This is a genomic window from Phreatobacter sp. GW821-FHT04C01 (assembly GCF_059420385.1).
In genome coordinates this window covers 169,712-394,558 of record NZ_JBWKTP010000006.1, presented here as the reverse complement: position 1 = coordinate 394,558, position 224,847 = coordinate 169,712, and the positions used below count along the sequence as shown (strand labels likewise).

Here is a 224,847-nt window from a genome sequence, read left to right as displayed (position 1 = left end):
TGTCGACGGCACCGCGCGGCCACAGATCATCCATCGCGAGCAGAACCCGGTCTATTACGACGTGCTGCACGCCTATGAGCGCAAGACCGGCATCCCGGCTTTGATCAACACCTCGTTCAACGTCCATGAGGAGCCGATCATCAACCGGCCCGAAGAGGCACTGCGGGCCTTGAAGGAGGGGCGTGTCGACCACCTCCTGTCGACCAACGGAATCTGGTCTCCCGCCTGAAATATTCGGCGCGCGGGCACCATTTCCGCGCCGTCATCCAGACACATTGGCCATGCGAAATAAGGTGGTTGCCTCGCTGGGGAGCGTTCATGCGCCGCCTTGTCCGCCCGTTCATCGTCATTGCCGCGATCATCATCCTGGTCGAAACCTGGCTGTGGGAACGCATCGGCCCGCAGATCCGGCGGGTCATCGACGCCCTGCCTTTCGCCAGGCTGAAACAGGCGATCCATGACGGGCTCGAGCGGCTGCCGCCCTATGTCACGCTCGGCGTCTTCATCATTCCGGTGCTGCTGCTGATCCCGTTCAAGCTCGCCGGCCTGTCGCTGATCGGCCATGGCCACGTCATTCTCGGCTGCGGCGTGTTCCTGCTCGCCAAGGTGGTCGGGGTCGGCCTCGAGGCCTTCCTGTTCGAGGCGTGCAAGCCGAAGCTCCTGCAGATCGGCTGGTTCGTGCGCGTCTACGACACCTGGAACCGCTGGGTCGTCTGGGCGCATGGCTATATCGACCCGGTGAAGAAGCGGCTGCAGGCCTATACCCGCCTGGTCCGCGGCGGCCGGTCGGGCCGCGCCTTCAAGCTGCTGATGCGGTTCCGCCGCATCCAGCGCGAGCGGGCCGCCGAAATGGCGGGGGCCGCCGGCGCCTGAGTTCGACCCTCCCGTCAGACCGGGCGTTCGCAAACATCTCGGAAGTCCGCGGTTTTTCAGTGTGTTGTGCGACGGCTTGCCAGCCCGCGATGCTCGCGCCGGAACCACCATCCTCACCTCTCCCCAGCGGGGAGAGGTCGGCCGAAGGCCGGGAGAGGGGGAGAGGCGCTCAACGAAAATGCACCATGCGAAACGCTTAAAGCCTTGTTCTGAAGCCTTAAATCCCCCTCTCCCGGCGCCATAGCATCGAGCGAAGGCGAGATGCGTTCGCACTCGCTATTCGCGCCGACCTCTCCCCGCCGGGGAGAGGTGAGAATGGTGGTTCCTGCGCGAGATCTCGAAGGGCGATGCGAACGCGAACCGGTCACGCCGAAACGCGGGATTGGCTGGCGGTGGCCGGCAGTGGCCCATCATCCTGCGCCTTGAGGCGCGAGTCGGAAAGCTCGCCGGCCGCTTCGAGAATGGGATAGGCGGTCGAGGCCAGGTGCCCGTGGATGCGCTTCAGGTCGCGCACGACATCGAGATGGATCGTGCTGGTTTCGATCGATTCGGGCCGTCCGGCCCGCAGCCTGGCATAGTGGTTCTCGGTTGCATTGCGCTCGGCGATGCGAATGGCCGATTTCTCGGCGACCAGGCGGCGCGCCATGTCGACGTCGCGGGTCGCGAACACGTTCAGCGCCAGCGCCATATTGGTCATGACGAGGGCATGGAAGGCCAGGAGCTCCTCGCGCCCTTCATCCGAGAAGACCAGGCCCTTGCGGGCACGCTTGGCGGCGAGCTCCATCAGGTTCTTGTCGATGATGTCGCCGATATGCTCGAGATGGGTGGCGAAGCTGACGATCTCCATCGCGCGCCGGCTTTCCTCCTCGGTCATCTCGGCCTGCGAAACCTTGACCAGATAGAGCTTCAGGCTCTCGAACAGCCGGTCGGCGACGTCGTCGAGCTTTTCGATCTCGCGCACCACCCTGATGTCGCTGGCGGTCATCGCCTCCGGAATGCGGCGGACCATGGCGCTGACGTGATGGCCGAGCTCCAGCGCTTCGCGCATGGCGCAGGCGAGCGCTTCCGGCGGCGACGTGACGAGGTTCGGATCGAGATGCCGCGCGACGCCCGGGTCGGCGGCAGCCGGAGGCTCGGGCAGGAGGCGCTCCACGAGACCGGCGACCGGCCCGCAGAGCGGCAGGAAGATCGCGGCGAGCGCGACGTTGAACAGGGTATGGACATGGGCCACCAGCCGCGCCGGATCGGCGCCGCCGAGCCACTCGGCCAGGCCCGAGGCGGCGCCGAGCCAGGGCAGCACCGCCGCCACCGCGATGGCGCGCATGAGAAGATTGCCGAGCGGCACCCGCCGCGCCGCGGCCGGCGAACCGGACAAGGCGAGGAAGGGGGCCGCCGCGCCGCCGAGATTGGCGCCGAGCACCAAGGCAAGCGCGAGCACGGGCGGCACCGCGCCCGAATGCGCAAGTGACATCGTGAACAGGATCATCGCCAGGCTGGAATGCACGGCCCAGGTGGCGAGCGCCATCACGGCGACCGCCAGCGCCGGCGCGCCGGCAAGCGCCCCGAGCACGCCGCGGAACAGCTCCGAATGCTGCAGGACGGCGGCGGCGCCCCCAATCTCGCGCAGTGACAGCAACATCACGCCGATCCCGAACGAGATCCGCGCCAGCCCGCGCGTCCGGCCCGTGTCGGTCGCCATGGCAAGGCCGACGCCGGTGGCGACCAGAACCGCCCAGAGCGCCTTGACGTCGAAGGCGAGAAGCTGCGCGGCGAGCGTCGAACCGACGTCGGCGCCGAGCATCATGGTCAGGGCGAGCGGCAGGGCGACCAGCTTCTGGCCGGCAAAGGCGCCGACGAGCAGCGCGGTCGCGGTTGCCGATTGCAGCAGCCCGCTGACGAGGCCGCCCATCAGGAACGCGCGCCAGCGGCGGCTCGCGGCCGCGGCGAGCAGCCGGCGCAGTTCGCTGCCGAAGGCGCCGGTGACGCCGACACGCACCTGCCGGACGCCCCAGAGCAGCAGCGCGACGCTGCCCACCAGCGCCATCACCAGCTCCGTCGGGCCTGACGCCATGAGACCGCCTCCTGCAACCGGACGCGCTGCGGACACGTCGCATGCGGAGGCTAGGGTCGGCGTTTCATAGGGACAAGCTGCGGTCCGCTATGGAACCTATCGAGATCATCTATGGTTCGCGGCCGGCCCGTGGCGGCGGCGCCGGCTCGTCCAGCCAATTGTTGTCGCTGGCGAGCTTGGCGGCCGTGTCGAAGAACAGGGCGACGAGCGACAGCGGCCGCCGCTCGACCAGGGTGACCGCATATTCCGCGACGCCAAGTCCCGGCCCCTCGACGAACAGTGCGCGAAACCGCGGGTCGACGCCGAATTCGCTCAGGAAAACGACGCCGATGCCGAAATTCGACGCGACCGCCTCGCGCACGGCTTCGCGGGTCTGCACCTCGAACAGCGCCCGTGGCCGGACGCCGGCTTGCGCGAGCCGCGCCTCGAACACCTCGCGGGTGATCGATCCGCGCTCGCGGACGACGAGGTCGCAGCCGGCGAGATCCTCGATCTCCAGCGCGCCACGATCCGCCCAGGCATGGTCCTTGGGTACGAAGACGACCAGCCGGTCGCGGCGCAAGGGGCTCGCCGCAAGCCGCGGGTCGGAGACCGGATGGGCGGTAACCGCGACGTCGACCTCGAAGCCGAGCAGCAGGTTCAGGACATCCGCGGAGTTGCCGATGCGAAGCTGAAAGCTCAGGCCGCGATGCCGGTCGCGCATGGCGGCCAGCACCGGCATGACGTGATAGGCACTGTCCGCCGCCACACGCAAATGGCCGCGCACCGCCCATTTGGTGCCGGCGAGCAGGATGCGGGCCTCTTCTTCCAGCCCGAAGAGCTGCGCGGTGATGCGGTGGAGGGACTGGCCGACCGGGGTCAGGCGCGCGCCGCGCCCCTTCCGGTCGAACAGGTTGACGCCATAGGCCTGTTCCAGCCCGCGCACCTGGCTCGACAGGGTCGGCTGGGAAACGCCGGCCGTGCGCGCGGCCAGCGTGAAGCTGCCGGCGGCGGCGACCAGGTGAAAGGCACGAAGCTGTGTCAGGTTCATTGCGCTCTCATAGAGAGGATCAATAGTCGCCATTCAAACGATAGACTAGCTAATCTGGCCGCCGCGTCATTACCGTTCTTCGACATCGATGCGAAGCGCGGGAGGATGGAAATGCCGGACGAGATGACGGTGGCCAGATCCGAGACGGGCGACCCGCTGCTGCTGACCCCGGGGCCGCTCACGACGTCGAAAAGCGTCAAGGCCGCCATGGTCCATGACTGGGGTTCGCGCGATGCGACATTCGTGCGGATCAACCGTGAAGTGCTCGAACGGCTGCCGACCATCGTCAATGGCGGCGCGGATTACGTCACGGTGCCGGTGCAGGGCTCGGGCACCTTTGCGGTCGAGGCCATGCTGACGACATTCGTACCCGCCGGCGGCTGCTGCCTGCTCGTCGTCAACGGTGCCTACGGCCAGCGCGCCAGGCGCATCCTGGAGATCGCCAGACGGCGCACGGTCGTCTGCGAGACGGCGGAGGACACGCCGCCGGATCTCGACCGGATCGAGCAGGTGCTGAAGGCCGATCCCGGCATCAGCCACATCTTCGTGGTTCACTGCGAGACCACCTCGGGCATTCTCAACCCGGTCCACGAGATCGGCGCGCTCGCGGCGAAATATTCAAAGGGGTACCTCGTCGACTCCATGTCGGCCTTCGGCGCCCTGCCGCTCGACGCGCCGGCCGCCCATGCCGATGCCGTGGCGGCCTCCTCCAACAAATGTATCGAGGGCGTGCCGGGCCTGGGTTTCGTGATCTGCCGCCGGGCGGCGCTGGCGGCGACCGAAGGCAATGCCACCACCTTGACGCTCGATCTGCTCGACCAGTCGCGCGTGCTCGAGAAGACCGGACAATACCGTTTCACGCCGCCGATCCACGTCATCGTCGCCTTCCACCAGGCGCTGACCGAGTTCTTCGCCGAAGGTGGGCAGCCGGGCCGTGGCGGCCGCTACGCGGCGAACTGCCGGGAACTGATCGACGGCATGCGCGCCATGGGCTTCGAGACCTTGCTGCCCGACACGCTGCAGGCGCCGATCATCGTCACTTTCCGGATGCCCGCCGATCGCCGCTTCGTCTTCCAGACTTTCTACGACAAGCTGAAGGACCGTGGCTTCGTGATCTATCCGGGCAAGCTGACGGTGGCCGATTCCTTCCGCATCGGCTGCATCGGGCGGCTCGACCGAAGCCATATGCGGCTGGCCTTGGACGCCATTCGCGAGGTCCTGCATGAACTCGGCGTCGCATCGGTTGCCGCCCACAAGGCCGCGTGAGGAGCCCGTCATGAACATGCAAACACCGGTGACCGTCGACTGCAACGGCCGCACCTACCGGTTTCCGCCGACGCCGACGGTGGTCGTCTGCATCGACGGATCCGAGCCCGGTTATATCGAGGCGGCGATCGCCGCGGGCCTCGCGCCGAATTTCGACCGGCTCATGCGCAGCGGCGCCCACCTGACCGCGAAATCGGTGATCCCGAGCTTCACCAATCCGAACAACATGTCGATCATCACCGGCCGGCCGCCGGCGGTGCACGGCATCGCCGGCAATTATTTCTACGACCGCGACGCGGGCGTCGAGGTAATGATGAACGAGGCGCGTTTCCTGCGCGCGCCGACCATCATGAAGGCCTTTCATGATGCCGGCGCCAAGGTCGCGGTGGTCACCGCCAAGGACAAGCTGCGCGCTCTGCTCGCCAAGGACCTCGACATGGCGAGCGGCCGGGCCATCGGCTTCTCCTCCGAAAAGGCCGACAAGGCGGCGCTGGCCGAGAACGGCATCACCGATGTGCTCGGGCTGGTCGGCATGCCGCTGCCGGATGTCTATTCGTCCGACCTGTCCGAATTCGTCATGGCCGCCGGCGTCAAGCTGATGGAAAGCTTCCGGCCCGACGTGATGTATCTGTCGACCACCGACTATGTGCAGCACAAGGCGGCTCCCGGCTCGGCCTTCGCCAATGGCTTCTATGCCATGATGGACCGCTATGTCGGCGCCCTCGATGCCGCCGGCGCGGTCGTGGTGCTGACCGCCGATCACGGCATGAACGACAAGCACCGTGCCGGCGGCGAGCCCGACGTCGTCTACCTGCAGGAGCACCTGGACGTTTGGCTCGGTGCCGGTGCCGCCCGGGTCATCCTGCCGATCACCGATCCCTATGTCGTGCACCATGGCGCGCTCGGCTCGTTTGCCACCGTCTATATCCATGGCGATGTCGACGTGCCGGACCTGATCGGCCGCATTGCCGGGCTCGAAGGCGTCGACCTCGTGATGGCCGCCGACGAGGCCTGCCGGACCTTCGAACTGCCGGCCGACCGGATCGGCGACCTCGTGGTGATTTCCGGGCGGCACAAGGTGATCGGCACGTCGCGCGAGCGCCACGACCTGTCGGGGCTGACCGAACCGCTGCGCTCCCATGGCGGCATCACCGAGCAGACGGTTCCGATGATCGCCAACCGCAAGGTCGAACTGCCGGCCGGCCACGCATTGCGCAATTTCGACGTGTTCGACGTCGCGCTCAACCGCGTCACCCCCTGAGAGGCCGTCATGGACGCTTCCGTCAAACCGTCACCGCGCCAAGATCTGCCGTGCCAGGATGCGCCGCGTCGCGAGACGATGCGCATCGCCGGCCGTCTTGCCGAAACCGGCGAGACCATCGAGGTGCGCAATCCCTATACCGGCGGGCTCGTCGGCACGGTGCCGGCGGCCCGGCCTGAACACGTGCGCGAAGCCTTCGTCAAGGCGAAGGCGTTCCGATCCACGCTCTCGCGTTTCGAGCGTCAGCGCATCCTGCAGCGCACCGCCGAATTGTTGCGCGACCGTAAGCAGGACTTCGCCCGGCTGATCAGCGCGGAAACCGGCCTGTGCTGGAAGGACGCGCTCTACGAGGCGAGCCGCGCCTATGACGTCTGGTCGTTTGCCGGCCAGCTCACCATCAAGGACGATGGCGAGGCCTTTGCCTGCGACATCAGCCCGAACGGCAAGGCGCGGCGCATCTTCACCATGCGCACGCCGCTCATCGGGGTGATCTCGGCGATCACGCCGTTCAACCACCCGCTCAACATGGTCAGCCACAAGCTCGCGCCGGCGATCGCCACCAATAACCGCGTGGTGCTGAAGCCGACCGAGCTGACCCCGCTGACCGCGCTGGCGCTGGCCGATGTGCTCTACGAGGCCGGCCTGCCGCCGGAGATGCTGTCGGTCGTGACCGGCAATCCGTCGACCATGGGCGATGCGATGATCACCGATCCGGATGCCGACCTGGTGACGTTTACCGGCTCGGTGCGGGTCGGCAAGCACATCGCGGCGACCGCCGGCTACAAGCGCATCGTGCTCGAACTCGGCGGCAACGATCCCCTGATCGTCATGGAGGATGCCGATCTCGACAAGGCGGCCGAGCTCGCCGTCCAGGGCGCGACCAAGAATTCCGGCCAGCGCTGCACCGCGGTGAAGCGCATCCTGGTGGTCGACAGCGTCGCCGACGCCTTCTCCGAGCGGGTGCTCGCCAAGGCCCGCAAGCTGAAATGCGGCGATCCGGCCGACCCGGATGTCGATGTCGGCACGGTGATCAACGAGCGCTCGGCCAAGCTGTTCGAGGCGCGCGTGACCGACGCGGTGGCGAAGGGCGCCAGGCTCCTGCACGGCAATGACCGCCAGGGCGCCCTCTATCCGCCGACCGTGGTCGACCATGTCCCCTATGACTGCGAACTCGTCCGCGAGGAAACCTTCGGTCCGGTGATCCCGATGATCCGCTGCCCCGACGATATCGGCGCGGTGATCAGGATTTCCAATTCGACCGCCTACGGGCTGTCCTCGGGCGTCTGCACCAACCGGCTCGACTATGTCACACGCTTCGTGACCGAGCTGGAGGTTGGCACGGTTAATGTATGGGAAGTGCCGGGCTACCGGACCGAAATGTCGCCTTTCGGCGGCATCAAGGATTCCGGGCTCGGTGACAAGGAAGGCGTCGTCGAGGCCATGAAAGGCTTCACCAACGTCCGGACTTATTCACTGCCCTGGCCAGTCTGACAGCCTGTCCGTTTCACCCCGCCCGGATCTCAAGAGAGGTGGGGGGCCAGAGGGGACGTGCATGAGCGGCAAGTCGTCGATATCGGGAGGGGAACGGTCATGAGAGTTCTGTTGGCTGCGGGCCTCGCGCTCGCCATGGTGTTTGGGGCCGCTGCGCCGGCAGTGGCCCAGAAGACGCGGGTCACCATCTATACCGCACTGGAAAATGAACAGCTCGCGCCGTTCAAGCAGGCGATCGAAGCGGCCGTACCCGGCGTCGACGTCGCCTGGCTGCGCGACTCGACCGGCGTCATCACCGCGCGTTTTCTCGCCGAGCGCGACCGGCCCCAGGCCGACATGGTCATTGGTCTCGCCGCCTCCAGCTTGCTGATGTTCGAGCAGGCCAACCTGCTTGAAACCTATGCGCCGCGCGGCGCCGAGGCCCTGAAGCCGGTGTTCCGCGACCAGGCCGCGCCGGTCACCTGGACCGGCATGGACGCCTTTCTCGGCGTCATCTGCTTCAACACCGTCGAGGCCGGCAAAGCCAATGTGCCGGTGCCGGCGACCTGGCGCGACCTGACCGTGCCAGCCTTGCGCGGCCAGATCGTCATGCCGCATCCGGCTTCGTCCGGCACCGGCTATCTGATGGTCGCCATGTGGTTGCAATTGATGGGCGAAGAGGCCGGCTGGCGCTTCATGGACCAGCTGCATGAGAATGTCGCGACCTATACCCATTCCGGCTCGGCGCCCTGCGTCCAGGCGGCGCGCGGCGAACGCATCGCCGGCATCTCGCTCGACATGCGGGGCGCCAGGGAGCGCACCCAGGGCGCGCCGATCGAGGTCGTGGTTCCCGCCGAGGGCACCGGCTGGGACATGGAGGCGGCGGCGATCGTGCGCGGCCGGCCCCAGGCGCAGACGGACGCCGCGCGCCGCATCATGGATTGGGTCGCGACCAAGAGCGCCAGCGAACTCTATTCGCGGTTCTATGCGGTCGTCGCCTATCCCGGCGTGACCAGCGCGCCACCGAACTATCCGGCCAATGCGGAAGCCCGCATGTTCGCCAATGATTTCGGCTGGATGGCTTCGAACCGTGCGCGCATCCTCACCGAGTGGGCGCGCCGCTACGAGGCTAAGGCGGCGCCGCGCAACTGAGCAAAGCCCGGTTCGGCGGGCCGCGGCTTGCGGCACGCCGAACCGCTCCGTGACACGCCGAGCGTGAGGTGCGCCGATGCTTCGTGATGATCCCTCGCCGATGTCGGCCGCGCCGGAGCCGGCCGGGGCCGCGCCCTTCCTCGCCATCCGCGGGCTGGTCAAGCGTTTCGGCGCCTTCACCGCGCTCGACACCGTCGACCTCGACGTCGCGCGTGGCGAGTTCGTCTGCTTTCTCGGGCCCTCCGGTTGCGGCAAGACCACCTTGCTGCGGGCCATTGCCGGGCTCGAACGGCAGAATGCCGGTTCGATCACCCTGGCCGGCAGGGACGTGTCGCAGGCGCCGCCGTCTGAGCGCGACTTCGGCATCGTCTTCCAGTCCTACGCTCTGTTTCCCAACCTGACCATTGCCGACAATATCGGCTACGGGCTGGTCAACCGGCGGCAGGCGAAAGCCCAGATCGCGGCACGGGTCGCCGAACTCCTGGCGCTTGTCGGCCTGCCCGACCAGGGGCTCAAATATCCGGTGCAGCTCTCCGGCGGCCAGCAGCAGCGCGTCGCGCTCGCCCGCGCGCTCGCCACCGTGCCGAGCCTGCTGCTGCTCGACGAGCCGCTCTCCGCGCTCGACGCCAGGGTGCGGATGCGCCTGCGCGACGAGATCCGCGGCATCCAGCGCCAGCTCGGCGTCACCACCATCATGGTGACCCACGATCAGGAAGAGGCGCTCACCATGGCCGATCGCATCGTGGTGATGAACCAGGGGGTCATCGAGCAGATCGGCACGCCCTTCGAGATCTATTGCCGGCCGGCCACCGCCTTCGTCGCCGATTTCGTCGGCCACATGACCTTCCTCGAGGCCACTGTCACCGGGCCCGGCAAGGTGACGGTCGGCGCGCTCGAACTCGACGTGGCGGATTGCCGGGATTATCGCCCGGGCACGGCCGTGCGCCTGGCGATGCGTCCCGAGGATGTGCGCACCCGCAGCATCGATGCCGGCACGCCGAACCGGTTCGAGGCGAGGATCGAGCAGCTCGCCTTCCTGGGTGCGTTTTGCCGCGCCGAACTGGCGCCGCTGGTTTCGCCCGACATCCCGATCTCGGCCGATTTCTCCACCAACGCCATGCGCGATCTCGGCATCGCCGCCGGCCAGACCCGCTACGTCGCTTTTCCGCCCGAGACGTTGCGGGTGTTTCCGCGCGAGGATGCGGGAGGCCGGGCATGAACGCCGTCGCCGCGATACGACGCGCCGTTGCGCCGGCCCGGCCAAGGACCGTGCCGGTGCGCGAGGGTCTGGTCGCGGCCGTGCTGGTCTGGGGCCTTTGCGCGATCCTTGCCGTCATCATCGCGCTGCCTTTATGGGCGCTATTGTCCAAGAGCTTCCAGAACGCCGATGGCGGCTTTGTCGGCTTGGCGAATTACCTGCGCTATGTCTCGACGCCGACGCTGTTCGTCTCGCTGCTGAACAGCGTCATGATCGCGGCGTTGACGACCGTCATCGTGGTGCCGCTGGGCTTTGTCTATGCCTATGCACTGACCCGCAGCTGCATGCGGCTGAAGCCGCTGTTCTATGCGCTCGCGCTCTTGCCGATCTTCGCGCCGTCGCTGCTCTCGGCCCTGGCGCTGGTCTATGTGTTCGGCAATCAGGGCCTGCTGAAGGGCTGGCTGCTCGGCGGCTCGATCTACGGGCCGATCGGCATCGTCGCCGGCCAGGTCTTCTACTGCCTGCCTTATTCCGTTCTGATCATGGTGACGGCCCTGTCGATCGCCGACGGGCGGCTCTATGAAGCCGCCGAGGCGCTGGGCACCTCGCGCGCCAGGGTGTTTCGCACGGTGACCTTGCCCGGCGCGCGCTACGGACTGATCTCGGCGCTGTTCGTGGTGTTCACCCTCTCGGTCACCGATTTCGGCATCGCCAAGGTGATCGGCGGCAATTTCGCCGTGCTCGCCACCGATGCCTACAAGCAGGTCGTCGGCCAGCAGGACTTCGAGATGGGCGCCGTCGTCGGCATGATCCTGCTGATCCCGGCGGTGATCGCCTTCCTGGTCGAGCGGGCGGCGCAGAAGCGGCAGGTGGCGCTCCTGTCGGCGCGCGCCGTCCCCTACGAACCGCGCAGCCGCTTCGGCCGCGATACCCTGCTCACGCTCTATTGCCTCGTCGTCGGCGGGCTCGTGCTGGCGCTCTACGGTGTCGCGGTCTGGGCGTCGTTCATCCGCTACTGGCCCTACAACCTGTCGCTCACCACGGCCAATTACGATTTCGCCAATTTCGAACCGACCGGCTGGCAGCCTTATTTCAACTCGCTCCTGATGGCGGCCGCTGTGGCGGTGATCGGCACCATTCTCGTCTTCACCGGCGCCTATGTCATCGAGAAGCTGAAGGTCGCGCCGGTCGGCCGCCAGATCGCCAGCTTCCTGGCGCTGCTGCCCATGGCGGTTCCCGGCCTGGTCCTGGGCCTGGGTTATGTCTTCTTCTTCAACGCCACCTGGAACCCGCTCAACATTCTCTATGGAACGCTGACCATCCTGGTGATCAACTGCGTCGCGCATTTCTATACGACCGGCCATATCACCGCGACCACGGCGCTGAAGCAGATCGATCCGGAATTCGAGGCGGTCTCGGCGGCGCTGAAAGTGCCGTTCTGGGTGACCTTCCGGCGGGTGATGGTGCCGATTTCCATGCCGGCCATTCTCGACATCGCGGTGTTCATGTTCGTCAACGCGCTGACCACGGTCTCGGCGGTCATCTTTCTGTATGGCGGCGACAGCAAGCTCGCTTCGGTCGCGATCGTGCACATGGACGAGGCCGGCGCCATCGCCGCCGCCGCGGCCATGGCGACCTGCATTCTGTTCACGGCCATTCTCGTGCGTGGGCTGCACATTCTGGTCGAAAGGACGCTGCTCGCGCGCCTTCAGATCTGGAGGCGACGCTGATGGTCCCCCATCATGGTTTCGGCGCGGCCTCGGTCGCCCAATCGGAAAGTGACACCAATCTCACCGACCGGCGCCTCGCCTGGCAGAGCCGGTCGCTCGATGCCCCGACGCGGCGGATCCTCGCCGACGATGCCCGCCATTTCCTGCACCAATCGGTGTCGACGCCCTGCCTGAATGCCATTGCCAAGGCGGAGGGGCTGTACATCCAGGACGTCGCCGGGCGGCGCTACATGGATTTCCACGGCAACAACGTCCACCACATCGGCTACGGCCATCCGCGCCTGAAGGCGGCCATCGCGAAACAGATGGACGAACTGCCCTTCGCGCCGCGGCGCTATGCCTGCGAGCCGGCCGTGCTGCTGGCGGAAAAGCTCGCCGCCGTCGCACCTGGCGGCCTGTCCAAGGTGCTGTTCACCACCGGCGGGTCGGATGCCGTCGAGGTCGCCGTCAAGGTTGCCCGTGCCGCGACCGGACGGTTCAAGACCCTGTCGTTCTGGGATGCCTTTCATGGCGCCGGCTTCGGCGCCGCCAGCCTGTCGGGCGAGGCGCTGTTCCGCTCCGGCCCGGCCGCGCCGCTGCTCGCCGGCGCGCAGCATGTGGCGCCGTTTGGCTGCTATCGCTGCCCTTACGGTCATCCCGTCGACGGCGATGGTCAGCCCGATCTCGATCGGTGCCGCATGGCCTGCGCGGCGATGGTCGACTATGTGCTGTCGCGCGAGGGCGACGTCGCGGCCGTCATCGCCGAGCCGGCGCGCGCGGTGCCTTATTTGCCGCCACCGGGTTATTGGCGGGCCGTGCGCGAGGCCTGTGACCGGCACGGCGTGCTGCTCATCTTCGACGAGATCCCGACCGGCCTCGGCAAGACCGGCCGCATGTTCGCCTGCGAGCATGACGATGTCGTCCCCGACATTCTGGTGCTCGGCAAGGGCCTGGGCGGTGGCATTCTGCCGATCGCCGCGGTCGTCACCCGGTCCGAGCTCGATGTCGGCGGCGCCTATGCCTTCGGCCACTATACCCACGAGAAGAACCCGGTCACGGCCCGCGCGGCGCTCACCACGATCGAGATCATCGAAGAGGAAGGGCTGGTGGATAACGCGGCGCGTGTCGGCGCGCTGGCGCTCGCGCGCCTGCACGACATGAAGCGGCGCCTGCCCGCCATTGGCGACGTGCGCGGCCGCGGCCTGCTGCTCGGCATCGAATTGGTCAAGAGCCGGGCGGGCAAGGAGCCGGATTTCGATCTCGCGGAAGCCGTGATGTATCGCGCGCTCGATCGCGGCCTGTCGTTCAAGACGACCATGGGCAATGTGCTGACGCTGACGCCGCCGCTGATCGTCACCGAGACCGAGATGCATCGCGCCCTCGATATCCTGGAGGAAGCAATCGCGGGGTAGGGGTGGATGGGCTTGGGTTGAATCGAAACTCCTCGCGCTTCGATTCAGCACGAGGCGATCACGTATTGGCCTGGGCGAATCCGACCATGGTCGCGAAAGGGCGGTGCCGTTTCCGGGCCCTCACGCCCGCGGATGCGCGCTCTCATAAACCCTGAGCAGCGCCGCGGTATCGACCTCGGTATAGATCTGGGTCGTCGACAGCGAGGCATGGCCCAGCAGTTCCTGGATCGAGCGCAGGTCGCCGCCGCGGCCGAGCAGGTGGGTGGCGAAGGAATGGCGCAGGGCGTGCGGCGTCGCGCTGTCGGGCAGGCCGAGCGCACCGCGCAGCCGCTCCATGGTCAGCTGGATGATGCGCGGCGACAGGGGGCCGCCTTTGACCCCGACGAACAGCGGATCGCTCGCGCCGAGGCTCCAGGGGCAGATCTTGCGATAATCCGCGATGGCATCGGCGACCTTGGCGATAACGGGCACCTGGCGCACCTTCTCGCCCTTGCCGGTCACCGTGACCTGGCCGTTGGCGCCCGGCGGCGGCGCGTCGGCCTGCTTCAGCCCGAGTGCCTCCGAGATGCGCAGGCCCGAGCCGTAGAGCAGGCCGAGCACGGCGGCATCGCGCGCGATCACCCAGGGCGCGGCATCGTCATGCTCGCGGGCGGCGGGCGAGGCGACATGGCGCGCCGCGCCGATCGCCAGCGGCCGTGGCAGCCGGCGCCCGACCTTGGGCGAACGGATCGCCGCGAAGGCCGCCATGCGGCCCTGGCCGTCACGTTCGAGAAAGCGGGTGAAGGAGCGGATCGCCGCGAGCGCCCGGCCGATCGAGCTCGGATCGAGCTTGTCGGCGCGCCGCCGCGCCATGAAGGCGCGCACGTCGCGCGGCGCGATCGCGCCGAGCGCGGTCAGCGAGACGGCTTCGCCGAGATGGCCCGAAAGGAAGCCAAGGAACACCCTGAGGTCGCGGCCATAAGCCTCCAGAGTCTTCGGCGACAGGCGCTTCTCGGTGCCGAGATAGCGGAGCCAGCGCCCGACCGCCGCGACCGTATCGGCCGCGGCGCCGGGCATCAGCAGGTCAACGGGCGCATCGAAGTCGGACATGGGCCGACCATGCCATGGACCGGTTCATGCGCGGTGAACGCCGCCGGGCGCTCAGTGGTCGAGTTCGCCAATATGCTTCTGGGCGTAGAGCTGGATGCCGACGGTCTTGATCACGTCGAGCTGGGTCTCCAGGAAATCGATATGGCCTTCCTCATCGGTCATCAGCTGGATGAACAGGTCGCGCGAGGGATAATCCTTCACCGTCTCGCAATAGGCGGCGGCTTCCTGATAGAGCTTGCGGGCGCCGATTTCGGCCTTGAGGTCGCAGGAAATGACCTCTTTGATGTCCTGGCCGATTTCCAGGGGGTCGAGCACCTGCAGGTTCGGATGGCCTTCCAGGAACAGGATCCGGTCGATGAACTTGTCGGCGTGAACCATCTCCTCGATGGATTCCTTACGCCAGGTCTTGGCCAGCTCCTTGAAGCCCCAATTGTCGAGCATGCGATAGTGCAGCCAGTACTGGCTGACGGCGGTCAGCTCGCTGCGCAGGCCCTTGTTGAGATATTCGATGACCTTCTTGTCGCCCTTCATGAGCCTCGTCCTTTTGCTGATTGCGCCAGCCATGCTTGATTGCCGCGCTAGTTTATAATCATTCCAGACAAGAGCGCAAGGCGGCAACCGACCGCAGGCGGCGCGGATTGGCGTCGCCGTCGCGCGGGCATGAGGCATCGCCCGAATCGATCGGGTGAACGCACGTGGTCGGGCGGCAGGGGAAAGGAGGAAGGGCCTATTCGGCGGCGAGGAGCTGCGGGGCCTCGTGGTGGGCGCATTGACCGATGGGGCAGGTGGAGCAGCCCTGCTCGGCGCCGGCCTCACGCATGATCGCCAGGATGGTGCGCGCGCAGCGCCCGCAATTCGGGCTGCAGCCGAGGCAGGTATAGACCTCGCCGACCGCGCGCGGGCATTCCGGGCCATCGCCGAGACACGCTCTCACGTCGTGGTCGCTGAACACATTGCAATGGCAAACGATCACTGCGTGTCTCCGCCCCATCCGCGAAAAAAGCCGCAAGACTGCCGGGGCGCTCGATTCCTAGCGCGAAAAGCTCATGATTTCAATGACTTGATATGAATTTAGAGTCGTTCGAAAGAATCCTGCAAGTGGCAGAAGTGCTGACGTTTTTCGACAAGTCCCGAATCATTCCAAACTGAAGACACGCACTTGTGGGCCTCGTCCGCGGCCACAATGTGCCTGTCGCGATCAGGTCCTTCGCGCGCCGCAGCACTGCAGGCCATAGCCCCTGCACGAAATCCGGGCTAGGCCTTTGCGATGTCCGCGCCGCGCTATGCCGATGTCCTGATTCCTGTCGCCGTCGACCGTCCCTACAGCTACCGCATCCCCGCGGACCTTGCCGTCGGGCCGGGCGACCTCGTCGCCGTGCCGCTCGGCAATCGCACGGCGGTCGGCGCCATCTGGCGCCTGCGCGACGAACCGGGCGGGGTTTCGCATAACCGCCTGAAGGATATCGCGGAGCGCCACGACGTGGCGCCCGTGCCGCATGAAATCCGCCGCCTGGTCGACTGGATCGCCGATTATACGCTGGCGCCGCGCGGCATGGTGCTGCGCATGGCGATGCGCGATCCCGAGGCTCTCGCGCCGCCGCGGCCGCGCATCGGCGTGCGTGCGACCGGCGCCGCGCCGAGCCGCCCGACGCCGTCGCGCGCCAAGGCCATGGCGCTGATGGCCGATGGCCTGGCGCGCGGCAAGAGCGAGGCGGCGCGCGAGGCCGGCGTCTCGGTCGGCGTCATTGACGGCTTGGTCGACGACGGCGCCCTGGAAGCCATCACGCTGCCGCCCGAGGCGGTCGCCCTGCCGCTCGATCCGGCTTATGCGACACCGAGCCTCAATGTCGCTCAGAAGGACGCCGCGCTCGCCATCGAGGATGCGGTAGCGGCCGGCGGCTTCCAGGTCTTCCTGCTGGATGGCGTCACCGGCTCGGGCAAGACCGAGGTCTATTTCGAGGCGGTCGCCGAGGCGCTCCGGCAGGACAAACAGACGCTGATCCTGGTGCCCGAAATCGCTCTGACGACGCAGTTCCTCGACCGTTTCGCCCAGCGTTTCGGCCATCGTCCGGCGGCCTGGCATTCCGGCGTCGGCGCGACGAGGCGGGCCCGGGTCTGGACCGGCGTGGCGAGCGGCGAGGTCAAGGTCGTCATTGGCGCGCGCTCGGCGCTGTTCCTGCCGTTCCAGGCGCTCGGCCTGGTCATCGTCGACGAGGAACACGAGCAGGCCTACAAGCAGGATGACGGCGTTCACTACCATGCCCGCGACATGGCGGTGGTGCGCGCCCGCCTGCATGACGCGCCGGTGGTGCTCGCTTCCGCCACCCCTTCCGTCGAATCCAGAGTCAATGCCGACAAGGGGCGTTACCGGCGGCTGATCCTGCCCGAGCGGTTCGGTGGCCGGGAAATGCCGAAGATCGCCACTGTCGACCTGAAGACGAGGGGCGCGCCGCACGGCCGCTGGATCTCGCCGGCGCTGGAACTGGCCATTCGCGACACCTTTGCCGCCAAGGAGCAGTCGCTCTTGTTCCTCAACCGGCGCGGCTATGCGCCGTTGACGCTCTGCCGGACCTGCGGCGAACGGGTGCAATGCCCGAACTGCACAGCCTGGCTGGTCGATCATAGGTTCCGCAGGCGGCTCGTCTGCCACCATTGCGGTTTCTCCATGCCGCCCTTGCAGCATTGCCCCAAATGCGAGGCGGTCGACAGCTTCGTCGCCTGCGGTCCGGGCGTCGAGCGGTTGGCCGAGGAATGCGCCACCTTGTTCCCGGAGGCCCGCCTCCTGGTGCTCTCCTCCGACATGGCCGGCGGCATCGAGCGGATCCGCCAGGAAATCGAGGCGGTGGCCAAGGGTGAAGCCGACATCGTCATCGGCACCCAGCTGGTCGCCAAGGGCCATAACTTTCCGCACCTCGCTCTGGTCGGGGTGATCGACGCCGATCTCGGCCTGTCCAATGGCGATCCGCGGGCCGGCGAGCGGACCTTCCAGTTGCTGCAGCAGGTGGTCGGCCGCGCCGGCCGCGCCAAGGACGGTTCACGCGCGCTGATCCAGACCCACCAGCCGGCGCATCCGATCATCGACGCCATCGTCAAGGGCGACCGCGAGGCCTTCTACGCGGCCGAGATCGCCATGCGCGAGGAGGCGCAGTTGCCGCCTTATGGGCGCCTGGCGGCGCTGGTCATTTCGGCCGAGGCCCAGGCCGACGCTTTCGCTTATGCCCGCGCCATCATGCGGGGTGCGCCCGCGGGCCCGGATGTGCGGCTGCTCGGCCCGGCCGAAGCGCCGCTCGCCTTGGTGCGCGGCCGCCACCGGGTGCGCCTGCTGGCGCGTTCGGCGCGCGCCTTCGACCTCTCGGGCTGGCTGCGCGCCTGGCTCTCTTCGGTGGAAGCGCCACGCGGCAATGTCCGGCTCGAGATCGACGTCGATCCGCAGAGCTTCTTGTGAGCTTCAGGCCGGCGCCGTCTCGCCCGGCCAGGCGAAGCGCGCCCAGTCCGGCTTGACCGGGGTCAGTGTTGTGCCGCCGGCGGTGATGGCCTGGCCGGCGGCCAGCGCATCCTCGATCCGGTCGAGCCGGAGCTTGGCGAGACCATGGCCATCGGCCGCCGAACCCATCTGGCCGACCAGCTTGTCGCCGGCGGTGACCTCGAGGCCGACCTCCGGCGCCGGGCCGTCGAAGCGGACCGGCACGACACGGGTGCGCGCCGTGCCGCGATGCTGCATCCGGCTCACCACCTCCTGGCCGATGAAGCAGCCCTTGTCGAAGGCCACGCCTGCGAGCTGATCCATGTCGACCTCGTGGGGGAAGGCATCGCCATAGGCGAAATCCCTGCCGCCCTCGGGAATGCCGAGGCCGATGCGATGGGTCTCATAGGCCGCCGCGCTGGCCTCGTCGGCGCCGCCGGCCGGCAACGGGCCGATGATCCGCCAGCCGAGTGCCGGATGGCGCGGGTCACGTGCGACGAGCTCGCCTTCCGGCGTCGTGTCGGCAGTCCACGCCGCGGTGACGCCGAGGCCCACCGAGAGGTCTTCGATCGCCACCTTGGCGCGCAGCTTGTAGAAGCCGAGCTTCTTGACCAGATCGGCCGTCAGCGTCTTGGGCACATCGAGGAACAGCCCGCCGCCTTTGCTTACCGGCGCCTTGATGATCAGGAAGTCGGCGATGATCTTGCCTTGCGGGGTCAGCAGGGCGCCGAAACCGGCCGTCTCGGGTCCAATGGTCTCGACATCGCAGGTCACCAGCCCCTGCAGGAACTTGGCCGCATCCTCGCCGGTCAGCTTCACCACGCCCCGCCCGGGCAAAAAGGCCGATTGCATTCGCGTCGCTCCTTGCGGCCAATGCCAAGCCAAGTTTTCGCGCGATGTTTTCGCCTGACTTGGCACCTTGTCCGATCTCCGACATAAGCGTGTCGGCACACCGCTCCAAGGGTGCCGTCGTCACGATGCCGGAGATAGCAGCCATGTCCCAGACCTTCGACGTGATCTACCGCAACGGCACGGTGGTCAATCAGGACGGCCGCGGCCAGCGCGATATCGGCGTCACCGGCGGCCGGATCGCCGCGATCGGCGACCTCTCTCGCGCCTCCGCCGGCGAGGTGGTCGACTGCACCGGCCTGCACATCCTGCCCGGCGTCATCGACAGCCAGGTGCATTTCCGCGAGCCGGGGCCGAGCCACAAGGAAGACCTGGAGACCGGCTCGCGCGCCGCCGTCATGGGCGGGGTCACGACCGTGTTCGAAATGCCCAATACCGATCCGCAGACCACCACCGAGGCGGCGCTGGCCGACAAGGTGGCGCGCGGCACGGCGCGCATGCATTGCGACTTCGCCTTCTGGGTCGGCGCCACCCATGGCAATGCCGGCGAGGTCGCCGAGTTGGAGCGCCTGCCGGGGGCTGCCGGCATCAAGGTGTTCATGGGCTCCTCCACCGGCTCGCTGCTGGTCGAGGACGACGAGGGCGTCGCCTCGATCCTCAAGCACACGCGCCGCCGGGCCGCCTTCCACTCCGAGGACGAATACCGCCTGCGCGAGCGCAAGGACCTGCGCATCGAGGGCGACGCCCGGTCCCATCCGGTCTGGCGCGACGAGATCGCCGCGCTCACCTGCACCGAGCGTCTCGTTGGCATCGCCAGGCGCTTCAACGCCAAGATCCATGTGCTGCATATCTCGACGGCGGAGGAGATCGACTATCTCCAGGGCCACAAGGATGTCGCGACCTGCGAGGCGACGCCGCATCACCTCACCCTGGTCGCGCCCGACTGCTACGAGCGGCTCGGCACGCTCGCCCAGATGAACCCGCCGGTGCGCGAGGCGCGCCACCGCGACGGCATCTGGCACGGCATCGGCCAGGGCATCATCGACGTGCTCGGCTCCGACCATGCGCCGCACACGCTGGAAGAGAAGGCCAAGACCTATCCGAACTCGCCCTCCGGCATGACCGGCGTGCAGACGCTGGTGCCGATCATGCTCGACCATGTGAATGCCGGGCGGCTGACGCTGGAGCGCTTCGTCGACCTGTCGAGCCACGGACCGGCGCGCATTTTCGCGATCGCCGGCAAGGGCCGGATCGCCGCCGGCTACGATGCCGACCTGACCATTGTCGATCTGAAGCGCAAGGCCACCATCACCAATTCCTGGATCGCCTCGAAGAGCCAGTGGACGCCCTATGACGGTCTCGAAGTGACCGGCTGGCCGGTCGGTACCGTCATTCGCGGCCGCCGCGTGATGTGGGAAGGCCAACTGGTGACGCCGTCGGGCGGCGAGGCGGTCCGGTTCCAGGATGCCGGCGGGCCGACGCGTTGAGCGAGGGCAGGCGCTCGACCGATGGTTACGCCGAGAATGCCGCGGCGCTGACCGTCCAGTATGAGAGCATCACCTTCGACGACGTGCACCGCGACATCCTGCATCTCGTCCCGGCAGCGCCGCTTCGCGCCATCGATATCGGCGCCGGCACCGGCCGCGACGCGGCGGCGCTCGCCGCCCGCGGCCACCAGGTGCTGGCGGTGGAACCCACCGCCGAACTGCTGGCCGAAGCCCGGCGCCTGCATGCGAGCCCTCTGATCGAATGGCTGGATGACGGCCTGCCGGAACTGGCGCGCGTCCGGGCGCGCGGCGAGCGTTACGACCTCGCCTTCTTGACCGCTGTGTGGATGCATCTCGACGCCGCCGAGCGCGGGGCCGCGATGGCGGCGCTCGCGGGTCTGGTGGCGCCGGGCGGCCTGGTCTTCATGACGCTGCGCCACGGGCCGGTGCCGCCGGGCCGTCGCATGTTCGACGTTTCGGCCGATGAGACCGCGGCACTCGCCGGTGCCAATGGCCTGGCCGAGATCCATAGGGGCTCACGCGAAGACATGCTCAGCCGTGGCGCCGTCACCTGGAGCGTTCTGGCGTTGCGGCGGGGCGGGGTCTAGGGCTGCTGCCCGGTGCTTTGATTTCGATGCGGACAAGTCGTGCAAGGCCGGACGAGAGGATGCGTCGGGCTCACGCCATCCTTTGCCAGGACACGCCTCGTGCGAGGATCGATTGCGCAGCCGTCGCCCCAAGGTCGTTCTCGTCTTGCCCGGGCTTGTCCCGGGCATCCACGAATTGATGATCGCGACCGGATGAATGCGTGGATGCCCGGGACAAGCCCGGGCAAGACGACGCGGTGCGAATACGGGGAAGTGGTGCCTGGCCGCCGGATGCTCGTCACCGAAACAAGCATGCGGAGAGCTTCACCGGAGCTATCCCGTCAAAGGACCGCGATCACCGAGCGGCGGTCCTGATTCCACTCACTCGCCCGCGAGAAAATAGTGCAGCGTGCCGTCCGGCCCGATGCCCAGCCGCCAGAACACCCAGGCGTTCAGCACCCGCATGTCGCGCACGTCCTGGGCGGTCATCAGCCGGTAGAGATCGACTGATTGCTGAGCGGTCAGCCGGTCGAGCGGCACGTGGGCGAGATAGGGCCAGACCGTCATCTCCTGCGGCGTGCCCTTGTTGATGACAGCGGCGGGCAGGTCGAGGATGTTCAGGAGGATGCCCAGGATCTCATAACCCTGGCCGTCGCCCGAGGCCTGTTTCCAGAACGCCACCGGGTCGCGCTCTGGCCCACGGCTGAACACGGGCATGGTTTCGTTCATCTGAAACACCACGGCCAGGCGCTCGATATTGCCGGAGCGGGCGGCGAGAATCAGCTTCTCGCGGGTATGGCCGACGCGCTCGCGCAGGTCCTCGTTGTCGGGCAGTAATTCGATCGACACGGGCTGCGCGGTCCGGCGGGGCGTGGGTGCGACGGGCGCCGGTGTCGCGGCCGCTGGCGGAGCTGCGGGAGCAGCCGGCGCTGCCGGAGCAGGTGCCGGGGATTGGGGATCACCGGCACGTGGCGTTACGTCGCGAATCGTCGGGCGAAGCGCAGGCGCGGTACCGGTCGGGTTTGGTGGTTGCACTGCAGCCGGCAGCCGCGCCCGGTCGGTCGGCATGACCTGGGCGACCGCGACGCCGAGCGCCGTGACCGAAACGACCGTCCCGAGGATCGCAATGGTCCGTGGGTTCAACAGAGAAGCCCTCGCAGCCGTTTGACCGGTCAGTGCGCCGAGCGGTCCACGGTGAATTCGCCGCCGCGCACCCGTTCGGCCAATCGTTCGGCGAAGACGGCCGCGGCTTCCTCGCCATAGGTCGCGACCATCTCGACGAAAGACGCGAACACCGCGGCCTGGGCGATGCAATCGACATCGAGGCCGTCGAGGCGTGCCTCGGCGAAGGCCTCCGACACATAGCCCATGGCCGCCTGACGCTGGTCTTCGGCCTCGGCTGCACGTGCGGATATCGCGGGAGCAAACTGCATCTTCATGTCCTGAAGGGGGATCAGCGAACCTGATTTGCCCCATGACGAGACACTAGCATGGGCTTCTCCCGAGGGCAGCCAATTCTCACCGGAAGGTTAACATCGGTGAATAAATCCAAGCTGATCCCAAAATGACACGCCCGAGCCCCTATTTTTCGCGCCCGCGCATCGCTTTTTGGCCCAGGCGCAGCGGGAAACGCTCTAATTCACGAACCTGCTGGTGATATCGGCGACGATGCGCTGCCCCTCGTCGAGATAGCGCCGCGTGGCGACCTGGGCGGCCGGCGTGCAACTGCGGTGGGTCTGTTCGAAACCGGCATAACCGCGGTTGAACCGGAGTGTCAGCCGCTCGCGCCGCTCGGCGCTGCCGGCTTCGGCGTCGAGCAGGGCCTGCATCTCGCGCCGCCAGGCGCCGGTTTCCGGACCGGTGCACAGCATGCGCAAATAGTGCAGCGCCCCCATGATCTCGGCCAGCCGCAGCAATTGCGGCTCATAGGGCGCCTGCAGCAGCGCTTCCGGCACAGCTGGTTGGGGCGGCGGCGGCGCGGCCGCGCGCTGCGGCCATGCCGCCGACGGCAATGCGAGACCCAGCATCAGGGCGAGAGCGGCGCGGCGGACCATGGCGAAGATATGCGCCAGCCCGCCGGTCTCCGCAATATCGGGCGCGAATCAGGGTTGATGACGGCCGGCAACGAGGGCGAAAGCGGCACGCGCCACCTCGCCGAGCCCCTCGGTGGTGGCCAGGTGATCGAGCGCATCGAGGCCGATCCAGCTGACATCGCTGGCTTCCGGCGAGCGCTCGCCTTCGCCCGATACCCACAGCGCGGCGTAGCTGACGACGACGAAATGCCGCTCCACTTGGCCGGCGACGTCGCGCATGATGATGTCGCGGGCGCCGCACAGGCCGATCGGCTCGGCCACCACCGCGACCTCCTCCATCAATTCGCGGGCGGCTGCTTCGGCCAGCGTCTCGCCGATTTCGACCAGTCCGCCCGGCAGGCTGTAGAGGCCGCGCCCCGGCGGGTTGGCACGCTGGGCGAGCAGGATCCGGTCGCCGCGAATCACCGCGGTCGAGACGGCCAGGATCGGGCGGGGCGGATAGGAGCGGTCGGTCATGGTCTGGGGTCCGGACCGCCTGAAGGGCGGCGGCGCGGGACGCTATCAGCGTGTCATCAGGGCGTCGATGGCATCCTGGGCCGAGGCCGGCGCCGTCAGATCCTCGTCCTCGTCGATCACCGCGTTCATCACGCCGACGGCGCGCGCGGCGAGCGGCTTCAGGATGAAGCCGGCTTCCTCGGCGATGATTGCCGCCTCGGGGCCGGGGCCGACCGTCTTCAGGCCCTCGATCGCCGTGGTCATGAGCTGCTCCATCTGGTCGATGACCGCATGAAAGCGGCGCAGCACGCCGGCGGGGGCGTGCTGGTAGGCGCTCAGCACCAGTTCCTTGTCGCGATAGCTCGACCGAAGGAAATGTTCTTCATAGGTCAACGGCGTCCAGCCGATCACGTCGTCGATGCAGTCGGGCATGGACGGGACCAGTTCGAGCAGCATGATCACTTCGTTGAAGTGGTTCAGGTAGTCGGTTGCCAGCCGGGTCTCGGGATGGATATTGGCCGCGCGCAGGCGCTCGGGCGTCAACAAGATGTGCGCGTCCTGGAGATCGTCTGCGATCATCGGCTAATGTGTGTCCTTCTGGGCCCCCCTATCAGCCATGGCCATGGTGAAAGAAGGCTTAAGCAGATGCCTGGCGCGCGCTTCCACAACGCCATGATCTCCCGAATGTCACACAAGGCCGGCCGAGGCCGGGCGCCGTCGCTCGATCCGGCGCGGGATTAGAGACATGTGCGGACGTTTCGCCATCGCCACCATGCCGGAGCTGCTCCGGGAACAGTTCGGTTATGTCGACCAGCCGAACTTCCCGCCGCGCTACAATATCGCGCCGACCCAGCCAGTGCCCGTGGTCACCATCATCGAGGGGCGGCGGCGCTTCGTGCTGATGCGCTGGGGCTTCCTGCCGGGCTGGGTGAAGGATCCCAACGAATTTCCGCTGGTCATCAACATCCGCGCCGAGACGGCCCGCGAGAAGCCGTCCTTTCGCGCCGCCTTTCAGCGCCGGCGCGGGCTGATGCCGGTCGACGGCTTCTACGAATGGCGGCGCGACGGCCGTGCCTCCACGCCGTTTCTGATCCGCCGGCGGGACGGCGGGCCCTTCGCCTTTCCGGCGCTGTGGGAAACCTGGGCCTCGCCCGACGGGTCGGAGATCGATACGGCGGCGCTGATGACCACCGAGGCGACCGGGGCCCTGCAGACGATCCACCCGCGCGCGCCGATCATCCTCGATCCGAAGTCCTGGGAGGAGTGGCTGGATCCGGCGACCACCCCCGACCGGGCCGAGGCGCTGCTTGAGGCGCCGCTGCAAGGCGAACTGGAACTGCGCCGCATCGGCTTGGGCGTCAACAAGGTGAGCAATGACGGGCCGGAAATCCAGGCCGAGGCGGGCGAGGAGGACCTTGCTCCGCCGCCCAAGGCGCCGAGGCCGCCGAAACCCGCCGCCAAGCCGCCGAGGACGGGTGGCGGGGGCGAGCAGGGCAGCCTGTTCTAGCCGGCGGCGCAGGCCGGCGCTCATGGAGTGCCGCCTTCCTCCGCGGGCAGGCGAGATCGCGACCGCCAATTTGTGCCGGTGAAGACGGGCATTTCTCGTAAGGCCGTCGCTCGTCGCTCGTCGCTTGTCGCTCGTCGCTCGTCGCTCGTCGGCGCGGGCGAAGGGCGCGATCGTTCCGATGGGACCAGGCGAAGCGCGCAGGCGGGCAATCGCGGCCTCGACCGCTCCGTTGGGGATGCCCTGCGAAAAACCTCAATCGGCGACGGCGAGGGGTTCCGGGATCGCGGCGGTCGCACTCGGCGTTGATTTATTGATATATCGTATCGTATTTCAATACGAAAATAAGCTCATTATATCAATGGCCTGTGATGCCTCGCCCAAAGCGTCGGGGTCACCGTGTCGTATTCACATCACGGTATCGAAAAAAATGACCTTGCGTATCGATATGGAGGTCGCATAGTCTTTTCATGAACCGAGGGGGAGTGGCCGGGATGAAGCATGCGAACAAGATAGCCATCGTGACCGGCGCGGCGCAGGGCATTGGCCTGGCCTGCGCGCAGCGGCTGCATGAGGAGGGGGCCGTCGTCTGGCTGTCGGATCAGAATGCCGAGAAGGTGAGCGCGGCGGCCGCCACGCTCGACCCCAGCGGCACCACGGCTTTCGCCTTCACCTGCGACGTCTCCAAGCGCGCCGACGTCGCGGCTCTGGTGGCCAAGGTCGTCGAGCAGTGCGGCCGGCTCGACATCATGGTCAACAATGCCGGGATCACGGTCTCGAAATCGGTGCTGGAGCTCACCGACGAGGACTATTCCCGCGTCATCGGCGTCAACCTCAACGGGACCTTTTACGGCACCCAGGAAGCCGCGCGGGTCATGGTCAAGCAGGGTGGCGGCGCCATCGTCAACATGTCCTCGATGCAGGCTATCCTGACGATTCCCACCAATGTCCCCTATGGCATCTCCAAGGCCGGCATCAATCAGATGAGCCGCATCTTCGCCGTCGCGCTGGCCAAGGAGAATGTTCGGGTCAACGCCGTCGGCCCCGGCACCATTCTCACCGACCTGACGCGCAATGGCGTTCTGTCGAACGAGGAATCCTATCGCCGCATTCTCTCCCGCACGCCCATGGGGCGTTGCGGCGAGCCCGAGGAGGTGGCCAGCGTGGTGTCGTTCCTGGCCAGCGATGACGCGTCCTATGTCACCGGCCAGGTGCTTTACATCGACGGCGGGCGGATGCCGCTGAACTACACCGTTCCCGTGGATGCGCTGCCCGCGCCGAAATCCTGAGCCGAGGGGAAATTCATGCAGATCGAACGTATCGGCGTCGGCCCGCGGATGAGCAAAGCCGTCTGCACCGACGCTATGGTCTTCACCTGCGGTGAAGTCGCGACCGACAAGACCAAGGATGCATTTGGCCAGACCCAGGAGATCCTGGACGCCCTGGACGCGAGCCTCCGTCAGGCCGGGACGCACAAGGAGCGAATTCTCAGCGCCACCGTATGGCTCGCCGACATCAAGGATTTCGCCGAGATGAACCGGGCCTGGGACGCCTGGGTGCCCCAGGGCCACACCCCCGCGCGGGCGACCGTCGAGGCGAGGCTCGTTTCCGCGACCGCCAAGGTGGAAATCGCGATCATCGCCCTGCGCTGAAGCGCCGGGCGCTCGCTTGATGCACGGCCCGGCCAATCCTCCCCCTACGCGTGGGCCGAAACGCCTCGCGTCGTCGGCGCCGGGCGAAGGATGGGGCCGGCCGGTCGCCTGAAGCGGCGCTCGGGAGCCGCCGCGCCGTCCGGCTCAGGCAAGTGGCCTGCGCCTGCGATGCGGCAGGCCCGAGGCTGCGAACGGCCACCTGTCCGGGCCGCGCGCAGCCGAGGCCTTCAATGGCCGAATGATCACGCGGTGTCGCGCAGTGATGCCGGACGTCCTCGAGGAACCATGACATGGCAATCCAATCCGATATCGCGCAGCCGCGGACGATGACCACGGCGGAGGCCGTCGTCGATCAACTCGCGCGCAACCAGGTGTCCACGGTGTTCGCTCTTCCAGGGGTGCAGAACGACCACCTGTTCGATGCCTTTGCCGGGGCCGCGGACCGGATCAAGTTGATCCATACGCGTCACGAACAGGGCGCCGCCTATATGGCGCTCGGCGCGGCGCTCGCGACCGGCAAGCCTTCGGTCTTCACCGTCGTGCCCGGCCCGGGCATCCTCAATGCCTCCGGAGCGCTCTGCACCGCCTATGCCTTGAACGCTCCGGTGCTGGCCTTGACCGGGCAGATCGCCAATGCGGCCATTGGCAGGGGTCTTGGCCTTCTGCACGAGATTCCGGATCAGCTCGGGATCCTGCGCTCGCTGACCAAATGGGCCGACAGGATCCATGCGCCGCACGAGGCGCCGCTGAAGGTCAACGAGGCTTTCGCCCAGATGCGCAGCGATCGGCCGCGCCCGGCGGCGCTCGAATGTGCCATCGACGTCTGGCCCCGGCGCGCGCCGGTCGCTTCCCTCGATGGCGCGGCGCCGCGCGCCATTCCGGTCGACGACGACGCGGTAAAGGCCGCGGCCCGGCTTCTGAGCGCGGCGGCCAGGCCGCTGATCATCGTCGGCGGTGGCGCGCTCGACGCCGGCGAGGCGGTGAGGGAGGTGGCCGAAATCCTGCAGGCGCCGGTCTCCAGCCACCGCACCGGCCGGGGTGTCCTGGACAGCCGCCATCCCCTGAGCGTCAACAGCGCCGTCGGCCACAGGCTGTGGCGCGATGCCGATGTGGTGCTGGCTGTCGGCACGCGATTGCAGCTGCAGCAGCTGCAATGGGGGCTCGACGACAAGATCAAGATCGTGCGCATCGACGCGGATGCCGACGAGCTGGATCGGGTTCGGCCGGCCAGTATCGGCATTGTCGGCGATGCCGGTCCGGTCATGGCCGCCCTGGCGCGCGAACTGGCGCGCCAGGCCGGTTCGCGGCCCTCCAGGACCGATGAATTGCAGCAGCTCAGGGCGCTGTCCGATGCCGACTGGGCGCAATGCCGGCCGCAGATCGATTTCCTGGAGGCGATCCGATCGGAGCTGCCCGAGGACGGCATCTTCGTCGACGAACTGACCCAGCTCGGTTACGTCAGCAGGCTGTCATTTCCGATCTACAAGCCGCGGACCTTCATCACGCCCGGCTATCAGGGAACGCTGGGCTGGGGGCTGGCCACCGCGCTCGGCGTCAAGGCGGCCATGCCGGACAAGGCCGTCGTGGCGGTCAGTGGCGACGGCGGCTTCATGTTCAATGTCCAGGAGCTCGCGACAGCCGTGCAGCACCGCATTCCCATTGTCGTCGTGCTGATGAACGATGGCGCATTCGGCAATGTGATGCGGACGCAGACCGAGGATTTCGGCAATCGCCGGATCGCCAGCAATCTGACCAATCCCGACTTCGTGAAGCTGGCGGAAAGCTTCGGTGCCCTCGGGCTGCGGGCGAAAACGCCGGCGGAGCTGAAGCAGGCGCTGCGGCAGGCCTTTCAGTCCGGTTTGCCCGCCGTCATCGATGTTCCCGTCGGGCCGATGCCGAGCCCGTGGAACGTGCTGCGTTTCGCCCGCTCGCGCCCGTGACAGCGGGCGCCGCGCGACCCGAGGCGCGGCCGCGGCGGTGAGTGCGACAATCTGCTCCAGCCCGTAGTCCTGACGCGCCTTGCTGGTCCGCCGGGGCGTTTGCCGCTCCGAGGCGGCTTGCACTTCGCTTGAAACGGCCTTGGGGGCGGCACTTCGCCGCTTCCACGCTCTGTCGCGTTTGTTTTGCGTTTCGTATCGTATATTGATACAGAATATTTCATATAGACCTGCTATATTTATTGTGTATCGTTCCCTCTGGGTGACCTGAACGTATTCAAAGACAATGAGAGGGGCGTCGGGCATGAAACTCAATATCGCTTTGATCTGCGGCTTGTTATTCGCAAGTTCTATTCAGGAAGCGTCGGCGCAGGGCCCGACGCTCGACGCCATCAAGCAGCGCGGCAGCCTGCAGTGCAGCACCATCGCCGGCGGCTCGCCCGGCTTTTTCGAGCTCGACGACAAGGGCCGCTGGAACGGCTTCGACTCGGAAATTTGCCGCGCGGTGGCGACGGCGATCCTGGGCGCGCCGGACAAGGCGGTCTTCGTGCCGCTGAGCTGGCCCCAGCGTTTCCCGGCGCTCCAGTCCGGCAGCGTCGACATCGTCGTCAACCACACGAGCTGGACCCTTCAGCGCAACTCCGTGCTCGGCTTTCAGTTCACGCTGCCCTATTTCTTCGGCGGCACCCAGTTCATGATCAAGAAGCGGGCCGGCGTCACCAGCGCGGCGCAGCTCGACGGCGTCACCGTCTGCGTGCCCGCGGGCACGACGACGGAGCGGCTCGCGGCGGATTATCTCGCGTCGAAGAAGCTCAATTTCAGGATGCTTCCCTTCGAGAAGACAGAGGATGCGCGCGCCGCCTATCTGGCCGATCGCTGCGATACCATTGCCGGCTGGGGGCCGACGCTGGCGGTCTTCGGGGTCCGCCGCTCGCGCGACGCCGCGGAAAACATCGTGCTGCCGGAGGTGCTGACCAACGAACCGGTCTCGGCGGTTGTTCGCCAGGGCGACGAGAAGTTCCTCATCCTGGTCAACTGGGTGATCGCCGCGCTCATCGAGGCCGAAGAACTCGGCATCACCAGCGCCAATGTCGATGCCATGAAGAGCCACTCCGATCCTAGGGTCGCGCGGCTCCTGGGCTCCCAGCCCGGGCTGGGCAAGGGGCTGGGCCTGCGCGACAGCTGGGCCTATGACGTGATCAAGCAGATCGGCAATTACAGCGAGATCTTCGGACGCAATCTCGGCGCCGGATCGGCATATAACCTGCCGCGTGGGCTGACCCGGCTCTGGCGTGATGGCGGCGTGCTCTACGCGCCGGTCTTCGACTGAGGCCCGGTCATGCGCGCTATCGGCTCGGAGCGCTCTCCCTGGCTTGTGGTACGCGGGCTCTGGTTTCACCGGCAACTGCGCAGATATGTGGTCCAGGGCCTGTTTCTCGGCGCGGTCGTGCTGGCCCTGGCGACCACCGTCAGCAATGTGCACGCCAACCTGGTTCGCCAGGGCATGGCTTATGGCTGGGACTTTCTCTGGCGGAACACAGGGTGGAGGTTGTCCACCTCCATCCTGAGCCAGGACCTGGGTGACCCCTACTGGTGGACGATATCCATGGGCGTGCTCAACACGCTCGTTCTCGGCCTGCTCTGCATCGTCTTCGCGACCATCGTCGGCTGCTGCATCGGGCTTTTCCGCCTGTCGTCCAACGCGGCGCTGCGGGCCTTTAGCACCGTCTATGTCGACCTGCTGCGAAACGTGCCCGTGATCATGCAGATCTATTTCTGGTACGAGGTCTTCAAGCACGCTCCGACCGAGCGCCAGGCGCTGGCTTTTGGCGGCGGGTTTTTCCTGAGCAGCCGGGGCTTCTACTTTCCAGCCGTGTGGGTCGAGCCCGGCGCGGGCCTGCTGCTGTTCGGCCTGATGGTGCTGGTTGGCGCCACCGCCTACATGGCGATGAAGGGCCGATCCTTCTATCCCTTGCTGGCGACCCTTGCGGCGAGCGCGCTTGTCCTGGGATGGCCCGGGGGAGCACTCCAGGTGCAGCTGCCGGTCCTGCAGGGCTTCAGCTTCCGGGGCGGCAACCGGATGCCGGTCGAATTCGTGGTCCTGCTCGTGGCGATCACGCTCTATTCGGCCAGCTATATCGCCGAGATCGTGCGCGGCGGCCTGCTCGCGGTCGACAACGGCCAGATCGAAGCGGGACGCGCGCTCGGCCTGAAGGAGCGGAACATCAACTGGCTCATTCGCTTTCCGCTGGCGATGCGAAGCGCCCTGCCGCCGTTGAGCAACCAGTATCTCATCACGATGAAGGTCACGTCACTCGGCGCGGCCATCGGCTTCGCGGATCTGTTTTCCGTGACATCCAGCAGCATCAACCACGCCGGCCAGACGATCGAGATGCTGATCGTCATGATGGGCTCCTACCTGCTGATCAACTATGTCCTGGCGAGCGTCATGCAGCGGGTGAACCAGCGCATCGCCTTGAAGCGCCACGATACGTCGACGCTCCAGTCGCCGATCCGCGCGCGGAGGTCATGGTTCAAGGGCCGCGCCGCCAGGCCGGAGCCCGTCAGCCCATGAGGTCCCCGGTCACCCTGCGCGCACAGCTGTTCGGCACCAAGGCCAATATGCTGCTCACCCTGGCGCTGGCGGCCGTCGGGTTGTTCATCCTGGGCTCGGTCATTCGCTGGGCCTTCATCGACAGCCTCTGGAAGGAAACCTACGAGGGGCAATGCGCCACCGTGCCGGGGGCGTGCTGGGCGGTCATCCATGCGCGCTACCGGCTCATTCTCTTCGGGCTTTATCCCTATGAGGAACACTGGCGTTCCGCCCTGGCTTGCGTCGTGGCCCTGTCGATCGTGGTGCTGAGCTGCATGCCGCGGTTCTGGAGCCTCCGCCGCCTGGTCGCGATCTGGCTGTGCGGGGCCGGCATCTTCGTGCTGCTGATGCGCGGCGGCATCCCGGGCCTGCCCCTGGTGACCACCGACAAGTGGGGCGGTCTGGCGCTGACCCTCTACGTCTATCTCTCCACCATCATCATCGGCGTTCCCCTGGGCATCATTCTCGCCCTGGGTCGTCAGTCGGACCTCCCGGCGATCCGCATCGTCGTCACCATGGTGGTCGATTTCGTCCGATCGATCCCGATCCTGGCGGTGGTGTTCTGCGCGGCCCTGTTCGCGCCCTTCATCCTGCCGGGCTGGCTCAATCCCGATACGCTCTATCGCGTCATCGCCGCCTTCGCCTTCTTCTTCTCCTGCTACTACGCGATGATCGTGACGGGCGGCATTCAGGCGGTGGCGCCGGGGCAGTATGACGCCGCCGCCGCTCTCGGGCTGGGATATTGGCGCTGTCGCCTGCTGATCGTCATGCCGCAGGCGCTGCGCACGGCGCTGCCGGCAACGGTCAATCACATGGTGATCACGCTCAAGGAAACCTCCGTGCTGATCATCATCGGCATGTTCGAGCTGACGGCTTCCGGCAACGCGGCGCTGCAGAGCGGCGCATGGCAGCAGTATTACGTTGAAGTCTACATCTTCGTTTCGCTGATCTACTTCACGCTCTCGTTCTCCTTGTCGCGCTACGGCGCGTATCTGGAGCGGAAGATGCGGGTCGGCTCCATCACCCGGTGACGTTCCGGCTCCAGCCTCGAGAGGTTTCCATGTCCGACCAGAAGACCGTCATCGTCACCGCCGCCAGCCGCGGCATCGGGGCCGCGTGCGCGCGCACACTTGCCGCCAAGGGGTGGCGCGTGGTGCTCATGTCCACCTCCGAAGGCTGCGAAACCCTGGCCGCGGAACTCGGCGGCTACGCCCTGCGCGGTTCGGTCACCGAACCGGCCGATCTGGCGGCGCTGGTGGCGCTGGCCATGGAGAAGACCGGCCGCATCGACGCTCTCGTCGCCAATACCGGGCATGGCCCGGGGCTTTCCGAGGTAAAGGCCGGGCCGGCCTATGGTCCCGATTCCGCCGGCCATCTTCTGGATATCGACGATGCCGACTGGCATGCCGCGCTCGACATGTACGTGATGAATGTCATCCGGCTGGCGCGGCTGATCACGCCGATCATGATGCGGCAGGGGAGCGGCGCGATCGTCGCCATCTCGTCGAAGATCGCGGTGGAGCCGAAGCCGACCTATCCGACCAGCGCCTTGCGGCTGGCGCTGCATGCCTTCGCCAAACTCTATGCCGATCGCTACGGCCGCGCCGGCATCCGCTTCAATTGCGTGCTGCCCGGCCTGATCGAAAACTGGCCGGTGCCGGAACAGTCCTTGCAGCAGCTGCCGCTTGGCCGTGCCGTGAAGCTGGACGAGCTCGCCGAAACCGTCGCCTTCCTGGTTTCGGAGGCGGCCGGCGGCGTCACCGGCCAGAGCATCCTGGTCGACGGCGGTTCCGCGCGCGGCGTGCGCTAGGGCAGGGCGCTACGGGGCGTCGCCCGCCGTGACGGGATAGCTTCCGCCGAGGACGCGCGTCGCCTGTTCGGCGACCGAAATGGCCAGAGCTCCGACACGGTCGAAGTCGGAATGGGGCAAAGTGACGGAATCGCTGGTCAGCACGACCGAGCCGACCGGCGTCGGTCCGCTGCCCCAGACCGGGGCGGCGACGCTGCTGATGCGCGCCGTGGAGCCTCGCTCCGAACAGGCATAGAGACGCTGGCGGATGAGCTTGATCTCCTTGCGCAGGTCAGCCGCCGCGTCACCGGTCGCCGCGGCGTCCTTGGCCAGCTTCCCGGCGATCTCTTCGATCGAGGCTTCGTCGAGAAACGCAAGGATGGCGCGTCCGGAGGCGGCGACATGCATGGGAATGCGCTGTCCGGGATCGGAGGAATTGGCCCGTCCCTTCTCGCCATCGATCTTGTCGAGATAGATGATGTCGGGAAAATCCGCCCAGGCGAAATAGGTGGTCAGTTCGGAGTTCTTGGCGGCATAGCGCAGGATCGGATGGACCAGGCGCCGAGCCTCGTTCTGGGCGATGACGCGCGATCCCAGCTCCCATATTCGAAGCGTCGGCCGGTAGCGGCTCGAATCGGCGGTCTTCTCGATATAGCCCTCTTCCAGCAGGGTCTGGAAAATGCGCTGGACCGCGCTCTTGTTGAGCTTGATCGCGCGCGCCAGCTCCGAAATGCCGCGGGGCGTGTCGGAGAGCGCGAGGGATTCCAGGATCCGGAGGCTCTTGCGAAGGGTCGTGCTCATTGTTCGTCGATCGTCTCGGTCCGAAGGCGGCGGCTGGGAAGGCCACGGAAACCAGTTGAGCGGTAGGTGAGAACATCGTTGCCGTCAATTGACGCATTGCATCGCAATACGACACGGGTGCTCGATGTCGGGGTGGCATGATCCACGATTGCGTGACCGCTCCTGCCAATAGTCGCAATCCGGGCCGGATGTCCAAGCCGGCCCGACGCCCGCCTCATGCATGGTCTCCCGTCGGTTGATGCCATCTGAGCGGCGGCGATGGTTGTAATATTTCGTATCAAAATACGATACATTCAACCCGCGCTGGCCGCAAGTCAGAATAATTCGCCAATTTTGGGCTATTAAGCGCGAAATATTGCCGTACTGGATGAATTTGAAGCCGTCGCCCCGTTGGTGATCGCTGCCGGTTTGGCGCTTGACAACCCGGCTTTGACACATTCAAGTACGTCGTATTGTATTTTGATCCGAAGTACCGAAAAATGCTGATGCGCCCCGCAGAGGACATGCATCACGCCGACGGGGGACCCGCATGACGTCCGATACGTTTTCGCTGCCCTCCGGAGCCTGGGAGCTGCCCGACGAACTTGCGTTGCTGCGGGACACGGTGGCCCAGTTCATGCGCAACGAGGTGCGGCCGGCCGAGGATCGCCAGCCTCATGACTGCTACGAATTGCCGGAGGCCGACCTCGCCAGCCTGCAGGCCAAGGCCCGGGCGCTCGGACTGTGGTGCCTGGCGTCGCCGCATCAGCATGGCGGCGGTGGCATCGGGCTCCTGGCCCAGGTCCTGGTCGCGGAGGAAGCCGCCAAGTGCAAGATGGGCGCCTATGTCCCCGCTTGCGGCGCTTTCGGCATCGATCCGCCGAGCGTCATCTGGCTCGGCAATGACGATCAGGTCAAACGCTACGGCGTGGCCGGCATTCAGAACGGCAAGAAGAGCTTTGTCGCCATCTCCGAGGCGGATGGCGGCGCCGATCCGGCGCGTTCGATCAAGACGCGCGCCGAGCGGGTCGGTGACCACTATGTCATCAACGGCACGAAGATGTGGATCACGGCCGCGGGCAAGGCGGACTGGGGGCTGGTCTTCGCGCGCACCGGCGAGGCCGGCGACCGCGGCGGCATCAGTTGCTTCATCGTCGATCGCGACATGCCCGGCATCAGTGTCCGCGAGATCCCGGTGATCCGCTCCTACGCGCCCTTCGAGGTGCATTTCGAGAATGTCAAAGTCCCCGTCGAAAATCGTCTCGGCGCGGAAGGCGAGGGTTTCGCGGTCTGTCAGAAATGGCTGGTGCACGCCCGCGTTCCCTACGCCGCCGGGGTCATCGGCATCGCGCAGGAAGCCCTCGGCATGGCGACCGCCTGGGTCCGGCAGCGCAAGGCCTTCAAGTCCGCGCTGGCGGACAAGCAGGCGATCCAGTGGATGATCGCCGATTCGGAAATGGAGCTGCGCGCGGCGCGGCTGCTGACCTATCAGGCGGCATGGCGGGCGGACCTCGGGCACGACATCAAGATCGATGCCTCGATCGCCAAGGTGACGGCCACCGAGACGGCGGGGCGCGTGATCGACCGCTGCGTCCAGATGTTCGGCGCGCTCGGCGTCGCCAAGGAATTGCCGATCGAGCGCTGGTACCGCGAATTGCGCATCAAGCGCATCGGCGAGGGCCCGTCCGAGGTCCAGCGCATGGTGGTGGCGCGCCACCTCATCAACGGCGGCAGGTGAGGCGGCGATGGCTATCGACTTCTCGACCGAAGACGGCGTCGCCGTCATCACCATCAACCGCCCCGAACGGCGCAACGCCCTCGACGCCGAGCACTACGACGCCCTGTCCAAGGCCTGGCAGCGCGTGCGCGACGACGACGCCATCCGCGTCGCGGTGATCACCGGAGCCGGCGACAAGTCGTTCTGCGCCGGGGCCGACATCAAATCCTTCGTCGGGCGCGATGTCGAACTGTCCGAACTCTGGCTGACCCAGAAAGGCCAGTTGCTGAACCGGGGGCTCGAGATCTGGAAGCCGGTCATCGCCGCGGTGAACGGCGCCTGTGTCGGCGGCGGCATGACCTTGCTCCTGGCGACCGACATCCGCGTCGCGGTGGCGGGGGCCGTCTTCAGCGTCTCCGAGGTCAAGCGCGGGATCATCGCCGCCAATGGCGGGACGCAGCGGATCATGCAGCAACTTCCCTATGCCGTGGCGATGGAGATGCTTCTGACCGGGGAAGCCATCGACGCCGAGACGGCCCTGCGCTGGGGCCTGATCAACAAGGTGGTCGAGCCGGCGGACCTGCTCGACGCAGCCCTCGATTACGCGCGGCGGATCGCCGCCAACGCGCCGCTGGCATTGCAGGCGGCGAAGGAACTGGCGGTCCGATCCCGCGACATGGACCTGGCGACTGGCCTGCGCATGGAGCAGCTGGTCAACCGCATCCTGCACCATTCCGAAGACACCAAGGCGGCCAAGGCGGCCTTCGCCGAGAAACGCCAGCCCGAATTCAAGGGACGGTGACGGCCATGGCGAACGCAGCCTCCGGGACGACCGACCAGGCCCTGCCGCTCGCGGGCCTGCGCGTTCTCGATCTCACGCAGATCTATAACGGCCCCTATGCGACCTTCCTGATGGCCATGGCGGGCGCCGAGGTCATCAAGGTCGAGCCCCCGGGCGGTGAATTCCTGCGCAGGCGCGACGCCCGCAGCGGGGCCGGCGTGCCCTTCGCGATGCTGAACGCCAACAAGCGTTCCGTCTCGCTCAATCTGAAATCGCCGCGCGGCCGCGACATGCTGCTCGACCTGGTTCGCCAGGCGGATGTCCTGGCGGAGAATTTCGCCCCTGGCGTGATGGACCGTCTCGGCCTCGGCTATGACGCGCTCCGGGCCGTCAATCCGCGCATCATCTACGCCGCCAGCAGCGGCTATGGTGGTGCCGGCCCCTATCGCGACTATCCGGCCATGGACCTCACCGTGCAGGCCATGTCGGGGGTCATGAGCATTACCGGCTTCTCCCACAACGCTCCGGTCAAGTCCGGCGCCGCCTTGTGCGACTTCTTCGGCGGCGTCCATCTCTATGGTGCGATCACGACGGCGCTCTTTGGTCGCGAGCGCAGCGGCAAGGGGTGCCGGATCGAGGTCGCCATGCTCGAGGCGGTCTATCCCTCGCTCGCCTCGAGCATCGGCATGACCTATGGCGAGCGCGGCGACATTCCGCTGCGCACGGGCAACCGGCACGGCGGCCTGTCGCTCTGTCCCTACAATGTCTATCCGGCAAGCGACGGCTTCGTCGCCATCATCTGCAACAACGACAAGCACTGGCTCTGCCTGGTCGATGCGATGGAGCGGCCCGACCTGAAGGCCGATCCGCGGATGGCGACGATGCGCGACCGCGTCGCCCATATGGACCTGATCGACGGCATCATCTCGCAATGGACCTCGCCGCAGTCGCGCGACGACCTGTTCGGCAGGCTCGCCGCCTTTCGCGTGCCGTCGGCGCCGGTGCGCGACCTTCCTGAAGTCATCGCCGATCCGCACATGCATGAGCGCGGCATGCTGCTGGAGGTCGACCATCCGCAATATGGCCCGATCACCGTCTGCCGCAGCCCGATCAACTATTCCGGCGTGGCGCAGCCGGACTATCGGGTCAGCCCGGCCTATGCGGCCGACAACGAGGCGGTCTACGGGGGCATGCTCGGCATCGCCGCCGCCGATCTCGCGGCCCTGCGCGCCGAGGGAGTGGTCTGATGCGCGGGCGCGCCGTCATCGCCGGCATCGGCCATACCGCTTATGGCAAGCATCCCGGCCGGGATCGGGTTTCGCTCATCGTCGAAGCGAGCCGCAAGGCACTGGCCGATGCCGGCATCGCCAAGGACATGGTCGATGGCGTGCTGGTCAAGATGGCCAATGCCGAGCCCTCGATCCTCTATGGGCAGAAGGTCGCCGAGGCCCTGGGCATGCGGCCGAAAATCGGCTGCGCCCTGGATCAGGGCGGAGCCGCCAACATCGCGCTGATCAGCTACGCGGCGATGGCGATCGAGGCGGGCCTGATGGACATCGCCATCATCTGCTACGGCGATACGCCGCGCACCGGCAGCCGCAAGGTCTATGGCCGGCCGCGCGGCGACGACGCCGTCTATGGCTGGTATTCGACCGCCGCCGGATACGCCCTTCTGCACCAGCGCTACAGGCAGCAATACGCCATTCCCGACGCGCATTTCGGCGCCGTCGCCGTCACCTGCCGGGATCATGGCGCCCGCAATCCCAACGCCCACCTCCAGAAGGCGATAACCCTCGACGAATACATGGCGTCGCCCTTCGTGGTCGAGCCGCTGCGGCGGGACGATTGCTGTTTGCTGTCCGATGGCGCGGCGGCGGTCATCGTGATGTCGGCCAGGCGCGCGGCCGAGCTTCAGATCGCCAAGGCCGTCCCGATCCTGGGGTTCGGCCAGGCGCAGGAATCCTGGGATGTGCATCTTCGTCCGGATCTGACCCGAACGATATCGGGCGTGGCCGGCGAGACCGCGCTCAAAATGGCCGGCCTCGACCGGCGCGATATCGCGGTGGCCCAGCTCTACGACTGCTTCACCGTGACGCCGCTGATCACGCTCGAGGACTACGGCTTCTGCAAGCCGGGCCAGGCGGCGCGTTTCGCCGCGGAAGGCGGCATCGCGCTCGACGGCCGGTTGCCGCTGAACACCAGCGGCGGCCTGCTGTCGGAAAGCGGTACGCCCGGACTTCAACTGGTGATCGAGGGCGTCCGCCAGATGCGCGGCGACGCCAACCTTCAGGTTCGGGGCGATGGCGCCTGCATCGTCAGCAATCAGGGCGGCACCATGCACACACATGCGACCTTGGTCCTGGGGAGAGCGGCATGAGCTTTCCCCAGCCCGACGTGACGCCCCTGAACAAGCCGCATTGGGACGGCCTGAAGCAGGGCCGGCTGATGTTCCAGCAGTGCCGCAGGTGCGGACACGCATGGCTGCCGGCGCGCGAGGCCTGTCCGGAATGCCTCGCGCCGGAGCCGGAATGGCGAGAGGCCGCGGGCGAGGGCACGGTGGTGAGCTGGGTCGTCTACCACGTCGCCTATGACGAGGCATTCAGCGGCCGCCTGCCCTACGACGTCACCTGCGTCGAACTCGACGAGGGCCCGCGCCTCCTCACCAATATCGTCGACAGCGACGCGGGCGCGCGGCTTCGCATCGGCCTCCGCGTCAGCCTCTGCATCGAACATGAAGGCGACCTGGCACTCGCGCGCTTCAAGCTGGCCGAGCCCGGTTGACCCCAAATCCACGACATCGCTCCAGGAGCATCGAAACACCGTGTCCAAGTCCGCGCCTCAGTTCATCGTCCTGAACGGCAACCTGATCCCCTATGAGGAGGCGACGGTCCATGTGATGTCGCCCGCGCTCAAATATGGCCTGTCGGTGTTCGAGGGCTTGCGGGCCTATTGGAGCGACGCGCACCAGGATCTCTACGTCTTCCGCCTCCAGGACCATACGGACCGGCTGCTGCAGTCGATGAAGCTCCTGCGATTCAGGCACGATTTCGACGGTGCCGAGATCAACAGGATGACGATCGATCTCCTGCGCCGGAACAATGTCAGGGCGGCAGCCCATATCCGCACGACCGCCTATCTCGATGGCCAGGGCGAGCAGCAGGTCAAGGGGCCGGTGAGCTACGCGATCTCGGCGCTCGAAAAGCCGCGCACGGCCAAGATCGACGCCGGCATTCGCTGCCAGGTCAGTTCCTGGATGCGCATGGCGGACAATGTCATGCCGCCGCGCATCAAATGCGGCGGCAATTATGTCAACGGACGCCTTGCGCGCTATCAGGCGATCCAGGACGGCTATGACGAGGCCATTCTGCTCAATACGCTCGGCAAGGTCGCCGAGGGACCGGGAACCTGCATCTTCTTCGTCCGCAAGGGCGAGCTCGTCACACCGGACATGGCCAGCGGCATCCTGGAAAGCCTGACGCGCGATACGGTGCTGACGCTTGCGCGCGAGCGTGGAATTGCCGTTTCGGAACGCACCGTCGACCGTACCGAGCTCTATGCCGCCGACGAGGTGTTCATGGTGGGCTCGGCGGCCGAGCTGGTTCCCGTCGTCGATATCGATGGCATCGCCATCGGATCCGGCCTGCGCGGGCCGCTGACGACCCAATTGCAGCAGGCCTATTTCGAAACGGTCACCGGCGCGATAAAGGCCCCCGCGGGCTGGCTTACCTCCGTCCACAAGAGCTGACGATGCAAAGCCTGCCCGATTGGGTCGAGATGCTGGAGGAGGGCGGCCGCATCGGCCGCTCCGAACTCGTCGATCGAAGCGCCGATATCCTCGCCGCGGCGGGCGTCCCCGTTTTGGCCGCCGCCCGCGCGTCCGAATTGCTGGTGGAGTGCCAGGTCCGGGGCATCGACAGCCACGGCCTCGCGCATCTGCCGGCCTATCTCCAGAGGATCCGGATCGGCGCGATCGATCCGAAGGCGGTCCCCGCCATTGTCGACACCGGCGCGGCCACCGCTGTCGTCGACGGTCGCAATGGACTGGGCGTGCTGGTCGGGCTGGCGGCCATGGACGAAGCGTGCCGCAGGGCGAAAGCCGCCGGCATGGGGGCTTGTGCCGTGCGCGACAGCAATCACTTCGGCGCCGCCGCACCCCTAGTGGACCGTGCCGCGCGCCAAGGGCTGATCGCGCTGGCGCTCTCCAATGCGGGACCGACCATGGCCCCGACCGGTGGACGCGAGGCGATCCTGGGCACCAACCCGCTCGCCGCCGGCTTTCCGCGCGCGGGGCGGCCTCCTCTCGTCATCGACATGGCGACGAGCGCGGTGGCACGTGGCCGCCTGCGGCAGGCCGCGCTCAAGAAACAGGTCATTCCCGCCGCATGGGCACTCGATGCCGACGGCCAGCCGACCACCGATGCCGAGGCGGCGCTCGCCGGAACCGTCCAGCCCCTGGGCGGCGCGAAGGGCTACGCGCTGACCTTGATGGTCGAGCTGCTCTGCACCACGCTGTCAGGCGGACGGCCCGGCTACGAGGTGCTCACGCCGCATGATCCGGCCGCGGCCGGGGCGGGGGTCAGCCATCTCTTCATCGCCTTCGATCCCCAGCGGTTCGCGGGGCTGGACGAGGCCCGCTCCGCGGTCGCGCGGCTTGGCGCCCGCATCGAGGCGAGCCCGCCGGGTGCGGCGGGCGAAGCCCCGCGCCTGCCGGGCGCGCGGGCCGAGACCACGGCCGCCGCGCGCGAGCGCGATGGCATTCCCCTGACGGCCGATCTTGTGGCTCATCTGCGCAAGGCGGTTCGGCTCGTCGCCGAGATGCCGGCGCACCCTTAAGTTTCAGGAGCGATCCTTGGCCTACCAGATTGCAGTCGATGTCGGCGGAACGTTCACGGACGGGGTCCTTCTGGATGAGGCGGCCAATACGATCTGGGTGGCGAAGTCGCTGACCACGCCCACGGATCCCGGAGAGGGCATTGCGCGGGTCGTCGAAATGCTGCTGGCCAAGAAGCCGGAAGCGGCGGGCCGTGGCGCCGGCGACATCGAGCGCGTGGTGCATGGCACCACGCTGATCACCAACACGCTGCTGGAACGCAAGGGTGTCAGGACCGCTCTGGTGGTGACCCGTGGGGTCGAGGATACCTTGGATATCCGCCGCGAGATGCGGTACGACACCTACGATCTCGCCGCGACCTTCCCCGAGCCGCTGGTGCCACCGGCCTCGCGATTCCCTGTTGGCGAAAGGATCGGCCCCGCCGGCGACATTTGGCGGCCCCTCGACCCGAAGGAAGTGGAAGCGCTCGGCGAGCGCCTCGCGAGGGAAGATTTTTCCGCGGTCGCGATCTGCTTTCTGCATGCCTGCGTGAACGGCGCACATGAGCGCCAGGCCGCCGACATCCTACGCCTGAAATCACCGGAGCGCAGCTATTCCCTGTCGTCGGAAGTCGCCAGCGAGGTCGGCGAATACGAGCGCATGTCGACCGTCGTCGCCAACGCCTATGTCCAGCCGATCGTCGACCACTACATGGGCGTGCTGGGCAAGCGACTGACCGGGCTCGGCATCACCGGCCGGCTGGATATCATGGTTTCGCATGGCGGTTTCACGGAAGCCGAGGTCGCGGCGCGGTTTCCGATCCGCCTGCTCGAATCCGGTCCGGCGGGCGGCGTCCTCAGCGCCATCAATTGCGGCAGCGCGGAAGGCATGGATCGCATCCTCGCCTTTGACATGGGCGGCACGACCGCCAAATCCTGCGTGTCGATCGGTGGCGTCCCGGCGATCACCAACGTCTTCGAATTCGCGCGCGTCCGGCGTTTCAAGCGCGGCAGCGGCCTGCCGGCGGTATCGCCCAGCATCGACCTGATCGAGATCGGTGCGGGCGGCGGCAGCATCGCGCGGCTGAGCGCCCTCGGCCTCCTGCAGGTCGGCCCGGACAGCGCGGGCTCCGAGCCTGGTCCCGCCTGCTACGCGCTCGGCGGAATCCAGCCGACGGTCACCGACGCGGATCTCGTCCTTGGTTATCTCGACGCCGACGACTTCCTGGGCGGGGCCATGAAGCTCGACGTTGCGAAAGCCACGGAAGCCCTCGGCGCGCTCGGGGCACAGCTCGGGCTTTCGGCCGAGGAGACCGCCTGGGGCATTCACGACATCGTCAACGAGAACATGGCGGCCGCGGCCCGCACCCATATCGCCGAACATGGCCATGACGCCCGAAGCTTTACCTTCGTCTCCACCGGCGGGGCGGGGCCGGTTCACGCGATCGATGTGGCGCGCAGGCTGCGTATCCCCCGGGTTCTCTGTCCGATCGCCTCCGGTGTCGGGTCATGCCTGGGTTTCCTCGCCGCGCCGGCGCGCGCCGACCGCTCCTGGTCGCGGCTCGAGCCGGTCGGCGATGTCGATCGCGCTGGCCTGGCCCGCCGGATCGAGGCGGCGCGCGCCGAGATCGCCGGCGAGCTCGCCAAGGCGCATGTGGCGCGGGCCGACATCGTCTGGCGAACCGCCGCCGAAATTCGCTATCGCGGCCAGGGTGCCAGCATTGAAATCGACTTCGGCGCGGCCGCGATCGCCGATCTCGAGGCGGAGCGGCTGCTCACCGGCTTCGAGGCGGAATACAAGCGGCTCTACACGCGCATCGTGCCCGACGGCGTTCCGGAGATCGTCACGTGGCGGATTTCCGGCCAGTCGCCGCGGGCCCAGCGGCGCTACGCCTTTCCGGCATCGGACGAGGCGCGTTTCTCCACCGCGCCCAAGGGCCGCCGACATATCTATCTGCCCGGCGAAAAGCGCTACGCGACCGTGCCGGTCTATGACCGCTACCGGTTGCCGGCAGGCGCGGTGATCGCCGCGCCGGCTATCATCGTCGAGCCGGAATCGACGCTGGTGATTGGCCATTCGGCCAGCATCCGCGTGCTTCCGACCGGCACGATCCAAGTCGATCTGGAGTATGCACGATGAGCGGGACCAGGCAGGCGATCGATCCGATCACCCTGGAGATTCTCTGGACGCGGCTGGTCAGTGCCGTGGACGAGGCGGCCGCGACTTTCGTGCGCACGTCCTTTTCGACCCTGGTCCGTGAGGCGAACGACTATGCGGTGGTGCTGACCGACCGGAAGGGGCGCAACATCGCGCAATCCTCGCAGAGCATTCCCTCCTTCATCTCGACCATGCCGGTGACGATCCGGCATTTCATCGAGACGTTCGGCATCGAGAGCATGCGTGAAGGCGACGCCTTCATCACCAATGATCCCTGGATCGGCACCGGCCATCTCAACGATGCCAGTCTCGCCGCTCCGATCTTCCGGAACGGCGAGGTCATCGGTTTCGCCGGCGTCGTCAGCCATTTGCCCGATATCGGCGGACGGCTGCGCAACGCCGCCAATCGGGAGCTGTTCGAAGAGGGATTGCAGATCCCGCCGATGCGCATCCTCACCGCGGGAAAGCCCGAAGCGCTGCTGATCCAGATGATCCGCGCGAACGTGCGGGTGCCGGACGAGACGATGGGCGACATCTGGGCGCAGATTTCCTGCTGCGGCACGCTGGCCGAGCGGATCAATATGCTGATCGAGGAAACCTCCATCGATTTCGACGCATTCTCGGACGAGATCATCCAGCGCACCGGCAAGGCCATGCGCGATGCCATCACCGCGGTCCCCGACGGCACCTATCACTATGTCGTCGAGAACGACGGACCTGCCGAGATGCCCGGCGGGGTCATCCGCATCGCCTGCGCGGTGACCGTGGCGGGCGACCGGATCGCCGTCGACTATAGCGGGTCGAGCCCCCAGGTCAGCCTGGCGATCAACACGGTCGCGAACTACACCTTCGCCTACAGTGCCTATGCGCTGAAAGCGCTGCTGGCGCCCTGGATCCCCAACAACGAAGGCAGTTTCCAGGCGATCTCGGTCTCCGCGCCGGAAGGCTCGATCCTCAATCCGACCAAGCCGGCTCCCTGCGGCGCGCGCGGAATGATCGGCCATCTCCTGCCGCCGGCGATCTTCGGGGCCCTCGCCGAAGCCTTGCCGGAGCGGATACAGGCATCGCCGGGCTCGCCTTCCAACAATGTCCAATTGGCCAGCCTGAGCGGCAAGGTGCGTTATGCGGTGAACGCCTTCATCGGCGCCGGCCAGGGCGCGGCGCGGGATCAGGATGGCATTTCGGCGATCAGCTTTCCGAGCAACCTGTCGAATACGCCCATCGAAGTCCTCGAATCCCAGGCGCCGATCGAGGTCAGGAGCCGGGCCATCCGCCGAGGCTCGGGCGGGCGCGGCCATCGCAGCGGCGGCGACGGCATCCGCTTTGAATTCGAGATGCTCGGCGACAGCCCGGCCATCGCGTCGTTCATGGTCAACCGGGTGCGGCGGCCGGCGGCCGGCCTCGCCGGGGGCGAACCTGGCGCGCCCGCCCGTTTCGAATTGAACGGAACCACGACCGAGCCATCGGGCCAGCATGTTCTGCGCAAAGGCGATGTCGTGCTGATCGAGACCGGCGGCGGCGGCGGCTTCGGCAAGCCTAGGGATTGAAGGCCCGTTCGTCGAAGCGGCTTCTGGGAGGAAAGAACAACCATGTCAGCTTGCATCATCACCATCGCGATGACCGGCTCCGTGCCGAGAAAGAAGGACACGCCGGCGGTTCCCGTCACGGTCGCCGAACAGATCGAATCGACCCACGAGGCCTTCGAGGCCGGGGCCTCGCTCGCGCATATCCATGTCCGGGACGACCAGGAGAATTCATCGTCCGATCCCGAACGTTTCGCCGCCGTCCAGGACGGCATCCGAAAGCACTGCCCCGGCATGATCATCCAGTTTTCCACCGGCGCGCGCGGGCGACAGCTCAGCGAGCGCGGCGGGATGCTCCATCTGCGCCCCGACATGGCGTCGCTGGCGACCGGCTCGGTCAATTTCCCGACCTTCGTCAACGAGAATCCGCCCGATTTCATCAGGGGTCTCGCCCAGACCATGCTCGACCACGACGTCAAGCCTGAATGCGAGATCTTCGATCTGGCCATGCTCTACAATGCCGCGGATCTCGTCCGGGAAGGCTTGCTGAAATCACCGCCGCACGTGCAATTCGTGCTCGGCGTCAAGAACGCGCTTCCCGCCCGCCGCGCCATACTCGAATTCGAAGTGGCCCAGTTGAAGTCGATCCTTCCGGATGCGACCTGGACGGCGGCGGGGCTTGGCCGTCATCAGTTCGAGGTCAACCACTGGGCGCTTGAAATGGGCGGCCATTGCCGGACCGGCCTCGAGGACAACATTCGCTTCGATCAGTCCCGGCTGGCCAAAAGCAACGCTGAGCTGGTCAGGCGGCTGGCCGAGCTCTGCGGCGAATACGGGCGCCGCCCCGCGACCGCCAGCGAAGCCCGGTCCATCCTGGGCCTGCGCGACGCCTGACGATTTTTCGATCGAGGCCCGAGGGCCGCTGGACGGCGCTTGCCCGGCTCGGTCCACGGGAGCGGGCCGGGCGTCGTCCGTTCGGCGTTGAGGGTTCGCGCGAGAAAGGCGGTATTGCGTACCCGCCTCTCGCGGATGCGCGGTCGGGATGACCCGAGATCAGGCCGAGGAGAGGGGCGCGCGGAGTGGTCGGGGGCCCTTGCGGCGGCAGGGCGCGCCGAAGCGGCCACAGGGCCTCGGGCCAGAGCTAGAGCACCTTGCCGGGGTTGAGGATGCCGTTCGGATCCAAAAGCGCCTTCAGGCTGCGCATCAGCTCCAGCTCCACCGGATCCTTCACGCCGGGCAGCAGGTAGCGCTTCATCCGGCCGATGCCGTGTTCGGCCGAGATCGAGCCGCCGAACTGGGCGACGATGCCGTGGACGACCTTGTTCACCGCCTGCCACTGGTCGAGGAAGGCCGCCTTGTCGGCGCCGATGGGCTGGCTGATGTTGAAATGGATATTGCCGTCGCCGAGATGGCCGAACGGCACAACGCGGCAGCCCGGGATCAGTTTTTCGCAGGCCGCCGTCGCTTCGGCGATGAAGGCGGGCACGGAGGCGACGGGCACCGAGACATCGTGTTTGATCGAACCGCCTTCGGGCTTCTGCATTTCGCTCATGCCCTCGCGGGCACGCCAGAACGCGTTGCGCTGGTCGACGCTTTCGGCGATCGCGGCGTCCTGCACGATGCCGTCTTCGTAGCCGGCGGCCAGCACATCCTCCAGCGTGTCGCGCAGGCCAGCGGCGGCGGCCGAGGACAATTCGACCAGGCAATACCAGGGGGCCGGCTCGGCCAGCGGATCGCGGGCGCCGGGCATGTGCCTCAGCACGAATTGGAACAGGTTGCGCGGCATCAGCTCGAAGCCGCTGACCGCCGGGCCGGCGCGCTCCTGTGCCCGCGCCAGCAGTTCGAGGGCGGCGGCGGGCGAGGCGACACCGACCCAGGCCGCCTCGATCGAGCGCGGCGCGGCGACGAGCTTCAGCACCGCCGCCGTGATGATGCCGAGCGTGCCCTCCGCGCCGACGAACAGATGCTTCAGGTCGTAGCCGGTATTGTCCTTCTTCAGGGTGCGCAGGCCGTGCCAGATCCGGCCGTCGGCGAGCACGACTTCGAGGCCCAGCACCAGGTCGCGTGCCAGGCCATAGGCGACCGCCTGGGTGCCGCCGGCATTGGTCGCCAGGTTGCCGCCGATGGTGCACGAGCCTTTCGAGCCGATATTGAGCGGGAACAGGCGGTTCACGGCCGATGCCGCGTCCTGCGCCTCCTGCAGCGTCACGCCGGCCTCGACGATCAGCGTATTGCCGGCCGGGTCGACCGCCCGGATCGCCTTCATGCGGTTGAGCGAGACGATGATCTCGGCGCCGTCCTCGTGCGGCAGGTGGCCGCCGACAAGCCCGGTGCCGCCGCCCTGCGGCACGACCTTGGTGCCGGTCTCATTGGCGAGCTTCAGGATCGCCGCGACCTCGTCGGTCGAGCCGGGCCGGAGCACCAGCGGCGTGCGCGCCACGTAGAGTTCACGCCAATCCTTGAGATAGGGCACCTGGTCGTCCGCCGCGGTGATCGCATAGCGCGGTCCGACGATCGCGGCGAAGCGCTCGATCAGTCCGGACGCGAGCGGCGGGGCGGGGGCGGCGGCAGGCTCGGGAAGCGGCATGGCGGGTTCGATCTGGCTGCGGGTCAATGACAGGTTTTCCACTAGGGCCGGGCTTTGCCGCGCGGTCAACCGATGGTGCGGGATAGCAGCAGCGAATGGTCGACAAGGCCCTTCCGCTTAGGCGCGCGAGAGCCTATCTTCGTGACAGAGCTGCGACGCCCGTCAGGACCACAATTCCCCGGGGCCTTATCGATCTCAACGGGAGCTGTCCCTGACCCGGTCCCTGGACTGGGATATATGGCGCCCACCTACTTAGGTAGGTTCCCGGGATCGAGCGTCCAACGACGAAGCGGCTCTACCTGTTTTCTCTCTCCTCGCGTCGCGGGACGATGCCGCATTTGTCCAAATCCGCCTTGCGCGAGGTGGCGCTCGGCCGCCGCGATGCACTCGGGCCCGAGGCCCGCATCGAGGCGGCGCTGGCGATCGCCGAACTGTTTCCGTTCGACCGCATCGCCGTTGCCGGCAAAACGGTTTCAGGCTTCCTGCCGATCCAGTCGGAAATCGACGTCAGGCCGCTGATGGACCGGCTGCGCGTGGCCGGTGCGCGCCTGGCGCTGCCGGCTTTCGACACGCGCACCACGCCGATGACCTTCCGGCTCCTGGAGCGCGGCGCGCCGCTGGTGCCGATGGGTTTCGGCACCTATGGCCCCGGCCTCGACGCGCCGGAGGTCGAGCCGGACATCCTGCTCACCCCGCTTTCGGCCTTCGACCGGAGCTTTCACCGCATCGGTTATGGCAAGGGGCACTATGACAAGGCGCTCGCGCGGCTGGATAAGACCGGCAGCCGATTGGCGATCGGGGTTGCATTTTCCACCCAGGAAGTCGAAGTGGTGCCTGCCGAGCCGCATGACCGCAGGCTCGACGCCATTTTGACCGAGACCGGATTCAGGGCCCCGTGATGCGCCTTCTGTTCCTCGGCGACGTTGTCGGCAAGTCCGGCCGGGTCGCCGTCACCGAAAAACTGCCGGGCCTCGTCGCCGACCTGAAGGTCGACTGCGTCGTCATCAATGGCGAGAACGCCGCCCACGGCTTCGGCATTACCGAGGCGATCTACCAGGAACTGCTGGATGCCGGCGCCGACTGCGTGACGCTCGGCAACCATTCCTGGGACCAGCGCGAGGCGCTGGTCTTCATCGACCGGGCACCGCGGCTGGTGCGGCCGGTCAATTATCCCGCAGGCACGCCCGGGCGCGGCGCGGCGCTGGTCGAAACCCGCAAGGGCGCGCAGGTGCTGGTGGTCAATGCCATGGGCCGGGTGTTCATGGACGCCATGGACGACCCCTTCGCGGCGGTCGAGCGCGAGATCGAGGCAGCCCCTCTCGGTCGCGTCGCCGATGCCGTGGTCATCGACATCCATGCCGAGGCGACCAGCGAGAAACAGGCCTTCGGCCATATTTTCGATGGCCGGGCTTCGCTGGTCGTCGGCACCCACACCCATGTGCCCACCGCCGATCACCGCATCCTGCCCGGCGGTACCGCCTTCATGACCGATGTCGGCATGTGCGGCGACTATGATTCGGTCATCGGCATGGACAAGGCCGAGCCGTTGCGCCGCATGCGCGAGAAGACCCCCGGCGGCAAGTTCGAGCCGGCGAGCGGCCCCGCCACCCTGTCCGGCATCCTGGTCGATCTCGGCGCCAACGGCCTGGCGACCAAGGTCGCGCCGCTGCGCATCGGCGGCCGGCTGGAAACCAGCATTCCCACCTGATCGCCGATCGGCAATGGCGGCCCCATCACGCATTGGTGTTGGGCCGCCCGGGATATCTCGGCTTCGGCGCGCGTCCAATCGGTTCCGCGCCGGTTTCTCCACAGGTCCAGGCACTCGACTTGGTCGGCCGGCCCGCCAGGCGCGGGACCTTGATCCGTGGAGATTATCATGAAGACGTTCGAACGCCGTGAGGTGACGACCCTTCTTGCCGCCGCCGCCCTGGGCCTTCTTGCCGGCGGGCTGCCCGCTGCCGCCCAGATGTCGCAGATGAGCCCCATGGGCCAGCGCCAGCGCGTGCCGATGGTCGGCGGCGCGCCGATGTATCCGACCAAGACCATCGTCGAGAATGCCGTCAACTCGCGCGATCATACGACCCTGGTCGCCGCGGTGAAGGCCGCCGGCCTCGTCGATACGCTCTCCGGTCCCGGACCCTTCACGGTGTTCGCGCCGACCAATTCGGCCTTCGCCAAGCTGCCGCGCGGCACGGTCCAGACGCTGGTGCGTCCGGAGAACAAGCAGACCCTGACCTCCATCCTGACCTACCATGTCGTCGCGGGCCGGTTCTCGGCGAACGACCTGATGGCCCAGGCCATGGCCAATGGCGGGCGCACGACATTGCGCACGGTCAATGGCGGAACCCTGACCGTCCGCACGCGGCGCAATGGCCGCGGGCTGGATGTCGTCGATGCCAAGGGCAATGTCTCCCGCATCACGATCGCCGATGTCGGCCAGTCCAATGGCGTCATCCATGTCGTCAACACGGTGCTGATGCCCTGATGCGGCAGGCTCGATCGCGGCCGCCCGGGGTGATCGAGGCCGGGCCCGTCGACGTCATGTCGCCGGGCCCGGTCGCCGCGGCACGGGCTTCCGGCCGCGACGCGGCTTGACCCTTCGCGACATCGCGCCTAACCAACCGCCATGTCGCACAACACCTTTGGCCACCTGTTCCGCGTCACCACCTTCGGCGAGAGCCACGGGGTGGCGCTCGGCTGCGTCGTCGACGGCTGCCCGCCGCGCATCCCGATCACCGCGGAGGAGATCCAGGCCGATCTCGACCGGCGCCGTCCGGGCCAGTCGCGCTTCACCACGCAGCGCCGCGAGCCGGACGAGGTGAAGATCCTGTCCGGCGTGATGGTCGATGACGATGGCGTCCAGGTGACCACGGGCACGCCGATCGCGTTGCTGATCGAGAACACCGACCAGCGCTCGAAGGATTATTCCGAGATCAAGGACAAGTTCCGTCCGGGTCATGCCGATTTCAGCTACGAGATGAAATACGGCATCCGCGACTATCGCGGCGGCGGCCGGTCCTCGGCGCGCGAGACGGCGGCGCGGGTCGCCGCCGGCGCCATCGCCCGCAAGATCGTGCCCGGCCTCGATGTCCGCGGCGCCCTGGTCCAGATGGGGCCGCATGCCATCGACCGCGACAAGTGGGACTGGGACGAGATCGGCAACAACCCGTTCTTCTGCCCGGACAAGGACAAGGCGGCTTTCTACGAGAGCTATCTCGACGGCATCCGCAAATCCGGCTCGTCGATCGGCGCCGTGCTGGAGATCGTCGCCGAGGGCGTGCCGGCGGGCCTCGGCGCGCCGATCTACGCCAAGCTCGACGCCGAGATCGCGGCCGCCCTGATGGGCATCAATGCGGTGAAGGGCGTCGAGATCGGCGCGGGTTTCGGTGCGGCCTCCCTTTCGGGCGAAGAGAATGCCGACGAGATGCGCATGGGCAATGACGGCAAGCCCCTGTTCCTCGCCAACAATGCCGGCGGCATCCTGGGCGGCATTTCCACGGGCCAGCCGATCGTCGCCCGTTTCGCGGTCAAGCCGACCTCGTCGATCCTGACCCCCAGGCTGACCATCGACAAGCAGGGCGCCGAGGCCGACATCCTGACCAAGGGCCGCCACGACCCCTGCGTCGGCATTCGTGCCGTGCCGGTGGGCGAGGCCATGGTCGCCTGCGTCATCGCCGACCACTATTTGCGCCATCGCGGTCAGAACGGCTGACATTCAGCTCTGTCGAATTGCAGGGCTGATATCTGGGATTTTCAGTTTGACTGAAAGTCCCGCCGCGCCCATCTTCCTGTCATGAAGCTCGACATCTGGCTCACCCGTGCCGGCATCACCCGGCTTGCCTTCGCGAAACGGCTCGGCGTCTCGCCGGGCACGATCACCGCGCTGTGCAACGGCGAGGCGCCCTGGATGTCGCGCGACACGGCCGAGCGCATTGCCGAACTGACCGGCGGCGCCGTGACCCCCAATGATTTCATCGGCCTGAAAGGGCCGCGCGATGAGGAGAGAGCCATGCTGGAAGCCACCGAGCGGGTCAAGGCGGCCCTCGATGCCTTCGCCAAGGGCCAGATCGTGGTGGTCACCGACGACGACGACCGCGAGAACGAAGGCGACCTGATCGTCGCGGCCTCGCTCTGCACGCCCGAGCAGATGGCCTTCATCGTCCGCCACACCTCCGGCATCGTCTGCACGCCCTTGTCGGTCGAGGAGGCGCGCCGCCTCCGGCTCGATCCCATGGTGTCGTCGAACGACAGTCCGCACGGCACCGCCTTCACCGTGTCGGTCGACTATCGCCACGGCACGACCACCGGCATTTCCGCCGATGACCGCACGGCGACCGTGCGCGGCCTCGCCAATCCCAATGCCGGCGCCGTCGATTTCGTCCGTCCCGGCCATATCTTCCCGCTGATCGCAAAGGATGGCGGCGTGCTCATGCGCTCCGGCCATACCGAGGCCGCGGTCGATCTCTGCAAGCTCGCCGGCCTGCCGCCGGTCGGCGTCATCTGCGAACTGGTCAATGACGACGGCACGGTCACGCGCGGCCCGCAGGTGGCGGCCTTCGCCGAGAAGCACGGCCTCGTCACCGTCTCGGTGGCCGACCTCATCAAATACCGCCAGGCGCGCGACCGGCTGGTCGAGCGGGCCGGCGAGTTCCCGGTCGAGACGCCTTATGGGCCGGCGCGTGGCATTGCCTATCGCACGCCCTATGACAAGGTCGAGCATCTCGCCATCGTGTTCGGCGAGGTCGAGGACAATGGCCCGACGCTGGTCCGCCTGCATCGCGAGACCGTGCTGCGCGACGTCTTCGGCAAGAACCCGGTGATCGACTGCGCGGTGAAGCGGCTCGCTGAAAAGGGCGGCGTGCTGATCTATCTGCGCGACGGCACGGCCGGCGTGCCGAGCCAGTCGCTGGCCGCGTCCGCGCCGCAGCCCGACGTCCATGAAAGCCACGGCTCGGCCAAGATGCGTGACGAGCAATGGCGCGAGATCGGCCTCGGTGCGCAGATCCTGCGCGACCTCGGCGTCCACACGATTTCGCTGCTGGCCTTCCGCAACCGCCACTATGTCGGCCTCGGCGGCTTCGGCATCGAGATCAAGTCGACCGAGATGCTCGACGCCTGAGGACGGCGCGGGCGGCGTCCGCCGCCCGCGACAGTCCGCCGGAGACTGCGCGGATCAGCGTTTCAGCGGACCGTAGCTCGCGCTCTCGGGCGGCTTGATCGCCTCGGGGACGAAGAAGTCGGGCGCCAGGGCCTGGCTCGGGTCGACCCGGTAGTGATCGAAATCGGTCACTCCCTCGCCGGCGAGGAAGGTGTCGTCGATCAGGAAGTGGCCGGAGAAATTGGCCGGCTTGTTGAAGATGAGATAGGCCGCGTCGGCCAGGATCTCGGGCGAGCGGCTCATGCTCATCAGGTTGTCGCCGCCGAGCAGGTTCTTGACCGCCGAGGTGGCGATCGTCGTGCGCGGCCACAACGCGTTGACGCCGACCTGGCCTTTCAGTTCGCCCGACAGGCCGAGCATCACCAGGCTCATGCCGAACTTGGCCATGGAATAGCCGGTCGATCCGGCAAACCATTTGACGTTCATGTCGAGCGGCGGCGACAGCGCCAGGATATGCGGGTTGCGACCGGCTTCCGCGCTCTTCTTCAGGTGCGGAATGGCATATTTCGACACGAGATAGGTGCCGCGGGCATTGACCTGGTGCATCAGGTCGAAACGCTTCATGTCGAGCTTCTCGACCGGCGCGAGATTGATTGCCGAGGCATTGTTGACGACGATGTCGAGGCCGCCGAAATGTTCGACGGTCTTGGCCATGGCGCCCGCCACGCTCTCCTCGTCGCGGACGTCGACCACCAGCGGCAAGGCGTCGCCGCCGGCGGCCTTCAGTTCTTCGGCCGCCGAATAGATCGTGCCGGGCAGTTTCGGGTGTGCCGTCTCGGTCTTGGCGGCAACCACGATATTGGCGCCGTCGCGTGCCGCGCGTAGCGCGATGGCGAGGCCGATGCCGCGCGATGCGCCGGTGATGAAAAGCGTCTTGCCCTTGAGGGTCATGGTGTCCTCCCGTTGCGTTGATGCCGGTTACGGCCGGTTGGCTGGTCTCCGCCGCCCGTCTGGCTTCTCCGACGTCATCCCCGGCCGCGCCCAAGCAGAAGCCCTTGCTTCTGCGGAGGCGAGGGGAAGGGGATCCAGGGGTTGCAGGGCGCATCCCTCAACGCGGAAAAATCCTCGACCAGTATGCACTGAGAGCGCGGATGAAGCGGCTCCTGGACCCCCTTCCCCTCCTTCGCTTTGCTCAGTCGGCCGGGGGTGACGTCAGAGCGATCGAAGTGCGCATGTCGAAACCTCCCAGGTAACGCAGCCCCCGGTCTTGCGCTGAGTGGCTCACTTGCGTGTCATGAACGCCATGAATGCCTGCTTGGCCTCGTCCGACATCAGTTGCTGGCCGAACAGCCGGCCTTCCTCATCCATGCGTTCGCGCAGCGCCGCCGCGCCACCGCGCAGCAGGCGGCGCGTATGGGCCAGGGCCTGGGGCGGCTTGGAGGCGAGTCTGGCGGCGGCCTCCAGCGCCTTCGTCTCAACTTCGGCCTCGGGCAGTTCGGCATTGATCATGCCCATGCGCACGGCTTCCGCGGCGCCGAAACCTTCGGCCAGCATCAGGTATTCGGTCGCCTTCTTCAGGCCGGCGAGCTGCGGCAGCAGCAGCGACGAGGCCGCTTCCGGCACCAGGCCGAGATCGACGAAGGGCATGCGGAACAGGGCGCGCGGGCTCGCATAGGCAAGGTCCATATGCAGCACCATGGTGGTGCCGACGCCGATGGCGAGGCCGTCGATCGCGGCGATCATCGGCACTTCGACAGTGGCCAGCGCCTTGATGAACTGGAAGGCCGGCGACGCGCCGCCGCCTGAGCGGGCGATGAAATCGCCGATGTCATTGCCCGAGGTGAACACGCCGGGGCCGCCGGCAAACACCACCGCGCGGGTGCCTTGTGCTCCGGCATTCTCGATCACGCCGCGCATGGCGTCATACATGTCGCCGGTCAGCGCGTTCTTCTTGTCGAGCCGGTTCATGCGAACCAGCACGACACCCTTGTCATGCCTGGTGATGCTGATGTGGTCGGTCATTTCAAGGGTCCTTGGGCGATCCTCGGGGCGTTGTTCTTGGTTTGCGGCGAGCCTTGGTTCCCGCCGGTCCGGTCAACCGGCGAGCTGCAGCGCGATGTCGTTGATGCTGTCGGCGCCGGAGGTCACGCTGAGCTCCAGGCCGGGGGCGGCGGTGGCGAGGTTCTCGGCAAAGAAGCGGGCGGTGCCGGTTGCTTCCGCGCGCAATGTCTCCGCCGTGCCATTGTCACGCTGGGCCAGCGCCTTTTCGGCGAGCGCGGTGCCGCCGAGAGCCAGGCCAAACAGCCGCGCATAGGGCGTGGCGCCGGCCAGCGCATCGGCCGGATTGGATTTCAGCGCCGCCAGCAGATGGCCGGTCGCCCGCTCCAGGCTGTCGATCGCGTCCGTCAGCCGCGCCGCCGTGCGGCCGAAATCGGCGGCATTGGTGCCGGCCACCTTGGCCGCCACGGCGCGCATCCGGCTGATCTCGCCGGCGACCAGGGCGCCGCCTTCGAGCGGGATCTTGCGGGTGACGAGATCGATCGCCTGAATGCCGTTGGTGCCCTCGTAGATCGCGAAAATGCGCGCGTCACGCATATGCTGGGCGGCTCCCGTCTCCTCGACGAAACCCATGCCGCCATGGACCTGGACGCCGAGGGAGGCCACCTCGTTGCCGATATCGGTCGAGAAAGCCTTGGCGATCGGGGTCAGCAACGAGGCGCGCGCCTGTCCGGCCTGGCGCTCGGCCTCGGTCTTGCCGAGATGGGCGCGGTCGATCTCGGCCGCCAGCATGTAGCAAATGGCGCGGGCGCCTTGGGTATAGCCGCGCATGGTGAGCAGCATGCGCCTGACATCCGGGTGCAGGATGATCGGGCTCATGCCTTCGCCGGCATAACCGGGCGCGCGGCCCTGGCGCCGCTCGGCGGCATAAGCGATCGCCTGCTGGGTCGCCCGCTCGGCGATGGCCACGCCCTGCAGCGCCACGGCGAGGCGGGCGTTGTTCATCATGGTGAACATGGCGGCGAGGCCACGGTTCTCCTCGCCGACGAGGTAACCGACGGCGCCGCCGTCGTCGCCATAGACCATGGTGCAGGTCGGCGAGCCGTGGACGCCGAGCTTGTGCTCGATCGAATGGCAGCGCACGTCGTTGCGGGCGCCGATCGAGCCATCGGCATTGACCAGGAATTTCGGCACGATGAACAGCGAGATGCCCTTCGTCCCGGCAGGCGCATCGGGCAGCCGCGCCAGCACGAGATGCACGATGTTCTCGGTCAGGTCGTGCTCGCCATAGGTGATGAAGATCTTGTTGCCGGTGATCCGGTAGGTGCCGTCGCCGGCACGCTCGGCCTTGCTGCGCAGCGCCGCGAGATCGGAACCCGCCGAAGGCTCGGTCAGGTTCATCGTGCCGGTCCATTCGCCCGAGATCATCTTCGGCAAATAGATGGCCTTGAGCTGATCGGAAGCATGGGCGGCGATCGCTTCGATCGCGCCTTGGGTCAGAAGCGGGCCGAGCCCGAAGGAGCTGCAGGCGGCGTTCCACATTTCGAGGCAGGCGGCGTTGATCACGCAGGGCAGGGCCTGGCCGCCGAATTCGGCATCGGCCATCAGGCCGTTCCAGCCGGCCGCCGCCCAGTCGGAATAGGTGTCCTTCCAGCCCGGCGGCATGGTCACGCGGCCGTCCTTGAACGGCGTGCCGAGCTTGTCGCCGACCGTGTTGAGCGGCGCGATCCGTTCGGCGGCGAACTTGCCGGCCTCCTCCAGCACCGCGTCGACCAGATCGGCGGTCAGGTCGCCATAAAGGCCGTCGGCCAGAGCCCGATCCAGGCCGGCGACGTGTTTCAGGGTGTTGGCGATGTCGGTGACGGGCGCGCGATAGCTCATGATCTTCCTCCGCACGGCCGATCCAAGGTCCAGACGCCTCCGGCCGAGAGAATGCCCGCACCATGGCGGAGCACCCACGGTCGTGCAACGGCACGATGGCGAGGCTGGCCGAACGAGGGATAGGAGTGTTTGACGTTTACGTCAACGGAATGGGTGCGTTCGCCGAATGAGCTGGGCTGCGTCGTTTTGGCGCCGGGCCGTGGCTGTGCTAAGCGCCGCGCCATGATCCATCGCCCGACCCGCCGCCTGTCCGCAGATGCCGCCGGCCTTGCCGAAGCGGGGGCCATTCTGCGCGCTGGCGGCCTCGTCGCCTTCCCGACCGAGACGGTCTATGGCCTCGGTGCCGATGCGACCGACGGCCGCGCGGTGGCCGGCATCTATGAGGCCAAGGGTCGGCCGAGCTTCAATCCGCTGATCGCCCACGTCGCGGAGACGGCCGACGCGCTGGCGCTCGGCCGCTTCGATGCCCATGCCGAAAGACTCGCCCGGGCCTTCTGGCCGGGGCCGCTGACTTTGGTGGTGCCGGTTGCCGCCGGTTGCCCGGTGTCCGATCTCGCCCGCGCGGGCCTCGATACGGTCGGCCTGCGGGTGCCCGATCACCCGGCGGCCCACGCCTTGCTGCGGGTGGCCGGCCGGCCGGTCGCCGGTCCCTCGGCCAACCGGTCCGGCCATGTCAGCCCGACCGATGCCGATCACGTGCTCGCCGATCTCGACGGCCGGATCGACGCGGTGGTCGATGCCGGGCCGACCGCGGTGGGCGTGGAATCGACCATTGTCGCCTGCCTCGATGGCGGCCCGGCTCTGCTTCGTCCGGGCGGCGTGTCGCGTGCCGCGATCGAGGCGGCGATAGGACGGCGGCTCACCGTCCGCGCCCAGGACAAGACCATCGCGCCGGGCATGCTCGCCTCCCATTATGCACCCAGGGCCGGCGTCCGGCTCGACGCCACGCGCCTGGAGGCCGGCGAGGCACTGCTTGCCTTCGGTCCGGAGGTCCTCGAGGGCGCGGCCGTCATGCTGAACCTGTCGGCGTCAGGCGATCTCGCCGAGGCCGCCAGCAATCTTTTCGGTCATTTGCGTGCGCTGGATGGCGCCGGCGCCGGTCGTATCGCGGTCATGCCGATCCCCCATGACGGCCTGGGCGAAGCCATCCGCGACCGGCTGGTGCGTGCCGCGGCACCGCGCGGCTGAGCAGGCGTTCTCAGGTGCCCCCCGAGGCCTCCGGTGGATGTTGCGCCTCGCGCAGGAGCCAGGCGCTGAAGGCCGCGACGACCGGCCGGTCGGCAACCTCTGGCAAGCTCACGATGTAATAGGCGAATTGGGCCGGCCATGACCGGTCGAGCACCAGCGCCAGGCGGCCGGCGGCGATTTCCTCATAGGCATAGATGTCGCGGACCAGCGCCAGGCCCTGGCCGGCCTCGGCGGCGCGAACGAGCAGGAACCCGTCGTCGAAACTCGGTCCCCGCTCGGCGCGCGGGTCGCCCTCGACACCGAGCGCCTTCAGCCAGAGTGGCCAGTCGGCGCGATCATGATCCTGCAGCAGCGGATAGGCGAGGCAATCCACCGGCTCGCGGATGGGCGGGCCGGCGGCCAGCAGCCGCGGACTGCCGACCGGGATCAGCACGGGCGCCATCAGCGGCGTCGTCCTGAGGCCGGGATAATTGCCGAGCCCGTGCCGGATCGCCACGTCGACCCGGCCGTCGCGCAGGTCGACCACGCGGTTCGTCGCCTCGACGCGGACTTCGAATTCCGGGTGTTCATCGCTGAAGCGGCCGAGCCGCGGCACCAGCCACGATGCGGCGAAGGACGGGGCCGTGGTGACGGTGAGCGTCTGGCGGGTCTTGCTGGTCTCAAGCGACCCCAATGTCAGGGCAATCTGGTCAAACGCCATGAGCAGCTGCGGATGGACCTTGGCTCCTGCCTCGGTGAGCCGCATGCCGTAGCGGGTCCGGTTGAACAGCGAGACGCCAATGCGTTCTTCGAGCTGTCTGATCTGCTGGCTCACCGCGCCCGAGGTGACCCCCATCGCGTCGGCGGCGAGCTTGATGCTGCCGTGCCTGCCGGCTTCGGCGAAGGCGCGCAGCGCCAGCAATGGCAGAACCGATCCCATAAGAGTTTAGCCTGTCTATAGTTTGAAAGCAGAATGGATCGCTTCTATCGCGCGACCACAAGCGATATTCATGCGTGAGACAGAGTTTAGCATTTCTCCTGCCTGATAGCGAGACGAACCGATGCACTCTAACCTTCGCCCAAATCCTTCCGCCGAAATCCCCGTCGCTGGCCCCTGGCTTCTGGTCCTGGTCGGATTCGCGGCGCTGGCCGTGTCGTTTTCGGTGCGCGCGGTGCTCGGGCTGGCCATGCCGGTGATCGAAGCCGAGCTCGGCTGGTCGCGTTCGGTGCTGTCGGGCGTCGGCGCGTTGGCCTTGCTGATCATGGCCTGCGCAGCCCCCTTTGCCGGCAGGATCATCGACGACAGCGGGCCGCGCATGCTCCTGGCGGGCGGCCTCGTCGCCATCGCCCTTGGCGCCGGCCTGGTGTCGCTGGCGTCTTCGCTGGTGGTGTTCGCCCTTGGTTTCGGCCTGTTCGCGGCCGTCGGCTTTACCGCGGTCGGCACCAATATCGTCGCGGCCGCCATTGCCAAGAGCTTCGAGGCGGGTCGAGGTCTCGCGACCGGTATCGGCACGTCGGGCGCAACCGCCGGCCAGCTTCTGGTCGTGCCGGCCGTCGCCATCCTCATGCAGACGGCGAGCTGGCGTTACGGTTTCGCGGCACTTGCCATCCTCGCGCTTATCCTGGCCGCCTGCGCCTTCGTCCTGCTGCCCGGGCAGCGGCCGGTATCCGATGCGGGGCCACTGGCGCCGCGGCGCGGATCCTTGCTCGCCGAAATGGGCGCGCTCGCGCGCTTGCCGGCCTTCCATGTCCTGTTCTGGAGCTTCCTGATCTGCGGCTTCACCACCACTGGCGTGATCGAGACCCATCTCCTGCCCTATGCCGCGTTCTGCGGATTTCCGCCCCTGCCGAGCGCCACCGCCTATGGGGTTCTGTCGGCGGTCAACCTGGGCGGCATGGTACTGGCCGGCTTCCTGACCGACCGCCTGCACCGGCCGACGCTGCTCGGCGCGATCTATCTGATCCGCGCGCTCAGTTTCATCCTTCTCGCCTTTATCGGCCCGGATATCCGGCTGCTCTATGTCTTTGCGGTGCTGTTCGGCCTGGTCGACTATTCGACCATACCGGTGACGGTCGGGCTGGCGGCGAGCCATTTCGGCGTCAAGCGGCTCGGCCTCGCCATGGGCCTCATTTCCAGCGGCCACGCGCTCGGCGGCGCGCTCGGTGCGCTCGCCGGCGGATTGCTGTTCGATGCCGGCGGCTCCTATGGCCTGCTCTGGTTCGGTGCCTTCGGCCTGTCGACGCTCGCCGGCCTCGTCGTCTTCCTGCTGCGCGACCAGCCGTCGGAACCGGCCGGCACCGGCGAACCCACGCTCACCGCCCGAACCAGCGAGGCCATGTCATGATCGGGCTCTACACCGACTCCTCCCCGAACGGCTTCAAGGCGACCATCGCGCTGGAGGAACTGGGCCTGCCCTACACGCTCCACCACGTCCGGATTGAGGCCGGCGAACATCGCCATCCGGCCTTTCTGGCGCTCAATCCGCACGGCCGCATCCCGGTCATCACGGATGCGGAGACCGGCATCACCCTGTTCGAATCCGCGGCGATCCTGCTCTACCTCGCCGAGAAAGCCGGCCGTCTACTGCCAGGGGAGCCGAAGGCCCGCTGGGAAGCGATCCAGTGGCTGCAGTTCCATGCCGCCAGCGTCGGGCCGATCCTGGGCCAGCGGGTCCATTTCGAGCTGTTCGCCAAGACCGCCATGCCGCCGGCGATCGAGCGTTATCAACGGCTCACCGACGAAGCTTTCGCGACGCTCGACGGGCGGCTGTCGGACCGGCCCTATCTCGCCGGAAGCGATTATTCGATCGCCGACATCGCGACGTTCGGCTGGACCCATATCGCCGACATCTGCGGCTTCAGCTTCGGCCGGCACGCCAACCTGAGCCGATGGCACGAGCGCGTTGCCGCGCGCCCGGCCGTGCAACGCGGCATCGCACTGCCGGCGCCGGCAACCGGGCCTTAACGCGAAAAGGTCGCCACCAGCTCGATATGGGCCGACCAGCGGAACTGGTCGACCGGCGTCACGGTCCGCAGTGTCCAGCCGCCCGCGATCAAGGTCGCCGCGTCGCGTGCGAAGGTGCCGGGATTGCAGGAGACCGCGACGATGCGGCCGATATCGGCCTTAGCCAGGATCTTGGCCTGGGTCTCGGCGCCGGCGCGCGGCGGATCGAACACCACGGCGTCCAGGCCCTTCAGGTCGGCCGCCATCATCGGCCGGCGAAACAGGTCGCGCGTCTCGGCGGTGATCGGTTTCAGGCCGGAGGCGCCGCGCACGGCGGAAGCAAGCGCCGCGACCGCCAGGGCGTCGGCGTCGACGGCGTGAACGCGGGTCTGCGCCGCGAGCCTCAGCGCGAAGGGGCCGACGCCGCAGAACAGGTCGGCGGCCTTCTTGGCCTTGCCGACGCCGTCGAGCACCAGGCGCGACAGGATTTCTTCGCCCGCGGTCGTCGCCTGCAGGAAGGCGCCGGGCGGCAATTGCACGCGGATGGCGCCGACATGGATCGACGGCGGCTCGCGCTGCATGACCAGGTCGCCGTGATTGGTCAGGCGCGCCAGGCCCTGGGCGTTGCCGGCCGCCAGCAGATCGAGGCGCTGGCGCTCGCTCAGCTTGCCGGCGCCGCGCAATTCGACGTCGAGCCCGCTGTCGGTGGCGGTCACCTGGATGTCGAGCGGCTTGGCCGCGCCGTCCAGCACCCGGGCGATGGCGCGCGCGGCGGCGAGCGCCCGGTCGAGCTTCGGGTCGAGGATCGGGCAGGCGTCGATCGCCACGATGGCATGGCTGCGCGCCGCGGCGAAGCCGACGACGAGATCGCGGCCCTGGCCGCGCCGGGCATGGAAGGTCACGCGCCGGCGGCCGGCGCCATGGGCGTCGATGGTGTCGGCAATGTCGGCCTGCAGCCCGTGCTGGCGCAGCGCGACGGCCACCAGATCGCGTTTCCAGGCGAGATAGGACGGCGGCGCCCAGTGTTGCAGGGCGCAACCGCCGCACGAGCCGAAATAGCGGCATTCCGGCTGGATCCGCTCCGGGCTCGGCACCAGGATCGCCGAAGGCGCGGCGCGTTCGTCGCGGCCTTCAACCTCCACCACCTCGCCAGCCAGCGTGAACGGCACGAAGCGGCCGCCGGCGATGCCGTCGCCGCGATGGCCGACATGGGAAATGGTCAGGCGCTCGGTGGTCATTATGGGGCTCTGCGCCGTGCGAACATGAGGAATTCCCGGTTGCCCTCGCCACCGGCGATCGGGCTGTCGACGACGTCGACGACCATCCAGCCGAGCGCGCTGGTCGCGGCCCTGACCTTCTCGACGGCGCTGTCGCGCGCGGCGGCATCGCGCACGAGGCCGTTCTTGCCGATCAGGGCACGGCCGACCTCGAATTGCGGCTTGATCAGCGCGACGAGGTCCGCCGAGGGCGCCAGCGCGGCGGTGACGGCAGGCAGGACCAGGGTGAGCGAGATGAAGCTGACATCGATGACGCCGAAATCCGGAACCGGATCGAGCCGCGCCAGATTGCGGATATCGGTCGCTTCCAGCACCGTCACGTCCGGCCGGCCGCGCAGGCTCCTGTGCAACTGGTCGCGGCCGGTATCGACCGCGGTGACGTGGCGCGCGCCGCGATCCAGCAGCACTTCTGTGAAGCCGCCGGTCGAAGCACCGACATCCAGGCACATGCGTCCCTCGGGGCTCAGCTCAAACCGGTCGAGCGCATGGGCGAGCTTGACGCCGCCGCGCGACACCCAGGGATGCTCGGCGCTCGCTGAAATTTCGGCGTCGACCCCGATCTCGTCGGAGGCCTTCTTCACCGGTCGGCCGGCGGCGCTGACCAGGCCGGCGGCGATGGCCGCTTGCGCCTTGGCACGGCTTTCGAACAACCCGCGTTCGACCAGCAGGACGTCGGCGCGGCGTTTGGCGTCCTGGCGCGGGCGCGTCGATGGTGAAGCGTTTGTCGCTTCGCCGGATGTGGCTTTGCCGGCCGCGTTCACGCGCTGAGCGCGCCCGGCGCCGCCTGGAGATCCAGCGCGTCGCGGCCGAGCGCCTCGAACACCTTGGTCACGATGCCCTTGGCGTCGAGCCCGGCACGGGCATACATGGCCTCCGGCTTGTCATGGTCGAGATAGACGTCCGGCAGCACCATGGGGCGGACTTTGCAGCCGCCGTCGAGCAGCCCGGCATCGGCCAGCGCGTGCAGCACATAGGAGCCGAAACCGCCGACCGAGCCCTCCTCGACGGTGATCAGCACCTCGTGATTGCGGGCAAGCCGGGTCACCAGGTCGATGTCGAGCGGCTTGGCGAAACGGGCATCGGCCACCGTCGTCGACAGGCCGAGCGCGCCGAGCTCCTCGGCCGCCTTCAGGCATTCGCCGAGCCGCGTGCCGAAGGACAGCAGCGCCACGCGCGTGCCCTCCTTGACGATCCGGCCCTTGCCGATGTCGAGCGGCACGCCCTCGCTCGGCATGTCGACGCCCATGCCCTCGCCACGCGGATAACGGAAGGCGATCGGGCCTTCGTCGTAAGCCGCGGCGGTGGCCACCATATGCACCAGTTCGGCCTCGTCGCCGGCCGCCATCACCACCATGCCCGGCAGGCAGCCGAGATAGGCGACGTCGAAGGCGCCCGCATGGGTCGCGCCGTCGGCACCGACCAGGCCGGCCCGATCGATCGGGAAGCGCACCGGCAGGCCCTGGATCGCAACGTCATGGACGACCTGGTCATAGGCGCGCTGCAGGAAGGTCGAATAGATCGCGCAGAACGGCTTGAAGCCTTCCGTCGCAAGGCCCGCGGCGAAGGTCACCGCATGCTGTTCGGCGATGCCGACGTCGAAGGTCCGGGTGGGGAAGGCCTTCTCGAACAGGTCGACGCCGGTGCCTGACGGCATGGCGGCGGTGATCGCGACGATCTTGTCGTCCTTGGCGGCTTCCTTGATCAGGCTTTCGCCGAACACCTTCGTATAGGACGGGGCATTGGCCTTGGCCTTCACCTGCGCGCCGGTGATCACGTCGAACTTGGCGACCGCGTGCAGCTTGTCGGCGGTGGCTTCCGCCGGGGCGTAGCCCTTGCCCTTCTGGGTGACGACATGGACCAGGATCGGGCCGAAATCGGCGTCGCGGACATTCTTCAGCACGGGCAGCAGGTGATCGAGATTATGCCCGTCGATCGGCCCGACATAGTAGAAGCCGAGTTCCTCGAACAAGGTGCCGCCGGTGACGAAGCCGCGGGCGTGTTCGACGGCGCGGGTGACCGTGCGGTCGATCGTGGCGCCGAGCCGCTTCGACAGCTGCTTGCCGATATCGCGCAGCTTCAGATAGGTCTTGCCGGAGCCGAGCCGCGCCAGATAGGCCGACATGGCGCCGACCGGCGGCGCGATCGACATGTCGTTGTCGTTCAGGATGACGATCAGCCGCTCGCCGCGCGCGCCGGCATTGTTCATGGCCTCATAGGCCATGCCGGCCGACATGGCGCCGTCGCCGATGACCGCGATGACGTGGTTCTTGTCGCCCTTCAGGTCGCGCGCCACCGCCATGCCGAGGCCGGCCGAGATCGAGGTCGACGAATGCGCCGCGCCGAACGGGTCATATTCGCTTTCCGTCCGCTTGGTGAAGCCCGACAGCCCATTGGCCTGGCGCAGCGTGCGGATCCGATCGCGCCGGCCGGTCAGGATCTTGTGCGGATAGGCCTGGTGGCCGACGTCCCAGATCAGCCGGTCGCGCGGCGTGTCGAACACATAGTGCAGCGCGGCGGTCAGCTCGACCACGCCGAGGCCGGCGCCGAGATGGCCGCCGGTGACCGAAACCGCCGCGATCGTCTCCGCTCGCAACTCATCGGCGACCTGCCTGACCTGATGCTCGGGAATCTTGCGCAGATCTGCGGGGATCCGGATGGTGTCGAGGAGAGGCGTTGCGGGGCGATCTGTCACGATTTCACCGGCTGGCGCATGGTCCGGAAAGGTCGGAAGCAGTTTTCCGAGGCGACCATGCGAGGACGAGGATGATCCAACACAGCGCGGACTATAGCCCACGCCAAGGGTCGAGGGTTACACCACCGACCTAAGGCGTGCAATGCAGTCGGGCCAGGGCGACCGATTGGCGCAGGCGTGGCCAAATCGTGGGAGAGGCCCGTTCGGGCGCCTCGCGCAGCCGCCGGCACTCCTTCCGCGCCGCTTCAGCCCTTACTCCGGCAGGGGAATGTAATCCTGTTCGTCACCGGGCACGATATCGAAGCGGCGCTGGCGCCAGTTGTCCTTGGCCTGCTCGATGCGCTCCTTCGACGAGGACACGAAATTCCACCAGATGAAGCGCGGGCCGTCCATCGTCGCGCCGCCGCACAGAATCAGCCGCGCGGCCGAAACCGCGGTCAGGGTGATGCGGTCGGCCGGCCGCAGCACCAGCATCTTGCCTTCGCCGAAAATGTCGCCCTGCACGTCGATCTCGCCGGAGACCACATAGATCGCCCGTTCCTCGGCCTCCGGATCGACCGGTAGCCGGGCGCCCGGTTCCAGCACGATATCGGCATAAACCGTATCCCAGGCGGTCCGCACCGGCGCGGTCTTGCCGTAGAGCGAGCCGAGCACGACGCGGATGGACTTGCCTTCGGCCTCGATCACCGGTAGCGCCGCGCGATCGACATGGTCGAAGCCGGGCGTGCCTTCTTCCTGGTCCTTGGGCAAGGCGAGCCAGCTCTGGATGCCGTGCAGGTCGTGGCCCTTGGCCTTCAGGGCCGGATCGGTGCGTTCGGAATGAACGATGCCGCGTCCGGCGGTCATCAGGTTCACCTCGCCCGGATTGATCGGCACATAGGTGCCGAGGCTGTCGCGATGCTGGATCTGGCCGGCGAACAGATAGGTGACGGTGGCAAGCCCGATATGCGGGTGCGGCCTGACGTCGATGCCGCCGCCGTCGCGGAACACCGCCGGCCCCATATGGTCGAAGAAGATGAACGGGCCCACCATGCGGCGCTTGGCGAAGGGCAGCGCGCGCCGCACGGTGAAGCCGCCGAGGTCGTGGGTGCGCGGCACGATCACCATTTCGATGGCGTCGCAGGCGAGCTTGTCGCCGAGCTCCGGGTCGGGCGTGGGGGAAAACGACATGGCGAGGCCTCCTCTTGATCGTCGGTGACAACGATGCCGAGCCGGCCTCGCTGCCGTCGTCCCACGCGCCGGTCTCCGCCCGCGCGGTTCCCTGGGGGTCAGACGTTGCGGGTGGCGCCGCCGTCGACGCGGATCTTCGATCCGGTAATATAGCTTGCCTGTTCGGAGCAGAGGAAAGCGGCGGTGGCGCCGAACTCTTCCGCCGAGCCCAGCCGGCCAGCCGGAATGGTGGCGATCGAGGCCGCCTCGATATCGGCCAGCGACTTGCCCGAACGCTGCGAATTGGCCGCGTCGAGTTCCTTGATCCGGTCGGTGGCGATGCGGCCGGGCAGGATCATGTTGACCGTCACGCCGTCCTTGGCGACCTCGCTCGACAGGGTCTTCGACCAGCCGACGATCGACGCGCGCAGCGCGTTCGACAGGGCGAGGTTGGGAATCGGCTGCTCGACGCCCGAGGAGGCGACGGTCAGGACCCGGCCCCATTTGCGCTGGCGCATGCCGGGCAAGAGCTTGGCGGTGATGGCGAAGACCGGCTCGACCATGGTCTTGAAATATTTGACCCACTCGTCATCAGCCACTTCGGTGGCGGGCTTGGCCGGCGGCCCGCCGGTATTGTTGACGAGAATGTCGATCTGGCCGAGCGTCTTTTCGGCGATCGCCACGATTTCCTCGACGGCGCCGGGGGTGCCGAGATCGGCGGCGATGCCATAGGCCTTGCCCTTGCCGCGCGCCGTGATCTGTTCGGCATTGGCCTTGATGCGCTCGGCGGTACGGCCGACCAGCATGACGGTCACGCCTTCGGCGGCGAGCGCCTCGGCAATGCCGAGGCCGAGGCCCCGGCTCGACGCCAGCACCAGGGCTTTCTTGTTCGAAAGGCCGAAATCCATTCTGTCCTCCTCAATTCGGGGGCGAACACAAGCCCGAAGCCGCAGCCGGCGCAAGAGGACGGCATGCGGGACAGCCCAGCAAATTCCCTCAGCGCGCCCGCGACACCGCGAGCCAGACACCGCCGCCGATCAGGACGCCGCCGCTGACCCGCGACATCAACCGGATGCGGGCCTGCGTCAGGCTACGGCTGGTTCGCCCGCAGAAAATCGCATAGGCGCTGTCGGTCACCGCGGCGCAGGCCATGGCGGTGAGGCCCATGACCGCGATCTGCAGGCCGTGCGGGCGCGCCGGATCGATGAATTGCGGAAAGAAGGCGCCGAAAAAAACCAGCGTCTTCGGATTGGACAAGGCGACCAGCAGGCCCTGCAGGAAGAAGCCGCCGCGTGGCGCCACCGGCACGGCTCCCGCCGCGCTCTCGGCATTTGCCGAGCGGATCATCTTCCAGCCGAGCCAGATCAGATAGGCGGCGCCGACCAGCCTGACCCATTCGAACCAGTGGCCCATGGCGGCGATGACCGAATTCAGCCCGATGCCGACCACCGCGATCATGATGGCGAGACCGAGCTGCGTGCCGGCGACATTGGCGAGCCCGGCGCGGGTGCCGTGTTTCAGGCCATTGGCGATGATCAGCGTGACGGTCGGGCCCGGCACCAGGACGATGACGAGACAGGCGACAAGATAGGCCGAGTAGAGTTCGAGCGACATGCGTATCCGTCTCCGGTCCGTGCTGCGCGGCCTTGGCCGCAGGCTATCCTAGTTGCGATCCCATCGTTCGCGCCACATGCGTTCGCCGATCAGGCAATCGACCCGCTCGCTCTGCGCCGGCGCGATCGCCGCCTCGCCTGGCGCGATCCATGACGGCGGCAGGCCGGCGACTTCCAGGATCAGCTTGCGCCGGGTGGCGGGCACGAATTCCTCGGGGCTCTTGATCGGGATGACGAAGGCGCCGGGACCGCCGACCACGCAATCCTGGTAATAGGCATCGAGATTGTCGATATCCATGGTGCGGGCGTCCGGCCGCTTCAGCATGATCGGCAGACCGTTGATGGTGATGCCGCGGGCAAGCGCGGCGTCGCGGGCCGGTTCGACCTGCGGACCGTTATTGTTGGCGCCGTCGCCGGAGACGTCGATGACCCGGCGCTGCGAACGCAGGCCCGAGGTTTCGAACAGCGCCGCGCCGGCACCGAGCGCCCCGGAAATGGACGTGCGGAAGGCGCGCCGGATCGGCTTGGACTGCAGTTCGGCCGCGAAGGCCTCGGCGCTCGCGGGGCTGTCGATGATGCGCCAGCCGACCACGACCTGCTGGTCGAAGGCGCCGGCCCATTCGAGATAGGTGACCGCGATCTTGCCGACCAGGCCGCGCTTGATCGCGTCCATCACCTCGGGTGCGACGATCGCCTGGATATAGCCGTCGCGTTGCAGGCGCTGTTCTTCCGGGTCCATGGAATAGGAGATGTCGACGGCGAGCACGAGCTGCAGGTCGACTTCTTCGGCCGTGGACCGCGCCTGCGGGTTGGCCGCGGCCGTCATGGCCAAGGTGACAGCGGCAGCGAAGATCAGGGCGCGGATCATGACAATCCCCTGGGACGGCGGTCCGGACGATCCGAAACCTGACATAGCGCCGGGCCTCGCGAAATAGCCATTTCCCCCGCGGTCCAGAATAATGACCGGCTTTGTGATCACGGTCGTGGCATTGGGGTGCCAAGAGCGAAACCTTGCGATATTCATGGTTGGCAAGGATCGCCCGTTGGAGCCACCCGCGGTGCCGGTCGAGGCAGGGAAGGAACAGCTTCAATTGACCACGCTCGTCCTATCGCATCCCAAATGCCTCGATCACCTGACCCCCTATGGCCATCCCGAGCGCCCGGACCGGCTGCGCATGGTCACGCACGTTCTCGAGCATGAGCGTTTCGCCGATCTCGCGCGGGATGAAGCGCCGCTGGCGAGCATCGAGGCGCTGGCCCGGGTCCATCCTCATGAATTCATCGAGCGGATCGAAAATGCCACGCCGCTGGTCGATTTCGTTCATATCGACGGCGACACGACCTTGTCGCCAGGCTCCTACGAGGCGGCGCTGCGGGCTGCCGGCGGCGGCGTCTTCGCCGTCGACGAGGTGATGGCCGGCAAGGCGTCGAACGCCTTCGTCGCGACGCGCCCGCCCGGCCATCATGCCGAGACGGCGACCGCGATGGGCTTCTGCCTGTTCAACAATGTCGCGGTCGCTGCCCGTCACGCCCGCGCGGTCCATGGCGTCGAGCGCGTCGCGATCGTCGATTTCGACGTCCATCACGGCAATGGCACGCAGGACATCTTCTGGTCCGACCCGAGCGTGATGTATCTGTCGACCCACGAAATGCCGCTTTATCCCGGCACCGGCGCCGCCCGCGAAACCGGCGCCTATGACCAGGTCGTCAATGCGCCGCTCTCGGCGGGCGACGGCAGCCACGAATTCCGCGAGGCTTTCGAGCATGCGATCCTGCCGCGCATGCGCATTTTCAGCCCTGATCTGGTGATCATTTCCGCCGGCTTCGACGCCCATCAGCGTGACCCCCTGGCCAATCTCAACCTGACCGAGGTCGATTTCGGCTGGGCGACCAAGGAGATCATGGCGGTGGCCGACAAGAGCGCGGGTGGCCGCGTGGTCTCCATGCTCGAGGGGGGCTACGATCTCGAGGGGCTCGGCCGGTCGGTCGCGGCCCATGTCATGGCGCTGATGCGCGGCTGACCGGCCGGCGCGCCGATCGCGCCTGTGCACCGCGCTTGCGGATGCCGGGCATTCGGGCGGCGAATGCGCTAAGAGGGGCTTGGCGCCGATTCCCTGGAAGGCGGCGCAGCCTGTGCATCGCGACCCGTGGCCGGAGGGCATTCCATGGCTGAGAAACATGCCGACGTGGCGGCTCTCCCGTTCGAGAAGGCGCTGGCGGAGCTGGAATCGATCGTCCAGAAGCTCGAAGGCGGCAATGTGCCGCTCGAGGATTCGATTGCCATCTACGAGCGCGGCGAGGCCCTGAAGAAGCGCTGCGAGATGCTGCTGCGTGATGCCGAGGCGCGGGTGCAGAAGATCACGCTGGCGGCCGACGGCACGCCCTCGGGCACGACGCCGCTCGATCCGCAATAGCGCGGGCCCGGCCGGCGGCTTCAGGCCGGAAACCGTCGGGCGAAGGGCTCGGGCGCGAGGCGGAGCGCATTGGTGAGATAGCTCACCATCCGGTAGAAGCCGGCGAGCATCAGGATTTCCAGGATCGCCTCGTCCGAAAAGCCTGCGGCGAGCCGCTGCCAGGTGACGTCGTCGATGTCGCAACCCTGATGCAACTGGTCGGCGACGCCGATCAGCAGCCGGTCGTCCTCGGCCCAGACCGGATCGTCGGGGCCTGACCTGGCCAGCGCATCGATCTCCGCCTCCGACAGCCCCGCGCGGGCCGCGAACAGCGCCACATGCACGCCCCACTCATATTCCGAGCCGCAGAGCGCGGTGACCCGGTCGATGACGATCTCGCGCTGGCGCAGGCTCAGATGGCCACGGTCGAGCAGGCTCGCGCCCATGAACCGGTCGAACAGCCGCGGGTCGCGGGCCAGCGTGGTGAACAGGGCAAGCGGCGGCATGCCTTCGGGCATGATCCTGGTGAGCCGGGCCTGGATATCCGCGGGGTAGGGTGGGCGGGCCGGTGACATGCGCGACATCATGGTGCTCTCCGTGCTATGGATTAAATAGCACTAGCGCATCTCTGCTGCTATGGAAAGTATAGCATGATGAGTCCTGTCCCCGGTCGACCCGTGCGCGGTTCGCGTTCCGGCCGCCCGATCATGGTGTTGCTCGACCTCCTGGGCCGGCGCATGGCGCTCAGGGTCCTGTGGGAGCTGTCGCTGGCCGGCGATCCGCTGACGTTTCGCGCACTGCAGGCGGCCGCCGAGACCAATCCGAACGTGCTGAACGCGCGCCTGAAGGAGCTGCGCGCCGCCGGCATCGTCGACCATGGCGCCGACGGCTATCGGCTCAGTGTCGAAGGCACGGCGCTGCTGGCGGTGGTGCTGCCGCTGCACCAGTGGGCCGACGGCTGGGCGGCGGCGAGAGAATTTTCAGCGGCCTTGCCCGAGGGCGGCTGACCGCGCGGCAAACGATTGCCTGGAATCGGCGGGATACAATCGTTTCAGGATGGCTTTCTGGCCGGTTTTTCCCGATCTTGCCTGACGCCTGGGCAAGCTCAGGCTTTGATCACAAGGCCTCTTCCCCGAGCGGTGATGTCCTGTCTAAGGTAGCGCCCGGCCGGCCAGGGAAATCCTTCAAGTCAACAAACCTGGCCGTGGGATACCTCGACAGAGGGGAGACATGATGAAACTGAAGCTTGCGCTTTTCGCCGGCGCATTGGCCTTGGCTTTGGGGGCCGCCAGTGCGAGTGCCCAGACGCTGCGCTATGCGTTCCAGGGCAACCTGAACACGCTCGACCCTTACGGCATCAACGAAACCACGACACTTGCCCTGCAGGGCAATGTCTATGAAGGCCTGACCAAGCGCGATCGCGACCTGAAGATCATTCCCGGGCTCGCCGAGCGCTGGGAGACCCTCGACAACGGCCTGACCTGGCGTTTCCATTTGCGTCGCGGCGTGAAATTCCACAACGGCGAGGATTTCACCGCCGACGACGTGGTGTTCTCCGCCAATCGCGTTCGCGCCGAGACCTCGGATCTGCGCTCGCGCATCGATGCCGGCGTCCAGGTGGTCGCGGTCGACCCCTACACCGTCGATTTCAAGCTGAAGTCGCCGAACCCGATCCTGCATTATGAGTGGGATACCTGGTACATCATGTCGAAGAAGTGGGCCGAGGCGAACAACGCCGTGGCTCCCAGCGCGCCGGCCGCGACCACGCCGGGCTACGCCGTGCTCAACGCCAATGGCACCGGTCCGTTCCGGATCACCCAGCACCAGATCGGCGTCCGCACGCTGTTCGTGAAAAACCCGGCCTGGTGGGGCAAGGTCGAGCATAACCTCCAGGAGGTCGTGTTCACGCCGATCACCTCGGCGCCGACCCGCGTCGCGGCGCTCCTCTCCGGCGAGGTCGACGTCATCGACCCGGTACCGCTGCAGGATATTCCGCGCATCAATGCAAGCCCCAACGCGCGCGTCATGGAAGGTCCGGAACTGCGGACGATCTTCATGCAGCTGGACCAGCGGCGCGACGAACTGCTCGAATCCTCGGTCAAGGGCAAGAACCCGTTCAAGGACGTCCGGGTGCGCAAGGCCTTCTACCAGGCGATCGATATCGAGGCGATCCGCCGCCAGGTGATGCGCGGCGCGGCGGCACCGACGCCGCTCCTGATCTCGCCGCTGCTGTTCGAACGTGCCGGCGAGTTCCAGCGCCACCCGTTCGATCTGGCCGCCGCCAACCGGCTGCTGGACGAAGCCGGCTATCCGCGCGGTGCCGACAATACCCGCTTCGAAGTGACCCTCGATTGCCCGAACGACCGCTACGTCAATGACGGCGCGATCTGCCAGGCGGTGGTTGCCATGCTCGCCCGCGTCGGCGTGAAGATCAACCTGCAGGCCGTGCCGCGCGCCCAGTTCTTCGCCAAGGTCCTGGCCTCGGGCGGGTACCGGACCTCGTTCTACCTGCTCGGCTGGACACCGGGTTCGTTCGACTCGTGGAACGTGCTGCAGAACCTGGTGCGCTGTCGTGACGACGCCGGTTCGGGTGGTGCGGGCGCCACCAATCTCGGCGGCTACTGCAACCCGCGCGTCGATGCCCTGACCGACCAGATCCTGGTCGAGACGGATATCGCCAAGCGCACCGCGATGATCGCCGAGGCCTATCGGATCATCACCGATGAGGTCAGCCATATTCCGCTGCATCAGCAGACGCTGGCCTGGGGTGTCGCCAAGAATGTCGAACTCGTGCAGCGCGCCGACAACCAGTTTCTGTTTCACTGGGTGACCAAGCGCTGATCCCGTCCGGCCGGACGTTCCCTCGCCCGGCCAGCCTGGACCTTCAGGGGAGCGGCATCAGCCGCTCCCCATGACTCTCGAGGGACATTATGCTCGCCTTCATCCTGCGCCGGCTCGCCCAGGCCGTCGTCGTCCTGCTCACCGTTGCGTTGATCGCCTTTTCGCTGTTCCGCTTCGTCGGCGATCCGGTGAACCAGATGGTCGGCCAGGACACGACCATCGAGCAGCGCGCCGAGATCCGCCGCCAGCTCGGTCTCGACGATCCCGTGCCCGTGCAATTCATCCGCTTCGTCTGGAATGCCGCGAAGTTCGATTTCGGCACCAGCTACCAGAACAAGCAGAAGGTCTCCAAGCTGATCGGCGAGCGGTTTCCCGCGACCATGGAACTGGCGCTGGTCTCGGCCTTGTTCGCCCTGTTCGCCGGCATTCCCATGGGGGTCTATTCCGGCCTGAGGCCGCATTCCTGGCTGTCGAAGCTGTTCCAGACGGTGTCGCTGATCGGCATTTCCTTGCCGACCTTTCTGATCGGCATCCTGCTCATCTTCATTTTCCCGGTGACCCTCGGCGTGCTGAAATCCTTCGGCCGGCAAGGCGTGGTCGATCTCGGCTGGTGGACCACCGGCTTCCTCACCGTCCAGGGCTGGAGCTCGCTGGTGCTGCCGGCGATCACGCTCGGCTTGTTCCAGATGACGCTGATCATGCGCCTGGTCCGCTCGGAAATGATGGAAGTGCTGCGCACCGACTACATCAAATTCGCCCGCGCCCGCGGCCTGACCAACCGGGCCGTCAATTTCGGCCACGCGCTGAAGAACACGCTGATCCCGGTCATCACCATCACCGGCCTGCAGATCGGTTCGATCATCGCCTTCGCCATCATCACCGAGACGGTGTTCCAATGGCCGGGCATGGGACTGATGTTCCTGCAGGCCGTGCAGAACGTCGATATCCCCATCATGTCGGCCTATCTCCTGCTGGTCGCCACCTTGTTCGTCATGATCAACCTGATCGTCGATCTCCTTTATGTCGCCGTCGATCCGCGTATCCGGATCGCCGGGCGGGCGTCGTGAGGCTGGGCCATGTCCGTCATTCCTGAAGACGCCAAATCAGCCAGCGGCCTGCCTCGCGCCGCGGCAAGGCGCTCGCTCATCGCGCGCTTCGTCGATTCCGACATCTTTTTTTCCTTCACCCGCTCCTGGGTGACCATGCTCGCCGCGGTTATCGCTCTGCTGCTGATCGTCACCGCGCTGCTCGCGCCCTGGATCGCGCCGAACGACCCGTTCAATCCCGAGACGCTCAGCCTGCTCGATGGCTCCAAGCCGCCGGTCTGGGCCGCCGACGGCGAATGGCGTTTCCCGCTCGGTACCGATCAGCAGGGCCGCTGCGTGTTCTCGTCCGTGCTGTTCGGCATGCGCGTGTCGATCATCATCGGCTTCCTCGGGGTGCTGCTGGCGGCCACCATCGGCATCGTGCTGGGGCTGATCGCCGGTTATTTCGGCGGCACCGCCGACAGTATCATCATGCGCATCGCCGATGTGCAGCTGACCTTTCCGGCGATCCTCACCGCGCTTTTGATCGACGGCACCATGCATGCCCTTGTCGGCGGCCGGCGCTCCGACGTGCTGATCTTCTGGGTGCTCGTTATTTCCATCGGCCTGTCGTTCTGGGTCCAATATGCCCGCACCGTGCGCGGTTCGACCCTGGTCGAGCGCAACAAGGAATATGTCCAGGCCGCGCGCCTGATCGGCCTGTCCAAGCCGACCATCCTGTTCCGCCACGTCTTGCCCAATGTCACCGGCCCGGTCCTGGTCATCGCCACCATCAATCTGGCGCTCGCCGTCATCACCGAGGCGACGCTGTCCTTCCTCGGCGTGGGCCTGCCGCCGACCACACCCTCGCTCGGCACGCTGATCCAGATCGGCAACGAGTTCCTGTTCTCGGGCGAATGGTGGGTGGTGATCTTCCCGGGCATCGCGCTTGCCGCCCTGGTGCTGTCGGTCAATCTGCTCGGCGACTGGCTCAGGGACGCGCTGAATCCGCGACTGAGGTGAGAGTGCGTTGCCCGGTGCCGGCAATCGGGTCGCGACGGGCGATATGTTGTGCGGCGATCGTCGTGTTGCTGGCGCTTCCGCTGGCGGGCATCGCACGGGCTTCAGGCGCTTGCGATGTTCGGCTCGAACGCGGATCCGGACCACTGATCATTGCTGTCGATCGAAATGGCGCGCGCGAAACAAGGCGCCTCGTTGTTCGGGATCTTCAATGTCAGGTCGGAACCGATGGGCACCACTTGGACAGGGTTTTTGTATGCTCGATCGAACATTCTGAAGGTTTTTTGTCGGGAGCCTGGTATCTGCCCTCCCTTTTGGCGGGGGAGCCCTTCTTAGGAGAAGTGAGGGCGATCGAGGCAAGATCGCGAGTACCGTTGCCGCGGCATGGGTTCCTTGCCCGGCAATGGCTGCCCCGGGTGCTCGCCGGAGCGCTGGAAACGAGGGAAGGGGGCACGGAAGCGGCCTATCTTGCTGACTATCCCAAACGTTTCGTGCGAATTGGCCCGAGAACGACGCTGTCAAATTCGGCCGTTCCCGCGTCCGTTCAGACGCTGAGCTATGTGACAATGGCCGGCCGCAGCAATGTTGCGGTGGTTGGTGAAGTGGCCCTGGATTGCTTGAAGGTAGCGTTCGTGGCGCGGCCCAGCCCCGCCTCGGTGGCCCAAATGGAAGGCATGATGCGAAGCTTCCTCCGGGCCCTTAGACTGGAGCCCGGACAGGCTCGATAATGGCGGAATATCCACTGCGTCGTTCGCGGGCGGTTGTTCTCGTGCATCGACGATCCGGGCGCCGCCGATTTTCCGCCCATGCGCGCGCCGATCGGGTCTGCAGGAGTCACACGATCCGTGTGATGAAATCGATGAAGGCGCGCAGCTTGGCCGTGGGCAGGCCTTGGGCGCGATGGAAAAAATAGGCCGGAAAGGTCTCGTCGGCCCAGTCGGGCATGAGTTGCACCAGCCGGCCGTCGGCCAGCTTGTCCCGCACCATGAAGTCGAGCGGCTGAGCGATGCCCTGGCCGCCGAGGCAGGAGGCGATCAGGCTCTCGCTGTCATTGACCATCAGGCGTCCTCGCACGGCGACCGGAACGGTGGCCTTGCCCCGGTGCAATTCCCAGGCGAAGGGGCGGCCGGTGGCCGGGTCGCGGATCAGCAGGCATTCATGGTCGAGGAGTTCGAGCGGATGGTCGGGCGCACCGTTGCGGGCGATGTAGCCCGGCGCGGCGCAGGTCAGCACTTTCGCGCGCATCAGCAGCCGGCAGGTCAGGCCTGACGGCTCCGGCTCGCCGAAACGGACCGCGATGTCGAAACCCTCGCCGATGAAATCGCCGAGATGATCGCGCACGAACAGGTCGACCGACAGCTCGGGATAGCGCGCGAGAAATTCCGGCAGCCTCGGGGTCAGCAGGTAATGGCCGAAGGGCGGGTCGACATTGACGCGCAGCCGCCCGCGCACCTCGGCGCCGGCGCCCGCCGCGGTCGTCGCCGCGCTCTCGATGCCCTGCAGGAGTGGCGCGACCTCCTCATGGAAGCGGCGGCCTTCGTCGGTAAGTGAAACGGCGCGGGCCGTGCGGTGGAGCAGGCGGACGCCGATCCGTTGCTCAAGCCGGGCGATCGCCCGGCTGACGCCCGACTGCGTCAGGCCCAGCGTCTCGGCAGCACGCACGAAGCTGCCGGCCTCGACCACGGCGGCGAGGACCCCAATGCCGCTGAGCAGTCGCCCGTCGAAACTCATCAATGATCTCATGTCATTCTTTATGTGACATCTATGCGTTCGTGTCCTTCTCGGTCAAGGCCTAGGGTCCGCGGCGTCGGCGAGGCCGCTCGCCGCGACAATCCCGGGCAGGCCGCCGGTTCGGCCCCGCCGCAAACGCCATCGAACGAGGTTCCGATGACCCGCACAACCCAACGCTTCAACACCCTGGTCGCGGCGAGCGTCGCGAGCCTGATGACCGCCGGTCCCGAACCGGCATTCGCCCAGAACGAGCCGGCCGCGCGCAGCAACACGACCGCGGCGCAGCCCGTGGTCGGCCTGTGGGTGACCGCCAACGGCTTCATCCGGCTCGAGCTTCTGCCCGACGGGCGTTATGACGAGGCGCGCGGCGCGCGCCGCAGCGCCTATCGCGGCCGCTACGAGGTGCGCGGGCCGCAACTGCATTTCATCGATGATTCCGGCTTCACCGCCACGGGTGTCATCACCGGCGGCGTGCTCAGCGTCGGCGGCGACGATTTCCGCCGCGAGTGAGGCGCGCCACCGCGCGGACGCCGACAAACCTCAGTCGTCCCCAAGCCTCAGTTTTGTCCAAGAGAACGGATCTTCGTCATGCAGGACATGAACGGAAAAGTCGTGGCCGTGACCGGCGCCTCCAGCGGCATCGGCGAGGCCATTGCCCGGCGGCTCGCCGCCCAGGGTGCCCGCGTGGTGCTCGGCGCCCGCCGCACCGATCGGCTGGAAAAGCTGGCCGCCGAGATTGCCGCCGCCGGCGGCAGCGCGGCATTCACTTCCCTCGACGTGACCTCGCGCGAGGCGATGCGAGCCTTTGTCGATTTTGCCGGCGAGCGCTTCGGGCGGCTCGATGTGCTGGTCAACAATGCCGGCCTGATGCCGCTGTCGCTGATCAGCGATCTCAAGGTCGCGGAATGGGACCGGATGATCGACGTCAACCTGAAGGGTGTGCTCTACGGGATCGCGGCGGCCCTGCCGGTGTTCTCGGCGCAGGGATGCGGCCATTTCGTCAATATCACTTCGGTGGCCGATCGCCGCATCGTCTCGACCGCCGCGGTCTATTCCGGCACCAAATATGCGGTCAGGGCGATCTCCGACGGGTTGCGCCAGGAGATCGGCCCGGCGATCCGCGTCACCCTGGTGGCGCCGGGCGCAACCGAATCCGAACTCGCCCACACGATCTCCGATCCCGAACTCCGGCGCGCGGCGATCGAGGATTATCGCCGGGATCTGCTGCCGGCCGATGCCATCGCGCGCGCGGTCGCCTATGCCATTGCCGAGCCCGGCGACGTTGATGTCAACGAAATCGTGATCCGGCCGACCGCTCAGGTCTATTGAGGCCAGGGTCGAAATTGCGCGCCGCCCGGGGCCCCTTCCCGGGCGGCGGCGCGAGGAGTGCCAAGGAGGCACTCCCGGTCGGCCCGGAAATCCGCTATATCGCGCCTCTTAATCGCAAGAGCATGTGATGAGCGAGACGACGCCGAACCCAGTTGACGAGATGACCGAAGCCGCCGTCCGGCCCACCGGCCAGAAGGCGGTTTTCGTCAAATCCTATGGCTGTCAGATGAATGTCTATGACAGCCAGCGCATGGCCGACGTCATGGGCGCGGAGGGTTATCGCGAGGTGGCGACGCCCGAGGCCGCCGACCTCATCCTGCTCAACACCTGCCACATCCGCGAGAAGGCGGCCGAAAAGGTCTATTCCGAGCTCGGCCGCATGCGCGCCCTGAAGGAAGAGGCCAAGGCCCAGGGCCGGCAGGTGCTGATCGGGGTTGCCGGCTGTGTCGCCCAGGCCGAGGGTGAGGAAATCGTCCGGCGAGCCCGCACCGTCGACCTGGTGGTCGGTCCGCAGAGCTATCACCGGCTGGCCGATCTCGTCGCGCGTGCCGGTGTCACGCCGGGCGTGGTCGACACCGAATTTCCGGTCGAGGACAAGTTCCGCCACTTGCCCGATGCGGCCAAGGCCAGGACGCGAGCCCGCGGCATCTCGGCCTTCGTCACCGTGCAGGAGGGCTGCGACAAGTTCTGCACCTTCTGCGTGGTGCCCTATACGCGCGGCGCCGAGGTGTCGCGGCCGGTCGCCCAGGTGATCGCCGAGGTCGAGAAGCTGGCGCTCGCCGGCGTGCGCGAGGTCTCGCTGCTCGGGCAGAACGTCAATGCCTATCACGGCGAGGGTCCCGAGGGTTCGGAGTGGAGCCTGCCGCGGCTGCTGCGCCGCCTGGCCGAAGTGCCGGGGATCGCGCGGCTGCGCTACACCACCAGCCACCCGCGCGAAATGACCGAGGAACTGATCGCGGCCCATCGCGATTTGCCGGAACTGATGCCCTATTTGCACCTGCCGGTGCAGTCCGGCTCGGATCGCGTGCTGGCCGCGATGAACCGCAAGCATACCCGTGACGACTATTTCCGCATTGTCGACAAGGTGCGTGCCGCTCGTTCCGATGTCGTGCTCTCGTCCGATTTCATCGTCGGTTTCCCCGGCGAGACCGATGCCGATTTCGCCGACACCATGGACCTGATCCGGCAGGTCGGCTTCGCCGCGGCCTATTCGTTCAAATATTCGCCGAGGCCCGGCACGCCGGCCGCCGGTATCGACGGCCATCTCCCCGACGCGGTGATGACCGAACGGCTGCACGCCCTGCAGGCGCTGGTCACGGCGCAGCAGCGGGCCTTCCAGGACAGCCTCGTCGGGCAGGTCGTCGATGTTCTTCTCGAGAAGCCGGGGCGCAATCCCGGCCAGATGGTCGGGCGCTCGCCTTATCTGTCGCCGGTGCAGGTCATCGCACCGTCGTCTCTTGCCGGGACAATCGCAGCTGTCCGAATCATCGGCACCCAGACAAACTCTCTCAATGGCGTTCTCGAACACGCTCTCCATATGAATGCAGTGCAGGCGGCGGAGTGAACCTTTCAAAGGAAGGATCGACGGTTTGAAAAATCCTGGTGCGGGTGGCTTCGGGCCGGACAGCGGCCAAAATATTCCCTGGCTCTCGACACATGATTCCCGAGACGAAGCTGAACTCACGCTCGCCTTCGACGACAACCGCCTCGCGAGCCGCCTGTTCGGCCAATATGACCAGAACCTCGCCTTCATCGAGAAGCGCCTGAGGATCCAGGCCACCGCGCGCGGCAATCACGTCACCCTGGCCGGCCCGCCCGAACTGTGCGAGCAGGCCAAAAGCGTGCTCGAGAGCCTCTATGGCCGGCTCAAGACCGGTCATGACGTCACCCTCGGCGATGTCGACGGCGCCATTCGCATGACCACCTCGCAGGGCTCGCTGTTCGAGGCCGATGGCGAACCGAGGGTCGGGCATGAGGAAATCGTCACGCGCAAGCGCACGGTGAGGGCGCGCACGCCGGCACAGGACGCCTATATCCGCGCTTTGAAGCGCAACGAGCTGGTTTTCGGCATCGGTCCGGCCGGCACCGGCAAGACCTGGCTGGCGGTCGCCCAGGCGGTCGCCCTTCTCGACAAGGGGCTGGTCGACCGGCTGATCCTGACCCGGCCGGCGGTCGAGGCGGGCGAACGGCTCGGCTTTCTGCCCGGCGACATGAAGGAGAAGGTCGATCCCTATCTGAGGCCGATCTACGACGCGCTCTACGACCTGATGGACGCGCCCAGGGTCGAGCGCGGCATCCAGTCGACCATGATCGAGATCGCGCCGCTGGCCTTCATGCGCGGCCGCACCCTGACCAATGCGGTGGTGATCCTGGACGAGGCCCAGAACACCACGTCCATGCAGATGAAGATGTTCCTGACCCGGCTCGGCGAGAATTCGCGTATGATCATCACCGGCGATCCGACCCAGGTCGATCTGCCGCCGGGCATGAAGTCCGGCCTGACCGAGGCGCTCGACCTGCTCGATGGCGTCCCGGGCATCGCCCAGGCCTATTTCTCGGAGGATGACGTGGTGCGCCACGAACTGGTCGGCCGGATCGTCAAGGCCTATGAGGCGGCGACCCGCGCCGGCGACCACAAGGCGCCGCATACGCCCAGGCGAATGCGCCAGGAATGAGCTACGATCCGCTCCAGGAGGTGCCGGTCCAGACCGACATCGCCATGCTCTCCGACCTGTGGGACGGCCTGCCCGACGCCGAAGAGATCGTGCGCCGGGCGGTCGCGGCCGCCGCCGCCCATCCCGAGGTCAAGCCGCCCGCGGACGCGGAACTGTCGGTGGCGCTCGCCGATGACGCCGAAGTGCAGAAGCTCAACCGGGACTATCGCGGCAAGGACAAGCCGACCAATGTGCTGTCCTTCCCGGCGACCCACGGACCGATGCTCGGCGACGTGATCATCGCCTATGAGACGCTGGTCAAGGAAGCCGCCGAGGAAGGGATTGCGGTTGCCGATCACCTGACCCACTTGACGGTCCATGGGCTGTTGCATCTTCTTGGCCATGATCACGAGACCGAAGCCGAAGCCGTGACGATGGAACGCCTCGAGACCGAAGTCCTTGCCAGCCTCGGCGTCAAGGACCCCCACGCGACCGGGCGCACCATGCCCGATGGACCCCATGCCTGACCCCAGCGACAGTCGATACCGAACCACCGCGGCGGAAGCCGCAAGCCCGCCCCTGCCGACCGCCGCCGAGACCGAAAGGTCGGCCGAGCGTCATGAACGCTGGATCGACCGGCTGCGCCACCGGCTCGGGCTCAAGCAGAACACCTCGATACGGCAGAACCTCGAGGAAGTGCTCGAGGAGAACGCCCCTGCCTCGGCCGGCTTCACGCCGGAAGAGCGCTCGATGCTCAAGAACATCCTGGAGCTGCGCGAGAGCGGCGTCGGCGACCTGGCGCAGCCGCGGGCCGACATCATCGCGGTCCAGAAGGATATTTCGCTCGGCAGCCTGATGCAGGCCTTCGAGGATGCCGGTCATACCAGGCTGGTGGTGTTCGACGACACGCTCGACGATCCCGTCGGCATGGTCCACATCAAGGATCTGGTGACCCATCTGTTCAACGAGGCCAAGAAAGCCTCGCGCAAGCGCAGGTCCGGCACCAGGGGCCAGGCCAAGGCCGAGACCAAGTCGGAAGCCAAATCCGAAACCAGATCGGACCAGAAGCCGGACGCCAAGAACGGTGTCCTCGACCTCGGCGCGGTCGATCTCGCGGCGGCGCTGTCGTCGAGCCGGCTGATCCGGCCGATCCTGTTCGTGCCGCCGTCCATGCCGGCCATCGACCTGCTCGCGCGCATGCAGGCGACCCGCATCCAGCTGGCGCTGGTGGTCGACGAATATGGCGGCACCGACGGGCTGATCGCCATGGAGGATATCGTCGAGAGCATTGTCGGCGATATCGAGGACGAACACGACGTCGACGACGGCAAGACCATCGCCGTCATCGCCGACGGCAGCTATATCGCCGACGCGCGGGCGACGCTCGAAGAGGTGCGCGACAGCCTCGGTCCGGATTTCGATCCGGGCGAGGAGGTCAGTGACGAGGTCGATACGCTGGGCGGCTATCTCACCGTGCTGGCCGGCCATGTGCCGGTGCGCGGCGAAGTGGTCGCCGGGCGCGGCGACTTCGAGTTCGAGGTGGTCGATGCCGATCCCCGCCGGGTCAAACGCGTCAAGATCACCCGGGGCAGGGGCCTGATCGCCAAGCCGGCCCGCGCCAGCAGGCGCAAGGACGAAGAGGAAGAGGTGGCGCCGCTGGTCGAGGGACCGGCGCCGAAACAGGCCGACGAGATGCTGCCGGCGCAGGCGACACAGCCGGCGGCCCCCCCGCCGCCGGCCGGCGAACCGCCGCCCGCCGGCGCCGAGAAGGCATCCTGACCGGAGGTGTCCGGATAAGCGCGGTGCTTGACCGCCGCGCCCGGCTGGCCGACACGGGTGACATGCTCTCGCGTCCTGCCGAATCGTCCCCGTCATCGCCCGGCAGCTCGCCCGGATGATTCCACGCGTCGCTCGCTCGATCATCCTGGCCTGGGGCTGGCGGCGCGCGGCGCTCGCCTTCGGTGCCGGCGCGCTCGGCGCGCTGGCCATGCCGCCCTTCGGGATTTTCCCGGTCCTGGCGATCAGCTTTCCGGTGCTCGTCTGGCTGCTCGACGGCGCCTCCGCGGCCGGTGGCCGCTGGCGCACGCTGCTTGCCGCCGCCCGCACCGGCTGGTGGTTCGGTTTTGGTTACCATCTCGCCGGTTTGTGGTGGATCGGCTCGGCCTTTCTGGTCGAGGCCGATCGCTTCGCCTGGCTCATGCCGGCGGCTGTCATGGCGCTGCCTGCCGGGCTCGCGCTGTTCACGGCGCTGGGCGCGGCTTTTGCGCGCCTGGTCTGGCGGCCGGGGGCCGGGCGCATCCTGGCGCTGGCGCTCGGTCTGTCGACCGCCGAATATCTGCGCGGCACGGTGCTGACGGGTTTTCCCTGGAACCCCTATGGCTCGGCGCTGACCCAATATCTCTGGCTCGCCCAGGCGGCAGCCCTTGTCGGGGTCCACGGCCTGACCCTGGTCGCCGTCCTGGTCTTTTCGAGCTTCTGCGTGCTGGGCGACGACCCGCGGGCAGGCTCGCGGCGTGTCGCGGTGCCTGCCGGCGCCGTGCTGGCGCTGATGTGCATGGCGCTCTATGGCGGCTGGCGGATCTCGACGACGCCGGTCGGCATCGTCGAAGGGGTCAGGCTGCGCATCGTCCAGCCCGACATTCCGCAGGACGACCGCTTCCGCGCCGAGTCGCGTGACTGGATCCTGGCCCGTTATGCCGAACTTTCGGACAAGGCCTCCTCGCCCGAACGCATGGGGATCAAGGATGTCACCCATCTGATCTGGCCGGAATCGGCCTTTCCGTTCTTCCTGATGTACGATCGCGAGGCGCTGACCCGCATCGCCAATCTGATCCCCGAGGGCACGACCCTGATCACCGGCGCCGCGCGGGCCGATACGCCGTTGCCCGGCCGGCGCCTGCCGCGCGTGTTCAACTCGGCTTATGTCATCGACCATCAAGGTGCGATCACCAATACCTATGACAAGGTCCACCTGGTCCCGTTCGGCGAATATCTGCCGTTTCATGACCGGCTGGAGGCCATGGGGCTGGAGGCGATCACGCGCGTGCAGGGAGGGTTCTCATCCGGCGATCGTCGCCACACGATCGACCTGCCCGGCGCGCCGCCGGTCGGTATCCTCATTTGCTACGAGATCATCTTCCCCGGCGAGGTGACGGCGCCCGATCGGCGCCCCGGCTGGCTGCTCAATATCACCAATGACGCATGGTTCGGCTTCACGCCGGGTCCCTATCAGCACATGCACCAGACCGTGGTTCGCGCCATCGAGGAGGGGCTGCCGGTGGTGCGTGCGGCCAATAACGGCATATCGGCCGTCATCGACCCGCTCGGCCGGGTGGTCCGGTCGCTGCCGCTCGGCGCGCGCGACGCGCTGGACGCGGAATTGCCCGCCGCCTTGCCGCAAACCGTGTTCGCGCGGGCGGGTCACGTGCCGCTGGGTGTCGCCTGGGTCGGGTTGTTGCTGGTTGTACTACGTCGACGGGGAAAAAATCGGCAAATTTGATCGTTTACTACCTCTGAAGAATGTTTTGAGTGCCTTGTACGGTGATGCATTATTGGCCATAACGCGATTGTGGATAGCGGAGGTTGTGATTGGTCACTACCGGGGCAGGTGGTACCATCATCCCTCTCGCGTCTAATCCGCGCGCATGCAATCCACGCCGGGGATCGGCGGCGTGTCCAGCAGTGGGTGGTGGGGGTACGGAGTAAATCGTATGATCAAAAAGGCACCGAACCCGATCGACAAACATGTCGGCAGCCGTGTTCGCATGCGTCGCATGATGCTGGGGATGAGTCAGGAAAAGCTCGGTGAGCGTCTCAGTCTGACATTTCAGCAAGTTCAGAAATACGAGAAGGGGACCAATCGCATCGGCGCGAGCCGGCTGCAGCAGATCTCGGCGATTCTGTCGGTCCCGGTGTCGTTCTTCTTCGAGGGAGCACCGTCCGGTGAGCCCGGTCCCGACGGCGGCTTCCAGGAGACCACCGGCGGCGCGTCCTATGTCGCCGATTTCCTGTCGACCAGCGAAGGCCTGGCGCTCAACCGCGCCTTCATCCGGATCAAGGATGCCAAGGTTCGCCGCAAGGTCGTCGATCTCGTCAATGCCATTGCAGGCGAGGACCCCGTCACGCCCTGACGCTGGGAACGCCTTCCCGATTCGTAAGGCCGCATGGTTCGCTGAAGGTCGCGCTCGCGCGCCTTCCGTTCTTTTTTGCGAACGAATCGGCCTTTTTGACGTTTTCGGGCTTGACCGTCGGACAACCTATTGCCAGAACCTCGCCCGCTCGGGATTTGTTGCCATGTGCATCATCCTGGGCGGCGGCGCCTCGCTGAGGGTGCGGTCAAGGATCCCGGTTCACGGCGCCACCGACGCGACGGCGCCTCGTTTCGCTTAAACCGCGAGACATTGCCTCTGGAGGACGTTTCGTGTCCCGCAGTTCCTATCTCTTCACGTCGGAGTCCGTGTCCGAAGGTCATCCGGACAAGGTTTGCGACCGCATCTCCGACGAGATCGTCGATCTGTTCTTCAAGGAGGCCGCCAAGGCCGGCCTGCCGGCGTCCCAGGTCCGTGTCGCGGCGGAAACGCTGGCCACCACCAATCGCGTCGTCATCGCCGGCGAGGTGCGCACCAACCTGACCGAGAAGCAGATCAAGTCGAAGGTCAAATCGGCGGCCCGCAAGGCGATCAAGAACATCGGCTACGAGCAGGACGGCTTCCACTGGAAGAAGGCCAAGATTGACGTTCTCCTGCATCCGCAGTCGGCCGATATCGCCCAGGGCGTCGATGAGACTGGCAACAAGGATGTCGGCGCCGGCGACCAGGGCATCATGTTCGGCTATGCCAGCCGCGAGACCCCGGAACTGCTGCCCGCCCCGATCTATTACGCCCACAAGATTCTCGAAGACCTGACGATCGCCCGCAAGAAGGGCGAAGGCCCGGCCGCCAAGCTCGGCCCGGACGCCAAGAGCCAGGTCACCATTCAGTATGAGGACGGCAAGCCGGTCGGCGTCACCCAGATCGTGCTGTCGACTCAGCATCTCGACGAGACGCTGACCTCGGCCGACGTGCGCAAGATCGTCGAGCCCTATATCCGCGCGACCCTGCCGGAAGGCTGGATCTCCAAGGACACCGTCTGGCACGTCAACCCGACCGGCAAGTTCGTCATCGGCGGCCCGGACGGCGACGCCGGCCTCACCGGCCGCAAGATCATCGTCGACACCTATGGCGGCGCGGCCCCCCATGGCGGCGGTGCCTTCTCCGGCAAGGATCCGACCAAGGTCGACCGCTCGGCCGCCTATGCCGCGCGCTACCTCGCCAAGAACGTCGTCGCGGCGAAGATCGCCGACCGCTGCACGATCCAGCTGTCCTATGCCATCGGCGTCGCCAAGCCGCTGTCGATCTATGTCGACCTGCACGGCACCGGCCGCAACGGCGTCGACGAAGCCAGGCTCGAGAAGGTGCTCGGCGAGGTTCTCGACCTGTCGCCGCGCGGCATCCGCGAGCATCTCGGCCTCAACAAGCCGATCTATGCCAAGACCTCGGCCTATGGCCATTTCGGCCGCAAGCCCGGCCGCGACGGTTCCTTCTCCTGGGAGAAGACCGATCTCGTCGCCAAGCTGAAGGAAGCGCTGGCCTGATCGGGCCGCACCTCCGCGTTCTCTGCGAAGGGGGCCCTCGGCCCCCTTCGTCATATCCAGGGTCCGGATCGTCGGACCGCCCGGACCACCGATGATGAGCGACGAGATAAGACTGGCGGGGCAGGGCTCGTTCTTCGGACGGCGCAAGGGCAAGGGCCTGCGCGCGCATCAGACCGACCTGATCGAGACGCTGCTGCCGCGCCTGGTTGTCGACCTCTCCGCGCCGTCCAGGCCCGAGACCCTGTTTGCCGGGGCCATCGACGGCGTCGTGCTGGAGATCGGCTTCGGCGGCGGCGAGCACCTGGTGCGGGAGGCGCTGGCTTTTCCGCGGCTCGGCTTCATCGGCGTCGAGCCCTTCGTCAACGGCATGGCCAAGATGCTCGCCGAGATCGAGCGCAAGGCGATCGGCAACGTCCGCCTCCATACCGGCGACGGTGCCGATGTCCTGGCCTGGCTGCCGGAGGCGAGCCTCGATCTGGTCTACCTGCTCTATCCCGATCCCTGGCCGAAGACCCGTCATCACAAGCGCCGCTTCGTCTCCGACAAGACGGTCGCCGCGATCGCGCGGCTGCTGAAGCCCGGCGGCGAATTCCGCTTCGCCACCGATATCGACCACTATGCCGCGTGGACGCTGGAGCGCCTGATGCGTTCGCCATCCTTCGTCTTCGCCGCCGAAAGGGCCAGCGACTGGACGACGCCCTGGGTCGGCTGGGAATCGACCCGCTACGAGGCCAAGGCGCTGCGCGAGGGCCGGAAGCCGTGCTATCTGACGTTCCGGCGCGTGTGAGCCGCCGCCGGAATCGCGCGTGACATCCATCCTCGTCCTGGTCTGCTTCGTCCTCGCCGGCCTGTCGCTCCTGGCGGGGCCGGTGGCGCTGTCGCCGCTCGACGTGGTCTCCGGCCTGTTCGGCGGCGACACGACCGCCGCCATCATCGTCACCGAGATCCGCCTGCCGCGCACCTTGCTGGCCCTGATGATCGGCGCGACCCTGGGCCTGGCCGGGGCGGCGTTGCAGGGCCTGGTGCGCAACCCGCTGGCCGAGCCGACCTTGTTCGGTGCGCCGTCGGCTGCGGCCTTCGCGTCGGCGGCCATGCTCGGCCTCGGCGGCGCGTCGGTCTTGTCCTATTGGCTGCCGGTCGCCGGCATGACCGGCGCCTTTGTTTCGGTGGCCGCCCTGCTGCTGGTCGCGGGCCCCCATGCCAGCCTCACCATCCTGCTGTTGGCCGGCATCGCGCTTGCCAGCCTGTTCGGCGCCGGCACCGCGCTCGTCCTCAACCTCGCGCCCAATCCCTTCGCGGCGCTGGAGATCGCCTTCTGGCTGCTGGGTTCGCTCGAAGACCGCTCCTTCGTCCATATCGCCCTGGCCGGTCCCTTCCTGGCGGCCGGCGCCGTGCTGCTGATCTCCCAGGCCAAGGCCTATCGGGCGCTGACGCTCGGCGAGGAGGTGGCGGCGAGCCTCGGCATCCATCTCGGGCGCGCCCGCATCGTGGTCGCTCTCGGCCTGGCCTTGGGGGTCGGCGCGGCGGTGTCGGTGACCGGTGCCATCGGCTTCGTCGGGCTGGTTGCACCCCATCTGGTCCGGCGCGCGGTCCATGCCGATCCGGCGCGCATCCTGCTGCCGGCGGCGCTTGCCGGCGCGGCGCTGCTGACCGCCGCCGATATTCTGGCACGGCTCATTCCGGCGACCACCGAGATCAAGACCGGCGTGATCACGGCGCTGATCGGCGTCCCCTTCCTGCTCTGGCGCATCTTCGGCGAGCGGCGGCTGGAGGCGGGGGCATGAAGGGACTGGCCTTGGACGGGGTCGGCGTCAGGCTCGGCCGCAAGTCGGTCGTCGAGGCGCTATCGCTCGACGTTGCCCCGGGGACCTTCCTGGCCATTATCGGCCCGAACGGGGTCGGCAAGACCAGCCTCGTCAGGGCGGTCGCCGGCCTCCTGCGCGCCGAGGGCACGATCAGGCTCGACGGCGTCGACCTGGCGCGTCTGCCGGCACCGGCGCGGGCGCGCCGCCTCGCCTACCTGCCGCAGCGCGCCGACGTCGCCTGGGCCCTGCCGGTGCGCGATGCCGTGGCGCTCGGCCGGCTGCCGCATGGCGACCCGTTCGGCCGGCCGAGCCTGGCCGACGGCGAGGCGGTGGCGCGTGCGCTCGACCGGCTCGATCTCGCCGGTTTCGCCGACCGGCCGGTCACCGAGCTCTCCGGCGGCGAAAGGGCGCGGGTCATGCTGGCCCGCGTTCTGGCGACCGAAGCCCAGGTCATCCTGGCCGACGAACCGACGGCGGCGCTCGATCCGGCGCAGCAGCTCGGCGTTCTCGCGCTGCTGCGCGAGCTCGCCGGGGCCGGCGGCATCGTCGTGGCGGTGCTGCACGACCTGGCGCTGGCGGCGCGATTCGCCGACCGCATCGCCGTGATGGATGCCGGCCGGCTGGTCGCCGAGGGGCCACCCGCCGCGGTGCTGACCGAGCGGCTGCTGGCCGACGTGTTCCGGCTCGACTGCACCTTCGTCGAGATCGACGGGCGTCGAGTGCCGGTGCCGACGGGCCGCACCTGACGCTGGTCACGCCGCCGCGCGCAGGTGGCATTCGCCGCGCGGGGATTGGCATTCGCCGGCCGGCGGACCAGACTTCGGCCGACATTTGCCGGAGCTGTCTCATGCCGAGCCTTGATGCCCTTGCCGCGCTGACACCTGAGATGACCGAGTGGCGCCGCGATTTCCATGCCCATCCCGAGATCGGCTTCCAGGAGGTGCGCACCAGCGGCATCGTCGCGGAGAAGCTCGAGGCCTGGGGCCTGGAGGTGCATCGCGGCATCGGCCGGACCGGGGTGGTCGGCGTGCTGCGCGGCCGGCCCGGCAATCGCAGCCTCGGCCTGCGCGCCGACATGGACGCCCTGCCGATGCCGGAGCTGAACGACTTCGCGCATCGCAGCACCCATGACGGCGTCATGCACGCCTGCGGCCATGACGGCCACACCACCATGCTGTTGGGGGCGGCCAAATATCTCGCCGAAACCCGCAATTTTTCCGGCACGGTCAATTTCATCTTCCAGCCCGCCGAGGAAGGGCTGACCGGCGCGGCCGAGATGGTCAAGGACGGCCTGTTCCGGCGCTTTCCATGCGATGCCGTCTACGGCATCCACAACCTGCCCGATCTGCCGCTCGGCACGGTGGCGGTGCGCGAAGGCACGGTGCTGGCGGCGGTCGACTATTTCAGCATCATCCTGCGCGGCAAAAGCAGCCATGGCGCGCAGCCCCATGCCGGCCTCGATCCGCTGCCCGGCGCCATGCAGCTCTACGGCGCCTTGCAGTCCTTGATCAGCCGGCGGGTCGACCCGCATGACACGGCGGTGCTCAGCGTGGCGCAGATTCATGCCGGCACGTCCGACATCGTCATCCCCGAGACCGTCGAGCTGCGCGGCACCATCCGCACGCTCAAGCCGGCGACGCGCAAACGCATGGACGAGCTGTTCCACCAGGTGGTGGAGGGCACCGCCGCCGCCCATGGTCTCGGCGTGACGCTCGACTACAAGCGTTCCTATCCGCCCACCATCAACACGTCGGAGGAGGCGGCGGCCGCGGCCGCGGCGGCCGTGGATGTCGTCGGGCCCGAGCTGATCCGGGGCGATTTCCCCTCGCTCACCGCCGGCGAGGACTTTTCCTACATGCTGCAGGAGGCGCCCGGCGCTTTCCTGCTGTTCGGCCAGGCCGATGGTGAGCGCGGCCGGGTGCCGGTGCACAATGGCCGCTACGACTTCAACGACGACCTGCTGCCGATCGGCGCGAGCTTCTTCGCGCGCCTGGTCGAGCGCGAACTGGCCGGCGCCTGACCGACCACGGCGGGCCCGACGACGGGTCGGGCCCGGCCGCGGCCGGCCGGTTTCAGGCCAGCATGTCGCGCACCAGCGGCATCACTTTGCTGCCGTAGAGCTCGACACTGCGCATGAGCTTTTCATGCGGCAGCGGACCGGCGCTGTATTTGAGGCTGAAGCGCTGGATGCCGAGCGCCTTGGCGGTCGCGGCGATCTTGGCGGCCACGGTCTCCGGCGAGCCGACATAAAGCGAGCCCTGGCTGGCCTCCTGCTCGAACTCGGCCCGTCCCATTGGCGGCCAGCCGCGCTCGGCGCCAATGCGGTCGCGCATGCGCTTGTAGTCGGGCCAGAGCTCCTCGCGCGCCTGCTCGTCGCTGTCGGCGATATAGCCGGGCGAGTGGACACCGACGGGCAGCACGGGCTTTTCGAGCTGGCCGAGCGCGCGATGGTAGAGCTCGACATAGGGTTTGAAGCGCTTGGGATCGCCGCCGATGATGGCGAGCATCAGCGGCATGCCGTAATGCGCCGCCCGGATCACCGATTCCGGACTGCCGCCGACACCAATCCACGTCTTGAGTGGTCCGGCTTCCACCGGGGGGAAGACGCTCTGGTTGGTCAGCGGCGGCCGGATCGTGCCGCTCCAGGTGACCGGCTCCTGCGCGATCAGGGCCGCGAAGAGGTCCAGCTTTTCCTCGAACAGCGTCTCGTATTGGTCGAGCTGGTAGCCGAACAAGGGGAAGGACTCGGTAAACGAGCCGCGCCCGAGAATGACCTCGGCGCGCCCGTTCGCCGCGGCGTCAAGGGTCGCGAAGCGCTGGAACACCCGGATCGGATCATCCGAGCTCAGCACCGTGACCGCCGAGCCGAGCCGGATCCGGCTGGTGCGGCCGGCGATCGCCGCCAGCACGACTTCGGGCGCCGATACCGCGAAATCGGCGCGGTGGTGCTCGCCGACGCCGAAAAAGTCGACGCCCAGCTGATCGGCGAGGACGGCCTCGTCGATGACGTTGCGGATGACCTGGGCATGCGGCAGCAGGGCGCCGTCGGCCCCTGTGGTGACGTCGCCGAACGTGTCCAGCCCGAATTCGAGATGCTGTGCCATGCGGCTCCCTGTTTTTGTTGATCGCTGCCGCCGGTCCTGGCGAGGCAGGTTCGCCCGCGGCGTCCGCCGCAAATCCGCGACGCCGGGACTATCGGCATCGCTGGCGCAATATTGGGGGGCGCATGTCCTGGCGGAAGGGTGGGGCGCCGACGTCAACGGTGCCCCGCGTCCGGCGTTGCCGAGGCTGGCAAAGCGCCGAACGGATCGCCATATCGCCCGCCCGGCCGATATGGCGGTCGCGATCGGTGCGGACGGCGTGTGCCGCGGTCTTAGCGGAAGTGCTTGGACAGCTTCAGGCCCTGTGCCTGGTAGTTCGACCCCTGCTCGCCATAGAGGCTGCGCGGCGTCGCGGTCATCCGCTCATAGACCAGGCGCGCGACGATCTGGCCATGTTCCAGGATGAACGGCACTTCGCGCGAACGCACCTCGAGCACGGCGCGCGCGCCGCGTCCGCCGGCCGCGGCGTGGCCGAATCCGGGATCGAAGAAGCCTGCGTAATGGGCGCGGAATTCGCCGACCAGGGGATCGAACGGCACCATTTCGGCGGCATAGGCCGGTGGCACCACCACCGCCTCCTTGGAGGCGAGGATATAGAACTCGTCCGGGTCGAGGATCATCTCGCCCTTGCCGCGCGCCTGGATCGGCTCCCAGAAGTCGAGCACGTCGGCCGCCGCCTTCTTGTCGACGTCGATGACGCTGGAATGGCGCTTGGCGCGATAGCCGAGCAGGCCGCCCCAGGCTTCCCCCATCAGGTCGATCGACACCGCGATGCCGCCCGGTCCGACGACGGCCGCCTCCGTGTCGACCAGGCGCTCGGTTGCCTGCAGGGCATGGATCTCGTCGATCGAGAGCTCGGCCCGGCCGCGCCGGAAGCGGATCTGCGACAGCCGCGATCCCGTGCGCACCAGCACCGAAAAGGTCTGCGGCGACACCTCCAGATAGAGCGGGCCCTCATAGTCGGCGGGGATGGTGTCGAAGGCCTGTGCCCGGTCGAGGATGACGCGGGTGAACACGTCGAGCCGGCCGGTCGAGCTCTTCGGATTGGCGGTGGCCGAGATGCCGTTCTTGAGCGCGACCGCTTCCAGGAGTTCGACCAGGTAGACGCAGCCGGTCTCGAGCACGGCACCGCGGGTCAGGTCGATCTCGTGCAGGGCCAGCGATTGCAGGCGGTCGACCACCGTGGTGTTGGGGCCGGGCAGGAAGCTCGCGCGAATGCGATAGGCGCGCGTGCCGAGCCGAAGGTCGAGGGAGGCCGGCTGAACCTGATCGGCATCGAGCGGCCGGGCGATCCGGATCGCGCCGGATGCCACCAGGGCTTCGATGGTCTGGGCCGGCAGGATGCCCGCCGTCATGTCCTGATCCATGCATCAATCCCCGACGAACGAATCGTTCGTCAAAACGAACAAAATACTTGACGCGTTCACCCGCCCTGCTTACCACGCTTAGCACCGTGGAGATTTGGCCGGTCGGCTTGCGGACCACGTTAAACACTTCGCTAAAAGGCCGGGCGCGCGGGATCAACCCGGCCCTGGCTTTTGCTGGGCCGGGTTTTGTTTTTTAAGGGGACAAGTCCCCTTGGGGGCTCTCTCCCGGAGCCCCGGAGAAGGCGCCGAAGGAAGCCGTGATGAAAAAGCCGTTCGATCCCGCATCCGCCCGTCCCGCCACCCGCCTCGTCCACGGCGGCACGCTGCGCTCCGAATTCGGCGAGACGTCGGAAGCCCTGTTCCTGACCCAGGGCCACGTCTATGCCACCGCCGAGGAGGCCGAGGCCCGCTTCAAGGGCACCGAGCCCGGCTTCATCTATGCGCGCTTCTCCAATCCGACCGTCGGCATGTTCGAAGACCGCATGGCGCTGCTGGAAGGCGCGGAAGCCGCCAAGGCGACCGCCACCGGCATGGCGGCGGTCAATGCGGTGCTGTTCGGCCAGCTCTCAGCGGGCGACCACATGGTCGCGGCGAAGGCGCTGTTCGGCTCCAACCGCTTCATCATCGAGACCTTGCTGCCACGCTTCGGCGTCACCTCGACGCTGGTCGACGGTGCCGACCTCGCCCAGTGGCAGGCCGCGGTGAAGCCGAACACCAAGGTGTTCTTCCTGGAAAGCCCGACCAATCCGACGCTCGAGGTCTATGACATCGCCGCGATCTGCGCGATCGGCAAGAAGACCGGCATTCGCACGGTGGTCGACAATGTCTTCGCAACCCCGCTGCTGCAGAGCCCGCTCAAGCTCGGCGCCGACTGCGTGATCTATTCCACCACCAAACATGTCGACGGCCAGGGCCGCTGCATGGGCGGCGTCATCCTCGCCTCCAAGCAGTTCATCGCCGACCATGTCTACCAGTACCTGCGCCAGACCGGCCCGGCGATGAGCCCGTTCAACGCCTGGGTCATGCTGAAGGGCCTGGAAACGCTGCATGTGCGGGTCGAGCGCCAGACGCAGAACGCGGCCAAGGTCGCCGACGCCCTGGCCGAGCTGCCGGGCGTTTCCCGCGTGATCTATCCCGGCCGGCCCGACCACCCGCAATACGAGCTCGCCAAGCGCCAGATGCGCGGCGGTTCGACGCTCGTCGCCTTCGAGGTCGAGGGCGGCAAGCAGGGCGCCTTCCGGGTCGCCAATGCGCTGCAGATCATCCGCATCTCCAACAATCTCGGCGATGCCAAGAGCCTGATCACCCATCCGCCGACCACCACGCACGACCGGTTCACCCCGGCCGAGCGTGCCGAAATGGGCATTTCCGACGGCCTGCTGCGCCTGTCGGTCGGGCTCGAGGATCCCGACGATCTGATCGAGGATCTGACCCAGGCGGTGCATTCGCTGGTCTGGCCGAAAGAGGCCAAGCTCGTCCGGCTGTGAGATATTGACCGCTGGGGGCGCGCTGCGCATGCGCGCCCCTTGCGATCCGCCGGGCGGCAATGTCAAAGGAAGCGCATGACGCTGCTCTCCTTCGCCTCCCGCCTTGCCCAGCCGCTGCTGCTCGCGACCGATCCCGAAACCGGCCACCAATTGGCGGTGACGGCACTGAAGACCTTGCCGGTGCCGCGTTGCGGCGCCGATGACCGGCGGTTGGCGGTTTCCGCCTTCGGCTTCGATTTCCCCAACCCGGTCGGGCTCGCGGCAGGCTTCGACAAACATGCCGAAGTGCCCGATGCTTGCTTGCGGCTCGGCTTCGGTTTCGTCGAGGTCGGCGGCGTCACGCCGCTGCCGCAGGTGGGTAATCCCAAGCCGCGGCTGTTCCGCCTGGTGCCGGATCAGGCCGTGATCAACCGTTACGGACTGAACTCGGACGGTGTCGATGCGGTGGCCGCAAGGCTCAGGCGTCGCCAGGGTCGGCCCGGCATCGTCGGCGTCAATATCGGCCCGAACAAGGAAACGACCGACCGGATCGCCGATTACGGCCTGCTGGTGGAAAAGCTGGCGCCCCACGTCTCCTATCTCTCGGTCAACGTCTCCTCGCCCAATACGCCGGGCTTGCGCGACCTGCAGCAGGCCTCCTTCCTGGACGAGGTCCTGGCCCGTTCGATCGAAGCCCGCGACAAGGTCGCGCCGGGCCGGCCGGTGCTGGTCAAGATCGCGCCGGACCTGTCGCTTGCCGGTCTCGACGACATGGTCGCGGTTTGCCGCAAGCGCCGGGTCGACGGCATGATCGTGTCCAATACGACGATCGAGCGCGCGGCGAGCTTGCGCGACCAGGCGACGGCCAAGGAGGCCGGAGGCCTTTCGGGGGCGCCGCTGTTCGATCGCTCGACCCGCATGCTGGCCGAGACCTATCGCCGGGTCGAGGGCCAGTTCCCATTGGTCGGCGTCGGCGGCATCGCCTCGGCCGACGACGCCTTCGCCAAGATCGCCGCGGGCGCCACCGTCGTTCAGCTCTATTCGGCCATGGTGTTCAAAGGGCTGAGCCTGGTCGCGGATATCAAGGCCGGCCTGGTTCACCGGCTGAAACGCGAGGGCCTTGATTCCATCGCCGCGGCTGTCGGCACCAAGGCCGGCGAGTGGCAGCTTAGCTAGTATCGTTGCACTGTGATTTTGACCGGTTGATTCTGGTGCAATAATGCGTGGATATCAGGGACGAGCCCGGGCAAGACGATGTGTTGACCTCGCTGTGTGCAGGGCCACGGCGCCGCTTCTGCTCTCGGCCGATCCAGCTCCTGTCGCGCCAAGGACAATTCTCGTCTTGCTCGGGCATGTCCCTGATATCCACGAATTGTCGGCACCGAAATCAGCCCTGTCGCAGTGGTCCTAGCCGGGTGGCGCGCCGAAGGTCCGGCGCACCATGCCGGGATAGGCGAGCCACTGGTAGAGGCCACGGCAGGCCTGGAAGACCAGGAAGGCGATCCACAGGCCGCTATTGCCGTAACCGGACAGAAGCCACCAGGCGGCGATGAAGGTGGCGAAGGCCGCCACCATGCAATTGCGCATGGCGGTGGTCCAGGTCGCGCCGATGAACACGCCGTCGAACAGAAAGGCGATGACCCCGGTGAACGGCGTCAGCGCCGCGAAGATCAGGTAGTTCCGCGCTTCGGCGCGCACCGCCTCGGCGCTGGTGATGACGTCGATGGCCCAGGGGCCGCCGGTATAGAACAGCAGCGAGGCGCCGGTGCCGAAAGTGACGGCCCAGATCGCCGAGAGCGCGACGGCACGCCGGAACGCCGTCTCGTCCCTGGCACCGACCGCCTGGCCGCCGAGCTGTTCGGCGGCGGTGGCGAAACCGTCGAGGAAAAAGGCGACGACGCCGACCAGGTTCATCAGGATGGCATTGGCGGCCAGCACCGTGTCGCCGCCGACCGCGCCCTGGCGGGTGAAGAAGGCAAAGCCGGTGACCAGCGCCGCGGTGCGGATCATGATGTCGCGGTTGATCGCGATGGTGCGGATCAGCTTGGGCCTGTCGAACACGACGGCACGCGCCACGCCGAAACGGCCGCCGAGCAGTTTCAGCACCACGGCGAGCCCGACCAGGGCGCCCGAGGTCTCGGCCAGCGCATTGGCGGTCGCGGCACCGGTGACGCCGAACCCGAGCACGGTGACGAACAGCACGGTCAGCGCCATGTTGACCAGATTGATGGCGACCTGCAGCATCAGGCCGGTGACCGTGCGCGCCTGGCCGATCAGCCAGCCGAGCACCGCGTAATTGATGAAGACGGCGGGCGCCGACCAGATCCGCACCGAGAAATAGAGGTCGGCCGCCTCGTTGACGGCCGCCGAGGCACCCATCAGCCTGAATGCGGCGAACGAGATCGGCCGCTGCAGCAGGACCAGCGCGCCGCCGCAGACCAGCGCCATCACCAGGGCGCGGGCGATGACCGCGCGCCGCTCGGTATCGTCATGGGCGCCGAGCGCCTGGGCGGTCAGCCCGATCGTGCTCATGCGCAGGAAGACGAAGGCCCAGAACAGGAAGTCGAACACCACCGCGCCCAGCGCCACGGCGGCCAGCAGGCGGGTCTCGCCGAGCTGACCGATGGCGGTTGCGCTGACGATGCCGAGCAGCGGCGTCGTCACATGGGCGAAGATCATCGGCACCGCGATGGCGAGCACGCGCCGATGGGTGACGGTGGGGGCCGGCAGGGCCGGAGATGAGGAGGCGTCCATGCGCCCCTTCTAGATCAAGTTCACCGGCGCTGGATACCGGGCCGGGTGAAGATAATCCTATATAACAACAGGATAGCGTTATTCCGCGGGCACGCGATCAGCCGAAGCGGCCCTGCGTCAGCCCATCTTGCCGGCCTCCCAGCCGAGCATGGCCTGCTTGCGTGTCAGTCCCCAGTGATAGCCGGTCAGCGCACCCGAGCGGCCGAGCACCCGATGGCAGGGCACGACGAAGGAGATCGGGTTCTTGCCGACGGCGGCGCCGACGGCACGCGCCGCGCTCGGCTTGCCGATATGGCTGGCGATGGTCGAATAGGTGGTCGCCTTGCCCATAGGGATGCGCAGCAGCGTCTCCCAGACGCGCACCTCGAAATCGGTGCCGATCAAGACCACCCGCAGCGGCTGGTCGCCGGCCCAGGCGGCGGGATCGAAGATGCGCTCGGCGAAGGGCTCGGTGACGGCCGGGTCCTGGCGAAAGGTGGCGCGCGGCCAGCGGCTCGTCATGTCGGCGAGCGCCGAGGGCTCGCCGCCGGCGTCGCAGAAGCCGAGGCCGGCCAGGCCCCGGTCGGTGGCGAGGACGACGGCCCTCCCGAAGGGCGAGGGGTGGAAGCCATAGGCCATGGCGATGCCGGCGCCGCCGGACTTGTAGTCGCCCGGCGTCATCGCCTCGTGGGTGACGAACAGGTCGTGCAGCCGGCCCGGGCCGGAATAGCCGACCTCATAGGCGGCATCGAGCACGGTCGCCTCGTCGCGCAGCAGGGCGCGGGCGGCATCCAGCGTAATCGCCTGCAGGAAGTCCTTCGGCGTCAGGCCGGCCCAGCGCCGGAACAGGTGGTGCAGATGGCCGGCCGACAGGCCGACATGCTCGGCCATTTCCTCGACGCTCGGCTGGCGCCGCCAGTGATCGGTGATGAAGGCGAGCGTCCGGCGCACGATTTCATAGTCGTCGGCCGCCTCGGTGAGGCGAATCGGAATGCCGTGTTTTTCCAGTTGAACGACGTTGAGCATGATCGACTCCGCAATGTCTCGGGATCGCTATCCGTTTGGGACTCAATGTGGGGCCTGGCGCGCGATCAAACCACCCGTTTCCTCTTGTCGCTCCGATTTCGCCCGAGGCGTCCTGGGTCGTTTCGACCGGCCTCAGGCGTTCGGTGGAAAGGTCACGGCTTCGATCTTGTTGCGATCGAGATCCAGGATGAAGGCGCCGAAATAGCTGGTCATGGTGGCTTGTCTGGGACCCGGCAGGCCGGAATCGCTGCCGCCGAGGCTGGTCGCCGCGGCGTGGAAGGCGTGTACCGCCGCTTCGTCCGGCGCGCGCAGGCAGACATGAGCGCCAGGGTCGCCTTCCGCGGCCGCATGACCTTCGCGCAGGTTCAGCCACAGTTCCGGATAGCGCTTGCCGAAGCCGACCGATCGCTCGCGCGTCACCAGGCGGGTCAGCCCGAGCGGCGCCAGCACCCGATCGTAAAAGGCGGCCGCGCGGGCGAGATCATGCACGGCGATCGAGACGTGATCGATCATGGCGGGAATCTCCTTCGTCGCAACCCAAGGCGTAAGCCTGATGATGCCGATCGACCGGCACGCGGTGCAATCCGTCAGGCGGAGGACGTCTGGTTCCGCCATCCAGGCGGCGCAGCGATGAGCAAACATGGCTGGGCGGCGCCCGCGGAATGGGCGAGAATGGCGCTACAGGAGATCCGACATGACCAGCAAACTCGCTTTTCAACATGAAGCCGCCTATGTCGACGGCCGGTGGATCGGCGCCGACGACGCCAAGACCTTCGATGTGCGCGACCCCGCCACCGGCGAGAGGCTCGGCACGGTGCCGGCCTGCGGCAAGGCGGAGACCGCGCGCGCCATCGCGGCGGCCGAGGCGGCGCTGCCGGCCTGGCGTGCCAAGACCGCCAAGGAACGTGGCCAGATCCTGCACCGGCTCGCCAATATCATCGAGCAGAATGCCGAGGCGCTCGGCACGCTCCTGACCCGCGAGCAGGGCAAGTCGCTGGCGGAAGCCAAGGGCGAGGTCAATTTCTCCGCCGCCTATGTCCGCTGGTTCGCCGAGGAAGCCCAGCGTGTCTATGGCGACGTCATTCCCTCGCCCTGGCCCGGCCGTCGCATCCTGGTCACCAAGGAGCCGGTCGGCGTCGTCGGTGCGATCACGCCGTGGAATTTTCCGTCCTCGATGATCGCCCGCAAGCTCGGCCCGGCGCTTGCCGCCGGCTGTACCATCGTCATCAAGCCGGCCTCGCAGACGCCTTATTCGGGGCTTGCCTGGGGCGAGCTGTGCGAACAGGCCGGCATTCCCGCCGGTGTCGTCAACGTGCTGACCGGCTCGGCGAGCGCCATCGGCGGTGAATTGATGGACAATCCGCTGGTGCGCAAGATCACCTTCACCGGCTCGACGCCGATCGGCAAGAAACTGGTCGAGCAATCGGCCAAGACGCTGAAGAAGGTGTCGATGGAGCTCGGCGGCAATGCGCCCTTCATCGTCTTCGACGACGCCGATGTCGACCGCGCCGTCGAGGGTGCGATGATCGCCAAATACCGCAATTCCGGCCAGACCTGCGTTTGCACCAATCGCTTCCTGGTCCAGGCCGGCATCCATGACAGCTTCGTCGCCAAGCTCGCCGCCGCCTCCGAGGCGCTCAAGATCGGTAACGGCCTGGAGCCGGGCGTGCAGCAGGGGCCGCTGATCGACGAGAAGGCGGTCGAGAAGGTCGAGGAGCACATCAAGGACGCGCTCGGCAAAGGCGCGAAGGTCGTGACCGGCGGCCATCGTCACCGGCTCGGCGGATCGTTCTTCGAGCCGACCGTGCTCACCGGCGTGACGCCCGACATGGTGGTCGCCCGGGACGAGACCTTCGGTCCGCTGGCCCCGGTGTTCAAGTTCGACACCGAGGATCAGGCGGTCCGCATGGCCAATGACACCGAGTTCGGCCTTGCCTCCTATTTCTACACCCGCGACCTCGCCCGGGCCTTCCGGGTCGCCGAAAATCTCAAATACGGCATGGTTGGCATCAATGAAGGCCTGATCACCACCGAGGTGGCGCCCTTCGGCGGCGTCAAGGAATCCGGAATGGGCAAGGAAGGCTCGAAATACGGCATCGAAGACTATCTCGACGTCAAATATCTCTGCGTCGGCGGCCTCGGCTGAGCCAGGCTTCGGGATGAGGTCCGGGGGCGTCGTCATCGCCTCCGGACGATTTGCTCAAGCGGAAGGGAGGGGCCGCCGCAATGATGACGGGCGGAGCGGCTCCGGCTCACGCTCTACGTCATCCCCGGCGAGCCCGAAGGGCGAGGGAAGGGGATCCAGGGGCGGCTCGGACGTACGATGGCGCTGCAATATTCCCGGTCCAAACGAAGCTGAGAGCGCAGGTGCCGCTGCCCCTGGACCCCCTTGCCCTCGCTTCGCTCGGCCCCGGCAAAGCAATTGCTTTGCCTGGGGGTGACGTAGGCGATTCACTGGCAGGCGTTCTGCCGCCTGTGGCTGCCCGACCGCACCAGACCCGACCGCTCAGCTCATTCCTTGACGTCCTCGATCCGGCCCTTGCTGACCCGGACGAGGTCGGTGAAGCTCGTCCGGAACACCTCGTTGGGCGATCCGGCCGCCGCCCAGATCGGGTCGAGGGCCGCGAGATCCCGGTCGATCAGCACCAGGGGTTCGGTCAGGTGGCCGAGCGGCGCGACGCCGCCAATGGCAAAACCCGTCACCATGCGCACCCAGTCGGCGTCGGCCCGTTTGATCGGGCCGCCGACAAGGGTTGCGACCTTCGCCTGATCCACCCGGTTGACGCCCGAGGCGACCACCAGCACCGGCTGCTCTCCGGTCCTGAGCACGATCGACTTGGCGATCTGGGCCACCGTGCAGCCGATCGCGGCCGCGGCTTCCGCCGCGGTGCGCGTGCTTTCCGGGAAGCGGAGCAGGTCGCCGTCATGACCATGGCTCGCCAGGGCGGCCTTCACCCGTTCAACCGAACTCGACATGCTGGGGATCCTTCATGAGATCAGGGCCACGCGTTCTAGGCGAAGGTGGTGCGTGTCGGGCCGCGCTTGGCCTCGGCCAGCGCTATCCGCAGCGCCTTGCCGAAACCCTCGCGCTCGACCGGCGGCAGGAAGGTGGCGATGTCGAGCTTGTGCCGGCCGGAATCGAGCGTCAGGCTCATCACCTGGCCATCGTCCTCGTCGACGACCTGGGTCAGCCGGGTCCAGGCCGTGTTGAAGCGCCATTCACGTGCGCGGCCGTGATAGCTCACCTTGCGCACGCGGATCTCGACCGGTGTCACGATCACCTCCTCGAAGGCGCGCGCCTGGCGGAAATTGGTCCGGAAGGCGACATAGACCAGCGCCACGTCGATGCCGAGGAAGGGCAGGACCGGCCAGGCGCCGACCAGCGAAAACACCAGGGCGGCGGCCAGATTGAGGCCGGTCACGGCCGCCATCACGGCCATGAAGCCGCCCTGGCCGAGCGAGCGGTGCGGCGTCAGGATCGCGGCGAACAGCGGCGGCTCGTCGTCCGCCGGCCTGTAACCGATCGAATTGCCGGATGTCGGGTTGCCGGTTGTCATGAGGCCGCATTATAGGACGGCCATGGCCAAGCGTTCCACTCACAGTTCCGAACCGGCTGGATTGCCCGCGGCGCGCAAGCGTCCGGCCAAGGCCATCGCCAACATGGCCGCCGCCAAGGCCGCCGCCAAGCGTCGCAAGCGCGACGGCCTGACGCCGGCGGAGATCCAGGCGATCTTCTTCCGCTTCCATGCCATCGATCCGGAGCCGAAGGGCGAGCTCGAAAGCGTCAATGCCTATACGCTGCTGGTGGCCGTGGCGCTGTCGGCGCAGGCGACCGACGTCGGCGTCAACAAGGCGACGCGCGCGCTGTTCCAGATCGCCGATACGCCGGAAAAGATGGTGGCGCTCGGCGAAGAGAAGCTGATCTCGCACATCAAGACGATCGGCCTCTATCGCAACAAGGCGAAGAACGTCATCGCGCTGTCGGAGAAACTGATCGCCGAGCATGGTGGCGAAGTGCCGGCCGACCGGGACGCCCTCGAGACGCTGCCCGGTGTCGGGCGCAAGACCGCCAATGTCGTGCTCAACATGGCTTTCGGCATTCCCACCATTGCCGTCGACACCCATCTGTTCCGGGTCGCCAACCGCACCGGGCTCGCCCCCGGCAAGACGCCGCTCGCCGTCGAGCTCGGTCTCGAAAAGGTGGTGCCCGACGCCTATCGGCTGCATGCCCATCACTGGCTGATCCTGCATGGCCGCTACGTCTGCAAGGCGGCCAGGCCGCTCTGTCCGAAATGCGTCATCAAGGACATTTGCCGTTTCGAGCAGAAGACGGCCTGATTTGCGCCGCCGCCTCGCGGCCGGGCGCCGGTCTCCTGCGCCGAAACCGCTCTTGCTCGTTCGTCGCGGCTCTGCTGAGACTTGGCCGCAAGACAAAGAACAGTTTCGAGGAAGTCTGGGGATCATGACGGCAGTTTCAACGCTCAAAGCGGCGCGTGTCGATCAGGTCGGCTCGTTCTTGCGGCCGGAGGACCTGAAGGCGGCCTTCCTGCGCCATGCGCGCGGCCAGCTTTCGAAGGAACAGCTCGTCGCGGCCCAGGACGCGGCGGTCGCCGAGGTTCTGGCGCGGCAGCAGGCCCATGGCCTGCCTTTCGTCAGCGACGGCGAGTTTCGCCGGCTCAACTGGCAGGTGAGTTTCTCCGATGTTTCGGGCTGGGACCTCTGGTCCGGTTCCTGGGCCCAGTTCCTCAAAAGTCCCGACAATCTCGGCCAGGGCGAGCATCACAACGAGAAGGGTGCGGACGCGGTGCTGTCGTTCCGCACGCCGGCGACCTCGAAGCTGAAGCTGGAACGGAGCTTTCCGCGGAGCGAGCTCGACTTCATCCGGAGCGCGACCGAGACCCCGGCCAAGATCACCCTGATGGGACCGGACCGGGTCTGCCAGATGTGCGACATCGAGGGCTCGAAGCCGCATTACGCCGACGCCGACGCCTTCCTCGCCGATGTCGTGGCGATCCAGAAGGCCATGGTGGCCGACCTGGTCGAGGCAGGCGCCGCCTATGTCCAGATCGACGAGCCGAGTTTCACCGGCTATGTCGACCCGGCGACGCTCGAGCGCATGGCGGCGCGCGGCGAGGACCCCTTGAAGAACCTGCGCCGGGCGATCGAGGCCGACAACCAGGTCATTGCCGGCCTTGCCGGCCGGGCCGTGTTCGGCCTGCATATCTGCCGTGGCAACCGCGCCAGCATGTGGCACCGCGAGGGCAAATATGACGGCATCGCCGAGATGGTGTTCGGCGGCCTGAACTATGATCGGCTGCTGCTCGAATATGACAGCGAGCGGGCAGGCGGCTTCGAGCCGCTGCGCTTCGTCGCAAAGGGCACGGTGGCCGTGCTCGGCCTGATCACCACCAAGACCGGCAAGATCGAGACGGTGGATGAACTTCGCCGTCGACTCGACGAGGCCGCGCGCTATATCGATCTGGATCAGGTGGCGCTGTCGCCGCAATGCGGCTTCGCCTCGGGCATTGGCGGCAATGCGCTGTCCGAGACGGAGCAGTGGCGTAAGATCGACGTGATGATGGAAACGGCACGCCGGGTTTGGGGCTGATCAGGGCTGCGGCAAGTCGGTCCTGCAGCGACTATTGGGAGGATAGGGCCTATGAGTTCGAAGACGACTTTCACCCGCCGCACGGTTCTGGCCGGCGCCGGCGCGGTTCTGGCGGCGCCTGCGGTGGTCAAGGCGCAGGCGCAGACCCTCAAGATCGGCGTGCTGCTGCCGCGTTCGGGCTTTTTCGCCCAGGCCGGCCAGAGCATGCATCGCGGTGCGCTCGCCGCCCCGGCCGTGCTGGCCGAGCTCGGCTACAAGGTCGAGCTCGTCCATATCGACACCGAGTCGAATGCCGACGTCGCCCGCACCCAGGCCGAGCGCGCCATCAATGACGGCTGCCATGTGCTGACCGGTGCTTTCGATTCCGGCCACACCCTGGCGATCGCCCAGGTCACCGAGCAGCGCCAGGTGCCCTTCGTCATCAATATCGCGGCCGCTCCGCAGATCACCGAGCAGGGCTACAAATATCTGGTCCGCAACTTCCAGACCGGCGGCCAACTGGTCACCAACGGCCTGCGTCTGATCAAGGACGTGATGGACGCGAAGAACGTCAAGCTGGAGACCGCGGTCTTCCTGCACGCCAACGACACCTTCGGCACCGCCCAGCGCGGCGCCATGGACGCGATCTATCCGCGCGTCAATCTGCCGATCAAGCTGGTCGAATCCATCGCCTATGATCCGCGGGCCCAGGACCTGGCGGTCGAGGTCACCCGCATCCGCGCGCTCAACCCCGACCTGATCATGTGCGTCACCCGCGCCTCCGACGCGATCAAGCTGGTGCGCGACATGGTGCGCCAGCGCTTCGAGCCGAAGGCGATCATCTCGCCCGGCTCGCCCGGCTTCTACGACGAGGAGTTCTACCAGGCGCTGGGGCCGCTGTCCGACTTTGTCATGTTCGGCCTGCCCTGGGTCAATCCGAAGGCGGCGATGTCGCAGGCCTTCGAGAAGTCCTTCGCCAAGGCCAATCCGAACAATCGCTTCGCGGTCGACAGCTTCAATGCCGGTTTCACCTTCGAGGCCCTGCTGGTCGCCGCCGACGCCTTCAAGCGCGCCGGCACCACCGAGGGTGCCAAGCTGATGGAAGCGGTGCGTGCGACCAATATCGCCGAGCACGTGATGATCGGCGGCCCGATCCAGTTCGACGCCAAGGGCCAGAACCCGAATATCGGCTCGGCCCTGGTGCAGAACCAGAAGCGCGTGCCGACCGTGGTGCTGCCGAAGGACGTGGCGCTGGCCGAGCCGGTGCTGCCGATGCCCGGCTGGCAGGGCCGCAGCTGATCCGGACGGGGCGGGCCCATCGGGCCTGCCCCGGCCGCATTCCGGTGTCGCCGGCAGGCGCGTGAGCGCGGCAGGCCGCCGTGCCGCGCTTGTCCTTTCGTCGCACTGCCGTCCCGCGGGTTGCCGAAGCCGGCCGGGCGCGCTAGTTCCCTCGGCATCATCGGCCTTTCCGCCTCTTTCCCGCGTCCTCACCCCCGAACCCCAGCCCATGCTCTGGTCGCTTTATGGAAACGTGCTCGTCCAGGGCATCCTCACCGGCCTCGTCTATGGCCTGATGGCGCTTGGGCTGTCGGTCATCTTCGGTGTGGTGCGGGTGGTCAATTTCGCCCATGGCGAATTCGCCGTCGTCGCGATGTATGCGGCCTTCGTGCTGTTCCAGCGGTTCGGCCTCGACCCGTTCCTCAGCATGTTCCTGATCGCCGGGGGCTTCTTCGCGCTCGGCTATGGCCTGCAGCGCACCTTGATCAATCCCTTTGTCGGCCGCCCAGACCATGAGCAGTTCATCCTGCTGGTCGGTCTCGCCATCATCCTGGTCAATGGCCTCCTGATGATTTTCGGGCCGGACGCGCGCAACGCCAACCTGCCTTATTCCTTCGACAGCTGGCTGATCGGCCCGATCATCGTCGACAAGGTGCGCGCCTATGCGGCGGTCGCGGCGCTGGCCGTCTCGGGTTTGCTGTTCTGCTTCTTCCGCTTCACCACGACGGGCGTGGCCATTCGCGCCTGCGCCGACAACCTGGTGGGCGCCGCCGTCGTCGGCCTCGACGTCAAGAAGCTCTATGCGCTGACCTTCGGCCTGGGCCTTGCCTGCGTCGGCTGCGCCGGCGCGCTGATGGTGACGCTGACCGACGCCACCCCGATGATCGCGCCGGGCCTGACGCTGCTCGCCTTTACCATCGTCATCATTGGCGGCATGGGCTCGATGGTCGGTGCCCTGGTCGGCGGCCTGCTGATCGGCATCGTCGAGGCCCTGGCCTCCGTCGTCATCGCTCCCTCGATGAAGACCATGGTCTCCTTCGGCCTTCTGGTCCTGGTCCTGGCGCTGCGCCCGCAAGGGCTGATGGGCAAGACCCGATGAGATCAGGCGCATGAACCCCTTCACCTTGCTCACCCGCCTGGTCGATGAGACGCCGCGCCGCGCGCTGGTCCTGCTGATCGGCCTCGTCGTCGCGCTTGCCGTCGCGCCGGCCGTGCTCGACCGCTACCTGCTCTCGGTCTTCTTCCTGATCTTCTGGTTCGCCACGGTGGGGCAAGCCTGGAACATCATGATGGGCTTCTGCGGGCAATTGTCGCTCGGCCACGCGCTTTATGTCGGCCTCGGCGGCTATGTCGGCGCCATTCTCTGGGTCAAGTTCGGCATCTCGCCGGCCATCGCCATTGTTCCCGCCATGCTGGTGGCCGTGGTCTTCGGCATGGCCATCGGCTGGCTCGGCTTCCGCTTCGGCATCGAGGGCGTCTATTTCGCGCTTTTGACCATCGCCTTTGCCGAGGTGGCGCGCATCGGCTTCGACAACTGGAGCTTCGTCGGCGGCGCCGCCGGGTTCTTCATGCCGGTCACCGCCGGCGGCGGCTCGCCCTGGAACCTGCGCGGCGGCCCGCTGCTGTTCTATTATGTCGGGCTCGCCATGATGGCGCTCGCCTTCATCCTCTGCGCGCTGCTGCGCCGCTCCAAGCTCGGCCTGTCCTGGCTCGCCGTGCGCGAGGATGCGGAAGCGGCGCGTGCGCTCGGCATCGACGTGTTCCGCGCCAAGATGGCGGCGGTGGCCGTTTCCGCAGCCATGACCGCGGTTGCCGGCGTCTGCTACGCCTTCTACCAGAACAATCTTTTCCCCAGCCAGACCTTCGACATGGCCCGCTCGATCGAGGTGATCCTGGCGCCGATCATCGGCGGCCTCGGCACGCTGTTCGGCCCGATCCTCGGCGCCTTCATCCTGACCCCGCTCGGCCAGACCCTGATCGCGCTGGTCGAGAAGGTCGCCGGACGTTCGATCCCCGGCGTCAACCTGGTGTTCTACGGCGCCGCGCTGATGGCCATCATCTGGTTTTCGCCGAACGGCGTCTGGCCCTGGCTGAAGAAGAAGCTCGGCATTCCGGAGGAGCGGCAATGAGCGCGCTGCTCGAGGTCCAGGGGGTCACCAAGCGGTTTCGCGGGCTCACCGCCGTCGACAACGTCACGATGACGGTGGACGAGGGTGAGATCTTCGCGGTGATCGGCCCGAACGGCGCCGGCAAGACCACGCTGTTCAACCTGATCGCCGGCGTCATGAAACCGGATACGGGTTCGATCCGGTTTGCCGGCGAGCCTGCCGACGGCGTGCCGCCGCACGAGCTCTGTCGGCGCGGGCTTGCCCGCACGTTCCAGATCGTCCGGCCCTTCCCGGAACTGACGGTCATTGAGAACGCCACGATCGGCGCGATGATGCGGGCGCCCGATGTCGAGACCGCCCGTCGCCATGCCGACGACGTGCTGCGCAAGCTCGACCTGTTCGACAAGCGCGGGGCGAAGGCGAAGTCGCTGACCTTGCCGGACCGCAAGCGCCTGGAATGCGCGCGCGCGCTGGCGACGGGGCCGCGCCTGCTGCTGCTCGACGAGGTGATGGCGGGCCTGCGCCCGACCGAGGTCGACCGTATCGTCGCCATTCTCCGGGACATCAACCGTTCGGGCGTCACCATCGTGCTGATCGAGCATGTCATGCGCGCGGTCATGGCTCTGGCCGGCCGCATCCACGTGCTGCATCACGGCGCGACTATCGCGCAGGGCACGCCGGAGGAGGTGACCCGGCATCCCAAGGTGCTGGAAAGCTATCTCGGGGCGGAGGCGCTCTGATGTTGCAGGTTCACGACGTCGATGTCTTCTACGGCGATGCCCAGGCGCTCGACCGCGTCTCGCTCGAGGTGCCCGAGCGTGCCATCGTCGCCATCGTCGGCGCCAATGGCGCCGGCAAGACCTCGCTGATCCGCACCATTGCCGGCATGCTGCCGCCGGCCGCCGGCACGATCCGCTTCAAGGATCGCGACATCACCGCGCTGCCGAGCCACGAGGTGTGCAATCTCGGCATTGGCCAGGTCGCCGAGGGGCGCCAGGTGTTCCCGAGCCTGTCGGTCGCCGAGAATCTCGCCATGGGCGCCATGATCCCGCGCGCCCGTCCGCATCGCGCCCGCAATCTCGAGCGTGTCCTCACGATGTTCCCAAGGCTCAGGGAGCGTCACGGCCAGGCCGCCGGCACGCTGTCGGGCGGCGAGCAGCAGATGCTCGCCATTGGCCGCTGCCTGATGGGCGAGCCGGAACTGGTCATGTTCGACGAGCCCTCGCTCGGCCTTGCGCCCGCGGTGGTCCAGGAGGTGCTGCGCATCATCCGCGACCTCGCCGCCGGCGGGCTCACCTGTGTGCTGGTCGAGCAGAACGTCGCGGTGTCGCTGAAGCTCGCCAGCCGCGCCTACGTGCTGGAGAACGGCCGCGTGACGCTGTCCGGCACCGGCGCGGAACTGCTGGCCGACGACGGCGTCCGCAAGGCCTATCTGGGGCTGTGAGCTTAAGGCGAATAGGGAGTAGCGAATAGCGAATGGGGATGATGCTCCAGGCGCGGCGTTCGTCGGCCGACGCCGAGCCGGCCGGTCTTCCCATTCGCCATACCCCATTCGCCCCTCAAAACTGCCCCGCCACCGTGAGCCGCATCGCGCGCGGCTCTACGGGATGGAAATGCCGGTCGGCGACGCCGGTCGCCGGCTCGCCGGGCAGTCGCGACGTATAAAAATAATCGATCTGGCTCGCCGGCGTGTTGAGCAGGTTCAAGGCGTCGAGCTGCACCCGGACGCCATTGTCGAAGCGATAGCCGATGCGGGCATTCACCAGCGCCGTCGCGGGTGACCGGGCGCTGTTGTCCTCGATCAAGGGGCGTGGCCCGAAATAGCGCAAGGTCGCGCCGCCGAACCAGCCGGTCTGGTGGCCGATGGTGAAACCCGCCGAGGCGACCAGGGCCGGGGCGCCGGGCACATAGCGGCCGGCCGGATCGATGTCGGTGAAACGGGTGTGCGTATAGGCGACGTCGACATCCAGGGACAGCCAGGGCGCGGCTTTCCAGTGATTGGTCCATTCGACACCGACGCGCCGGCTCGGCCGGCTCGGCTCGGTGGTGCCGGCATCGCCGACGAACAGGTTCTCGGAGGCGAAATCCAGGACGAAGACGGTGAGCGTGGTTTCCAGCCCGTCGATCGGGCGGGTACGCAGGCCGACCTCCGCGCCCTTCGACTTGACCAGCAGCGGCACCCGGTCGACCGGCGTGATCCGGTCGTTCGGATCGACCCGGATGGTGGTGCCGCGGGCGTCGTTGGAGTGGAAGCCGTGGCCGGCATTAAAGAACAGTTCGGTACGCGCGAAGGGGCCGAGCACCAGGCCGAATTTCGGACTGGTGATGGAGGCCTGCGTCGCTCCCGAATTCAACGCGATGTCGCTGGCGACCGAGGCCGCATACCAGTCGGTGCGCAAGCCCAGCGTCGTGCGCAGCCAGGGCGTCCAGCGGACGGTGTTCTCGATATAGGCGGCCAGGCTCGTCTCGCGCACCCGGTCGTCGCGCACCACCGACAAGGGGGCGCGCGCCTCGGTGCGGGTCAGGCCGAGCCGGATATCGTCATGACGCCCCTGGGCGCCGACCTTGGTCTCCATCGGCAAGGTGCCGAGCCGGCCGAAAAAGGTATGGCTGGCGTTGAAGCCGAACAGCGTGCGCTGGTCGTTCTGGCGGAACTGGTCGCCATTGACCGGATTGTCGAGAAAATAGGTGAAGTTGTTCCAGAGGTTCAGCGAGGCGCGAATGCCGTAGAACTCGATGCGCGACGCGCTGGCCTCGTCGAACCGGCTCCAGCGGCCGGACAGGCTGAAGCGGCTTGCATTGCCGCCATCGGTCGGGTCGAGCGAGCCGTAGCGGTTGATCAATCCCGATTGCACGGCGCGCAGCGGCACCTGGTCGGTCGACGTCCAGGTGTTGGCATAGGCCATGGCGGTCAGCGCGAAGCCGTCGCGATCGGTGCCCTGGCTGTAGCGCAGGAAGCCCGAGAATTTGCGCAGGGCGTCGGGGACCTGCCAGGGGCCGCTGTAGAAGGTCATCTCGGCGGCGCCGAGCAGGTGGCCGTCGCCGACCGGCCGGGAGGCCGCGGCGAGCGACCGCCAGTGGCCGAAACTGCCCAGCGTCGTCTGGACCAGCGCCTTGTCGAGCCGGTCGACATAGTTGAGCCGCACCGAGCCGGCCGAGGAGAAATCACCTTCCTCGGCGAAATAGGGGCCCTTGCGATACCAGACGCCGCCGATCAGTTCGGGGATCATGAAATTGAGATCGGCATAACCCTGGCCGTGGCCGTGGCTGCGCATGTTGAGCGGCATGCCGTCGAGATGGATGGCGATGTCGGTGCCGTGGTCGAGATTGAAGCCGCGCAGGAAATACTGGTTGGCTTTGCCTTCGCCGCTATGCTGGGTGACGATCAGGCCGGGCACCGCCTCCAGCACTTCGCCGGGCCGGGTCACCGGGCGATTGTTGATCTCGGCGCCGGTCACCACGCCTTCGGAGGCCGAACCCGGCGCGCTCAGTTCCGACGAGGGCGCCGCGCCGGTGGGGCCACGTTCCGCCGTGACCGAGATTTCCGGCAGGACGATCTGCGCCTTGGCGCCGCAGGTCGATGCCGACAGCAAGACCATCCCGACGATGAAAGCGCGTGCTGCCCCGCACGTTGGCTCTCGCATGCCCATTCCCCCAGCCTCTGCGCCAGCATTGCAGCAGAAAATCGGGGGCGGGCGTATGCAGATTCTATGGGTTGTTCACACCAAGATTTGGGCAGCGGCTGCTCAGGCCTTGGCAGCCGTGGCGCGGGTCTTGCCGCGCACATAGCTCTCGACCGCGGCCTGATCGGCGGCCAGCAGGGTCATCTGCTCCGGCCGCTCCATCAGGTTGCCGACCCAGGCCGGCAGGGCCGGACGGACGCCCGAGGCCGCCTCGACCGCGTCGGGGAACTTGGCCGGGTGAGCCGTGGACAGCACGACGGTCGGAATGGCGGGATCATGCGCCGTCTTGCGGGCGGAGGCCACCGCGACCGCGGTGTGCGGGTCCATCAGGTAGCCGGTCTCGGCCAGCACCGTCTTGATGGTCGCCGAGACTTCGGTCTCGTCGGCACGTGCGGCCGAGAATTCGGTGCGGATGGCGGCGAGCGCGTCGGGGGCGAGGCCGAAGCTCTTTGACTGGGCAAGGCCCGCCATCAGCCGGCGCACGGTCGCGGCGTCGCGGCCATAGGCATCGAACAGCAGCCGCTCGAAATTCGAGGAGACCTGGATGTCCATCGACGGTGACGAGGTGGCGACCACGCCGGTCACCTCGTAGCGCCCGGTCCGGATGGTCCGTTCGAGGATGTCGTTGACATTGGTGGCGACCACCAGCTCGCTGATCGGCAGACCCATGCGCTTGGCGACATAGCCGGCGAAGACGTCGCCGAAATTGCCCGTCGGCACCACATAGCGGGCGGCGCGGTGCGGCGCGCCCAATGCCGCGCCGGCGACGAAATAATAGACCACCTGGGCGACGATGCGCGCCCAATTGATCGAATTGACGCCCGACAGTTTCACCTCGTCGCGGAAGCGGAGGTTGTTGAACATGCCCTTCACGATCGCCTGGCAGTCGTCGAACGTGCCTTCGATCGCCAGCGCATGGACGTTCGGCGCATTGACCGTGGTCATCATCCGCCGCTGCACGTCCGAGACCCGGCCGTCGGGGAACAGGATGACCACATCGACCTGGTCCAGCCCCTTGAAGGCCTCGACCGCGGCGCCACCGGTATCACCCGAGGTCGCGCCGACAATGGTGGCGCGCTGGCCGCGCGCCTTCAGCACGTGGTCCATCAGCCGGCCGAGCAGCTGCATGGCGCAGTCCTTGAACGCCAGGGTCGGGCCGTGGAACAGCTCCAGCACCCACTCGGACGAGCCGAGCTGCACCAGCGGCGTCACCGCCGGATGGCGGAAGGTCGCATAGGCCTCGTCGACCATCTGATGGAAGGCTTTGGTTTCGATCGCGCCGTCGACAAAGGGCGCCAGCACGATCTTGGCGACCTCGGCATAGGGCTGGCCTGACAGCCCCGCGATCACCTCGGGCGACAGCACCGGCCAGGTCTCCGGCACATAAAGCCCGCCGTCACGGGCAAGGCCCGCCAGCAGCGCATCGGGGAAGTTCAGGATCGGGGCTTCGCCCCGGGTCGAGATGTAGCGCATGGCCGCGGCTCCGTCCTTGACGCGGGGATTAAGCCCGCCGGCCGCCGGTGGCAAGTCCGGATGGTGCGGAGCGCCAGCCTGGACCTCAAGTCGCAGCCGTGTCACACGGCGCAGCTAGGGCCTGCGATCTTTGTCCGTGAAAGCCCCGAGAGACGTCATGACCCTGCGCGCCATTCTGTTCGACAAGGACGGGACCTTTGTCGATTTCGACAAGACCTGGGGTCCGGCGGCCTTCCGGGTCATGAGCCAGATGGCACGTGGCGACCGAGGCAAGCTCGAGCGGCTGATGGCGGTGAGCCATTACGACGAGACGATCATGCGTTTCCGGCCGAGCTCGCCGCTGGTCGCCGGTTCCTCCGCTGACTACGGGCCGCTCTGGGCCGAGGCGATCGGCGTGCCCTTCTCATCCGCCGTCACCGAGGAGATGGACCGCCTGTTCGTCCTGGAAGGCATCGCGGCGCTGGCGCCGATCGGCGATCCGCTGGCGGTCATGACCGACATGAAGGCACGCGGCTATGTGCTGGGCGTGGTCACCAACGATTCGGAAAACGGCGCACGCCACCAGACCGCCGCGCTGAAGATCGATCACCACTTCGACTATATCGTCGGCTGGGATTCCGGCCATGGCCGCAAGCCGGCGCCGGGCCAGATCACCGCCTTCCTCGATGCCTATGGGATGAAGCCTGAGGAGGTTGCCCTGGTCGGCGACAGCCTGCACGACATGCATGCCGCGCGTGCCGCCGGCATCGTCGCCGTCGGCGTCACCTCGGGACCGCTGGTGCCCGAGGGTTTCGCCGATCATGCCGACATCGTGCTGGGCTCGATCATGGAGCTCGGCGGCTGGCTGGACGGGCGCAAGGCGGCGTGACCGCCTGAGGTTCAGGCGAGCGTGGCGGCAAAGGTTTCGCCGTCGCGCAGGCCGAGCTCATAGGCCGATCGGATCGCTTCGGCATCGGTCACCGCGAAGCGACTGGTGATGATCGGCACGCTCGGCCGGACCACGGTCCGCCCGGGCACTTCCGGCAGCGGCTTGCCGGCACGTGTGGTCAGCACCAGGGTGCGGCCGCCATGGCGCTCGACCACGCTGATCCGCTCGATCGGCGGGTTGTCGACCAGGCCACCGTCGAGCGCCGGCCGGCCATTGACCGCGCCGATCGGCATGAAGGGCGGCACCGAGGCGGTGCCCATCAAGGCATCGACCAGTTCGGCCGGGGTCTCGACCGCGTGGGTGGAGATCCAGGTGGCGGTCAGCCCGACATGCCGGCCGGCCTTGGAATAGGCGGCGCCGGTCAGCGCTTTCTCGATCTGATAGGCGCCGATCGCCGCATAGGCCGCGACGATCGACGGCATCAGGCGCGGCGGATGGGTCACCTGGATCAGGATTTCCGGCGCCGCCTTCAGCGCCGCGAGCTCCAGCGCGCCGAAGGTCTGGGTCAGGAGATCGCGGTAAAGGCCGCCGACGATGAAGGGCGAGCGCCCGCGCGCCAATTGGCTCCACACCACTTCCTTGTCGATGCCGGCGCAGGCGTCGAAGACGATGCGGCGCACCCGCTCACCTTCGCCGATGAGCGAAAAGCAGGCCTGGAATGCACCGGCCGAGACCCCGACGACCATGCCGGGCTCTTGCGGGTGCACCGCGCTGAAGGCTTCCCAGAAGCCACCTTGCCAGTAGCAGCGGTTGCCGCCGCCGGCGAAGGCTATCGCGTCGAAACGGATCGAGCTCATCGGTCAGATTTAGCGGAGCCGGGGCACCGGCGTCGAGGGTGTGGAAACTCGTCAAGCGGGGTTGCGTCCCTCAACGGGCGTCGCTATACACCCAGCCTGTTCGCGAGGCGGAGTGTAGCGCAGTCTGGTAGCGCACCACGTTCGGGACGTGGGGGTCGCAGGTTCAAATCCTGCCACTCCGACCAGCGACCCCAAGGGGTTAGCCGGTCGGGCCGCTCGCAGAACAGAATTTCACGACAGCAATCAAGCCGATAACGGCCGGGCGGAAGCCCGCGGGCACGTTACGTCTTCGGCGCGTGCCGCTTCGCGGCGGCACATGGTCGCACTGCAGCTCACAACCTGCGCAGGCCCGGATTTTCCGGCGGCGGGACCTGCCGATATTCGCCGCACCAGTCGTTGCGGTTGACGCCCGGCCAGATCGCGCTGCCATCGGCCTGGGCGCGGGGCGGATGGGCCCGGCACAGGCCGGAGCCGGTGCCGCGCGATTCGTGGAACAACCGGCAATTGCCGCAAAATTCCGCCATGGCTATGCCCCCCGGACGATCCTGGTCCGAGGGGAAACTAGAATGGCCGGGGTTAGCGGAGGGTTTCCATCAGTCCGGCGAGCAGCCGCGCGCGCGGTATGATCGAGGAAATCAGCCCATATTCGTCGAGCGTATGGGCGCCGGCGCCGTCAATGCCGAGACCGTCGAGCGTGGGGATGCCGAGCGCCGCGGTGAAATTGCCGTCGGAACCGCCGCCCGTCATCGGGCAATCCTCCAGGTCGAAGCCGATCGCGCGGGCGACGCCCTGGGCGCGAACCAGAAGGTCGCTGGTCAGCGGCGTCTTCGGGTAGGGCGGCCGGTTCAGGTCGCCCTCGACATGAACCGTGACGTCGGGCGTGACCGGCTTGAGGCCGCGAATGCGCGCCACCATTTCCGCGCCGATCTCCGGGTCGGGGACACGCAGGTCGATCTCGGCGGTGCAGGTCTCGGGCGTGACATTGGCCGCCGAGCCGCCCTTGATCAGCCCGACCGTGGTGGTGATGCCGCGGGCGTAATCGGTCATGCCCTCGACGGCCAGGATCTGGTGGGCCATTTCCCGGATCGCGCTGCGGCCGTCCTGGTGGCGTGTGCCCGCGTGGGCGGGGCGGCCATGGGTGGTCAGCACGAAGCGGGCGACGCCCTTGCGCGCGGTGACGATGCGGCCGCCGTCGCGGGCCGGTTCGGTGACCAGCACGAAGGCGGCTTTGCGCGCCTCGTCCTCGATGATGCCGCGCGAGGTCGGGCTGCCGACCTCCTCGTCCGGGGTGAACAGGAAGGTGATGGGACGGGCGGTCGGCGCCCCGGCCCGGATCAGCGCGCGATAGCCGGCGACCGCCAGATAGGCGCCGCCCTTCATGTCGTAGAGACCCGGCCCATAGAGCTTGTCGCCGTCGCGCCGGAACGGCAGGCGGCCCGTCAGCGTGCCCTTGGGATGCACGGTGTCGACATGGGTCAGCACCAGGATCGGTTTCTCGTTCGACGGCTCGGCGGTCGAGACCTTCAGCACGCCGGCATAACCATCCTTGCCGGGACGGCGGTCGATGGTGACCGGCAGGCCCTCGAAATCCTTCTCGACCTCGTCGAGCACGGCCTCGACCCCGCCGGCGTCATGGGACGGGCTTTCGGTGACGACCCAGCGCCGGATGCCCTCGATCACTTCGTCCTCATGCAGCGGCACGGTCGCGGCCTTGAGCGTCATGGCAGTCTCACCTTCTTGCTATCTCTGGACGCGCCGGGCGGCGGCGCGCATTTCATCCAGCGCGGCGATGACGCGGCGCGCATTGACCCCGAAATCCTGTCGCCCGTAGCGGGCGGCCGATCGCATGTCGATCCGCGCCCGGCCGTTGACGGTGCGGACGCGAATGACGATGTCGTCGCGAAATCCCATGATCAGCGAGCGGGTGACCATTTCGATCCGTCCGTCGCGCGCCGCGCCGCGGTAATCCACCTGGTCGAGCACGCGCCATTTCTGGCCGTCGACCAGGTCGGACAGCAATTCATTGATATCGTCGGGCGCGAGATCGACCTCCAGCGGCCGGATCTCCGGATAGAGCTGGCGCTGCAGCGCGGCAAAGGCCGGAGGATAGGCCGACGGATTGGCGCCGGGCGGACGCGCCGAGGCGACGATGTCGAAGGCCGGCGGGCTTTCCGCATCGGTGGTGATATCGTTGATGGCCGGCTGGCGCAGGCCGATGACGCCGAGCATGGCCGGATAGGCGAGCAGCACGGCGCCGAGCACCACGGCAAGGGCTGCATAACGCCCGCCGCGATAACCGGTGAACCAGATCGCGGTGCCGGCGATGAGGGCCGCGACGACACCCAGCGCGACGATGCCGAGGCCGCCGGCGAGCGCCACCACCGCCTGGCCGCCGTCGAGCCAATCGGATCGCGCGGCCAGCACCGCCACCACGGCCACCGCCAGGCCCAGCACGACCAGGCGCAGGCTCCAGACGGCCAGACGTGAGGTGGGCTCGACAAAGGCGCGACGGCGCATGCGGTCCGATCCGGGTGACTAGTCAGTCTTCTGGCAGATCGCCCGCAAGGCTGTCCATTGTTCCGGCATCAGAGCCGGCCTGCTCGCCGCCGCTCCCTTCAGCGCATCGCGGATCGCCTGTTCGCGCTCGGCATTGGCGGGATGGCTGGCGATCCAGGACAGGTTGCCGGGATCGGCGATCGCCGCATTGGTGAAGAAGCGGGCAAGCCCCATCGGATCGCCGCCGGCCTTGAGCATCAGGTCGACGGCGAAGTGGTCGGCCTGCCGCTCGGAATCACGCGAGAAGGCGCTTTGCATCAGCGAGCGCGACGCCAGGATGATCGCGGTGCCGCCGGCGAAATCACCGAACACCGTGCCGAGCAGGAAACCGAGGCCGCCGGCCTGGATCACCGAGCGCAAGCCGTGGCGCAGCTTCACATGGCCGATCTCGTGCGCCAGCACGCCGGCGAATTCGTCGGGCGAGCGGGCATTCTGCAACAGCCCGTTGAACACATAGACATAACCGCCGGGCAGGGCGAAGGCGTTGACCAGGCCGTGGTTGAGCACCACCACCTTGAGCGGCAGATGCAGATCGGCCGCGCCTTGGAAGCGCTCGACCAGGCTGGCGAGGGCCTGCACGCCTTCCGGCGCGGTGCAGGTCTTGATGCCGCGCTCGCCGCCGAAAGTCCTGCGCACCTCGGGATCCATGGCGGCGCCCAGGCGGATCTCGGCGGCTGCCGGCACAAGCGGCGCGAGCCGGCCGGCGATCGCCGGCAGGCCGTAAAAGGCCAGCCCCATGAGCGAGATGACCGCGGCGATCGCCCAGAACACCACGGCCCGGCGTTCGCGTCGCTCGCTCACCCCTTTGGTCAGGGTCAGCGGCGCGCGGGTCGCGAGATCGGCCGAAAAGCCCGGATCCGGGATGTCCACCAGCGGCTCGGCGGTCGAGCCGGGCTGCGGCAGCAAGGTGACGGCGAGGCCTGCGCCGGTATGGCCTTCGATCCGCCGGATCGACTGATAGGGCCAGGTCGTCAACAGCCGGCCCTCGGCCGAAAAGATGGCGAGCCCGTCCGGGTGCAGCGACACCTCGACGGCATGCCGTTTTGCCGTCAGGCCGTCGTAATAGGTCGCGGGAACGCTCGGCATGGCTCAGAGACCGATGCCGAAATCGACCGCGTCGCCCAGACCCTCGCCCATGGCGGAAGCCTCGACATTGCGGGCATGGACGCCGTCGAGCGAGGCGAGATTGGCGACCGACAGCGAAGCCATCCTCGCGCGGTGGAGCGGCAGGTCGATGAGCAGCTTCTTGGCGATCCAGACCCCGGCGAACAGCAGAAGATAGCTGACGACGACCAGAGCCGCGGCGAGGAAGCCGCGGAAGGCGCTGTCGATGCCGGCCATGAAGGCGACGAACAGGCCGCCGACCAGTGCGACGACGACGAGACCGGCGACCATGCCGAGCGCGCTCATCGCCAGCGCGGCGATGACATAGACCCGGTAGGAGCTGCCGATGCGGAAATCGGAGGCGACCGCCGCGCCGCCGATGCGGGTTCCATTCATCCGCCAGCGGAAGGTGATGGCCTGGAAAGCGGGATAGAGCAGGACCGGAATGAACACCGAGGAGGAGACGGCGGTGAACACCGCGCTGACCGCCAGGCCTTCCGATCCGGTGATGGCACGGGGCTCCGACATGGCGCTGCGCAGCAGGCCGGCCCAGATCTCCCACGGGATCGATGCGATCGTCACACCGATGATCAGCAAGGGCAGTCCGAGGCCGATCGCCCAGACCACGGCGAGGCCGCGCGCAAGCTCGCCCGGCGTGCCGGTGAAGTCACCCTGGGCGTCGCCGTAGAAGGTCTCGCGCATCTTGATCCGCTCGAGCACGGTCGCCGCCCAGGGATAAGCGATGCCGAGAGTGACGATGGCGAGCAGCAGCAGGCCGAAGGCCTTGATCGCGTAACTCCAGGCCGAGCCGGTCATGCGCAGCCTCAGGCCGCGCCAGGCCGTGCGGGTCAGCCGATAGCGCCGGCTGGCATAGACGGCATATTGGCTGAGAAACAGCAGGATGACGGTCAGCCCGATCGAAACGACCCATCGCGCCGCGGGCAGGCCGAGCGCCAGGAAGAAGCCGCCGGCCTGCAGCGGCACCAGGATGGCCAGCGCGAACAGGAAGCCCTTGAGCAATTGCATGCCCCGCCCGGTATAGACGAAGGCTTCGGTGCCGACCGCGGTATGCGACCAGTAGAACCGCCTGATGTCGGTGAGCAGCCAGAACCGGTAGATGCCGAGCGTGATCAGCTGCAGGAAGAAGCCCTTCAGCAGCAGGGCGAACAATTCGCCGGCAAGACCCGAGAAACCGACCTTGACGAGCCCGCCGCCGGCCGGGCCGGCCGGGCGCGGCATGATCGGCACCCGGCCGCGCGCCGCGGTTTCGGCCGCGGCCATGGCGCCCGCGGTCGATCGCGGGCCCCAGGGGCCCTGCACGGCATCCGTCATGTCGTCCTCCCGTCACACGCTGGGATGGAAGCTTACAGCGCCTGTTGCCGCGCGCTACCGCGAGGATCTCTCATCCGGCTGGTGATCGCGTCAATCCGTCGGCAGCCTGTAGTCCTTGAACCGCTCGCGCAGCGTGGTCTTCTGGATCTTGCCGGTTGCGGTGTGCGGGATCTCGTCGACCAGCACCACGTCGTCGGGCAGCCACCACTTGGCGATCTTGCCCGACATATAGGCGAGCAGGCTGTCGCGTGTCGGCGAGCGGCCGGGCTTCGGCACGATCACCAGCAGCGGCCGCTCGTCCCATTTCGAATGGACGATGCCGATCACCGCGGCCTCGGCGACGTCGGGATGGCCGACCGCGAGGTTCTCCAGGTCGATCGAGGAGATCCATTCGCCGCCCGACTTGATCACGTCCTTCGAGCGGTCGACGATGCGCATATAGCCATAGGGATCGATCGACGAGACGTCGCCGGTATCGAAGAAGCCGTCCGCGTCGAGAATATTGCCGCCCTCGCCGCGGAAATATTCGCGCGCCACCGCCGGCCCGCGCACCACCAGGCGGCCGAAGACATGGCCGTCGCGGGCGAGCTCCTTGCCGCTGTCGTCGACGATCTTCATCTCGACGCCGAAGGGGGGATGGCCGGTGGTCTCCTTGACGTCGAGCCAGGCGTCGCCGGTCAGCCCGGCATATTCGGGCTTGAGCGAACAGACCGTGCCGAGCGGGCTCATTTCGGTCATGCCCCAGGCATGCAGCACCTCGACGCCATAGACGTCGCGGAATTTCTCGGTCACCGCGCGCGGACAGGCCGAACCGCCGATCACCACCTTGGTCAGGTGCGGCAGCTTCTGGTCATTGGCCTCGAGCTGCTGCAGCAGCATCAGCCAGACGGTCGGCACCGCCGCCGAATGGGTCACCTTATAGGTGTCGAGCAATTCGTAGATGCTGGCGCCGTCCATTTTCGGGCCGGGCATGACCATGGTGGTGCCCGACATCGGCGCGGTGAAGGCCAGCGACCAGCCATTGGCGTGGAACATCGGCACGACCGGCATCATCACGTCGCGCGAGGCCAGCCCAAACATGTCGGCATTGTTGACGCACATCGAGTGCAGCACGTTGGACCGATGGGAATAGACGACCCCCTTGGGGTTTCCCGTCGTGCCTGATGTGTAGCACATGCCGGCGGCGGTGTTTTCGTCGAACTCGGCCCAGGCGAAATCGGCATCGACCTCGGCGATCCAGCTCTCATAGGCGACCGCGTTGCGCAGCGTCGTCTCGGGCATGTGCTCGGCATCGGTCAGCACGATGAACTTCTCGACCAGCGGCAGGTGCTCCTGCAGCTTTTCCAGAAGCGGCACGAAGGTCAGGTCGGTCATGATCATCCGATCGCCGGCGTGATTGGCGATCCAGGCGATCTGTTCGGGGAACAGCCGCGGGTTGAGCGTATGATAGACCGCGCCGATGCCGGTGATGCCGTACCAGGCTTCCAGGTGCCGCCAGGTGTTCCAGGCGACCGTGCCGATGCGGTCGCCGATCTTGACCCCGTCCTTGGTCAGCCGCTTGGCGACGCGCAGCGCATTGGTGCGGATATCGCCATAGGTGGTCTCGACGATCGGGCCCTCGACCGAGCGCGAGATGACCTTGCGCCCTGCGTGGTAGCGCCCCGCATGATCGATGACCTTATGGATCAGAAGCGGCCAATCCTGCATCAGGCCCAGCATGAGCGTTTCTCCACTGCCATTCGCGGCGCCGTTTGCGCCTTATCGCTCAGGGAAGCTAGTGCAGGTTCGGCTGCGCAGTCCACCCTTTCGAAGGACGGGCAAGGCAATGTCGGAAAGCCGACATTTGGCCCAGCCGCGCTGGTTTCGCCGGATTTGGCGTTGCGCAACCCACAGGCAATCGCAAGAGGCCGTTGAACGAACCATCCGGCATCGCTATGGTCCGCGCCGCGAAGCCTGCTTCGCCCACTGGGTCGTCGTCTAATGGTAGGACTCGGGTTTTTGGTACCCGCTATCTAGGTTCGAATCCTAGCGACCCAGCCAAGGCTCTGCGAGGCATCGTGAGATGTCCGCCATGCCGCCGAAAAGATGAACCCTATCCAGGTTTCGAGCGGCAGCCTTGTCGTCCGCCTCCGCGCGACGGGGCGGGCTCGCCGGTTGCCCGCCCTCGCTCCCGCAGCTTGTCGTGCGTCGGGAGATCGTCCCGCCTTTGCCGTTCCGAGGAGAACCGCCGCCCGTCGATCGCGGCCGGCCGGTTGATCAGACGCCGCGGCCGACGGCCCCCAGCCGATCCCGCGCGACCGCCGCGATCGGTTCGATGACCCCCGCGGCTGCGCTGTCGAGATCGTCCTCGGACGGCAATGGCGTGCCGGCCAGCGCGGCATCGAGCCTGGCCTGGTCGAGTTCGCCCTCCCAGCGCGCCATGACGATGGTGGCGACGCCGTTGCCGATCATGTTCACCAGGGCACGGGCCTCGCTCATGAAGCGGTCGACGCCGAGAATGAGCGCCATGCCGGCGACCGGAATGGTGGGCACGACCGAGAGCGTGCCGACCAAGGCGATGAACGACGCGCCGGTGACGCCCGATGCTCCCTTGGAGGTCAGCATGGCGACCGCGAAGATGGCGAGCTGCTGGGTCAGGGTCAGGTCGGTATTGGTCGCCTGCGCGACGAACAGCGCGGCAAGCGTCATGTAGATGGAGGTGCCGTCGGTGTTGAAGACATAACCCGTCGGCACGACCAGGCCGACCACCGGTTTGGAAACGCCGGCACGTTCCAGTTTCGCCATCAGGCTCGGCAGGGCCGAGTCGGACGACGAGGTGCCGAGGACGATCAGCACCTCTTCCTTGATGTAGATGAGGAACTTGACGATGCTGAAGCCGGCCCACCAGGCGATCGCGCCCAGCACGCCGAACACGAAAATCAGGCTGGTGACGTAGAAGGTGCCGATCAGGAAGGCGAGGGGGCCGAGCGAGGCGACGCCGTATTTGCCGATGGTGAAGGCCATCGCGCCGAAGGCGCCGATGGGCGCGAGGCGCATCAGCACGTTGATCGCACCGAAGACGAGATGCGATCCGGCGTCGATCACGTCGCGCACCGGCTTGGCGCGATCGCCGAGGTGCGACAGGACATAACCGAACAGGATGGAGATCATCACCACCGGCAGGATGTCGCCCTTGGCGAAGGCGTCGACGACCGTGTTCGGGATGATGTTGATCAGGAATTCGGTGACCGATTGCTCGCTGGCCTTGCCGGCATAGGCTTGCACCGCGCGGGCGTCGAGCGCCGCCGGATTGGCGTTGAAGCCGGCACCGGGCCTGACCAGATTGGCGACGACCAGGCCGATGGCGAGAGCCGCGGTCGACACCACCTCGAAATAGAGGAGCGCCTTGCCGCCGACGCGGCCGACCTTCTTCAGGTCGTCCATGCCGGCAATGCCGGAGACCACGGTACAGAAGATGACCAGCGTGATGATCATCTTGATGAGCTTGATGAAGGCGTCGCCGAACGGTTTCATCTCGACGCCGATGGCCGGCCAGAAATGTCCGAGCGCGACCGCGAAGACGATGGCGATCAAGACCTGGACGTAGAGGATCTTGTACCAGGGCGTGCGGGCCCTGGACGTCTGGATGCTGGACATGGGGTATCCTCCCGGAGTTGACGGCAGTCACTGCGGCTTGCTGGGACGCTTGTCTTTTGCCTGATCCGGCCGTGCCGGCGCGCTCGCGCCTGCGGTCAGGGCGGGCGGATCAGTCGTGTCGCCAAGCGGGCGATGGGCATGGCGTCACCGCTCGGGCACGAGCACGACGCGGTCGCGCGAGGAGCTCATCACAGCCTGATAGGCGGCATGGGCGTCCTCGAACCGATAGGTCGCGCCGTCGACGATCGGGAACGGCCTCAGGCGGCCTTCGGCGAAGCCCGGGGCGAGAGCTCTCAGGATCGTGCCGGTCTCGACGGAGCCGAGCGCGATGGTATCGACACCGACATAGGTGTGCCGGCCCTTGTAGAAGGCCAGCATGTCGAAGGTGACGTAGCGGTCGACGACGGAGATGAAGATCGCCCGGCCGCCGACCGCCAGCGACTTCTGGCCGATCTCGTAGAAGGGATCGCCGACCGTGTTGAACACGATATCCGCGCCTTTGCCGGCGGTCAGTTCGCGGACGCGGGCGGCGACGTCGACGGCATTCGCGGCGATGACCTCCACCGGGGCGCTGGCGTGGCCGATATAGGGTTCGTCGCGGCGCACGACGCCGATGACGGTCGCGCCGCGCCAGCTGGCGATCTGTGCCGCGGCCTGGCCGACCTTGCCGTTGAGGCCGAGGATGAGCACGGTCTCGCCGGCTGAGGGCAGGCCGGCGCGGCGCAATCCTTCCCAGGCGGTGACGAAGGGCACGCCGATGCCGGCGGCCTCGCGCATGCCGATGCCGTCGGGTATTTCGACCACGGCATCGGCCTCGACAATCAGGTGGCTCGCATGCGAGCCGTCCTGCCGGATGCCGAGATCACCCGACGAGCCGAACACCGGCTTGCCGACCAAGGCTTCGGGGCCGAGCACGACCTTGCCGGCGAAATCACGCCCCGGCGTGCGCGGAAACACCGCATAGGGCATCAGGCCCGTGGCGGCCTTGGCGTCGGACGGATTGACCGCGGCGGCGTGAATCTCGACGACGACCTCATGTGGAGCAACCGCGCGCAGCGGATGCTCCTCGACCGGCAGCGCGATCGCTTCGTAGCGCGCGGCCTTCTGGTGGAGACGCAAGCCGCGGGCGGCGATCTGGAGAGGACGGGGACGTTCGCGGGCAAGAGGCATGGCTGTTCCCTTCGGATTGGTTCAGGCGACACGCGGGGCGCCGGCCGCCCGGCCGGGCAGCCCGACGAGGCCACGCGCTTCCTGTGCGTTGGCGATCTGGCCGCCGAGGTCCTCGACGATGCGCCGGGCTTTCTCGACCATTGCGGCGTTCGACGGCGCGAGCACGCCGTGGTCGAGGTAGACCGCGTCTTCGAGGCCGACACGGATATGGCCGCCGGCGAGATAGGACAGGGCGACGCTCTGGAAAGCCGACCTGCCGATGCCGATCGCGGTGAACGAGGCATCCGCCGGCAACAGGTTGCGGGCATAGAGCACGGTTTCCGGCGAAGGCTGAAGGCCGTAGCGCACACCCATGACGAAGGAGGTCAGCGCAGGCCCCTGCAACGTGCTGTCGGCGAGCAGGTCATGCAGCAGGGCGATGTCGCCGGTATCGAAGAGTTCGATCTCCGGCTTGACGCCGGCGGCGGCGATCACCCGGGCCATGCGGCGCACATTGCCGGGCGTGTTGATCACGACCTGGCCGCCGGAATTCATGGTGTTGAGATCGAGCGTGCAGATATCGGGCTTGAGGACGGCGATGTGCTCCGCGCGTCGCTCGGGCGCCATCAGCGTGGTGCCCGGGCCCGCGACGCTCGGATCCTGCTCCGATGGCACGAAGCGGCCGCCGGGACCGGTCGTCAGGTTGATGATCAGTTGCGGGTTTTTCGAACGGATGCGCTCGACGACGTCCTGATAGAGCGCGAGCTCCATCGACGGCTTGCCCGTCTGGGGATCGCGCACATGGATGTGCACGATCGCCGCACCCGCTTCGCCGGCGTCGAGCGCGGATCGGGCGATCTGTTCCGGTGTGATCGGCAGATGCGGCGTCTGGTCCGGGGTGGTGAGATTGCCGGTCACGGCACAGGTGATGAAGACCTTGGGGAGTGGCGAACGCATCGCTTTTTCCTTTAGAGCGCCCGGCCGCCATCGACCTGGATGATGTGTCCGGTCGAATAGCCGAGCATGGTGGCGCAGGCGGTGATCGCCGCGGCGATGTCCTCGGCCTCGCCGATGCGCCTGAGCGGGGTTGAGGCCTTCACGCGGTCGTTGAAATCGGCGCCGCGGCCGGGAACGAATTCGGTATCGACCACGCCCGGCGACACCGCCAGCACCCGCACTTCGGGGGCGAGAACCCGCGCCAAGGCCTTGGTCATGACGTCGATGCCGGCTTTGGCGGCGCAATAGACGATCGACGAGCCGACCCCGGTGAAGGCCGCGATCGAGGAGATCGACACGACGAGCCCGTCGCCGGATGCCTTCAGCATCGGCGTGAAGGTGCGGATGGTTGCGAATTGGCCGCGCCAGTTGACCTGCAGCATCCGGTCGATGAGGTCGTCGGTCAGCGCGTCGAGATCGGCATGCGGCACCGGTTTGGTGAAGCCCGCGGCATTGACCAGAATGTCGAGGCGGCCGTAGCGCTCCTGCAGCGCGGAGCGCAGCGCGTTCAGCGAGGCCGTGTCGGCGACATCGGCGCCATAGGCGGCGTGGCCGACGCCGAGTTCCGCGACGAGGGCCCGGGCCGCGGCGGTGTCGCGCTCGCTGTCGAGATGGGTGACCACCACCGTTGCGCCGGCCGCGGCGAGCATGCGGCTGGTCGCGGCTCCGATGGCGCCGGCACCGCCGGCGACAAGCGCGACCTTTCCGGCGAGCGAACGGGGATAGGCGGGACGCGCAGGCGCCGCCGGTGCTGCAAGGTTCGACATCGGTGAACTCGTTGGCCAGGGATGAAGGATAGGGGATGGTGGAGCGGCGGGCCGGTTAGCGGATCGGCGGGATCGGCAGCTTTGCCTCGCCCGGTTCCATCACGAAGCCGTAGTCGAACCGGAACCAGGGGCCGTCGACGTCGGAAGCCGGCGGTGTGCCCGTGCCTGCCCGGAAATCGCCGATCAGGTGCCGGGTCACGCCGAACACGACATCACTCTCCAGGTGCCCGTCATCGTCGACGAAGACCTGGGTGATCAGCGTCTTGAAACCGGGCCGGTAGCAGAGGAAATGCAGGTGCGCCGGCCGATAGGGATGCCTTTGCTGGGCCCGCAGCAGGTCGCCGACCGGCCCGTCGGTGGGGACCGGATAGCCGGCCGGCTTGACCGAGCGGAACCAGATGCGCCCGTCGTCATCGGTCCTGAACTTGCCGCGCAGGTTCATCTCGGCCTGCGACGGGTCCTGGTTCTCGTAGAGGCCGACCGGCGAGGCCTGCCAGACATCGACCTCGACGCCGGCCAGCGGCCGGCCCTCCGGATCGGTGATGCGGCAGCTGGCGAACAAGGCAGGGCCCGGCGTCGGTGAGCGAATGATCGATCCGCCATTCTCGGTCGTGGGCGAATGCATGCGCCAGAACGGGCCAAGCAGCGCCGCGGCGGTTTCGGTCGCGCCGTTCTGCCCGTTGTTCAGCAGACAGACGAGCGTCGAGAAGCCGACGGCGTCCGAAAACAGGATGCCCTCGTTGTGCGTGTCGTTGGTCGCTTGTCCGATCCGGTTCAGAAAGGCGATGCCGAGGTCGAACTCATCCTCGGTCAGCTGCACTTCGCGGGCGAAGGCGTGCGCGTGGCGCACCAGGGCCGCCATCACCTGGCGCAAGCGGGCGTTCGGTGCTCGCGACATCGCGTCCAGCACGATGTCGGTCACCGCGCTCTGATCCTCGATGATGTGGGAGCGGGAATTTATCTCCCCGGCCGCCGGTGCTGGCATCGCGCTCATTCTGGCCTCCTTGGCAAAATCGTCTTTGCAATCGTTTGTATTTCTTATGCGATCGATCGCATAGAGATGTGCGATCGATCGCATGTTGTCAAGAGGGCGGCAACGTGCTCTTTGGAAGGCGACCTGATTCTGGCGTATCGAGTGCGATGAAACCTGCTTCCTCACAGCCGCCGACCGCACATCGCGGAGCGACCTTGCTGTCGGTCGCCAAGGCCGCGGGCGTGCACCGTTCGACGGCGGCGCGTGCGCTCAATCCCGAGCAAAGCCACATGATCTCGGCCGAGGTGGTCGAGCGGGTGCGGGCGGAGGCGCACCGCCAGGAATATCGCCGCGACGCGATCGCCGCCTCGCTGCGCACCGGGCGCTCGCGTCTGGTCGGCGTCGTGGTGCCGGGCCTCGCCAATCCGGTCTTCGCGCCGATCCTCGATGGCATCGCCGCGCAACTCGCGAGCGAGGGTTATTCCATGCTGGTCGCCGACGGCGGCGCGGACGAGGCCGGCCAGGTCGCGATCGTGGAAGCGCTGATCGCGCGGCGTGTCGACGGACTGATGCTGGCGACCGTGAGGCGGGATGATCCCGTGCTGACGGTCTGTCTGAAGGCGAGGATTCCCACGGTTCTGGTCAACCGCCGCGAGGACGGGCTGCGCGCCTCCTCGATCGTCACGGACGACATTCGCGGCATGTGCCTGACGATCGAACACCTCGTTGCCATCGGCCATGGCAAGATCGGGCATCTGGCCGGCCCGAGCGGTTTCTCGACCGGCGTCTTGCGGCGGAAGGGATTTGAGGACGCGATGGCTGCCTCCGGCCTCGACGCCTCGGCCATCGTCGTCGCTTCCGAATATAGCCGGCCGGCCGGCCGGATTGCCGCGGCGACCCTGCTCGACGGCCGGCCCGAGATCACCGCGATCGCCGCGAGCAACGACCTGCTGGCGCTCGGCGCGCTCCAGGAGTTCAGGCGAAGAGGCCTGCGCTGCCCGGCCGATATCTCTGTCGTCGGGTACAATGAAATGCCGCTCGTCGACATGGTGGACCCGCCGCTCACGACCATCGATATCGGCCACGCGGCCATGGGGCAGCAGGCGGCGCGCAGCCTGCTCGCACAGATCTCGGACACGGATCGCAAGCCCGAGACGGTTCTCATTCCGGCACGCCTGGTCCTGCGCGAGTCGACAGCAGCGCCGCCGAGGCAAAGGCCGGGCGCTCGGGATTTCGGGCGGGCCGCCCCGAGCGCTCGAACGGCCTGACGTCTTGAACGCGGCCTAGGCCCGGCACCGTCGGCCGTCCCGGCGGCGACATGGCGGCGGCGTCGCGGGCCGGCCGGTCCCGGTTGCCTGTCGGCGAGCCCGCCAGCGGGAAGCCGCAATCCGGGTGTTGGCTCAGCCCCGCCCGGCATGGCATCACCGGGGAACGACGCTTGAGGAGAATCGCATGTCGCGCGAAGCCATTCCCGCCATCATTGCCGCCGAGATCGCTTGCCGGGCCGAACAGGTCACGGCCACGATCGCGCTGCTCGACGACGGCGCGACGGTTCCGTTCATCGCGCGCTACCGCAAGGAGGCGACCGGTGGTCTCGACGACATCCAGCTGCGCACGCTGGATGAGCGGCTGACCTATCTGCGCGATCTCGAGGCGCGCCGCGAGGCGGTCATCAAGTCCGTCTCCGAACAGGGCAAGCTCACGGCGGACCTGGAGACGAAATTCCTCAGGGTGACGACCAAGGCGGAGCTCGAGGACCTCTATTTGCCGTTCCGGCCGAAGCGCCGCACACGGGCGGAAATTGCCCGCGAGAACGGCCTCGGCCCGCTGGCCGAGCGCATCCTGGCCGACCGGCAGGTCGACCCGGCCGTGATCGCGGCGGCCTATGTCGGCGAGAAGGTTCCGGACGTGAAGGCGGCGCTGGACGGTGCCCGCGACATCGTCGCCGAGGGCTTCGCCGAGAATGCCGTCACCGTCGGCCGGCTGCGCGAGCACATGCGCAAGGTCGGCGTGCTGCGGGCCAAGGTCGTCGCCGGCAAGGAAGCGGAAGGCGCGAAGTTTTCCGATTATTTCGACCATGCGGAGGCCTGGTCCAAGGCGCCGAGCCATCGCGTCCTGGCCATGCTCAGGGCGCGTAACGAGGGGATCGTCACCGTCGACCTGGAGGTCGATGCCGACGATCCCGCGCCGGTGAAGCCGTCCGAGGCGATCGTCGCGGCCACCAATGGGGTCGTGCCGGGTGGCAAGGCGGCCGACTTCCTCGCGGCCGCCGCCCGTTGGGCCTGGCGCGTCAAGCTGTCGTCCCAGCTCAGCGGCGAACTGATGAACGACGCGCGCGAGCGCGCCGAGGAGGAGGCCATCCGGGTCTTCGCGCGCAATCTCAAGGACCTCCTGCTGGCAGCGCCTGCCGGCGCCCGGGCGACCATGGGCCTGGATCCCGGCATTCGCACCGGCGTCAAGGTCGCGGTGGTCGACGCGACCGGCCGCCTGCTCGAGACCGTCACGGTCTACCCATTCCAGCCGCGCAACGACGTGCACGGCGCGATCCACACGCTGCGCGCGCTGATCGCCAAGCACGGCGTCCAGCTCGTCGCCATCGGCAACGGCACGGCGAGCCGGGAGACCGACAAGCTGGCCGCCGACGTCATCGGCAACATGCCGGAGCCGCGGCCGATCAAGGTCGTCGTCAGCGAGGCCGGCGCCTCGATCTATTCGGCCTCGGCGGTCGCTTCCGCCGAGATGCCCGATGTCGACGTGTCGCTGCGCGGCGCGGTGTCGATCGCCCGGCGGCTTCAGGATCCGCTGGCTGAACTCGTGAAGATCGACCCGAAGTCGATCGGTGTTGGCCAGTACCAGCACGATGTCGATCAATACCGCCTGGCCAAGTCGCTCGACGCCGTGGTCGAGGATGCGGTGAACGCGGTAGGCGTCGACCTGAACACGGCCTCGGCCTCGCTGCTCGCCCGCGTCTCGGGCCTTGGCGCCCATATCGCGGAAGCCATCGTCGCCCACCGCGACGCCAATGGTCCGTTTGCCTCGCGCAAGCAGATCATGAAGGTGCCGCGCCTCGGCGAGAAGACCTTCCAGCTCTGCGCCGGCTTCCTCAGGGTGCCGAACGGCACCGAACCGCTGGACGCCTCGGCGGTCCATCCGGAGGCCTATCCGGTGGTCCGCCGGATCGTCGCGGCCTGCGGTCGCGACATACGCTCGCTGATCGGCGACAAGGTGGCGCTCAAGGGCCTGGACCCACGGAAATTCGTGGATGAATCCTTCGGCCTGCCGACGGTGAAAGACATCATCACCGAGCTCGAAAAGCCGGGGCGGGATCCACGCCCGGGCTTCAAGACGGCGACCTTCGCCGATGGCGTCAACGAAATCAGCGACCTGCGGCCGGGCATGATGCTGGAAGGCACGGTGACCAATGTCGCCGCCTTCGGTGCCTTCGTCGATGTCGGCGTGCACCAGGATGGCCTGGTCCACGTCTCCCAGATCGCCGACCGTTTCGTCAAAGACCCGTCGGATGTCGTCAAGGCGGGCGACGTGGTCCGGGTGCGCGTCATCGAGGTGGACGTGCCGCGCAAGCGCATTTCCCTGACCATGCGCAAGGATGGCGGCGAGGCACCGGTCCGGCAGTCCGACCCCAAGGCGCATGCGGGCGGCCCAAGACGCCCGCCGGCGCCGCCGCGCCAGGATGGCGGCGGAGCCTTCGGCGCGGCCTTGGCGGAGGCCATGCGCAAGCGCTAGGCGGTTGGTGACCGCGATGGTCGGACGCCGGCCGTGTCGGACATTTCCGGCATCGGCGCGCAATCGCGCCAGGGGCAATGTCAGATCGTCCGGCAGGTCTGGACGAGGTGTTCGATCAGCCATCGCATTGCAGGATGCGATGGCGCGCGGCGGCCGAGGACCATGTCGACGGTGAAGGCTGGCACGTCATAGGGCAAGGGGACGACCTCCACGCCGGCGGCGGCCGCGAAACGCATGGCGATGCGCTCGGCCATGGTGGCGACCAGGTCGCTGCCGGCGACCGCGAACGGCACTGCGACCACATGGGGAAGCGTAACGGCGATCCGGCGCTTGAGGCCATGCGCGGCCAGCATCGCGTCGACCGCGCCGGGCGCGCCGTCGCCGCCCGCCGATGAGAACAGCGCATGCGGCAGATCCACATAGTCGGCGGGCTCGAGCAGGCCGCTCGCGCCCCTGCTCCGGATGCAGACGAACCGCTCTTCGAACAAGGCCCGGCGCAGCGTCTGCGACGACTCCGGCAAATGGCCACCGATCAGGAGATCGATCTCGCCGCGCTCCAGCCGTGCGAGACTTTCGCCCGCATCGGTAATCGGCCGCACCGTGAGGTCGATACCCGGCGCCTCCCGCCGCAGCATCCCGATGATGGCGGGCAGGACGACGAGATCGCCATAATCGGTTGCCGCGATGGTGAAGCGATGCCGCGCGGTGCCGGGATCGAAGATCGTTTCCGGTGCCAGCACTCTCCGCATCTGGTTGAGCGCTTCTCTGACCGGCTGCTCCAGAGCCAGCGCGCGCGCCGTGGGCTGCATGCCGCGAGCCGTCCGGACGAACAGCTCGTCATCGAACAGCGCGCGCAGCCGGGTCAGCACGCTGCTCATCGACGGTTGCGCCAGGCCCACGCGCTGGCCCGCGCGCGTGACATGGCGCTCGTCCAGGAGCGCTTCGAACGCGACCAGCAGGTTCAGATCGACTGCAGCTAAATTCATTGAGGCAATTATGCTCATAGCAACAATCGATTTCCAAGATGATGTTTCGCCTTCCTATCGTGCGCCGTCGATGTCAGCGGGTGGTGCGCATGCCTTCATTTCTCCAGTTCCTGCCGCAAGGACCCACATTGCTGGCCTTCGGTGTCATGCTGGGGCTGGGTTTTCCGATACTGGCCGAATGGGCGGCCCCGCTCATGCCCGCCATGATCTTCCTCATCGTTCTCGGGACATTGCTTCGGGTCGATGTGTCGGCCATGGCCGCCGTGATCCGGCGCCCGTCACAAGCGGTGCTGTTGCCGGTCGTCGCCATGATCGCCTGCCCGATCCTGATCGGCACCCTCGCGTGTCTCGCCGGTCTCGATGGGGAGCTCGTGCTGGCGCTCGTTCTCGCCGTATCGGCTCCGCCATCGAGCGGTACGGCGGCGGTGGCGCGCATGCTCGGGCTGGATGGTGCCGTGCCGCTGGTCGTCACCTTCCTGTGCATGGTGCTCGCACCGCTGACCGTGCCGCTTCTGGCGGGCTGGTTCGGTGGCCTCGCGATCAGCCCGCTGGCATTGGCGCTCAAGCTGGCGCTGCTGATTGGCGGAGCCGAAGGCATCGCGCTCATCTTGAGGCGCTACGGCAGTGCGTTCCTGACGGCCCATGGCAAGGCCGTCGACGGCATCGTGGTGACCGCGCTGCTGGTCTTCGCGCTGGGGACCATGGCGGGTGTCCGTGCCCAGGTCGAAACCGAGATGTCGATGGCGCTCGCATGCCTGGTGCTGGCCTTCGTTTGCAATATCGCGCTGCAGTTCGGCGGGGTTCTGGTTCTGCCGGGCTCTCTGCGGGAGCGACTGACCGTCGGCCTTGTCCTCGGCAACCGCAATGTCGGCCTGGTCTGGTCCGCGCTCGGCTCGGCCGCCAGTCCGCGCATGGCGCTCTATTTCGCCGCGACCCAATTGCCGATCTATCTGCTGCCGCGCCTGCTGCAGGCGGCCGGACCCTGGCTGTCGGGGAAATCGCTGCTCCGGCCGGCCTCCGGCCATGATAGGAAATGACGATGGAACGACTGACCCTGACCTCCGATCTCGCCCAGCGCTTCGCCACCATCGCGCTCGGCCATGTCTGCCGCGAATATCCGAACAAGCCCGATCATGTGCTGGCGGGGCCGGCGGACGCCCGGACGCCGAGCGCGCTGCACCCGGTGTTCTACGGCAGCTATGACTGGCATTCCTGCGTGCACAGCTATTGGATGCTGGCGCATCTGCTCCGGCGCTTCCCGGCCATGCCCGCGGCAAGCGACATCCGCGCCCTGTTCGACGCCCAGTTCGTCGCCGACAAGGTCGCGGTCGAATGCGCCTATCTGGCGGCGCCGACGGCGCGGGGCTTCAAGCGGCCCTATGGCTGGGGCTGGCTGTTGAAGCTCGCCGAGGAGCTGAACCTGCATGACGACAAGCGCTGGGCGCATACGCTGGCGCCGCTCGCCGAGATCTTCGCGCAGCGGTTCCGCGACTTCCTGCCGCTCGCGACCTATCCGGTGCGTGTCGGCACCCATTTCAACACCGCCTTCGGCCTCAGGATGGCGGCCGACTATGCCGCCGTGACCGAGGATGAGCCGTTGGCGGAACTGCTGCGTGACACCGGCCGGCGCTGGTACGGCGCCGATGTCGACTGCCCGGCCTGGGGCGAGCCGAGCGGCGACGATTTCCAGTCCTCGGCCCTGATCGAAGCCGAATGCATGCGCCGCCTGTTGCCGGCGCAAGAGTTCCTGCCCTGGTTCGACCGGTTCCTGCCGCGGCTGGCGTGGAGCGAACCGGCGACCCTGTTCCGGCCGGCCTCGGTCAGCGACCGCTCGGACGGCAAGATCGCCCATCTCGACGGCTTGAACCTCAGCCGCGCCTGGTGCTGGCGCGCGATCGCCGCGGCTCTGCCGGAAGATGACCAGCGCCGCGTCATTGCCGGCACGGCCGCCGAAGGTCACCTGGCGAGCGGCCTGCCGCATATCGCCGGCGACTATATGGGCGAGCATTGGCTGGCGAGCTTCGCCGTGCTGGCGCTGGAGGCCTGATCCGGCGCCGGCCTCAGCGGCCGGCGAGCGAGCGGAACAATGCGTAGCGGCGCTCCAGCACCAGGCAGAGCAGCGCGGTCAGCATGATCACCGCCGCGCTGGCCGCCGCGGCGGAAGGTTCGGCGAGGTTTTCCATCCGGCTGAAGATGACCACCGGCAGCGGGTTGTCGCCCGGTTGGGCGAGGAAGGCCGAGACCACGATATTGTTGATCGAGGCGAGGAAGGCGAAGAGCCCGCCCGAGATCAGGCCTGGCCGCAGCAAGGGCAAGGTGACGTGCCAGATGACCTGCCAGGGCGCCGCGCCGTGGATCGCGGCCGAGCGCGGCAGCGATGGATCGGAGAGCGACATGCTGACCAGCGCCGATCGCAGCACATAGGGCACGGCGATGACGGTATGGCCGATCACCAGCCCGGTTTCGTTGAGCAGGCCGACCTGGGTGAAGAACACCAGAAGCGCGAAACCGGTCAGCACCAGCGGCACGCTCAGCGGCGCCGCGAAGACCGCGGTGAGCCAGGTCCGCAACATCGGGCTCAACCGGCTCAGCTGGATGGCGGCGAGAGCGCCGATCGGCACCGACAGCACCAAGGTGAGCAGGGCGACCCGAAAGCTGATCAGGAAGCCATTGGCCATGTCGGGATCGGCGACCATCACCCGCCACCAGCGCAGCGACAGGCCCTCCGGTGGAAAGGTCAGATAGCCGCCGGCGGTGAACGAGGCGCCGGTCACCAGCACGATGGGCAGCAGCAGCAGGCCATAGGTGAACCAGGCCGCGATACGAAAGACCATGTCCATCAGGGCCGCTCCCAGGGCATGAGGCGCTGCGCCAGCGCGGCGATCGCCCAGCTCGTGGCGAGCGTCAGGGCGAAGAGCAGGACGCCGAGCGCCGCCGCGCCGGGCCAGTCGAACAGTTGCAGGGTGAACTGGTAGATCATCAGCGGCACCACGCTGACCCGCCCGCCGCCGATCAGGAAGGGGATGACGAAAGCGGCCATGTTGAGAGCGAAGACGATCAGGCCGCCGGAGATCACGCCGGGCAGGCTGAGCGGCAGGATCACCCGGCCGAAGACCTGAGCCTCGTTCGCGCCATGGATGCGCGCCGAGCGGGCGAGATCCGGCGGAATGTTCTCGAGCGCCGCGAATGTCGTCAGGATCGGATAGGACAGGCTGCTGAAGGTGCCGACGATGATCACGCCGGTCATCGTGTTCAGGAAATGAAAGGGCTCGCCGATCAATCCGAGCCTGATCAGGCCGGCATTGATCACCCCGTTATTGCCGAGCAGCAGGACCCAGGCGAAGGACGCCACGACGAGGCTGACCATCAGCGGCAGCAGCACGATCATGGTGAGCCAGAGCCTGGCCGTGCCCGAGCGCACCCGGTGCAGGTGCCAGGCGACGGGATAGCCGAGCATCATGGACAGGACCGTGGTCGCCGCGGAAATGCCGAGTGTCCGCCCGAAGGCCCAGAGATAGTCCGGATCTCCGAAGAAGCGGCCGAAATTCTTCAGCGTCAGGGCGGTACCGACAAGGGCGTGGGCGTCATAGGGGCGGAAGGCCAGCTGCAGCACCATCGCCATCGGAGCGAGGAAGAACACGCCGAGCAGCAGGGCGATCGGCAGGCCGAGCGTGGTGCGGCCGAGGAGGGCTATGGCCCGGCTCATGCGGTACCCCGTGCGGCATCGAAGACCAGCCAGTCCTCAGGCTTGATCGCGGCGACGACCAGGTCGCCTTCGCTCGGCAGATCGTCCGCCGAGGCGGGCGTTTGGACCTGCAGCTCCCGCCCATTGGCCAGCGCAACGACATGGCGCACGAACGGGCCGACAAAGGCCCGCGCGGCGACGGTGCCGGTGATGCCGTCGACCGTTTCGTCGGCGCGCCGCCGCAGGCGCACCCGGTCCGGCCTGACCGCCAGCCGCAACGGCCGGCCAGGGGGAAGCGCATGGCCCGTGGAGGTCTCGACCAGCGCACCGCCGTCGAGGCGAATGCGCGCGCGGCCGGCCGTGGTTTCGACCGCTGTGCCGTCGAAGAATGTCGCCTCGCCGATGAAGGCCGCGACGAATTCGCTCGCTGGTTTCGAATAGATCTCCTCGGGCCGGCCGGCCTGTTCGATCGCGCCCTTGTTCATCAGCACGATCCGGTCGGAGAGCGTCAGCGCCTCCTCCTGGTCATGGGTGACATAGATCGCGGTAATGCCGACCGCCTGCTGGATGCGGCGGAGCTCGACCTGCATCTCGCGCCGGAGCTTGGCGTCGAGGCTGCTCAGCGGTTCGTCCATCAGGATGACGCGCGGCTCGACGGTCAGCGCCCGGGCGATGCCGACGCGCTGCTGCTGGCCGCCCGACAGCTCGCGCGGATAGCGTTTCTCGAAGCCGGTCAGATGGACCATTTCGAGCGCCGCGCCGACACGCCTGATGATCTCGGCCTTGGCCGTGCGGCGCATGGCGAGGCCGAAGCCGACATTGTCGAACACGGTCATATGCGGGAACAGGGCATGGCTCTGGAACACCATGCCGAGCTCGCGGCGATAGGAGGGAATGTCGACGATCGAGCGGCCGCCGAGCAGGACATCGCCCTGATCGGGGCGCTCGAAGCCGGCGATGATATTGAGCGTCGTCGTCTTGCCGCAACCGGACGGACCGACCAGCGAGACGAACTCGCCATGTCCCGCGCTGATGCTGACCCCTTTCAGGACGTCGATGCCGCCGAACGATTTCCTGAGGGCGCGCAAATCGAGCGCGCCCTCGGTGTCTCCCCGAGATCTGGTCATGCGGTCAGGCCTATTGCTGGATTTCGCGCTGCCAGCGCTCGGCGAGCGCGACGCGGTGCTTGTTATATTCGGCCCATGGCACCTGGGCGGCCTTGGCGACCGCCTCGGCCGAGGGGAAGTTGCCGGCGACGGCGGGATCGAGCCGCGTCCGGGTGTTGACCGGCCCCATCGAGTCGGTCTCCGCCATGAACTTCTGGTTCTCCGGCGACAGCATGAGATTGGCGAGTTTCTGCGCCTCGTCCCGGTTCGGCGCATTCTCGGGGATGGCCAGGTAGTGAGAGGTCGCGACGGCGCCCTCCTTGGGCTCGGCCCAGCGGACCGGCAGGCCGTTGGCGGCTGACTGGATCGCCGAGAAATGCGGCACGAAGGCGAGCCAGATTTCCTTCTGCTGGAACATCTGGATGACCTGGCCGAGCGGTCCCATGAAGGTGCGCACGTTAGGCTTCAGCTCCTTCATCTTGGCGAAGCCGATGTCGAAGGATGTGGCGGGGTCGCCGCCGAGCAGGCTGGTCGTGCGTGCCAGCGTCGCGAAGGCATAGGTGTTGGTGAATTGCGGAATGGAGATGCGGTTGCGATAGCCCGGCGCCCAGAGGTCGAAGAAGGAAGCCGGCGCCGGCAGGCCCGCCGCCTTCACCGCATCGGCGTCGTAGACCAGCACGGTCAGGTTGCTGAACAGCGATGAGCCGCGTCCGTCCGGATCCTTGTAGGCCACCGGGATATCGGCGAGGTTGCCGACCATCCCCTGGTCGAGCCTGGCCCAGAGGCCGAGATCCTTGCCCTGCAGCCAGGGTCCTTGGTCGAGCGTCAGCAGGCTGATCTGCGGACTGGCGCGTTGCGCGATGCTGCGCGCCAGCGCCTCCGAGCTGAGCAGGGCCGAGGCGGCGACGTCGACATTGTGGAGCTCCTTCATCTTCGGCACGATGAAGCGATCGAAAGAGCGTTTGTAGACGGCGGAGACCACCACCGAGAGGCGTTTGGCCTGTGCGCGTGCGGGGCTCGCCGCGAGATAGGGCGCCGCGCAGGCGCCCAGCATCCACCGGCCGAAACGCCGGCGGCTCACCATTCCAGTCCTGTTCATGGTCGTCGTCCTTCCAGTCGCCGGGGATCGGCCGGCCGGGCCAGGGGCGCGGCGGGCCGGTCTTTCACTTCATTGGTCGGGAATGGCGCGGCGGGTGCCCGTGATCATGGGATCTGCACCTGACGCGGGGTGGTGTTGGCGCGCGGCACCAGGCGCACCGAATACTGGTAACGCTGCGGGTGGTAGTAGCATTCGGTCGCGTCCAGGACGGTGCCGTCGGTGGCGAAATAGACGCGCTCCATGCGCATCACCGGATGGCCGGCGGCGAGCCCGAGCTCACGCGCGACATGCGCGGGCGCGGCCGCCGCGCCCATGGTCTGCTCGGCATAAGCGAAAGCCTTGCCGCTGCGCATTTCGACCAGACGCGCCGACGGCGTCCGGCCGGAGAAATCCTCCTTGGCGATGAAGCGGGCATTCTCGTCGGGGAAATAGGCCGAGATATAGGACAGCGGCCCCTTGCCGGCGTGATTGACGCTGACATAGCACTGGCACTCCTGGTCGACGGACAGGCCCATGGCGCGGGCAAGGCTGGCGGGGGGCGCGCGCCGCACCGCCTCGATCAGCTTGAGATCCAGGTGCGGGTGAATGTCGTCGATATAGCCGATCAGGCTGGCCGTCTTCACCGCCTCGTCGGGGCCGATGACGAAGGTGCCGACGCCTTGCTGGCGCCGCACCAGATTGTTGCTCACCAGATTGTCGATGGCGTGCCGGATGGTGATCCGGCTGACCCCATATTGCTGACACAGCCTGATATCCGAGGGCAGCAGCGATCCCGGCGCGAAGGCGCCGTCATAGATCTGCCGCGTCAGGTGCTCCTCGACCTGCCGATACAGCGGCGCCGAAACCAGTTGCAGCGTGGTGTCGTTCATCACATATCCTATCTGATATCATCATATGACAAGATATAAATTCTCATAGCAAGAGATTTGTGCATCGGATCTTATTTTCATAAGTATATGATATTACGCAATTAAATCCGATTTTGCCAAAAGTTTTGCACAATCCAACGTCGTGGTGATGCGAAAAATTGGAGCATATCATGTTGTCATAACATGTTATTGGAGCCACAGTTCGGATGGACGCGCGGATCGTCGCGGACCCGCCGCAGCAAGGAATTTGGACAGGCATCGTGATGGTTGAACGCCATGTTGAAATCGCCGGCGCCGGCATTACCGGGCTGACGCTCGCGGCTGCGCTGGCCCAGGCCGGCTGGACCGTGCGCGTGCATGAAAGTGCCGCCGAGTTGCGGTCCACCGGGGGCGGGCTCTATTTGCGCGAAGACGGCGCGGAGGCGGCGCGCCGGCTCGGCATATGGGACGATATCCTCGCGGGCGCCTTCGCCCCGGCGGGGCTCGAACTGCGCGTCGACGGCCGGCAGTTATCCGTCGAGCCGGAGGATCCCAATGTCCGGACCATGTTGCGCAATCACCTGCACGGAACGCTCGCCGCGGCGGCGCGTCGCGCCGGCGCCGAGATCCTGTTCGGGTCCAAAGTGGTCGCCGCCGGCGCGGAGGGCTATCTCGATCTTGCCGATGGCAGCCGCCGCAAGGCCGATCTGGTGGTCGCGGCCGATGGTGTCGGCTCCGCCATTCCGGCCTCGCTCGGCATCCCCGGCCGCCGCTTTCGTTACGACGACGGCCTGATCCGGGTGCTGCTCGACCGTCGTGTCCTGGTCGGCGCCCAATGGGACCGGACAATCGATTTCTGGCACTATGGCGAAACCGCCCTGCGCATTCTCTATTCGCCTTGCAGTCCGCGGCATTGCTATCTCTGCCTGATGTCGGCGGTCGGTGACGATAAGGCCTCGGCCTTGCCGATCGCGATCGACTATTGGTCGCGCGCCTTTCCCGAACTGCAGCCGCTACTGGCCCAACCCGGCACCAGCGCCCGCTACGACCGCTACGGCATGATTCGGCTGGAGCGATGGTCCAGGGGGCGCGCCGCGGTGATCGGCGACGCCGCCCACGGCATGCCTTCAAGTCTCGGCCGGGGTGCCAGCGTCGGCATGCTGAGCGCGGTCGAACTCGCCGCCCGGCTCAGCGACGCGGCTTCGATCGAAGCCGCGCTCGACGCCTGGGAGACCGGCCAGCGCCCGCTGGTCGAGCTGGTCCAGGCCGAGGCGGAACGGGTCGCCGGATCCCGCTCGCTCGCCGAGCGCAATCGCATCGACGCCGACATCCGCATGTCCGCCGCCACCGTCGACGCCAATGCCCAGACAGGAGAGCATCCATGAGCCTGATCCCGACCGAAGCCTGGTATTCCGACCGCCTGAAGCTGGTCGAGGAGGAGCATCGCGGCGTGCTCGATCGTATCGGCCGGCCCTGGTACCAGCATTTCGAGCGCGTCGCGCTGCGGCTGATCTTCCGCAATCCCGAGGCCAGCCGCGCCCAGATCGAGGCCGCGATCATGCATGATGCGCTGATGGCCGGCGGCAAGGGCCGGGGTTTTCTGGAGAGCATCGGTCTCCAGCCGGAAGCGATCGCGATCATCGAACTGACCACGCCGCCGCCCCACGGCAATTACTTCCGCGATTTCGAGGCGATCACGCCGGCCGACAACGCCATCTATCTCGATTACATCAGGGGCGTGGTGGCGAGCGGCAACCGGGCCGCGATCCAGGTCAAGCTCGCCGATATCAGGGATACGATCGAGGCTTTCGAGGAGAGCTCGCTGCCGGTGCTGAAGGGGCAACTGCGGGACCGCTACCGGCCGTCGGCGGAGCTTCTCGCGGCGGCGGTCGAGACACCCGCGGCGAGGTGAGCGTCCTGCGGAGTGTCTTGCGCTGGTCGATCTTGGGACAAGCAAGTCGTGGGTGTCCGGGCGAAGCCCGGGCAGGACGATGTAGCGCGAGCAAGAGCGGCTGGTGCGGCGGCATGACCAGTCATCCTGGTCGCCCTTCTTGGCAGACCTTGCAGTACACAACCAAGACGTGGTCGGCGGCGCACAGGCGAACTGACCCTCTCCCCTTGGGAGAGGGTTGATTCGTCTGCGTTTTTCGCCTGGCTGCGCTCACGCGCTGGCCGCCGTCGCGGCGCGCATGACGCGCAATCGGCGTGCGAAGAAGTCCTGGGCGCGCGGCGCGATGCGTTGGCCGTCATGGGAGACACCCGGCACGATCTCCAGCGTCACGTCGATGCCGAGCGCTTCGAAATTGCGCTTGAGCGTCTCCAGCCGGTCCGGCCGCGTCGCGCCTGCATCGTTGGCGCCCTCCATCCAGCGCTTCGCGCCGGGTTTGTGGGTGATCTCCCAGGTTTCCCGGTCGGCGCCACCCACCACCATATGCACGGCGACCTGGCGCATGGCGTCGATATCGGGGGCGATGCCGAACAGCTTGTGCATGTCGCGGGTGCCGACCCACCAGTCGCGCTCGGGATCGAGCAGCGTCACCGAACCGGGAGCGCCGATCGACGCCGCCCACAGGCGTTGCGGATGCAGCAGCATGAAGCGGTGGGTGAAATGGCCGCCGCCGGAAAAGCCCCACAGCGCGAAGCGCGGGAAGCTGAGGCCATAGCGCTCGGAGATCTCGTCGACCATGTCGAGCACCACGCGGTCGTAACGGATGTCGCCGTCGAGCATGTATTTGTAGCCGTCACGGTCGCCGTCGCCGCGCACGCCGGCCGGAAACAGCGGCGCCAGGATGACGCAGCGGTTCCAGCGGCCGAACTCGGAGAACCAGTTGCGATAGTCGGCGACATTGCGCCCGGTGCCGTGCATCGAGACGATCAGTTCCGGGCGCGGTCCCGGTTCATGAATGTCCGGCGGCACATAGAGGCACCAGGAGAAGCGCGGGTCGCTGCGGCTGGCATAGAGGATGGTATTGCCGAAGTCGTAGAGAGCTTTGCCCCGGCTCTGCAATTCACTGGCTGCGGTCTCGGTCATGGGGAGGCTCCGGAAATTTCGCGAAGGCGAGCGGGGAGGGGGCGGGATCAGAAAGCGGTGACGTGCTGCCGGATGAGCGCGCCGAGCCGCGCGGCGTCGCCAGCGTCGATGGCGTCCATCATGGCGAGGTGCTCGGCGGCGGTCGCCGCGAGGCCGGACGGCGAATTCCAGCGCCCGGTGCCGCCGGCGAGGCCGCGCGCCCTCAGCTCGGCGATCAGCTCGGCCAGGAATTGATTGCCGCACAGGGCATACATGCCCAGGTGGAAGTCGTGGTTGAGCGCGTAGAGCAGCTCGAAATCATCGCCCTCCGTCGCCGCGGAAAACCGCTCGGCGAGGTCGCGCAGGGCCGCGGCATCGGCGGGTTTGATGCGTGCCAGGATGCCTTCGACGGTCGAGGCTTCCAGCACGCTGCGCGTCGCACGCATCTCGGCCACGACGACCGGATCCGGCGACGTGACCCGATAGCCCCGGTTCATTTCATGGACGATGAGGCCGAGCCTGGTCATCTCGGCAAGGCCGGCCCTGACCTGAGACCGGCCGGCATCGTAATGGCGTTCGAGATCGATCTGCTTCAGCCATTGGCCGGCGACCCAGCGGCCATACAGGATGTCGCGCCTGAGCTTGCGCGTGAGCGGGGCATGGGCCGGCTCGCCGTCCTGCAGCAGGCGTGTTCTGAGCGGCGTCGAACCTTCTGATGTCGGGACGTCCTTCAGGTTCGCCATGGCCTCGGAAGTCCCGCCTGAGCATTGGGTGTAAAATTGGTACCAATTTTGGCGGCATTTCTACCCAACGTCAACCGGCATGTCACGGCACCGGCCGCGGCCAGTGAGCCCAAGGGTGGCCGGCTCGGCCTCAGGCGTGTCGGCGCGGGCGCCGAAGGCCGGGGAAGTGGTCAGGCCGGCGGGCGCAACTTCGCTGGAATCAAACGGCCGGCGGCGGATCGCTGCGCGACCTGCCGCCGGCCCCGGGTGGATGGTCTTCCTGTCGGGGAACGCGCCCTGGCTCAGCGCACCAGGCTGCAGCCGCCTTCCGCGAGCGGCCTGAACGCCTGGTCGGCCGCGACCTCGCCGATCGGCTTGTAATAGTCCCAGGGTGCGCGGCTCTCGGACGGCGCCTTCACCTGATAGATGGTCAGCGGGTAGATCACCCGGCCGTCGATCCGGATCGACCCGGCATGGCCGAAATAATTGACCGGCAACTGGCGCATGGCTTCGGCGACGCGATCGGCATCGACCGTGTCGGCGCTGGCCACCGCCTTCAGGTAATGAACGACGGAGGCGTAGACCGAGGCCTGTTCCTTGGTCGGCATGCGGTTGGTTCGGGCGTGGAAGCGCCGCGACCAGGCGCGCGCCTCGTCGTTCTGATCCCAGTAGAAGCCTTCGGACAGGATGAGGCCCTTGGTGACCTCCAGCCCCAGGCTGTGGACGTCGGTGAGATAGACAAGGAAGCCGACGATCTTCTGGCCCGCCGCCGCCAGGCCGAATTCATTGGCCTGCTTGATCGAATTGATCAGGTCCGAGCCGCCGTTCAGGAGGCCGACGGCCTGCGCTTTCGAAGCCTGGGCCTGGAGCAGGTAGGATCCCATGTCGCCGACATTGATCGGATGCCTGACGGTGCCGAGCACACTGCCGCCGGCCTGCCGGATGAAAGCCGAGGCGTCGCGTTCCAGCGCCTGGCCGAAGGCATAGTCGGCGGCAATGAAGAACCAGGTCCTGCCGCCGCCGGTGACCACGCTTTGCGAGGTCGCGCGGGAATAGGCATAGGTGTCGTCCTGCCAGGCGGTGCTGTAGGGCGAGCAGGCACGCCCGGTCAGATCCGACGTCGATCCCTGCATCAGCGTGATGCGCCGGGCCTGCCGGCCAATCTCCTGCACGGCCAGGGCGACCGAGGACACCGGCACGTCGGCAATGGCGTCGACGCCGTCCTGGTCGAACCAGCGGCGCGCGATCTGGGTGCCGATATCGGGCTTGTTCTGATGGTCGGCGGCGATCACCTCGACCGGCACGCCATTGACCTTGCCGCCCAGGTCCTCGACCGCCATCTGGGCGGCCAGCACCGATCCGCTGCCGCCGAGATCGGCATAGGGGCCGCTCATGTCGTTGAGAACGCCGATGCGGATCACCGGCTTGTCGATCCGGGCCTCGGCTGGTTGAGGCCACCACAGGGCCGCGGTCACGAACGCGGCGGCCAGGCTGCATGTCCGATATGAACGTCCCATCGGGTATCCTTTCGCGGCGCGGCCAGTTCACGCTGGCCGTTGAGGGCTGGGGCCTGTGAGAGCCGGGGCGCCGGCTTTGACGGCGCGTTGGCCGTCAAGGTCGAAGCGGCGTCCTGGCGTCGTGCTGACGGTGTTCAGCCGCGCTTTTCGGCGACGGCGAGGCCGTTTTCGATATCCAGGTCGACCAGGTGGGCGGGCCGCTCCTCGGGCCGGCCGTAGCCGCCGCCGCCCGCCGTTTCGATGATCAGGCGGTCGCCGCGCCGGAGCGTGACATTGCCCTTCGATGCCAGGCTTATTTCCTGGCCGTCGCGTTCGACCAGGAATTGCGTGGGCGCTCCGGCCTCGCCGCCGAACAGGCCCCAGGGCCGGATGCGGAAGCGATCGGAATAGCTGTTGAAGGTGACGCCGTCGTCGAGGATCCGGTAGACCCGCCGGGCGCCGAGGCCGCCGCGATGGGTCCCCGCGCCGGCCGACCCGCGGCGCAGCGCATATTCCTCGACCCGCATGAACGGATAATCGGCCTCCAGCGATTCCACCGGCACGTTCGAGCAGTTGCCGACATAGCCGTCGACGACATCGGCGCCGTCGGCGCCGGCGGAAGCGCCCCAGCCGCCGCCGACCACCTCCATGTAGACGCGGTAGCGATCGCTGCCCATATGGCCCATGCCGATCGCATTGGTGGTGTCGTGGCCCGACGCCAGAACCTGCAGCGGCACCACCTTCGACATCGCCAGCATGATGGCGTTGTAGACGCGGTGGCAGGCATTGTTGCGGGCCCGGACCGCCAGCGGCTGGCTCGGATTGAGGAACGAGCCATAGGGCACGTCGACGCTGCGGATCGGTCGGTAGAGGCCGTCATTGACGGGAATGCGGCCGCCGCCCAGCACCATGGCGAAGGCGCCATAGGCCGCCGAAATGGTCGAGGCCAGCGGCGAGTTGATCATGCCCTTGGTCTGCGGCGCACTGCCGGCCATGTCGATGTCGAGCGTGTCGCCCGACACCGTGACCTTGACCGCCACCCGCAGCGGTTCGTCCGAGAAGCCGTTGTCGTCGACGAAGTCCTCGCCCTCATAGACCCCGTCCGGAATGGCGCGGATGGCGTCGCGCGCCAGCCGTTCCGAATAGTCCTGCAGCTCCTCCGCGGCGGCGAGCACGGTGTCCTCGCCGAACCGGTCGAGCATTTCGATGAAGCGCGCCGCGCCCGTCCGGTTGGCGGCGAGCTGGGCATAGATGTCGCCCATCACCTGGTCGGGCGGGCGCACATTGATGCGGATGAACTGCTCGAGCAGGCCGTCGCCCAGGTCGCGGTCGAGGTCGAAGCGGCTCAAGGGAATGCGCAGGCCTTCCGAGAAGACATCGGCGGCGCCGGCATTCGGGCCGGCGGCGCCGCCGCCGACGTCGATGTGGTGGCCGAGCGAAGCGCTGAACGCCACCAGCCGTTCGCGGTAGAACACCGGCGTGAACAGCACGATGTCGTTGAGGTGCTGGGCGCCGCTATAGGGGTCGTTGGTGATCAGGCCCTCGTTCGGCCGGATGGTCGAGAGATCGTAGCGCCTGGCGAAAGCCTCGAAGACCTTGCCGAACGAATTCATGTGGATCGGACAGAACTGCGCCTGGGCGATGATCCGGCCGTTGCGGTCGAGGAACGAGGTCGAGCAGTCGCGCGCTTCGCGGATGATGGTCGAATAGGCCGAGCGGACCAGCTTCTCGCCCATTTCCTGCGCCATGCCGTGCAGGCCGTGGCTGATGATGTTGAACGTGGCTTGCGGCAGCTTGGCGCTCACGGCTGTGCCTCCGGCGAGAGGATGAGGGCCCCGGTGGTATCGACCCGGGCGCTCCAGCCCGGCGGCACCAGCGTGGTTGCGGTCGGCTCCTCGATGATGGCGGGGCCGGCAAGGACGAAGCCGGCCGGCAGGCTCTCGCGCCAGGCGAACCGGCAGGCGATGGTCTTGCCGCGGAACAGGATCTCGCCACCTTCGAGCTCGGGCGCGGCCTGGGGCAAAGCGCGTCCGCTGGTCAGGGCGCCGAGGACCTCGCCGGAGGTGCGGACCTCCGCGACCAGCCGGAAGGTCACGATCTCGATCGGATCGGCATAGGACACCGCCCCGTAGCGCGCCTGATGCGCAGCCCGGAACACCGTGTGCAGATAGTCCGCGCCGCCGCTTGCGAGTTGCCGCAGATCGATCGGTGCCAGCAGTTCGAAACCCTGGCCCTGGTAACGCATCTCCAGCGCATGCTCGAAGACCACGTCCTCCGGCGCCCGGTCGAAGGCGGCGAACTCGGCCTCGGCGCGGCCGCGCAGCGCGGCGAAGACCGCGGCGACCCTGGCGACGGTCTCGTCGGTCGCCGGCAGGAAATGCGTCTCGCGATAGATCCGCTTGAGATCGGCGACCAGCAGGCCGAGCGCCGAGAACAGGCCGGGATGGGGCGGGATCACCACCCGGTTGATCTTCAATTCGGCCGCCGCCAGCGCGCCGATCATCGGGCCCATGCCGCCATAGCCGTAGAGGGCATAGTCCTTGGGGTCGTGGCCACGCTGCACCGACACCAGGCGAATCCCCTGGCTGACATGGGCGGCGGCGATGTCGACCATCGCCTGGGCGGCCTCGGCCGCGGACTGGCCGAGCGGCGCACCGAAATCGTGAAGGGCCGTTTCCGCGCGATCGGCCAGCAAGGTCATGCGGCCGCCGAGAAAGCGATGCGGCCGGATCCAGCCGAGCTTGACCAGCGCGTCGGTGACGGCGGGCACCGTGCCGCCATGGCCGTAGCAGGCCGGGCCCGGCCGGGCGCCGGCAGAACGCGGGCCGACCTGCATCATGCCGCCGGGATCGACCCAGGCGAGGCTGCCGCCGCCGGAGCCGATATTGGCGATGTCGATGCTCGGCAGGCCGACCGGCAGGCCGTCGACCTCGGTTTCCGAGGTGATGCCGGGGGCGCCGCCGGCGATCAGGCAGATGTCGGCGCTGGTGCCGCCGATATCCAGTGTGATCACCTCGGTGTCGCCGATGACCGCGGCGACCTTGACCGCGCCGATGACGCCCGCGGCCGGACCGGAATTGAGCATGTCGACGCCGCGCTGATGGGCGCCGGCGCTGGGCAGGACGCCGCCCGACGATTGCATGATGAAGAGGTCGCTGCCCGCGGCGCGTTCGGCGAGATGGCGTTCGAGCCGCTCGACATAGCGGCCGACCAGCGGTACGAGATAGGCCGCCATGACGGTGGTCGACGCCCGCTCATATTCCCGGAAGGTCGGCAGCACGGCGCACGAAAGCACCACCGGCAGATCGGGATAGTGCCGGGCGACCAGCTCGCGGACCCGCTCCTCGTGGGTGGGGTTGCGGTAGGAATGCAGCAGGCAGACCGCCAGCGCCTCCGGCCGTTCGCGCCGCATCAGCAGGTCGAGCGTGGCGACCAGGCCGGCCTCGTCGAGCGGCGTGACGACCGCCCCCGTCGCGTCCAGCCTTTCGACGACCTCGGCGCATTGCCGCGGCGCCAGCAACGGCTCCGGCTTCTTGCAGGCGATGGCATAGACATTGGGACGAAGCTGGCGCTGCAGCGACAGGATGTCCCGGAAACCCTCGGTGGTGATCAGCGCCGTGCGGCAGCCCTTGCGTTCGATCACCGCATTGGTCGCGACGGTCGAGCCGTGAAACAGCTCGGTCAGGCCCGACAATTGCTGGCCGAGCGCCTCCTCGAGGCCGGCGATGACGCCAACCGATGCGTCCTGCGGGGTCGAGGGAACCTTGTGCGTGCGCACCTCCGCGCCTTCGATCCAGATCAGGTCGGTAAATGTCCCGCCAACCTCGATAGCCATTTTTGTCATGAGCGAGATCCGACTTTCCGGCAGCGCGAATGAGGCCTGCGCCGAACGGCATCCCCGGATCGTTGCGATCCAGGGTTTGCGGCCCGCCGCGGCGATGCGATCCGGCAGGCTGCGGAGACGTCGGGAGCCCCAGGGGCTCCCGATCCACGGCCTGCTCACTCACCCATCGCGCGACGGCGCCACGTCCGTCGGCTGAGGTGATCTGAGCATGCCGAAATCGGCCTGTCCATATTTTTTACATTCGAGTGAATTATTTTATTCACATAGATATAGACAGTTCAGTCTACCGGTTGGCGGGCAACTGTCCCGGCCGTGGCGGCTTGTCCGATCTCACGCGTCCCGGCCGAGATACCAGCCCCATGTATGGGCGGTGTCGAAACGCGTCACCTGTTTGGTTTCGAGGTAGTTTTCGAGGCCCCAGCGGCCGAGTTCGCGGCCGATGCCGCTGTGCTTCACGCCGCCCCAGGGGGCCTCCGTGAAGGTCGGTTGCGAGCAGTTGATCCAGACGATGCCGGCTTCCATCGCGCGGGCGACGCGATCGCAGCGGGCGATGTCGTTGGACATGATCGCCGCGGCGAGCCCGAAGCGCGTGCCATTGGCCATGGCGACGGCCTCGTCCTCCTCGGTGAAGCGGCGCATGGCGAGCACCGGGCCGAAGATCTCCTCGGTCCAGAGCGCCGAGGTCTCGGGCACGTCGGCAAAGATCGTCGGCTCCATGAAGAAGCCGCGCGCCATGCCGGGCGGGCGACCGCCGCCGGTCAGCAGCCTTGCACCATCGGCCTTTGCCTGCGCCACGGCGCGCATGACCTTGTCGTGCTGGCCGCGGCTGACCAGCGGGCCGAGCTGGACGCCCTGGTCCATGCCGTTGCCGATGCGGATGGTCCGGGTCGCCGCGACCAGGCGCTCGATCAGCCGTGGCGCAATGCCGGCCTGCACGATCAGGCGTGACGTCGCGCTGCAAACCTGGCCCTGGTTCCAGAAGATGCCGAACATGATCCATTCGACCGCCTGGTCGATATCGGCGTCGTCGAACACGATGAAGGCCGATTTGCCGCCGAGCTCCAGGCTGACATTCTTGATGTCCTGGGCAGCCGCCGTCATCACGGCGACGCCTGTCGGCACCGAGCCGGTGAAGGCGATCTTGTCGATGCCGGGATGGCGGCTGAGCGCCCGGCCGGTCGCGCCGTCGCCCGTGACGATGTTCAGCACGCCGGGCGGCAGGCCCGCTTCGCTGGCGATGGCGCCGAGCGCGAGGGCCGAGAGCGGGGTGAGTTCGGATGGCTTCAGCACGCAGGTCGCGCCCGCGGCGAGAGCGGGTGCGACCTTCCACGCGGCCATGAGCAGCGGGTAGTTCCACGGAATGATCAGGCCGGCGACGCCGACCGGCTCCTGCCTGACATAGGCGGTGAAACGCGCGTCGGGCAGGGCAATCGCGACCTCCTGCCGTGCATCGAGTTCGCCGGCGAGCTTGGCATAATAGCTGAAGCAGCCGGCGGCATCGTCGATGTCCCAGAGCGCTTCCGGCAACGGCTTGCCGTTGTCGCGAACCTCGATGGCGGCGAGTTCATCCCGTCGCGCGGCGATGCCGGCGGCGATGGCGGTCAGCAGGCTTGCCCGGTCCGACGCGCTGGTGCGGCGCCAGGCCGGGAAGGCGGCACGTGCGGCGGCGACGGCCAGATCGACATCGGCTTCACCGCCATTGGCGACGCTGTCGATGACCGTTTCGGTGGCCGGGTCGACCACGTCGAGGCTGGCGCCGGAGAGCGCGGCGCGCCAGGTCCCACCGATAAGGAGGTGCCGGGTCATGACGACTTGCGCGGGGCGCGCGCCGCGGGCCTGGCCTTTGTCGGCTTGGTCGCGGTCCAGCCGGTCACCAGCAGCCGCAGCTGCGCGCGGACGCTCTTCTCGACGTCGTCGATCATCATGTCGGGCGCGGTGCAATAGATCCGGAAGTTATAGGCTAGGATCGCATAGATCAGTTCCACCGCCATGGTGATGCTGACCGCGCTCGACAGGACGCCGTCGCGGCGGAATTTGAGCAGCATCTTGCGAATATAGGCGCCGAAGATTTCGCGGTTCTTCTGGTACTCCTCGGCGCTGTCGACGGAGGAGCGAACCTCGGCGGCGAGCAGCTCGCGCCACAATTTCTTGTCGTTCGGCGTCAGCACGTCGCCGATATCGGCCCGGATGAGCCTGGCCAGCGCCTCGGCGAGATCGGCATGGGGCTCGTCGAGGATCGCCTCGTAGAGCGCCATCATGCGGATCCGGTCTTCCCGGACCAGTTCGATCAGGATCGACTGCTTGGTCGGGAAATAATTATAGACGGTCTTCAGCGAGACATCGGCGAGCCGGCCGACATCCTCCATCCGGGTTTCCTCGAAGCCGTTGCTGCGAAACAATTCGGTCGCGGCGGCGAGAATCTCCGCCTTTTGCTTCGCCTTCTTGCGCAGGCGCAGCCCGGGCTCGGCAGGCGCCGCCGGTGGAACGAGGGTGGGTTTCATTCGTGCTGTCGCCATGTCGGTCCTGGCCGCTCCCGGTCTGTCATCCCCTTGGCGGGGACAGTTGGTGCCGGCCACTATGCTGAATGACCGGGCGACAGGCTACCGGCCGGGGTGTGACCGGCCCGCCGAACGCTCCAAAAATAGTCGAATATAAATTTACATTCAACTATAAAATTGATATCGACGCTCCGTTGTCGCCCGGCGCGCCCTCGAGGCGAAGCCGGGCAAAGAGCGCGAACTTTGGTGACCGACATGAAGATATTGATGCTTGGCGGCGCGGGTGCGATGGCGAGCGGCACGGTGCGGGACCTCCTGGAAACCGGCCGCCATCTCTTCGAGGAGATCATCGTCGCCGACCACGCCCATGACCAGGCCCGGCAACTGGTGGCGGCGCTCGACGATCCCAAATGCCGGGCCGCCGCCATCGATGTCGCCGACGACGGCGCACTGGCGGCAGCGCTGGCCGAGGCCGACCTCTGCGTCAACGCCGTGCCGACCTTCGCCGGTCACCAGATGCGCATTTTCGACGCCTGTCTCGCGGCACGGACAACCTATGTCGATTATGGCGGCATGGGTGTCTTCACCGTCAAGCAGCGGCAATGCGCCGCCAGCTGGCAAAGCGCCGGCGCCACCGCGGTGCTCGGCCTCGGCGCCGATCCCGGCATTTCCAACGTCATTTGCCGCGCGGTCGCCGACCGTCTCGACCGGGTCGACCGGATCAATCTGTTCTGGGCCGCCAAGCTGATCGGCGAGGAGAATCCGGTCCTGGTGCCGCCCTATGCGCTCTCGACCATCCTGGCCGAATACGCCAATCCGTCGCGTCAGTTCCTCGGTGGCGCCTTGCGCGACATGGCGCCGCAAAGCGGCAAGGAGACGTTGGACCTGCCGGCGCCCTTCGGCCGCACGGATTTCATCTATACCCAGCACTCCGAGCCCCTGACCGTGCCTTTCGCCGAAGGCATTGCCGACAAGGGCATTCGCGAATTCACCTGGAAATTGCACCTCCCTCAGCGCGAGCACGAGGCCTGGGTCGGCCTGGTCAAGGCCGGCTTCGGCGATTTCGACGACCCGCTCGACGTGCGCGGCGTCAAGGTCGAACCGCTGGCCTTCCTCGAGGCCCTGATCCGCCGCAATATCGAGCGCCGGCGCGACCGCATTCCGGCCCAGCAAGGCCACGAGTTGCACCTTGCCGTCGGCGAGGGCGAGAAGGACGGCCGCAAGGTCACGGTCAACTGCGCCGTCCTTGGCGGTCCGCAGATCGCGCGCCCCGGTTTCGTCGACCCCGGCACGTCGATGGGCATGTCGATCGGCATCCAGCTGCTGCTGGCGGGAGAGCGGCGGCCGGGCGTGTGGGGGCCTGAGGAATATTACGACACCACGGCCTTCCTCGCCGAGCTTGCACGGCGGAAGTTCGAGATCGTCAACGATCTGCCGATCGCCCGGCTGGCCGCCTGATCGATCAGAAGCGGCTCGCGAATGGCTCGCGGCGGCGATGCGCGATCAGGGAGCAGACCTGGGCGGGCCTCCGGACGGGGCCGTGTCCGACATCACCACCTCATCCGCCTTGTTCCGGCGATCCGGACATGACGCCCATCGGAGCAATCGCTTGCGCCGGCGAGATCGTTTCCTTGCTCAGGCGCATGGTCCGGCGACGGAGATTTCGATTAAACTTCCGTCCACCGTTGGACCGTGAACCATGTGGGCCGGCCGTCGCCGACAGGAGCCATCGATGGATCAAGCCGATGCCGCGGCGAGCCCGCGTTCAGCCGCCGAAATCGCCAGCTATCACGCCCATGTCTATTATGATCCGGCAACGACACGCGCGGTGGCGGAACAGCTTCGCCTGTGGATCGGTGAGCGCTTCCTGGTGCGCCTGGGGCGCTGGCACGACGCCAAGGTCGGCCCACACGCCGAAGCGATGTACCAGGTCTCCTTCGCGACCGAGCTGTTCGGCTCGCTAGTGCCCTGGCTGATGCTCAACCATGGCGGCCTGAGCATTCTCGTCCACCCGAACACGACCAATCCGAAGCGGGACCATCTGGTCAATCCGTTCTGGATCGGCACGCCACTGCCGGTTCACGGCGAGGCTCTGCCGGAAGAGGACGAGGCCGAAGAGGCGCTGGAACCCAATACAAGCCCAACCTTGCCGGCTTGACCCAGCAGTTGGCGGGTGTCGGCGGCTGTCGCGACCCTTCGCCCGGAGCTCTCCGCGAGCGCCACCACCTCGGCGACCATGGCGGCGTTGCCGGCGGCCGGGTCGCCCTTGGCATTGAAGATATGATCCTCCAGTCCGGTGCGGACATGGCCGCCGAGCCGGATCGCCTTTTTCAGAAGCACGCGGAAGGCCGCGGGATCGGTGGTCTGGATCGAGATCGACCAGAGAGCGCCCAGGGGCAGGCTTTCGACCAGGATCGGCAGGAGCCGTGCATCGACCGGCATGCCGCCGGGGACGCCCATCACGAATTCGACCAGGACCGGGGGAACCAGGACGCCGTCGGCGAGCAGCCGGTGTAGCGTCGCCATCTGGCCGGTGTCGAAGATTTCGAAGATCGGTTTCGCCGCGGTCGCCGTGATGGCGCGTGCCATGCGATCGATGAAGGCCGGGCCGTTGTCGTAGAGCCGGTCGCCCAGGTTGAACGGGCCGCCGGCGAGCGTCATCAGGTCGCCGCCGCCGTCGACGACGGCGAGCCGCGCCACGTGATCGGCCTTGCCGCCGTCATCGCCGGCGCTGATATCGATCAGCGCGTCGCAACCTTCGGCGCGGATGGCCTCGGCCATGGCCCGGTAGGCCGCGGGCGCCATCGTCGTGCCGCCATCCTCTGTCCGGGCGTGAATGTGGACGATCGCCGCGCCGGCCCGCCAGGCGGCAACGGCGTCGCCGACCACGGCCGCCGGCGTGACCGGATGCGCCGGGCCTTTGCGCGGGCCGCCGCCGGTCAGCGCGGCGGTGATGATCAGCGGACGGGATTGGGTCAATTGGTCATCCGGATGCCGGAATCCCGCACCACCCGGCTCCATTTGTCGATCTCGCCGCGGACGAAAGCGGCATAGCTTTCGGAGCTGCCGCCGACTGCGATCGCCGATTGCTGCTCCATCCGGGCGAGCACGTCGGGGCGCTTGAGCAGGGCGTTGAACACCCGGTTGATCTCGGCCGCGACGTCGGGCGACACCGCCGCAGGGGCGTGAATGCCGTGCCAGGTTTCGGCCTCGAAGCCGGCCACGATGTCGGCGACGGGGCGAACCTCGGGCAATGACGGCACGACATTCCGTCCGCCGACGCCAATGGCGCGCACGCCGCCCGATTCGATGAAGGGGCGGGTGGTGGAGACGGTGGAGAAGGCGACCTGGACCTCGTTGGTCAGCACGGCCTGCAGCACCGGTCCGCCGCCGCGATAGGGAATGTGCTGGATCTGCACGCCGGCCAGCCGGTTGAACAGTTCCATCATCAGGTGGGAGGCGCCGCCCGGGCCCGCCGAGGCATAGTTCAGGCCGCCGGGCTTCTGCTTCGCCGCCGCGATCAGTCCCTGCAGCGTGCCGCCGCCGACCGAAGGGTGCGCGATCATCGCCATGGGCAGGTTGGCGAGATGAATGACATGAACGAAGGCCTTGTCGATCGCATAGGGCAGGGTGGGAAACAGGGCGCCGGCCACCGCGTTGGCGCCGATGTCGCCCATCAGCAAGGTATGGCCGTCACCGGCCGCCTGGGCCGTGCTGGCCGCGGCCAGCGTGCCGCCGGCGCCCGGCCGGTTCTCGACGATCAGCGGCTGGCCGCGTGCCTCCTCCTTGAAGTTCTCCGACAGGATGCGGGCGAGCGTGTCGGCGGCGCCGCCCGGCGCGAAGGGGATCAGGATCCGCACCGGCCGTTCCGGCCAGACGGCGCCGGCCTGCGCGCGGCGAACCAATGCCGGTGTCGTGACGAGCGCGGCGGTCAGGCTGCGGCGCGAGATCATGAGGTCTCCTCCTTGGCCCCGGCTGACGGAGCTCTGCCTCGACGCGCCGCGAAAGCGGTGGGAAAGGCCGGTCAGCGTCGCTGGAACTCTTGATGTTAACGTTCACATAGGAAAATATCCGGGAATTGGACGATGTCAAGCAAGGCGGCCCGCGGGTGTCACAGAAACCAACCATGACCGATGTGGCGCGCCGCGCCGGTGTCTCGGTCATGACGGTGTCGCGGGTGTTCAGCGAGCCGGACAGCGTCGCGCCGGAAACCCGCAGCCGCGTCGAGCAGGTCGCCGCCGACATCGCCTATGTCCCCGACGGCATCGCCTCGGCGCTCAAGCGCCGGGCTTCGAATGTGGTGGCGGCCATCGTGCCCTCGCTCACCAACAATCTCTACACGGCGATCCTGCGGGGTCTGTCCGGCGAACTGTCCCGCCACGGTTTTGTTCTGTCGGTCGCCGAGGCCGCCTATTCGCCCGAGGAGGAGACGCGCGTGGTGCGCGAACTGCTGCGGCAGCGGCCGGCGGCACTGGTTCTGCATGAAACCAGCCACGACGCCGGCATGCTGCGCCTGGTCGGGCAGGCCGGCGTGGTCGTCGTCGAAACCGGCGATCTCGTCGAGGTGCCGATCGATACCGTGGTCAGCTTTTCCAACCATGATGCGACCGCCGCGCTGACGCGCCACCTCATCGACCGGGGGCGCCGCAACATCGCCTTCGTCACGCTGCCGCTCGCCCGCTCCAGCCGCGCGCGCAGCCGCCATGACGGTTTCCGCGCGGCGCTTGCCGCGGCCGGTGTCACGGCGGCCCCGGACGCGGTTTTCGAGGCGCCCGGCGGTTATGCCGAGGCGCCCGCGCTGATGGACCGGATCCTGGCAGCGCGCCCCGCCTTCGACGCGATCCTCGGCGCCGGTGATGTCCTCGCGGTGGCTCTGGCGATCGAGGCGATGAAGCGCGGTCTGGCGGTTCCCGGCGACCTCGCCATCGCCAGTTTCGACGATCACGAGATCGGCCGGATCCTCGATCCGCCGCTGACCGGCCTGGACATTCCGCGCGAAGCGATCGGGCGGCGCGCGGCCGAGATCATCGTCGCGCGGTTGAAGGGCGCGCCCGTCGTCGCGCGCCGGATCGATATGGGCTTCGCGCTGGCGGCGCGTGCCTCGACCTGATCGTTGTGCTCGCGTGAGAGAACGTACTTTTTAAAGAACGGCTCGCCGGAGTGATTTGATCCTTAAATGTCTGATCGGGGAGACAGTTCCGATCGAAATGCGCATTTCACCGAGATGCGAACCGGATTGCGCGTCGCACATTCGTGAATTTTGCAAGATTATCGGCCAATTTCGATCATTCACGGATTTTGTTTCTCCCTCCCGGTTCGCCGGGAGTGCAATCCGCTACGACCGTATCGTTCTTCAAAAAGAACATTCCGGTTGACATGACGGACCCTCGGCGGAACACTGAAGACCACATTGCAGGCGGCTGGTGACAGGCTCTTCCAGTCGCTGTGGTGGCTTCTATTGGACGTCCCGGAAGGCCGATACGGCCTCGGTTTCGTCGATCGATGCGCAAGGACAAAACGACGATCCGCACCGGACGCCCTCGGGCCCCGGACCGGAGAAGGCTTGTCCGCGTCATCGGCGACGCTCCCGTGCGGGGCGACGGCGACGACTGAGGAAAGCTCTTCGATATGCGTGCAGTGGTTTTGCGAGAACATGGCGGCCTCGACCAGCTTCGTCTGGAGCCGGATTTCCCGACGCCAACCGCCGGTGAGGGTGACGTGGTGCTGCGCGTTCGCGCCAGCTCGCTCAACTACCACGACGTGTTCACCCGTCGCGGCATGCCGGGCATCAAGATCCCGCTGCCGGTCATCATCGGCCTGGATGTGGTCGGCGAGATCACCGAGATCGGTGCCGGCGTCACCGGCTGGGCGGTTGGCGACCGGGTTCTGGTCGATCCGATCAACCGGGTCGAAGGCGGCCTGATGGGCGAGACGGTCAATGGCGGCCTCGCCGAATATTGCCGGGCGCGCGCGCACCAGTTGATCCGCATTCCCGACGGCGTGTCGTTCGAGCAGGCCGCGGCGCTACCGGTCGCCTATGGCACGGCGCTGCGCATGATGACCACCATCGGCAAGGTGACGGCCGGCGAGAAGGTCTTGATCCTCGGCGCCAGCGGCGGCGTCGGTGTCTGCTGCGTGCAGCTCGCCAAGCTCGCCGGTGCCTATGTCATCGCCGCCGCCGGTTCGCAGGAAAAGGCGGATCGGCTGCTGGAGCTCGGCGCCGACGAAATCATCCTCTATCGCGACGAGGACTTCCTCAAGGTCGTGCACGAACGCCACGGCAAGCCGCAGCGGCGGCGCCACGACAAGAGCGGCGGCGTCGACGTGGTGGTCAATTTCACCGGCGGCGACACCTGGGTGAAATCGCTGCGGGCGCTACGCCTCGGTGGACGACTGCTCACCTGCGGCGCTACCGCCGGCTTCGCGCCGACCGAGGATATCCGTTTCATCTGGACCTTCGAGCTGCAGATCCTCGGCTCCAACGGCTGGGAGCCGAAGGACATCGGCGAGCTGTTCGAGCTCATCGGTTCGGGCAAGCTGAAGGCCCTGGTCGACAAGACCTATCCGCTCGACCAGGCGGCCGAGGCGCTGCGCGTCATCGAGGACCGCGAGGTCATCGGCAAGGTCGTGGTGACGCCATGACCGGGCAGGCAGCACCCGTGATCAAGGCGGGTTCGAATCCTGCCCTCTCCGCCGATGAGTTGCAGGCCAAGCTCGACGCGTCGCCGTTCAGCGCTTTCCTGGGCCTGAAGGTGATCTCGGCGGATCCCGACCGCGAGGAGATCACCATTCGCGCACCGTTCCGGCCCGAGCTCGAGCGTGGCGCCGGCACCGGCCAATGGCATGGCGGTCCGATCGCCTCGGTGATCGACACGGTCGGCGATTTCGCTCTGATCATGCTGATCGGCCGCGGCCTGCCGACCATCAATTTCCGCGTCGATTATCTTCGTCCCGCGGTCGACACGGCACTTGTCGTGACCGCCAGGGTGCGCCGCAACGGCCGCAGCGTCGGGGTCTCCGACGTCGACGTGTTCGACGAGCGCGGCACGCTGCTCGCCATCGGCCGGGCGAGCTACGCGACGCAAGACAAGAGTTGACGGGTGGCCGCGCCCGGCTGCCTCCGGCGCCGGGACGCAAGCCGCATGTCCAGACCGATTTGAAAGGTGATCCGATGTCCAGCCTCTCCCGCCGCAACCTGCTCGCCACCACCGCCGGCGGCATCCTCGCCTCCGCGATCGGCGGTCACAGCCTGGCCTTCGGGCAGGGCGCCGGCGTCGCGCCGAAGCGTGGCGGCACCTTGACCGCCACCTGGGGCGGCTTCGAACCGCAATCGCTGTTCGTGCCGCCGGGCGGCGGTTCCAGCCCCTATTTCACCTCGACCAAAGTGCATGAGCGGCTGCTGCGCTTGAACAACGATCTCGCCTTCGAGCCGGTGCTGGCGCTCGAGGTGACGGCGTCGGAAGATTTCAAGAGCTACATCATCAAGCTGCGTCCCAATGTCACCTGGCACGACGGCAAGCCGTTCACCGCCGACGACGTGGTGTTCAACGCGCTGAACTATTGGAAGCCGATCTCTGCCGGTGTCGCGCTGAAGGCGCTGGTCGCCGCCGAGGCGGTCGATGCCACCACCGTGCGGCTCTCCTTCGATGCGGCCGTTCCGGACTTCTTCCTGAAATCGATCCTGGCCGGCAAGTCGGCTCTCGTCATCCCCAGGCACCTCTATGACGGCCGCGACATCCTGACCAACCCGGTCAACAACGCCCCCGTCGGCACCGGCCCGTTCAAGGTCAAGGAATGGGTCCGCGGCAGCCATGTCGAATTCGTCCGCAACGAGCGCTATTGGGACCCGCAGCTGCCCTATCTCGACCGGCTGGTGATCCGCTGGTGGCGTGATCCGGCGTCGCGATCGGCTGCCTTCGAAGCCGGCCAGCTCGACATCGGCGTGTTCAATCCGACGCCGGCGCCGGACATCAAGCGGCTCGGGGCCACCGGACGTTTCGCCTCCACCACCAAGGGTTACGACAACTCGGCCTGGGTCTCGTCGATCGAATTCAATTCGCGCCGCGACATCGTCAAGCGCGCCGAGGTGCGCCGCGCCATCAACCACGCCATCGATCGCAGCTTCATCGCCGAGACGATCTTTTTCGGCCTGGCCAAGCCGGCGATCGGGCCGGTCCCGAGCAGCAACAAGCTGTTCTTCAACAAGGATGTGCCGGCCTATCCCTTCGATATCAGGAAGGCCGGACAATTGCTCGATGCCGCCGGCTATCCCGTCAAGAACGGTTCGCGGTTCAAGCTCAATGTGGTGGCCGCCGGCTGGTTCGAGGAGAACGTCAAGCTCGGCCAATATGTCAAACAGGCGCTGGAGGACATCGACATCACGGTCGATCTCGCCATTCCCGACCGCGCGACCTCGCTGAAGCGCATCTACACCGATTACGATTACGACATCGCGCTGTCGAACAATTCGGGCGCGGTCGAGCTGGTGCCGCAATGGACCCAGTTCTACACCACCGACGGCATCCTCAAGGGGGCCGCCTTCCGCAATGCCAACGGCTATTCCAACCCCAAGCTCGACGACATCGTCGCCCGGCTCTCGGTGGAGATCGATCCGAAGAAGCGGGTGACGCTCGCCCACGAGCTGCAGACGGTGATCGCCACCGACCTGCCCTGGACCTCGCTGGTCGAGATCGAGTCGGTGACGGTTGCCCGCGCCGACGTGCGCGGCCACTCCGAGCTCGCCGATTTCATGGGCGAAAGCTGGGGCAATGTCTGGCTCGACCGCTGAGGCGGGAGACAGGCCATGCGACGTATCCTGCTCCGGCGCCTCGCCCAGATCGTGCCGCTTCTGCTCGGCGTCATCGTCCTGAACTTCGCGCTGATCCAGCTCGCGCCGGGCAGCTTCCTCGACGTGATGACGGCCGAGCAGCAGGTCAGCGATCCCGCGCTGATCGAAAGGCTGCGCGTGCTCTACGGCATGGATCAGCCGGCGATCGTCCAGCTCGGCAAATATATCTGGTCGGTGCTGACGCTGGATTTCGGCTTTTCCTACCGGCAGAACGCACCGGTGCTGGAGGTGATCCTGCATCACCTGCCGGCGACCGTGATCCTGATGCTGGCGAGCATCGCCATCGCGCTGATCATCGGCGTCACCGCCGGCGTCATCGCCGCGGTCAAGGTCAACACGATCTGGGACAACCTGATCTCGCTCGGCGCGGTGTTCTTCTTCGCCGCGCCGACCTTCTGGCTCGGCATCATGATGACCGTGCTGTTCGCGGTGAAGCTCGGCTGGCTGCCGGTCGGCGGCATGCGCACCATTGGCGGGCCCGGCGGCCTCGTCGCCGACACGCTGGATGTCGGCCGCCACCTGCTGCTGCCGGCGGTCTCGCTCGGGCTGTTCTATGCCGCCATGTATGCCCGCGTCATGCGCGCGGCCATGCTGGAGGTGTTCCGCCTGGAATTCGTCCGCACCGCCCGCGCCAAGGGCCTGTCGACCGCCGGCGTGGTCATCAAGCACGTGTTGCGCAATGCGCTCCTGCCTGTCGTGACCTTGCTCGGCCTGCAGCTCGGCACGGTGGTCGGCGGCAGCGTCGTGGTCGAGGCGGTGTTCAGCTGGCCGGGCATCGGCAGCCTGATGCTCGACAGCGTGATGAGCCGCAACTACCCCGTCGTGCTCGGCGTCATGGTGCTGTCCTCGCTGATCGTCGCCTTGGCCAATGCCGCGGTCGACCTCGCCTATTTCAAGCTCGATCCGCGCATTCGCGCCCGCTAGCGAGCGAGATCATGTCCCCCTTTCTCGACTTTTTCAGGCGTTTCGGCCGCAATCGCGCGGCGCTCGCCGGCCTTTTCGTCATCCTGGCTGTCATCGGTTTCGCACTGGTCGCGCCGGGTCTGTTCCCGCGCAACCCGCTGCGCATCGTCGGCCGCCCGGAGATCTGGCCCTTCGTCAATCCGCGCTTTCCGCTCGGCACGGATTCGCTCGGCCGCGACATCGCCGCCATGGTCGCCCATGGCGCCCGTACCACGCTGATGATCGGCCTGTTCGCCAGCCTCACCGCGACCTGCATCGGCGTCGCCGTCGGTGCGACCGCGGCCTATTTCGGCGGCTGGGTCGACGAAGTGCTGATGCGCTTCGCCGAGCTGTTCCAGACCGTGCCGAACATCATCTTCATCCTGACCATCGTCTCGATCCTCGGCCAGAGCATCGGCAATATCACCATGGCCGTCGGCATCGTCACCTGGACGCCGATCGCCCGGCTGACACGTGCCGAATTCCTCTCCCTGCGCGACCGGGAATTCATCCAGGCCTGCCGGTCCATGGGCATGAGCGACTGGCGCATCATCGTCGGCGAGATCCTGCCCAATGCCTTGCCGCCGGTCATCATCCTGTCGTCGCTGGTGATCGCCAGCGCCATCCTGTTCGAATCCTCGATCTCCTTCCTCGGCCTCGGCGATCCCAATGTCGCGAGCTGGGGCGGGCTGATCGGCGACGGCCGCACCTTGATCCGCACCTCCTGGTACATCTGCGCCGTGCCCGGACTTGCCATCATGCTCACCGTGCTGGCGCTCAACCTGATCGGCGACGGGCTCAACGACGCGCTCAATCCCAAGCTGAGGGACCGGTGATGGCAAGCGCACTCACCGTCACCGATCTCGAGGTCGAGCTCGTCACCCGGCGCGGCCGGCTGAAAGCGGTCGATCGCTTCTCGCTCTCGGTCGATGCCGGCGAGACGGTGGCGCTCGTCGGAGAATCCGGCTGCGGCAAGTCGCTGACCGCGCTCGCCTTGATGCGGCTCCTACCGGATCCGCCGGCGCGCATCGCGAGCGGTTCCGTCGCGCTCGGCGGGCAAGACCTGACACAGCTCTCCGAACGCGCCATGCGCGATGTCAGGGGCCGGGAGATCGCCATGATCTTCCAGGATCCGATGACCTCGCTCAACCCTGTCGTGTCGGTGCGCAGCCAGCTCGTCGAGGCGATCCGCCGGCGCCGTTCGGTGAGCGCCGCGGAAGCGGCCGAGCGCGCACTCGACCTCCTGCGCCAGGTCGGAATTCCCGATCCGGAGCGCCGGCTCGACGACTATCCCCATCAGCTCTCGGGCGGCATGAGCCAGCGCGTAATGATCGCCATGGCGATCGCCTGCCGGCCGAAAGTGCTGATCGCCGACGAGCCGACCACCGCCCTCGACGTCACCATCCAGGCCCAGATCCTCCGGCTGATGAAGGACCTGCAGGCGGCGACCGACATGGCGCTGGTCATCATCACGCACGACCTCGGCGTGGTCGCCGAAACCGCCGACCGGGTCATCGTCATGTATGCCGGCCGCAAGGTCGAGGAAGGTCCGGTCGACGACATCTTCGAGCGGCCGCTGCATCCCTATACGCGCGGCCTGATCGGCGCGACGCCCTCGGCGACGCGGCTGAAGCGCGGCCGGCTGGTCGAGATCGCCGGCAGCGTTCCGGGCCTCGATGCGCTGCCGGCCGGCTGCGCCTTCGCCAATCGCTGCCCGCAGGCGATCGACCGCTGCCGGGCCCAACAGCCGCGCCTCGCCGATCACGGCGGCGGCCGGAGCGTCGCCTGTTTCGTGGCTGAAAAGGAGGGCCAGCGCCATGTCGCTCTTGTCGGTGCGTGAGCTCAGCGTCGCCTTTCCGACCCCGCGCGGCATTGTCCAGGCGGTCAGTGATGTCAGCCTGGAGGTCAATGCTGGCGAAACGGTCGGTCTGGTCGGCGAGTCCGGTTGCGGCAAGTCGACGCTCGGCAAGGCGATCATGCGGCTGGTGCCGATCGCCGGCGGCACGGTCGCGGTCGAGGGCCGGCACATCACGACGCTCGACGCGCGGGCGCTGAAGCCGCTGCGCCCGCATGTCCAGATGATCTTCCAGGATCCCTACAGCTCGCTCAATCCGCGCCACCAGGTCGGCAAGATCATCGCCCAGCCGCTCATCGTCGCCGGCCGGCCGCGCGCCGAGATCCGCGAACGGGTCGAGACGGTCATGGCCAAGGTCGGCCTGCCCCAGGGCGCGGCCGGCCGCTACCCGCACGAATTCTCCGGCGGCCAGCGCCAGCGCGTCGGCATTGCCCGCGCGCTCGTGCTCAATCCCAAGGTGCTCATCTGCGACGAGCCGGTTTCCGCGCTCGACGTGTCGGTGCGCGCCCAGGTGATCAACCTGCTGCAGGACCTGCAGCAGGAGTTCGGCGTCTCCTACCTGTTCATTTCCCACGACCTCAGCGTGGTCGAGCACATCGCCGACCGCCTGCTGGTCATGTATCTCGGCCGCATCGTCGAAAGCGGACCGGCGGCCGAAATCTTCGCGGCGCCCGCCCATCCCTATACCCGCGCCCTGATCGAGGCGGCGCCGGTGGGCGATCCCAGGCTCGCCCGCACGCGCCGTCGCCAGATCCTCGAAGGCGAATTGCCGAGCCCGCTCGCCCCGCCGAAGGGCTGCGCCTTCCACGCCCGCTGTCCGCTGGCCCAGGCCGTCTGCCGCGAACGGGCACCGCGTCTCGAGCGCCGCGGGCCGGGCCGCGCGGTCGCCTGCCATTTCGATATCGCCACGCCGATCGAGAGCCCGGCCCACCGTGCCGCCGAGCCGCTCGACGCCTGACCCTCAACCCCCAAGGACCTCGCCACCATGTCACGCTGGACCAATCTCGGCGATCTCGTCGACCGTTCACGCGATCTCGACCGCATCGCGGTGATCGACCTGAGGGACCAGGCCGCGCCGCGCCAATGGACCCATGCGGAGATCGACGCCCATGCCAATGGTGTCGCCCGGCTCCTGACCGAGGCCGGCCTGCCGCGCGGCGCGGCGATCGCGATCCTGGCGCTCAACCGCGCCGAATATATCATCAGCTATTTCGGCATCATGCGCGCCGGTTTCGTCGCCGTGCCGGTCAATACCAAACTGCCGCGCGAGACCATCGACTATATCTTCGAGGATTCGCGTATCGCCTTCGCCTTCACCGACGGGCCACGCCGGCAACTGGTGCCGGACACGGTGCCGGTGGTCGACTTCGACGACGTAAGCAGCGCGGGATTTGCCGCGCGTGTCGTGCCGAGTGCCTTCGAGACGGTGCCGGCGGAGCCGGACGAGATCGGCCAAATCCTCTATACCTCCGGCTCCACCGGGCGCCCCAAGGGCGTGCCGCTCAGCCATGCGGGCCAGCTCTGGGCGCTCGAGACGCTGACCGCGGCGACGGTGCCGGAGATCGATCGGTCGATCATCGCCCAGCCGCTGTTCCACATGAACGGCCTGTTCCAGTCGAAAAGCGTCTTCGCCACCAATGGCTCGGTGGTCTATCTGCCGGGTTTCGACACGCCCTCCTATATCGACGCGCTCGAGCGCTATGAGGTGACCAATGTCATGGCGGTGCCGACCATGCTGGCGCGCGTGGTCAAGGACGAGAAGGCGCTGGCGGGGCGCGACTTCTCGCGGCTGAAGCGCATTCGCCTGGGTTCGGCGCCGCTGACCCTCGGCCTGATCGAGCGCATCCGCGCAGCCTTTCCCGGCATCCCCGTGACCAATGGCTTCGGCACCACGGAGGCAGGCCCCGCGGTGTTCGGTCCGCACCCCCAGGGGCTTGCCCAGCCGCCGCTCGCGGTCGGTTATCCCCTGGCCGGCGGCGAGGTGCGCCTGGTCGATGGCCCGACCGAGGACGAGGGCGTGTTGCTGATGCGCAATCCCGCGGTCACGCCGGGCTATCTCAACCTGCCGGCGCAGAGCGCCAAGGTGCTCGACACCGGCTGGTATCGCTCGGGCGACGTGTTCCGCCGCGACGAGAACGGCTTCTACTATTTCGTCGGGCGCGCCGACGACATGTTCGTCTGCTCGGGCGAGAACATCTATCCCGGCGAGGTCGAGAAGCTCCTGGAGCGCCATCCGCAGGTACAGCAGGCAGCGGTCGTGCCGCTGCCCGACGAGGAGCGCGGCCAAGTGCCGGTCGCCTTCATCGTGCGGCGGCCCGAGGGCGCCATCGCGGTCGACGAGATCAAGCGCTTCACCATCGATAACGGGCCGGCCTACCAGCATCCGCGCCGGGTCGAGTTTCTCGCCGACCTGCCCTGGGCCGGCACCAACAAGATCGATCGCAGGGCGCTGATCGAACGGGCGCGCGCGCTCGAGGCGAGCCAGGCCTGGTCGCGCTGACGGAGCTATCGACAATGACCCGCTCGACTCGACCCGTTGCGCTGGTGACCGGCGCGAGCCGCGGCATCGGACGTGCCATCGCACTGCGGCTCGCGCGTGACGGCGCGACCGTTGCCGTCCACTACAAGTCAGGCGAAGCCGAGGCTGCCGAAACGGTCGGGGCCATCGCGGCGGCCGGCGGTTCAGCTTTTGCCGTGCAGGCGGATCTCGGCAGTCCCGATGGCCCGGCCTCGCTTGCGCAGAGCTTCGGCCGCGAACTGACCGGCCGTTTCGGCGAGCCCGGTTTCGACATCCTGGTCAACAATGCCGGCATCGGCCGGCGCGCCCGGATCGCCGATGTCAGTGAGGCCGATTTCGACCGGATCCTGACGGTCAACCTGAAGGCGCCGTTCTTCCTGATCCGGACGCTGCTGCCGCATTTGCGCGACGGCGGCCGGATCATCAACCTGTCCTCGATGGGGACCCGCGCGGCCTATCCTGATATGGCCGTCTATGCGCCGGCCAAGGCGGGGCTGGAAGCCCTGACCCGGCTGCTCGCCGCCGAGTTGGGCGCACGCGGCATCACCGTCAATGCCGTGTTGCCGGGGGCGACCGCCACCGACATGAACCCAGGCGCGCGCGATCCCGAGACCAGCGCTCAGATCGCCCGCACCGTTGCGCTCGGCCGGGTCGGCCAGCCCGAGGACATTGCCGGCGTCGTCGGCTTCCTCGCCTCCGCCGCGGGCGGTTGGGTGACCGGCCAGAGCATCGATGCGAGTGGTGGTCAAAGGCTGTAGGGCGCGATGCGCTCGAACCGCCGCTTTTTACCTCTCCCCGGCGGGGAGAGGTTGCACACATCTTTCAGACGAGCCTGAATGCGTCGCCCGGCGAAATCTCGCGCCGGAACCACCATCCTCTCTTCACCTCTCCCCGGCGGGGAGAGGTCGACGCGGAGCGCCGGGAGAGGGGGAGTTGCGGCTTCGGAACAATGCATTACGCGTTTCGCATGGTGACATCTCGTCGCCCGCTTCGCCCCCTCTCCCGGCCTTCGGCCGACCTCTCCCCGCCGGGGAGAGGTGAAAAGTGGTGCTTCCCGCGCGGAATTTCGAAGGGCGACGCATTCAGGCTCGTCTGAAAGATGTGTGCGGACACTGGCTCCTGAAGCGTTCGTGCTCTTGCGCGAGTCTCGCGGGCCGGCCGGCCGATGAGCACCGCGCCCTTAGTCGGGCGGTGCCCGCAAGGCCTGGCGGGCGCCCCGCTCCAGTGCGGTGACCCAGTCGCCCAGCGTCTCGGCCGGTGGGTCGACCAGCAGGACATAGCGGCGTGAGCCCCAGACCGCGACGCAGAGCGTGCGGATGGTCAAGTCGGACGGCTGGGGATCGAGATCCGGCCAGGACCGGATGGCCTCTGTCCACTTGGCGGTCAGCTCGTCGAAGAACCGGCGGTGATGTTTCGGCTCGGCGACCTCGTGTTCCCGCGCCAGCATGGCGGCGTCGAAATAGGCGGCGTCCGGATCGGCACAGGCGGTGATGCGGACGAGCCGGGCGAGCCGCTGCTCCCAGGCAAGGCCGGCGGGCGCGATCACTTGCGCGTCGATGCGCCCGAGCAGCAGCTCCAGGCAGTGACGGACATAACCCGAGAACAGCGCCTCGCGGTTCGGGAAATAGTCATAGACCGTGCCGACCGCGAAGCCGGCTTCCGCCGCCACCGCCTTGGTGGTGGCGGCCGCGGGACCGTCGCGCCGCCAAATCCGAACGAAGGCGTCGTAGAGCGCCTGGACGGTGAATTTGGCGCGGGCCTGCGAGGGCCGTTTCAGCGGTTTCGGCAGGGCTTTTGGCGCTTCGTGACGCGTCATCGGGAAACCGAACCCAGGAGTTTCGGCTAATTGCTAGTTTCGGTCGGGATCTGAAACCGGCGCCTGGAGGCTAGCATGACCGACCGCCTGACCGTCACGCTTCTCTTGACCGACAAGCAGGATCTCGGCCGCTCGCTGATCGCCACCCGGGAGGAGAGCGCCGAGGCCGCGCCGGGCGAGGTCCTGCTGCGGATCGACCGCCTGGCGTTGACCACCAACAACATCACCTATGCCGCCTTCGGCGATGCCATGGGCTATTGGGGTTTCTTCCCGACCGGCCGGCCGGGCTGGGGCCACATGCCGGCCTGGGGCTTTGCCGACGTGGTGTCGTCAGGCGTCGCCGGCATCGATGTCGGCGAGCGCTTCTACGGCTACTACCCGATCGCCAGCCACATCCGCATGCAGGCCGAACGGGTCACCGGCCGGGGTTTCTACGACGGCAGCGCGCACCGCAAGGCGCTGACCTCCGCCTATAATCAATATGGCCGCTGCAGCGAGGATCCCGTCCATGCCGAAGCGCTGGAAAGCTATCAGGCGCTGATCCGGCCCTTGTTCATCACCTCCTTCATGCTGGCCGATTTTCTCGAGGACAACGGCTTCTTCGGCGCCCGGCGCCTTCTCATCTCGAGCGCGTCGAGCAAGACCGCCTATGGCACGGCCTTCTGTCTGTCCGAGGGCGAGGGCAGGGGCATCGAGCGCCTCGGGCTGACCTCGGGGCGCAACGAGCGTTTCGTCCGCGAGCTCGGCTGCTATGACGGGGTGGCTCGCTATGACGACGTCGAAAAGCTCGATAAGGCTGTCCCGACGCTCTATGTCGACTTCTCCGGCGACGAGGCGCTGCGCGGCCGCATCCACCATCATCTCGGCCCGGCGCTGGTCTATGACTGTTATGCCGGTTCGGCCGCCAATACGGAATTCCTGAAAGCCCAGGACCTGCCGGGGCCGGCGCCGCAATTCTATTTCGCGCCGGTGCAGATCAAGAAGCGCAATGCCGATTGGGGACCGGCCGTCGTCAACGCGCGCTTCAACACCGCCCAGCAGAGCTTCATCGCCCGGATCTCCGACAAGTCTCATCCCTGGCTGACGGTGGTCGAGGCCCGCGGCTTCGAGGCGGCGCAGGGCGTGATCGCCGCGCTCAACGCGAATGGCGGCGACCCCCGCGAAGGCCATGTCGTGCGGCTCGGCTGAACGGCCGGACGGCCCTCAGATCACGCTGCGAATGGCGAAGCTCGACTGGATGCGCGAGACGCCGGGCAGGCGCGACAGCACGTCCTTGTGCACCCGCTCGTAATCGGCGGCATGGGTGATCTCGACACGCACGAGATAGTCCGACGAGCCGGTCATCAGGTCGCATTTGCGCACCTCCGGGCATTTGCGGATCGCCGCCTCGAAGCGCGCGAGATAGTCCTCGGTCTGCCGTTCCAGCGTGATGTGGGCGATCACCACCGCCATGTTCTCCGACAGGCGCTGATCGATGAGCGCCGTGTAGCCGCTGATGACACCGCTCGCCTCCAGCATCTTCACCCGCCGGAGGCAGGCCGAGGCCGACAATCCGACCGCCGCCGCGAGGTCGGCATTGGTCATGCGTCCGTCGGCGCGCAAGAGCAGGAGAATGCGGTGATCGAGGGCATCCAGGGCGTGTGACATGCTCTGCCAAATTATCGAATTTCATTGCGTCGATGATGATGAATTCGAACAAAGATCGGCCAAAATCAAGCACATTCGACGCTTCAACTCATATTGTCTCGCGCATCAGGGGGCACCGGTCGGTGGTCAGAGGCGCGATATGAAGACGGTCATTCTTGGCGGCGGCGTGATCGGTGTCACCAGCGCCTATTATCTGGCGCGGGCCGGCCATGAGGTGGTGGTCGTCGACCGGCAGCCGGGTGTCGCGCTGGAGACCAGCTTCGCCAATGCCGGCGAGGTCTCGCCCGGCTATTCCTCGCCCTGGGCCGGGCCTGGCGTGCCGGCCAAGGCGGTGAAATGGCTGACCATGAAATACGGACCCCTGGTGGTCCGGCCGAAGCTCGATCCCGCCATGTGGATCTGGATGCTGCGCATGCTCGGCAATTGCACCACGGCGCGCTACCGGGTCAACAAGAGCCGCATGGTGGCGCTGGCCGAATATAGCCGCGACTGCCTGATGGCGCTGCGCGCCGATACCGGCATCGCCTATGACCATCGCAGCCAGGGCACCCTGCAGCTGTTCCGGACGCAGAAGGATCTCGACGGCACCGGCGGCGATATCGAGGTGCTCAAGGAATTTGGCGTCGGCCACGAACTGCTGGATCGCGCCGGCTGCGTGGCGGCGGAACCGGCGCTCGGGCTGGTCAGCGAGAAGTTCGCCGGCGGCCTGCGCCTGCCACATGACGAGACCGGCGACTGCCACATGTTCACCCAGGCGCTCGCCGCCAAGGCGGCCGAACTCGGCGTCGAATTCCGCCAGGACATCCGCATCGACCGGCTCGCCAGCGAGGGGGGCCGCATCACCGGCGTCGAGACCAGCGCCGGCCGGATCCTGGGCGACAATTACATCGTGGCGCTCGGCAGCTATTCGCCGCTGCTGCTGCGCCCGCTCGGCATCGACATCCCGGTCTATCCGGTCAAGGGCTATTCGCTCACTTTGCCGATCACCGAAGCCGAGGCGGCGCCCGTCTCGACCGTCATGGACGAGACCTACAAGGTCGCCATCACGCGGCTCGGCGACCGCATCCGGGTCGGCGGCACGGCCGAGCTCGGCGGCTACGACCTGACGCTCCATGCCGGCCGGCGCGCGACGCTCGAACATTCGGTCGGTGACCTCTTCCCGCGCGGCGGCAGGATCGAAGGCGCGAAGTTCTGGACCGGCCTCCGGCCGATGACGCCGGACGGCACCCCGATCATCGGCGCTACGCGCTACGCCAACCTGCACCTGAACACCGGTCACGGCACGCTTGGCTGGACCATGGCCTGCGGCTCCGGCCGGCTGATGGCCGATCTCCTGTCCGGCCGCGCGCCCGACATCGAGCCCAGCGTCTATCGCGCGGACCGCGGCGCCGCCTGAGGCGGCGGACCGGCCGGCGACGGCTGCGTGCAAACCTGCGGGCAGAGGCGCTCAACGGCGTCGCTGTCGGTGAATGAGTGGTCTGACGGGCAGGGCCCCGGATGAGCCGCCATGGACCTCTTGCCCGGATCAGGCCTCTTGCCGCGTGGCGGAACTGAAATCGTCCCGCGTCATCACGTAACATTTGCAGGCGACATCCCCCTGCCTGCCATGGCCGACCAGGCGCAGGCCGATCTTCTCGGCCACGTGCGTCGAGCGTGAATTGGCCGCGTCGATATCGGCGACGATCCGGCTGAGGCCCGCCGTTCGGAAGGCGTGTGCGACGATCGGGCGGGCGGCCTCGCTTGCATAACCCTTGCCCCAGGCAAGCCGGTTCAGCCGCCAGCCGATCTCGATCTCCGGGCCGACGCCGTCATAGGGGATCAGCAGGATCCAGCCGAGAAACTGATCGGGCCGATCCTTGGGAAAGATCGACCAATATCCCAGGCCGGAACCGAACGACATTTGAATCCGCTCGCTCAGGAAACGCTCATGCTGCGCAGCGTCATTCCAGGGCCCGGGGATATATCGCGTCACGTCCGGATCGCGGTCCATCGCCAGGCAGGCCTCGAAGTCGCGCATCGAGCGCGGCTGAACCAGAAGACGTTCGGTCTCAAAACGCGGCAAGGACACGGAATCTTCTCCCGTCGCGAAACCCGGCCGTAAGACAAGGGTTCGATCAAGAGCAGCATGCCGTTGGCATCAACTGGTCGCAACCGTCTCGAGCGACGGCCGGCGGCGGGCGAGCACGAGCAGGATCAGCAGCGCGCCGCACGAACACGCCATGGCAAGGCCGAGCAGGGCTTGCGTCCCGGAACGCCCGAGCAGCCCGACCAGGACCGGCGGTGCCAGCGCGGAGATCAGGTTCAGCGGCAAGGCGATGTGCGAGGAGGCCCTGGCATAGTCGGCCTTGTCGTAGAACACCAAGGGGATGGTCGCGCGTGCCACGGCCAGAGCCCCGCTGCCCAGGCCATAGAGGACGATGAAGGCGGCGATCGACCAATAGGTTCCGCCTCCGGTCATCAGGAGCAGCATGGAGGTCGGCAAGGCGAGGCCGGCAATGAGCCCGGTGGTGATGCCGTCCCATCGCCCGCCGCCCAGGAAGTCGATGCCGCGGGCGCTTACCTGGATGACCCCGAGGGCCGAGCCGAAGGCGAGGGCTTCGGCCGGCGGCAGGCCCGCCGCCTTGAGCAATTCGATCATCACCGCCGCGAAGCCGAAGGTGACGAAGCTGTTCAAGGCGACCGCCGAGACGATCAGGGAGAAGGTCCCGCGCTTGACCGGCCGCGGGGGGCCGGCGGCCGGGCCGGACATCGCCGCCGGGGCGCTGCTTGCGGCTGGTCGGCGCGGCAGGCCGAAGGCGTAGAGCGGCAGGCATATGAGCAGCATCATGCCGGCATAGACGAGGCATGTGCCACGCCAGCCCGCCATGTCCGCAAGGACCGAGGTCAGCGGCCAGAAGATGCTGCTGGACAGCCCGGTGACCAGCATGAGAGCGCCAATGGCGCTTTTCGCCTTCTGCCCGGCGATCTCGTTCAGCATGATATAGGCGGCCGTCGACAGGCTCGCGCTGCCGGCCGCGCCGAGGATCGTCCAGGCGGCGAAATAGGCCGCAGGGCCATGGGCGAGCGACATGACGACGAAGCCCGGCGCCGCCAGCAGCGTTCCCGCCATCATCACCTGGCGCGCGCCGAGGCGCGTGAAGGCCCGGGCCAAAAGCGGCGCGCAGAGCCCCATCATGACATAGAGCACCGAGCTGCCGGCAAAGGCCGTCGACAGGTCCATGTGAAGGTCGCCGGCCATCTGGCGGCCGAGGATCGCGGGAAGGCCGACGGTTCCCCAGCCGACGACCTGCGCCACCGAGAGAACCAGCAATGTCCGGACGACTGTCCCGTCGGCTGTCGGCAATGGCATCTGATCGACCAGGCAATGATCAAAAGTCCTGGCTAGCAGACCCTGTGTCTCAAATTCATGACACCGGCGGCCGGCCGGAATGCGGGCGCCCTGGCATGCGCGCGAGGCCTTGAACGTCCGCGTGACAACCTCGCCCATAGCCCGCGCGGAAAATTCCGGCTAGGTCATGCGCCAAGAGGCCGTGCTGCAAGGAGCCCGCTGGTCGATGCGCCTACCGTCGCTCAACGCCCTGAGGGCTTTCGAAGCCGTCGGCCGCACCGGCAGCATCAAGGCCGCAAGCGATGAACTGGCGGTCAGCCCGACCGTCGTCTCGCGTCACATCCGCAATCTCCAGCTCGATCTCAACGTGGCGCTGGTCGAGGCGCATGGGCGGGGCCTGCTGCTGACCTCGGCGGGCGAGGCTTTCCACGCCCAGATCAGCCGTGCCTTCGACATCATGCGCCAGGCCAATGAGGATATCCGCCCGTCGACCCGGCGCAGCCTGACCATCTGGTGCATTCCCGGCATCGCCAATCAGCGGCTTCTGGCGCGCCTGCCGCTGCTGCAGAGCCGTCTGCCGAATTACGACATTCTCCTGCAGCCGACCTTGTCGCGTCCGGATTTCGCCCGCGGTGAGGCCGATGCCGAGGTGATCCACATGAACATGCTGATCACCCATCCCAATGTCCGCACCGAACTGCTGGCGGCGCCGAGCGTGCATGCGGTGGCCAGTCCCGCCTTCCGCTCGCGCTTTCCGGTGGTGACCGAGGCGGCGGACTTCCTCAAGCTGCCGCTGATCCACGAGGCCTCGACGCTCTATTGGGAACAGTGGTTCGAATATGCCGGTGTTTCCGACCTGCCGATCCTGCGCGGACCGCGGCTCTGGCATGCCCATCTGACCATCGAGGCGGCGCGGCAGGGCCAGGGTGTCGCCCTCGCCAATTCGCTGCTGGTCGAGGAGGATCTCGCCGCCGGCCGGCTGGTCGACATGAGCCCGCATGCCGTCAGCCTCGGCGGTTATTATTTCGTCGCCGCCGCCAAGCGCTGGGCCGATCCGGAGCTGGTGGTGCTGCGCCGCTGGCTGAAGGACGCGCTGCAGAGCGGGGCCGCGACCGGTGCATCTGATGCAGCAATGCGTGCCGAATAAGCTGATTGTCCCTCGACATCCGGGCTCCTAGCGTTCGAGGCCCATCGCCTGAACTGGATGTTCCATGTCGACCAATGCCGAACTGCTGTCCCGCCGTCAGGACGCCGTGATCCGCGGCGTCAGCCATGTCACGCCGATCTCGGCGCAACGCGCCCGCAATGCCGAGGTCTGGGATGTCGAGGGCAAGCGCTATGTCGATTTCGCCGGCGGCATCGCCGTGCTCAATACCGGTCACTGCCACCCGAAGATCCTGGCCGCGGTCAGTGAGCAGATGCAGCGCTTCACCCACACCTGTTTCCAGGTGCTGATGTATGAGCCCTATATCGCGCTCGCCGAACGGCTGAACGCCATGGCGCCGATCCAGGGGCCGCTGAAGACCGCCTTCTTCACCACCGGCGCCGAGGCGACCGAGAACGCCGTCAAGATCGCCCGCGCCGCCACCGGCCGTTCCGGCGTCATCGCCTTTACCGGCGCCTTCCATGGCCGCACCATCATGGCCTCGGCCATGACCGGCAAGGTCGTGCCCTACAAGAAGGGCCTCGGCCCCTCGCTGCCCGATGTCTGGCACGTGCCTTTCCCGGTGGAGCAGTTTGGTGTCAGCGTCGAGGATTCGCTCAAATATCTCGGCTACATCTTCAAGGCCGATGTCGACCCCTCGCGGGTTGCCGCCATCATCATCGAGCCGGTTCAGGGCGAGGGCGGTTTTCACCAGGCGCCGCCGGAACTGATGCGGGCGCTGCGCCGGCTCTGCGACGAGAACGGCATCGTGCTGGTGGCCGATGAGGTGCAGACCGGTTTCGGCCGCACCGCCAAGATGTTCGCCATGGAACATTACGACGTCACGCCCGACCTGATCTGCGTCGCCAAGAGCCTGGCCGGCGGTTTTCCGCTCTCCGGTGTCATCGGCCGGGCGGCGATCATGGACGCAGCCGATCCGGGCGGCCTCGGCGGCACCTATGCCGGCAATCCGCTCGCCTGCGCCGCGGCGCTCGCCGTGCTCGACATCTTCCAGGAAGAGAAGCTGCTCGACCGGGCGGTGGCGCTCGGCGCCCGCCTCAAGACGCGGCTCGAAAGCCTGCGCATGCGCAACGGCCTGATGCCGATCGCCGATATCAGGGGTCTCGGCGCCATGGTGGCTTTCGACATCGTCAAGGATCGCGGCAGCGCCGAGCCGGATGCCGACGCGACCCGGCGCGTGGTCCAGTTCGCCCACGAGAACGGCCTGATCCTGCTGTCCTGCGGCACCAACGCCAATACCATTCGCATCCTGACGCCGCTGACCGCCGAGGAAACGGTGGTCGATGAGGGGCTGGATATTCTCGAGGCGGCGCTCGCCTCCTGATGCCCCCGGCCGGCGGGGCTGAATGCGCCCGTCGGTCGATCCAAGCCATCCGCCAGGCGCCCGCGCGCGACCCGCCCCTGACGGTGCGGATGTCGCGCGCGGGCGTTTTGCATCCGCTCCGGCCGTTGCCGACGGGCGCAACATTTGCTGCATGACACGGCGCCAATCGTTCAAAAAAAACACCATTCATGTGCAAATTAGATGATTGTTGCGCCGCAGGCTCTCGGCCACACTTTTCATGTTGCAGCAAGACTATCAGGCGTTTCGCGGCGGTCCGCGTTCGCGTCGAAAGATGGTCGCAAAACAAAAAATGACGACAGCGGGGTATAGCAAGCGTGACTGCGGCTGCTCAAATTGGTCATGATCTGAATATTGACAGCCTGAGTAAATTCTACGGAGGATTTACTGCGCTCGATAACGTATCGCTGGCGGTCCGGCGCGGTGAATTTCTGACGCTGCTCGGGCCCTCCGGTTCGGGCAAGACCACCCTTCTGATGTCGATCGCCGGCTTCGTTCAGCCCGATCGCGGCGACATCCTTCTCGACGGGCGCAGCATCGGCCACCTGCCGCCCGAGCAGCGCAATTTCGGCATGGTGTTCCAGGGCTACGCCCTGTTTCCGCACATGACCGTCCAGGACAATGTCGCTTTCCCCCTGAAGGTGCGCAAAAGGCCGGCGGCAGAGATCAAGGAAAAGGTCGATGCTGCGCTCGACCTCGTGCAGCTCGCCTCGCGCGCCGACCGCTATCCGCGCCAGCTCTCCGGCGGCCAGCAGCAGCGTGTCGCGCTCGCCCGCGCCATGGTGTTCACGCCGCATCTGCTGCTGCTCGACGAACCGCTGAGCGCGCTCGACAAGAAGCTCAGGGCCGAGCTGCAGGAGGAGCTGAAGCGCCTGCACAAGCGTGTCGGCCTGACTTTCATCTACGTGACCCACGACCAGGACGAAGCGCTCTCCATGTCGGACCGCATCGTCGTCATGCGCGACGGCAAAGTGGTTCAGCAGGGGGCTCCGGGTGAGCTCTACGATCGTCCGGCGACGCGTTTCGTCGCCGACTTCCTGGGCAAGAGCAATTTCCTGCGCGGCAAGGTCGAAAGCCATGTCGCCGGCGGTTTCACCCTGACCCATCAAGGCGTCAGGATCACCCAGGCCTGCCCGGAGGACGAACGTCCCGCCGTCGGCCATGACGTGGTGATCGCGCTGCGGCCGGAAAAGATCGCGATCGCCGGGGCGGCGGCCACCTCCGACAACCTGCTCAAGGGCATCGTTTCGGAATGGAACTATTTCGGCTCGCAGTTCCGCCTGGTGGTCGAGACGCTGGAGTTCGGCGCCATCGCCATGGTGATTCCGACCTGGAAATACGGCGAGCCGCCGGTCGCCGGCCAGCCGGTGACCCTCGGCTGGGACCGCGACGCCGGCACTTTGGTCGCCGACAGCTGAGCCTCACGCATCGCATCAAGATCAAGACGAACAGATGGGAACCTTGCCATGACCAAACGCAACGCGACTTTCGACATTTCCAGGCGTGCGCTGCTCAAGGGTGCAGCGGGCCTTGCCGCGGCCCCGGCCGTGTTCGGGCCGGCCAGCGCCTTCGCCCAGGCGCGCAAGGAGGTCATCCTCGTCAACTATGGCGGCGCCGCCATGAAGGCCTTCGACGAGGCCTATGTGCAGCCCTTCGCCGCCCAGGGCGGCCGCATCGTGCTCGACGGCAGCGGCCCGCTGAACGGCAAGATCCTGACCATGGTGCAGTCGCGCAACGTCACCTGGGACATTTGCGACGCCGGCATCACGACGCTTGCCGAACTGGGCCCGCGCAACGCGCTCGAGAAGATCGACTACAGCATTGTCGACAAGACCAAGGTGCCGGCGGAATTCGCCTATGACAACGGCGTGGTGAACTACATGTTCTCCTCGGTGCTCGCCTGGGACACCGCCAAGGTCAAGGAGACGCCGACGCTCGCCGATTTCTTCGACCTGAATAAATATCCCGGCCGGCGCATGATGCGCAAAGACTCCCAGGCCATGCTCGAGCTCTGCCTGCTCGCCGATGGCGTGCCGATCGACAAGCTCTACCCGCTCGATACCAGGCGCGCCTTCGCCAAGCTCGCGACCATCAAGAAGGAAGTGCTCTACTGGAACAGCGGCGCCGAGAGCCAGAGCCTGATGCGCGACGGCGAATGCGTCATGGGCCTGCTGTGGCACACCCGCGCCAATATCCTGAAGGCCGAGACCAATAATCGCATCGCCTTCACCTTCAAGGACGGCCTGCTGCAGCCGGGTCTCTGGGTGGTGCCGAAAGGCAATCCGGCCGGTGCCGAAGCGTTCCGGGCCATCGCCTCGATGCAGCAGCCCGAGGGCCAGGTGAAACTGCTGGCGGCGATGGGCAACGGCCCGTCCAATCCGGCGGCGCAGGCCCTGGTTCCCGAGGCTCAGCGGTCGATGAACCCGGCTGATCCCGCCAATGCCGCGGTGCAGGCCAAGATCAATGCCGCCTGGTACATCGAGAACCATTCGAAGACCTTCCAGGCCTATCTCGACTTCATCTCGTCCTGAGCCACCGCCGGCGGCGCGGCTCCGCAAGGCCGCGCCGCCAAGGCCTCGTCGTGACCGAAATCCCGGATTTCAAAGCAATGACCGCCTCCGCCGCCCGGCCGATGCCTTCGCCGCCGCGCCGCCTGCATTTCAGCGCGACCGGCCGCTACTGGCTGCTGATCATGCCGGCCCTGGTCATGATGGTGGTGTTCTATATCTATCCCATTTCCCGGGTGCTCTGGATGAGCGTCACGGAGCCGCAACCGGGCATCGACAATTTCGCCTTGCTGGCGACCAGCGCTTCGATCCAGCGCATGCTCTGGACCACCGCGCGGATCAGCGTCACCACCACGCTGATCACCCTCGTGCTCGCCTATGTCGTATCCTATGCCCTGGTCCATGCCAGCGAGCGGGTGCAGCGCTGGATGTTCCTCGGCGTGCTGGTGCCCTTGTGGATCTCCGTCCTGGTGCGCGCCTTCGCCTGGTTCGTGCTGCTGCGCCGCGAGGGACTGATCAACAACACGCTGATCTCGACCGGGCTCATCGATACGCCGCTCAACCTGATCTGGAACGAGACCGGCGTGATGATCGGCATGATCCACTACATGCTGCCCTTCGGCATCCTGCCGATCTACGCCAACATGCGCGACATCGACCAGCGTTGCATCGCCGCCGCCCGCGGCCTCGGCGCCACCCGCGGCGTCGCCTTCCGCAAGGTGTTCCTGCCGCTGTCGACGCCCGGCGTGGTCGGCGCCGGCATCCTGGTCTTCATCTTCTCGCTCGGCTTCTTCGTCACGCCGGCCATCCTCGGCGGCGGCAAGACCCTGATGATCGCCGAATATATCAAGGTGCAGATCCTGGAGATCGTCCGCTGGGGTGTCGGCACCATGCTCGCCGCCACGCTGCTGGTGGTCATCGGCGGATTGCTCGCCGTGCTCAGCCGCATCGTCGACCTGCGCAAACTGTTCGGGGCGGCCTGAACCATGACCAGCTCCGGCTTCGGCTCCGCCTCGCTCATGACCCGCTCGATGGCCTGGGCCATCATCTGCTTCCTGGTCCTGCCGATTTCGATCGTCTTCGCGGTGTCGGTGACCGACCGGACCTATCTGTCGCTGCCGCAGAGCGGCATGTCGCTGCAATATTACCGCAACCTGCTGACCAGTCCGGAATGGCTCTCCAGCATCCTGCACAGCCTGATCATCGCGGTTGCTTCGACCGCCATCGCGGCGGTCGCCGGCACGCTCTGCGCCATCGGCTGCTGGCGGCTGAGCAACCGCGCCAGCAATGTCATCCGGCTGGTCATGCTGATGCCGATCATGGTGCCGACCATCGTCTACGCGCTGGGCATCTACCAGTTCTGGATCGATCTCCGGCTGATCGACACCTATACCGGCGTGATCATCGCCCATGCCGTCACCGGCTTGCCCTATGTCGTCATCACCGTGTCGACGGCACTGGCGGGCTTCGATCCCAGGCTCGAGCAGGCCGCCCTCAATCTCGGCGCCAGCATGAGCCAGACGCTGCGCCTCGTGATCATTCCCAATATCCTGCCGGGCGTCATTTCCGGCGTGATCTTCGCCTTCATCCATAGCTGGGACGAGTTGGTGATCGTGTTGTTCATCGCCGGCCGCGGCGTCTTCACGCTGCCGCGCCGGATGTGGGACGGCATCAACGAGCATCTCGACCCGACCATGGCCGCGGTTGCCGCCGTGCTGGTGCTGATCACCCTTGCCCTTCTGTTCATCGACATCGCGATCCGGGCGCGCCGCGCCCGCTGAGCCCATCGACATGCGGGCGTCCGCCGTCCGCCGATCTTCCCACGATCCGGACGCTCCGCGTCCGATCTTTCCAGCATGCGGACGCGCAGCGTCCGCTCTTTCCAGCAATGCGTGCCGGTCGCACGCGCCAGACGGAACGAGTTTCATGACCCGACGCGACGCCTTCGGCCCCGACAAGGTTCTCGCCCTGAACTGGATCGACGAGAACAGCCCGCGGCTGTCCCGCGACCACATGACGATCTGGGATTTCCACGAGCCGTCCTGGCGCGAATACAAGTCGGCGGCCTGGTATGTCGAACGCCTGCGGGCCGAAGGCTTCGAGGTCGAGGTTGGATCCGGCGGCATGCCGACGGCGTTCTGCGCGACCTGGTCGAACGGCGAGGGCCCGACCATTGGCGGTTACGCCGAATATGACGCGGTGCCCGGCACCTCGCAGGACCCGGTGCCGCGCCGCCAGCCGCGCGTCGGCGTGAACCGCCATGCCGCCGGGCACACCGATCCGCATTCGGCGCTCGGCATGGGGTCCTTCACCGGCTTCCTCGCCGCCAAGCAGGTCATGCAGGAACGTGGCATCAAGGGGCGCCTGAAGTTTTTCGGTGAGCCGGCCGAGAAGATGTGCGGATCGAAGCCGGTCCATGCCGCCAAGGGTTATTACGACGACCTGGACGCGGCCATCAGCTTCCATCCGCATTCGTTCCCGAGGCTCGCCAACAGCTGCTTCTGGGACACCCACAGCGCGCCCTATTGGAGCCGGATCTACACCTTCGAATGCGAGAACCCGGAGACTTGGCAGAATTCCGGCGCGGTCACCGGCGTCACCCACAGCCATTCGGCGGCGCGCGCGCCCGGCGCCATCGACGCGGTCTGCCTGATGTACACCTCGTCGAAATACATGAAGGAATCCATGCTGCCGCACCATGGCAGCTGGAGCCTGAACGAGTTCATCCTGCATGCCGGCCAGGCGGCGGCCGACAATATCGCGCCGGGCCTCGGCCAGATCCAGTATTCGCTGCGCGCGCCCACCCTCGACATGTGCGAGCGGGTGTTCGAGGTGCTCGACCGCAATGCCGAGCATTGCGCCGCGATGACCCACAGCAAGGTGACCGCGGCCTGGATCACCCGCACCCGCGCGGGGCTTGCCAACCATGCCATGGCCGAGGTCGCCTGGCGCAATTTCGAGGCGATCGGCGCACCCGAATGGGGCGACAAGGCCAAGGCTTTCGGCCGCGAGATCCAGACGAGCCTCGGCCTGGAGCCGATGGCCGATCCGTTCACGCCGGAGATCCAGGAGCTGACCGCGCCCTGGGAGGGCGAGAAGGCGTTCCGCGAGCAATTGCCGCCCTGGCAGACCAACCTCGCCGCCGACGACTATGTCGACTACACGTGGCACGCGCCGACCGTGCGCCTCTATGTCGGCCGCCCGACGCTGCGCGCGCCCAATCCCGGCTATCGCTATCCCGACTGGACCCGCTACGCCATGGGCGGCGTGCCCGATTGCATCGACCCGATGTGGGTGACCGCCAGCAAGGTCATCGCGACCACCATTCTCGACCTGCTCACCGACGGCCAGTCGCTGGCCAAGGCGAAGGCCGAGTTCCGCGAGCGTACCGGCGGCGGCATCGGCGGCACGAAATGGGTGGCGCCGCTGCTGCCGAAGGATTTCCCCGCGCCGGTGCATTACCGCTGGCCCGAATATGTCGCGACCGCCCGTGGGCTGGAATGGACCATTCCGACCACCGCGCCGTGAGCCTCCGATAGCCGACGACAACACACCGAATATCGCCCTCGAGGGAGAGACATCCATGTCGATCATTTCCGAACCCGAATATCGCTACAACATGCTGATCAAGGCCTTCCCCTCGCGTGCCGAGCCGGCCTTCGAGACCGAATCCGAACAGGTCGGCGTCTGGGGCCGCCGCTGGGGCTGCAACAACGATGTCGGCCAGATCCGCATGGTGCTGATGCATCGCCCGGGCGCCGAACTGGGCGTCGTCGAGGCCAACAAGCGCCTGCCGGATATCGGTGCCTTCGGCGATCCCGAGCAGGGCTGGTACTGGCGCGGCGACACGATCCCGGATCTGGCGGCCCAGCAGGCGCAGCACGACGCGCTGTCCAGTGCATTGCGCGAGGAAGGTGCCGAGGTCGTTTATGTCGACCAATGCGCGCCCGGCAAGATGAAGACCGTCTATACCCGCGACAGCGTCATCGCCGTCGACGGCGGCGCCATCGTCACCAGGCTCGGTCCGCCGATCCGGCGCGGCGAGGAATTGCCGGTCACCAGGACACTGGCCAAGCTCGGCATGCCGATCCTGCGCACCATTTCCGGCACCGGCCTGATGGAAGGCGGCAGCTTCGCCTTCATCACGCCCAAGGTGGCGGTCGTCGGCCTGTCGAGCCGCGTCGACGAGGAGGGCGCGCGCCAGCTCGAGGAGGTGCTGCGCACGCAAGGGGTGGAGCTGCTGCGCGTCCATCTCACCGGCTATCGCCTGCATATCGACGGCATGTTCGTGATGATCGATCGTGACACTGCCTTCGTGAATCCCTCGCTGCTGCCTTTCTGGTTCCTGGAAAAGCTCAAGGAATTGAAGATCCGCCAGATCGAGGTTTGCCCCGACGACCAGAACTGGGTGATCAACTGCCTCGCCGTGCGGCCGGGCCATGTCATCGTGCCCCAGGGCATTTCGCCGCGCACCATGGATAAATTCGCCGCGGCCGGCATCACCACGCGCGTGGTCGCCTATGACAAGGTTGCGCTCGGCGGCGGCGGCATTCATTGCTCCACCTCGCCGCTCATTCGCGACCCGCTATGAGTCGCGGCGGGCCGGGCTCACGCAGCCCGGCCTCGCGGACGCGAACCGACAACAGACTGCAGGAGATGACATGAACGGCGCCGAGAGCCTGGTGAGAACGCTGATCGCGGGCGGGGTCGATACCTGTTTCGCCAATCCCGGCACTTCGGAGATGCATTTCGTCGCGGCGCTCGACCGCGTCGGCGGCATGCGCTGCGTGCTCTCGCTGTTCGAGGGTGTCGTCTCCGGCGCGGCCGACGGTTATGGCCGGATGGCCGATAAGCCGGCGGCAACCCTGCTGCATCTCGGCCCCGGTCTCGGCAATGCGCTGGCCAACCTGCACAATGCCCGCAAGGCCAATACGCCGATCGTCAATATCGTCGGCGAGCATGCCACCCATCACCGTCAATATGACGCGCCGCTGACCGCCGATGTCGAAGGCGTCGCACGCCCGATGTCGGCCTGGGTCAAGACCTCGATGGATGCCCGCTCGGTCGCCGGCGACGGCGCCGAGGCGGTCACCGTCGCGCTGACTTCGCCGGGCCAGATCGCCACCTTGATCCTGCCGGCCGATACCGCCTGGAACCTCTCCGATGGCCCGGCGCCGGTGGCCAAGGCTCCCGATCGCTCCAAGGTCTCCGACACCGCCGTGCTGGAGGCCGTCACCGCGCTGCGCTCGGGCGAGCCGGTGCTGCTCCTGGTCGGCGGCCGTGCCCTGCGGGCGAACCCGCTGAAGATCGCCAGCGCCATCAGCGCCGCGACCGGCGCGCATATGATCGCACCGACCTCCAATGGCCGCGTCGAGCGCGGCGCCGGGCGCTCGCCGGTCAGCCGGATCTTCTATCCGATCAAGCAGGCGCTGACCCAGCTCGAGCGCTATCGTCATGTCATTCTGATCGGCGCCAAGACGCCGGTCGCCTTCTTCGCCTATCCGGACACGCCGAGCCTGGTCATGCCCGAGGGCTGCGCAGTGCATCTGCTGGCCGAGCCGCATGACGATATCGAGGATGCGCTGATGCGCCTCGCCGAAGCGGTCAAGGCACCGCTCGGCGGCGCGGTCGTCCAGCCGGCCGGCCGGCCGTCCCTGCCGACGGGCGCGATCACGCCCGATACGGTCGGTGCGGTGATCGGCGCGCTGCTGCCGGAAAACGCCATCATCGTCGACGAGGCGATCAATTCGGTGGGCACCACCTATGCCCAGACCGCCGGCTGCCCGCCGCACGACTGGCTGGCGCTGACCGGCGGCTCGATCGGCATCGGCCTGCCGCTGGCGACCGGCGCGGCGGTGGCCTGCCCCGACCGCCGGGTGGTCGCGCTGCAGGCCGACGGCAGCGGCATGTACACCTTGCAGGCGCTGTGGACCCACGCCCGCGAGAACCTGAACATCACCACCATCATCTTCGCCAACAATGCCTATCAGAGCCTGGAGATCGAGCTCAGGAACGTCGGGGCTCTCAATCCCGGCCGCATCGCGCTCGACATGCTGGATATCGGCCGGCCGGATCTGGACTGGGTCAAGCTCGCCCAGGGCATGGGCGTGGAAGCCGCGCGCGCCGATACGCTCGACGAGCTGATCGACCTGTTCAAGGCGAGCCTTGCGCGCCCCGGCCCGTTCCTGATCCACGTGCCGATCTGACGTCCAGCCGGCGCAAGCGATGCAAGATCCCCTATCGAAGGCGCGGCCCTGCGCCTTCGATATCGGGCGCCAGTCGAGCGTTCCGGCTGTCAGGCATGCCGCGTGCCCAGGGGCCAGGACTATAGCTCCATGTGAATGATTTCGATCGGGTCGCCGCCCAGGCCGTGCGAGAAATGCCCGTGCCCGACGGTCCGGAAACCGTGACGCCGGTAGAAGCCCTCGGCATTGATCGTGGACTCCAGCCTGATCGGTCCGGCATGTCCTTCGCGCGCCTTGTCGATGCCGATGTCGAGCAGTTGTTTGCCAAGCCCCGAGCCCGCGACCTCAGGCAGAACGAACAGGCGGGTCACCTCACCGGGTTCGGCATCGACGAAGCCGACGATCGCGCCGTTTTTTTCGGCCACGATCATTCGGCCCTTCGCGATCAGCTCCTCGTAATAGGCGGGCACGCGTGCACCCATCCAGCCGGCGATCTGGTCCGCCGCGTAGTGGTCTTTCGCCAGTGCCTGGACCGAAAGCCGGGTAACGTCGAACGCCGCCTGGCCATCACCTTGGCGCGCCGGGCGCAGTCTCATGTCGTGCATGTCTTCTCTCGTTCCTCGTAAGATCCGTGCGTCGCGGAAGAGCCGCGCGCGGGAGCTTCAAGGATTTGAGCCGAGGGAGCCAGATCGTTTGATGGCCGCCCAGGCCTGCCGATCAGTCGCGGCGTTCAGGCGGCCCCGATCGCGGTGGCCTATCCCGTGGCGCCTCCGGCTTGCGCGCGCAAGCCGGCGATGAAGGCTTCGACATAGAGATCGAAGCCCGATGTCAGGGGCATCTCGACGCCACTCTGCCAGCGGACGATGAAGGCGCGATTGGCGAGCCGGTCGAGATTGCCGGTCAGGCGCGGATGGTCGGCAGGCGACAGCGTGCGGATCTTGCTCTCGAACGCCTCGGCCCAGCCGGCCGGATCGTCGCTCGGTGTGGGGGCGAGTTCGAGCGTGACATAACCGAGCATCGCGGCGATCACCGCATTATAGGCCGCGACCAGCCGGTCGCCGGCAAAACCCGCGGCTTCCAGCGCGGCAAGAACCTGCTCGACCAGTTGCGGATTGACCCCGGCATTCGACACCAGTTGCGCGCCGAGCAGCGGCGCGACATTGGGATGGCGCCTGAGGCTGTCGCGATAGCGGTGGAAGAGGCCGCGGATCCACGCGGCCCAATCGCCCCCCGTGACGAAGGGCTCGGCGACATCGTCCAGCGCCACCGCCGCGGCTTCCGCCAAAAGCGCGTTGCGGCCCCCGGGCAAATGCCAATAGAGCGCGGTCGGATAGACGCCGAGCAGGCGGGCGACCTCGCGCACGCTGAAGGCGTCGAGCCCGGCCTCGTCGATCAGCCGCAGCGCGGTCTCGACGATCTGGGCGCGGCTGAGGCCGGCCGGCTCGGCGCGCGCGGCTTGCGCCGGTTTCCCGGCGGTTCTCCTGCGCGCTTTCGTCGTCGCCGTGCCGTCACGACCGGAGGCCATTCGCAAATCCTGTCTCTGTCGGTGCTGTCGACCGCCCATACCCGTTTTCTATCAGCCCGACGGACAAACCTCCATTGCCGGCCTGGCGCGCACGGCGTGTGATTCGATCTCCCGAGATCCGTTTTCCTGTACACTGGACAAGATGTAATTGTACGATGTACAAGAGCGAACCAAATGGGGAGGGTGGCATGCCGCGTGTCGAACGGTTCTTCAGCATGCTGGCCGTTGCGGCCGCCTTGGTCTTTCCTCTCCACACCACCGGCGCCCGGGCGGCCGACCCCTTCATCATCGGGGTCAGCGGCGACCGGAGCGGCCCCTATATCGACGTCACCGGGCCCGGCCAGGTGTTGGCGGCCGAGATGGCGGTGGCGGATTTCGGCGGTCGGGTGCTCGGCCGGCCGATCGTCATTCGCTTCGCCGACGACCAGAACCGGCCGGACATCGCCTCGGCCAATGCGCGCCGCTGGTTCGACGTCGATCGTGTCGAGGCGATTGTCGGCGGCGGCAATTCGACCACCGCCTTCGCCGTCCTCAACGCGGCGCGCCAGGCCGGGCGCACCTTCCTGGTGGTCGGCGCCGGCAATCCGGATTTCGCCGGCAAGGAATGCTCGCCGATTTCCACCCAATGGGCCTATGACACCTATGCGCAAGCCGCGGCGACCGGTGCCTATCTCAGCCGCGGCAATACCGGCTCCTGGTTCTTCATCACCGCCGACTATGCTTTCGGCCATGCGCTGGAGCGCGATACCGGCCGGGTCGTCGCGGCCGCCGGCGGCCGGGTGGCCGGCAGCGTCCGCGCGCCGCTCGGCACTTCCGACTTCTCGTCCTTCCTGCTGCAGGCGCAAGGCTCGCGCGCCGGCGTGATCGCGCTGGCGCTGGCCGGCCAGGATCTGATCAACGCCATCAAGCAGGCCGGCGAATTCGGCCTGATCGGCGGCGCGGCCGGCCAGCGCCTCGCCGGCCTCAGCCTCCTGTCCAACGACGTCGTCGGCATCGGGCTTGCCGCCGCCGAGGGCCTGGTCGCCAGCGAGTCCTTCTACTGGGACCGCACGGAGGAAACCCGGGCCTGGACCCGCCGCTTCAATGCCAGGCTGCCCGGCAAGATCCCCAACATGGTCCATGCCGCGACCTATTCGGCCGTGCTGCACTATTTGCGCGCCGTCGAGGCGGCCGGCACGGCCGATGCCCGCGCCGTCAATGCCAGGATGAAGCAATTGCCGGTCAACGACTTCAACAACGCAGGCGTGCATATCCGTCAGGACGGCCGCGTGATGAACCCGATGTATGTTCTCAAGGTCAAGGCGCCCCGGGCCTCGACCGGCCGCTTCGACGTGCAGGAGGTGCTGGCAACCCTGCCAGCCGAACAGGTCTTCCGGTCGGCCGAGGAGGCCGGCTGCCGGCTCGGCCAATGAGCCGCCACGCGAGCGAGGGCGAACCCATGCGTTTCGGCTTTCTGATCTATCCCGGCGTCGAGGAACTCGACCTTGTCGGCCCCTGGGAAATGGCCACCATGTGGCGCAGCTATGCCAAGGGGCCCGAATGCCTGACGGTGAGCGAGACGGGCGGTGCGGCCATTTGCGCCAAGGGACTGAAGATCTCGGCGGATCTCGCCTTCGAGGCCTGTCCGCCGCTCGACTATCTCCTGGTGCCGGGCGGCTTCGCGGCGCTCGAGGAGGCGCGCAATCCGCGACTCGTCGGTTTCGTCGCGGCCCAGGCCAAGGCCTGCCGCCACGTGCTGTCGGTCTGTACCGGTGCGCTGATCCTGGAGGCCGCCGGCCTGTTGGCGGGACGGCGAGCGACCACCCATTGGAAGCTGCTGGCGGGCCTGCGCGCCAAGCCCGGGGTGACCGTGGTCGAGGAGCGCTTCGTCCGCGACGGCAATGTCTGGACGTCCGCCGGCGTCTCGGCCGGCATCGACCTGACGCTCGCCTTCATCGCCGAGGAGGCGGGCGCGGAAGCTGCCTCCATCGTCCAGCACAATGCCGAATATTTTCCCGACGGCCGGATCTACGGCACCGCTCACCAGGGTGATGCCGGCTCGGCCTATTTCCGTGGGCTTGCGCCGAGGGCCTGAACAGGCCGGCGCGATCGGTGATCGATCCACAGGGGAGGAGTGACCATGGGCGGCGTGACCAGGGACCAGCTTCTCGGCAAGGCGCAGACCGTGCTCGGGCTGGTCGATCCAGGCGAACTCGGGCCGACCCTGATGCATGAGCACCTGATCTGGGACATCCGGACCAAGGTCATGGCCGATGACCCGAACCAGGGCCCCGAGATCGACCTCTGCAACTGCTACCGCATCAATTACGGACGCCTGAAAGTGCCGGGCAATCTGGTGCTGCGCTGCCGCGACACGGCGGTCGCCGAGGTCGCGGAGATGCGCGCGGCCGGCGGCCGCACCGTTGTCGAGCTCACCTGCGGCGGCCTCAAACCCGACCCCGACGGGCTTGCCGAGGTGGCGCGCCGCACCGGCAGCCATATCGTCATGGGCTGCGGTCACTATGTCGACGAATATCAGGACCGGGCCAACGAGACGCGCACGCCCGACAGTTTCGCCGCGGAGATGATCGGCCAGGTCTTCGGCGGTGCCTGGGGCTCGCAGGTGCGCGCCGGCATCATCGGCGAGATCGGCTGTCAGGCGCCCTGGACCGCGCTGGAAAAGCGGGTCATGCGCGGCGCGCTCGCCGCCCAGGCCGAAACGGGGGCCGCGATCAACGTTCATCCCGGCCGCCATCACGACCAGCCGCAGGAGGTCGCGGACTTCATCCGCGCCGAGGGTGGCGACATCGAGCGCGTCGTCATCAGCCATATCGACCGCACGATCTTCGATGTCGACCGGCTGCTGCGGCTCGCCGATAGCGGCTGCGTGCTGGAATTCGACCTGTTCGGCCAGGAGCAGGGCTATTACCCGCTCTCCGATATCGACATGCCCAATGATGCCGGCCGGCTCCGGCTGATCCGCGCGCTGATCGACCACGGCCATCTCGCCCGCGTCGTGATCAGCCACGACATTTGCTACCGCACCCGCCTGACCCGGTTCGGCGGCCATGGCTATGGCCACATCTACACCAATGTCGTGCCGATGATGCGCGCCCGCGGTTTCAGCCAGGCCGAGATCGACGCCATCCTGATCGGTAACCCCAGGCGCCTTCTGACCTTCATCTGAGCTTCATCGGTATTCCATCGGGACCGGGGCCATCCGCCATGACCATTCGACATCAGACCATTCGACATCAGCCCTCGGGCGCCGCCAATATCGATATCGAGGCAGCCCTTGCCGAGGTGCGCGAGCAGTTCGTCGCGCGCAATCCCGAGAGCGCACGGCAGCATGGGGCGGCCTGCGCCGTCATGCCGGGCGGCAATACCCGCTCGGTGCTGTTCTATGCGCCGTTTCCGCTTGTTATCGCCGAGGGCAAGGGCTGCCGCGTCCGCGATGCCGACGGTCACGACTATGTGGATTTCCTCGGCGAATATACCGCCGGACTGTTCGGCCATTCGCATCCGGTGATCCGTGCGGCCATCGACCGCGCGCTCGATGCCGGCATCAATCTCGCCGGTCACAATCTCCTGGAGGCGAAGCTTGCCCGCGCGGTCTGCGAGCGCTTTCCCTCGATCGACCTGGTCCGCTTCACCAATTCCGGCACCGAGGCGAACCTGATGGCGGTCGCCACCGCCGTGGTGGCGACGGGCCGCCCGAAGGTGCTGGTCTTCAAGGGCGGCTATCATGGCGGCCTTCTGAGTTTCGGCGGCGGCGCCAGCCGGCTCAACGCGCCCTACGATCTGGTGATCGGCAGCTATAACGACGTCGCCGAGGCCGAGCGGCTGTTGGCCGCCCACGGACCGGAGCTTGCCGCCGTGCTGGTCGAGCCCATGCTCGGCTCCGGCGGCTGCATTCCCGGAACCCCCGAATTCCTCGGCGCGCTGCGGGCCGGCGCGACCCGCCACGGCGCCCTCTTGATCTTCGACGAAGTGATGAGCTCGCGCCTTGCGCCGGGCGGCCTGCAGGAGGCGCTGAACATCCTCCCCGACCTGACGACGCTCGGCAAATATATTGGCGGCGGCATGTCCTTCGGCGCCTTTGGCGGGCGTGAGGATCTGATGGCGCTTTATGACCCGCGCCGGCCCGATGCCCTGCAGCATGCCGGCACCTTCAACAACAATGTGCTGACCATGGCCGCCGGCCATGCCGGCATGACCGAGATCTTCACGCCGGCCGCCGTGCAAAGCCTCAACCAGCGCGGCGACGATCTGCGCCGGCAATTGAACCGGCTCTGCCGTGAGCATGAGGCAGGCCTGGAATTCACCGGCATCGGCTCGCTGATCACGGCGCATTTCTCGTCCAGGCCGGTCCGCACCCCGGCCGATGCCGCGGCCGGCGATCAGCGGCTGAAGGAACTGTTCTTTTTCGACATGCTGGATCGCGGCATCTACCTCGCCCGCCGCGCCATGATGGCGCTGAGCCTGGAGATCGGCGACGCCGAATGCGCCGCGATGGTCGAGGCGGTCGAGGATTTCCTGGTCAGCCGGCGGCCGCTCCTGGCGTCGCGGGCAGGTGCTGCATGACCACGGTCTTCGGCATCCCGGTGCCGGCCTTTGCCGGCCAGGTCCTGCTCGCCTGGCTCAATGCATCGCTCGAGACGCTCGGCCTCACCCTCGCCACGGCCTTCAGCCGCGGATCGGTCGCGGTCTTGCTCGCCGGCTCGGTGCTGATTGCCGGCCTCGTCAAGCTCAGCCGGAAGGTCGCCGGCAAGGACTGAGCTGGTCGCGTCCCGGCCGCTCAGTCGAACTTGCCGCCCGGATTGGGCCTGGCGCCGGTGAAGGCGTCCTTCCATGGACCCAGCCGCTTGTCGGCATCCTCCCACAGGCCGATATCCTCCTCGCCGCGATACATGGCGAACTGGCGGACTTCGTCGACATAATGGTCGAGCATGGCTTGGGGCCGGAATTTCTCGGGGTCGTAGCCATTCCAATGGACGACCTGGTCGAGCGGCCGGCGATAGCGCGACGCCAGGTCCTTTTCCGGCACGCCGATCGGGATCGTGCCGACGGCGCGCAGGCCCTCGGGAAAGCCGAGTACCCGGCGAAGGTCGGCATTGGTGGTGTCCTCGCCGCCGCCCGACAGCCAGGCCGAGGTCAGCCCGACCGCGGTCACCGCCAATTGGATATTCTGCACCGCCGCGCCGATCGAGGCGAGCAGGATGCGTTCGTTGTTCTCGTGATATTCCCGTGCCCAGGCGGCGGTGGTGGCATTCGGAAAGGCTTGTTTCCAGCGCTCGTCCGCCAGCACGATGACGATGGCCACGGTATTGGCCATGTAGGTCTTCTTGACCGCGGGAAAGCCTTTGACATGGTCGATCAGCCGGTTGGACTGGTCGATGAACACGTCGAGCACGGCCTCGCGCATCCCGGGATCGTCGACCACGACGATATCGAAACATTGCGAATTGGCGCCGGTCGGCGCCCATCGCCCGGCTTCCGCGATCTTGAGCAGGACGTCGCGCCCGACCCTCTGGCCGGGCTCGAAGCGGCGCACGCTGCGCCGCCGCCTGATGATGTCGATCAGGGATGCATAACCATCATTCGCCTTGTCCATGCCGGTTCCCCCTGGTGACAGGCCGGCGCCACGCCGTGTTCGGTGCCGGGATGGCGTCAGAGATAGGATGCGATCTCGTTCAACGGCTTCTTTTCGGTGGCGTGGGCCGGAATGGTCGCGTCATCGGCGGGATAGCCAACCACCATCAGGATATAGGGCTTCTCGGTCTCGGGCCGGCCGCAGATCTCGTTGAGGAAACCCATGGGATTGGGCGTATGGGTCAGCGTGGTCAGGCCGGCATAGTGCAGGGCGGTCAAGAGGATGCCGGTGGCGATATTGACCGATTCCGGCACGTAGTAGTTCTTGCGCGATACGCCGTCGGCACTCGGGCTCTTGCGCGCGCCGAAGATGCAGATGAGCCAGGGCGCGATCTCAAGGAAAGGCTTGTGCGGATCGGTGCCGAGCGGCTTCAGCGCGGCGAGCCAGTCCTCGCCAGCCTTGCCGGCATAGAAGCGCTCTTCCTCTTCTTCCGCCGCCTCGCGGATCCGCCGCTTCACTTGCGGATCGCCGATGACGCAGAAGTGCCAGGGCTGGTGGTTGGCGCCGTTCGGCGCCGTGCCGGCGGCGCGCAGGCATGTATCGATCAGGTCGCGCGGCACAGGGCGCGACGAGAAATCGCGCACCGTGTGGCGCTGCCGGATCATGTCGTAGAATTCGGCCGCGCGCCGCCGCATCTCCTCGAGCGGGATTTCCCGGTAGTCGGGCAGCGGGATCGGCTGGTAGTCGGTGATCACGTCGATATCCTCGGGCGCGCAGCTTTGGAAGGATCAGCCTAGCGCGGCGAGCCGGGCCCTTGCCATGTCCGGGAGGGCATGGTCCGCATAGCCAATCGGTATGTTCATCGCGCTCAGTCCGGGCGGGTCGAGGCGCCGAAGGTCCGGTGCACCAGGGCGCGCAGCCATTGGTGGCCCGGGTCGCGATGATAACGCTCATGCCAATATTGGGCGATCTCGATCTTCGGCAGCACCAGCGGCGGGCGGAAGGCGACGAGGCCGAGCTCGCGGCCGAAATCCTGGGCGAACCGCCCGGGTAAGGTGGCGATCGCCTGGCCATGTGCCGCGGCGAGTGCCGCGCCGACAAAGCTCGGCACGCTCAGGACGATCCGGTCGGCGGGGATCTCGGTGGTCAGCGCCTGTTCGGCCATGACATGGGCGCCATGGCCGGTATAGGACGCCGCCACGATGATGTGGCGCTCGGCGAGGAAGCCGGCCCGGCTGGTCAATTGCGCGAGCCGCGGGTGGTCGGCGCGCGCGACGCTCAGATAGCCTTCGCTGTAGAGCCGCTGGCGCCTGAGACCCTGCGTGGCGCGCGGAAAGGCGCCGAGCGCGACATCCGCCACGCCGGTTTCGAGCTGGGCCTGGAACTGCCTCATGTCGAGCGGCAGCGCGATCAGCTGGACATGCGGGCCTTGGGTCGCGAGCGCGTTCATCAAGGGCGGCAGGAAGCGCAACTGGCCGACATCGCTGACCAACAGCCGGTATTGCCGGAGCGAGGAGGCCGGGTCGAAACGCGCGGGCGTGCGGCCGAGGGCTTCGGCCTGGGTCAGCAAGGTGCGCAGCGGCTCGGCCAGCAGAACGGCCTTTGGGGTAGGTTGCATGGTCGCGCCGACCCGGACGAAGAGCGGGTCCTGGAATTCCAGCCGGAGCTTGGCCAGCACCTTGCTGATCGCCGGCTGCGTCGTGCCGAGCAGGGTCGCCGCACGTGTCAGGCTCTTTTCGACCATCAGCACATGCAGCACGCGCAACTGGCGGAAGCTGATATCGGCGACATCCCGGAACAGCATGGTGTCCATAACCGACCAGCATAGTCGGCTGGCGGCCCCGGGGCCAGACCGCTCGAGGGGCGTTTGGCGCGGCAGCCCTATGGCGCGGTGATCTGGGCGTCCGTGATGATCGTCCGGTAGGTCCGGTTCTCGCCGTCGAGAAAGGCGCGGAAGGCCTCGCCCGACAGCTTGCGCACGGAGATCGCCTGCAAGGCGAGCTTGCTTTTCAGCTGCGGGTCATCCAGCACGCTCGAGGCGACGGCCTGGAGCTTGGCCGCGATGTCGGCCGGCAGCCGGGCCGGCCCGAACAGGCCGATCCAGAGCTCGAGATTGAAATTCGCCAGTTCCGGGCTCTCGCCGAGCGTGGGGACGGTCGGCGCGAATTCGGTGCGCGCCGCCGAGCTGACGGCCAGCGCCCGGACCTGGCCGGCCTGGATGAAGGGCAGGGCGGAAGCGAGCGAGGCGACGCCGATATCGACGTGACCGGCGATGACGTCGCTCATCAGCGGGGCCGCGCCCCGATAGGGCACATGGGTGATGCCGACCTTGCCGCGGAACTTCACGGCCTCGCCGACGAGATGCATGAAAGTGCCGTGGCCGGCGGTGCCGTAGTTCAACCCGTCGGGCTTGCTGCGCGCCAGGGCCAGCACCTCCGGCAGCGTCGTGGCCGGCAGAGCGGGCTTGCCGACCAGCACCATCGGGCCGGCGCCGATCAGGGCGATCGGGGTGAAGTCGCGCAGCGGATCGGCGACCGGGTTCGGCTGCAGCAGGTTGCGGATCAGCAGTTCGGAACCCGATCCGATCAGCAGCGTATAGCCGTCGGGATCGGCGCCGGCGGCCCGCAGGGCACCGGTATAGCCGCCGGCGCCGCCGATATTCTCGATCACCACGGGCTGGCCCAGCAGTTTCTCGAACCGCTCGGCGAAGCTGCGCCCGACAATGTCGGAGGAACCGCCGGCGGCATAGGGAACGATCAGCCGGATCGGCCGGTCCGGATAGTCGGCGAGGGCCTGGCCGGAGCCGAGTGCAAGGTTCAGGGCCAGGCCGGCCTGAACCAGCCGCAGGACCTTCGACGTCGCCGCTTTGAACATTTCAGTCATCCCTCTTGGCTCAGGCTGGATCGGCGCGAAGCGATCCGCGTCCTGTCATCGGTTGCCGGAAGCGCCCTGAAGCGCGACGTCGCGGTGAAACGCGCGTAGCCGTTCCGCGACCTCGATGGGCGCGGTCATCGTCATCATGTGCCGTTCGCCGGGCAGGATCGCGAGCTGGCCGCGCGGCGCCGCGGCAGCCATGGCGCGCGACATGTCAGGCGTCGAATTGGGATCGCATTCGCCGGTCATGAACAGCGCGGGAACCGCCAGCCGCTCGAGCTTTCCGCGATGCTGCTCGTCGGCGCCGGCGAAAAGGCGATAGGTCCGGGCATAGCCGACCGGGTCGACGCTTTCGAGCATCCCACGCGCGATCTCCGCCTGGCGCGTAAGCGCCACCGGAACCGGATCGCCGAACCAGCGCGCCAGCGTATCGCCAGGTGAGGGGGCCTCGTCCGTCTCCAGCGCCGCGGCACGCCGCAGGGCGGCGGCTTTCTGTTCGTCCGTGCGGCAATAGACGCCGTTCAAGGCCGCGACGCTCAGGACGCGCCCGGGATGCGTCAGTGCGAATTCGAGCGCGATCAAAGCGCCCATCGAATGGCCGGCGATATGGGCCGCGGGGATCCGGAGCGCATCGAGCAGCGACACCAGCTGGTCGGCATAGTCGGCAAGCGCGGGATCGGCCGGCGGCAGGCTCGAACCGCCATGGCCGAGCATGTCGGGGGTCACGAGGTCGTAAGCGTCCCGGAGCGCGGCAACCTGCGGCGCCCAGATCGAGGACGTCATCCCCAGGCCGTGCAGCAGGACGAGCGGCTCGCCCCGGCCGGCGCGGCCGTAGCGGGTCGCGCCGTCCTGGCCGCCGCGCAGCCGGTGGCGGATCGTGTCCTCAGACATCGGTGCCGCCGAGCTCCTTCAGGTCCTGATAGCGGTCGCCGATGCGATGATGCGGCCGTCCGCCGATCGATCCGCCGAGCGCCACCACCACCTCGTCGGGCGCCGGTGCGTCGTTGATCGAAAACTGGATGGTCAGGTAGTGCGAGCGCTTGCCCTCGTCGAGCTTGTGCATGAGGGGAATGGCGATCGGGCAGTTCGGGCCGCCACGGGTGTTGGTGAAGCTGAGATAACTCTTGGCGCCGACCGCCTTGCGGAAATGGTTGCCGAATCTCAGCGTGTGGATCAGCGCCGAAGCATGCTCGATCTCGCCCGAGGTGCCGACCACGGCGGCCTTGCCATAACCCTCGACCGCTTCGCCCGAGCCCATCAGGCCGAGCAGCTTTTCGGTGATCAATTGCCCGAGCCCCGGCGCGACGGTGCGGATCTCAGGGCCTAGATCCTCGACGAAGCCCTGGCCGGCCCAGGGATTGCGCAGCACCGCGGCAACCGCGAACAGCCGCAGCGGAATGGGCGCGGCGCGCCCGCCCTCGATCAGGGTCTCGTCGATATAGGTGACCAGCTTTCGGATATCGGACATCGCTTCGCCTCATTGGTAGTCCGTATTATGGTATACCAAATTAGGTCAGTCAATCCGTGCTAGGCTGCCGGCGGCCGACTCACGGACCGGCCTGGTCGTGAGCCTGCCTGCGGCGGTTGAACGAGGGACCAAGCATGAGTGCCGGCGAGCTGCCGATGCGTGTCGATCGCAGCGCCAAGACGCTGCGGGAGCTGACACTGGAGAAGATGCGCGAGGCGATCGTCAGCCTGCGGTTCCGGCCGGGCGACCGGCTGGTCGAGCGCGACCTGTGCGAACAGCTCGGCGTCAGCCGCACGGTGGTCCGCGAGGTCCTGCGCCATCTCGAAGCCGAAGGCATCGTCCAGACCCAGGGCCATCGCGGCCCGGTCGTCGCCAAGGCGACGCCGGCGGAGGCGCGCCAGATCTACGAGATCAGGGGCATGCTCGAAGGCTCCGCCGCCCGGGCCTGCGCGGAGGCGGGAGACCCCAAGACGATCAAGCGCCTGGAAACGGCGCTCGCCGGCATCCGCAAGGCCTATGCCGGCAAGGCGCCGGCGGCGGTGGTGGCGGCGACGACCGCCTTCTACGAGGCCTTGTTCGAAGGGGCCGGCCAAGCGATCGCATGGGGCATCGTCTCGTCGCTCAACTCACGCATCAACCATTTGCGCGCCTTGACGATATCGACGCCGGGCCGTGACCAGGACGGGCCGGCGCAAATGGCGAAGATCCTCGACGCCATCGCGCGGAAGGACGGCGCGGCGGCGTTTCAGGCCTGCCTGGATCACGTCGCCCGCGCCTCGGCCCTGGCGGAGGCGATCCTGGGGGATCTCGACCAGCCGGTCGCCCTGAAGCCGCCGAAGCGTGCGGGCTGAAGGCGGCGGCGAGGCAAGGCCGGCCGTCAGATGTGGTAGACGAAGGAATCGAAGGGGTCCTTCGGCAGATCGCGCAGGTCGGCGAGCGACAGGGCATCGAGCACCCCGGCAATGGCCTCCCGCACCTGCACCATCAGGAGGCGGGTGGCGCAGGCATTCTCGTCGGGGCAATCGTCGCAGCGCTGATAGGCCGAGCGGCTGGCGCAGGCGATCGGCGCGAGCGGGCCGTCGAGCGTGCGGATCAGATCGCCCACGACGATGTCTTCCGCCGGCCTGGACAACCGGTAGCCGCCGCCGCGGCCCTTCTTGCTGTGCAGGAAGCCGCCGGTGCGCAATTCGCCGAGGATCGCGTCGAGGAATTTCTTGGGGATGGCATTGGCTACGGCGATGTCGGTCACCAGCGCGGTTTCACCGGACGCGTGCGCAGCCAGGTGGATCATGGCCTTCAGGCCGTATTTGCCCTTTTTCGTCAGCACGCCCGATCCTCGTATTCTGGCCCCGGTCCGTTGCATCGAACCGGCAGAGCCGGTGCCGTCATCTTGCGAAAATTCATCTCTCGCCATGGCGATAGGGAGATGATGATTTGGGCAGTGCCTGCCCAGGAAACCATCTTCTTTCAAAGATGATAAATTTAGTAGACTAACGCCCGCCGCTCTCTAGCGCCGCCGGGTGAGGTAATGCAAGCCGAGCCTTTGCCGCGTCTCGCCTGCGTGTCGCGGCGAAGGGGGCGGACGGGGTGCGAGGCGGCCGGGATGTGCCTATCTGCCGCGCAACATGACACGCGATGTCGACCATGGGATGGGCGCTGGAAATTCAGCGAGACCCTGGGTTATCTCGGTTGCGTCGCAGCATTTCCGCGGCGGTGCGCGGCGGCGTACCCGCATCGCAAGGTCCAGGTGTCGCTCCGGGTGTGATGCGCCAGAGGCATGGTCTGTTGCAGTTTTCGCATTGCGGTGTTGAATTGCGGCTTTGTAAATTTATAGAAAGACTAGAATTATCTGAGTGCCCGGCTGCGCCGTGGCGCCTCGAGGAGAAAACCATGTTGAGATCGAGCCTTGCGCTGGTCGCCGGCCTCGTTGCCGGAATGACCGCCGCCCACGCCCAGCAGCCGCCGCTGCGCTCGGCGATCGACGCCACCTTCGCCCCCCACGCCATGCCGAAACTGTCCGGCGGCCTGGAGGGCTTCAACATCGACGTGGTCGAGGAGATCTCGCGGCGCATCAAGCGGCCGATCCAGGTCGAGGGCACCCAGTTCGCCGGCCTCATTCCGGCGCTGCAGGCCGGCACCTACGACTTTCTCACCGCGGTGGTGACGGTCACGCCCGAGCGCTCGCAGCAGATGCTGTTCATGGAGGGGTTCGTCGACGCCGACTATCGCTTCCTGACGCTCAAGGACAAGCCCGACATCACCGATCTCGCTCAGCTCAAGGGCCAGGTCATCGCGGTCCAGCGCGGCTCGATCTACGAGAAATGGGTGCAGGACCTGGCGCCGCGCATCGGCTGGACGGCGGAAGCCTTCGCCACCAGCACGGATGCGGTGCAGGCGGTGCTGTCCGGGCGGGCCTATGCCAATGTCTCGGCGGCAACCGTCACCGCCTGGGTGGTCAAGAACAATCCGCGGCTGAAGAACTCCTGGCTCGAGCGCACCGGTCTCGTCTGGTCGATGCCGCTGCGCAATGGCAGCACCGAGCTGAGAGCGACCCTCGAAGGCGCGCTGCAATGCATGAAGAAGGACGGCACGCTGGCGGCCATGTACAAGAAGTGGTTCGGCGTCGATCCGGCACCGGGTTCGGCCACCACCACGATTTATCCCGGTATCGGCGTTCCCGGCATGACCGGCTATGACGACCGCCCGTTCGACCCGCCATGCTGAGCGGTGAGCCGGCCGTCCGACCCCTGCTCGAGGCACGGGGCTTGCGCAAATCCTTCGGCGCGACCGACGTGCTGAAGGGCGTCGACCTGGTGGTCGCGCCGACCGAGCTGGTCTTCCTGATCGGTCCGTCGGGATCGGGCAAGAGCACCTTGCTGCGTTGCTGCAACCGGCTGGAGGAGCCGACCGGCGGCAGCCTGATGATCGACGGCGTCGACGTCCTGTCGCCGTCGACCGACGTCAATCTGATGCGCCGGCAGGTCGGCATGGTGTTCCAGAGCTTCAATCTCTACCCGCATCTCACCGCGCTCGGAAATATCACGCTGGCCCTGCGCAAGGTGCTGCGAAGGCCGTGGGCCGAAGCCGATGCGCTGGGGCTTGCCCAACTCGATCGGGTCGGCCTCGCCGACAAGGCCGGCGCCTATCCGGCCGAACTGTCGGGCGGGCAGCAGCAGCGCGTGGCGATCGCCCGCGCATTGGCGCTCGAGCCCAAGATCATCCTGATGGACGAGCCGACATCGGCGCTCGATCCCGAGCTGGTCGGCAGCGTGCTGGCCGTGATCCGCGACCTGCGCGACGCCGGAATGACCATGGTGATCGCCAGCCATGAAATGCGCTTCGCGCGCGACGCCGCCGACCGGGTGCTGTTCCTCGACCAGGGCCAGGTTGTCGAACAGGGCACGGCGGAGGACGTTTTCGCCAGACCCCGGCAGGAGCGCACGCAGCGCTTTCTCAGGGAAGTCCGACACTAGACGCCATTCGTCCGCGCCCGCCGGCTCGCGGCAGTCCATGACCAAGAGAGACGATCGACGTGTCATCTGATTGGGACCGGTTCCTCGCGACATTTTTCGATCCGGAGATCGCCGCGCGCTATTTCCCGGCGATCCTGGGCGGCGTCGCGGTGACCATCCTGATCGGCGTCGCGGTCATCGTGACCGGCATTGCCTGGGGGCTCGGGCTCGCCGTGCTGCGCGCGCTCGGCAAGCGGCCGCTGACCCTGGCGATCATCGTCTTCGTCGACATCTTCCGCGCCTTGCCGCCGCTGGTGCTGATCCTGCTCATCTATTTCGGCCTGCCCAATGTCGGCATCGTCCTGCCGAATTTCATCGTGCTCTGGCTGTCGCTTTCGGCTGTGCTGGCCGCCTTCGCCGAGGAGGTGTTCTGGGCCGGCATCACGTCGGTTCCCGCGGGCCAGTGGATGGCCGGGCGCTCCACGGGGCTGACCTTCGGCCAGACGCTCGGCTGGGTCGTGCTGCCGCAGGCGGTGCGCCTGGCCATTCCACCACTGACCAACAAGACCATTTCGATCACCAAGAACACCGCGCTCGGCAGTGCGATCGGCGTCAGCGAGATCCTCGGCCGCTCGATGTCGGCCCAGGCCTTCTCCGGCAATGCCACGCCCTTGATGATCGGCGCGGCGCTTTATGTCGTGGTGTTCTTCCTGCTGGTCGTCGCCTCGCGCTGGCTCGAGCGCCGTTATGGCTGGAGGCGTGCCTGATGGACATTTTCATCAGCGAATTCTTCAACCTGGAAATCATGCTGAAGGTGGCGCCCCTGATCTTCAAGGGGCTTCTGACCACGCTGCTGCTTTGCGCCCTGCTGATACCGATCGGGCTGTTGAGCGGCATCGGCACCATGCTGCTCGCCACCAGCAAGCGCCGGCTGCTGCGCTGGCCGGCCATCGTCTTCATCGACTTCTGGCGCGCCTTTCCGCCGCTGGTCCTCTTGATCTTCATTCATTCCGGCCTGCCTTTCGCCGGGATCAGGCTTGGCCCCACCGGTTCGATCTGCGTCGCCTTCCTGCTCAATGCCTCGAGCTATTATGGTGAGATCTATCGGGCCGGTGTCGAGAGCGTGCCGCGCGGCCAGATCGAGGCCGCTCGCTCGACCGGCCTGACCGCTGCCCAGGCCTTCATCTACGTGACCTTTCCCCAGGCGGTGCGCAACGTGCTGCCCGACCTCCTGTCCAACACGATGGAGCTGGTGAAGCTGACCTCGCTCGCCAGCATCGTCGCGGTGCCGGAGCTGCTCTATTCGGCGGATCTCGCCCGCTCGCTCACCTACAACACCTCGCCGCTCGTGCTGGCCGCGCTGATCTACCTGGTCCTGCTATGGCCGGTGGTTCGCCTGATCGCGCGCGTCGAGCACAAGATCGCGGGGTGAGAGATGAGGCCCGCGCCAAATCATCCGCACTTTTCAGCCGAAGGGCTGCTCCTGGACCAGTTCGCGAAGGAGCTGGACCTGGGCGCTCGCCTGTTTCGCCGGGGTCCAGATCAGGCTCGTGGTCAGGCCGGCGCCGGGCAGCGGCAGGGCGCTGACGCGCGGGTCGCCCTGCGGCAGCGAACCCTCGGGAATGATGGTGCAGCAGGCGCCGTTGATCACCAGGCGCATCAGCACCGGGATCGAGCCGCATTCGATGGTCCGCCGCGGCGCGTGCAGGCCCGTCCCGAGCAACTGGTCGATGGCGCGCCTCAGGCCTGTGCCGGTCATCGGCAAGGCGAGCGGCAGCCGGCCGATCAGATCGGCGGCGCCGTCGCCGTCCTGGTGCGCCGCTGCCGGCGCCATGACATAGAGCCGCCGGCGGGCGATCTCGAGCCGCATGAACTGTTCCGGTACTTCCGGAATATCGACGATCGCGGCATCGAGCGCGCCGGCGAGCAATTGTTCCATCAGGAGTTGGGCGGGCGCCGTGCTGACCGAGACGAAGCGGTTGCGATCGCGCTTGGTATAACCCTCGATGATCCGGGCGAGCAGGACGGCGAGGCTCGAGTCGACGCCGGCCGGCATGACCGAACCCAGCCTGATGTCGCGCACCTGATGCAGGAAGCCGATATCGGCGCGCTTCATGATGGCGCTCGCCAGGGCCTCGATCTCGGCGACGGAAGCATGCAGCCGGAGCGCCGCGGCGCTGGGGACAGAGCCGGCGCGGCCGCGTTCGAACAACGCGACGCCGAGGAAGTTTTCGAGGTCGGCGATGCGCCGGCCGAGGGTGGGTTGGGTGATGGCGAGCCGGCGGGCGGCGCCGGAAATGCTGCGCTCTTCCACGGCAAGCGCGAAATGCGAGAGCGTGCGCAGCGACACCGGCGCGGCCAGCAGCGCGGTCAGCGCCGCAAGCGCGATACCGGCGCTTTCGTCGGAACCGGTGCCGGGCGATGCCTTGCCCTGGACGATGTCGGGCAATCCGGCCGTCCAGTTCAGGATCAGGATGGCCGTCCGGTAGAACTGTTCGCCCTCGAAGGAGGCGACGATACCGTCGGGCCGGCGCACGATCAGCCGGGTCGCCAGCTCATATTCGAGCACGCCGAGGGCCCGGCTGACGGTCGAGCCGCGCACACCGAGATCAGCCGCCGCCAGCTTCATCGAGCGCCGCTGCACCGTCCGGACGAAATAGATCAGCGGATGAATTTCCAGCGCCATCAGGACGGCCCGCTTCGGTTCGGCCCGCACAGGGCGCGGCGCCTGGGCCTCGGCGGTCTTTCTCCGATTGAGAAGAACGGGGCGGGGACGATTGGTAGCAGCAACGTCACCGGCCGCAAACCAGACAGACGAGAGGAAGCCTGAACCATGGGACGCATTCTGAAAGCTGCCGATGTCGACGCGGCGGTCAAGGGTGGATCGATCTTCGCGGCCGGGGGCGGCGGCTGGGTCCGGCATGGCCTGATGCTGGGCACGGCGGCCGTCAATGCCGGCGAGCCGGAGCTCGTCTCGATGGACGAGGTGCCCGACGATGCCTGGATCGCCACCGCCGCGGCGATCGGCGCCCCCGGCGACAATACCGACTGGCAGATGCTCGGCGTCGACTACGTCAATGCGGTCAAGCTGCTGCAGGAGGCGCTCGGCGCGCCGGTCTACGGCCTGATGATCGGCCAGAACGGCATGTCGTCGACGCTCAATGCCTGGCTGCCGGGCGCCATTCTCGGCACCAAGGTGATCGACGCCGTCGGTGACATCCGCGCCCATCCGACCGGCGACATGGGCTCGATCGGCATGGCCGGTTCGCCCGAGCAGGTGATCCAGACGGCGGTCGGCGGCAACCGCGCCAACAATCAATATATCGAGCTGGTGGTGCGCGGCGCGACCGCCAAGGTCTCGCCGATCCTGCGCACCGCCGGCGACATGGCCGGCGGCTTCATCGCCTCATGCCGCAATCCCTTGCGCGCCTCCTATGTGCGCGAGAACGCGGCGCTCGGCGGCATTTCGCGGGCGCTTGAACTCGGCGCCGCCATCATCGCCGCCGAGCCGAGGGGCGCCACCGCCGTGATCGATGCGATCTGCGACACCGCCAAGGGCTCGATCCTGTTCCAGGGCAAGGTCAGCGCCAAGAACCTCGTCTATACCCCCGACGCCTTCGACATCGGCACGATCACGCTGAGCGCCGGCAACAAGGCCTGCAAGCTGCACGTGATGAACGAATATATGGCGACCGAGGACGAGACCGGCCAACGCACCTCGACCTATCCGGATGTGATCGCAACCCTCGACACCGAGGGCCGCCCGATCTCGGCGGGCCATATCAAGGAAGGCATGGAGCTTCTGGTGCTGCACATCGCCAAGGCCCGGATTCCCTTGAGCTCGAGCGCCACCGACCGCAGCGTCTATCCCTATGTCGAGAAGGCCCTGGGCATTCCCCTGGTCGACTACGCGCTGGACCATGTCGCATGAAGGAAGATTTCCAGGTCGCCTCGGGCAATGATCTGCGCTGCAAGGGCTGGCGCCAGGAGGGGCTCCTGCGCCTCCTGGAAAACGTGCTGGCGGTCGGCGAGGATCCGGACAATCTCATCGTCTATGCCGCGCTCGGCCGGGCCGCGCGTGACTGGCCTTCGCACGACGCCATCGTCCGCGCGCTGAAGACCATGGACGAGGACCAGACCTTGCTGGTCCAGTCCGGCAAGCCGATCGGCATCGTCCGAACCCATCGCGAAGCGCCGATCGTGATCATGGCCAATTGCAACATTGTCGGCCAATGGGCCAAGGCCGAGAATTTCTACGCGCTGCAGGACAAGGGCCTGATCTGCTGGGGCGGCCTGACCGCCGGCGACTGGCAATATATCGGCTCGCAGGGCGTCATCCAGGGCACCTATGAAATCTTCATGCGCATTGCCGAGCGCCATTTCGGCGGCGACCTGAAGGGCCGTTTCGTACTGACTGCCGGCCTCGGCGGCATGGGCGGCGCCCAGCCGCTCGCCGGCCGGATGGCGGGCGCGGCGACCTTGGTTATCGATGTCGATCCGGAGCGCATCACCAAGCGCCTGGCCGTCGGCTACCTCGAACGCCGCGCGGCCAATCTCGACGAGGCGCTGGCGCTGATCGCCGAGGCGGCCACGGCCCGCCGGCCCTTGTCGGTCGGTCTCTTGGGCAATGCCGCCGAGATCTATCCGGAGATCCTGGCGCGCGGCATCGTGCCCGACGTCGTCACCGACCAGACCTCGGCACATGATCTCGTCTATGGCTATGTGCCGGCCACCCGGACGCTGGCCGAGGCGCGGGCCATGCGCACATCCGACCCGAAGACGCTGATGGCCGAAAGCCGCGCGTCGATCGTCCGGCATGTCGAGGCCATGCTCGGTTTCCAGGCCAGGGGCGCCGTCGTCTTCGACAATGGTAACCTGATCCGCACCCAGGCGCGCGAGGGTGGCGTCGCCAGGGCCTTCGACATCCCGATCTTCACCGAGGCTTTCCTTCGGCCGCTCTTCGCCCGCGCCATCGGCCCGTTCCGCTGGATCGCCCTGTCCAACGACAGCGCCGATATCGCGCGCATCGACGATCTCCTTCTGGAGATGTTTCCGGACAACCGGATCGTCACCAACTGGATCAGGCTCGCCCGTCAGCATGTGCCCTTCGAGGGCCTGCCGGCGCGCATCGCCTGGCTCGGCCATGGCGAGCGCACCGCATTGGCACAGGCCGTCAACAAGCTGGTCGCGGCGGGCGAGCTCGCCGGCCCGGTCGCCTTCACCCGCGACCATCTCGATGCCGGCGCCATGGCCCATCCCAACATCATGACCGAGAACATGAAGGACGGTTCGGATGCGATCGCCGACTGGCCGCTGCTCGATGCCATGATGCTGTGTTCGTCCAAGGCCGACCTCGTCGCCATCCATTCCGGCGGCGGCGGTTATGCCGGCTACATGACCAGCGCCGGCGTCACCCTGATCGCTGACGGCACGCCGGAGGCCGACGAGCGGCTTGCGCTGTCGCTGACCAACGACACCTCGCTCGGCGTCATGCGTTATGCCGATGCCGGCTACGACGAGGCGATCGACGAGGTCGCCCGCAAGGGCATCGGGCATATCGCCTTGGGAGGCGGTCGTTAGGGTGTGATGGCTTCGGCGATCTGATCTGACCTGCATGCAAGGGACGGTTGCTCTCCCGTCTGAAACCGCCGCGCCTCACGCCCCGGTTCGTGCCGCCATCAAGGTCTCGAACACACCCAGTGCCCGCTCCGGGAAATCGCTCTGGATGCCGTCGGCGGTCGCGATCATGTTGAACCAGACCGCGCCGAAGGTGAGGTCGAGCATCATTTCGACATCCAGGCTGGCCGGCAATTCGCCGGTCTCCTTCGCTTGCTGCAGCACCCGGCGCAATGTCTCGCGGCGCGGCGCGACGATCTTGGCGATGAACAGTTCGCGCAGGTCACTATCGCTCTGCGCCTCGATCATCAGGCCCTTCAGCACATTGGCATAGGCCATGTCGCGCTGGCGCTCGACCGTCTGGCTCATCAGGGCCTTGAAGTCCGGCCCGAAGCCGGTGCCCGGCAGCGGCCGGGTGCTTTCCAGCCCGTCCATGTAGAGATCGATCAACAGCGCGCCGCGCGAGGCCCAGCGCCGGTAGATCGACTGCTTGGCGACGGATGCGCGCGCCGCCACCGCCTCGATCGAGAAGCTCCCATAACCCTGCTCCGCGATCAGCTCACGCGCCGCATCGAGGATCGCGCGGTTGACCGCCTGGTCGCGCGGCCGACCGGTTCGAACGGAAACAACCTGGGTCACAATCACTTTCCTTATTGACATACGCAACGGTGCGTATTGTATTTGCCGGACCAGAGAAAATCAAACGGGGCCTAGCGAAAGGGATGTCGCAACAAGGGCAACGCCGCAAGCCCAGGGCTTGCCGGCCACGCTTTGACGCGCCCGCCGCGGCAACCGGTCGACACGGCCAAAAAAGAGGGGAAGAGGCATGTCATCGATCATTTCGCGCAGGGCGCTCCTGGCATCCACCGGCTCGGTCCTGGCGGCGTCGCCGCTGCAGATGGCCTGGGGCCAGACGGCGGCCGCGGCCAGGCCGGTCACTATTGGCCTGGTCACGCCGAGCACCGGCACCTTCGCCTTTGCCGGCGAGCTGATCGGCCAGGGCGCGGCACTGGCGGTCGCCGCCCGCGGCGGTCGGGTTCTCGGCCAGCCGGTCAGGCTCATCACCCGCGACGACGAGGGCAAGCCGGCCGTCGGCGTCCGGCGCGTGCAGGAGGCCGCCAGCAGCGACGGCATGCGCTTTTTCCTCGGCGCCTATTCGAGCGCCGTCGGCCTCGCCGAATCCGAGGTCGCCCAGCGCGAGAAGCTCCTGCAATATGCCGCCGGCGGTTCGGAGGATTTCACCGGCTCGCGCTGCGGCCGCTACACCTTCCAATGGTCGGCCCATCCCTATACCGCGGTGCGCGCCACGCTCGAACATGTCAGGAAGGCCCATCCCGACAAGAAGAAGATCTACAGCCTGAGCGCCGACTATGTGTTCGGCCATGCCTTGTTCAAATACACCCAGGTGGTGGCCGCCGAACTCGGTTTCGAGCTGATCGGCAATGACAATCATCCGCTCGGCGAGCGGCAATTCACCTCCTATCTGACCAAGGTGGTGACTGCGCGGCCGGACATCCTGTTCCTCAACACCGCCGGCGCCGATGCGGTGACCGCCATCCGCCAGTTCTCCAGCTTCGGCGCAAGCGGGATTGCCGTCGTCGGCCCCTGGACGCTCGAAGTCGATCAATTGCCGGAGCTTGCCCCGGAAATGCGGACCGGCATGATCCTCGGCCAGAACTACTATCCCGACATCGACACGCCGGCGAACAAGGAGTTCGTCGCGCTCTACCAGCAGCGCCACCGCGGCGCGCCGGGTTATGCCGCGGCCTATGGCTATGATGCCGTCCGTTCCTTGCTGCTCGCGATGGAACAGGCGAAATCGACCGAGGCCGCAGCCGTCGTGCAGGCGCTCGAAACCATGCGCTGGGACGGCGTGCTCGGTGCCATGTCGGTCGACCCGGCGACCCACCAGACCGTGCGGCCCTATTTCGTCGTGCGCTGCAAGGCGGCCGCCGAGATGAAGACGGCCACCGATTTCGCCGAGATCGTCGCGACCAGCACCCAGACGCAGCCGGCCGCCCTCAACGCCTGCAAGGCGATGCCCGGGCTCTGAGCCGGGGCGGATCCTGGCGTGGCAACGGGAAGCTCTCGATGACCTGGCTCATTCTCGCCCAACTGGTCAACGGCATCGCCATCGGCATGATCTATGCGCTGATGGCGTTCGGCCTGTCGATCATCAAGGGCTTGCTCAACATCCCCAATTTCGCCCATGGCGCCTTCTACGCGCTCGGCGCCTATCTCTGCTATTCGGCGATCAAGGCCGGCGTGCCGTTTCCGCTGGCCCTGGCGCTCGCCGCGCTCGGCAGCGCCGCGACCGGACTGTTCTTCGATCGTCTCGTGCTGCGCCAGGTCAAGGATGGCGACTACCTGCCGCAGCTCATCATCCTGTTCGGCGTGGCGCTGGTCATCGAGCAATGCCTGCTCATCGGCTGGGGCACGATCGGCCTCAGCGCCGCACCGCCGCCGTGGCTGTCGGGCGCCGTCGATCTCGGCTTCACCCTGGTGCCGCGCTACATCCTCTTCGCCAGCGTCTTTTCCGCGCTGGTCATCAGCGCGGTCTGGCTGCTGATCGAGCGCACCCGGCTCGGCGCCTTCATCCGGGCCGGCATCGACAAGCCGCACATGGCCCAGGCGCTCGGCATCAATGTCGACCTCCTGCTGGCCTTCGGCATGGCGCTGGGCACCGGGCTTGCGGGACTGGCCGGCGCGCTGGCTCTGCCCCTGATGGGCGCGACCTCGACCATGGGCGGCGACATGACGGCGCTCGCCTTCGTCGTGCTGGTGATCGGCGGGCTCGGCTCGCTCTACGGCGCCATCGTCGCCGGCGTCCTGGTCGGCATCGTGCAGAGCCTGATGACGGTCATCGCGCCGTCGGCCAGCACCGTCGTTATCTATGTCGCGATGATCGCGATCCTCCTCATCCGGCCGCAAGGCCTTTTAGGCGAGCGCTGATCCATGGCCTCCGAGCATGAAACCGCCATGGCCGTCGCAGGCGCCGATGCCGGGACCGCGATGGCCGCGCCCCGGCCGTCATCCGGTGTCGCGGCCGCCCTGGCCCTGGTCATCGCCGTGGCCCTGTTGCCCTTCGCGATCCCGGTGAACATCGCCACCGAGATCGTCATCTTCGGTCTCTTCGCCATGTCGACCAATCTGCTGATCGGCACGGCCGGGCTCTACTCCTTCGGCCAGGCGGCTTTTTTCGGTGTCGGCGGCTACGCGGCCGGCTATCTCGCCGCGCGCGGGCTGGCGCCGCTGCCGGTCATGCTGCTGGCCGCGGCGCTCGCGGCCGGCCTGCTTGCCCTGGTCATCGGCGCCTTCAGCATTCGACGCACCGGCATCTATTTCATGATGCTGACCTTCGCCTTCAATCAGCTGGTCTATTACATCGCCTATTCCTGGCACTCGGTGACCGGCGGCGAAGACGGCCTTGCCGGCATCAAGCGTCTGCCGCTCGACCTGCCGTTCCTGGGCTCGCTCAGCTTCGACGATCACCTGGCCTTCTACGCCTTGTCGGCCACGGTCTTCCTTGCCGGAATGGTCGTGCTGCGGCGGGTCGTCGACAGTCCGCTCGGCATGGTGCTGACGGCGGCGCGGCTCAATCCGCGACGCACCGCCTCGCTCGGTTATCCCGTGCACCGGGCCCAGCTCATCGCCTTCGTCATGGCCGGCGCCATTGCCGGCATCGCCGGGGCGCTGTTCGGCATGCTCTATCGCATCATGCCGATCGATTCCGTGCACTGGGTGGCCTCGGCCTATGTGGTCTTCATGGTGCTGATCGGCGGCACCCGCTCGATGCTCGGCCCGGTGATCGGCGCGGCCATCTTCATCTGGCTGCAGGGCCTGTTCAGCCTGTTCTGGGCGCGCTGGCCGCTGCTGCTCGGCCTGTTCGTCATCGTCGTCATGCTGTTCCTGCCGGGCGGCGTGCTCGACCTCGCCGCCAAGGCACGCCAATGGGCCCGGCGCCTGAGGAGGCGGCCATGACCGTGCCCGGCAACCCGATCATTCTTGCGGCCGAAACCCTGCGCAAGAGCTTCGGCGGCAATGTCGCCGTCCAGGACGTCTCGATGGCCTTCGCCAAGGGACGGCTGCACAGCATTCTCGGGCCGAACGGCGCGGGCAAGACCACGCTGTTCAATCTTCTGACCAAGGACCTGACACCCGACTCCGGCGCCGTCCGCCTCGAGGGCGCCGACGTCACCGGGCTCAAACCGCACCAGATCGCCTGCAGGGGCCTGTCGCGCTCCTACCAGATCTCCAGCGTCTATCTCGACATGACGGCGCGCGAGAATGTCTGGGTCGCCTCCTATCGGGCGCTGGCCGGCGGGGCGCTGGTGTTCTGGCGCCGCGCCGACCGCGACACCGCCGTGCGGGAGCACGCCGACGGCTATCTGCGCCGGCTCGGGCTGATGCATTTCGCCGACGTGCCGACCAAGGAATTGTCCTATGGCGACCAGCGGCTTCTGGAAATCGCCGTGACGCTCGCCTCCGAGCCCAGGATCATCCTGCTCGACGAGCCGACGGCCGGCTTGTCCCGCCAGGAAACCGAAAAGGTCAAACGGGTGATCGCCGCGCTGAAGGGCGAATTCACCATCGTCATGATCGAGCACAACATGGGCGTGGTCATGGAGATCTCCGACGAGATCTCGGTGATGAACCGCGGAGCGGTGATCGCGCACGGCGCGCCCAGCGATATCCAGGGCAACAAGACCGTGCAGGAGGCCTATTTTGGCGGTTGAAACTCCACTGCTCGAAATGGCCGGCGTCGATGCCTTCTATGGCCGCAGCCAGGCGCTGTTCGATGTCGGCTTTTCGGTCGGGTCGCGCGAGGTCGTCGCCATTCTCGGACGCAATGGCGCGGGCAAGACCACGACGCTGCGCACCATCATGGGCTTCAACACGCCGGGCCGGGGATCGGTGCGTTTCGACGGCCGGCTGATCAGCGGGCAGAAGCCGCACCGGATCGCCCGCCAGGGCATCGGCTATGTGCCGGAGACCCGTGACGCCTTCTCGCTGCTGACGGTCGAGGAGAACATCATGCTCGGCTACCGCGCCGGCTCGCCCTATACGCTGGAGCGGTTCCTCGGCTGGTTTCCGGAATTGCAGGGGCTGACGCGCCGGCGCGGCGCGCAGCTGTCCGGCGGCCAGCAGCAGATGATGGTGATCGGCCGCGGGCTTGCCCCGGCGCCCCGGCTGCTGCTGCTCGACGAGCCCTCGCAGGGGCTTGCCCCGGTTGTCGTCAAATCGGTCGCGCGCGTGCTGAAGGAACTGCGCGGCGAGAACCTCTCGATCATCCTGGTCGAGCAGAACCTGGCGCTGGCGCTCGAGATCGCCGACCGGGTGATCGTCATGGAAAACGGCACGGTGGTCGACATTCTGACCGCGGAAGAGGGGCGCCGGGCGCCCGCGCGGATCGAACGCTACCTCGCCATTCACTGAGCGCCGCCATTCACCGAAAACCCGGCGCGTGATGCGCCGGCCATCGACATTATGGAAGCCCCATGCTGCCCCCCATTATCGGCTATTGCGATCCCCTGCGCGGGCGTCCCGGCGACGCCATCAATTTCCACATCAACTCCGCCGGCGATCAGCCCTTCGACGCCCGTCTGGTGCGGGTGATCTGCGGCGATCCCAATCCCGCCGGGCCGGGCCTCAGGATGGACGCGGTGCCAAGCGCCATCGACGGCCGCCATGCCGGCAAGGCGCAGCCGGTGCCGATCGGCTCTTGCGGGCTCGCCCCGTTGCCGGCGCTCGGCGATGCCGGCGCCATGACCCTGGTGCTCAACCTGCGGCCGACCTGTCTCGACAGGGATCTGCGCGTCGTCGCCGCCTTGCAGGACGAGGCGGGCCAGGCGATTTTCGCGCTCGGGCTCGAAGGCCGCCACCTCGTGCTGCTCACGCGCCGGCAGGGGCGGGAGAGCCGGACGGCTACCGATCTCGAGCTCGATATCGGCGCCTGGCATGCGGTCGGCATCGGGTTCGAGCATGGTCGTTCGGCGGTCATTGTCGAACTGGTTCGGCTCGACCAGCGGCGCGGCATGGGCGCCGTCCGCCGCGAGGTCCTGCAGCTTGACCAGGCGCTTGCGACCTCGGACTGGACCCAGGTCGCTTTCGCAGCGGTCTGGGCCGGCCGGCCGACGTTGAGCTTCAACGGCCAGATCGAGCAGCCGGCCTTGCGGCGCGGCCTCGAACCGCGCCTCGCCGAGACCGGCGGCGCCCTGGGCGTGCCGGAGCGGGATGCACTGGCTCTCTGGGATTTTTCGAGCGCGATCGACCGGCAGACATTTCCCGAACGGCTGGGGCATGGCGACGGCCGCCTGGTCAATGTCCCGACCCGCGCGGTGCGCGGCTCGAACTGGGACGGCAGCGAATTCTGCTGGCGTCACGCACCGGGCCATTACGGCGCCATCCACTTCCACGACGACGATCTCTCCGACTGCGGATGGACGCCCGGCCTCAGCTTCACCATTCCGCCCGGTCTGGAGAGCGGCATCTACGCGATCGAGGTGCAGAACGGGCAGGGCAGGGACACCATTCCCTTCTTCGTCCTGCCGGCGCACGACGGGCCGAAAAAGCCGGTTGCGGTGCTCGCTTCGACCTTCACCTATCTGGCCTATGCCAATCATTCGCGCGGCAATTTCAAAGGCGGCCTGAAGGCGAGGGCCGAGGCCTGGGGCGGCTATCCCTGGAATTCCGACGAGGTGCCGGATTTCGCGCTGTCGACCTATAATTACCATTCCGACGGCTCGGGTGTTTCACTGTCGTCGCGGCTGCGTCCGATCATGACCATGCGGCCGGGCTATCTCACCTTCGAGGACCAGCGCGGCTCGGGGCTCAGGCATTTTCCCGCCGACACCCACCTCGTCGCCTGGCTCCATCGCCAGGGCTACGATTTCGACATCGTCACCGACGAGGACCTCGACGACGAAGGAGCGGCGGCGATCGACGGCTATCAGATCGTCGTCACCGGCAGTCACCCGGAATATCACACCGAGCGCTCGCTGAACGCGTTGCAGGACTATCGCGAGGCCGGCGGCCATTTCGTCTATCTCGGCGGCAACGGCTTCTATTGGCGCATCGGCCGGCGCGGCGACCTGCCGCATATGATCGAGATCCGGCGCGCTGAGAGCGGCATTCGCGCCTGGGCCTGCCGGGTCGGCGAATATTACCAGCAGCTCGACGGCGCCTATGGCGGGCTCTGGCGCCGCAACGACCGGGCACCACAAATGCTCGCCGGCATCGGTTTTGCCATCCAGGGGCTCTATGAGGGCTCCTATTACCGGCGCACCCCGGCATCCCGCGATCCGGCGCTGTCCTGGCTGTTCGAGGGCGTTGCTGGCGAGACGCTGGGCGACCACGGCCTGTTCGGCGGCGGCGCGGCCGGCTTCGAGCTCGACCAGGTCTCGCAGGCGCTCGGCACGCCCGAGGGGACCGTGGTGGTCGCGCGCTCGGAAGGCCACGGGCCGAGTTTCCAGCTCGCGCCCGAGGAGATCCTGACCCACACCCTGGCGCTGACCACCAGCCCGGGCGTCGAGGCCCATATGGTGCTCGGCACGCCGCCCGGCGAGGGAGCCTTCTTCGCCAGCGGCTCGATCACCTTCATCGGCAGCCTGTGCCACAACGGCGACGACAACGACGTGTCGCGCATTCTCGACAACGTCCTGCGCCGCTTCCTGTCATTGCCGAGGGGGTGATGCGGCTGGTCTTGCCGGGCTGATTTCGGGGCAACAAGTCGTGGATATCAGGGACAAGCCCGGTGCCCGGGACAAGCCCGGGCAGGACGAGAATGTCCCTGGCGCAAGGCGCGTGAGGATCGAACCGACCCGTGCCCGTTGCGGCAAGCTCTTGACGTTAACCCATCGTCTTGCCCGGGCTTGTCCCGGGCATCCACGACTTGCGCTTCCACGTCCCCGCGCTTCCGCGGTGGTTGCGGCGGACAAGCAGGCCGAATTCGTGGATGGCCGGGACAAGCCCGGCCAGGACGAGAATGTCCTTCGAGCAAGGCGATCATTGAGCCGTGGAACCCGTCGCGCCGGCGAGCACGCGCTTAATGGTCGTGCCTGACCGCCCAGCGCTCCGCATCGGGGTCCTGGCCGATCAGCGCCAGGCCATAGGCGATCGATTCGAACTGGTCGGTATTGGTCAGCCGTTCCTCGCCGAAACGCTTGACGAACAGGTTGCGGATCGCCGGCACGAAGGAGGTGCCGCCGGTCAGGAACACCCGTTCGATCGCGGTCTCCGCGACGCCGGACCGCGCCAGCACCTCGTCGACCGTCTCGGCGATGCGCGCGACGTCCGGGGCGATCCAGGCCTCGAAGTCGCGCCGCGCGATGGTCGCCTGGATGTCGACGTCATATTCGACGAAACGGAAGGCCGCGCTCGCCTCGGTCGACAAGGTCATCTTGGCCGCCGACACGGCGCGGTAGAGCGCCAGTCCGAGATCGTAGTCGACGATGTCGATGAACTTGTGCAACTGGTCCGGTTCGATCGCCACCTTGGCGAGATCCTGCAGGCCCTTGAGATCGCCGTTCGACTTCATCATGGCGAGCTGATGCCAGCGCGCCAGGTTGGCGTAATAGTGGTTCGGGATGGTCAGGAGCTTGTCGAAGGAGCGGTAGCTCGAGCCTTTGCCGAGCTTGGGCGAGACCACCCGGTCGACGATGCGGTAGTCGAACGTGTCGCCGGCGATGCCGACGCCGGCATGGCCGAGCGGTTCGGCGCGCAGCGTGCCGCCCGAGCGCTCGAAGCGCATCACCGAGAAGTCGCTGGTGCCGCCGCCGAAATCGGCGACCAGCACGGTCGCGTCATGGTCGAGCTTGCGGGCGTAGAAGAAGGCGGCGCCGACGGGCTCATAGACATAGGTCGTCGTCTTGGCGCCGAGTTTGCCGAAGGCCGTGCCGTAGCGTTCCATGGCGAGGCCGTCATTGGGATGGCTGCCGGCGAATTTCACCGGGCGGCCGATGACCAGTTTCGCGCCCTGGAAATCCAGGCTGCCATTGCCATGGCTGACCAGCGTGTCGAGGAAGGCCGAGAGCAGGTCCTCGAAGCGGTAGCGCTGGCGGAAGATCCGGGTTTCCTGGAAGCTGGAGCTTGCCGCGAAGGTCTTGAACGACTGGATGAAGCGGTGCGCCGAGGTGCCGGCGAGCAATTGGTCGATCGCCCAGGGGCCGCCCTCGATCCGGGGCTTGGCCGCGCCGACGCCCTTGCGCTCTTCCCAGAAGCACAGCGCGGTGACGAAACCGCTGAGGCGCTTGCCGCCATGGTCGAAGCTGATCACCTCGGCCCGGCCATCCGGCGTCGCGATGGCGACGACGGTGTTGCTGGTGCCGAAATCGACGCCGATCGAAATGTCTTGCGGGCGGGCGGACAAGGCGGGGATCCTGAGGCCGGAGAACGGCCGGCCCGCTTAGCCGATGTCGGTCGCCAAGACCAGCGATATGTCCCGGCGATAAGTCCGTGTCGCAAATAGGCGCAATGCATTCGGACGGGTCGTCCGGCACGATTCCAGACCCTAAAACGGGAAAGGCGAGGTCATTGGGGCGAGTTGCCGAGCCCCCGAATGCGAGGAGCGCCGCCCATGTGGGGTTCACCGGCCCGATCCCTGCCGCAAGCCGCTTCGATCGCCGATCTGCGCGTGCTGGCGCGCCGGCGGCTGCCCAAGGCCGTGTTCGATTTCATCGATGGCGCGGCCGGCGACGAAACGACGCTTCATGACAACCAGGCTGCTTTCGGCGACTGGCAATTGATGCCGCGGGTCGGCATCGACGTCAGCCGCCGCGACCCCCGCGCCGATTTCCTCGGTCGCATCGCCAGCCTGCCCTTGATGCTGTCGCCGACCGGGCTCACCGGTTTCTTCTGGCCGGGCGGCGAGATCGCGGCGGCGCGTGCCGCGGGGGCTCGCGGCATTCCCTTCTGCCTGTCGACCAATTCGGTCGCGTCGCTCGAACAGGTCGCGGAGGCAGCTCCGGAGACCGATCTGTGGTTCCAGCTCTATGTCATGCGCGACCGCGACCTGACCGACCGGCTGGTCGCGCGTGCGCAAGCGGCCGGCTACCGGGTCCTGTGCATCACCGTCGACCTGCCGCTCACCGGCCGGCGCGAACGGGATGTCCGCAACGGTTTCACCATGCCGCTGAAGCCGCGCCTGTCGAACATCCTGGATCTTGCCTGCCGGCCCGGCTGGCTGATGGGGGTGATGCGTTCGCCGCCGACCTTCGGCAATTTCAAGACCGACACGACCAACGGCTTCACCAATATCGCCCAGCATGTCAGCACTTTGTTCGATCCGTCGGTGACCTGGGAAGACATTGCCCGGCTGCGAAAGCGTTGGAACGGGCCGGTGGCGATCAAGGGCATCCTGCACCCCGACGATGCCCGCATGGCGGTCGACAGCGGCGCCGATGCGGTGATCGTCTCCAACCATGGCGGCCGCCAGCTCGACCATGTTCCGGCGCCGATCAGCGCATTGCCCGCCATTGCCGAGGCGATCGGGAGCAGGGCGCAGCTCATCGTCGACAGCGGCGTGCGCCGGGGCACCGACATCCTCACCGCGCGCGCCCTCGGCGCGGTCGGCTGCAGCATCGGCCGGCCCTTCCTGTGGGGGCTGGCAAGCGCCGGCGAGGCCGGCGTCGATCACGCCATCAAGCTCTTGGCCGCCGAGATCGACATCGCCATGGCGCTGCTCGGGACCGCCAGCCTCGACGCGATCACCTCCGACCACGTGCGCCACCGGCGCTGATCATTGCGAGAGACCGCCGATGAAGCCCTATTCCGTCCTGGTCGCCTGCCAGTTGCCCGAGCAGGTCGAGCGTGACCTCGCGGCTGCCTTCGATGTCGACTTCATGCCGGATGCCAGGCAGCGTCCCGTGAGCGAGCTGATCGCGCGGCTCGACGGCCGCGACGCCTTGCTGCTGCTGGCCATGACGCCGGCGAACGCGGCGCTGATCGATGCCTTGCCGGCTTCGGTGAAGACGATCGCCACCTATTCGGTCGGGCTCGACCACATCGACCTCGCGGCGGCGCGCCGGCGCGGCATCGCCGTGCTGCACACGCCCGACGTGCTGACCGACGCGGTCGCCGAGACCGCGCTGCTGTTGCTGCTGGGCGCCGCGCGCCGCGCCACCGAGAGCATCGCGCTGGTGCGCTCGGGCACCTGGCAGGGCTGGACGCCGACCCAGCTCATCGGGATCGAGCTCACAGGAAAGACGCTGGGCATTCTCGGCATGGGCCGGATCGGCCGGGGCATCGCCGACCGCGCCCGGGCCTTCGGCATGACGATTGGCTACCACAACCGTTCGGCCCTGCCGCCGGAGCTCGCCAAGGGCGCGGTGCATCATGCCGATGCGGGTGAGTTCCTCGGCGCGATCGACGCGCTGGCCATTGCCTGCCCGCTGACCGAGACGACCCGCGGCTTCCTCAATGCCGAGCGGATCGCCGCGATGAAGCCGGGGGCCATCGTGGTCAATATCGCCCGTGGCCCGGTCATCGACGACGACGCGCTCATCGCCGGCCTGAAGAGCGGCCATGTCCGCGCGGCGGGCCTCGACGTCTTCACCAACGAGCCGAAGCTCGATCCGCGCTATCTCGACCTCGGCAATGCCTTCCTGCTGCCCCATATCGGCAGCTCGACGGTCGAGAGCCGGCGCGCCATGGGCCAGACGCTGATCGATGGGTTCCTGGCGCTCGCCGCTGGCCGGAAACCGGACAATCAGGTGGTCTGATCAGGGCAGTCGGTCCGCGCCTCCGGCGACAGCCGGCACGACGCCCGCTCCGTTTGGGGCGGGTGATCGAAGCCTTTGATTTGATTTAATGAGTTCCGGTTCTGGTCGATCGGCGTAAAGCCCGATCGGAACATTCTGGTGGTTGCCGGCAAGGATCCCAGGCGTCCGGCCCGGTTGCGTCATTCCGGTATGAACTTCCTTCACATCCCGCATAACAAAGAATCATACCAAACTGCGCTGACGGCTGCCGCGCTTTGATCTCTAATCATCTGCCTCGGTCGCTGGTTCGGCTGCGTCGTCGCGGCGCCGCGCCGACGCCGGTCTTTTTGAATTTGGGAGCCAAACGATGTCGGAAACAGACGCGTCACCGATGAGCAGGCGCAACCTGCTGAACCTGATCGGGGCGGCCGCCGGTGGTGCCGCCATGTATCAGGCGATGACCAGCCTCGGACATGCGGCTGAATCGCCCTATACCGGCCCGATCAAGCTCGATGGCGATCCCAGGGGTGCGTCCGTGCTGATCCTCGGCGCCGGCCTCGCCGGCCTCGTCGCGGCACTGGAACTGCGCAAGGCCGGCTACAAGGTCCAGGTGCTGGAATATCACGACCGCGCCGGCGGCCGGAACTGGACGCTGCGCGGCGGCGACAAGTTCACCGAGCTCGGCGGCATCGAGCAGAAATGCGAATTCGAGCGCGGCAATTACATCAATCCCGGCCCGTGGCGCATTCCCTACAATCACCACGCCATCCTCGACTATTGCAAGCGGCTGGGCGTGGCGATGGAGCCCTTCGTCCAGGTCAATTACAACGCCTACCTGCACAACAAGGATAGTTTCGGCGGCAAGCCGCAGCGCTTCCGCCACATCTATTCCGACTTCCAGGGCGGCATGACCGAGCTGCTGTCCAAGGCGGTCAATCAGGACAAGCTGGAAGACGCCGTCACCAAGGAGGACAAGGAAGTCCTGCTCGCGGCGCTGCGCCAATGGGGCGCGCTCGATGCCAATTACCGTTACGTCAAGAATGACCTGTCGAGCGACCGTCGCGGTTATGAGCGCGATCCCGGCGGCGGCCTCAGCGGCGAACCGGTGCCCTCGGAGCCGTTCAGCTTCAAGGACGTGGTGAAATCCCGGCTCTGGAACCGCATGCAGACCGGCAATGTCTACGAGTTCCACTCGGCGATCTTCCAGCCGGTCGGCGGCATGGACATGATCGGCAAGGCGTTCCAGCGCGAGGTTGGCCGGCTGATCAAGTTCAACGCCAAGGTCACCACCATCAAGCAGGACAACCGCGGCGTCACCGTCACCTATGTCGATACCAAGAAGGGCGGCCGGCCGCAGACGGCGAGCGCCGACTATTGCCTGTGCACGATCCCGCTCTCGGTGCTGTCGCAGATCGACATCAATGTCGGCTCGGCCATGAAGGCGGCCATCGACGCGCCGGCCTATGCGCCCTCGATCAAGGTCGGGCTGCAGTTCAAGCGCCGCTTCTGGGAGGAGGACGAGCAGATCTATGGCGGCATCAGCTACACCAACCTGCCGAACGCCATGATCCAGTATCCCTCGTCGAACTTCTTCAAGACCGGCAAGGGCGTGCTGCTCGGGGCCTATGCTTTCGGCGCCAATGCCTATGAATGGACGGCGCTGGCGCCGGCCGACCGGATCAAGAAGGCAGTCGAATTCGGCGCCCAGATCCATCCGCAGCAATATCAGAAGGAATTCGAGAACGGCATCTCGGTGGGCTGGCACCGCGAGCCCGCGACGCTCGGCTGCTACGCCGTGTGGAGCGATGCTGCGCGCAAGCAGCACTACAACAACCTCTGCGCCATGGACGGCCGGATCATGCTGGCGGGCGAACACGCGTCCTATCTGCCGGCCTGGCAGGAAGGCGCCGTGCTCTCCGCGCTCGACGCCATCGGGCGCCTGCACAAGCGCGTCGTCGCCCGCTGATCGCCCGTCATTTCCTTGTCGTTTCTGAGGGTTTCATCATGATCCCGTCATCCAAGACCTCGCTCAAGATCGGGTTGACCGCCGCCGTGCTGATCGCCGGCGCGACCGCTGCCCTGTCGCAGTCCTCGGCGCTGTTCTCCAGCCCGTCCCGCTTCACCTATCAGGACGGTGAATCGATCTATCGCTACGTCTGCGCCGGCTGTCACATGCCGGAGGGCCGTGGCGCCATCGGCGCCGGCGCCTATCCGAAGCTTGCCGGCAATACCAAGCTCGAGGCCTCCGGCTATCCGGTCTACCTGGTCGTCAACGGCCAGAAGGCCATGCCCTCCTTCGGCAATCAGCTGAACGACGCCCAGGTCGCGGCGGTGGTCAATTACATCCGGACCAATTTCGGCAACAACTACACCGATCCGGTCAGCGCCGACGATGTGAAGGCGGTGCGTCAATAGGCGCAAGCCTGGCCGGGTGGACCTTCGTCCGCCCGGTCGCCAGACAATAGGGCGGCATGGGCCCGGTGCCGCCATGCCGCCTCCATTCCATTCAAGGGAGTAATTCATGTTCCGCAAGACAAGCCTTGTTTTGACGCTTGCCGCCGCGCTCGCCGGCATGGCCGGGGCCGCCAATGCCCAGGACGTCATCCGCCACCGCAATCCCGGCTCGAACTTCCCGATCGCCGCCGCCGTCGAAGTGCCTGCCGGCCGGACCACGGTCTATGTCAGCGGCATGGTGCCGACCGTGACCAACGAGCAGGCGCCGCGCAACAGCCTCGCCGCCTTCGGCGACACCAAGGCGCAGACGGTGAGCGTGCTGCAGGCGATCGAACGCTCGCTGCAGCGGCTCAACCTGCAGATGAAGGACGTGGTCAAGATGCAGGTCTTCCTGGTCGCCGACCCGGCCAAGGAAAACCGCATGGATTTCGCCGGCTTCATGGAGGGCTATACCCAGTTCTTCGGCACGCCGGCCCAGCCCAATCTGCCGTCCCGTTCGGTCATGCAGGTCGCCGGCCTGGTCAATCCGGGCTGGCTGGTCGAGATCGAAGTGACGGCGGTTCGTCCCTGAGCGGTCGGCGGCCGGTTTGATGCCGGCATACACATTGGAACGGGGCCGGTTCATCACCGGCCCCGTTCGCATTTCAGATGATGGCTCTGCGCCGACGAGCGCCGCTCAGGACGGCCCGATCATCTTTTCCGGCCGCACCAGCGTGTCGAACTCGGCATCCGTCACATAGCCGCCGCCGACCGCTTCCTCGCGCAGGGTGGTGCCGTTCTTGTGGGCGGTCTTGGCGATCTTGGCGGCCGCGTCGTAGCCGATCTTCGGCGCCAGCGCGGTGACCAGCATCAAGGATCGCTCGACGCCGAGCTTGAGGTTGTCGCGGCGCGGCTCGAGGCCGGCGATGCAATGGTCGGCGAAGGATCGCGCGGCATCGGCCAGCAGCCGGACCGATTGCAGGAAGGCATTGGCCATGACCGGGTTGAACACGTTCAGCTCGAAATGGCCCTGCGAGCCGGCGAGCCCGATGGTGGTCTGATTGCCGAACACCTGGGTCGCCACCATGGTGAGGGCTTCGCACTGGGTCGGATTGACCTTGCCGGGCATGATCGAGGAGCCCGGCTCGTTCTCCGGCAAGGCCAGTTCGCCGAGGCCGGCGCGCGGGCCGGAGCCGAGGAAGCGGATGTCGTTGGCGATCTTGAACAGCGAGGCGGCGACCGTGTTCATGGCGCCATGGCTGAACACCATGGCATCATGCGCTGCCAGCGCCTCGAACTTGTTCGGCGCGGTGCGGAAGGCGAGGCCGGTCAGCGCGGCGATCCGTTCGGCGACCGCTTCGGCGAAACCGATGGGCGCGTTGAGGCCGGTGCCGACGGCCGTGCCGCCCTGGGCGAGTTCCATCAGGCGTGGCAGCGACTGCTCCAGCCGCTCGATGCCGAGTTCGATCTGGCGGGCGTAACCGGAGAACTCCTGGCCGAGCGTCAGCGGCGTCGCGTCCTGGGTATGGGTGCGGCCGATCTTCAGGATATCCGCCCAGGCCTTGGCCTTGCCGTCGAGCGCCTCGTGCAGGTGCCTGAGCGCCGGCAGGAGCGAGCCGGTGATCTCCATGGCGCCGGCGACATGCATGGCGGTCGGATAGGTGTCGTTCGACGACTGGCTCATATTGACGTGGTCGTTCGGATGCACCGGCTTCTTCGAGCCCATGACACCGCCCAGCGTCTCGATCGCCCGGTTCGAAATGACCTCGTTGGCGTTCATGTTGGTCTGCGTGCCGGAGCCGGTCTGCCAGACCGACAGTGGGAAATGCGCGTCGAGCCTGCCGGCGATGACTTCGTCGGCGACCGCCACGATGGCGGCGCCGATCGCCGGGTCGAGCCGGCCGAGCGCCATATTGGCTTCGGCCGCGGCGCGCTTGATGATGCCGAGCGCCTTGATCACCGGCTTCGGCTGCTTCTCCGTGCCGATATGGAAGAAGTGCAGCGAGCGTTGCGTCTGCGCCCCCCAATAGCGGTCGGCGGCGACGTCGATGGGGCCGAACGTGTCGGTTTCGATGCGGGTCTCGGTCATGATTGTCTCTACGGGATCGTCAATCGGGAGGGCGCCCTCAATGGGCATGCCGCGGCACGGCTGAACCTAGCTTGTGCCGTCGAAAACCATGACACCCTACGCCAGCGGCGTTTCTTCCACGATGGTCTTTTTGCCTGATGCCTTGTCCCCTGCGATGTCGTGGCCCGGAGGTGCGGCATTCTGTCTCGCATGGCGTATCGCTGGCCGATGGGGTGTTTCACCACCGGATCCCGGTGCGTCGGACCCGGCCGTCGCCGCCGGGCGCGAAATCCCATATGAAATCTGGATATTCCCCACGGCGCCCCAAGCAATCCCGGGTTGGGCGGTAAGTGTCGGAAATTTCGAATGAAAATCATTACAAACTACTGACATTCGAATTCGCATATCTAGGATGCCTCAAAATGAGTCATATTGTTGACAGACAAAATCAACTTTCCTAGGAGAGCCGGCGATCGACGGGGCCGATTGGTTCGCCCCGCCGCCATGCCAGCCAGCTGAACGCCGTCCGTCTCAAGCCAGCCAGCCATCACACAATCTGGGCAAGGGGCTTCGGGGCGATGACACGGTCCGGCTATGCGACGCTTTGCGCGTCGGTTTCCATTCTTGTTTTGACGGCGGCCACGGGAGGCGCGTTCGGCCAGGCCAATGCGCCGTCGCCGGCCGAGACGCAGGCGGCGGCCGCCGCCAACGTATCCTCCGCCGACGAGATCACGGTGACCGCGACGCGCGAGGAGCGCCAGCGCCTCGACGTGCCGGCCAATGTGACGGTCATCTCGCGCCAGCAGATGGATGACCGGGCGACCCGCGACATCCAGGACCTGGTGCGCTACGAGCCCGGCGTCAGCGTCGATCGGGTCACGTCGGGCACCGACCCCTGGCACAATCTCGGCGGCTTCACCATTCGCGGCGTCACCGGCAACCGGGTGCAGATCCGCGTGGATGGCGCCCGCGTCATGGAACGCATCACCGACGGCACCCGCGATCTCGTCGACCTGCCCTATATGAAGTCGGTCGAGATCATGCGCGGGCCGGGGTCGGTGCTATGGGGCGCCGACGCGCTCGGCGGCATCGTCGCCTTCCGCACGCTTGATCCGGACGATCTGCTGCGCGGCAAGGGCAGGCCCTGGGCGGCGCGCATCCACACCTCCTACGACAGCCTGGATCAGGCCTTCGTCAAGACCGGCATGGCGGCCATCCAGTTCACGCCGACCCTGCAGGGCATTTTTGTGCTCAACCAGCGCAGTTCCCAGGCGCCGACCCTGTCGACCGCGCAGGCGAATGGCGGTATCTGGGGTTGCCCGGCCATCCGCACGCTCGCCTGCAACGAGCTCGACCCGCTGAACAACAGCACCTGGAACGGATTTGCCAAGCTGGTCTGGCGGCCGGCCGACGATCATGAATGGCGTTTCGTCGCCGAGGCTTTCAACCGCAACACCACGGTCGACCAGCGTTACGACTTCGGCCAGACCGTCACGGTTTCCGGCGCGCCGCACCGCAACGGCCAATATCAGCGCAACCAGGTGCTCAGCCGTCAGAACTTCGCCATTGCCCATGACTGGACGCCGCATTGGGGCTGGATCGACGCGGTGCGCTGGAACGTCTCCTATTCGCCGCAGAGCCGCCAGCTCGACAGCACCCGCTACCAGCTGAACCTGAACACCAACCAGCAGCGGCGCACCAATGCGATCCTGAACTACACCGAGAATTTCCTGCAGGGCGAAGTCCAGCTGACCTCGCGCTTCAACCTCGGTCCGGCGCAGCACATCCTGACCTATGGCTTCCAGGGCGATACCACCAAGACCGACTATTTCCGCCAGGACACGGTGACCAACGCCACCACAGGCGCGCCCATTTCGGTCACCAGGGGCTCGGGCTTCAATTTCGCCAATGCCAATACCTCGCGCGCGGATCTCTATCTGCAGGATGAGATCAGCCTGCTCGGCGGTCGCTGGATCATCACGCCCGGCATTCGCTGGGCCAATTACACCATCGATCCGCGGCCGGACGCCGACTACAAGCCGGTCCCGGGCGCGACGCCGAGCCGGATCACCTCCAGCCGGTTCATTCCGCAGCTCGGCATGGTGTTCAAGCTGACCGACATCTATTCGGTCTATGCCCGTTATGCCGAAGGCTTCAAGATGCCGACGGCCCAGCAGCTGTATCTGTCGCTGCCTGGCGGTGCCGGCAATGGCGGCAGTCTCATCCCCAACCCCAACCTGCGGCCTGAATCGGCGAGATCCTACGAGGCGGGCCTGCGTGGACGGTTCGACCGCGGCTGGTTTTCGGTGGGCGCCTTCTACACCACCTACAAGGATTTCATCCTCAGCTTCCAGCCGCCGTCGCCGGGTTCCATCGACCTGACCAATACCAATGTCTCGGCGGTGACGATCTATGGCGTCGAGGCCTCGGCGCAATACCGGATCACCGACGACCTGATCCTCAACGGGGGCTTGTCCTATCAGTTTGCCGAACAGCGGGCGACGCCGACTTCAGCGAAGGTCGCCTTCGACGCCATCCTGCCGCTGACCGCGACCCTCGGGCTGCGCTGGTTCAAGCGCGAATGGAACATCGACGGCGAGATCATGGCCAATTTCGGCGCACCGATCACCCGCACCAGCAATCCCAATATCTACAAGCCCGGCGGCTATGCCGTGTTCGACAGCTTCATCAACTGGCGCCCAACCGCCAATCTGACCTTCCGCGCCGGTGTCCAGAACATCTTCGACACCCGCTACTTCCAGAACCTCTACGGCAACTACACCAATACGCCGCCTTCGATCGCCACCGCGCAGACCAATCCGCTCGAATTGCAGGTCGCGCCGGGCCGTACCTTCAAACTTTCCGCGACCGCCGATTTCTGACCTCAGCTTCGGCGGCGGCGCGTTTGAGCCACGCGCCACGCAAACTGGGGCGCCCCGGCAGGGGCGCCCCTCTTTTCTTCACCAAACCCGGGAGCGCGCGCATGAGCGATGCAAGACCAGTCCGAGAGATCCTGCCCGGCGATGTCGCCGATGCCGTCGCCACCGTCGGCGCCATGGGGCGGGTCATGCTGTCGGCGTCATCAGGCGGCGCCACCCATGAGCGGATCGGCGTGGTCGGGGCCGTCAGGCGCGAGGCCGCCGGATTGCGCCTGTCGGGCGAGGCCCATGACGCGCTGATCGATCTCGCCGTCATCACGCAGGTGGTCGCCGACCGCTCCGGCCGTATGAAGGACCGCGTCCTGCCGCGCCTGGAATTGCAGGACGCGACGGGCGCGACCGCCTTCAGCCTGATCTGTCTCGACGGCATCGAGCCTTTCGACAAGGCGCTGGCAGGTCTCGGAGCCGGTACGGTGCTGCCCGAGAAGCCGCGCCCGGCAGCCGTGGACCCCGCCCCCGTACCGGCCGGCGCGGATCCGGGCGCGGGCCTGCTCGAGGCGGCGCGCGCCGGCGGCGAGCCGGTCTCCGTGCTGTTCCGCTGCACTGGCCTGGAGCAGGCCTGGACCGGTCTCATCGGCGAGGTCAAGCCGGCCATGGGCTTCCTCAACATCATCAAGCCGGACTTCCATCTGCACCTGCAGGACCACGCCGTCGCGCGCTGGCGGCGCGAGGAGGCCGTCGATGCGGTGACATTCCATGCCGAAGCCGCCGACGGTTCGGCCGTCGGGCTGGTGTTGCGTGGTTCCGCCACGGCCTTTGCCGGCGCCTAGCGTCGGCTGCTCCCAACCATCTCCTGCCGCGAGGTTCCCATGCGTGCCAGCCTTGGCCAGATCTGGCGCTTGCTCGTCCTCTGCGCTTGGCGGCCGGGAGGCCGGCTGGGCATCGTCTATTTCGCGGTCATTTTTGCCCTGGGCCTTGTCGGCGTCCATATCTCCGTGCGGCTGATCCGCTGGACCGCCGACTTCTACAATGCCCTGCAAAAGCTGGATGTCGACGAAGCCATCCGCCAGATCGGCGTCTTCTTCGTTCTGATCGCCATCAGCGCGACGCTCAATCTGAGCGGGACCTATCTTCGCAAGATCCTCCAGATCCGCTGGCGCCGGACCTTGACCGACGCCATGCTGGACCACTGGCTGGCGGGCAAAGCCTTCTGGCATCTGCGTGCCCGCACCGAATTGGGGCTCGACAATCCCGACCAGCGCATTGCCGACGACTGTCGCATTTTCGTCTTTCGCCTGACCACCGAGGCCTTGGAGCTGATCACCAATATCGTGGCGCTGGTGTCCTTCGTCGCCATTCTGTGGTCGCTCTCGACCTTCGCGCTGACCTTCACCGTGTTCGGAGCCGAGATGTCGATCCCGCGCTACATGGTCTGGGCGGCGCCGGTCTACGTCGCCATTTCCAGCGGCATTACCCACTGGCTGGGCAAGCCCCTGCTGCCGCTGAATGTCGAACAGCAGAAGACCGAGGCGGATTTCCGCTTCGGGTTGGCCCGCTTCCGCCAGACCGGCGAAGCCGTGGCGCTCGCCGGCGGCGAGGCCGCCGAGCGGCGCATCTTCAGCAATGGCTTCGAAGCCATTGCCGACAATTGGCGCCGGCTCATTCGCCGCGAACTGATCCTGGGCATATTTACCCGGCCTTATATGCAGACGGTGTTGCGCATCCCGCTGTTCCTGGCGCTGCCGGCCTTCCTCGCCGGCAAGGTGACCTTCGGCGGGCTGATGCAGATCGGCGCGGCGTTCCAGAACGTGGTGACCACGCTCTCCTGGTTCATCTTCTCCTACCGCGATCTTGCCGAACTGGCTTCGGCTTCGGCGCGGCTCGACCATTTCGTCGCGGCGACCGTGGAGGCAAGGGCAGGCGTCAGCGATGTCAGGATCGAGCCTTCCGTCGACGGCACGCTCAGGCTGATCGGCCTGCGGCTGTCCTCGCCTGGCGGCAGCCCGATACAGGCACTTGACGACGTCGTGTTGCGCCCGGGCGAGACTGTCTGGCTTCAGGCGCCTTCCGGCTTCGGCAAGACCACGCTGCTGCGTGCGGTCGCCGGACTCTGGCGCCATGGAGCGGGCCGGATCGAGCGTCCGATCCACGCCGTCAGTTTCCTGCCGCAACAGCCCTATGTGCCGCTGGGCGGCATTCCGGCGGCGGCGGTCTATCCGGCGGCGGTCGAGACGGTGCCGCGCACGCACGTTACCGGCTGGCTGCAGGCGGTGGGGCTCGGGCGTCTGGCCACTCTTGGCGATAGCGAAGCGGCGGCGGCGCTTGCCGGTCTTTCCGGTGGCGAACGTCAGAGGCTGGCCCTGATCCGGCTTTTGGTCGAGCGTCCCGCCTGGGCCTTCCTCGACGAGCCGACCAGCGCACTCGACGAGAACGCCGAGCGCCGGCTGCTGGAATGGCTGCGCGCCGAACTGCCGGAAACGACATTCGTGGTCGTGGCTCACCGCCAGCCCGTCGGCCTCGGGCCGGCACGCATTCTGGCGCTGTCGCCGGCATTGCCGACGGCGGATGAACCGACCCCGCAGGCAAAACCACAATGGGCGGCTTCGCCCGCGGGCTGACGTCTCAGGCCGCCTTGGCGAGGCCGCCGGCCGCGGTCAGCGCCTGGTCGAGATCGGCCAGGATGTCGTCGATATGCTCGATGCCGATCGACAGGCGGACATAGCTGTCCGAGACGCCGGAGGCATGCTGCTCCTCGGCCGACAATTGCGAATGGGTCGTGCTGGCCGGGTGAATGGCCAGGCTGCGGGCATCGCCGATATTGGCGACGTGGTAGAACAGGCCCAACGCATCGATGAAGCGCCGCCCGGCTTCCTTGCCGGCGGCCAGTTCGAAGCCGACCAGCCCGCCATAACCGCCTTTCAGATAGGTGTCGGCACGTTCGCGCGCCGCGCCCGTCTGCTGCGAGGGATGAATGACCCTGGCGACCTCCGGCCGCCTGGCGAGCCAGGCGGCGACAGCCGAAGCATTCTGGACATGGCGCTCGATGCGTAGCGCCAGCGTCTCGATGCCCTGCAGCGTCTGGAAGGCGTTGAACGGCGACAGCGCCGCGCCGAGATCGCGCAAAAGGGTGGTGCGCGCCTTGATGATATAGGCGATCGGCCCGAGCGGTTTGACGGCCTCGGTCCAGACGGCGCCGTGATAGCTCGGGTCGGGCGTGTTGAGGGCGGGCTGGCGCTCCGGGAATTTCTCCCAGTCGAAATTGCCGCCGTCGACGATCAGGCCGCCGATCGAGGTGCCGTGGCCGCCGAGATATTTGGTGCTGGAATAGACCACGATCGCCGCGCCATGGTCGAAGGGACGGGCGAGCAGGGGCGCCGCGGTATTGTCGACGATGAGCGGAATGCCCAGCGCGCGGCCGATGGCGGCGACCTCGGCGATCGGGAAGACGGTCAGCTTCGGGTTGGGCAGCGTCTCCGCGTAATAGGCGCGGGTGCGGGCATCGGTCGCCCTGGCGAAGGCCTGCGGATCCGCCGGATCGACGAAACGCACCTCGATGCCCTGGTCTCTCAGCGTGTTGGCGAACAGGTTCCAGGTGCCGCCATAGAGATCGGTCGACGAGACGATATTGTCGCCGACCCGCGCCAGATTCTGGATCGCGATCGCGGATGCGGCCTGGCCGGATGAGAGTGCCAGCGCGGCGACGCCGCCTTCCAGCGCCGCGACGCGCTGTTCGAGCACGTCGGTCGTCGGGTTGCCGATGCGGGTATAGATATTGCCGAGTTCCCTGAGGGCGAACAGATCGGCGGCATGCTCGGTGTCGCGGAACTGGTAGGAGGTGGTCTGATAGATCGGCACGGCGACCGCGCCGGTGGCGCTGTCGGCACGCCATCCCGCATGCAGCGCGAGGGTTTCCGGCCTGTATTTCGTGGTCATGGTCGAACTCCTGATCTGGCGACGAGGCTTTGGGGCATGGCGGGATCTAGCGGGTCGTGCCGGCCGCCACGGTGGTGACCTGAGGCGTCTTCGCACCTGTCCCGGGTCCAGGGGGCATGTCCGGCCGGCCGACGACCACGGCGTAGAGCACGAGGGCGAAGGCGAGCCCGGTCAGGGCCAGATCCTTGAGACGATGGATGACGTCGCGCGGCGGCATCGGTGATCCCCGAAGCGTGTGTGCACCGGCGGCCGGGGGCGATCGGTGCGTGTTCCGACGCCAGAAGATCAGGTTTTACCCGTTGATCAATAAGGAGTTTTCAGAAAAGAGGGATCTTCCCGCAGGCCCCGGAGCGGCAGTGAAAGCCATCCCCGCGCGGCTGTCTCCGGGAGAATGGCGCTGCGCACCGGGCGGCCGTCCTGCGAGGCTGAGGCTCGTGCATTCACCGGGAAAGGGACGGCACGGCCAAGGCGGAGACCATGGCGAAAGGGCTGCCGGCACATGCTCTACGTCATCCCCGGCGACTGAGCGCGGCGAAGGAGGGAAGGGGATTCAGGG

The 224,847-nt window shown here is 67.1% G+C and carries 204 protein-coding genes, 2 tRNA genes, 1 other RNA gene and 1 riboswitch (1 of these 208 running past the window's edge); of the genes, 126 read left to right on the top strand and 81 right to left on the bottom strand.

All coding sequences use genetic code 11. The annotated features are described in order from the left end of the window. On the top strand, positions 1–229 hold the end of the coding sequence (locus AC07WJ_RS23960; RefSeq protein ID WP_494937181.1) for a carbamoyltransferase C-terminal domain-containing protein. Its footprint begins 1,472 nt before the window's first position; only the last 229 of its 1,701 coding nucleotides appear in the window; its start codon lies off the left edge, out of view; its stop codon occupies positions 227–229. Positions 230–318: 89 nt separating this feature from the next. Beyond that, positions 319–873, top strand: a complete 555-nt coding sequence (locus tag AC07WJ_RS23955) for a hypothetical protein (protein WP_494937180.1) — start codon at positions 319–321, stop codon at positions 871–873. Positions 874–1,237: 364 nt separating this feature from the next. Here the strand turns inward: AC07WJ_RS23955 and AC07WJ_RS23950 are convergent, their stop codons facing one another. Together AC07WJ_RS23950 and AC07WJ_RS23945 are read right to left on the bottom strand one after the other, a co-directional pair. Further along, a complete protein-coding gene (locus tag AC07WJ_RS23950) occupies positions 1,238–2,944 on the bottom strand; it encodes a Na/Pi cotransporter family protein (protein WP_494937179.1) in 1,707 nt (568 codons plus the stop codon). A 109-nt stretch (positions 2,945–3,053) separates the two neighbouring features. Further along, positions 3,054–3,974 (bottom strand): LysR substrate-binding domain-containing protein, encoded by a 921-nt coding sequence (locus tag AC07WJ_RS23945; RefSeq protein WP_494937178.1) that lies wholly within the window; start codon positions 3,972–3,974, stop codon positions 3,054–3,056. A 111-nt stretch (positions 3,975–4,085) separates the two neighbouring features. On the opposite strand from AC07WJ_RS23945, the gene AC07WJ_RS23940 reads away from it, so the two are divergent. From AC07WJ_RS23940 to pbfA, 7 genes are all read left to right on the top strand, one after another. Beyond that, the gene (locus AC07WJ_RS23940; protein ID WP_494937177.1) at positions 4,086–5,240 is read left to right on the top strand and encodes a 2-aminoethylphosphonate--pyruvate transaminase; all 1,155 of its coding nucleotides are present in this window, start codon (positions 4,086–4,088) and stop codon (positions 5,238–5,240) included. Between the two features lie 10 nt (positions 5,241–5,250). Beyond that, positions 5,251–6,501 (top strand): phosphonoacetate hydrolase, encoded by a 1,251-nt coding sequence (phnA, locus tag AC07WJ_RS23935; RefSeq protein WP_494937176.1) that lies wholly within the window; start codon positions 5,251–5,253, stop codon positions 6,499–6,501. 9 nt (positions 6,502–6,510) lie between these two features. Continuing rightward, positions 6,511–7,992: a phosphonoacetaldehyde dehydrogenase gene (phnY, locus tag AC07WJ_RS23930; RefSeq protein ID WP_494937175.1), complete on the top strand. Its 1,482-nt coding sequence runs from the start codon at positions 6,511–6,513 to the stop codon at positions 7,990–7,992. Positions 7,993–8,091: 99 nt separating this feature from the next. Then, on the top strand, positions 8,092–9,123 hold the full coding sequence (locus AC07WJ_RS23925; RefSeq protein WP_494937174.1) for a putative 2-aminoethylphosphonate ABC transporter substrate-binding protein: 1,032 nt from the start codon (positions 8,092–8,094) through the stop codon (positions 9,121–9,123). 76 nt (positions 9,124–9,199) lie between these two features. Next, on the top strand, positions 9,200–10,342 hold the full coding sequence (locus tag AC07WJ_RS23920) for a putative 2-aminoethylphosphonate ABC transporter ATP-binding protein (protein WP_494937173.1): 1,143 nt from the start codon (positions 9,200–9,202) through the stop codon (positions 10,340–10,342). Beyond that, the gene (locus AC07WJ_RS23915; protein ID WP_494937172.1) at positions 10,339–12,051 is read left to right on the top strand and encodes a putative 2-aminoethylphosphonate ABC transporter permease subunit; all 1,713 of its coding nucleotides are present in this window, start codon (positions 10,339–10,341) and stop codon (positions 12,049–12,051) included. Before AC07WJ_RS23920 ends, AC07WJ_RS23915 begins: the two co-directional genes overlap by 4 nt. After that, complete coding sequence (pbfA, locus tag AC07WJ_RS23910) at positions 12,051–13,442, top strand: (R)-1-hydroxy-2-aminoethylphosphonate ammonia-lyase (RefSeq protein WP_494937171.1); 1,392 nt, start codon at positions 12,051–12,053, stop codon at positions 13,440–13,442. The genes AC07WJ_RS23915 and pbfA overlap by 1 nt, the downstream gene beginning before the upstream one ends. A gap of 120 nt (positions 13,443–13,562) precedes the next feature. Here the strand turns inward: pbfA and AC07WJ_RS23905 are convergent, their stop codons facing one another. The 3 genes from AC07WJ_RS23905 to AC07WJ_RS23895 all read right to left on the bottom strand — a co-directional run bounded on the left by AC07WJ_RS23905 (position 13,563) and on the right by AC07WJ_RS23895 (position 15,504). Continuing rightward, on the bottom strand, positions 13,563–14,531 hold the full coding sequence (locus tag AC07WJ_RS23905) for a tyrosine recombinase XerC (RefSeq protein WP_494937170.1): 969 nt from the start codon (positions 14,529–14,531) through the stop codon (positions 13,563–13,565). A 51-nt stretch (positions 14,532–14,582) separates the two neighbouring features. Beyond that, positions 14,583–15,062 carry a bacterioferritin gene (gene bfr, locus AC07WJ_RS23900; protein WP_494937169.1) on the bottom strand — a complete coding sequence of 160 codons (480 nt, stop codon included), beginning with the start codon at positions 15,060–15,062 and terminating at the stop codon, positions 14,583–14,585. Between the two features lie 196 nt (positions 15,063–15,258). Further along, on the bottom strand, positions 15,259–15,504 hold the full coding sequence (locus tag AC07WJ_RS23895; RefSeq protein WP_494937168.1) for a (2Fe-2S)-binding protein: 246 nt from the start codon (positions 15,502–15,504) through the stop codon (positions 15,259–15,261). 294 nt (positions 15,505–15,798) lie between these two features. On the opposite strand from AC07WJ_RS23895, the gene AC07WJ_RS23890 reads away from it, so the two are divergent. Further along, positions 15,799–17,976, top strand: coding sequence for a primosomal protein N' (locus AC07WJ_RS23890; protein WP_494937167.1), 2,178 nt, complete (start codon positions 15,799–15,801; stop codon positions 17,974–17,976). A 3-nt stretch (positions 17,977–17,979) separates the two neighbouring features. Here the strand turns inward: AC07WJ_RS23890 and ygfZ are convergent, their stop codons facing one another. Further along, entirely contained in the window at positions 17,980–18,846 is an 867-nt protein-coding gene (gene ygfZ / locus AC07WJ_RS23885; protein WP_494937166.1) for a CAF17-like 4Fe-4S cluster assembly/insertion protein YgfZ, read from the bottom strand. A gap of 143 nt (positions 18,847–18,989) precedes the next feature. Between ygfZ and AC07WJ_RS23880 the strand changes: the two genes are divergently transcribed. Next, positions 18,990–20,330 (top strand): dihydroorotase, encoded by a 1,341-nt coding sequence (locus tag AC07WJ_RS23880; protein WP_494937165.1) that lies wholly within the window; start codon positions 18,990–18,992, stop codon positions 20,328–20,330. Continuing rightward, entirely contained in the window at positions 20,327–20,938 is a 612-nt protein-coding gene (locus AC07WJ_RS23875) for a class I SAM-dependent methyltransferase (RefSeq protein ID WP_494937164.1), read from the top strand. Before AC07WJ_RS23880 ends, AC07WJ_RS23875 begins: the two co-directional genes overlap by 4 nt. Before the next feature lie 360 nt (positions 20,939–21,298). On the opposite strand, the gene AC07WJ_RS23870 is transcribed toward AC07WJ_RS23875, so the two are convergent. From AC07WJ_RS23870 to AC07WJ_RS23850, 5 genes are all read right to left on the bottom strand, one after another. Further along, positions 21,299–21,766: a hypothetical protein gene (locus AC07WJ_RS23870; RefSeq protein WP_494937163.1), complete on the bottom strand. Its 468-nt coding sequence runs from the start codon at positions 21,764–21,766 to the stop codon at positions 21,299–21,301. 323 nt (positions 21,767–22,089) lie between these two features. Beyond that, positions 22,090–22,350 carry a hypothetical protein gene (locus AC07WJ_RS23865; RefSeq protein ID WP_494937162.1) on the bottom strand — a complete coding sequence of 87 codons (261 nt, stop codon included), beginning with the start codon at positions 22,348–22,350 and terminating at the stop codon, positions 22,090–22,092. 201 nt (positions 22,351–22,551) lie between these two features. Beyond that, positions 22,552–22,971: a TIGR02301 family protein gene (locus tag AC07WJ_RS23860; RefSeq protein WP_494937161.1), complete on the bottom strand. Its 420-nt coding sequence runs from the start codon at positions 22,969–22,971 to the stop codon at positions 22,552–22,554. A 48-nt stretch (positions 22,972–23,019) separates the two neighbouring features. Further along, positions 23,020–23,466 carry an NUDIX hydrolase gene (locus AC07WJ_RS23855; protein ID WP_494937160.1) on the bottom strand — a complete coding sequence of 149 codons (447 nt, stop codon included), beginning with the start codon at positions 23,464–23,466 and terminating at the stop codon, positions 23,020–23,022. A 45-nt stretch (positions 23,467–23,511) separates the two neighbouring features. Further along, the gene (locus tag AC07WJ_RS23850) at positions 23,512–24,024 is read right to left on the bottom strand and encodes a hypothetical protein (RefSeq protein ID WP_494937159.1); all 513 of its coding nucleotides are present in this window, start codon (positions 24,022–24,024) and stop codon (positions 23,512–23,514) included. A 166-nt stretch (positions 24,025–24,190) separates the two neighbouring features. Here AC07WJ_RS23850 and AC07WJ_RS23845 point away from each other — a divergent pair, with 166 nt between their 5' ends. From AC07WJ_RS23845 to AC07WJ_RS23810, 8 genes are all read left to right on the top strand, one after another. Then, a complete protein-coding gene (locus tag AC07WJ_RS23845) occupies positions 24,191–24,952 on the top strand; it encodes an SOS response-associated peptidase (RefSeq protein ID WP_494937158.1) in 762 nt (253 codons plus the stop codon). 491 nt (positions 24,953–25,443) lie between these two features. Next, positions 25,444–26,238: an SDR family NAD(P)-dependent oxidoreductase gene (locus tag AC07WJ_RS23840; RefSeq protein ID WP_494937157.1), complete on the top strand. Its 795-nt coding sequence runs from the start codon at positions 25,444–25,446 to the stop codon at positions 26,236–26,238. 15 nt (positions 26,239–26,253) lie between these two features. Continuing rightward, complete coding sequence (locus AC07WJ_RS23835) at positions 26,254–26,601, top strand: RidA family protein (protein WP_494937156.1); 348 nt, start codon at positions 26,254–26,256, stop codon at positions 26,599–26,601. 290 nt (positions 26,602–26,891) lie between these two features. After that, complete coding sequence (locus AC07WJ_RS23830; protein ID WP_494937155.1) at positions 26,892–28,541, top strand: thiamine pyrophosphate-dependent enzyme; 1,650 nt, start codon at positions 26,892–26,894, stop codon at positions 28,539–28,541. Between the two features lie 301 nt (positions 28,542–28,842). Then, entirely contained in the window at positions 28,843–29,868 is a 1,026-nt protein-coding gene (locus AC07WJ_RS23825) for a transporter substrate-binding domain-containing protein (RefSeq protein ID WP_494937154.1), read from the top strand. 9 nt (positions 29,869–29,877) lie between these two features. Next, on the top strand, positions 29,878–31,113 hold the full coding sequence (locus AC07WJ_RS23820) for an ABC transporter permease subunit (RefSeq protein ID WP_494937153.1): 1,236 nt from the start codon (positions 29,878–29,880) through the stop codon (positions 31,111–31,113). Further along, positions 31,110–32,162: an amino acid ABC transporter permease gene (locus AC07WJ_RS23815; protein ID WP_494937152.1), complete on the top strand. Its 1,053-nt coding sequence runs from the start codon at positions 31,110–31,112 to the stop codon at positions 32,160–32,162. Before AC07WJ_RS23820 ends, AC07WJ_RS23815 begins: the two co-directional genes overlap by 4 nt. 29 nt (positions 32,163–32,191) lie before the next feature. Further along, entirely contained in the window at positions 32,192–32,941 is a 750-nt protein-coding gene (locus AC07WJ_RS23810) for an SDR family oxidoreductase (protein ID WP_494937151.1), read from the top strand. Between the two features lie 9 nt (positions 32,942–32,950). On the opposite strand, the gene AC07WJ_RS23805 is transcribed toward AC07WJ_RS23810, so the two are convergent. Then, entirely contained in the window at positions 32,951–33,721 is a 771-nt protein-coding gene (locus tag AC07WJ_RS23805; RefSeq protein ID WP_494937150.1) for an IclR family transcriptional regulator, read from the bottom strand. A gap of 529 nt (positions 33,722–34,250) precedes the next feature. On the opposite strand from AC07WJ_RS23805, the gene AC07WJ_RS23800 reads away from it, so the two are divergent. The 10 genes from AC07WJ_RS23800 to AC07WJ_RS23755 are packed head-to-tail and all read left to right on the top strand — an operon-like array spanning position 34,251 to position 45,582. Beyond that, entirely contained in the window at positions 34,251–35,438 is a 1,188-nt protein-coding gene (locus AC07WJ_RS23800) for an acyl-CoA dehydrogenase family protein (protein WP_494937149.1), read from the top strand. A gap of 7 nt (positions 35,439–35,445) precedes the next feature. Then, positions 35,446–36,219, top strand: a complete 774-nt coding sequence (locus AC07WJ_RS23795; RefSeq protein ID WP_494937148.1) for an enoyl-CoA hydratase/isomerase family protein — start codon at positions 35,446–35,448, stop codon at positions 36,217–36,219. A gap of 5 nt (positions 36,220–36,224) precedes the next feature. After that, positions 36,225–37,445, top strand: a complete 1,221-nt coding sequence (locus tag AC07WJ_RS23790; protein WP_494937147.1) for a CaiB/BaiF CoA transferase family protein — start codon at positions 36,225–36,227, stop codon at positions 37,443–37,445. Then, the gene (locus AC07WJ_RS23785; protein ID WP_494937146.1) at positions 37,445–38,575 is read left to right on the top strand and encodes a thiolase family protein; all 1,131 of its coding nucleotides are present in this window, start codon (positions 37,445–37,447) and stop codon (positions 38,573–38,575) included. Before AC07WJ_RS23790 ends, AC07WJ_RS23785 begins: the two co-directional genes overlap by 1 nt. Continuing rightward, on the top strand, positions 38,572–38,979 hold the full coding sequence (locus AC07WJ_RS23780; protein WP_494937145.1) for a Zn-ribbon domain-containing OB-fold protein: 408 nt from the start codon (positions 38,572–38,574) through the stop codon (positions 38,977–38,979). Before AC07WJ_RS23785 ends, AC07WJ_RS23780 begins: the two co-directional genes overlap by 4 nt. A 40-nt stretch (positions 38,980–39,019) precedes the next feature. Next, a complete protein-coding gene (locus AC07WJ_RS23775; RefSeq protein ID WP_494937144.1) occupies positions 39,020–39,943 on the top strand; it encodes a branched-chain amino acid transaminase in 924 nt (307 codons plus the stop codon). A gap of 29 nt (positions 39,944–39,972) precedes the next feature. Next, positions 39,973–41,031 carry an Ldh family oxidoreductase gene (locus tag AC07WJ_RS23770; RefSeq protein WP_494937143.1) on the top strand — a complete coding sequence of 353 codons (1,059 nt, stop codon included), beginning with the start codon at positions 39,973–39,975 and terminating at the stop codon, positions 41,029–41,031. A 16-nt stretch (positions 41,032–41,047) separates the two neighbouring features. Next, positions 41,048–43,147: a hydantoinase/oxoprolinase family protein gene (locus AC07WJ_RS23765; protein WP_494937142.1), complete on the top strand. Its 2,100-nt coding sequence runs from the start codon at positions 41,048–41,050 to the stop codon at positions 43,145–43,147. Then, positions 43,144–44,712: a hydantoinase B/oxoprolinase family protein gene (locus tag AC07WJ_RS23760; RefSeq protein ID WP_494937141.1), complete on the top strand. Its 1,569-nt coding sequence runs from the start codon at positions 43,144–43,146 to the stop codon at positions 44,710–44,712. Before AC07WJ_RS23765 ends, AC07WJ_RS23760 begins: the two co-directional genes overlap by 4 nt. Before the next feature lie 42 nt (positions 44,713–44,754). Further along, positions 44,755–45,582 carry a 3-oxoadipate:acetyl-CoA acetyltransferase gene (locus tag AC07WJ_RS23755; RefSeq protein ID WP_494937140.1) on the top strand — a complete coding sequence of 276 codons (828 nt, stop codon included), beginning with the start codon at positions 44,755–44,757 and terminating at the stop codon, positions 45,580–45,582. A 247-nt stretch (positions 45,583–45,829) separates the two neighbouring features. Here AC07WJ_RS23755 and AC07WJ_RS23750 read toward each other — a convergent pair whose 3' ends face one another. Continuing rightward, on the bottom strand, positions 45,830–47,275 hold the full coding sequence (locus AC07WJ_RS23750; protein WP_494937222.1) for an FAD-binding oxidoreductase: 1,446 nt from the start codon (positions 47,273–47,275) through the stop codon (positions 45,830–45,832). A 144-nt stretch (positions 47,276–47,419) separates the two neighbouring features. On the opposite strand from AC07WJ_RS23750, the gene ssrS reads away from it, so the two are divergent. From ssrS to ribB, 6 genes are all read left to right on the top strand, one after another. Then, a non-coding RNA gene (gene ssrS, locus AC07WJ_RS23745) (6S RNA) lies at positions 47,420–47,575 on the top strand. Between the two features lie 29 nt (positions 47,576–47,604). Further along, positions 47,605–48,174, top strand: coding sequence for a 5-formyltetrahydrofolate cyclo-ligase (locus tag AC07WJ_RS23740; protein ID WP_494937139.1), 570 nt, complete (start codon positions 47,605–47,607; stop codon positions 48,172–48,174). Beyond that, on the top strand, positions 48,174–48,983 hold the full coding sequence (locus AC07WJ_RS23735; RefSeq protein WP_494937138.1) for a TIGR00282 family metallophosphoesterase: 810 nt from the start codon (positions 48,174–48,176) through the stop codon (positions 48,981–48,983). The genes AC07WJ_RS23740 and AC07WJ_RS23735 overlap by 1 nt, the downstream gene beginning before the upstream one ends. Before the next feature lie 168 nt (positions 48,984–49,151). Then, a complete protein-coding gene (locus tag AC07WJ_RS23730; RefSeq protein ID WP_494937137.1) occupies positions 49,152–49,760 on the top strand; it encodes a fasciclin domain-containing protein in 609 nt (202 codons plus the stop codon). Between the two features lie 141 nt (positions 49,761–49,901). Further along, the gene (gene aroC / locus AC07WJ_RS23725; RefSeq protein ID WP_494937136.1) at positions 49,902–50,987 is read left to right on the top strand and encodes a chorismate synthase; all 1,086 of its coding nucleotides are present in this window, start codon (positions 49,902–49,904) and stop codon (positions 50,985–50,987) included. An 81-nt stretch (positions 50,988–51,068) separates the two neighbouring features. Beyond that, positions 51,069–52,394: a 3,4-dihydroxy-2-butanone-4-phosphate synthase gene (ribB, locus tag AC07WJ_RS23720; RefSeq protein ID WP_494937135.1), complete on the top strand. Its 1,326-nt coding sequence runs from the start codon at positions 51,069–51,071 to the stop codon at positions 52,392–52,394. A 54-nt stretch (positions 52,395–52,448) separates the two neighbouring features. On the opposite strand, the gene AC07WJ_RS23715 is transcribed toward ribB, so the two are convergent. The 3 genes from AC07WJ_RS23715 to AC07WJ_RS23705 all read right to left on the bottom strand — a co-directional run bounded on the left by AC07WJ_RS23715 (position 52,449) and on the right by AC07WJ_RS23705 (position 56,252). Further along, positions 52,449–53,324 (bottom strand): SDR family oxidoreductase, encoded by an 876-nt coding sequence (locus tag AC07WJ_RS23715; protein WP_494937134.1) that lies wholly within the window; start codon positions 53,322–53,324, stop codon positions 52,449–52,451. A gap of 330 nt (positions 53,325–53,654) precedes the next feature. Next, the gene (locus AC07WJ_RS23710; RefSeq protein WP_494937133.1) at positions 53,655–54,395 is read right to left on the bottom strand and encodes an enoyl-CoA hydratase-related protein; all 741 of its coding nucleotides are present in this window, start codon (positions 54,393–54,395) and stop codon (positions 53,655–53,657) included. 72 nt (positions 54,396–54,467) lie between these two features. Further along, on the bottom strand, positions 54,468–56,252 hold the full coding sequence (locus tag AC07WJ_RS23705; RefSeq protein ID WP_494937132.1) for an acyl-CoA dehydrogenase family protein: 1,785 nt from the start codon (positions 56,250–56,252) through the stop codon (positions 54,468–54,470). 222 nt (positions 56,253–56,474) lie between these two features. Here AC07WJ_RS23705 and AC07WJ_RS23700 point away from each other — a divergent pair, with 222 nt between their 5' ends. Further along, the gene (locus AC07WJ_RS23700) at positions 56,475–57,440 is read left to right on the top strand and encodes an L-threonylcarbamoyladenylate synthase (protein ID WP_494937131.1); all 966 of its coding nucleotides are present in this window, start codon (positions 56,475–56,477) and stop codon (positions 57,438–57,440) included. 10 nt (positions 57,441–57,450) lie between these two features. Here AC07WJ_RS23700 and AC07WJ_RS23695 read toward each other — a convergent pair whose 3' ends face one another. Then, positions 57,451–58,359 carry a LysR substrate-binding domain-containing protein gene (locus AC07WJ_RS23695; protein ID WP_494937130.1) on the bottom strand — a complete coding sequence of 303 codons (909 nt, stop codon included), beginning with the start codon at positions 58,357–58,359 and terminating at the stop codon, positions 57,451–57,453. A gap of 121 nt (positions 58,360–58,480) precedes the next feature. On the opposite strand from AC07WJ_RS23695, the gene AC07WJ_RS23690 reads away from it, so the two are divergent. Both AC07WJ_RS23690 and AC07WJ_RS23685 read left to right on the top strand, forming a co-directional pair. Beyond that, entirely contained in the window at positions 58,481–59,764 is a 1,284-nt protein-coding gene (locus AC07WJ_RS23690) for an MFS transporter (RefSeq protein WP_494937129.1), read from the top strand. Then, positions 59,761–60,384: a glutathione S-transferase family protein gene (locus AC07WJ_RS23685; protein ID WP_494937128.1), complete on the top strand. Its 624-nt coding sequence runs from the start codon at positions 59,761–59,763 to the stop codon at positions 60,382–60,384. The genes AC07WJ_RS23690 and AC07WJ_RS23685 overlap by 4 nt, the downstream gene beginning before the upstream one ends. On the opposite strand, the gene AC07WJ_RS23680 is transcribed toward AC07WJ_RS23685, so the two are convergent. From AC07WJ_RS23680 to AC07WJ_RS23650, 7 genes are all read right to left on the bottom strand, one after another. Then, entirely contained in the window at positions 60,381–61,601 is a 1,221-nt protein-coding gene (locus tag AC07WJ_RS23680; protein WP_494937127.1) for a class I SAM-dependent RNA methyltransferase, read from the bottom strand. The two genes, AC07WJ_RS23685 and AC07WJ_RS23680, sit on opposite strands and share 4 nt — an antisense overlap. Continuing rightward, positions 61,601–62,401, bottom strand: a complete 801-nt coding sequence (locus AC07WJ_RS23675) for a TlyA family RNA methyltransferase (RefSeq protein WP_494937126.1) — start codon at positions 62,399–62,401, stop codon at positions 61,601–61,603. Before AC07WJ_RS23675 ends, AC07WJ_RS23680 begins: the two co-directional genes overlap by 1 nt. Next, positions 62,398–64,332: a 1-deoxy-D-xylulose-5-phosphate synthase gene (gene dxs, locus AC07WJ_RS23670; RefSeq protein ID WP_494937125.1), complete on the bottom strand. Its 1,935-nt coding sequence runs from the start codon at positions 64,330–64,332 to the stop codon at positions 62,398–62,400. The genes AC07WJ_RS23675 and dxs overlap by 4 nt, the downstream gene beginning before the upstream one ends. A gap of 252 nt (positions 64,333–64,584) precedes the next feature. After that, positions 64,585–65,502, bottom strand: a complete 918-nt coding sequence (locus tag AC07WJ_RS23665) for a pirin family protein (RefSeq protein ID WP_494937124.1) — start codon at positions 65,500–65,502, stop codon at positions 64,585–64,587. 98 nt (positions 65,503–65,600) lie between these two features. After that, the gene (locus AC07WJ_RS23660) at positions 65,601–66,389 is read right to left on the bottom strand and encodes an SDR family oxidoreductase (RefSeq protein ID WP_494937123.1); all 789 of its coding nucleotides are present in this window, start codon (positions 66,387–66,389) and stop codon (positions 65,601–65,603) included. Between the two features lie 88 nt (positions 66,390–66,477). Next, positions 66,478–67,095, bottom strand: coding sequence for a LysE family translocator (locus AC07WJ_RS23655; RefSeq protein WP_494937122.1), 618 nt, complete (start codon positions 67,093–67,095; stop codon positions 66,478–66,480). 48 nt (positions 67,096–67,143) lie between these two features. Then, positions 67,144–67,962: a DUF1194 domain-containing protein gene (locus tag AC07WJ_RS23650; protein WP_494937121.1), complete on the bottom strand. Its 819-nt coding sequence runs from the start codon at positions 67,960–67,962 to the stop codon at positions 67,144–67,146. A gap of 223 nt (positions 67,963–68,185) precedes the next feature. On the opposite strand from AC07WJ_RS23650, the gene AC07WJ_RS23645 reads away from it, so the two are divergent. Beyond that, positions 68,186–69,115, top strand: a complete 930-nt coding sequence (locus AC07WJ_RS23645) for a histone deacetylase family protein (RefSeq protein WP_494937120.1) — start codon at positions 68,186–68,188, stop codon at positions 69,113–69,115. Between the two features lie 144 nt (positions 69,116–69,259). Then, on the top strand, positions 69,260–69,508 hold the full coding sequence (locus AC07WJ_RS23640) for an exodeoxyribonuclease VII small subunit (protein WP_494937119.1): 249 nt from the start codon (positions 69,260–69,262) through the stop codon (positions 69,506–69,508). 20 nt (positions 69,509–69,528) lie between these two features. On the opposite strand, the gene AC07WJ_RS23635 is transcribed toward AC07WJ_RS23640, so the two are convergent. Next, positions 69,529–70,074 carry a carboxymuconolactone decarboxylase family protein gene (locus AC07WJ_RS23635; RefSeq protein ID WP_494937118.1) on the bottom strand — a complete coding sequence of 182 codons (546 nt, stop codon included), beginning with the start codon at positions 70,072–70,074 and terminating at the stop codon, positions 69,529–69,531. 63 nt (positions 70,075–70,137) lie between these two features. On the opposite strand from AC07WJ_RS23635, the gene AC07WJ_RS23630 reads away from it, so the two are divergent. The 4 genes from AC07WJ_RS23630 to AC07WJ_RS23615 all read left to right on the top strand — a co-directional run bounded on the left by AC07WJ_RS23630 (position 70,138) and on the right by AC07WJ_RS23615 (position 74,376). Beyond that, positions 70,138–70,494, top strand: coding sequence for a winged helix-turn-helix transcriptional regulator (locus tag AC07WJ_RS23630; RefSeq protein ID WP_494937117.1), 357 nt, complete (start codon positions 70,138–70,140; stop codon positions 70,492–70,494). A 226-nt stretch (positions 70,495–70,720) separates the two neighbouring features. Beyond that, positions 70,721–72,328: an ABC transporter substrate-binding protein gene (locus AC07WJ_RS23625; protein ID WP_494937116.1), complete on the top strand. Its 1,608-nt coding sequence runs from the start codon at positions 70,721–70,723 to the stop codon at positions 72,326–72,328. An 89-nt stretch (positions 72,329–72,417) separates the two neighbouring features. Further along, positions 72,418–73,395 carry an ABC transporter permease gene (locus tag AC07WJ_RS23620; protein WP_494937115.1) on the top strand — a complete coding sequence of 326 codons (978 nt, stop codon included), beginning with the start codon at positions 72,418–72,420 and terminating at the stop codon, positions 73,393–73,395. 9 nt (positions 73,396–73,404) lie between these two features. Further along, a complete protein-coding gene (locus tag AC07WJ_RS23615; protein ID WP_494937114.1) occupies positions 73,405–74,376 on the top strand; it encodes an ABC transporter permease in 972 nt (323 codons plus the stop codon). An 831-nt stretch (positions 74,377–75,207) separates the two neighbouring features. Here the strand turns inward: AC07WJ_RS23615 and AC07WJ_RS23610 are convergent. Next, entirely contained in the window at positions 75,208–76,116 is a 909-nt protein-coding gene (locus AC07WJ_RS23610) for a LysR family transcriptional regulator (RefSeq protein WP_494937113.1), read from the bottom strand. 144 nt (positions 76,117–76,260) lie between these two features. Here AC07WJ_RS23610 and AC07WJ_RS23605 point away from each other — a divergent pair, with 144 nt between their 5' ends. The 13 genes from AC07WJ_RS23605 (at position 76,261) to AC07WJ_RS23545 (ending at position 89,544) form a co-directional block, all read left to right on the top strand. Continuing rightward, positions 76,261–76,614 (top strand): Atu4866 domain-containing protein, encoded by a 354-nt coding sequence (locus AC07WJ_RS23605; RefSeq protein WP_494937112.1) that lies wholly within the window; start codon positions 76,261–76,263, stop codon positions 76,612–76,614. A 78-nt stretch (positions 76,615–76,692) separates the two neighbouring features. Continuing rightward, positions 76,693–77,433: an SDR family oxidoreductase gene (locus AC07WJ_RS23600; RefSeq protein WP_494937111.1), complete on the top strand. Its 741-nt coding sequence runs from the start codon at positions 76,693–76,695 to the stop codon at positions 77,431–77,433. A gap of 127 nt (positions 77,434–77,560) precedes the next feature. Continuing rightward, positions 77,561–78,997, top strand: a complete 1,437-nt coding sequence (gene miaB / locus AC07WJ_RS23595; RefSeq protein ID WP_494937110.1) for a tRNA (N6-isopentenyl adenosine(37)-C2)-methylthiotransferase MiaB — start codon at positions 77,561–77,563, stop codon at positions 78,995–78,997. A 25-nt stretch (positions 78,998–79,022) separates the two neighbouring features. Beyond that, on the top strand, positions 79,023–80,108 hold the full coding sequence (locus tag AC07WJ_RS23590; RefSeq protein ID WP_494937109.1) for a PhoH family protein: 1,086 nt from the start codon (positions 79,023–79,025) through the stop codon (positions 80,106–80,108). Further along, positions 80,105–80,614 carry an rRNA maturation RNase YbeY gene (gene ybeY / locus AC07WJ_RS23585; RefSeq protein ID WP_494937108.1) on the top strand — a complete coding sequence of 170 codons (510 nt, stop codon included), beginning with the start codon at positions 80,105–80,107 and terminating at the stop codon, positions 80,612–80,614. The genes AC07WJ_RS23590 and ybeY overlap by 4 nt, the downstream gene beginning before the upstream one ends. Beyond that, the gene (locus tag AC07WJ_RS23580; RefSeq protein WP_494937107.1) at positions 80,607–81,866 is read left to right on the top strand and encodes a hemolysin family protein; all 1,260 of its coding nucleotides are present in this window, start codon (positions 80,607–80,609) and stop codon (positions 81,864–81,866) included. Before ybeY ends, AC07WJ_RS23580 begins: the two co-directional genes overlap by 8 nt. Positions 81,867–81,981: 115 nt before the next feature. After that, positions 81,982–83,586 carry an apolipoprotein N-acyltransferase gene (gene lnt, locus AC07WJ_RS23575; RefSeq protein ID WP_494937106.1) on the top strand — a complete coding sequence of 535 codons (1,605 nt, stop codon included), beginning with the start codon at positions 81,982–81,984 and terminating at the stop codon, positions 83,584–83,586. A 211-nt stretch (positions 83,587–83,797) separates the two neighbouring features. Then, positions 83,798–84,217 carry a helix-turn-helix domain-containing protein gene (locus AC07WJ_RS23570; protein WP_494937221.1) on the top strand — a complete coding sequence of 140 codons (420 nt, stop codon included), beginning with the start codon at positions 83,798–83,800 and terminating at the stop codon, positions 84,215–84,217. Positions 84,218–84,507: 290 nt separating this feature from the next. Next, positions 84,508–85,719: a methionine adenosyltransferase gene (gene metK, locus AC07WJ_RS23565; protein WP_494937105.1), complete on the top strand. Its 1,212-nt coding sequence runs from the start codon at positions 84,508–84,510 to the stop codon at positions 85,717–85,719. 94 nt (positions 85,720–85,813) lie between these two features. Beyond that, entirely contained in the window at positions 85,814–86,506 is a 693-nt protein-coding gene (trmB, locus tag AC07WJ_RS23560; RefSeq protein ID WP_494937104.1) for a tRNA (guanosine(46)-N7)-methyltransferase TrmB, read from the top strand. A gap of 19 nt (positions 86,507–86,525) precedes the next feature. Continuing rightward, entirely contained in the window at positions 86,526–87,503 is a 978-nt protein-coding gene (locus AC07WJ_RS23555) for a FecCD family ABC transporter permease (protein WP_494937103.1), read from the top strand. Further along, positions 87,500–88,270 carry an ABC transporter ATP-binding protein gene (locus AC07WJ_RS23550; protein ID WP_494937102.1) on the top strand — a complete coding sequence of 257 codons (771 nt, stop codon included), beginning with the start codon at positions 87,500–87,502 and terminating at the stop codon, positions 88,268–88,270. Before AC07WJ_RS23555 ends, AC07WJ_RS23550 begins: the two co-directional genes overlap by 4 nt. 101 nt (positions 88,271–88,371) lie before the next feature. Then, entirely contained in the window at positions 88,372–89,544 is a 1,173-nt protein-coding gene (locus AC07WJ_RS23545) for a M20 aminoacylase family protein (protein ID WP_494937101.1), read from the top strand. Between the two features lie 52 nt (positions 89,545–89,596). On the opposite strand, the gene AC07WJ_RS23540 is transcribed toward AC07WJ_RS23545, so the two are convergent. After that, a complete protein-coding gene (locus AC07WJ_RS23540; RefSeq protein WP_494937100.1) occupies positions 89,597–90,628 on the bottom strand; it encodes an LLM class flavin-dependent oxidoreductase in 1,032 nt (343 codons plus the stop codon). A 269-nt stretch (positions 90,629–90,897) separates the two neighbouring features. Next, positions 90,898–91,992, bottom strand: a complete 1,095-nt coding sequence (locus AC07WJ_RS23535; RefSeq protein ID WP_494937099.1) for a 2'-deoxycytidine 5'-triphosphate deaminase — start codon at positions 91,990–91,992, stop codon at positions 90,898–90,900. Positions 91,993–92,068: 76 nt separating this feature from the next. After that, a riboswitch (SAM riboswitch) is annotated at positions 92,069–92,147 on the top strand. A gap of 105 nt (positions 92,148–92,252) precedes the next feature. Here AC07WJ_RS23535 and AC07WJ_RS23530 point away from each other — a divergent pair. Together AC07WJ_RS23530 and AC07WJ_RS23525 are read left to right on the top strand one after the other, a co-directional pair. Further along, the gene (locus AC07WJ_RS23530; protein WP_494937098.1) at positions 92,253–93,479 is read left to right on the top strand and encodes an O-succinylhomoserine sulfhydrylase; all 1,227 of its coding nucleotides are present in this window, start codon (positions 92,253–92,255) and stop codon (positions 93,477–93,479) included. Between the two features lie 75 nt (positions 93,480–93,554). Further along, positions 93,555–94,634, top strand: coding sequence for a quinone-dependent dihydroorotate dehydrogenase (locus tag AC07WJ_RS23525; RefSeq protein ID WP_494937097.1), 1,080 nt, complete (start codon positions 93,555–93,557; stop codon positions 94,632–94,634). A 231-nt stretch (positions 94,635–94,865) separates the two neighbouring features. Here AC07WJ_RS23525 and AC07WJ_RS23520 read toward each other — a convergent pair whose 3' ends face one another. The 3 genes from AC07WJ_RS23520 to AC07WJ_RS23510 all read right to left on the bottom strand — a co-directional run bounded on the left by AC07WJ_RS23520 (position 94,866) and on the right by AC07WJ_RS23510 (position 97,730). After that, on the bottom strand, positions 94,866–96,212 hold the full coding sequence (locus AC07WJ_RS23520; protein ID WP_494937096.1) for an MATE family efflux transporter: 1,347 nt from the start codon (positions 96,210–96,212) through the stop codon (positions 94,866–94,868). Between the two features lie 117 nt (positions 96,213–96,329). Beyond that, positions 96,330–97,217, bottom strand: a complete 888-nt coding sequence (locus AC07WJ_RS23515) for a methylated-DNA--[protein]-cysteine S-methyltransferase (RefSeq protein ID WP_494937095.1) — start codon at positions 97,215–97,217, stop codon at positions 96,330–96,332. Positions 97,218–97,349: 132 nt separating this feature from the next. Beyond that, on the bottom strand, positions 97,350–97,730 hold the full coding sequence (locus tag AC07WJ_RS23510; RefSeq protein ID WP_494937094.1) for a VOC family protein: 381 nt from the start codon (positions 97,728–97,730) through the stop codon (positions 97,350–97,352). Between the two features lie 181 nt (positions 97,731–97,911). Here AC07WJ_RS23510 and AC07WJ_RS23505 point away from each other — a divergent pair, with 181 nt between their 5' ends. Beyond that, positions 97,912–99,363 carry an NAD-dependent succinate-semialdehyde dehydrogenase gene (locus AC07WJ_RS23505; protein ID WP_494937093.1) on the top strand — a complete coding sequence of 484 codons (1,452 nt, stop codon included), beginning with the start codon at positions 97,912–97,914 and terminating at the stop codon, positions 99,361–99,363. Positions 99,364–99,728: 365 nt separating this feature from the next. Here the strand turns inward: AC07WJ_RS23505 and AC07WJ_RS23500 are convergent, their stop codons facing one another. Both AC07WJ_RS23500 and AC07WJ_RS23495 read right to left on the bottom strand, forming a co-directional pair. Then, positions 99,729–100,193, bottom strand: a complete 465-nt coding sequence (locus AC07WJ_RS23500) for a YbaK/EbsC family protein (RefSeq protein ID WP_494937092.1) — start codon at positions 100,191–100,193, stop codon at positions 99,729–99,731. Positions 100,194–100,228: 35 nt separating this feature from the next. Next, on the bottom strand, positions 100,229–100,774 hold the full coding sequence (locus tag AC07WJ_RS23495; RefSeq protein ID WP_494937091.1) for a DUF2244 domain-containing protein: 546 nt from the start codon (positions 100,772–100,774) through the stop codon (positions 100,229–100,231). 22 nt (positions 100,775–100,796) lie between these two features. Between AC07WJ_RS23495 and nth the strand changes: the two genes are divergently transcribed. The 7 genes from nth to AC07WJ_RS23460 all read left to right on the top strand — a co-directional run bounded on the left by nth (position 100,797) and on the right by AC07WJ_RS23460 (position 107,634). Beyond that, a complete protein-coding gene (gene nth, locus AC07WJ_RS23490; RefSeq protein WP_494937090.1) occupies positions 100,797–101,555 on the top strand; it encodes an endonuclease III in 759 nt (252 codons plus the stop codon). Positions 101,556–101,679: 124 nt separating this feature from the next. Beyond that, complete coding sequence (locus AC07WJ_RS23485) at positions 101,680–102,825, top strand: uroporphyrinogen decarboxylase/cobalamine-independent methonine synthase family protein (protein ID WP_494937089.1); 1,146 nt, start codon at positions 101,680–101,682, stop codon at positions 102,823–102,825. A gap of 51 nt (positions 102,826–102,876) precedes the next feature. Then, the gene (locus AC07WJ_RS23480) at positions 102,877–104,103 is read left to right on the top strand and encodes an ABC transporter substrate-binding protein (RefSeq protein ID WP_494937088.1); all 1,227 of its coding nucleotides are present in this window, start codon (positions 102,877–102,879) and stop codon (positions 104,101–104,103) included. Positions 104,104–104,311: 208 nt separating this feature from the next. After that, a complete protein-coding gene (locus AC07WJ_RS23475; RefSeq protein WP_494937087.1) occupies positions 104,312–105,181 on the top strand; it encodes a branched-chain amino acid ABC transporter permease in 870 nt (289 codons plus the stop codon). Positions 105,182–105,191: 10 nt separating this feature from the next. Further along, positions 105,192–106,211 carry a branched-chain amino acid ABC transporter permease gene (locus AC07WJ_RS23470; RefSeq protein WP_494937086.1) on the top strand — a complete coding sequence of 340 codons (1,020 nt, stop codon included), beginning with the start codon at positions 105,192–105,194 and terminating at the stop codon, positions 106,209–106,211. Next, the gene (locus AC07WJ_RS23465) at positions 106,208–106,930 is read left to right on the top strand and encodes an ABC transporter ATP-binding protein (protein WP_494937085.1); all 723 of its coding nucleotides are present in this window, start codon (positions 106,208–106,210) and stop codon (positions 106,928–106,930) included. Before AC07WJ_RS23470 ends, AC07WJ_RS23465 begins: the two co-directional genes overlap by 4 nt. Then, the gene (locus AC07WJ_RS23460; protein ID WP_494937084.1) at positions 106,930–107,634 is read left to right on the top strand and encodes an ABC transporter ATP-binding protein; all 705 of its coding nucleotides are present in this window, start codon (positions 106,930–106,932) and stop codon (positions 107,632–107,634) included. Before AC07WJ_RS23465 ends, AC07WJ_RS23460 begins: the two co-directional genes overlap by 1 nt. Positions 107,635–107,749: 115 nt before the next feature. Here AC07WJ_RS23460 and AC07WJ_RS23455 read toward each other — a convergent pair whose 3' ends face one another. Together AC07WJ_RS23455 and thrC are read right to left on the bottom strand one after the other, a co-directional pair. Then, entirely contained in the window at positions 107,750–109,789 is a 2,040-nt protein-coding gene (locus AC07WJ_RS23455; RefSeq protein ID WP_494937220.1) for a TonB-dependent receptor, read from the bottom strand. A 147-nt stretch (positions 109,790–109,936) separates the two neighbouring features. Continuing rightward, the gene (thrC, locus tag AC07WJ_RS23450) at positions 109,937–111,346 is read right to left on the bottom strand and encodes a threonine synthase (RefSeq protein ID WP_494937083.1); all 1,410 of its coding nucleotides are present in this window, start codon (positions 111,344–111,346) and stop codon (positions 109,937–109,939) included. Between the two features lie 157 nt (positions 111,347–111,503). Between thrC and AC07WJ_RS23445 the strand changes: the two genes are divergently transcribed. Next, positions 111,504–112,214, top strand: a complete 711-nt coding sequence (locus AC07WJ_RS23445; protein ID WP_494937082.1) for an HAD family hydrolase — start codon at positions 111,504–111,506, stop codon at positions 112,212–112,214. An 11-nt stretch (positions 112,215–112,225) separates the two neighbouring features. Here the strand turns inward: AC07WJ_RS23445 and AC07WJ_RS23440 are convergent, their stop codons facing one another. Further along, positions 112,226–113,071: a patatin-like phospholipase family protein gene (locus AC07WJ_RS23440; protein ID WP_494937081.1), complete on the bottom strand. Its 846-nt coding sequence runs from the start codon at positions 113,069–113,071 to the stop codon at positions 112,226–112,228. Between the two features lie 108 nt (positions 113,072–113,179). On the opposite strand from AC07WJ_RS23440, the gene AC07WJ_RS23435 reads away from it, so the two are divergent. Beyond that, a tRNA-Pro gene (locus AC07WJ_RS23435) sits at positions 113,180–113,256 on the top strand. Between the two features lie 147 nt (positions 113,257–113,403). Here the strand turns inward: AC07WJ_RS23435 and AC07WJ_RS23430 are convergent. The 6 genes from AC07WJ_RS23430 to AC07WJ_RS23405 all read right to left on the bottom strand — a co-directional run bounded on the left by AC07WJ_RS23430 (position 113,404) and on the right by AC07WJ_RS23405 (position 119,782). Beyond that, a complete protein-coding gene (locus AC07WJ_RS23430; RefSeq protein ID WP_494937080.1) occupies positions 113,404–113,595 on the bottom strand; it encodes a hypothetical protein in 192 nt (63 codons plus the stop codon). A gap of 52 nt (positions 113,596–113,647) precedes the next feature. Further along, the gene (locus AC07WJ_RS23425) at positions 113,648–114,793 is read right to left on the bottom strand and encodes a M20 family metallopeptidase (protein WP_494937079.1); all 1,146 of its coding nucleotides are present in this window, start codon (positions 114,791–114,793) and stop codon (positions 113,648–113,650) included. Between the two features lie 18 nt (positions 114,794–114,811). Then, the gene (locus tag AC07WJ_RS23420) at positions 114,812–115,588 is read right to left on the bottom strand and encodes a DUF1499 domain-containing protein (RefSeq protein ID WP_494937078.1); all 777 of its coding nucleotides are present in this window, start codon (positions 115,586–115,588) and stop codon (positions 114,812–114,814) included. A gap of 18 nt (positions 115,589–115,606) precedes the next feature. Then, on the bottom strand, positions 115,607–116,713 hold the full coding sequence (locus tag AC07WJ_RS23415) for a M48 family metallopeptidase (RefSeq protein WP_494937077.1): 1,107 nt from the start codon (positions 116,711–116,713) through the stop codon (positions 115,607–115,609). A gap of 3 nt (positions 116,714–116,716) precedes the next feature. After that, positions 116,717–118,063 (bottom strand): DUF898 family protein, encoded by a 1,347-nt coding sequence (locus AC07WJ_RS23410; protein WP_494937076.1) that lies wholly within the window; start codon positions 118,061–118,063, stop codon positions 116,717–116,719. A gap of 90 nt (positions 118,064–118,153) precedes the next feature. After that, a complete protein-coding gene (locus AC07WJ_RS23405; RefSeq protein WP_494937075.1) occupies positions 118,154–119,782 on the bottom strand; it encodes a long-chain-fatty-acid--CoA ligase in 1,629 nt (542 codons plus the stop codon). A 247-nt stretch (positions 119,783–120,029) separates the two neighbouring features. Here AC07WJ_RS23405 and AC07WJ_RS23400 point away from each other — a divergent pair. Then, positions 120,030–120,103: transfer RNA gene (locus tag AC07WJ_RS23400), tRNA-Gln, on the top strand. A gap of 216 nt (positions 120,104–120,319) precedes the next feature. On the opposite strand, the gene AC07WJ_RS23395 is transcribed toward AC07WJ_RS23400, so the two are convergent. The 5 genes from AC07WJ_RS23395 to AC07WJ_RS23375 all read right to left on the bottom strand — a co-directional run bounded on the left by AC07WJ_RS23395 (position 120,320) and on the right by AC07WJ_RS23375 (position 125,605). After that, entirely contained in the window at positions 120,320–121,699 is a 1,380-nt protein-coding gene (locus AC07WJ_RS23395; protein WP_494937074.1) for a dicarboxylate/amino acid:cation symporter, read from the bottom strand. Positions 121,700–121,843: 144 nt separating this feature from the next. Further along, positions 121,844–122,869, bottom strand: coding sequence for a quinone oxidoreductase family protein (locus AC07WJ_RS23390; protein WP_494937073.1), 1,026 nt, complete (start codon positions 122,867–122,869; stop codon positions 121,844–121,846). 21 nt (positions 122,870–122,890) lie between these two features. Beyond that, entirely contained in the window at positions 122,891–123,805 is a 915-nt protein-coding gene (locus AC07WJ_RS23385; protein ID WP_494937072.1) for a beta-keto acid cleavage family enzyme, read from the bottom strand. Positions 123,806–123,816: 11 nt separating this feature from the next. After that, positions 123,817–124,611: an SDR family NAD(P)-dependent oxidoreductase gene (locus AC07WJ_RS23380; RefSeq protein WP_494937071.1), complete on the bottom strand. Its 795-nt coding sequence runs from the start codon at positions 124,609–124,611 to the stop codon at positions 123,817–123,819. Positions 124,612–124,666: 55 nt separating this feature from the next. Further along, positions 124,667–125,605, bottom strand: coding sequence for a dioxygenase family protein (locus tag AC07WJ_RS23375; RefSeq protein ID WP_494937070.1), 939 nt, complete (start codon positions 125,603–125,605; stop codon positions 124,667–124,669). Between AC07WJ_RS23375 and AC07WJ_RS23370 the strand changes: the two genes are divergently transcribed. Next, positions 125,587–126,852: a LacI family DNA-binding transcriptional regulator gene (locus AC07WJ_RS23370; RefSeq protein WP_494937069.1), complete on the top strand. Its 1,266-nt coding sequence runs from the start codon at positions 125,587–125,589 to the stop codon at positions 126,850–126,852. The two genes, AC07WJ_RS23375 and AC07WJ_RS23370, sit on opposite strands and share 19 nt — an antisense overlap. Before the next feature lie 184 nt (positions 126,853–127,036). Next, on the top strand, positions 127,037–129,328 hold the full coding sequence (locus tag AC07WJ_RS23365; RefSeq protein WP_494937068.1) for a Tex family protein: 2,292 nt from the start codon (positions 127,037–127,039) through the stop codon (positions 129,326–129,328). 80 nt (positions 129,329–129,408) lie between these two features. Here the strand turns inward: AC07WJ_RS23365 and AC07WJ_RS23360 are convergent, their stop codons facing one another. Beyond that, entirely contained in the window at positions 129,409–130,332 is a 924-nt protein-coding gene (locus AC07WJ_RS23360) for a LysR family transcriptional regulator (protein WP_494937067.1), read from the bottom strand. A 71-nt stretch (positions 130,333–130,403) separates the two neighbouring features. On the opposite strand from AC07WJ_RS23360, the gene AC07WJ_RS23355 reads away from it, so the two are divergent. Next, positions 130,404–131,351, top strand: coding sequence for a hypothetical protein (locus AC07WJ_RS23355; protein WP_494937066.1), 948 nt, complete (start codon positions 130,404–130,406; stop codon positions 131,349–131,351). After that, positions 131,348–132,361, top strand: coding sequence for a DUF2891 domain-containing protein (locus AC07WJ_RS23350; RefSeq protein ID WP_494937065.1), 1,014 nt, complete (start codon positions 131,348–131,350; stop codon positions 132,359–132,361). The genes AC07WJ_RS23355 and AC07WJ_RS23350 overlap by 4 nt, the downstream gene beginning before the upstream one ends. A gap of 13 nt (positions 132,362–132,374) precedes the next feature. On the opposite strand, the gene AC07WJ_RS23345 is transcribed toward AC07WJ_RS23350, so the two are convergent. The 5 genes from AC07WJ_RS23345 to AC07WJ_RS23325 all read right to left on the bottom strand — a co-directional run bounded on the left by AC07WJ_RS23345 (position 132,375) and on the right by AC07WJ_RS23325 (position 137,073). Next, complete coding sequence (locus tag AC07WJ_RS23345) at positions 132,375–133,154, bottom strand: ABC transporter permease (RefSeq protein WP_494937064.1); 780 nt, start codon at positions 133,152–133,154, stop codon at positions 132,375–132,377. After that, positions 133,154–134,020 carry an ABC transporter permease gene (locus AC07WJ_RS23340; protein WP_494937063.1) on the bottom strand — a complete coding sequence of 289 codons (867 nt, stop codon included), beginning with the start codon at positions 134,018–134,020 and terminating at the stop codon, positions 133,154–133,156. The genes AC07WJ_RS23345 and AC07WJ_RS23340 overlap by 1 nt, the downstream gene beginning before the upstream one ends. Continuing rightward, positions 134,017–135,126, bottom strand: coding sequence for an ABC transporter ATP-binding protein (locus AC07WJ_RS23335; protein WP_494937062.1), 1,110 nt, complete (start codon positions 135,124–135,126; stop codon positions 134,017–134,019). Before AC07WJ_RS23335 ends, AC07WJ_RS23340 begins: the two co-directional genes overlap by 4 nt. Before the next feature lie 10 nt (positions 135,127–135,136). Then, on the bottom strand, positions 135,137–136,204 hold the full coding sequence (locus AC07WJ_RS23330) for an ABC transporter substrate-binding protein (protein WP_494937061.1): 1,068 nt from the start codon (positions 136,202–136,204) through the stop codon (positions 135,137–135,139). Positions 136,205–136,308: 104 nt separating this feature from the next. Then, positions 136,309–137,073, bottom strand: a complete 765-nt coding sequence (locus AC07WJ_RS23325) for a GntR family transcriptional regulator (protein WP_494937060.1) — start codon at positions 137,071–137,073, stop codon at positions 136,309–136,311. A gap of 263 nt (positions 137,074–137,336) precedes the next feature. On the opposite strand from AC07WJ_RS23325, the gene AC07WJ_RS23320 reads away from it, so the two are divergent. Together AC07WJ_RS23320 and AC07WJ_RS23315 are read left to right on the top strand one after the other, a co-directional pair. Continuing rightward, the gene (locus AC07WJ_RS23320; RefSeq protein WP_494937219.1) at positions 137,337–138,437 is read left to right on the top strand and encodes an FAD-dependent oxidoreductase; all 1,101 of its coding nucleotides are present in this window, start codon (positions 137,337–137,339) and stop codon (positions 138,435–138,437) included. Next, a complete protein-coding gene (locus AC07WJ_RS23315) occupies positions 138,434–138,964 on the top strand; it encodes a hypothetical protein (protein WP_494937059.1) in 531 nt (176 codons plus the stop codon). Before AC07WJ_RS23320 ends, AC07WJ_RS23315 begins: the two co-directional genes overlap by 4 nt. Positions 138,965–139,213: 249 nt before the next feature. Here the strand turns inward: AC07WJ_RS23315 and AC07WJ_RS23310 are convergent, their stop codons facing one another. The 7 genes from AC07WJ_RS23310 to AC07WJ_RS23280 all read right to left on the bottom strand — a co-directional run bounded on the left by AC07WJ_RS23310 (position 139,214) and on the right by AC07WJ_RS23280 (position 148,625). Next, entirely contained in the window at positions 139,214–140,083 is an 870-nt protein-coding gene (locus AC07WJ_RS23310) for an alpha/beta hydrolase family protein (RefSeq protein WP_494937058.1), read from the bottom strand. A 47-nt stretch (positions 140,084–140,130) separates the two neighbouring features. Then, entirely contained in the window at positions 140,131–140,805 is a 675-nt protein-coding gene (locus AC07WJ_RS23305; RefSeq protein ID WP_494937057.1) for a GntR family transcriptional regulator, read from the bottom strand. 281 nt (positions 140,806–141,086) lie between these two features. Beyond that, positions 141,087–142,301: an ABC transporter substrate-binding protein gene (locus tag AC07WJ_RS23300; RefSeq protein WP_494937056.1), complete on the bottom strand. Its 1,215-nt coding sequence runs from the start codon at positions 142,299–142,301 to the stop codon at positions 141,087–141,089. 134 nt (positions 142,302–142,435) lie between these two features. Next, complete coding sequence (locus tag AC07WJ_RS23295; protein WP_494937055.1) at positions 142,436–144,085, bottom strand: hydantoinase B/oxoprolinase family protein; 1,650 nt, start codon at positions 144,083–144,085, stop codon at positions 142,436–142,438. Next, positions 144,082–146,124 (bottom strand): hydantoinase/oxoprolinase family protein, encoded by a 2,043-nt coding sequence (locus tag AC07WJ_RS23290; RefSeq protein ID WP_494937054.1) that lies wholly within the window; start codon positions 146,122–146,124, stop codon positions 144,082–144,084. Before AC07WJ_RS23290 ends, AC07WJ_RS23295 begins: the two co-directional genes overlap by 4 nt. A gap of 330 nt (positions 146,125–146,454) precedes the next feature. Continuing rightward, the gene (locus AC07WJ_RS23285; RefSeq protein WP_494937053.1) at positions 146,455–147,930 is read right to left on the bottom strand and encodes an aldehyde dehydrogenase family protein; all 1,476 of its coding nucleotides are present in this window, start codon (positions 147,928–147,930) and stop codon (positions 146,455–146,457) included. Then, complete coding sequence (locus tag AC07WJ_RS23280; RefSeq protein ID WP_494937052.1) at positions 147,927–148,625, bottom strand: TetR/AcrR family transcriptional regulator; 699 nt, start codon at positions 148,623–148,625, stop codon at positions 147,927–147,929. Before AC07WJ_RS23280 ends, AC07WJ_RS23285 begins: the two co-directional genes overlap by 4 nt. 252 nt (positions 148,626–148,877) lie before the next feature. On the opposite strand from AC07WJ_RS23280, the gene AC07WJ_RS23275 reads away from it, so the two are divergent. Further along, positions 148,878–150,080 (top strand): saccharopine dehydrogenase family protein, encoded by a 1,203-nt coding sequence (locus AC07WJ_RS23275; RefSeq protein ID WP_494937051.1) that lies wholly within the window; start codon positions 148,878–148,880, stop codon positions 150,078–150,080. Between the two features lie 274 nt (positions 150,081–150,354). Next, positions 150,355–150,780, top strand: a complete 426-nt coding sequence (locus AC07WJ_RS23270) for a DOPA 4,5-dioxygenase family protein (protein WP_494937050.1) — start codon at positions 150,355–150,357, stop codon at positions 150,778–150,780. On the opposite strand, the gene AC07WJ_RS23265 is transcribed toward AC07WJ_RS23270, so the two are convergent. Further along, positions 150,702–151,601: a beta-keto acid cleavage family enzyme gene (locus AC07WJ_RS23265; RefSeq protein WP_494937049.1), complete on the bottom strand. Its 900-nt coding sequence runs from the start codon at positions 151,599–151,601 to the stop codon at positions 150,702–150,704. The genes AC07WJ_RS23270 and AC07WJ_RS23265 overlap by 79 nt on opposite strands. Further along, on the bottom strand, positions 151,598–152,575 hold the full coding sequence (locus AC07WJ_RS23260; RefSeq protein ID WP_494937048.1) for a Bug family tripartite tricarboxylate transporter substrate binding protein: 978 nt from the start codon (positions 152,573–152,575) through the stop codon (positions 151,598–151,600). Before AC07WJ_RS23260 ends, AC07WJ_RS23265 begins: the two co-directional genes overlap by 4 nt. 173 nt (positions 152,576–152,748) lie before the next feature. Here AC07WJ_RS23260 and AC07WJ_RS23255 point away from each other — a divergent pair, with 173 nt between their 5' ends. The 10 genes from AC07WJ_RS23255 to AC07WJ_RS23210 all read left to right on the top strand — a co-directional run bounded on the left by AC07WJ_RS23255 (position 152,749) and on the right by AC07WJ_RS23210 (position 163,543). Next, positions 152,749–153,732 carry a LacI family DNA-binding transcriptional regulator gene (locus AC07WJ_RS23255; protein ID WP_494937047.1) on the top strand — a complete coding sequence of 328 codons (984 nt, stop codon included), beginning with the start codon at positions 152,749–152,751 and terminating at the stop codon, positions 153,730–153,732. A 518-nt stretch (positions 153,733–154,250) separates the two neighbouring features. Further along, positions 154,251–155,264, top strand: a complete 1,014-nt coding sequence (locus AC07WJ_RS23250) for a quinone oxidoreductase family protein (protein WP_494937046.1) — start codon at positions 154,251–154,253, stop codon at positions 155,262–155,264. Continuing rightward, positions 155,261–155,719, top strand: a complete 459-nt coding sequence (locus AC07WJ_RS23245) for a PaaI family thioesterase (RefSeq protein WP_494937045.1) — start codon at positions 155,261–155,263, stop codon at positions 155,717–155,719. The genes AC07WJ_RS23250 and AC07WJ_RS23245 overlap by 4 nt, the downstream gene beginning before the upstream one ends. 74 nt (positions 155,720–155,793) lie before the next feature. Continuing rightward, positions 155,794–157,410, top strand: a complete 1,617-nt coding sequence (locus tag AC07WJ_RS23240) for an ABC transporter substrate-binding protein (protein ID WP_494937044.1) — start codon at positions 155,794–155,796, stop codon at positions 157,408–157,410. Positions 157,411–157,425: 15 nt separating this feature from the next. Beyond that, positions 157,426–158,394: an ABC transporter permease gene (locus AC07WJ_RS23235; RefSeq protein ID WP_494937043.1), complete on the top strand. Its 969-nt coding sequence runs from the start codon at positions 157,426–157,428 to the stop codon at positions 158,392–158,394. An 11-nt stretch (positions 158,395–158,405) separates the two neighbouring features. Continuing rightward, a complete protein-coding gene (locus AC07WJ_RS23230) occupies positions 158,406–159,248 on the top strand; it encodes an ABC transporter permease (protein ID WP_494937042.1) in 843 nt (280 codons plus the stop codon). Next, positions 159,248–160,252, top strand: coding sequence for an ABC transporter ATP-binding protein (locus AC07WJ_RS23225; RefSeq protein ID WP_494937041.1), 1,005 nt, complete (start codon positions 159,248–159,250; stop codon positions 160,250–160,252). Before AC07WJ_RS23230 ends, AC07WJ_RS23225 begins: the two co-directional genes overlap by 1 nt. Beyond that, on the top strand, positions 160,230–161,225 hold the full coding sequence (locus AC07WJ_RS23220) for an ABC transporter ATP-binding protein (protein ID WP_494937040.1): 996 nt from the start codon (positions 160,230–160,232) through the stop codon (positions 161,223–161,225). The genes AC07WJ_RS23225 and AC07WJ_RS23220 overlap by 23 nt, the downstream gene beginning before the upstream one ends. Positions 161,226–161,252: 27 nt before the next feature. Beyond that, complete coding sequence (locus AC07WJ_RS23215) at positions 161,253–162,767, top strand: class I adenylate-forming enzyme family protein (RefSeq protein WP_494937039.1); 1,515 nt, start codon at positions 161,253–161,255, stop codon at positions 162,765–162,767. 14 nt (positions 162,768–162,781) lie between these two features. Further along, positions 162,782–163,543, top strand: a complete 762-nt coding sequence (locus AC07WJ_RS23210; RefSeq protein WP_494937038.1) for an SDR family oxidoreductase — start codon at positions 162,782–162,784, stop codon at positions 163,541–163,543. 422 nt (positions 163,544–163,965) lie between these two features. On the opposite strand, the gene AC07WJ_RS23205 is transcribed toward AC07WJ_RS23210, so the two are convergent. Beyond that, the gene (locus AC07WJ_RS23205; RefSeq protein ID WP_494937037.1) at positions 163,966–164,601 is read right to left on the bottom strand and encodes a TetR/AcrR family transcriptional regulator; all 636 of its coding nucleotides are present in this window, start codon (positions 164,599–164,601) and stop codon (positions 163,966–163,968) included. A 75-nt stretch (positions 164,602–164,676) separates the two neighbouring features. Here AC07WJ_RS23205 and AC07WJ_RS23200 point away from each other — a divergent pair, with 75 nt between their 5' ends. After that, positions 164,677–165,789: a DUF2855 family protein gene (locus tag AC07WJ_RS23200; RefSeq protein WP_494937036.1), complete on the top strand. Its 1,113-nt coding sequence runs from the start codon at positions 164,677–164,679 to the stop codon at positions 165,787–165,789. A 15-nt stretch (positions 165,790–165,804) separates the two neighbouring features. Here AC07WJ_RS23200 and AC07WJ_RS23195 read toward each other — a convergent pair whose 3' ends face one another. Further along, positions 165,805–166,248 carry an Lrp/AsnC family transcriptional regulator gene (locus AC07WJ_RS23195; protein ID WP_494937035.1) on the bottom strand — a complete coding sequence of 148 codons (444 nt, stop codon included), beginning with the start codon at positions 166,246–166,248 and terminating at the stop codon, positions 165,805–165,807. 139 nt (positions 166,249–166,387) lie between these two features. On the opposite strand from AC07WJ_RS23195, the gene AC07WJ_RS23190 reads away from it, so the two are divergent. Next, positions 166,388–167,644, top strand: coding sequence for a D-amino acid dehydrogenase (locus AC07WJ_RS23190; protein WP_494937034.1), 1,257 nt, complete (start codon positions 166,388–166,390; stop codon positions 167,642–167,644). A 129-nt stretch (positions 167,645–167,773) separates the two neighbouring features. Here the strand turns inward: AC07WJ_RS23190 and AC07WJ_RS23185 are convergent, their stop codons facing one another. Together AC07WJ_RS23185 and AC07WJ_RS23180 are read right to left on the bottom strand one after the other, a co-directional pair. After that, entirely contained in the window at positions 167,774–168,316 is a 543-nt protein-coding gene (locus AC07WJ_RS23185; RefSeq protein WP_494937033.1) for a GNAT family N-acetyltransferase, read from the bottom strand. 69 nt (positions 168,317–168,385) lie between these two features. Then, positions 168,386–169,597, bottom strand: coding sequence for an MFS transporter (locus AC07WJ_RS23180; RefSeq protein ID WP_494937032.1), 1,212 nt, complete (start codon positions 169,595–169,597; stop codon positions 168,386–168,388). 205 nt (positions 169,598–169,802) lie between these two features. On the opposite strand from AC07WJ_RS23180, the gene AC07WJ_RS23175 reads away from it, so the two are divergent. The 9 genes from AC07WJ_RS23175 (at position 169,803) to AC07WJ_RS23135 (ending at position 180,796) form a co-directional block, all read left to right on the top strand. Continuing rightward, a complete protein-coding gene (locus tag AC07WJ_RS23175) occupies positions 169,803–170,723 on the top strand; it encodes a LysR substrate-binding domain-containing protein (protein WP_494937031.1) in 921 nt (306 codons plus the stop codon). Positions 170,724–170,787: 64 nt separating this feature from the next. Further along, on the top strand, positions 170,788–172,065 hold the full coding sequence (gene gabT / locus AC07WJ_RS23170) for a 4-aminobutyrate--2-oxoglutarate transaminase (RefSeq protein WP_494937030.1): 1,278 nt from the start codon (positions 170,788–170,790) through the stop codon (positions 172,063–172,065). Between the two features lie 335 nt (positions 172,066–172,400). Beyond that, positions 172,401–173,501 carry an ABC transporter ATP-binding protein gene (locus tag AC07WJ_RS23165; RefSeq protein ID WP_494937029.1) on the top strand — a complete coding sequence of 367 codons (1,101 nt, stop codon included), beginning with the start codon at positions 172,401–172,403 and terminating at the stop codon, positions 173,499–173,501. A gap of 48 nt (positions 173,502–173,549) precedes the next feature. Next, positions 173,550–174,614 (top strand): ABC transporter substrate-binding protein, encoded by a 1,065-nt coding sequence (locus tag AC07WJ_RS23160; RefSeq protein ID WP_494937028.1) that lies wholly within the window; start codon positions 173,550–173,552, stop codon positions 174,612–174,614. Between the two features lie 77 nt (positions 174,615–174,691). After that, a complete protein-coding gene (locus AC07WJ_RS23155) occupies positions 174,692–175,573 on the top strand; it encodes an ABC transporter permease (RefSeq protein ID WP_494937027.1) in 882 nt (293 codons plus the stop codon). 3 nt (positions 175,574–175,576) lie between these two features. Next, positions 175,577–176,371: an ABC transporter permease gene (locus tag AC07WJ_RS23150; RefSeq protein ID WP_494937026.1), complete on the top strand. Its 795-nt coding sequence runs from the start codon at positions 175,577–175,579 to the stop codon at positions 176,369–176,371. A gap of 145 nt (positions 176,372–176,516) precedes the next feature. Then, a complete protein-coding gene (locus AC07WJ_RS23145) occupies positions 176,517–178,118 on the top strand; it encodes a zinc-binding metallopeptidase family protein (RefSeq protein WP_494937025.1) in 1,602 nt (533 codons plus the stop codon). A gap of 55 nt (positions 178,119–178,173) precedes the next feature. Beyond that, positions 178,174–179,181: a dimethylarginine dimethylaminohydrolase family protein gene (locus AC07WJ_RS23140; RefSeq protein ID WP_494937024.1), complete on the top strand. Its 1,008-nt coding sequence runs from the start codon at positions 178,174–178,176 to the stop codon at positions 179,179–179,181. Positions 179,182–179,251: 70 nt separating this feature from the next. Beyond that, positions 179,252–180,796, top strand: a complete 1,545-nt coding sequence (locus AC07WJ_RS23135; RefSeq protein WP_494937023.1) for an acetolactate synthase large subunit — start codon at positions 179,252–179,254, stop codon at positions 180,794–180,796. Positions 180,797–180,915: 119 nt separating this feature from the next. Here AC07WJ_RS23135 and AC07WJ_RS23130 read toward each other — a convergent pair whose 3' ends face one another. Then, positions 180,916–181,380 (bottom strand): GNAT family N-acetyltransferase, encoded by a 465-nt coding sequence (locus AC07WJ_RS23130; protein ID WP_494937022.1) that lies wholly within the window; start codon positions 181,378–181,380, stop codon positions 180,916–180,918. A 149-nt stretch (positions 181,381–181,529) separates the two neighbouring features. Further along, the gene (locus AC07WJ_RS23125) at positions 181,530–182,300 is read right to left on the bottom strand and encodes a TetR/AcrR family transcriptional regulator (protein WP_494937021.1); all 771 of its coding nucleotides are present in this window, start codon (positions 182,298–182,300) and stop codon (positions 181,530–181,532) included. Positions 182,301–182,488: 188 nt separating this feature from the next. On the opposite strand from AC07WJ_RS23125, the gene AC07WJ_RS23120 reads away from it, so the two are divergent. From AC07WJ_RS23120 to AC07WJ_RS23100, 5 genes are read left to right on the top strand one after another with little or no spacing between them, the layout of a single operon-like run. Then, the gene (locus tag AC07WJ_RS23120) at positions 182,489–183,712 is read left to right on the top strand and encodes an ABC transporter substrate-binding protein (protein ID WP_494937020.1); all 1,224 of its coding nucleotides are present in this window, start codon (positions 182,489–182,491) and stop codon (positions 183,710–183,712) included. A 26-nt stretch (positions 183,713–183,738) separates the two neighbouring features. Then, entirely contained in the window at positions 183,739–184,374 is a 636-nt protein-coding gene (locus AC07WJ_RS23115) for a DJ-1/PfpI family protein (RefSeq protein ID WP_494937019.1), read from the top strand. A 45-nt stretch (positions 184,375–184,419) separates the two neighbouring features. Then, positions 184,420–185,466, top strand: coding sequence for a phosphotriesterase family protein (locus AC07WJ_RS23110; RefSeq protein WP_494937018.1), 1,047 nt, complete (start codon positions 184,420–184,422; stop codon positions 185,464–185,466). A 38-nt stretch (positions 185,467–185,504) separates the two neighbouring features. Further along, the gene (locus AC07WJ_RS23105) at positions 185,505–186,863 is read left to right on the top strand and encodes an aspartate aminotransferase family protein (protein WP_494937017.1); all 1,359 of its coding nucleotides are present in this window, start codon (positions 185,505–185,507) and stop codon (positions 186,861–186,863) included. Continuing rightward, positions 186,860–187,057 (top strand): hypothetical protein, encoded by a 198-nt coding sequence (locus tag AC07WJ_RS23100; RefSeq protein ID WP_494937016.1) that lies wholly within the window; start codon positions 186,860–186,862, stop codon positions 187,055–187,057. The genes AC07WJ_RS23105 and AC07WJ_RS23100 overlap by 4 nt, the downstream gene beginning before the upstream one ends. 20 nt (positions 187,058–187,077) lie before the next feature. On the opposite strand, the gene AC07WJ_RS23095 is transcribed toward AC07WJ_RS23100, so the two are convergent. From AC07WJ_RS23095 to AC07WJ_RS23070, 6 genes are all read right to left on the bottom strand, one after another. After that, on the bottom strand, positions 187,078–187,893 hold the full coding sequence (locus AC07WJ_RS23095) for a nitroreductase family protein (RefSeq protein WP_494937015.1): 816 nt from the start codon (positions 187,891–187,893) through the stop codon (positions 187,078–187,080). A 56-nt stretch (positions 187,894–187,949) separates the two neighbouring features. Continuing rightward, the gene (locus tag AC07WJ_RS23090; protein ID WP_494937014.1) at positions 187,950–188,627 is read right to left on the bottom strand and encodes a nitroreductase family protein; all 678 of its coding nucleotides are present in this window, start codon (positions 188,625–188,627) and stop codon (positions 187,950–187,952) included. 113 nt (positions 188,628–188,740) lie between these two features. Then, entirely contained in the window at positions 188,741–189,676 is a 936-nt protein-coding gene (locus tag AC07WJ_RS23085) for a LysR family transcriptional regulator (RefSeq protein WP_494937013.1), read from the bottom strand. 77 nt (positions 189,677–189,753) lie between these two features. Beyond that, on the bottom strand, positions 189,754–190,746 hold the full coding sequence (locus AC07WJ_RS23080) for a Bug family tripartite tricarboxylate transporter substrate binding protein (RefSeq protein WP_494937012.1): 993 nt from the start codon (positions 190,744–190,746) through the stop codon (positions 189,754–189,756). A 54-nt stretch (positions 190,747–190,800) separates the two neighbouring features. Continuing rightward, the gene (locus tag AC07WJ_RS23075) at positions 190,801–191,637 is read right to left on the bottom strand and encodes an alpha/beta fold hydrolase (RefSeq protein WP_494937011.1); all 837 of its coding nucleotides are present in this window, start codon (positions 191,635–191,637) and stop codon (positions 190,801–190,803) included. Further along, entirely contained in the window at positions 191,630–192,214 is a 585-nt protein-coding gene (locus AC07WJ_RS23070; RefSeq protein WP_494937010.1) for an amino acid synthesis family protein, read from the bottom strand. The genes AC07WJ_RS23075 and AC07WJ_RS23070 overlap by 8 nt, the downstream gene beginning before the upstream one ends. Before the next feature lie 134 nt (positions 192,215–192,348). On the opposite strand from AC07WJ_RS23070, the gene AC07WJ_RS23065 reads away from it, so the two are divergent. After that, positions 192,349–193,065, top strand: coding sequence for a GntR family transcriptional regulator (locus AC07WJ_RS23065; protein ID WP_494937009.1), 717 nt, complete (start codon positions 192,349–192,351; stop codon positions 193,063–193,065). A gap of 26 nt (positions 193,066–193,091) precedes the next feature. Here the strand turns inward: AC07WJ_RS23065 and AC07WJ_RS23060 are convergent, their stop codons facing one another. Continuing rightward, complete coding sequence (locus AC07WJ_RS23060) at positions 193,092–193,541, bottom strand: RrF2 family transcriptional regulator (protein WP_494937008.1); 450 nt, start codon at positions 193,539–193,541, stop codon at positions 193,092–193,094. A 563-nt stretch (positions 193,542–194,104) separates the two neighbouring features. On the opposite strand from AC07WJ_RS23060, the gene AC07WJ_RS23055 reads away from it, so the two are divergent. From AC07WJ_RS23055 to AC07WJ_RS23040, 4 genes are read left to right on the top strand one after another with little or no spacing between them, the layout of a single operon-like run. Continuing rightward, on the top strand, positions 194,105–194,938 hold the full coding sequence (locus AC07WJ_RS23055; protein WP_494937007.1) for a transporter substrate-binding domain-containing protein: 834 nt from the start codon (positions 194,105–194,107) through the stop codon (positions 194,936–194,938). Between the two features lie 41 nt (positions 194,939–194,979). Beyond that, positions 194,980–195,687, top strand: a complete 708-nt coding sequence (locus AC07WJ_RS23050) for an amino acid ABC transporter ATP-binding protein (protein ID WP_494937006.1) — start codon at positions 194,980–194,982, stop codon at positions 195,685–195,687. A 59-nt stretch (positions 195,688–195,746) separates the two neighbouring features. Further along, entirely contained in the window at positions 195,747–196,433 is a 687-nt protein-coding gene (locus AC07WJ_RS23045) for an amino acid ABC transporter permease (RefSeq protein ID WP_494937005.1), read from the top strand. Then, positions 196,433–197,098: an amino acid ABC transporter permease gene (locus AC07WJ_RS23040; RefSeq protein WP_494937004.1), complete on the top strand. Its 666-nt coding sequence runs from the start codon at positions 196,433–196,435 to the stop codon at positions 197,096–197,098. The genes AC07WJ_RS23045 and AC07WJ_RS23040 overlap by 1 nt, the downstream gene beginning before the upstream one ends. A gap of 33 nt (positions 197,099–197,131) precedes the next feature. On the opposite strand, the gene AC07WJ_RS23035 is transcribed toward AC07WJ_RS23040, so the two are convergent. After that, entirely contained in the window at positions 197,132–198,382 is a 1,251-nt protein-coding gene (locus tag AC07WJ_RS23035; protein ID WP_494937003.1) for a LysR family transcriptional regulator, read from the bottom strand. 117 nt (positions 198,383–198,499) lie between these two features. Between AC07WJ_RS23035 and ertC the strand changes: the two genes are divergently transcribed. Together ertC and ertB are read left to right on the top strand one after the other, a co-directional pair. Further along, positions 198,500–199,597: a thiohydantoin desulfurase gene (ertC, locus tag AC07WJ_RS23030; protein ID WP_494937002.1), complete on the top strand. Its 1,098-nt coding sequence runs from the start codon at positions 198,500–198,502 to the stop codon at positions 199,595–199,597. Next, complete coding sequence (ertB, locus tag AC07WJ_RS23025) at positions 199,594–201,246, top strand: thiourocanate hydratase (protein WP_494937001.1); 1,653 nt, start codon at positions 199,594–199,596, stop codon at positions 201,244–201,246. The genes ertC and ertB overlap by 4 nt, the downstream gene beginning before the upstream one ends. A 75-nt stretch (positions 201,247–201,321) precedes the next feature. Here the strand turns inward: ertB and AC07WJ_RS23020 are convergent, their stop codons facing one another. Beyond that, entirely contained in the window at positions 201,322–201,921 is a 600-nt protein-coding gene (locus AC07WJ_RS23020) for a TetR/AcrR family transcriptional regulator (protein WP_494937000.1), read from the bottom strand. Positions 201,922–202,108: 187 nt separating this feature from the next. On the opposite strand from AC07WJ_RS23020, the gene AC07WJ_RS23015 reads away from it, so the two are divergent. The 6 genes from AC07WJ_RS23015 (at position 202,109) to AC07WJ_RS22990 (ending at position 208,973) form a co-directional block, all read left to right on the top strand. Continuing rightward, positions 202,109–203,335 carry an ABC transporter substrate-binding protein gene (locus tag AC07WJ_RS23015; RefSeq protein WP_494936999.1) on the top strand — a complete coding sequence of 409 codons (1,227 nt, stop codon included), beginning with the start codon at positions 202,109–202,111 and terminating at the stop codon, positions 203,333–203,335. Positions 203,336–203,373: 38 nt separating this feature from the next. After that, on the top strand, positions 203,374–204,234 hold the full coding sequence (locus AC07WJ_RS23010; protein WP_494936998.1) for a branched-chain amino acid ABC transporter permease: 861 nt from the start codon (positions 203,374–203,376) through the stop codon (positions 204,232–204,234). 27 nt (positions 204,235–204,261) lie between these two features. After that, positions 204,262–205,263, top strand: coding sequence for a branched-chain amino acid ABC transporter permease (locus AC07WJ_RS23005; protein ID WP_494936997.1), 1,002 nt, complete (start codon positions 204,262–204,264; stop codon positions 205,261–205,263). Then, entirely contained in the window at positions 205,260–206,018 is a 759-nt protein-coding gene (locus tag AC07WJ_RS23000; RefSeq protein ID WP_494936996.1) for an ABC transporter ATP-binding protein, read from the top strand. The genes AC07WJ_RS23005 and AC07WJ_RS23000 overlap by 4 nt, the downstream gene beginning before the upstream one ends. Further along, positions 206,008–206,718 (top strand): ABC transporter ATP-binding protein, encoded by a 711-nt coding sequence (locus AC07WJ_RS22995; RefSeq protein WP_494936995.1) that lies wholly within the window; start codon positions 206,008–206,010, stop codon positions 206,716–206,718. The genes AC07WJ_RS23000 and AC07WJ_RS22995 overlap by 11 nt, the downstream gene beginning before the upstream one ends. Positions 206,719–206,780: 62 nt before the next feature. Continuing rightward, positions 206,781–208,973, top strand: a complete 2,193-nt coding sequence (locus AC07WJ_RS22990; protein ID WP_494936994.1) for a N,N-dimethylformamidase beta subunit family domain-containing protein — start codon at positions 206,781–206,783, stop codon at positions 208,971–208,973. Positions 208,974–209,326: 353 nt separating this feature from the next. Here AC07WJ_RS22990 and AC07WJ_RS22985 read toward each other — a convergent pair whose 3' ends face one another. After that, entirely contained in the window at positions 209,327–210,649 is a 1,323-nt protein-coding gene (locus AC07WJ_RS22985) for an Hsp70 family protein (protein ID WP_494936993.1), read from the bottom strand. 207 nt (positions 210,650–210,856) lie between these two features. Here AC07WJ_RS22985 and AC07WJ_RS22980 point away from each other — a divergent pair, with 207 nt between their 5' ends. The 5 genes from AC07WJ_RS22980 (at position 210,857) to AC07WJ_RS22960 (ending at position 216,003) form a co-directional block, all read left to right on the top strand. After that, positions 210,857–212,017 carry an alpha-hydroxy acid oxidase gene (locus AC07WJ_RS22980; RefSeq protein WP_494936992.1) on the top strand — a complete coding sequence of 387 codons (1,161 nt, stop codon included), beginning with the start codon at positions 210,857–210,859 and terminating at the stop codon, positions 212,015–212,017. A 19-nt stretch (positions 212,018–212,036) separates the two neighbouring features. Further along, positions 212,037–212,999, top strand: a complete 963-nt coding sequence (locus tag AC07WJ_RS22975; protein WP_494936991.1) for a 2-hydroxyacid dehydrogenase — start codon at positions 212,037–212,039, stop codon at positions 212,997–212,999. 346 nt (positions 213,000–213,345) lie between these two features. Further along, a complete protein-coding gene (locus tag AC07WJ_RS22970) occupies positions 213,346–214,944 on the top strand; it encodes a flavin monoamine oxidase family protein (protein WP_494936990.1) in 1,599 nt (532 codons plus the stop codon). Between the two features lie 38 nt (positions 214,945–214,982). Further along, positions 214,983–215,393: a c-type cytochrome gene (locus AC07WJ_RS22965; RefSeq protein ID WP_494936989.1), complete on the top strand. Its 411-nt coding sequence runs from the start codon at positions 214,983–214,985 to the stop codon at positions 215,391–215,393. Positions 215,394–215,499: 106 nt separating this feature from the next. Further along, positions 215,500–216,003 carry a RidA family protein gene (locus tag AC07WJ_RS22960; RefSeq protein ID WP_494936988.1) on the top strand — a complete coding sequence of 168 codons (504 nt, stop codon included), beginning with the start codon at positions 215,500–215,502 and terminating at the stop codon, positions 216,001–216,003. Between the two features lie 105 nt (positions 216,004–216,108). Here AC07WJ_RS22960 and fumC read toward each other — a convergent pair whose 3' ends face one another. Continuing rightward, positions 216,109–217,500 (bottom strand): class II fumarate hydratase, encoded by a 1,392-nt coding sequence (gene fumC, locus AC07WJ_RS22955; RefSeq protein ID WP_494936987.1) that lies wholly within the window; start codon positions 217,498–217,500, stop codon positions 216,109–216,111. 557 nt (positions 217,501–218,057) lie between these two features. Between fumC and AC07WJ_RS22950 the strand changes: the two genes are divergently transcribed. The 3 genes from AC07WJ_RS22950 (at position 218,058) to AC07WJ_RS22940 (ending at position 222,976) form a co-directional block, all read left to right on the top strand. Next, on the top strand, positions 218,058–220,361 hold the full coding sequence (locus tag AC07WJ_RS22950) for a TonB-dependent receptor (protein WP_494936986.1): 2,304 nt from the start codon (positions 218,058–218,060) through the stop codon (positions 220,359–220,361). A gap of 101 nt (positions 220,362–220,462) precedes the next feature. Beyond that, on the top strand, positions 220,463–221,188 hold the full coding sequence (locus AC07WJ_RS22945) for a hypothetical protein (protein ID WP_494936985.1): 726 nt from the start codon (positions 220,463–220,465) through the stop codon (positions 221,186–221,188). 39 nt (positions 221,189–221,227) lie between these two features. Beyond that, positions 221,228–222,976 carry an ABC transporter ATP-binding protein/permease gene (locus AC07WJ_RS22940; RefSeq protein ID WP_494936984.1) on the top strand — a complete coding sequence of 583 codons (1,749 nt, stop codon included), beginning with the start codon at positions 221,228–221,230 and terminating at the stop codon, positions 222,974–222,976. 4 nt (positions 222,977–222,980) lie between these two features. On the opposite strand, the gene AC07WJ_RS22935 is transcribed toward AC07WJ_RS22940, so the two are convergent. Both AC07WJ_RS22935 and AC07WJ_RS22930 read right to left on the bottom strand, forming a co-directional pair. Next, positions 222,981–224,291 (bottom strand): O-acetylhomoserine aminocarboxypropyltransferase/cysteine synthase family protein, encoded by a 1,311-nt coding sequence (locus AC07WJ_RS22935; protein ID WP_494936983.1) that lies wholly within the window; start codon positions 224,289–224,291, stop codon positions 222,981–222,983. Positions 224,292–224,337: 46 nt separating this feature from the next. Continuing rightward, complete coding sequence (locus AC07WJ_RS22930) at positions 224,338–224,508, bottom strand: hypothetical protein (protein ID WP_494936982.1); 171 nt, start codon at positions 224,506–224,508, stop codon at positions 224,338–224,340. Positions 224,509–224,847 lie beyond the last annotated feature (339 nt).

What these genes read in the sequence shown, in the direction of transcription:
- AC07WJ_RS23955 (WP_494937180.1), top strand. Translation starts at nt 319, where the DNA reads ATGCGCCGCCTTGTCCGCCCGTTCATCGTCATTGCCGCGATCATCATC.
- AC07WJ_RS23950 (WP_494937179.1), bottom strand. Translation starts at nt 2,944, where the DNA reads ATGGCGTCAGGCCCGACGGAGCTGGTGATGGCGCTGGTGGGCAGCGTC.
- AC07WJ_RS23945 (WP_494937178.1), bottom strand. Translation starts at nt 3,974, where the DNA reads ATGAACCTGACACAGCTTCGTGCCTTTCACCTGGTCGCCGCCGCCGGC.
- AC07WJ_RS23940 (WP_494937177.1), top strand. Translation starts at nt 4,086, where the DNA reads ATGCCGGACGAGATGACGGTGGCCAGATCCGAGACGGGCGACCCGCTG.
- phnA (WP_494937176.1), top strand. Translation starts at nt 5,251, where the DNA reads ATGAACATGCAAACACCGGTGACCGTCGACTGCAACGGCCGCACCTAC.
- phnY (WP_494937175.1), top strand. Translation starts at nt 6,511, where the DNA reads ATGGACGCTTCCGTCAAACCGTCACCGCGCCAAGATCTGCCGTGCCAG.
- AC07WJ_RS23925 (WP_494937174.1), top strand. Translation starts at nt 8,092, where the DNA reads ATGAGAGTTCTGTTGGCTGCGGGCCTCGCGCTCGCCATGGTGTTTGGG.
- AC07WJ_RS23920 (WP_494937173.1), top strand. Translation starts at nt 9,200, where the DNA reads ATGCTTCGTGATGATCCCTCGCCGATGTCGGCCGCGCCGGAGCCGGCC.
- AC07WJ_RS23915 (WP_494937172.1), top strand. Translation starts at nt 10,339, where the DNA reads ATGAACGCCGTCGCCGCGATACGACGCGCCGTTGCGCCGGCCCGGCCA.
- pbfA (WP_494937171.1), top strand. Translation starts at nt 12,051, where the DNA reads ATGGTCCCCCATCATGGTTTCGGCGCGGCCTCGGTCGCCCAATCGGAA.
- AC07WJ_RS23905 (WP_494937170.1), bottom strand. Translation starts at nt 14,531, where the DNA reads ATGTCCGACTTCGATGCGCCCGTTGACCTGCTGATGCCCGGCGCCGCG.
- bfr (WP_494937169.1), bottom strand. Translation starts at nt 15,062, where the DNA reads ATGAAGGGCGACAAGAAGGTCATCGAATATCTCAACAAGGGCCTGCGC.
- AC07WJ_RS23890 (WP_494937167.1), top strand. Translation starts at nt 15,799, where the DNA reads ATGTCCGCGCCGCGCTATGCCGATGTCCTGATTCCTGTCGCCGTCGAC.
- ygfZ (WP_494937166.1), bottom strand. Translation starts at nt 18,846, where the DNA reads ATGCAATCGGCCTTTTTGCCCGGGCGGGGCGTGGTGAAGCTGACCGGC.
- AC07WJ_RS23880 (WP_494937165.1), top strand. Translation starts at nt 18,990, where the DNA reads ATGTCCCAGACCTTCGACGTGATCTACCGCAACGGCACGGTGGTCAAT.
- AC07WJ_RS23865 (WP_494937162.1), bottom strand. Translation starts at nt 22,350, where the DNA reads ATGCAGTTTGCTCCCGCGATATCCGCACGTGCAGCCGAGGCCGAAGAC.
- AC07WJ_RS23860 (WP_494937161.1), bottom strand. Translation starts at nt 22,971, where the DNA reads ATGGTCCGCCGCGCCGCTCTCGCCCTGATGCTGGGTCTCGCATTGCCG.
- AC07WJ_RS23855 (WP_494937160.1), bottom strand. Translation starts at nt 23,466, where the DNA reads ATGACCGACCGCTCCTATCCGCCCCGCCCGATCCTGGCCGTCTCGACC.
- AC07WJ_RS23850 (WP_494937159.1), bottom strand. Translation starts at nt 24,024, where the DNA reads ATGATCGCAGACGATCTCCAGGACGCGCACATCTTGTTGACGCCCGAG.
- AC07WJ_RS23845 (WP_494937158.1), top strand. Translation starts at nt 24,191, where the DNA reads ATGTGCGGACGTTTCGCCATCGCCACCATGCCGGAGCTGCTCCGGGAA.
- AC07WJ_RS23840 (WP_494937157.1), top strand. Translation starts at nt 25,444, where the DNA reads ATGAAGCATGCGAACAAGATAGCCATCGTGACCGGCGCGGCGCAGGGC.
- AC07WJ_RS23835 (WP_494937156.1), top strand. Translation starts at nt 26,254, where the DNA reads ATGCAGATCGAACGTATCGGCGTCGGCCCGCGGATGAGCAAAGCCGTC.
- AC07WJ_RS23830 (WP_494937155.1), top strand. Translation starts at nt 26,892, where the DNA reads ATGGCAATCCAATCCGATATCGCGCAGCCGCGGACGATGACCACGGCG.
- AC07WJ_RS23825 (WP_494937154.1), top strand. Translation starts at nt 28,843, where the DNA reads ATGAAACTCAATATCGCTTTGATCTGCGGCTTGTTATTCGCAAGTTCT.
- AC07WJ_RS23820 (WP_494937153.1), top strand. Translation starts at nt 29,878, where the DNA reads ATGCGCGCTATCGGCTCGGAGCGCTCTCCCTGGCTTGTGGTACGCGGG.
- AC07WJ_RS23815 (WP_494937152.1), top strand. Translation starts at nt 31,110, where the DNA reads ATGAGGTCCCCGGTCACCCTGCGCGCACAGCTGTTCGGCACCAAGGCC.
- AC07WJ_RS23810 (WP_494937151.1), top strand. Translation starts at nt 32,192, where the DNA reads ATGTCCGACCAGAAGACCGTCATCGTCACCGCCGCCAGCCGCGGCATC.
- AC07WJ_RS23805 (WP_494937150.1), bottom strand. Translation starts at nt 33,721, where the DNA reads ATGAGCACGACCCTTCGCAAGAGCCTCCGGATCCTGGAATCCCTCGCG.
- AC07WJ_RS23800 (WP_494937149.1), top strand. Translation starts at nt 34,251, where the DNA reads ATGACGTCCGATACGTTTTCGCTGCCCTCCGGAGCCTGGGAGCTGCCC.
- AC07WJ_RS23795 (WP_494937148.1), top strand. Translation starts at nt 35,446, where the DNA reads ATGGCTATCGACTTCTCGACCGAAGACGGCGTCGCCGTCATCACCATC.
- AC07WJ_RS23790 (WP_494937147.1), top strand. Translation starts at nt 36,225, where the DNA reads ATGGCGAACGCAGCCTCCGGGACGACCGACCAGGCCCTGCCGCTCGCG.
- AC07WJ_RS23785 (WP_494937146.1), top strand. Translation starts at nt 37,445, where the DNA reads ATGCGCGGGCGCGCCGTCATCGCCGGCATCGGCCATACCGCTTATGGC.
- AC07WJ_RS23780 (WP_494937145.1), top strand. Translation starts at nt 38,572, where the DNA reads ATGAGCTTTCCCCAGCCCGACGTGACGCCCCTGAACAAGCCGCATTGG.
- AC07WJ_RS23770 (WP_494937143.1), top strand. Translation starts at nt 39,973, where the DNA reads ATGCTGGAGGAGGGCGGCCGCATCGGCCGCTCCGAACTCGTCGATCGA.
- AC07WJ_RS23760 (WP_494937141.1), top strand. Translation starts at nt 43,144, where the DNA reads ATGAGCGGGACCAGGCAGGCGATCGATCCGATCACCCTGGAGATTCTC.
- AC07WJ_RS23755 (WP_494937140.1), top strand. Translation starts at nt 44,755, where the DNA reads ATGTCAGCTTGCATCATCACCATCGCGATGACCGGCTCCGTGCCGAGA.
- AC07WJ_RS23750 (WP_494937222.1), bottom strand. Translation starts at nt 47,275, where the DNA reads ATGCCGCTTCCCGAGCCTGCCGCCGCCCCCGCCCCGCCGCTCGCGTCC.
- AC07WJ_RS23740 (WP_494937139.1), top strand. Translation starts at nt 47,605, where the DNA reads ATGCCGCATTTGTCCAAATCCGCCTTGCGCGAGGTGGCGCTCGGCCGC.
- AC07WJ_RS23735 (WP_494937138.1), top strand. Translation starts at nt 48,174, where the DNA reads ATGCGCCTTCTGTTCCTCGGCGACGTTGTCGGCAAGTCCGGCCGGGTC.
- AC07WJ_RS23730 (WP_494937137.1), top strand. Translation starts at nt 49,152, where the DNA reads ATGAAGACGTTCGAACGCCGTGAGGTGACGACCCTTCTTGCCGCCGCC.
- aroC (WP_494937136.1), top strand. Translation starts at nt 49,902, where the DNA reads ATGTCGCACAACACCTTTGGCCACCTGTTCCGCGTCACCACCTTCGGC.
- ribB (WP_494937135.1), top strand. Translation starts at nt 51,069, where the DNA reads ATGAAGCTCGACATCTGGCTCACCCGTGCCGGCATCACCCGGCTTGCC.
- AC07WJ_RS23715 (WP_494937134.1), bottom strand. Translation starts at nt 53,324, where the DNA reads ATGACCCTCAAGGGCAAGACGCTTTTCATCACCGGCGCATCGCGCGGC.
- AC07WJ_RS23710 (WP_494937133.1), bottom strand. Translation starts at nt 54,395, where the DNA reads ATGACCGACCACATCAGCATCACCAGGCATGACAAGGGTGTCGTGCTG.
- AC07WJ_RS23705 (WP_494937132.1), bottom strand. Translation starts at nt 56,252, where the DNA reads ATGAGCTATCGCGCGCCCGTCACCGACATCGCCAACACCCTGAAACAC.
- AC07WJ_RS23700 (WP_494937131.1), top strand. Translation starts at nt 56,475, where the DNA reads ATGATCCATCGCCCGACCCGCCGCCTGTCCGCAGATGCCGCCGGCCTT.
- AC07WJ_RS23695 (WP_494937130.1), bottom strand. Translation starts at nt 58,359, where the DNA reads ATGGGATCGGTTCTGCCATTGCTGGCGCTGCGCGCCTTCGCCGAAGCC.
- AC07WJ_RS23690 (WP_494937129.1), top strand. Translation starts at nt 58,481, where the DNA reads ATGCACTCTAACCTTCGCCCAAATCCTTCCGCCGAAATCCCCGTCGCT.
- AC07WJ_RS23685 (WP_494937128.1), top strand. Translation starts at nt 59,761, where the DNA reads ATGATCGGGCTCTACACCGACTCCTCCCCGAACGGCTTCAAGGCGACC.
- AC07WJ_RS23680 (WP_494937127.1), bottom strand. Translation starts at nt 61,601, where the DNA reads ATGACCACCGAGCGCCTGACCATTTCCCATGTCGGCCATCGCGGCGAC.
- AC07WJ_RS23665 (WP_494937124.1), bottom strand. Translation starts at nt 65,502, where the DNA reads ATGTCGTTTTCCCCCACGCCCGACCCGGAGCTCGGCGACAAGCTCGCC.
- AC07WJ_RS23660 (WP_494937123.1), bottom strand. Translation starts at nt 66,389, where the DNA reads ATGGATTTCGGCCTTTCGAACAAGAAAGCCCTGGTGCTGGCGTCGAGC.
- AC07WJ_RS23655 (WP_494937122.1), bottom strand. Translation starts at nt 67,095, where the DNA reads ATGTCGCTCGAACTCTACTCGGCCTATCTTGTCGCCTGTCTCGTCATC.
- AC07WJ_RS23650 (WP_494937121.1), bottom strand. Translation starts at nt 67,962, where the DNA reads ATGATCCGCGCCCTGATCTTCGCTGCCGCTGTCACCTTGGCCATGACG.
- AC07WJ_RS23640 (WP_494937119.1), top strand. Translation starts at nt 69,260, where the DNA reads ATGGCTGAGAAACATGCCGACGTGGCGGCTCTCCCGTTCGAGAAGGCG.
- AC07WJ_RS23635 (WP_494937118.1), bottom strand. Translation starts at nt 70,074, where the DNA reads ATGATGTCGCGCATGTCACCGGCCCGCCCACCCTACCCCGCGGATATC.
- AC07WJ_RS23630 (WP_494937117.1), top strand. Translation starts at nt 70,138, where the DNA reads ATGATGAGTCCTGTCCCCGGTCGACCCGTGCGCGGTTCGCGTTCCGGC.
- AC07WJ_RS23625 (WP_494937116.1), top strand. Translation starts at nt 70,721, where the DNA reads ATGAAACTGAAGCTTGCGCTTTTCGCCGGCGCATTGGCCTTGGCTTTG.
- AC07WJ_RS23620 (WP_494937115.1), top strand. Translation starts at nt 72,418, where the DNA reads ATGCTCGCCTTCATCCTGCGCCGGCTCGCCCAGGCCGTCGTCGTCCTG.
- AC07WJ_RS23615 (WP_494937114.1), top strand. Translation starts at nt 73,405, where the DNA reads ATGTCCGTCATTCCTGAAGACGCCAAATCAGCCAGCGGCCTGCCTCGC.
- AC07WJ_RS23610 (WP_494937113.1), bottom strand. Translation starts at nt 76,116, where the DNA reads ATGAGATCATTGATGAGTTTCGACGGGCGACTGCTCAGCGGCATTGGG.
- AC07WJ_RS23605 (WP_494937112.1), top strand. Translation starts at nt 76,261, where the DNA reads ATGACCCGCACAACCCAACGCTTCAACACCCTGGTCGCGGCGAGCGTC.
- AC07WJ_RS23600 (WP_494937111.1), top strand. Translation starts at nt 76,693, where the DNA reads ATGCAGGACATGAACGGAAAAGTCGTGGCCGTGACCGGCGCCTCCAGC.
- miaB (WP_494937110.1), top strand. Translation starts at nt 77,561, where the DNA reads ATGAGCGAGACGACGCCGAACCCAGTTGACGAGATGACCGAAGCCGCC.
- ybeY (WP_494937108.1), top strand. Translation starts at nt 80,105, where the DNA reads ATGAGCTACGATCCGCTCCAGGAGGTGCCGGTCCAGACCGACATCGCC.
- AC07WJ_RS23580 (WP_494937107.1), top strand. Translation starts at nt 80,607, where the DNA reads ATGCCTGACCCCAGCGACAGTCGATACCGAACCACCGCGGCGGAAGCC.
- lnt (WP_494937106.1), top strand. Translation starts at nt 81,982, where the DNA reads ATGATTCCACGCGTCGCTCGCTCGATCATCCTGGCCTGGGGCTGGCGG.
- AC07WJ_RS23570 (WP_494937221.1), top strand. Translation starts at nt 83,798, where the DNA reads ATGATCAAAAAGGCACCGAACCCGATCGACAAACATGTCGGCAGCCGT.
- trmB (WP_494937104.1), top strand. Translation starts at nt 85,814, where the DNA reads ATGAGCGACGAGATAAGACTGGCGGGGCAGGGCTCGTTCTTCGGACGG.
- AC07WJ_RS23550 (WP_494937102.1), top strand. Translation starts at nt 87,500, where the DNA reads ATGAAGGGACTGGCCTTGGACGGGGTCGGCGTCAGGCTCGGCCGCAAG.
- AC07WJ_RS23545 (WP_494937101.1), top strand. Translation starts at nt 88,372, where the DNA reads ATGCCGAGCCTTGATGCCCTTGCCGCGCTGACACCTGAGATGACCGAG.
- AC07WJ_RS23540 (WP_494937100.1), bottom strand. Translation starts at nt 90,628, where the DNA reads ATGGCACAGCATCTCGAATTCGGGCTGGACACGTTCGGCGACGTCACC.
- AC07WJ_RS23535 (WP_494937099.1), bottom strand. Translation starts at nt 91,992, where the DNA reads ATGGATCAGGACATGACGGCGGGCATCCTGCCGGCCCAGACCATCGAA.
- AC07WJ_RS23530 (WP_494937098.1), top strand. Translation starts at nt 92,253, where the DNA reads ATGAAAAAGCCGTTCGATCCCGCATCCGCCCGTCCCGCCACCCGCCTC.
- AC07WJ_RS23525 (WP_494937097.1), top strand. Translation starts at nt 93,555, where the DNA reads ATGACGCTGCTCTCCTTCGCCTCCCGCCTTGCCCAGCCGCTGCTGCTC.
- AC07WJ_RS23520 (WP_494937096.1), bottom strand. Translation starts at nt 96,212, where the DNA reads ATGGACGCCTCCTCATCTCCGGCCCTGCCGGCCCCCACCGTCACCCAT.
- AC07WJ_RS23515 (WP_494937095.1), bottom strand. Translation starts at nt 97,217, where the DNA reads ATGCTCAACGTCGTTCAACTGGAAAAACACGGCATTCCGATTCGCCTC.
- AC07WJ_RS23510 (WP_494937094.1), bottom strand. Translation starts at nt 97,730, where the DNA reads ATGATCGATCACGTCTCGATCGCCGTGCATGATCTCGCCCGCGCGGCC.
- AC07WJ_RS23505 (WP_494937093.1), top strand. Translation starts at nt 97,912, where the DNA reads ATGACCAGCAAACTCGCTTTTCAACATGAAGCCGCCTATGTCGACGGC.
- AC07WJ_RS23500 (WP_494937092.1), bottom strand. Translation starts at nt 100,193, where the DNA reads ATGTCGAGTTCGGTTGAACGGGTGAAGGCCGCCCTGGCGAGCCATGGT.
- AC07WJ_RS23495 (WP_494937091.1), bottom strand. Translation starts at nt 100,774, where the DNA reads ATGACAACCGGCAACCCGACATCCGGCAATTCGATCGGTTACAGGCCG.
- nth (WP_494937090.1), top strand. Translation starts at nt 100,797, where the DNA reads ATGGCCAAGCGTTCCACTCACAGTTCCGAACCGGCTGGATTGCCCGCG.
- AC07WJ_RS23485 (WP_494937089.1), top strand. Translation starts at nt 101,680, where the DNA reads ATGACGGCAGTTTCAACGCTCAAAGCGGCGCGTGTCGATCAGGTCGGC.
- AC07WJ_RS23480 (WP_494937088.1), top strand. Translation starts at nt 102,877, where the DNA reads ATGAGTTCGAAGACGACTTTCACCCGCCGCACGGTTCTGGCCGGCGCC.
- AC07WJ_RS23475 (WP_494937087.1), top strand. Translation starts at nt 104,312, where the DNA reads ATGCTCTGGTCGCTTTATGGAAACGTGCTCGTCCAGGGCATCCTCACC.
- AC07WJ_RS23470 (WP_494937086.1), top strand. Translation starts at nt 105,192, where the DNA reads ATGAACCCCTTCACCTTGCTCACCCGCCTGGTCGATGAGACGCCGCGC.
- AC07WJ_RS23465 (WP_494937085.1), top strand. Translation starts at nt 106,208, where the DNA reads ATGAGCGCGCTGCTCGAGGTCCAGGGGGTCACCAAGCGGTTTCGCGGG.
- AC07WJ_RS23460 (WP_494937084.1), top strand. Translation starts at nt 106,930, where the DNA reads ATGTTGCAGGTTCACGACGTCGATGTCTTCTACGGCGATGCCCAGGCG.
- AC07WJ_RS23455 (WP_494937220.1), bottom strand. Translation starts at nt 109,789, where the DNA reads ATGGTCTTGCTGTCGGCATCGACCTGCGGCGCCAAGGCGCAGATCGTC.
- thrC (WP_494937083.1), bottom strand. Translation starts at nt 111,346, where the DNA reads ATGCGCTACATCTCGACCCGGGGCGAAGCCCCGATCCTGAACTTCCCC.
- AC07WJ_RS23445 (WP_494937082.1), top strand. Translation starts at nt 111,504, where the DNA reads ATGACCCTGCGCGCCATTCTGTTCGACAAGGACGGGACCTTTGTCGAT.
- AC07WJ_RS23440 (WP_494937081.1), bottom strand. Translation starts at nt 113,071, where the DNA reads ATGAGCTCGATCCGTTTCGACGCGATAGCCTTCGCCGGCGGCGGCAAC.
- AC07WJ_RS23430 (WP_494937080.1), bottom strand. Translation starts at nt 113,595, where the DNA reads ATGGCGGAATTTTGCGGCAATTGCCGGTTGTTCCACGAATCGCGCGGC.
- AC07WJ_RS23425 (WP_494937079.1), bottom strand. Translation starts at nt 114,793, where the DNA reads ATGACGCTCAAGGCCGCGACCGTGCCGCTGCATGAGGACGAAGTGATC.
- AC07WJ_RS23420 (WP_494937078.1), bottom strand. Translation starts at nt 115,588, where the DNA reads ATGCGCCGTCGCGCCTTTGTCGAGCCCACCTCACGTCTGGCCGTCTGG.
- AC07WJ_RS23415 (WP_494937077.1), bottom strand. Translation starts at nt 116,713, where the DNA reads ATGCCGAGCGTTCCCGCGACCTATTACGACGGCCTGACGGCAAAACGG.
- AC07WJ_RS23410 (WP_494937076.1), bottom strand. Translation starts at nt 118,063, where the DNA reads ATGACGGATGCCGTGCAGGGCCCCTGGGGCCCGCGATCGACCGCGGGC.
- AC07WJ_RS23405 (WP_494937075.1), bottom strand. Translation starts at nt 119,782, where the DNA reads ATGCTGGGCCTGATGCAGGATTGGCCGCTTCTGATCCATAAGGTCATC.
- AC07WJ_RS23395 (WP_494937074.1), bottom strand. Translation starts at nt 121,699, where the DNA reads ATGTCCAGCATCCAGACGTCCAGGGCCCGCACGCCCTGGTACAAGATC.
- AC07WJ_RS23390 (WP_494937073.1), bottom strand. Translation starts at nt 122,869, where the DNA reads ATGCCTCTTGCCCGCGAACGTCCCCGTCCTCTCCAGATCGCCGCCCGC.
- AC07WJ_RS23385 (WP_494937072.1), bottom strand. Translation starts at nt 123,805, where the DNA reads ATGCGTTCGCCACTCCCCAAGGTCTTCATCACCTGTGCCGTGACCGGC.
- AC07WJ_RS23380 (WP_494937071.1), bottom strand. Translation starts at nt 124,611, where the DNA reads ATGTCGAACCTTGCAGCACCGGCGGCGCCTGCGCGTCCCGCCTATCCC.
- AC07WJ_RS23375 (WP_494937070.1), bottom strand. Translation starts at nt 125,605, where the DNA reads ATGAGCGCGATGCCAGCACCGGCGGCCGGGGAGATAAATTCCCGCTCC.
- AC07WJ_RS23365 (WP_494937068.1), top strand. Translation starts at nt 127,037, where the DNA reads ATGTCGCGCGAAGCCATTCCCGCCATCATTGCCGCCGAGATCGCTTGC.
- AC07WJ_RS23360 (WP_494937067.1), bottom strand. Translation starts at nt 130,332, where the DNA reads ATGAGCATAATTGCCTCAATGAATTTAGCTGCAGTCGATCTGAACCTG.
- AC07WJ_RS23355 (WP_494937066.1), top strand. Translation starts at nt 130,404, where the DNA reads ATGCCTTCATTTCTCCAGTTCCTGCCGCAAGGACCCACATTGCTGGCC.
- AC07WJ_RS23350 (WP_494937065.1), top strand. Translation starts at nt 131,348, where the DNA reads ATGACGATGGAACGACTGACCCTGACCTCCGATCTCGCCCAGCGCTTC.
- AC07WJ_RS23345 (WP_494937064.1), bottom strand. Translation starts at nt 133,154, where the DNA reads ATGGACATGGTCTTTCGTATCGCGGCCTGGTTCACCTATGGCCTGCTG.
- AC07WJ_RS23340 (WP_494937063.1), bottom strand. Translation starts at nt 134,020, where the DNA reads ATGAGCCGGGCCATAGCCCTCCTCGGCCGCACCACGCTCGGCCTGCCG.
- AC07WJ_RS23335 (WP_494937062.1), bottom strand. Translation starts at nt 135,126, where the DNA reads ATGACCAGATCTCGGGGAGACACCGAGGGCGCGCTCGATTTGCGCGCC.
- AC07WJ_RS23330 (WP_494937061.1), bottom strand. Translation starts at nt 136,204, where the DNA reads ATGAACAGGACTGGAATGGTGAGCCGCCGGCGTTTCGGCCGGTGGATG.
- AC07WJ_RS23325 (WP_494937060.1), bottom strand. Translation starts at nt 137,073, where the DNA reads ATGAACGACACCACGCTGCAACTGGTTTCGGCGCCGCTGTATCGGCAG.
- AC07WJ_RS23320 (WP_494937219.1), top strand. Translation starts at nt 137,337, where the DNA reads ATGGTTGAACGCCATGTTGAAATCGCCGGCGCCGGCATTACCGGGCTG.
- AC07WJ_RS23315 (WP_494937059.1), top strand. Translation starts at nt 138,434, where the DNA reads ATGAGCCTGATCCCGACCGAAGCCTGGTATTCCGACCGCCTGAAGCTG.
- AC07WJ_RS23310 (WP_494937058.1), bottom strand. Translation starts at nt 140,083, where the DNA reads ATGACCGAGACCGCAGCCAGTGAATTGCAGAGCCGGGGCAAAGCTCTC.
- AC07WJ_RS23305 (WP_494937057.1), bottom strand. Translation starts at nt 140,805, where the DNA reads ATGGCGAACCTGAAGGACGTCCCGACATCAGAAGGTTCGACGCCGCTC.
- AC07WJ_RS23300 (WP_494937056.1), bottom strand. Translation starts at nt 142,301, where the DNA reads ATGGGACGTTCATATCGGACATGCAGCCTGGCCGCCGCGTTCGTGACC.
- AC07WJ_RS23290 (WP_494937054.1), bottom strand. Translation starts at nt 146,124, where the DNA reads ATGACAAAAATGGCTATCGAGGTTGGCGGGACATTTACCGACCTGATC.
- AC07WJ_RS23285 (WP_494937053.1), bottom strand. Translation starts at nt 147,930, where the DNA reads ATGACCCGGCACCTCCTTATCGGTGGGACCTGGCGCGCCGCGCTCTCC.
- AC07WJ_RS23280 (WP_494937052.1), bottom strand. Translation starts at nt 148,625, where the DNA reads ATGAAACCCACCCTCGTTCCACCGGCGGCGCCTGCCGAGCCCGGGCTG.
- AC07WJ_RS23275 (WP_494937051.1), top strand. Translation starts at nt 148,878, where the DNA reads ATGAAGATATTGATGCTTGGCGGCGCGGGTGCGATGGCGAGCGGCACG.
- AC07WJ_RS23270 (WP_494937050.1), top strand. Translation starts at nt 150,355, where the DNA reads ATGGATCAAGCCGATGCCGCGGCGAGCCCGCGTTCAGCCGCCGAAATC.
- AC07WJ_RS23260 (WP_494937048.1), bottom strand. Translation starts at nt 152,575, where the DNA reads ATGATCTCGCGCCGCAGCCTGACCGCCGCGCTCGTCACGACACCGGCA.
- AC07WJ_RS23255 (WP_494937047.1), top strand. Translation starts at nt 152,749, where the DNA reads ATGACCGATGTGGCGCGCCGCGCCGGTGTCTCGGTCATGACGGTGTCG.
- AC07WJ_RS23250 (WP_494937046.1), top strand. Translation starts at nt 154,251, where the DNA reads ATGCGTGCAGTGGTTTTGCGAGAACATGGCGGCCTCGACCAGCTTCGT.
- AC07WJ_RS23245 (WP_494937045.1), top strand. Translation starts at nt 155,261, where the DNA reads ATGACCGGGCAGGCAGCACCCGTGATCAAGGCGGGTTCGAATCCTGCC.
- AC07WJ_RS23240 (WP_494937044.1), top strand. Translation starts at nt 155,794, where the DNA reads ATGTCCAGCCTCTCCCGCCGCAACCTGCTCGCCACCACCGCCGGCGGC.
- AC07WJ_RS23235 (WP_494937043.1), top strand. Translation starts at nt 157,426, where the DNA reads ATGCGACGTATCCTGCTCCGGCGCCTCGCCCAGATCGTGCCGCTTCTG.
- AC07WJ_RS23230 (WP_494937042.1), top strand. Translation starts at nt 158,406, where the DNA reads ATGTCCCCCTTTCTCGACTTTTTCAGGCGTTTCGGCCGCAATCGCGCG.
- AC07WJ_RS23225 (WP_494937041.1), top strand. Translation starts at nt 159,248, where the DNA reads ATGGCAAGCGCACTCACCGTCACCGATCTCGAGGTCGAGCTCGTCACC.
- AC07WJ_RS23220 (WP_494937040.1), top strand. Translation starts at nt 160,230, where the DNA reads ATGTCGCTCTTGTCGGTGCGTGAGCTCAGCGTCGCCTTTCCGACCCCG.
- AC07WJ_RS23215 (WP_494937039.1), top strand. Translation starts at nt 161,253, where the DNA reads ATGTCACGCTGGACCAATCTCGGCGATCTCGTCGACCGTTCACGCGAT.
- AC07WJ_RS23210 (WP_494937038.1), top strand. Translation starts at nt 162,782, where the DNA reads ATGACCCGCTCGACTCGACCCGTTGCGCTGGTGACCGGCGCGAGCCGC.
- AC07WJ_RS23205 (WP_494937037.1), bottom strand. Translation starts at nt 164,601, where the DNA reads ATGACGCGTCACGAAGCGCCAAAAGCCCTGCCGAAACCGCTGAAACGG.
- AC07WJ_RS23200 (WP_494937036.1), top strand. Translation starts at nt 164,677, where the DNA reads ATGACCGACCGCCTGACCGTCACGCTTCTCTTGACCGACAAGCAGGAT.
- AC07WJ_RS23195 (WP_494937035.1), bottom strand. Translation starts at nt 166,248, where the DNA reads ATGTCACACGCCCTGGATGCCCTCGATCACCGCATTCTCCTGCTCTTG.
- AC07WJ_RS23190 (WP_494937034.1), top strand. Translation starts at nt 166,388, where the DNA reads ATGAAGACGGTCATTCTTGGCGGCGGCGTGATCGGTGTCACCAGCGCC.
- AC07WJ_RS23180 (WP_494937032.1), bottom strand. Translation starts at nt 169,597, where the DNA reads ATGCCATTGCCGACAGCCGACGGGACAGTCGTCCGGACATTGCTGGTT.
- AC07WJ_RS23175 (WP_494937031.1), top strand. Translation starts at nt 169,803, where the DNA reads ATGCGCCTACCGTCGCTCAACGCCCTGAGGGCTTTCGAAGCCGTCGGC.
- gabT (WP_494937030.1), top strand. Translation starts at nt 170,788, where the DNA reads ATGTCGACCAATGCCGAACTGCTGTCCCGCCGTCAGGACGCCGTGATC.
- AC07WJ_RS23160 (WP_494937028.1), top strand. Translation starts at nt 173,550, where the DNA reads ATGACCAAACGCAACGCGACTTTCGACATTTCCAGGCGTGCGCTGCTC.
- AC07WJ_RS23155 (WP_494937027.1), top strand. Translation starts at nt 174,692, where the DNA reads ATGACCGCCTCCGCCGCCCGGCCGATGCCTTCGCCGCCGCGCCGCCTG.
- AC07WJ_RS23150 (WP_494937026.1), top strand. Translation starts at nt 175,577, where the DNA reads ATGACCAGCTCCGGCTTCGGCTCCGCCTCGCTCATGACCCGCTCGATG.
- AC07WJ_RS23145 (WP_494937025.1), top strand. Translation starts at nt 176,517, where the DNA reads ATGACCCGACGCGACGCCTTCGGCCCCGACAAGGTTCTCGCCCTGAAC.
- AC07WJ_RS23140 (WP_494937024.1), top strand. Translation starts at nt 178,174, where the DNA reads ATGTCGATCATTTCCGAACCCGAATATCGCTACAACATGCTGATCAAG.
- AC07WJ_RS23135 (WP_494937023.1), top strand. Translation starts at nt 179,252, where the DNA reads ATGAACGGCGCCGAGAGCCTGGTGAGAACGCTGATCGCGGGCGGGGTC.
- AC07WJ_RS23130 (WP_494937022.1), bottom strand. Translation starts at nt 181,380, where the DNA reads ATGCACGACATGAGACTGCGCCCGGCGCGCCAAGGTGATGGCCAGGCG.
- AC07WJ_RS23125 (WP_494937021.1), bottom strand. Translation starts at nt 182,300, where the DNA reads ATGGCCTCCGGTCGTGACGGCACGGCGACGACGAAAGCGCGCAGGAGA.
- AC07WJ_RS23120 (WP_494937020.1), top strand. Translation starts at nt 182,489, where the DNA reads ATGCCGCGTGTCGAACGGTTCTTCAGCATGCTGGCCGTTGCGGCCGCC.
- AC07WJ_RS23115 (WP_494937019.1), top strand. Translation starts at nt 183,739, where the DNA reads ATGCGTTTCGGCTTTCTGATCTATCCCGGCGTCGAGGAACTCGACCTT.
- AC07WJ_RS23110 (WP_494937018.1), top strand. Translation starts at nt 184,420, where the DNA reads ATGGGCGGCGTGACCAGGGACCAGCTTCTCGGCAAGGCGCAGACCGTG.
- AC07WJ_RS23105 (WP_494937017.1), top strand. Translation starts at nt 185,505, where the DNA reads ATGACCATTCGACATCAGACCATTCGACATCAGCCCTCGGGCGCCGCC.
- AC07WJ_RS23100 (WP_494937016.1), top strand. Translation starts at nt 186,860, where the DNA reads ATGACCACGGTCTTCGGCATCCCGGTGCCGGCCTTTGCCGGCCAGGTC.
- AC07WJ_RS23095 (WP_494937015.1), bottom strand. Translation starts at nt 187,893, where the DNA reads ATGGACAAGGCGAATGATGGTTATGCATCCCTGATCGACATCATCAGG.
- AC07WJ_RS23085 (WP_494937013.1), bottom strand. Translation starts at nt 189,676, where the DNA reads ATGCTGTTCCGGGATGTCGCCGATATCAGCTTCCGCCAGTTGCGCGTG.
- AC07WJ_RS23080 (WP_494937012.1), bottom strand. Translation starts at nt 190,746, where the DNA reads ATGTTCAAAGCGGCGACGTCGAAGGTCCTGCGGCTGGTTCAGGCCGGC.
- AC07WJ_RS23075 (WP_494937011.1), bottom strand. Translation starts at nt 191,637, where the DNA reads ATGTCTGAGGACACGATCCGCCACCGGCTGCGCGGCGGCCAGGACGGC.
- AC07WJ_RS23070 (WP_494937010.1), bottom strand. Translation starts at nt 192,214, where the DNA reads ATGTCCGATATCCGAAAGCTGGTCACCTATATCGACGAGACCCTGATC.
- AC07WJ_RS23065 (WP_494937009.1), top strand. Translation starts at nt 192,349, where the DNA reads ATGAGTGCCGGCGAGCTGCCGATGCGTGTCGATCGCAGCGCCAAGACG.
- AC07WJ_RS23055 (WP_494937007.1), top strand. Translation starts at nt 194,105, where the DNA reads ATGTTGAGATCGAGCCTTGCGCTGGTCGCCGGCCTCGTTGCCGGAATG.
- AC07WJ_RS23040 (WP_494937004.1), top strand. Translation starts at nt 196,433, where the DNA reads ATGGACATTTTCATCAGCGAATTCTTCAACCTGGAAATCATGCTGAAG.
- ertC (WP_494937002.1), top strand. Translation starts at nt 198,500, where the DNA reads ATGGGACGCATTCTGAAAGCTGCCGATGTCGACGCGGCGGTCAAGGGT.
- ertB (WP_494937001.1), top strand. Translation starts at nt 199,594, where the DNA reads ATGAAGGAAGATTTCCAGGTCGCCTCGGGCAATGATCTGCGCTGCAAG.
- AC07WJ_RS23015 (WP_494936999.1), top strand. Translation starts at nt 202,109, where the DNA reads ATGTCATCGATCATTTCGCGCAGGGCGCTCCTGGCATCCACCGGCTCG.
- AC07WJ_RS23010 (WP_494936998.1), top strand. Translation starts at nt 203,374, where the DNA reads ATGACCTGGCTCATTCTCGCCCAACTGGTCAACGGCATCGCCATCGGC.
- AC07WJ_RS23005 (WP_494936997.1), top strand. Translation starts at nt 204,262, where the DNA reads ATGGCCGTCGCAGGCGCCGATGCCGGGACCGCGATGGCCGCGCCCCGG.
- AC07WJ_RS23000 (WP_494936996.1), top strand. Translation starts at nt 205,260, where the DNA reads ATGACCGTGCCCGGCAACCCGATCATTCTTGCGGCCGAAACCCTGCGC.
- AC07WJ_RS22990 (WP_494936994.1), top strand. Translation starts at nt 206,781, where the DNA reads ATGCTGCCCCCCATTATCGGCTATTGCGATCCCCTGCGCGGGCGTCCC.
- AC07WJ_RS22980 (WP_494936992.1), top strand. Translation starts at nt 210,857, where the DNA reads ATGTGGGGTTCACCGGCCCGATCCCTGCCGCAAGCCGCTTCGATCGCC.
- AC07WJ_RS22975 (WP_494936991.1), top strand. Translation starts at nt 212,037, where the DNA reads ATGAAGCCCTATTCCGTCCTGGTCGCCTGCCAGTTGCCCGAGCAGGTC.
- AC07WJ_RS22970 (WP_494936990.1), top strand. Translation starts at nt 213,346, where the DNA reads ATGTCGGAAACAGACGCGTCACCGATGAGCAGGCGCAACCTGCTGAAC.
- AC07WJ_RS22965 (WP_494936989.1), top strand. Translation starts at nt 214,983, where the DNA reads ATGATCCCGTCATCCAAGACCTCGCTCAAGATCGGGTTGACCGCCGCC.
- AC07WJ_RS22960 (WP_494936988.1), top strand. Translation starts at nt 215,500, where the DNA reads ATGTTCCGCAAGACAAGCCTTGTTTTGACGCTTGCCGCCGCGCTCGCC.
- fumC (WP_494936987.1), bottom strand. Translation starts at nt 217,500, where the DNA reads ATGACCGAGACCCGCATCGAAACCGACACGTTCGGCCCCATCGACGTC.
- AC07WJ_RS22950 (WP_494936986.1), top strand. Translation starts at nt 218,058, where the DNA reads ATGACACGGTCCGGCTATGCGACGCTTTGCGCGTCGGTTTCCATTCTT.
- AC07WJ_RS22945 (WP_494936985.1), top strand. Translation starts at nt 220,463, where the DNA reads ATGAGCGATGCAAGACCAGTCCGAGAGATCCTGCCCGGCGATGTCGCC.
- AC07WJ_RS22940 (WP_494936984.1), top strand. Translation starts at nt 221,228, where the DNA reads ATGCGTGCCAGCCTTGGCCAGATCTGGCGCTTGCTCGTCCTCTGCGCT.
- AC07WJ_RS22935 (WP_494936983.1), bottom strand. Translation starts at nt 224,291, where the DNA reads ATGACCACGAAATACAGGCCGGAAACCCTCGCGCTGCATGCGGGATGG.
- AC07WJ_RS22930 (WP_494936982.1), bottom strand. Translation starts at nt 224,508, where the DNA reads ATGCCGCCGCGCGACGTCATCCATCGTCTCAAGGATCTGGCCCTGACC.